192 protein-coding genes, 12 tRNA genes, 12 rRNA genes, 2 other RNA genes and 3 riboswitches (1 of these 221 cut by a window edge) are annotated in these 230,686 nt (G+C 45.7%); of the genes, 34 read left to right on the top strand and 184 right to left on the bottom strand.

Translation table 11 applies throughout. The annotated features are described in order from the left end of the window. The 5 genes from guaD to NST25_RS01070 all read left to right on the top strand — a co-directional run. A protein-coding gene (gene guaD, locus NST25_RS01090; protein ID WP_340393199.1) for a guanine deaminase crosses the window boundary here: on the top strand, positions 1-45 show its final stretch. It extends 1,320 nt beyond the left edge of the window; only the last 45 of its 1,365 coding nucleotides appear in the window; its start codon lies off the left edge, out of view; its stop codon occupies positions 43-45. Between the two features lie 38 nt (positions 46-83). Further along, positions 84-1,436 carry a solute carrier family 23 protein gene (locus NST25_RS01085; RefSeq protein ID WP_340393198.1) on the top strand — a complete coding sequence of 451 codons (1,353 nt, stop codon included), beginning with the start codon at positions 84-86 and terminating at the stop codon, positions 1,434-1,436. A gap of 328 nt (positions 1,437-1,764) precedes the next feature. Beyond that, entirely contained in the window at positions 1,765-2,085 is a 321-nt protein-coding gene (locus NST25_RS01080; protein ID WP_076126921.1) for a metalloregulator ArsR/SmtB family transcription factor, read from the top strand. A 94-nt stretch (positions 2,086-2,179) separates the two neighbouring features. Further along, the gene (locus NST25_RS01075) at positions 2,180-3,259 is read left to right on the top strand and encodes a saccharopine dehydrogenase (RefSeq protein WP_340393197.1); all 1,080 of its coding nucleotides are present in this window, start codon (positions 2,180-2,182) and stop codon (positions 3,257-3,259) included. 269 nt (positions 3,260-3,528) lie between these two features. Continuing rightward, on the top strand, positions 3,529-4,680 hold the full coding sequence (locus tag NST25_RS01070; RefSeq protein ID WP_339174362.1) for a glycosyltransferase: 1,152 nt from the start codon (positions 3,529-3,531) through the stop codon (positions 4,678-4,680). Positions 4,681-4,728: 48 nt separating this feature from the next. Here NST25_RS01070 and NST25_RS01065 read toward each other — a convergent pair whose 3' ends face one another. Next, entirely contained in the window at positions 4,729-5,070 is a 342-nt protein-coding gene (locus tag NST25_RS01065) for a nitrous oxide-stimulated promoter family protein (RefSeq protein WP_036687189.1), read from the bottom strand. Between the two features lie 205 nt (positions 5,071-5,275). Between NST25_RS01065 and NST25_RS01060 the strand changes: the two genes are divergently transcribed. From NST25_RS01060 to NST25_RS01050, 3 genes are all read left to right on the top strand, one after another. Beyond that, positions 5,276-5,758 carry a sigma-70 family RNA polymerase sigma factor gene (locus tag NST25_RS01060; RefSeq protein ID WP_076187044.1) on the top strand — a complete coding sequence of 161 codons (483 nt, stop codon included), beginning with the start codon at positions 5,276-5,278 and terminating at the stop codon, positions 5,756-5,758. Then, positions 5,755-6,363 (top strand): zf-HC2 domain-containing protein, encoded by a 609-nt coding sequence (locus NST25_RS01055; RefSeq protein WP_340393196.1) that lies wholly within the window; start codon positions 5,755-5,757, stop codon positions 6,361-6,363. The genes NST25_RS01060 and NST25_RS01055 overlap by 4 nt, the downstream gene beginning before the upstream one ends. A gap of 215 nt (positions 6,364-6,578) precedes the next feature. Then, positions 6,579-8,960 (top strand): N,N'-diacetylchitobiose phosphorylase, encoded by a 2,382-nt coding sequence (locus NST25_RS01050; protein ID WP_076192607.1) that lies wholly within the window; start codon positions 6,579-6,581, stop codon positions 8,958-8,960. Positions 8,961-9,174: 214 nt separating this feature from the next. Here the strand turns inward: NST25_RS01050 and NST25_RS01045 are convergent, their stop codons facing one another. From NST25_RS01045 to NST25_RS01035, 3 genes are read right to left on the bottom strand one after another with little or no spacing between them, the layout of a single operon-like run. Then, a complete protein-coding gene (locus NST25_RS01045) occupies positions 9,175-11,760 on the bottom strand; it encodes a metallophosphoesterase (protein WP_340393195.1) in 2,586 nt (861 codons plus the stop codon). 3 nt (positions 11,761-11,763) lie between these two features. Continuing rightward, complete coding sequence (locus NST25_RS01040) at positions 11,764-13,029, bottom strand: class I SAM-dependent methyltransferase (RefSeq protein WP_076282634.1); 1,266 nt, start codon at positions 13,027-13,029, stop codon at positions 11,764-11,766. Positions 13,030-13,054: 25 nt separating this feature from the next. Further along, a complete protein-coding gene (locus NST25_RS01035; protein WP_076126909.1) occupies positions 13,055-13,846 on the bottom strand; it encodes a nucleotidyltransferase domain-containing protein in 792 nt (263 codons plus the stop codon). Between the two features lie 229 nt (positions 13,847-14,075). Here NST25_RS01035 and NST25_RS01030 point away from each other — a divergent pair, with 229 nt between their 5' ends. The 3 genes from NST25_RS01030 to NST25_RS01020 all read left to right on the top strand — a co-directional run bounded on the left by NST25_RS01030 (position 14,076) and on the right by NST25_RS01020 (position 16,594). After that, entirely contained in the window at positions 14,076-15,389 is a 1,314-nt protein-coding gene (locus NST25_RS01030; RefSeq protein ID WP_076305137.1) for a WYL domain-containing protein, read from the top strand. After that, the gene (locus NST25_RS01025; RefSeq protein WP_076303214.1) at positions 15,376-16,173 is read left to right on the top strand and encodes a WYL domain-containing protein; all 798 of its coding nucleotides are present in this window, start codon (positions 15,376-15,378) and stop codon (positions 16,171-16,173) included. Before NST25_RS01030 ends, NST25_RS01025 begins: the two co-directional genes overlap by 14 nt. Positions 16,174-16,372: 199 nt before the next feature. Continuing rightward, entirely contained in the window at positions 16,373-16,594 is a 222-nt protein-coding gene (locus NST25_RS01020) for a helix-turn-helix transcriptional regulator (RefSeq protein WP_076126905.1), read from the top strand. 142 nt (positions 16,595-16,736) lie between these two features. Here NST25_RS01020 and NST25_RS01015 read toward each other — a convergent pair whose 3' ends face one another. Further along, the gene (locus NST25_RS01015) at positions 16,737-18,908 is read right to left on the bottom strand and encodes a pectate lyase (protein WP_339189112.1); all 2,172 of its coding nucleotides are present in this window, start codon (positions 18,906-18,908) and stop codon (positions 16,737-16,739) included. A gap of 343 nt (positions 18,909-19,251) precedes the next feature. On the opposite strand from NST25_RS01015, the gene NST25_RS01010 reads away from it, so the two are divergent. After that, the gene (locus NST25_RS01010; RefSeq protein WP_169744731.1) at positions 19,252-19,428 is read left to right on the top strand and encodes a hypothetical protein; all 177 of its coding nucleotides are present in this window, start codon (positions 19,252-19,254) and stop codon (positions 19,426-19,428) included. Positions 19,429-19,510: 82 nt separating this feature from the next. On the opposite strand, the gene NST25_RS01005 is transcribed toward NST25_RS01010, so the two are convergent. Then, positions 19,511-19,708, bottom strand: a complete 198-nt coding sequence (locus tag NST25_RS01005) for a helix-turn-helix domain-containing protein (protein WP_076126901.1) — start codon at positions 19,706-19,708, stop codon at positions 19,511-19,513. 283 nt (positions 19,709-19,991) lie between these two features. Here NST25_RS01005 and NST25_RS01000 point away from each other — a divergent pair, with 283 nt between their 5' ends. After that, positions 19,992-20,462, top strand: coding sequence for a DinB family protein (locus NST25_RS01000; RefSeq protein WP_179086836.1), 471 nt, complete (start codon positions 19,992-19,994; stop codon positions 20,460-20,462). A gap of 51 nt (positions 20,463-20,513) precedes the next feature. Next, entirely contained in the window at positions 20,514-20,960 is a 447-nt protein-coding gene (locus NST25_RS00995) for a YdeI/OmpD-associated family protein (protein WP_312151703.1), read from the top strand. A 203-nt stretch (positions 20,961-21,163) separates the two neighbouring features. Here NST25_RS00995 and NST25_RS00990 read toward each other — a convergent pair whose 3' ends face one another. The 16 genes from NST25_RS00990 to NST25_RS00915 form a co-directional block, all read right to left on the bottom strand. After that, positions 21,164-22,480 carry an NAD(P)/FAD-dependent oxidoreductase gene (locus tag NST25_RS00990; RefSeq protein ID WP_076126895.1) on the bottom strand — a complete coding sequence of 439 codons (1,317 nt, stop codon included), beginning with the start codon at positions 22,478-22,480 and terminating at the stop codon, positions 21,164-21,166. Between the two features lie 31 nt (positions 22,481-22,511). Next, the gene (locus NST25_RS00985) at positions 22,512-23,819 is read right to left on the bottom strand and encodes an aminoacetone oxidase family FAD-binding enzyme (protein ID WP_081388342.1); all 1,308 of its coding nucleotides are present in this window, start codon (positions 23,817-23,819) and stop codon (positions 22,512-22,514) included. Positions 23,820-24,103: 284 nt separating this feature from the next. Continuing rightward, a complete protein-coding gene (locus NST25_RS00980) occupies positions 24,104-24,286 on the bottom strand; it encodes a hypothetical protein (protein WP_139329976.1) in 183 nt (60 codons plus the stop codon). A 373-nt stretch (positions 24,287-24,659) separates the two neighbouring features. Then, a complete protein-coding gene (locus tag NST25_RS00975; protein ID WP_340393194.1) occupies positions 24,660-30,011 on the bottom strand; it encodes an S-layer homology domain-containing protein in 5,352 nt (1,783 codons plus the stop codon). Positions 30,012-30,803: 792 nt separating this feature from the next. Continuing rightward, positions 30,804-31,169, bottom strand: coding sequence for a hypothetical protein (locus NST25_RS00970; RefSeq protein WP_076126891.1), 366 nt, complete (start codon positions 31,167-31,169; stop codon positions 30,804-30,806). Between the two features lie 404 nt (positions 31,170-31,573). Then, positions 31,574-31,936 carry a hypothetical protein gene (locus NST25_RS00965; protein ID WP_339189108.1) on the bottom strand — a complete coding sequence of 121 codons (363 nt, stop codon included), beginning with the start codon at positions 31,934-31,936 and terminating at the stop codon, positions 31,574-31,576. 296 nt (positions 31,937-32,232) lie between these two features. After that, positions 32,233-32,597: a transfer-messenger RNA gene (gene ssrA / locus NST25_RS00960) on the bottom strand. A 201-nt stretch (positions 32,598-32,798) separates the two neighbouring features. Next, positions 32,799-33,278 (bottom strand): SsrA-binding protein SmpB, encoded by a 480-nt coding sequence (gene smpB / locus NST25_RS00955; protein WP_036687155.1) that lies wholly within the window; start codon positions 33,276-33,278, stop codon positions 32,799-32,801. A 756-nt stretch (positions 33,279-34,034) separates the two neighbouring features. Beyond that, entirely contained in the window at positions 34,035-36,902 is a 2,868-nt protein-coding gene (gene rnr, locus NST25_RS00950) for a ribonuclease R (RefSeq protein WP_076308747.1), read from the bottom strand. 354 nt (positions 36,903-37,256) lie between these two features. Beyond that, positions 37,257-37,490, bottom strand: coding sequence for a preprotein translocase subunit SecG (gene secG / locus NST25_RS00945; RefSeq protein WP_076126868.1), 234 nt, complete (start codon positions 37,488-37,490; stop codon positions 37,257-37,259). Positions 37,491-37,721: 231 nt separating this feature from the next. Next, complete coding sequence (gene eno / locus NST25_RS00940) at positions 37,722-39,008, bottom strand: phosphopyruvate hydratase (protein ID WP_036687130.1); 1,287 nt, start codon at positions 39,006-39,008, stop codon at positions 37,722-37,724. 73 nt (positions 39,009-39,081) lie between these two features. Continuing rightward, positions 39,082-40,626: a 2,3-bisphosphoglycerate-independent phosphoglycerate mutase gene (gene gpmI / locus NST25_RS00935; RefSeq protein WP_340393193.1), complete on the bottom strand. Its 1,545-nt coding sequence runs from the start codon at positions 40,624-40,626 to the stop codon at positions 39,082-39,084. A 1-nt stretch (position 40,627) separates the two neighbouring features. After that, positions 40,628-41,380, bottom strand: coding sequence for a triose-phosphate isomerase (gene tpiA / locus NST25_RS00930; RefSeq protein WP_076126864.1), 753 nt, complete (start codon positions 41,378-41,380; stop codon positions 40,628-40,630). Between the two features lie 26 nt (positions 41,381-41,406). Continuing rightward, a complete protein-coding gene (locus tag NST25_RS00925) occupies positions 41,407-42,588 on the bottom strand; it encodes a phosphoglycerate kinase (RefSeq protein WP_036687122.1) in 1,182 nt (393 codons plus the stop codon). Between the two features lie 116 nt (positions 42,589-42,704). Then, on the bottom strand, positions 42,705-43,715 hold the full coding sequence (gene gap / locus NST25_RS00920) for a type I glyceraldehyde-3-phosphate dehydrogenase (protein WP_036687120.1): 1,011 nt from the start codon (positions 43,713-43,715) through the stop codon (positions 42,705-42,707). 113 nt (positions 43,716-43,828) lie between these two features. After that, positions 43,829-44,881 carry a sugar-binding domain-containing protein gene (locus NST25_RS00915; protein WP_076126862.1) on the bottom strand — a complete coding sequence of 351 codons (1,053 nt, stop codon included), beginning with the start codon at positions 44,879-44,881 and terminating at the stop codon, positions 43,829-43,831. A 268-nt stretch (positions 44,882-45,149) separates the two neighbouring features. Between NST25_RS00915 and NST25_RS00910 the strand changes: the two genes are divergently transcribed. Together NST25_RS00910 and clpP are read left to right on the top strand one after the other, a co-directional pair. Then, positions 45,150-45,224, top strand: a tRNA-Arg gene (locus NST25_RS00910). A 193-nt stretch (positions 45,225-45,417) separates the two neighbouring features. Then, on the top strand, positions 45,418-46,014 hold the full coding sequence (gene clpP / locus NST25_RS00905; protein ID WP_036687113.1) for an ATP-dependent Clp endopeptidase proteolytic subunit ClpP: 597 nt from the start codon (positions 45,418-45,420) through the stop codon (positions 46,012-46,014). An 89-nt stretch (positions 46,015-46,103) separates the two neighbouring features. Here clpP and NST25_RS00900 read toward each other — a convergent pair whose 3' ends face one another. The 26 genes from NST25_RS00900 to NST25_RS00775 form a co-directional block, all read right to left on the bottom strand. After that, a complete protein-coding gene (locus NST25_RS00900) occupies positions 46,104-46,742 on the bottom strand; it encodes a GDSL-type esterase/lipase family protein (RefSeq protein ID WP_076126860.1) in 639 nt (212 codons plus the stop codon). A gap of 111 nt (positions 46,743-46,853) precedes the next feature. Beyond that, positions 46,854-47,957, bottom strand: a complete 1,104-nt coding sequence (locus NST25_RS00895; protein WP_340393192.1) for a DUF4163 domain-containing protein — start codon at positions 47,955-47,957, stop codon at positions 46,854-46,856. Positions 47,958-48,083: 126 nt separating this feature from the next. Next, positions 48,084-48,839, bottom strand: a complete 756-nt coding sequence (locus tag NST25_RS00890) for an SIMPL domain-containing protein (RefSeq protein ID WP_076126857.1) — start codon at positions 48,837-48,839, stop codon at positions 48,084-48,086. Positions 48,840-49,008: 169 nt separating this feature from the next. Next, positions 49,009-49,278, bottom strand: a complete 270-nt coding sequence (locus NST25_RS00885) for an HPr family phosphocarrier protein (protein WP_036687106.1) — start codon at positions 49,276-49,278, stop codon at positions 49,009-49,011. 97 nt (positions 49,279-49,375) lie between these two features. Continuing rightward, positions 49,376-50,305, bottom strand: a complete 930-nt coding sequence (gene whiA, locus NST25_RS00880) for a DNA-binding protein WhiA (RefSeq protein ID WP_036687104.1) — start codon at positions 50,303-50,305, stop codon at positions 49,376-49,378. Between the two features lie 45 nt (positions 50,306-50,350). Then, positions 50,351-51,298: a YvcK family protein gene (locus tag NST25_RS00875; protein ID WP_169744815.1), complete on the bottom strand. Its 948-nt coding sequence runs from the start codon at positions 51,296-51,298 to the stop codon at positions 50,351-50,353. 54 nt (positions 51,299-51,352) lie between these two features. Further along, positions 51,353-52,252 (bottom strand): RNase adapter RapZ, encoded by a 900-nt coding sequence (rapZ, locus tag NST25_RS00870; RefSeq protein WP_076126855.1) that lies wholly within the window; start codon positions 52,250-52,252, stop codon positions 51,353-51,355. Positions 52,253-52,298: 46 nt separating this feature from the next. After that, positions 52,299-53,249, bottom strand: a complete 951-nt coding sequence (locus NST25_RS00865; protein ID WP_036687097.1) for an ROK family glucokinase — start codon at positions 53,247-53,249, stop codon at positions 52,299-52,301. A gap of 209 nt (positions 53,250-53,458) precedes the next feature. After that, positions 53,459-54,718, bottom strand: a complete 1,260-nt coding sequence (locus NST25_RS00860) for a DUF438 domain-containing protein (RefSeq protein WP_340393191.1) — start codon at positions 54,716-54,718, stop codon at positions 53,459-53,461. A 15-nt stretch (positions 54,719-54,733) separates the two neighbouring features. Next, positions 54,734-54,958 (bottom strand): DUF1858 domain-containing protein, encoded by a 225-nt coding sequence (locus tag NST25_RS00855; protein WP_076126852.1) that lies wholly within the window; start codon positions 54,956-54,958, stop codon positions 54,734-54,736. Between the two features lie 207 nt (positions 54,959-55,165). Next, on the bottom strand, positions 55,166-56,656 hold the full coding sequence (locus tag NST25_RS00850; RefSeq protein WP_076219204.1) for an altronate dehydratase family protein: 1,491 nt from the start codon (positions 56,654-56,656) through the stop codon (positions 55,166-55,168). Between the two features lie 33 nt (positions 56,657-56,689). Further along, positions 56,690-58,159 (bottom strand): tagaturonate reductase, encoded by a 1,470-nt coding sequence (locus NST25_RS00845; RefSeq protein ID WP_076303373.1) that lies wholly within the window; start codon positions 58,157-58,159, stop codon positions 56,690-56,692. Positions 58,160-58,316: 157 nt separating this feature from the next. After that, on the bottom strand, positions 58,317-59,321 hold the full coding sequence (locus NST25_RS00840) for a LacI family DNA-binding transcriptional regulator (RefSeq protein WP_076126848.1): 1,005 nt from the start codon (positions 59,319-59,321) through the stop codon (positions 58,317-58,319). A 57-nt stretch (positions 59,322-59,378) separates the two neighbouring features. Then, the gene (uxaC, locus tag NST25_RS00835) at positions 59,379-60,806 is read right to left on the bottom strand and encodes a glucuronate isomerase (protein WP_076126847.1); all 1,428 of its coding nucleotides are present in this window, start codon (positions 60,804-60,806) and stop codon (positions 59,379-59,381) included. Between the two features lie 350 nt (positions 60,807-61,156). Next, on the bottom strand, positions 61,157-62,110 hold the full coding sequence (gene trxB, locus NST25_RS00830) for a thioredoxin-disulfide reductase (protein WP_036687084.1): 954 nt from the start codon (positions 62,108-62,110) through the stop codon (positions 61,157-61,159). Between the two features lie 150 nt (positions 62,111-62,260). After that, positions 62,261-64,000 (bottom strand): tetratricopeptide repeat protein, encoded by a 1,740-nt coding sequence (locus tag NST25_RS00825; protein ID WP_076126845.1) that lies wholly within the window; start codon positions 63,998-64,000, stop codon positions 62,261-62,263. A 232-nt stretch (positions 64,001-64,232) separates the two neighbouring features. Further along, complete coding sequence (locus NST25_RS00820) at positions 64,233-65,183, bottom strand: ribose-phosphate pyrophosphokinase (protein WP_036687083.1); 951 nt, start codon at positions 65,181-65,183, stop codon at positions 64,233-64,235. A 23-nt stretch (positions 65,184-65,206) separates the two neighbouring features. Further along, on the bottom strand, positions 65,207-66,034 hold the full coding sequence (hisJ, locus tag NST25_RS00815) for a histidinol-phosphatase HisJ (RefSeq protein ID WP_076126843.1): 828 nt from the start codon (positions 66,032-66,034) through the stop codon (positions 65,207-65,209). Positions 66,035-66,048: 14 nt separating this feature from the next. Next, positions 66,049-66,762: a bifunctional phosphoribosyl-AMP cyclohydrolase/phosphoribosyl-ATP diphosphatase HisIE gene (gene hisIE / locus NST25_RS00810; RefSeq protein WP_076126841.1), complete on the bottom strand. Its 714-nt coding sequence runs from the start codon at positions 66,760-66,762 to the stop codon at positions 66,049-66,051. Further along, positions 66,759-67,517 carry an imidazole glycerol phosphate synthase subunit HisF gene (gene hisF, locus NST25_RS00805; RefSeq protein WP_036687077.1) on the bottom strand — a complete coding sequence of 253 codons (759 nt, stop codon included), beginning with the start codon at positions 67,515-67,517 and terminating at the stop codon, positions 66,759-66,761. The genes hisIE and hisF overlap by 4 nt, the downstream gene beginning before the upstream one ends. A gap of 1,091 nt (positions 67,518-68,608) precedes the next feature. Further along, complete coding sequence (gene hisA, locus NST25_RS00800; RefSeq protein WP_076126839.1) at positions 68,609-69,346, bottom strand: 1-(5-phosphoribosyl)-5-[(5-phosphoribosylamino)methylideneamino]imidazole-4-carboxamide isomerase; 738 nt, start codon at positions 69,344-69,346, stop codon at positions 68,609-68,611. Positions 69,347-69,388: 42 nt separating this feature from the next. Continuing rightward, the gene (gene hisH, locus NST25_RS00795) at positions 69,389-70,012 is read right to left on the bottom strand and encodes an imidazole glycerol phosphate synthase subunit HisH (RefSeq protein ID WP_076126837.1); all 624 of its coding nucleotides are present in this window, start codon (positions 70,010-70,012) and stop codon (positions 69,389-69,391) included. 1 nt (position 70,013) lies between these two features. Further along, positions 70,014-70,622, bottom strand: coding sequence for an imidazoleglycerol-phosphate dehydratase HisB (hisB, locus tag NST25_RS00790; RefSeq protein WP_036687073.1), 609 nt, complete (start codon positions 70,620-70,622; stop codon positions 70,014-70,016). Beyond that, a complete protein-coding gene (gene hisD / locus NST25_RS00785; RefSeq protein ID WP_340393189.1) occupies positions 70,609-71,919 on the bottom strand; it encodes a histidinol dehydrogenase in 1,311 nt (436 codons plus the stop codon). The genes hisB and hisD overlap by 14 nt, the downstream gene beginning before the upstream one ends. A gap of 38 nt (positions 71,920-71,957) precedes the next feature. Continuing rightward, complete coding sequence (gene hisG / locus NST25_RS00780; protein ID WP_036687062.1) at positions 71,958-72,596, bottom strand: ATP phosphoribosyltransferase; 639 nt, start codon at positions 72,594-72,596, stop codon at positions 71,958-71,960. Between the two features lie 69 nt (positions 72,597-72,665). After that, positions 72,666-73,883 (bottom strand): ATP phosphoribosyltransferase regulatory subunit, encoded by a 1,218-nt coding sequence (locus NST25_RS00775; protein WP_036687060.1) that lies wholly within the window; start codon positions 73,881-73,883, stop codon positions 72,666-72,668. A 280-nt stretch (positions 73,884-74,163) separates the two neighbouring features. Between NST25_RS00775 and gntK the strand changes: the two genes are divergently transcribed. Then, positions 74,164-75,693 (top strand): gluconokinase, encoded by a 1,530-nt coding sequence (gntK, locus tag NST25_RS00770; protein ID WP_340394345.1) that lies wholly within the window; start codon positions 74,164-74,166, stop codon positions 75,691-75,693. A 70-nt stretch (positions 75,694-75,763) separates the two neighbouring features. Here the strand turns inward: gntK and NST25_RS00765 are convergent, their stop codons facing one another. From NST25_RS00765 to rpoE, 35 genes are all read right to left on the bottom strand, one after another. Beyond that, on the bottom strand, positions 75,764-76,921 hold the full coding sequence (locus NST25_RS00765; protein ID WP_076126832.1) for an acyltransferase: 1,158 nt from the start codon (positions 76,919-76,921) through the stop codon (positions 75,764-75,766). Between the two features lie 111 nt (positions 76,922-77,032). Next, positions 77,033-78,241, bottom strand: a complete 1,209-nt coding sequence (locus NST25_RS00760; RefSeq protein ID WP_340393188.1) for an acyltransferase — start codon at positions 78,239-78,241, stop codon at positions 77,033-77,035. Positions 78,242-78,533: 292 nt separating this feature from the next. Then, complete coding sequence (locus tag NST25_RS00755) at positions 78,534-79,043, bottom strand: acyltransferase (RefSeq protein WP_172628771.1); 510 nt, start codon at positions 79,041-79,043, stop codon at positions 78,534-78,536. Continuing rightward, entirely contained in the window at positions 79,040-79,696 is a 657-nt protein-coding gene (ppaX, locus tag NST25_RS00750; RefSeq protein WP_076126829.1) for a pyrophosphatase PpaX, read from the bottom strand. The genes NST25_RS00755 and ppaX overlap by 4 nt, the downstream gene beginning before the upstream one ends. 5 nt (positions 79,697-79,701) lie before the next feature. Further along, positions 79,702-80,733 (bottom strand): prolipoprotein diacylglyceryl transferase, encoded by a 1,032-nt coding sequence (gene lgt / locus NST25_RS00745; protein ID WP_076126827.1) that lies wholly within the window; start codon positions 80,731-80,733, stop codon positions 79,702-79,704. Positions 80,734-80,745: 12 nt separating this feature from the next. Beyond that, positions 80,746-81,684 carry an HPr(Ser) kinase/phosphatase gene (gene hprK / locus NST25_RS00740; protein ID WP_036687047.1) on the bottom strand — a complete coding sequence of 313 codons (939 nt, stop codon included), beginning with the start codon at positions 81,682-81,684 and terminating at the stop codon, positions 80,746-80,748. Positions 81,685-81,894: 210 nt separating this feature from the next. Continuing rightward, entirely contained in the window at positions 81,895-83,016 is a 1,122-nt protein-coding gene (gene ugpC, locus NST25_RS00735; RefSeq protein ID WP_076126826.1) for a sn-glycerol-3-phosphate ABC transporter ATP-binding protein UgpC, read from the bottom strand. A 111-nt stretch (positions 83,017-83,127) separates the two neighbouring features. Next, complete coding sequence (locus NST25_RS00730) at positions 83,128-84,222, bottom strand: helix-turn-helix domain-containing protein (RefSeq protein WP_076126824.1); 1,095 nt, start codon at positions 84,220-84,222, stop codon at positions 83,128-83,130. Between the two features lie 149 nt (positions 84,223-84,371). Continuing rightward, positions 84,372-84,444: transfer RNA gene (locus NST25_RS00725), tRNA-Lys, on the bottom strand. Between the two features lie 5 nt (positions 84,445-84,449). Then, positions 84,450-84,535 (bottom strand) — tRNA-Tyr (locus tag NST25_RS00720). 8 nt (positions 84,536-84,543) lie between these two features. Next, positions 84,544-84,616: transfer RNA gene (locus NST25_RS00715), tRNA-Phe, on the bottom strand. A gap of 62 nt (positions 84,617-84,678) precedes the next feature. Next, a tRNA-Asp gene (locus NST25_RS00710) sits at positions 84,679-84,756 on the bottom strand. Between the two features lie 14 nt (positions 84,757-84,770). Then, a tRNA-Thr gene (locus tag NST25_RS00705) sits at positions 84,771-84,846 on the bottom strand. Between the two features lie 32 nt (positions 84,847-84,878). Then, positions 84,879-84,954 (bottom strand) — tRNA-Val (locus NST25_RS00700). A gap of 8 nt (positions 84,955-84,962) precedes the next feature. After that, positions 84,963-85,039 (bottom strand) — tRNA-Met (locus NST25_RS00695). 30 nt (positions 85,040-85,069) lie between these two features. Then, positions 85,070-85,161 (bottom strand) — tRNA-Ser (locus NST25_RS00690). Between the two features lie 82 nt (positions 85,162-85,243). Continuing rightward, positions 85,244-88,169 (bottom strand): 23S ribosomal RNA (locus NST25_RS00685). A 169-nt stretch (positions 88,170-88,338) separates the two neighbouring features. Next, positions 88,339-88,414 (bottom strand) — tRNA-Ala (locus tag NST25_RS00680). A 24-nt stretch (positions 88,415-88,438) separates the two neighbouring features. Beyond that, positions 88,439-88,515 (bottom strand) — tRNA-Ile (locus NST25_RS00675). A gap of 46 nt (positions 88,516-88,561) precedes the next feature. Next, positions 88,562-88,678, bottom strand: a 5S ribosomal RNA gene (gene rrf / locus NST25_RS00670). 124 nt (positions 88,679-88,802) lie between these two features. Continuing rightward, positions 88,803-90,360, bottom strand: a 16S ribosomal RNA gene (locus NST25_RS00665). Together the 16S, 23S and 5S rRNA genes with 10 tRNA genes alongside form the textbook arrangement of a ribosomal RNA operon. 301 nt (positions 90,361-90,661) lie before the next feature. After that, entirely contained in the window at positions 90,662-90,928 is a 267-nt protein-coding gene (locus NST25_RS00660) for a pro-sigmaK processing inhibitor BofA family protein (protein ID WP_038568084.1), read from the bottom strand. Positions 90,929-90,961: 33 nt separating this feature from the next. Beyond that, positions 90,962-91,213, bottom strand: a complete 252-nt coding sequence (locus NST25_RS00655) for a hypothetical protein (RefSeq protein WP_340393187.1) — start codon at positions 91,211-91,213, stop codon at positions 90,962-90,964. Positions 91,214-91,350: 137 nt separating this feature from the next. Next, a complete protein-coding gene (gene recR, locus NST25_RS00650) occupies positions 91,351-91,950 on the bottom strand; it encodes a recombination mediator RecR (protein WP_036679922.1) in 600 nt (199 codons plus the stop codon). Between the two features lie 38 nt (positions 91,951-91,988). Continuing rightward, positions 91,989-92,300, bottom strand: coding sequence for a YbaB/EbfC family nucleoid-associated protein (locus NST25_RS00645; protein WP_036679924.1), 312 nt, complete (start codon positions 92,298-92,300; stop codon positions 91,989-91,991). 47 nt (positions 92,301-92,347) lie between these two features. Then, the gene (gene dnaX, locus NST25_RS00640; protein ID WP_076303416.1) at positions 92,348-94,117 is read right to left on the bottom strand and encodes a DNA polymerase III subunit gamma/tau; all 1,770 of its coding nucleotides are present in this window, start codon (positions 94,115-94,117) and stop codon (positions 92,348-92,350) included. Between the two features lie 137 nt (positions 94,118-94,254). Continuing rightward, positions 94,255-94,523: signal recognition particle sRNA large type (gene ffs / locus NST25_RS00635), an RNA gene on the bottom strand. 117 nt (positions 94,524-94,640) lie between these two features. After that, on the bottom strand, positions 94,641-94,838 hold the full coding sequence (gene rpmE, locus NST25_RS00630) for a 50S ribosomal protein L31 (RefSeq protein ID WP_036679927.1): 198 nt from the start codon (positions 94,836-94,838) through the stop codon (positions 94,641-94,643). A 121-nt stretch (positions 94,839-94,959) separates the two neighbouring features. Beyond that, positions 94,960-96,237 carry a radical SAM protein gene (locus tag NST25_RS00625; RefSeq protein ID WP_038568079.1) on the bottom strand — a complete coding sequence of 426 codons (1,278 nt, stop codon included), beginning with the start codon at positions 96,235-96,237 and terminating at the stop codon, positions 94,960-94,962. A gap of 25 nt (positions 96,238-96,262) precedes the next feature. Next, positions 96,263-97,615, bottom strand: a complete 1,353-nt coding sequence (gene rho, locus NST25_RS00620; RefSeq protein WP_036679930.1) for a transcription termination factor Rho — start codon at positions 97,613-97,615, stop codon at positions 96,263-96,265. Between the two features lie 164 nt (positions 97,616-97,779). Next, a complete protein-coding gene (locus NST25_RS00615; protein WP_036679932.1) occupies positions 97,780-99,033 on the bottom strand; it encodes a UDP-N-acetylglucosamine 1-carboxyvinyltransferase in 1,254 nt (417 codons plus the stop codon). Between the two features lie 188 nt (positions 99,034-99,221). Continuing rightward, a complete protein-coding gene (gene fba / locus NST25_RS00610; RefSeq protein ID WP_036679934.1) occupies positions 99,222-100,076 on the bottom strand; it encodes a class II fructose-1,6-bisphosphate aldolase in 855 nt (284 codons plus the stop codon). 207 nt (positions 100,077-100,283) lie between these two features. Further along, the gene (locus tag NST25_RS00605) at positions 100,284-100,670 is read right to left on the bottom strand and encodes a response regulator (protein WP_036679935.1); all 387 of its coding nucleotides are present in this window, start codon (positions 100,668-100,670) and stop codon (positions 100,284-100,286) included. A 270-nt stretch (positions 100,671-100,940) separates the two neighbouring features. Beyond that, on the bottom strand, positions 100,941-102,548 hold the full coding sequence (locus NST25_RS00600) for a CTP synthase (RefSeq protein ID WP_076130377.1): 1,608 nt from the start codon (positions 102,546-102,548) through the stop codon (positions 100,941-100,943). A 325-nt stretch (positions 102,549-102,873) separates the two neighbouring features. Further along, positions 102,874-103,422 (bottom strand): DNA-directed RNA polymerase subunit delta, encoded by a 549-nt coding sequence (gene rpoE, locus NST25_RS00595; protein WP_036679939.1) that lies wholly within the window; start codon positions 103,420-103,422, stop codon positions 102,874-102,876. 460 nt (positions 103,423-103,882) lie between these two features. Here rpoE and NST25_RS00590 point away from each other — a divergent pair, with 460 nt between their 5' ends. Beyond that, entirely contained in the window at positions 103,883-105,049 is a 1,167-nt protein-coding gene (locus tag NST25_RS00590; protein WP_036679942.1) for a S8 family peptidase, read from the top strand. A 128-nt stretch (positions 105,050-105,177) separates the two neighbouring features. On the opposite strand, the gene argS is transcribed toward NST25_RS00590, so the two are convergent. The 3 genes from argS to NST25_RS00575 all read right to left on the bottom strand — a co-directional run bounded on the left by argS (position 105,178) and on the right by NST25_RS00575 (position 109,113). Then, the gene (argS, locus tag NST25_RS00585; RefSeq protein WP_248549730.1) at positions 105,178-106,863 is read right to left on the bottom strand and encodes an arginine--tRNA ligase; all 1,686 of its coding nucleotides are present in this window, start codon (positions 106,861-106,863) and stop codon (positions 105,178-105,180) included. Next, positions 106,860-107,303 (bottom strand): DUF1934 domain-containing protein, encoded by a 444-nt coding sequence (locus tag NST25_RS00580; protein WP_036679946.1) that lies wholly within the window; start codon positions 107,301-107,303, stop codon positions 106,860-106,862. The genes argS and NST25_RS00580 overlap by 4 nt, the downstream gene beginning before the upstream one ends. Before the next feature lie 625 nt (positions 107,304-107,928). Beyond that, on the bottom strand, positions 107,929-109,113 hold the full coding sequence (locus tag NST25_RS00575; RefSeq protein WP_076130379.1) for a hypothetical protein: 1,185 nt from the start codon (positions 109,111-109,113) through the stop codon (positions 107,929-107,931). A 181-nt stretch (positions 109,114-109,294) separates the two neighbouring features. Here NST25_RS00575 and NST25_RS00570 point away from each other — a divergent pair, with 181 nt between their 5' ends. Next, positions 109,295-111,361 (top strand): PBP1A family penicillin-binding protein, encoded by a 2,067-nt coding sequence (locus tag NST25_RS00570; RefSeq protein WP_076305518.1) that lies wholly within the window; start codon positions 109,295-109,297, stop codon positions 111,359-111,361. A 205-nt stretch (positions 111,362-111,566) separates the two neighbouring features. After that, entirely contained in the window at positions 111,567-112,040 is a 474-nt protein-coding gene (locus tag NST25_RS00565; RefSeq protein WP_038568063.1) for an AbrB/MazE/SpoVT family DNA-binding domain-containing protein, read from the top strand. Between the two features lie 79 nt (positions 112,041-112,119). Here NST25_RS00565 and NST25_RS00560 read toward each other — a convergent pair whose 3' ends face one another. Continuing rightward, the gene (locus NST25_RS00560) at positions 112,120-112,626 is read right to left on the bottom strand and encodes a YwhD family protein (RefSeq protein WP_036679953.1); all 507 of its coding nucleotides are present in this window, start codon (positions 112,624-112,626) and stop codon (positions 112,120-112,122) included. A 103-nt stretch (positions 112,627-112,729) separates the two neighbouring features. Here NST25_RS00560 and NST25_RS00555 point away from each other — a divergent pair, with 103 nt between their 5' ends. The 6 genes from NST25_RS00555 to NST25_RS00530 all read left to right on the top strand — a co-directional run bounded on the left by NST25_RS00555 (position 112,730) and on the right by NST25_RS00530 (position 118,582). Continuing rightward, positions 112,730-114,736: a M1 family metallopeptidase gene (locus tag NST25_RS00555; RefSeq protein WP_340393185.1), complete on the top strand. Its 2,007-nt coding sequence runs from the start codon at positions 112,730-112,732 to the stop codon at positions 114,734-114,736. An 11-nt stretch (positions 114,737-114,747) separates the two neighbouring features. Beyond that, entirely contained in the window at positions 114,748-115,578 is an 831-nt protein-coding gene (locus tag NST25_RS00550) for a hypothetical protein (protein WP_076130393.1), read from the top strand. 218 nt (positions 115,579-115,796) lie between these two features. Then, positions 115,797-115,935: riboswitch (cyclic di-AMP (ydaO/yuaA leader) on the top strand. Between the two features lie 57 nt (positions 115,936-115,992). Continuing rightward, complete coding sequence (locus NST25_RS00545) at positions 115,993-116,421, top strand: C40 family peptidase (protein WP_076130394.1); 429 nt, start codon at positions 115,993-115,995, stop codon at positions 116,419-116,421. Between the two features lie 362 nt (positions 116,422-116,783). Continuing rightward, positions 116,784-116,926: riboswitch (cyclic di-AMP (ydaO/yuaA leader) on the top strand. A 44-nt stretch (positions 116,927-116,970) separates the two neighbouring features. Next, on the top strand, positions 116,971-117,423 hold the full coding sequence (locus NST25_RS00540) for a C40 family peptidase (protein ID WP_232061490.1): 453 nt from the start codon (positions 116,971-116,973) through the stop codon (positions 117,421-117,423). A gap of 189 nt (positions 117,424-117,612) precedes the next feature. Next, complete coding sequence (locus NST25_RS00535) at positions 117,613-118,098, top strand: GNAT family N-acetyltransferase (protein WP_076138618.1); 486 nt, start codon at positions 117,613-117,615, stop codon at positions 118,096-118,098. 127 nt (positions 118,099-118,225) lie between these two features. Continuing rightward, complete coding sequence (locus NST25_RS00530) at positions 118,226-118,582, top strand: cytochrome c (RefSeq protein ID WP_036679962.1); 357 nt, start codon at positions 118,226-118,228, stop codon at positions 118,580-118,582. A gap of 82 nt (positions 118,583-118,664) precedes the next feature. On the opposite strand, the gene NST25_RS00525 is transcribed toward NST25_RS00530, so the two are convergent. Next, complete coding sequence (locus NST25_RS00525) at positions 118,665-118,952, bottom strand: 4a-hydroxytetrahydrobiopterin dehydratase (RefSeq protein ID WP_076187214.1); 288 nt, start codon at positions 118,950-118,952, stop codon at positions 118,665-118,667. Between the two features lie 228 nt (positions 118,953-119,180). Continuing rightward, positions 119,181-119,474, bottom strand: a complete 294-nt coding sequence (locus NST25_RS00520) for a hypothetical protein (RefSeq protein ID WP_036679966.1) — start codon at positions 119,472-119,474, stop codon at positions 119,181-119,183. 206 nt (positions 119,475-119,680) lie between these two features. Here NST25_RS00520 and motA point away from each other — a divergent pair, with 206 nt between their 5' ends. Both motA and motB read left to right on the top strand, forming a co-directional pair. Beyond that, positions 119,681-120,481 (top strand): flagellar motor stator protein MotA, encoded by an 801-nt coding sequence (gene motA, locus NST25_RS00515; RefSeq protein ID WP_036679967.1) that lies wholly within the window; start codon positions 119,681-119,683, stop codon positions 120,479-120,481. Further along, a complete protein-coding gene (gene motB, locus NST25_RS00510; RefSeq protein WP_076130384.1) occupies positions 120,465-121,280 on the top strand; it encodes a flagellar motor protein MotB in 816 nt (271 codons plus the stop codon). Before motA ends, motB begins: the two co-directional genes overlap by 17 nt. A 112-nt stretch (positions 121,281-121,392) precedes the next feature. Here the strand turns inward: motB and rluF are convergent, their stop codons facing one another. Further along, complete coding sequence (gene rluF, locus NST25_RS00505) at positions 121,393-122,094, bottom strand: 23S rRNA pseudouridine(2604) synthase RluF (protein ID WP_036679985.1); 702 nt, start codon at positions 122,092-122,094, stop codon at positions 121,393-121,395. Further along, complete coding sequence (locus NST25_RS00500; RefSeq protein ID WP_340393184.1) at positions 122,084-124,411, bottom strand: ATP-binding protein; 2,328 nt, start codon at positions 124,409-124,411, stop codon at positions 122,084-122,086. Before NST25_RS00500 ends, rluF begins: the two co-directional genes overlap by 11 nt. Positions 124,412-124,721: 310 nt before the next feature. Here NST25_RS00500 and tadA point away from each other — a divergent pair, with 310 nt between their 5' ends. Further along, entirely contained in the window at positions 124,722-125,237 is a 516-nt protein-coding gene (tadA, locus tag NST25_RS00495; protein WP_256716154.1) for a tRNA adenosine(34) deaminase TadA, read from the top strand. Then, entirely contained in the window at positions 125,238-125,807 is a 570-nt protein-coding gene (locus NST25_RS00490; protein ID WP_076187218.1) for a GNAT family protein, read from the top strand. It begins immediately after the preceding gene. Between the two features lie 103 nt (positions 125,808-125,910). Here NST25_RS00490 and NST25_RS00485 read toward each other — a convergent pair whose 3' ends face one another. The 48 genes from NST25_RS00485 to pth all read right to left on the bottom strand — a co-directional run bounded on the left by NST25_RS00485 (position 125,911) and on the right by pth (position 177,896). Then, on the bottom strand, positions 125,911-127,002 hold the full coding sequence (locus NST25_RS00485) for a hypothetical protein (RefSeq protein WP_076130388.1): 1,092 nt from the start codon (positions 127,000-127,002) through the stop codon (positions 125,911-125,913). Between the two features lie 105 nt (positions 127,003-127,107). Next, positions 127,108-127,260 carry a small acid-soluble spore protein P gene (locus tag NST25_RS00480; protein ID WP_036679976.1) on the bottom strand — a complete coding sequence of 51 codons (153 nt, stop codon included), beginning with the start codon at positions 127,258-127,260 and terminating at the stop codon, positions 127,108-127,110. Positions 127,261-127,271: 11 nt separating this feature from the next. Beyond that, positions 127,272-127,613 carry a hypothetical protein gene (locus tag NST25_RS00475; protein ID WP_036679977.1) on the bottom strand — a complete coding sequence of 114 codons (342 nt, stop codon included), beginning with the start codon at positions 127,611-127,613 and terminating at the stop codon, positions 127,272-127,274. A gap of 145 nt (positions 127,614-127,758) precedes the next feature. Then, positions 127,759-127,847: transfer RNA gene (locus tag NST25_RS00470), tRNA-Ser, on the bottom strand. Positions 127,848-127,914: 67 nt separating this feature from the next. Then, a complete protein-coding gene (gene serS / locus NST25_RS00465) occupies positions 127,915-129,201 on the bottom strand; it encodes a serine--tRNA ligase (RefSeq protein WP_038568043.1) in 1,287 nt (428 codons plus the stop codon). A 74-nt stretch (positions 129,202-129,275) separates the two neighbouring features. Then, a complete protein-coding gene (gene pdxT / locus NST25_RS00460; RefSeq protein ID WP_076130391.1) occupies positions 129,276-129,872 on the bottom strand; it encodes a pyridoxal 5'-phosphate synthase glutaminase subunit PdxT in 597 nt (198 codons plus the stop codon). An 18-nt stretch (positions 129,873-129,890) separates the two neighbouring features. Then, positions 129,891-130,772 carry a pyridoxal 5'-phosphate synthase lyase subunit PdxS gene (pdxS, locus tag NST25_RS00455; protein ID WP_036679980.1) on the bottom strand — a complete coding sequence of 294 codons (882 nt, stop codon included), beginning with the start codon at positions 130,770-130,772 and terminating at the stop codon, positions 129,891-129,893. A 112-nt stretch (positions 130,773-130,884) separates the two neighbouring features. Next, entirely contained in the window at positions 130,885-132,279 is a 1,395-nt protein-coding gene (locus NST25_RS00450; RefSeq protein WP_076187220.1) for a D-alanyl-D-alanine carboxypeptidase family protein, read from the bottom strand. Positions 132,280-132,404: 125 nt separating this feature from the next. Next, entirely contained in the window at positions 132,405-133,862 is a 1,458-nt protein-coding gene (guaB, locus tag NST25_RS00445; RefSeq protein ID WP_036679982.1) for an IMP dehydrogenase, read from the bottom strand. 432 nt (positions 133,863-134,294) lie between these two features. Then, positions 134,295-134,411 (bottom strand): 5S ribosomal RNA (gene rrf / locus NST25_RS00440). A gap of 128 nt (positions 134,412-134,539) precedes the next feature. Beyond that, a 23S ribosomal RNA gene (locus tag NST25_RS00435) occupies positions 134,540-137,465 on the bottom strand. Positions 137,466-137,696: 231 nt separating this feature from the next. Continuing rightward, positions 137,697-139,254 (bottom strand): 16S ribosomal RNA (locus NST25_RS00430). Positions 139,255-139,660: 406 nt separating this feature from the next. Then, positions 139,661-141,178, bottom strand: coding sequence for a lysine--tRNA ligase (gene lysS / locus NST25_RS00425; protein WP_076309074.1), 1,518 nt, complete (start codon positions 141,176-141,178; stop codon positions 139,661-139,663). Between the two features lie 248 nt (positions 141,179-141,426). Then, the gene (gene greA / locus NST25_RS00420; RefSeq protein WP_036678719.1) at positions 141,427-141,906 is read right to left on the bottom strand and encodes a transcription elongation factor GreA; all 480 of its coding nucleotides are present in this window, start codon (positions 141,904-141,906) and stop codon (positions 141,427-141,429) included. A 201-nt stretch (positions 141,907-142,107) separates the two neighbouring features. Next, on the bottom strand, positions 142,108-143,124 hold the full coding sequence (gene dusB / locus NST25_RS00415; RefSeq protein WP_076130084.1) for a tRNA dihydrouridine synthase DusB: 1,017 nt from the start codon (positions 143,122-143,124) through the stop codon (positions 142,108-142,110). A gap of 33 nt (positions 143,125-143,157) precedes the next feature. Then, positions 143,158-143,367: a helix-turn-helix transcriptional regulator gene (locus NST25_RS00410; protein WP_076309069.1), complete on the bottom strand. Its 210-nt coding sequence runs from the start codon at positions 143,365-143,367 to the stop codon at positions 143,158-143,160. Beyond that, entirely contained in the window at positions 143,319-143,870 is a 552-nt protein-coding gene (folK, locus tag NST25_RS00405; RefSeq protein ID WP_076186832.1) for a 2-amino-4-hydroxy-6-hydroxymethyldihydropteridine diphosphokinase, read from the bottom strand. The genes NST25_RS00410 and folK overlap by 49 nt, the downstream gene beginning before the upstream one ends. Before the next feature lie 11 nt (positions 143,871-143,881). Continuing rightward, a complete protein-coding gene (gene folB, locus NST25_RS00400; RefSeq protein ID WP_076138480.1) occupies positions 143,882-144,244 on the bottom strand; it encodes a dihydroneopterin aldolase in 363 nt (120 codons plus the stop codon). A gap of 30 nt (positions 144,245-144,274) precedes the next feature. Beyond that, entirely contained in the window at positions 144,275-145,132 is an 858-nt protein-coding gene (gene folP / locus NST25_RS00395) for a dihydropteroate synthase (protein ID WP_076186830.1), read from the bottom strand. Beyond that, positions 145,129-146,010, bottom strand: a complete 882-nt coding sequence (pabC, locus tag NST25_RS00390; protein WP_076309070.1) for an aminodeoxychorismate lyase — start codon at positions 146,008-146,010, stop codon at positions 145,129-145,131. The genes folP and pabC overlap by 4 nt, the downstream gene beginning before the upstream one ends. After that, a complete protein-coding gene (gene pabA, locus NST25_RS00385; RefSeq protein ID WP_036678733.1) occupies positions 146,007-146,588 on the bottom strand; it encodes an aminodeoxychorismate/anthranilate synthase component II in 582 nt (193 codons plus the stop codon). Before pabA ends, pabC begins: the two co-directional genes overlap by 4 nt. Then, positions 146,585-148,198: an anthranilate synthase component I family protein gene (locus NST25_RS00380; RefSeq protein WP_076309071.1), complete on the bottom strand. Its 1,614-nt coding sequence runs from the start codon at positions 148,196-148,198 to the stop codon at positions 146,585-146,587. Before NST25_RS00380 ends, pabA begins: the two co-directional genes overlap by 4 nt. A 339-nt stretch (positions 148,199-148,537) precedes the next feature. Next, on the bottom strand, positions 148,538-149,476 hold the full coding sequence (cysK, locus tag NST25_RS00375; RefSeq protein WP_036678737.1) for a cysteine synthase A: 939 nt from the start codon (positions 149,474-149,476) through the stop codon (positions 148,538-148,540). Positions 149,477-149,617: 141 nt separating this feature from the next. Beyond that, positions 149,618-150,562 carry a peptidylprolyl isomerase gene (locus NST25_RS00370; protein WP_081388392.1) on the bottom strand — a complete coding sequence of 315 codons (945 nt, stop codon included), beginning with the start codon at positions 150,560-150,562 and terminating at the stop codon, positions 149,618-149,620. Positions 150,563-150,571: 9 nt separating this feature from the next. Next, positions 150,572-151,456, bottom strand: a complete 885-nt coding sequence (gene hslO, locus NST25_RS00365; protein WP_036678742.1) for an Hsp33 family molecular chaperone HslO — start codon at positions 151,454-151,456, stop codon at positions 150,572-150,574. 47 nt (positions 151,457-151,503) lie between these two features. Then, the gene (locus NST25_RS00360) at positions 151,504-152,271 is read right to left on the bottom strand and encodes a type III pantothenate kinase (protein ID WP_036678745.1); all 768 of its coding nucleotides are present in this window, start codon (positions 152,269-152,271) and stop codon (positions 151,504-151,506) included. Continuing rightward, positions 152,268-153,143, bottom strand: a complete 876-nt coding sequence (gene nadC / locus NST25_RS00355; protein ID WP_076309073.1) for a carboxylating nicotinate-nucleotide diphosphorylase — start codon at positions 153,141-153,143, stop codon at positions 152,268-152,270. The genes NST25_RS00360 and nadC overlap by 4 nt, the downstream gene beginning before the upstream one ends. Then, positions 153,133-154,749 carry an L-aspartate oxidase gene (nadB, locus tag NST25_RS00350; protein WP_076130078.1) on the bottom strand — a complete coding sequence of 539 codons (1,617 nt, stop codon included), beginning with the start codon at positions 154,747-154,749 and terminating at the stop codon, positions 153,133-153,135. The genes nadC and nadB overlap by 11 nt, the downstream gene beginning before the upstream one ends. Positions 154,750-154,788: 39 nt before the next feature. Continuing rightward, complete coding sequence (nadA, locus tag NST25_RS00345; protein WP_036678753.1) at positions 154,789-155,727, bottom strand: quinolinate synthase NadA; 939 nt, start codon at positions 155,725-155,727, stop codon at positions 154,789-154,791. A 259-nt stretch (positions 155,728-155,986) separates the two neighbouring features. Continuing rightward, complete coding sequence (gene ftsH, locus NST25_RS00340) at positions 155,987-158,041, bottom strand: ATP-dependent zinc metalloprotease FtsH (RefSeq protein WP_036678755.1); 2,055 nt, start codon at positions 158,039-158,041, stop codon at positions 155,987-155,989. Between the two features lie 109 nt (positions 158,042-158,150). After that, a complete protein-coding gene (gene hpt, locus NST25_RS00335) occupies positions 158,151-158,690 on the bottom strand; it encodes a hypoxanthine phosphoribosyltransferase (protein ID WP_036678757.1) in 540 nt (179 codons plus the stop codon). Positions 158,691-158,736: 46 nt separating this feature from the next. Continuing rightward, positions 158,737-160,179 carry a tRNA lysidine(34) synthetase TilS gene (gene tilS, locus NST25_RS00330; RefSeq protein ID WP_076130077.1) on the bottom strand — a complete coding sequence of 481 codons (1,443 nt, stop codon included), beginning with the start codon at positions 160,177-160,179 and terminating at the stop codon, positions 158,737-158,739. Positions 160,180-160,215: 36 nt separating this feature from the next. After that, on the bottom strand, positions 160,216-161,160 hold the full coding sequence (locus NST25_RS00325) for a serine/threonine protein kinase (RefSeq protein WP_094902328.1): 945 nt from the start codon (positions 161,158-161,160) through the stop codon (positions 160,216-160,218). Further along, positions 161,144-161,890 (bottom strand): VWA domain-containing protein, encoded by a 747-nt coding sequence (locus NST25_RS00320; RefSeq protein WP_038568031.1) that lies wholly within the window; start codon positions 161,888-161,890, stop codon positions 161,144-161,146. Before NST25_RS00320 ends, NST25_RS00325 begins: the two co-directional genes overlap by 17 nt. 599 nt (positions 161,891-162,489) lie before the next feature. Then, positions 162,490-164,997 carry a stage II sporulation protein E gene (gene spoIIE / locus NST25_RS00315; protein ID WP_076130076.1) on the bottom strand — a complete coding sequence of 836 codons (2,508 nt, stop codon included), beginning with the start codon at positions 164,995-164,997 and terminating at the stop codon, positions 162,490-162,492. A 343-nt stretch (positions 164,998-165,340) separates the two neighbouring features. Further along, positions 165,341-165,841, bottom strand: a complete 501-nt coding sequence (locus NST25_RS00310; protein ID WP_036678766.1) for a S1 domain-containing RNA-binding protein — start codon at positions 165,839-165,841, stop codon at positions 165,341-165,343. A gap of 124 nt (positions 165,842-165,965) precedes the next feature. Continuing rightward, positions 165,966-166,301: a septum formation initiator family protein gene (locus NST25_RS00305; RefSeq protein ID WP_076130075.1), complete on the bottom strand. Its 336-nt coding sequence runs from the start codon at positions 166,299-166,301 to the stop codon at positions 165,966-165,968. Between the two features lie 24 nt (positions 166,302-166,325). After that, positions 166,326-166,889, bottom strand: a complete 564-nt coding sequence (gene yabQ / locus NST25_RS00300; RefSeq protein ID WP_248549707.1) for a spore cortex biosynthesis protein YabQ — start codon at positions 166,887-166,889, stop codon at positions 166,326-166,328. Beyond that, positions 166,886-167,170: a sporulation protein YabP gene (yabP, locus tag NST25_RS00295; RefSeq protein WP_036678773.1), complete on the bottom strand. Its 285-nt coding sequence runs from the start codon at positions 167,168-167,170 to the stop codon at positions 166,886-166,888. Before yabP ends, yabQ begins: the two co-directional genes overlap by 4 nt. A gap of 159 nt (positions 167,171-167,329) precedes the next feature. Next, positions 167,330-167,608, bottom strand: a complete 279-nt coding sequence (locus NST25_RS00290) for an RNA-binding S4 domain-containing protein (protein WP_076130073.1) — start codon at positions 167,606-167,608, stop codon at positions 167,330-167,332. Beyond that, a complete protein-coding gene (locus NST25_RS00285; RefSeq protein WP_036678778.1) occupies positions 167,608-167,880 on the bottom strand; it encodes an HU family DNA-binding protein in 273 nt (90 codons plus the stop codon). The genes NST25_RS00290 and NST25_RS00285 overlap by 1 nt, the downstream gene beginning before the upstream one ends. Before the next feature lie 289 nt (positions 167,881-168,169). After that, entirely contained in the window at positions 168,170-169,669 is a 1,500-nt protein-coding gene (gene mazG, locus NST25_RS00280) for a nucleoside triphosphate pyrophosphohydrolase (RefSeq protein ID WP_340393180.1), read from the bottom strand. 27 nt (positions 169,670-169,696) lie between these two features. Further along, entirely contained in the window at positions 169,697-171,379 is a 1,683-nt protein-coding gene (locus NST25_RS00275) for a polysaccharide biosynthesis protein (RefSeq protein WP_340393179.1), read from the bottom strand. 148 nt (positions 171,380-171,527) lie between these two features. Continuing rightward, positions 171,528-172,070: a stage V sporulation protein T gene (gene spoVT / locus NST25_RS00270; RefSeq protein ID WP_036678783.1), complete on the bottom strand. Its 543-nt coding sequence runs from the start codon at positions 172,068-172,070 to the stop codon at positions 171,528-171,530. A 255-nt stretch (positions 172,071-172,325) separates the two neighbouring features. Continuing rightward, positions 172,326-173,378 carry a peptidylprolyl isomerase gene (locus NST25_RS00265; RefSeq protein ID WP_076307260.1) on the bottom strand — a complete coding sequence of 351 codons (1,053 nt, stop codon included), beginning with the start codon at positions 173,376-173,378 and terminating at the stop codon, positions 172,326-172,328. Next, positions 173,365-176,889, bottom strand: a complete 3,525-nt coding sequence (mfd, locus tag NST25_RS00260) for a transcription-repair coupling factor (protein WP_076186834.1) — start codon at positions 176,887-176,889, stop codon at positions 173,365-173,367. The genes NST25_RS00265 and mfd overlap by 14 nt, the downstream gene beginning before the upstream one ends. Before the next feature lie 131 nt (positions 176,890-177,020). Further along, the gene (locus NST25_RS00255) at positions 177,021-177,251 is read right to left on the bottom strand and encodes an anti-sigma-F factor Fin family protein (RefSeq protein ID WP_036678789.1); all 231 of its coding nucleotides are present in this window, start codon (positions 177,249-177,251) and stop codon (positions 177,021-177,023) included. 84 nt (positions 177,252-177,335) lie between these two features. Then, positions 177,336-177,896, bottom strand: coding sequence for an aminoacyl-tRNA hydrolase (gene pth, locus NST25_RS00250; protein WP_076130069.1), 561 nt, complete (start codon positions 177,894-177,896; stop codon positions 177,336-177,338). Between the two features lie 125 nt (positions 177,897-178,021). Here pth and NST25_RS00245 point away from each other — a divergent pair, with 125 nt between their 5' ends. Beyond that, positions 178,022-178,222, top strand: coding sequence for a hypothetical protein (locus tag NST25_RS00245; protein ID WP_036678792.1), 201 nt, complete (start codon positions 178,022-178,024; stop codon positions 178,220-178,222). Positions 178,223-178,310: 88 nt separating this feature from the next. Here NST25_RS00245 and NST25_RS00240 read toward each other — a convergent pair whose 3' ends face one another. From NST25_RS00240 to NST25_RS00180, 13 genes are all read right to left on the bottom strand, one after another. Then, positions 178,311-179,264 carry a ribose-phosphate diphosphokinase gene (locus tag NST25_RS00240; protein ID WP_036678796.1) on the bottom strand — a complete coding sequence of 318 codons (954 nt, stop codon included), beginning with the start codon at positions 179,262-179,264 and terminating at the stop codon, positions 178,311-178,313. Positions 179,265-179,351: 87 nt separating this feature from the next. Next, on the bottom strand, positions 179,352-180,752 hold the full coding sequence (gene glmU / locus NST25_RS00235; protein WP_076138495.1) for a bifunctional UDP-N-acetylglucosamine diphosphorylase/glucosamine-1-phosphate N-acetyltransferase GlmU: 1,401 nt from the start codon (positions 180,750-180,752) through the stop codon (positions 179,352-179,354). 272 nt (positions 180,753-181,024) lie between these two features. Continuing rightward, positions 181,025-181,312, bottom strand: coding sequence for a septation regulator SpoVG (spoVG, locus tag NST25_RS00230; RefSeq protein WP_020425826.1), 288 nt, complete (start codon positions 181,310-181,312; stop codon positions 181,025-181,027). Positions 181,313-181,521: 209 nt separating this feature from the next. Further along, complete coding sequence (gene purR, locus NST25_RS00225; RefSeq protein ID WP_036678807.1) at positions 181,522-182,349, bottom strand: pur operon repressor; 828 nt, start codon at positions 182,347-182,349, stop codon at positions 181,522-181,524. 75 nt (positions 182,350-182,424) lie between these two features. Then, on the bottom strand, positions 182,425-183,279 hold the full coding sequence (ispE, locus tag NST25_RS00220) for a 4-(cytidine 5'-diphospho)-2-C-methyl-D-erythritol kinase (protein ID WP_076138497.1): 855 nt from the start codon (positions 183,277-183,279) through the stop codon (positions 182,425-182,427). 140 nt (positions 183,280-183,419) lie between these two features. Then, complete coding sequence (locus NST25_RS00215; protein ID WP_036678812.1) at positions 183,420-183,596, bottom strand: small, acid-soluble spore protein, alpha/beta type; 177 nt, start codon at positions 183,594-183,596, stop codon at positions 183,420-183,422. Between the two features lie 143 nt (positions 183,597-183,739). Further along, a complete protein-coding gene (locus tag NST25_RS00210; protein WP_019914493.1) occupies positions 183,740-184,015 on the bottom strand; it encodes a Veg family protein in 276 nt (91 codons plus the stop codon). 276 nt (positions 184,016-184,291) lie between these two features. Next, entirely contained in the window at positions 184,292-185,194 is a 903-nt protein-coding gene (gene yabG, locus NST25_RS00205; protein WP_036678813.1) for a sporulation peptidase YabG, read from the bottom strand. 164 nt (positions 185,195-185,358) lie between these two features. Beyond that, positions 185,359-186,243 carry a 16S rRNA (adenine(1518)-N(6)/adenine(1519)-N(6))-dimethyltransferase RsmA gene (rsmA, locus tag NST25_RS00200; RefSeq protein ID WP_036678815.1) on the bottom strand — a complete coding sequence of 295 codons (885 nt, stop codon included), beginning with the start codon at positions 186,241-186,243 and terminating at the stop codon, positions 185,359-185,361. Further along, the gene (gene rnmV / locus NST25_RS00195) at positions 186,240-186,791 is read right to left on the bottom strand and encodes a ribonuclease M5 (protein ID WP_036678817.1); all 552 of its coding nucleotides are present in this window, start codon (positions 186,789-186,791) and stop codon (positions 186,240-186,242) included. Before rnmV ends, rsmA begins: the two co-directional genes overlap by 4 nt. A 176-nt stretch (positions 186,792-186,967) precedes the next feature. Next, positions 186,968-188,134, bottom strand: coding sequence for a 3D domain-containing protein (locus tag NST25_RS00190; protein ID WP_076105834.1), 1,167 nt, complete (start codon positions 188,132-188,134; stop codon positions 186,968-186,970). Positions 188,135-188,419: 285 nt separating this feature from the next. Beyond that, positions 188,420-188,649: riboswitch (cyclic di-AMP (ydaO/yuaA leader) on the bottom strand. 198 nt (positions 188,650-188,847) lie between these two features. Beyond that, positions 188,848-189,618, bottom strand: coding sequence for a TatD family hydrolase (locus tag NST25_RS00185; protein WP_036678823.1), 771 nt, complete (start codon positions 189,616-189,618; stop codon positions 188,848-188,850). A gap of 51 nt (positions 189,619-189,669) precedes the next feature. Beyond that, positions 189,670-190,953: an HD domain-containing protein gene (locus NST25_RS00180; protein WP_076218451.1), complete on the bottom strand. Its 1,284-nt coding sequence runs from the start codon at positions 190,951-190,953 to the stop codon at positions 189,670-189,672. 295 nt (positions 190,954-191,248) lie between these two features. Here NST25_RS00180 and NST25_RS00175 point away from each other — a divergent pair, with 295 nt between their 5' ends. After that, the gene (locus NST25_RS00175) at positions 191,249-191,503 is read left to right on the top strand and encodes an AbrB/MazE/SpoVT family DNA-binding domain-containing protein (RefSeq protein WP_036678829.1); all 255 of its coding nucleotides are present in this window, start codon (positions 191,249-191,251) and stop codon (positions 191,501-191,503) included. 422 nt (positions 191,504-191,925) lie between these two features. Here the strand turns inward: NST25_RS00175 and rsmI are convergent, their stop codons facing one another. The 10 genes from rsmI to NST25_RS00125 all read right to left on the bottom strand — a co-directional run bounded on the left by rsmI (position 191,926) and on the right by NST25_RS00125 (position 199,570). Then, complete coding sequence (rsmI, locus tag NST25_RS00170; RefSeq protein WP_340393177.1) at positions 191,926-192,837, bottom strand: 16S rRNA (cytidine(1402)-2'-O)-methyltransferase; 912 nt, start codon at positions 192,835-192,837, stop codon at positions 191,926-191,928. Next, positions 192,834-193,607: a tRNA1(Val) (adenine(37)-N6)-methyltransferase gene (locus NST25_RS00165; protein WP_036678833.1), complete on the bottom strand. Its 774-nt coding sequence runs from the start codon at positions 193,605-193,607 to the stop codon at positions 192,834-192,836. The genes rsmI and NST25_RS00165 overlap by 4 nt, the downstream gene beginning before the upstream one ends. 109 nt (positions 193,608-193,716) lie before the next feature. Continuing rightward, on the bottom strand, positions 193,717-194,082 hold the full coding sequence (gene yabA / locus NST25_RS00160; protein WP_036678835.1) for a DNA replication initiation control protein YabA: 366 nt from the start codon (positions 194,080-194,082) through the stop codon (positions 193,717-193,719). Positions 194,083-194,112: 30 nt separating this feature from the next. Further along, a complete protein-coding gene (locus NST25_RS00155) occupies positions 194,113-194,913 on the bottom strand; it encodes a stage 0 sporulation family protein (RefSeq protein ID WP_036678838.1) in 801 nt (266 codons plus the stop codon). Positions 194,914-195,052: 139 nt separating this feature from the next. Then, positions 195,053-196,027: a DNA polymerase III subunit delta' gene (holB, locus tag NST25_RS00150; RefSeq protein WP_076099912.1), complete on the bottom strand. Its 975-nt coding sequence runs from the start codon at positions 196,025-196,027 to the stop codon at positions 195,053-195,055. A gap of 17 nt (positions 196,028-196,044) precedes the next feature. Continuing rightward, positions 196,045-196,488 carry a YaaR family protein gene (locus NST25_RS00145; RefSeq protein WP_036678842.1) on the bottom strand — a complete coding sequence of 148 codons (444 nt, stop codon included), beginning with the start codon at positions 196,486-196,488 and terminating at the stop codon, positions 196,045-196,047. Positions 196,489-196,539: 51 nt separating this feature from the next. Beyond that, the gene (locus NST25_RS00140; RefSeq protein ID WP_036678844.1) at positions 196,540-196,869 is read right to left on the bottom strand and encodes a cyclic-di-AMP receptor; all 330 of its coding nucleotides are present in this window, start codon (positions 196,867-196,869) and stop codon (positions 196,540-196,542) included. Between the two features lie 126 nt (positions 196,870-196,995). Further along, complete coding sequence (gene tmk / locus NST25_RS00135) at positions 196,996-197,637, bottom strand: dTMP kinase (RefSeq protein WP_036678846.1); 642 nt, start codon at positions 197,635-197,637, stop codon at positions 196,996-196,998. After that, positions 197,638-199,176 (bottom strand): aminotransferase class I/II-fold pyridoxal phosphate-dependent enzyme, encoded by a 1,539-nt coding sequence (locus tag NST25_RS00130; protein WP_340393175.1) that lies wholly within the window; start codon positions 199,174-199,176, stop codon positions 197,638-197,640. Between the two features lie 208 nt (positions 199,177-199,384). Further along, a complete protein-coding gene (locus NST25_RS00125) occupies positions 199,385-199,570 on the bottom strand; it encodes a sigma factor G inhibitor Gin (RefSeq protein ID WP_036678851.1) in 186 nt (61 codons plus the stop codon). A gap of 209 nt (positions 199,571-199,779) precedes the next feature. On the opposite strand from NST25_RS00125, the gene NST25_RS00120 reads away from it, so the two are divergent. Next, positions 199,780-200,304 (top strand): hypothetical protein, encoded by a 525-nt coding sequence (locus NST25_RS00120; RefSeq protein WP_076130063.1) that lies wholly within the window; start codon positions 199,780-199,782, stop codon positions 200,302-200,304. 63 nt (positions 200,305-200,367) lie between these two features. Here the strand turns inward: NST25_RS00120 and NST25_RS00115 are convergent, their stop codons facing one another. The 16 genes from NST25_RS00115 to gyrA all read right to left on the bottom strand — a co-directional run bounded on the left by NST25_RS00115 (position 200,368) and on the right by gyrA (position 223,045). Next, complete coding sequence (locus tag NST25_RS00115; RefSeq protein ID WP_340393173.1) at positions 200,368-200,781, bottom strand: hypothetical protein; 414 nt, start codon at positions 200,779-200,781, stop codon at positions 200,368-200,370. 258 nt (positions 200,782-201,039) lie between these two features. Then, a 5S ribosomal RNA gene (rrf, locus tag NST25_RS00110) occupies positions 201,040-201,156 on the bottom strand. Positions 201,157-201,284: 128 nt separating this feature from the next. Further along, positions 201,285-204,211, bottom strand: a 23S ribosomal RNA gene (locus tag NST25_RS00105). 232 nt (positions 204,212-204,443) lie between these two features. Next, positions 204,444-206,001 (bottom strand): 16S ribosomal RNA (locus NST25_RS00100). Between the two features lie 424 nt (positions 206,002-206,425). Then, positions 206,426-207,577: an amidohydrolase family protein gene (locus NST25_RS00095; protein ID WP_340393171.1), complete on the bottom strand. Its 1,152-nt coding sequence runs from the start codon at positions 207,575-207,577 to the stop codon at positions 206,426-206,428. 2 nt (positions 207,578-207,579) lie between these two features. Continuing rightward, a complete protein-coding gene (locus tag NST25_RS00090) occupies positions 207,580-208,638 on the bottom strand; it encodes an aminotransferase class V-fold PLP-dependent enzyme (RefSeq protein ID WP_076195264.1) in 1,059 nt (352 codons plus the stop codon). A gap of 21 nt (positions 208,639-208,659) precedes the next feature. Further along, positions 208,660-209,409, bottom strand: a complete 750-nt coding sequence (locus tag NST25_RS00085) for an ATP-binding cassette domain-containing protein (protein WP_248549756.1) — start codon at positions 209,407-209,409, stop codon at positions 208,660-208,662. Beyond that, entirely contained in the window at positions 209,400-210,164 is a 765-nt protein-coding gene (locus NST25_RS00080) for an ABC transporter ATP-binding protein (protein WP_340393167.1), read from the bottom strand. Before NST25_RS00080 ends, NST25_RS00085 begins: the two co-directional genes overlap by 10 nt. Beyond that, the gene (locus NST25_RS00075; protein ID WP_139330225.1) at positions 210,164-211,030 is read right to left on the bottom strand and encodes an ABC transporter permease; all 867 of its coding nucleotides are present in this window, start codon (positions 211,028-211,030) and stop codon (positions 210,164-210,166) included. Before NST25_RS00075 ends, NST25_RS00080 begins: the two co-directional genes overlap by 1 nt. Next, complete coding sequence (locus NST25_RS00070) at positions 211,027-212,016, bottom strand: ABC transporter permease (protein ID WP_076130914.1); 990 nt, start codon at positions 212,014-212,016, stop codon at positions 211,027-211,029. The genes NST25_RS00075 and NST25_RS00070 overlap by 4 nt, the downstream gene beginning before the upstream one ends. Further along, a complete protein-coding gene (locus NST25_RS00065) occupies positions 212,013-213,629 on the bottom strand; it encodes an ABC transporter substrate-binding protein (protein WP_340393164.1) in 1,617 nt (538 codons plus the stop codon). Before NST25_RS00065 ends, NST25_RS00070 begins: the two co-directional genes overlap by 4 nt. Before the next feature lie 154 nt (positions 213,630-213,783). Beyond that, a 5S ribosomal RNA gene (rrf, locus tag NST25_RS00060) occupies positions 213,784-213,900 on the bottom strand. A 129-nt stretch (positions 213,901-214,029) separates the two neighbouring features. After that, a 23S ribosomal RNA gene (locus tag NST25_RS00055) occupies positions 214,030-216,956 on the bottom strand. A gap of 232 nt (positions 216,957-217,188) precedes the next feature. Next, positions 217,189-218,746 (bottom strand): 16S ribosomal RNA (locus NST25_RS00050). Positions 218,747-219,126: 380 nt separating this feature from the next. Beyond that, positions 219,127-220,224: an HD-GYP domain-containing protein gene (locus NST25_RS00045; protein ID WP_076124333.1), complete on the bottom strand. Its 1,098-nt coding sequence runs from the start codon at positions 220,222-220,224 to the stop codon at positions 219,127-219,129. A gap of 256 nt (positions 220,225-220,480) precedes the next feature. Further along, positions 220,481-223,045, bottom strand: coding sequence for a DNA gyrase subunit A (gene gyrA / locus NST25_RS00040; RefSeq protein WP_340393162.1), 2,565 nt, complete (start codon positions 223,043-223,045; stop codon positions 220,481-220,483). Positions 223,046-223,401: 356 nt separating this feature from the next. On the opposite strand from gyrA, the gene NST25_RS00035 reads away from it, so the two are divergent. Beyond that, entirely contained in the window at positions 223,402-224,277 is an 876-nt protein-coding gene (locus NST25_RS00035) for a YheC/YheD family protein (protein WP_076181701.1), read from the top strand. Between the two features lie 80 nt (positions 224,278-224,357). Here the strand turns inward: NST25_RS00035 and gyrB are convergent, their stop codons facing one another. The 6 genes from gyrB to dnaA all read right to left on the bottom strand — a co-directional run bounded on the left by gyrB (position 224,358) and on the right by dnaA (position 230,686). Continuing rightward, positions 224,358-226,268, bottom strand: coding sequence for a DNA topoisomerase (ATP-hydrolyzing) subunit B (gene gyrB / locus NST25_RS00030; RefSeq protein WP_036677726.1), 1,911 nt, complete (start codon positions 226,266-226,268; stop codon positions 224,358-224,360). 47 nt (positions 226,269-226,315) lie between these two features. Continuing rightward, complete coding sequence (locus NST25_RS00025) at positions 226,316-226,564, bottom strand: extracellular matrix/biofilm biosynthesis regulator RemA family protein (RefSeq protein WP_036677731.1); 249 nt, start codon at positions 226,562-226,564, stop codon at positions 226,316-226,318. 17 nt (positions 226,565-226,581) lie between these two features. Beyond that, positions 226,582-227,700, bottom strand: a complete 1,119-nt coding sequence (gene recF / locus NST25_RS00020) for a DNA replication/repair protein RecF (RefSeq protein WP_036677733.1) — start codon at positions 227,698-227,700, stop codon at positions 226,582-226,584. Positions 227,701-227,723: 23 nt separating this feature from the next. Then, positions 227,724-227,951: a S4 domain-containing protein YaaA gene (gene yaaA / locus NST25_RS00015; protein ID WP_036677736.1), complete on the bottom strand. Its 228-nt coding sequence runs from the start codon at positions 227,949-227,951 to the stop codon at positions 227,724-227,726. 48 nt (positions 227,952-227,999) lie between these two features. Beyond that, a complete protein-coding gene (dnaN, locus tag NST25_RS00010) occupies positions 228,000-229,142 on the bottom strand; it encodes a DNA polymerase III subunit beta (protein WP_036677739.1) in 1,143 nt (380 codons plus the stop codon). A gap of 197 nt (positions 229,143-229,339) precedes the next feature. Continuing rightward, positions 229,340-230,686, bottom strand: a complete 1,347-nt coding sequence (dnaA, locus tag NST25_RS00005) for a chromosomal replication initiator protein DnaA (protein ID WP_036677741.1) — start codon at positions 230,684-230,686, stop codon at positions 229,340-229,342.

Genomic DNA, 230,686 nt, shown 5'->3' with positions numbered 1-230,686 from the left:
ATCCGTGAAGTCTGGGTACAGGGTGAAAAAGTTCATTCGCGTTAAAGATTAATTAAACTAGAAAACTTAAGGTGGGCATCGGAGTGAAAACACAAGTAAACGTACAAGAGCAAGCACATTTGGAATCACAGCTACTAACTGTCCTACCCGATGAAAAAGTTTCATTTAGTAAATCCGTCATTCTCGGCTTTCAACATGTATTGGCTATGGATGTCTATGTAGTGCCATTCCTTATTGCGATGTTAATCGGCTTACAGCCCAATCAGTCCAGCGCGTTAATCCAATCCACCTTTATTGCCGCAGGACTTGCAACGATTGTGCAAACCTATTTCTGTATGAAGCTGCCTATCGCTCAAGGTCCTTCTTATGTTCCGCTGGGTGCGATCGTCAGTATTTATGCAGCTAGTGGTGGCGGAGAGCTCGGTTGGAGCTCCGTGTTAGGTGCCAGCTTAATCGGGGCCAGCCTGGTTATTATTTTGGGTTATGCGGGGATTTTTAATAAAATCGTTAAAAACTTTATCCCGCCTATCGTAGGTGGCACAATCATTTTCATTGTAGGTCTATCTTTATTGCCTGTTGCGATCAGAGATAATATCTACGGAGCCTCCGGGGCTTCAATTAATCAAAATGTATTATTAGCCCTTATTTCAGGTGCTACACTGCTTATTTTTGTGGTTCTCGGTACTTTGTTCCGTAATAAAGGATCTGTCTTCCGAATTCTTTCCGTAATGATGGCGTTAGTAGTCGGATGTATTTCCGCTAATATTATGGGCGTTTTAGATTTCTCAGCGATAAGTAGTGCCAAGTGGTTTAGCATGCCGCGGATCGCTTTTGTTGATTTCGGCTTTTCCTTCAACTTTTCAGCTATTATCACCATGGTTATTATTTATATCGTGCTGCTGGCTGAAACAACAGGCACCTGGTTTGCGGTCAGCAATGTAATCAATAAACCTTTGACAGACAAAAATATTAACCGCGGCGTAATTGGAGAAGGAATTGGCTGTCTTATTGCGTCTGTGCTCGGTTCGACTCCTGTTACAGGTTATTCAACTAATGCAGGGATCATCTCCATTACAGGTGTTGCCAGCCGCCGGGTTTTTCTCGCTGTAGGAGGATGGTTTGTCCTCTTTGGTTGTTCTGGTAAACTCGCCGCTTTGATCTCTTCCATTCCATCCGCTGTAATCGGCGGCGTCTTCGCCATCATCTGCGGCATCATCGCAATTAATGGTGTGCAAGTAATGAAAAATGTAACCATCGGCGAAAAAGAAATGTACATTATTGCCTTACCAATGATTATCACCTTGGCTTTGGTACTCATTCCTGGTGACTACTTGAACTCTTTGCCTACATTCGTACAGTATTTATTAGGCTCACCTATCCTAGCTGCTTCATTGGCAGCAATATTATTGAATAAATTATTACCTAGTGGAAAATAGAACATAAAAAGGAGCAGCCTCTTATTGATCCTTTTTTATCCCCGCGAATAAGCCGAGCTTTGTATGCTACCTTCTGGAATTCCTTAAACAAAAGACACCCATCGAGGGGTCTTTTGTTTAAGGACATGATTATTTTTTACTTGAGTTCATCCATAAAACCGCCTTACCATATGACCTCACAATTTTAATACAAATATCCATATGTCCCTTGATTATATTTAATAAACTAGGATTCCTCCAAAATAACGGAGATTATCAACGCATTGAATTATTCCCTGAAATATATTATGATACGTTTAAACAATTAAACATTATAACGGAGGGAGTTATGAACGAATCTAATAGTAATCAGAAGGCGATTCACATTTTTGAGAATTTAAGCCCCTATTTCCAAGGATTGGGAGATCCTATACGTCAGCAAATCATTGCATTGCTGATCGACAAAGAGAGTATGAATGTGAGCCAAATTGCAGAGCATATCCCCATGTCCCGGCCTACAGTCTCTCATCATCTGAAAATATTACGGCAAGCAGGGCTGCTTAAGGTTCAGAAGAAGGGCACGGAAATGTTCTACAGACTTGAGTTTGACGAAGCGATAGCGCTTATGAAACAACTTGTCCATTTCGTTGAAGAGGAATGCCAGTGCTAATGCCATTAACCTGACTAGCACTTGTCATTCCTATTTTTTTAAGCGATATGTTAAATAACTTAAACATATAAACATTTAAACGGAGGTTGCAGATATGCATAGGAAAAAGGTACTTATTGTAGGAGGATACGGTGCCGTCGGCAGACAATTTGCTCAAATATTACACGATCGACATCCCGATCTCGAGATTATATTGGGAGGAAGGTCACCGCAAAAAGCAGCACCTTTTGAGTCCACACGGGTACAAACAGTCGTAGTTGATAATAATGCGGATGATCCACTGCTTTATGCAGGCGATAATGTATCGCTAATCATCAATTCCGTCAACGATCTGCAGGATCGGCTACTTATGTCTGCAGTTAGAAGAAAAATCCCACTGATCGATCTTACTCGCTGGACAGAGATATTCCAACAATCAATCACAAAGTTAGAAAAAGCAGACCTCTATGCTCCTATCGTGCTTTCTTCGGGATGGATGGCGGGAACTGCTTCGCTGTTCGCCATGCTGCACTCGGCCACACTTCAAAACGTCGCCGTTGATATTCACGCGTTGTACTCTCTACGTGACAAAGCAGGACCCGACTCCGCGGCGTACATGGATCGTATGACCATTCCATTCCATATTACAGAACGGGGGGGAAAACGTCTTGTATTTCCAATGACTGACCCCATCAAAGTCCAATTTCCAGATGGATATACAGCAAAATGCTATCGGCTTGACACCCCAGATCATGTCACCTTGCCAACAGCTGAGCATATCGACTCCGCCAGCTTCCGCATCTCCTTCGACAGCAAAGCCTCCACCTCCATCCTTGTCGGACTAGTTAACAGCGGAATATGGAAGATGATCAGCGGAGACCGATTCCGTTCGCTTAGACGAAGACTGCTCTACAATCCTGGTACTGGCAGTGCACATCATATCCTTATTCATCTAAAGGGTCTGGATCATAATGGGCACTGGGTTGAACGGACAATAGCGATTTCTGACCCGCTTGGTCAGACTCATCTTACCGCTTTGGGAGCTGCTGTCCAAGCAGAAAAGCTATTGCGGATATCAAAGGAAGAACCATTGGTCCCAGGCATTTATTATCCAGAAGATCTACCTGATGAACGGATGGACATCTCTGAAATCACCAACTTTTTTAAACAATATGGGGTTCTTATATCTCACTAATAGCACTTCACATATACCGAGCATTCTGTCTACTACAATTAAGCGCACAGACAGTAAAGAACCCGCTAATATAGCGGGTTCTTTACAATAGAGATGAGACGGAGCTAGGTAAGTTCACAAAAATATAAAATCTTTGATTCGTGCTAAACCCTGTCCCCTGCCTATTTCCACCCTTAAAGGCGTTTGACTAGACCAGGCTAAAGTCCCTGAATATATTGTTATTATTTATCCTATTCAAGGGCTTTTATTAAATGGTGGGGGTGATCATTCTGGCTATTCGTTACAGCATCATAATTCCAACCTATAACCGACTTCAGCAGCTGCTACTTACACTCACTTCATTCGAGACACAGACCTATCCGAAGGATCGGTTCGAGGTGATCGTCGCAGATGACGGTTCTACAGATGGTACTAAGGAAATGGTCGAAAGCTTTCAAACTTCTTATCCGCTTATTTATGTCGCTCAGCAGGAACAACGCGGCCGTTCTGCCGTAAGAAATCTGGGGCTGAGTCAGGCAAAAGGGAAATACGTCATCTTCTGCGATGCTGATTTTCTGGTATTCCCTGAATTCATTAGGATCGTAAACCAGTATCACCGTAAATATCCTAAGTCGATAATTTCAGGTATTCCACACTCATGGGATGACGCTTATACCCACTACTACCCAGACTTTTCTCCTGAAGAAAAAGAACATTGCCGCAATATACTTTCGCCTTCTAACTTATGGAATCCTGACTTCGAATCAGCGACTGAAATCACCCCAATAATCACACCCAATGATATCCTTCAGCAGACGGAGACGTTATCAAAAGTCACCTTTGCCTCAAGAGTTCCTCCAAATACTAAAAAGCAATTTGCCAGCACAGATGTAGCCCCTTGGATGTTACTCGTCACGCGTTGTGTGTCCATAAGACGCAGCCAATTAACTCGTGCTGGAGGTTTTAATGAACAGTTTATCCTCTATGGACTCGAAGATTGGGATCTTGGGTATCGACTGCATCGATTAAAAATCCCTTTTCACAGCATCAAAGAAGTTGTCGGCGTTCACCAAGAACATCCAACCCACTTCAGAGGAAATCTCATAAATATTGAGAATCTAAAAATCATGTTCAAAAGCTACGGGTTCAATGACTCTTCCCTAAATCTGTTCGCCCTTGTTCCTCCAAACGAAGACCTGGAGAAATACAAACATACTATACGGGTCTTGCGCAGAGGATACCGAACGAAGTCAACACGTTCATCAGCAATATTAATGAGAAGGACGTTACGGATTGCCGCCAAACAGCTCTATGAACCCATTGATACCGCCGTATACCAAGAGTCGTTAAGACGGATAAGTGTAAAAGTAAAGAGAAGAAAAAGCCGGGTTGCCCGTGTTTTGCGAGAGATTTTGGTGAAGGCTGAAAAGCTGGGAGAATGATATCTAAAAATACATTAAACCGGGCATCAAATGATGTCCGGTTTTCACTTATTTTCTCAATTTATTGGGTAGCGGAATATGCCTAATCGACTCAATGGGATGATAGAGCAGCATCCACGGACCAGAAAAACGCATAACCCCTTTAATTCTTTGGCGATAATCCGGTTTGTAACAATGAACAGGACATTTGGCACAAGCTGTTTTCTCTTCACCAAACTTACAATAGGCTAACCTCTTCAGCGCATACTCATTTAATTCCTGACATTCCTCACAAAAGCCTTTATGATGGTGTTTTTTCTTACAATATATACGAATCATTTTGGTAACAAGCTCTTGTTCTTTTTGAATTTTAGGACCCTCATTTAACTGCCGGTTTACCTTTGTTATCATATATGAACCCCCTTGTAACTTGTACAATAAGATCTCATGTAATTATAAAGGGTAAACCAACTGTGAAACCAGCCTTAACGCTGAACCTCCTTAATTCCCTCACATACCGGGGTTGAAAGGCGATAATTGTATAAATCAAATTTTTTTAAAAAAACTTGTAACGTTTATAGCTTTTTACGGATATATAACTTGAGGAGGTGAATGGATGGAGGACAACGAGCAATTATACAGGGAATATTCAACCCAAGTATATAAATTCGTATTTAGCTTTTGTCATAATCACTTGCTGGCAGAAGAAATCACCCAAGAAACTTTTTATAGAGCTATAAAATCGATAGATAAATACGATGGGACCTGCAAAGTATACGTTTGGCTTTGTCAAATTGCTAAACATGTGTGGTATCAGGAGCTGGACAAGCAGCGCAAGCGGAAGTCTGAGGAATTAGAAGACGCTCCTTTGGCTAACGCAAATTCAACAGAATCCCAGTTCATTTTTGCTCAGGACAAAATGGATTTATTTAAACAACTTCATTTACTTGATCCAAATACCAAAGAAGTATTATATCTGCGTTTGACCGGAGAATTCAGTTTTCGGGAAATTGGCGAAATTCTTGGCAGAGATGAGACCTGGGCAAGAGTTACCTTTTACCGTGGAAAACAAAAATTAATGAAAGGAAGATCTTCATGAAATGCGAGATCATTCAGGATTTATTACCTTCCTATATTGAAAAGCTAACCTCTGTACATAGTAACGAAGAAATCGAAAAACACCTGCAATCCTGTGAAAGCTGCCTTCAATCCTATAATGAAATGACCGCCACAGCAAATCTAAGTGTGCCTATTATTGATAAAGAGGAAGTTAACAAACTCAATTATTTTAAAAAAGTGAAAAAAAAGAATATAAAAACTCTCATTTTTTCCGTCTTATCGGTACTCATACTGGCTACAGCCCTTATTGGACTTTTTGTTATCGGTTTCCCTGTATCCTCTAAAGATGTAGTTATAGATTATCAGAAGACAAAGGATCGTTTGGAAGTTCATCTAACTTTGGAAAATGGCAAGGACCTCGTGTTCTCAGGAAAAACCAAATTTATCAGCGATGAGAATAATAATGTAATCGGTTCTGAAACTAGGTATACGCCTAGAGGTTTACTTCATAATCCCTTTGATGATGTAGGCAAAAAAGTTATGTTGGGGACGGAGATTCATACCGATCTAGATTTTCCAAACAAGTTTATTCTTGAATTCAAAGATAAAACTATGACGTTTGTTAATGGTGTTCTAGTGGAGTAGACATTGCCGCTAAAATAAATAAAGACACCTTTTAAGGTGTCTTTCGCTTTACACCCTACTAAAAAAGTTAGCATTTTTGTTCGTTTTTTCGCTAAAATATAGGGTTATCGATTTACTAAAAGTATCTTATAATAAAATTACACATGGATATTTCACCTCTTTGTGAACGCGCGTTTATAGATCGGCCCATTAACCACTTAATAGGAGGAATGGTCATGCAATATGGTTATTTTGATGGAAAAAACAAGGAATACCTCATTACCAAGCCGAATACGCCTGCCCCTTGGGCGAATTACCTCGGCTCGCCGGAATACGGTGCGATCATCTCAGGTAACGCAGGCGGCTATAGCTTTGTAAAGTCTGGCGCAAATGGGCGGCATATCCGCTACCACTTCAACTCTAAGGACGAGCCCGGACGCTATATTTACGTGAGAGATTTGGAGAACGGGGATTATTGGTCCGGCTCTTGGCAGCCAGTGGGTAAAGATCTGGAGCAATATAAGTCGGTATGCCATCATGGAACCGGATACACGAACATTGTCTCGGACTACGATAACATCCATACAGAATCATTATATTATGTACCACTGAACAAAACCTATGAGGTGTGGCGCATGAAGGTGCGCAATGATGGCTCCAAAGCACGCAAGCTGGCTCTCTTCGGATTTGTTGAATTAACCAACAATAACAACTATGAGCAGGATACCGTCAACCTTCAGTACACTCTGTTTATTTCACGGACCTACTATAAAAATAATATGATCCTTCAAGTCATCAATGAAAACACCCCCGAAGAACAAACCTGGAGATTCTTCGGCGCTGCAGGTGCAGAAGTTACCGCTTATGACGGTGACCGGGATACGTTCCTAGGCGATTACCGCAGTTATGGCAATCCGGCCTCTGTTGAGAACGGCCAATGCTCCAATTCATTAAACTACAATACTAACTCCTGCGGGGCCCTGCAGATTAACGTAGATTTACAGCCGGGAGAAGAGAAAGAAATCGTATTTCTACTGGGACAGTATGATGAGAAAGGCGCTTCCGAAATTCTCAGCCATTATAAGGACTTGTCCGTGGTAGATAAAGAACTCGAAGAGTTAAAAGCATTCTGGCACAGCAAACTTAACCGCTTCCAAGTCCAGACACCAAGCGATAACCTGAACAACATGATCAACACTTGGAATGCATATCAATGCTTTATCACTTTCATCTGGTCACGTGCAGCCTCCTTCCAATACTCCGGTCTTCGTAATGGACTCGGATATCGGGATACCGTGCAGGATATTCAAGGCATCATTCATCTGGATCATGAGATGGCCCTTGAACGTCTAAGACTGATGATATCCGCCCAGGTTTCCAACGGTGGTGGACTTCCGTTGGTGAAATTTGATCACAATCCTGGGCATGAGGGCACACCGGATGATCCAGAATACGTGCGGGAAACCGGTCACCCCCATTATCGGGCCGATGACGCTTTATGGCTGTTCCCAACCGTCATTAAATACTTGAATGAAAGTGGCAACTGGGATTTCACAGATGAAATAATCCCTTATTCGGATAAAGGCGAGGGCACAGTGTACGAGCATTTGCGCCAGGCACTTCAGTTCAGTCTGGATCGTATGGGCGCACACGGCATGCCGGTTGGGCTTCATGCCGACTGGAACGATTGCCTACGGCTTGGAGCCAAGGGTGAGTCGTTGTTCGTCGCATTCCAGCTGTATATGGCATTCAAGGTATTCATGGAAATCGCACAAAATAAGAACAAGCCTGAAGATATTCAATGGGCGCAGGGCCTGCTTGATGAGCTGGACGATAACATTCAAAAACACGCTTGGGAGAACGATCAATTCGTCCGCGGATTTACCGAAGACAACTATACCATCGGCTCCTGGGAAAATGATGAAGCCAAGATCTGGCTCAATCCGCAAAGCTGGGCCGTATTAAGCGGTGCAGCCCGCCCGGATCAGGCGAAGCTCGCCATGGACAAAGTGTATGAGAATCTGCGGACCGATTACGGCACTATGTTATTCTACCCTCCGTTCCGTGAATACGGTTTGCCAGTAGCGTTGATGGCTCTTTTCAACGCCTCAACTAAGGAAAACGGCGGCATCTTCAGCCAGCCGCAGGGATGGCTCATTCTGGCGGAAACCATGATCGGCAACGGTGGGCGCGCGTTCGAATACTTCCTGAATTGCAGTCCGGCCAGCATGAACGATAAGGCTGAAATCCGTAAACTCGAGCCTTATGTACATGGCCAGTTTGTCGAGTCCAAGGACAGCCCATATCAAGGCCGGGCGCATGTCCACTGGCTGACCGGCACCGCTTCAACCGTGATGGTCTCCTTGGTGGAAGGCATTATGGGGGTTCAACCGCAATTTGATGGCCTTCGCCTCAACCCGTGTGTTCCTTCCGACTGGACAGACTTTTCCATGGTCCGGGAATTCCGTGGGAAGAAGCTGAACATCCAGGTGGAGAACAAGAAGGGTGTACAAAAAGGGGTTACCCATATCGTTATTAACGGTGAAGAAATTCAAGGCAACCTGATCCCAGTGGCCAAAATGGCGCCAGAAAACAACGTGCTCGTTATTATGGGTTAAGGCGTATTTATGAGGAATAGATAGGAGGACGGACCCGATAAGGTGCGTCCTCCTGTTTTTACAATTAGAACGAGGCTTGTACACTTGCCTTCCGGCTCTATGACCGCGATTGAGCTGGATACAATTGACGAAAAAAAGACTGCCGGGACCTTCCCGACAGCCTGAACTCATTCTCATAATTGGCAAACCAAGTTTCTTCGCCTGTAACAATCCTCTACAACCTCGGGTCGATCTCTTTCTCTTTCGTTACCTCGAATAACAGGTTTGCTGCAATTTGCTTGTAGTCCTCGTTGTCAGACGAGATCTCATCCAGCTTCACTTCTAGCATTCGTCTGCCCAGCCGGTGTTCGATTAAGGACGTCCGAAGCTTAGGAGCGATATTCTTCTGTTTCATCAGCTTGGCATACTTATGTGGAAACTTGTAGTCGTACCCGTAGATGATCGACAGGTAGCCCGGATTGCGGACCTTCATGTATGGGACTACCCCCTGCTGTTCTTGCTCCGGTTTGATTACAATTCCCTCCATATGTTTCTCTACCGTTATCTTTGCGAAATACTCCTCTGCTCTGATGTAGGCATCAGGCTCTTTCAAGTCCAAAACCAGAGATTCATCATCATTTAAGAACCTGTATAATTCGGAGGTTTTACCGTCAGGTACCCGTTCAGCACCATTCTCCAGTACTTCCTTCAGGATTGCAAAAGGTTTGTACGCTAATTCTGCATCACCCGCATACAACTCCAGTTGCTGCTTGTATACTCTGTAAGCTTCCTCACGCTGGTCAAGATCTACATACGATTCTCTTATGTCACGGACATACTTAAAAGTCTGATAAACATGAGACCCATAGTTGTTGTTAAGCGCCTCTTTCGACATATGGTGCTGGTCTTGTTCAAACCCGCTTGCTTCAAAATCCTGTATCAGTTTACCCAGTGACTCCTCAAATCCATATTGTCTTAAGAAATCCAGCTCTGTCTCCAGCGCCTTGCTAATCGGCCGGAACTGACGCTCAATTAACCCATCCCCCAGCGCTTTCCAAGGCAGCAGCTCGCCATCCAGTAAAAGCACACGGATCCCCTGCTCAGCCATATAGGTTCCGAATCTATGCAGCAGTTGTTCGTAGATAGGCGTCAGATCGACCGCCTTAACCTTGTAGCCGTTTCGGCTAATTGCGTAACACTGCTCTATATCCCGGTAAAGGTACACACTACAGCGTGATCCCATATATTTAGGCTGCAGGACGACTTCAGATATACGACGCTCGGCAAAATAATCCAACCCTTTTCGCAGAGACTCAAGCTCACCGGCAGCCATATCCTTATCCGCAGGTGACATCGTCCCGGAGATGAAGTTGACCCGGTTCTGCGAGGAATACTGCAATCTGCGCACAGACTCGTAATCAAGCTCTAACAAGGATACGGTTTGCTGTTCCCGGAACAGGATAGGTAGCTCTTCGTGCACCGTAGTCACATGCGATTTTTGACTTTTATAGAAAGGTTTAAACGACATGCGAACAGAAGTTAGTTCATTACCCTGCGCACTCCCTGTGTCGAGGTGGAGTTTGTTTTTGATCCGAAAAGTCTGCTTGGCTGCAATATGTCCGAAGAGATGAAAGGGGTGATTACTCACAGCCTCTTGCTTTAGGAAATCAAGCTGTTCCTCAAAGGAAACCTCACGATCCAGCCGAAAGTTACGCTGATGGCGTAGTGAATTCGTATCCAGCTTACCAATGTACTTATTACGGCAAGGAGCATGAGTAACATAAAAAGAAGGACCTTGCATACCTATATAGCGGTAAAAGGGCTGAGATTGCTCCACTAAAGCCGAAAATTTACTAAAAAGCGCGGTATCCTCCTTAAGCACTTGGGTGGAATCAAAGTACGTTCTTAGCAGTTCCGGATCGGTTCCTTGAATCTCACCCTTTACGTACTTGTATACAAAGTTCTCGTGATTGCCCATAACAAATAGGAAATGCTCGCGGTTATCAAATAAGAACTCAATCGTCTCCCGTGTCTTTTTGCCCTTATCAATCCAGTCACCAGCAAGAATGACTCGTGTGTTACTGAGCTTATCTGTTGCACTTAACTTACCTTCGTGCACCCTGTAGCCGTAATTACGTAATAGTCCCTGAAGCTCTTCGACGCACTCATGAACATCCCCAACCACAATATACTCTTGTGCTTGTAGAAGTACCGTAGATGCGTAAGTATCCCAATCCTGTATAATCACCCGGTAGTCCGGGTTAGGTATCCCTTCACCCTCGAGAATAAAATCTTTAGCACGCACTTTATGAATCTTGTTGTAACCTTCCCGTGACAGAACAGGCAGGACTTCTTTTCTCAGCCGGTTTAAATGATTGGAGATCAGCTTCTTCGAGCGCTCCGAGACGTAGTAATCCTCCCGTTTACGGTAATCAAACAGAATAACCTCCAGATTGTAATTATTTTGCCCGGCGATCTCACGGACTTTACTACGGTAATCTTCGGATAGCCCAATGGTATCCATCACCACAAACTCCGCATTAATTGGAAAAGAAGTGACTAGCTTCAATCTCTCAAACAATAATTGAAAGGTATGCGAACTGGCCTCCAGCATAACCTGATCATACTTATCATAGTCGTAGCCCAATATCTCCTGGCGGATACTATCCGAGGATAAGTACTGCACATTCGTACGTAACCCTTTAGAAGCATCCTCTAGTTTTAACTGCGGGATCAGAACTTCTTTAGCAAAAGTTGACTTCCCGCATTCCGTTGCTCCTACAAGCAGAAATATGGTGTGTACACGTGTTTGAATTTCCATTGCCTATTCCTCCTTTCTTCGCACAATAGCGCATTGCGTCGTACGGATCTCGCCAACCCGGTCACCAACCATCAAATATTCAACCTCGACTGCTAAACCTTGAACCGTATCCAAAACCCATTGCCCGAACGCTTCCTGTCCCATTTCCCACTTGTGATCTTCATGCCGGAATCCTTCCAGCTCATAGTAACGATTGAAATCAGCATTCGGTGTCGTCACAATAAGCTGTTGAAAATTCACATTACCGATTATTTGCTGAATAAGCTCTGCCGCTTCACCCTCACTCATGTGCTCTACAACTTCTGTTAGAATCACATCAACCTGCTCCCCATTGTACGACTCCAGAAAATGGTCCAGTGAGCCAAAGGTTGCAATGTTATCAATGTCCTTAGCTTTCGCTTTCCGATTCACAACCTCCAGCAACGCCTCGGCTATATCTACCGCATAATAGGTGCTCTCTATTTTTCCGGCAAACGGAATTGCATAGAAACCTTCTCCGCAGCCGATGTCCAGAATCGGCTTATTGAATGGAAGCACACTCGAAATAAAAGTACGCCGCTGCATCGCAGTACCGCCATACTCCAGCCCAATAGAATACTGGTCTGTTTGTTCGATGGAGGCTTTATATCGCTTGAACCGTTCCTTAGAGGTAAGGAAATTCCTTGCAAATAGACTTCTTATATAAAAAGGTGCATCAATGACGTTAAGGCTGCGGATATATTTATCCAAAATAGCATCCGAAATATCTATGTACTCATCCCCAAATATGGATAAGAACAAGGACAGCACACCAACAACATGTAAGAGGTGATACAAGCTTTTATGTGTGGTAATCGTCAGCGAATAGCTCTTATGTGCCTGATGCTGCAAGGAGAAGGTATAGCCCTTTAAATGCTTTTGGAAAAATTCAATATAGTGTATCCGCTCAACCTGAACCATATTGATGAAAAAAGAATGCTCATATCCTTCCGCATCCCGTTCATCCTGGGATTTAAAGGGTGTAGAGAAAAACTCATTGACCGCATTAAGCGGAAATAGAGGTGTATTAAACCGGGAGACATTTAGATACTCAAAGCTCTCGCTTCCGTTCTGCTTGTAGGATATATCGTTATCTGCGTCCTTAAAATAAACGTTATAAGTTGCCTCATCAGAATACCATCCATAAGCCAATCCCTGACGAACCAGACGAAGCTGCATACCTGTCACTGGATTTTTTTTAATTAAAAAAGTGAATTTTGGATTCGTAGATTTCAGTTGTACAATAGCCACTACCATCTTCCTCCTATCAATCTTTCTATAGGGCCCGTCCCCATACTTCCTGTAAAGCTTCTCGAAATAGAGCATCCAGCTGATGATCTCTGTTGTTCTCCTTAGCATTCAAGGACGCCGCCACCTTATCCAACACTTGGAACTGTTCTTCTAAATAATCGTTAATCGCGGTTAGCTGCGGCTCGTAGTCTAGTTCCTCACCGGATTTTTTTCGTGCCAGCAATTGCTGAATCACCTGCCACAGCTCTTCATCCTGCGGAATAAGCCGCTCTACCAGTACATCGAACTCCATCGGCGGCATCTCTCCATATCGGTGAGTCCATTCACAGGCTAGAACGGGACGAAGTACATAAAAGTACTTTTTGATCTTGACCTGTTCGCCTTGCAAATAATCACGGTAGTTCCCTCTTGCCATGTTTAAGTAATGGTACATACAAGACTTCGGCGAAAATGTGTACGGGGAGATGCTTCTAAGCTTCTCTGCTGTACTGTACTTTTCTGCATATTGAATGGGTGATTGCAGCCACTCCAGCAGCGGTGGATTAGACTTCCGAAATAAATTCAGTGCTTTCCGCAAATCCCAGCCATTGATATCAAGCATATTGTTAATAGGACGCTCGATCACATCCCGCTTATCAAAAATAGATAGATACCATTCCGGTTTATGCAGATAAATAAATCTCACATCATAATCGCTGTCCTGCGATGGGAATCCCCACGCCCGGCTGCCTGATTCGCAGGCATACAATATTGTAACTTGCTCCTCCTGTTCAATCTGTTCCAGCTGCTCACGGATAAGCTTGTTTATAGGATCCATCTTCATCCCTCCAGATCGGTTACTTCCCTATTCTCTACCCTTGTTACTATTCGAACGCCTCATCAGAATTGCTTTGGCTTCATGGATCTATCTTCGCTCATCTTCCCTGTAACGAACAGGGCGGAAGTATGGCGGCGGCCAAAAACACTTCCATTTTATTCAACTCTGGTGCTTAATATAATGAGTACTACTATTTCTTATGGATTCGCTACAGGGTGGAGGGATACAAATGGCCCGGGAAAGTTTTGACAAGGAGATTCAATTTCTTCGCATGCTCTCTTTAGCGGGGGGAGCTTACAGCAGACAACAATTCGCCGATCGTCTCGGCATTTCTGTACATACCTATGACAAAACGCTGCGCAACCTGAAGGGCATGGTAACCGTCTTACAACAGGATCTGCCTACAGAACAAGGAACAGAACTCTCTGAGTGGCTCCGCTATAACTACTATGAATCTGCCGACCCGCTGCTCCTGTTCTTGTTCCGGGCGAAGTCGCTTAAGGAAACGGAGAGCATCCGGCTTACACTACTATTAACTGCGCTCCAGACTCAGGAGCTAACGGCTAAAGATCTACAGGATGTGTGCAGTGAGCAAATGCCAACCGATTATCCAATGCCCGATGAGAAAACCATCCGTGGAGATCTGAAATACCTTGAGGAAGTTGGCGTTATTCTTCGTGTAAACGAAGGTCGCCCTTATCGATACAAGGCTGCTAACGATCTGATTGATCAATTATCCGGCGATCAGCTCTTGGATCTTTACGACTATGTTGATGTCATCGCCAACACGCAGACTCCGTCTGTGCAAGGTTATCTGCTGCGCGACACCTTAAAAAAGGTCCTGCGGAAGCGGGGTTATACCCTCGAAGCTACGGAAACCCATAGATACAAATATAATTATCATTCACGTATTCTTGATGAGGCACACCTATATACGATATTTGCAGCGATTCAGCAGCGAAAAAAAATCAAGTTTCTATATCTATCCCCTAAAAAGGGCAAAAACTACGCCTCTCAGAATACCAATCCTCTCTTTGAGCGGGAAACAAGGGGCGTCACAGAAACTGTTCTTCCGCTCCGCGTCATCTATGACCATCAATATGGGCGCTGGTATTTAATCGGACATAATTCACGTATGGGCATCATGAAATTCCGAATGGAGGGCCTTACTCAAATTGAGGAGGGCGACACTGTGGAAGAAGCAGAGTTTGCTCTGAAACTCAGCAATCTGGAAGAACAGATGACAAACAGCTGGGTTATAGATACCACCCGTGCGATTAAAGTGGTGGCAAGATTTTATAACCCCAATCGCTCGGGTGTTAATTTTATTCGGGAGCGGGTTGAAGCGCAGGGACAGTGGGGAGAAATTACGGAAGAGTCCGATTCTACATTCCTTTATGAGATCACAGTGAATGGTATTTATGAAATTAAGCCGTGGTTACGAAGCTTTGGTTCGAGCTGCGAGGTATTAGAACCCCCTTGGCTGCGTAAGCAGTTTATCGCGGAGTGGAAGGAGATTCACAGCTATTATGAATCCATTTGAGAAAATATTTAACTTCCAAATCATTTCACGCCTCGACGAAGTGGGTTCATTAGCGCTGACCTCCCAGGAACGTTCCTGGCTGAAAACCATGTTAATGCACCCGGCCTCAGAAGCAGCTTTTACACTGGATACCTTAAGTAAATTGAACGCCATATTGGAGGCAGAAGCGTCCACAGAAGTGCAGGGAATTATTATGGAGAAAGCTAAAAGCAAAGAGCGGCAGGTCTATCATCCAATGCTTCGTACACTCCGCCGTATAATCATGCAGAATCAAGCGATCCTTATTACTTTCCATATTAAGCATGGAGGCCAACGAACTGACCAAACCGGGTTCCCTCATAAGCTGGAATACAACATGTATAAGCGGGAGTGGTATCTGCAATGGTACAGCACCCGGCAACGTTCTCTTATGTCCACTAAACTAAAAAACATTATTTCTGTTGAAGTAGCTCCCTTCCCTGCCAAACGGATTAATGATTTAAAAGCAAGGATAATACGATTATTAGAGGATCAGAAGGAATGTGCATGTATTCAAGTCATCCCCACCTTTAATGCTGAGCTATCACGAATTCTGTACGCCTTTTCCTGTTTTGATAAATCCGTGTCCTTTGATGAAAATTCGGGTATCTATCGAATCAAAGTCATCTACATGAGAGACGATAGCGAATTCCTATTGTCCAAAATCCGTTTTCTTGGCCTCCGCGTAAAAATCGTCGAGGGTGAGCATCTTAAGCGGCGCATGCTGAAATCCGCAGCTATGGCGATTGACCGGTATGGGGAATAACCGAGAATTAGTATAAGCTGGTCAACTATCCTGAAGTGCTGAAACGTGCTTATATAGTAAAGTAAAGGACACGGTTAAGGTGTCTTTTACTTACTTACAGCAGCTTTCTTAAAAACTGAGAGGTTTATTCTCATGAAAAGAAAATCCGTCTTATGCGTATAGTCAAGATAAAAACTCAGAGTTAGTGAGGGGATTAGAAGTGGGAAAGAGAGTTATAGTGAAAATTTCAGAATTGACCAAAAAACATAAGATTTCCCTACGAGAATTATCCAGAATATCCGATGTCCGACATGCCGCATTAAGTGAGTTAGCTAATGGAAAAAGGGAGAATATTAACTTTAGTCATATAGGCAAAATTGCAGAAGCTTTAAATATTGAGGATATTCGTGAGATTATTGATTTGGTTGATGATAAAGATTAATCAAATCAACACAAAATTAATAGTTTTTGAATCGACAATAACTCAAGTAATAAGATCATAAGAAAAAGCAAAGAAAAGCGACCCCTACAGGTCGCTTTTCTGCTTTTCTGATCTCCATATTAAAGTAGAGGCAGCCATTCCCCTATTCCAGCTTCATATAGTATAGATTCGCCGTACTATCTTTTGTAATGGTATGTGCACCTGCGGCTAGAGAGACAGTGGCAATGCCATTGGTTATAGGATAACTTGTTCCATCCACTTTGATTTTCGTTCCCTCTGTGTTGAACACTAGGGTTAGCGTTGAAGCTTTAGCAGCAGTGAATTGAATGCTGGTAACACTCTCGATTTTTAGACATTGGGTTAGGGTTAAACCCTGATAGGCCACAGTTCCCTTACTTGTTGAGAGATTGCCTTGAATATTGAAGAAGCTGCTTGTTGTTCCATCCGTAGTAAAGTTGTGAACGGTTGCTCCCGCTGTCGGCACTGGCGTTGTCGTCGGTGCTGGAGTCGCTGTTGGTACAGGAGTTGCTGTTGGAGCTGGGGTCGCTGTTGGCACAGGAGTTACTGTTGGCGTAGGTGTTACTGATGGCGTAGGTGTTACTGATGGAGTCGGAGTCGGGTTCGTTGGGTTTGAATTCCCCCCTACAGAGACAAGTCCCGTTGTGTAGCTTCTGATTGCAGACATCAGCGCTGTATTAAGCGCATACGAAACGTCATCCACTGAATCATTAAATTCCCATGTGAAGTCTCCGCCATTCAGACGTCCGGCTTTTGCCATAACAATCTGTTCAACATTGTTTACGTTATCAATATTAGATACGTTCACTCCTGTATTTACGCTCGTGTCGAAGTTGTTATAGGCTGTTCCGCCTTTTAATGCTTTGTATGAGCTTGGGACGGTTTCATTTCTTGACGAAGCTAAGTAAGCATCAAATGAGGTAACATTAGCAGGAGCTGTCCCTGTGTTTGAATTCGCATAGATGAGACTTGAAGCCTCTACAATAAGATTGTTATAGGCTTTAATCACACCTCCATTTTCGCCTGAGAATGTGCCCTCCCCTAAAGCATCTGTACCTTGTAAGGAGATCATCATTGGAAACTTAGCATGTCTAAAATAATTAGATTCTACAAAAGCTGAAGCACCTGTAGTAACACCCACACCGTATTTGGAGATACCATCGAAAAAGTTGTTATAGATATGGACGGATGCCACTCTAATCCGCGGATGACGGGAGTCCGAATGGTCAAACCAGTTGTGGTGGAAGGTAACAAAAAATTCAGCCGGCTCACTCAAACCAACTAGCGAAGATTTTCCGGAATCCCAGTAATGGTTGTAAGAGATTGTAATATAGTTGGATCCATTTTTAAGGTCTGTGGAACCGTCGCCCTTGGCTTGGTCTGCATCGCCTCCAGCAGCTCCATAAAAAATATCATTATTATGCACCCAGACATTCATATTGCCAGAATCCATTGAAATGCCATCGTCGGGGAATAACATTACACCCAGGTTTCTTACTTCCACATTACCTACATATCTTAGAAGCATTCCCCAACCGTATGCGTAAGCATCATTTCCGATACCTTCAATAGTAATATTCATTTCCGAATAATTGTTTTTACCTTTGACTTCAAGATACCCACTGCTGTTAAGCTGTCCACTCAGATCAGCAGCTGTAACTTTTCCGATAATTCGAATCGCAAGTGGAGTTGTATCATAGCCTTTTTGTCTCAGTGCCAGAATACCGCCCAGGCCAACCCCTGTTTGTACAGCGCCGGAGCTGTTGATTTTCACACCAAGGGTTACGGTTTGCGCAGTCTGAGATGTTATATACAGCACTTGAGCACCATTCTTGAGGGTTCCATTCTCATTATAAGCCCCTGATCCCGTACCATATTGCGAGCTAGTCGAAAAAGCAAATCCTGAGCGGTCATATGACGTTACGGATAGTGGATTTGAAACCGCACTTACCGTCCCCCCCCCTGACAAGGTAGCTTCAACTTTCATCACATAATTTCCGGCTGCAAGCCCTACAGCATCGGCTCTCCAGTAGGAAGGATATTTGCGGATTAACTCATTATTAATTTGTTGATACCCAGAATCCGCTGCACTTGCCAATTTAACATAAACGTTATACCCTGTCGCATTGCTTACAGGTGACCATTCCACATATGCCGTTTCATTCCAGCCTCCACTGCCTGTTACCGCAAGACCAGCAGCATGCACCACCGTATTTGTCCATCCACCTACTATTAAAGAAAGAGCAAGAGAAAACAACACAACAATACTGGTTACCTTTGCAACTCTTTTTTTCATTTTATTTCCTCCCGATTTTAATTTGTTGCAGATATCATTGTAACCGCTTGCAAAAAATGAAGTTTCTCTTTTCACCTCCTAAATATTTAGAAAGAGATCCTGCATCTAGCCCCTGTCCCCCTTCGAAAATAATACAAATTCTGGAACCAGAACACGTTCAACATATCAAAACTAAAAAAGGTTCCGAAACAATCATTTACTCATATCTCCCATATCTAACCGTGTTCTGAGCTAATGATTATAGGACAGCGAATGGATTGTGATCATACAACACGAATAGCCACACAGTAGCCAGCACATAATAAAATTCACAACCATTAGGTAATCAAGGAGGAATTTTCAATTGAGCGCAAATAAACCAGACAAGAATCTGATCAACACCGTAAAAGATTTGGAAGCCACGCCCGTAAACAGCCTGGAAGCCCAACAGCAACAACAAGCCCGTAATGATCGCCGCAAGCAATCTCAGCATGACAGCGACGGAAAATTCACGGAAAATGAAACCGGGAACTTTCATTAAAGTCGGGGATAATGTTGGCATCTTCTTTTCAAGCTGCAATAACGTAAAAAGACACCCTTCAAGGTGTCTTTTCTTTTACTACCTATGGAGCCGCATCATAATGTATTTTCCTCTGATCAATACGTATCAACTGCTCATCCTGTAATCCAAGCAATGATTTTGTCACGGTCTCACGCGCCGTTCCTGTCATATCCGCCAGGTGTTGATGCGTTAATTTCAAATCGATTAGAACACCTTTATCAGAGGGCACTCCGTGCTGTTCTGTTAGACGCAACAACACGTGAGCAACTCCAGATAGAACCAGATAGTGCTCCTCTCCCTCTTCACCCTCAAAAAAGATGGACTCTCCTTTTATATAAGTACGCTCGCCACATACCTTAGCAATTTCAGCTAATTATTCATCATCAAGATGTTCAAAGAACGGAAAATCCCGTAACAGTTGGGTTTGTGATTGAGTATGTTTCACAAATTTTCCAAATGCACCATCGTAAAATGGAAGGTTTTGGTTGCTGAGAACAAGAATAAAGTTAAGATTCTAAAATTCAAGAAGTGAGTTGATGAACATGAGTGATAAGATGGTGGCTGTTTTAAGAAGACAGTTTGATCCAACCGTAGAAATGTTGAAGAATCTTATCGAAGTATGTCCTGATCATTTTTGGAAGAATGCCAAGCATAAATACTGGAAGCATATATTCCACGCTACAACCAGCATGAAATTTTGGTTTAGGCAGCAGAAGGATGAAGAATTCAAAATACCTGACTTCGGTAAAGATATAACAGAAGACTTAGATAAGGAGTGCTCTGACTACCCTACTAAGGAGGAAATGACGACGTACCTAGAGGAGATATTGAGTGTGGCTCGTAATTTTTTTGCTGAACTTACTGACGGCAGATTATTGGAACCATGTGTACTATACGAAGAAATAACTAAAACTGATGTTATCCTCATGCAGATAAGGCATGTTCAACATCATATAGGTTATTGCAACAGCATATTGAATTCGAATCACCTACAAACAGCAAAGTGGCTATGATAAAATTAGTGACCGAAATCAGCTTCTTTACCACGAGGAGTGTTATTTAGTATGGTTTATGAATTTGATAGTGAGATAAGGCTGCTGGAAGGTAAAATGAAATGGAAAGTAGTCTATTTCCCCTATTCAGTAAGGGAGATATTCAATACTAATGGTAAAGTACCTATTCAAATCTCTGTTGACGGGCACGAATTTGACCATACTTTATTGCCGTCAAAGAATGGGCATTATTTTGTTTATAACGAATTTATTCGAAGAGCAGTACAAAAAGAGCTCGGTGATACATTACATATAATACTTAAGAAATGTGAGGAAAATCGTAAACTGATTGTACCTGATTACATTACTACAAACCTTGAAGAGTACCACATGCTGAATACATTTCTAAACCAGCCTGATTACATTAAACGAGAGCAGATTAATTATATTGAGCTTGCTAAAAAGGAAGATACAAAAAATAGACGAATACTAGCTCTAATTGATAAACTTAAGGATTAATAAAGGGACGACAATAAAGTTGAGGTAAAATGAAGACATCAGAGTTAAGCAACGAATAAAATGAGCACAAAACTTTAAAAAATCACAAAAAAGCGATGAGAAACAATCCTCATCGCTTTCACATTACTAAAACCAGACTTGTTACAGCAAACCTCTGCCATAGTAATAGGTGATCGTTTAAGAGTCAGCAACCCTCTGCCCCCTTACGTGGTGCTGGCACGTCGATTAGCAAGCGCCATAGCAGCGGCGTAGCCGGAGCTCCAAGCCCATTGCAGGTTATAGCCGCCGCAATCTCCATCCACATCCATCACTTCACCTGCCAAATACAGCCCAGGGACTAACTTAGATTCTAACGTTCCTTCGATTAGCTCCGTCGTATCGATGCCACCGGCTGTTGTTTGTGCATTCGTGAAGCTATTGGTATCGGTCACTTTAAATTCCCAATGCTTCAAGATTCGATAAAATATTTTCTTGGTTTTCCATGATAAATCCATACAAAGCAAGTGCGGCTGTTGATCAATTCCAGCCTCCTTCAGCAGAACTGGAATCAGTTTCTTGCTGACGATGCCCACAAAAGAATCGGCAACCGTCCGGTGTCCGAAGATCCCCCAGTGGATCTCCAGAAAATCAATTAACTCTTCCTCCGTCCGCTCCGGCATTAAATCAACCGACAATGTCACCGATTCTCCTATTCCGAGATTATACGCAGCCTTTCTGCTGAGCTGAAGTATGGGCGGGCCCGAGATACCATAGTCCGTAAAAAGAATCTCACCAGACTCAGTGCGGATGACTTCATTGTTTACGATAACATGGGCCTCTCCCTCAAATTTGATGCCCGATAGTTCCTTCAAATACGGATAATCCAGCTTCAATTGTACAATGCCTGGCACCGGGTTGATCAGGGTGTGCCCCAGGCGTTGGACAAGCGTATAACCGGATCCGTCCGTTCCCGTTTTGGGAGCGGTAAGGCCGCCTGCACATAGAAAAAGATAGTCGCTGGTATACACAACCTGTTCCTCTGTCTCCGTCTGGCAGGTTATCGCGAACCGCGGATGTCCCGCCGAAACGGTAACATCCAACACTTTATGTTTATAATATACGGGAACATTCCGATCCTCCAGCGCCAGCTTAAATACACCCGGCACCGAAGCCGCCTGCAGCGACATCGGATACATCCGGCCATTCTCCAAGCTTACAAAAGGAAGCCCGAGTGAGGAGAAAAATTCGATCGTTTGGCGGACACCGAATTGCCGCAATACATGTATTGGGAATCCTTCCTGATTACTGTGATACTTGCGTGATAAAGCGGCCGCTTCATCCGTACCGGTGGCGGTGGATTGGTTCGTAATGTTGCAACGCCCGTTACCCGTCGTTATTATTTTCTTCCCAAGCCGGTCATTGCTTTCAATAATTGCTGTATCAATACCTTGATCCCTCGCTGTAACTGCAGCCATTAGACCTGCAGCACCCCCACCGATAATGAACAGCTCGTGGTGCTTAGAAGTCTGATCCTTATACATGTTAATTGATGCATCCCTTTTCCTAATAAATTTATTGAATTGACTTAGCTAGCGCCATGGCGGCCACATATCCGGAACTCCAGGCCCATTGCAGGTTATAGCCGCCGAAATCTCCGTCGACATCCATCACTTCGCCAGCCAAATACAGCCCAGGCACCAGCTTGGATTCCAGCGTTCCTTCGATGAGTTCCGACGTATCAATGCCGCCGGCTGTCACTTGCGCATTCGTAAAGCCATTGGTATCCGTCACTTTAAATTCCCAACGCTTCAAGATTTGATAAAATTTCCCCTTAGTTTTCAACGACAGAGCCTGGCAAAGCAGCTGTGGTTGCTGATCTAAGCCGGTCTCCTTGAGTAGGACCGTAACAAGCTTCTTGTTAAAGATGCCAACGAGAGAATCCGCAACCGTCCGGTGTCCAAAGGTCTCCCAGAGCCTTTCTAAAAACTCAACTAACTCTTCCTCCGTGCGGCCCGGCATCAGATCAACCGACAATGTTACCTGTTCTCCTCTTGCAAGATGATACGCAGCCTTCCTGCTTAGCTGAAGAATTGGCGGGCCGGTAATACCATAATCCGTGAAGGCAATTTCACCCTGTTCACTGCAGATGACTTTACCGTTCACAATGATATGGGCTTGTCCCTGAGATTTGATAGTGGACAGTGCCCTCATATTCGGATATTGCAGCTTCAATTGCACAATGGCCGGCAAAGGCTCAATCAGGGTGTGCCCCAGACGTTCGGCAAGTGTATACCCAGGAGGTTCTTTTCCCGCATTTGGACCGGCAAGGCCACCCGCAGATAGAAGTAGATAGTCGCTAGTATAAACAACCTCCTCCTCTGTCTCCGTTTGGCATTTTATCTTGAAGCGCGGATGATTCTTCGAAACAGTAACATCCAACACTTTGTTATTGAGGTATACCGGAACATTCCGATCCTCCAGCGCAAGCTGGAAAATATCCAGCACCGCTGCTGCCTGCAGCGACATTGGATACATCAAGCCCTCCTTCAATCTTGTAAGTGGAAGCCCGAGAAAGGAGAAAAAATCTATAGTCTGACGGATGCCAAATTGCTGCAATACCGCAAGTGGAAATCCGGCCTGATTACTGTGATACTTGTGCGATAAAGCAATTGCTTCATCCGTACCCGTCGCAGTGGATTCATTCGTAATGTTACAGCGGCCATCACCTGTCATTAATATCTTCTTTCCAATCCGGTCGTTACCCTCCAGAATGGCAGTATCGATACCCATATCCCGCGCAGTAACGGCGGCCATTAGTCCGGCAGCACCTGCGCCGATAATAAACAGCTTGTGGTGCATAGAAGTCTGATTCTCATACATGGTTGGTCAATGCATCCTTTATCCAATTTTTCTAAAACACAGAGTCACTTTATTAAATTATAGCATAAGTATACTGGTTTTCATTTATATCTCCCTATTAACTCTTCCTATCCTAGGTTTGCCTTTTTTATCCCTATATAGAACCTTAAATTTTTCTTCACACCTTCTTCACTGCAATCTTTAATTCCACATACGAAAGATACTGGATCTAGCAAGATACTCATTTTTTTGAACCGCCACGCATAGTCCAGATCATATTCTGAAAATATGAAAAAAGACACCTTTCATGGTGTCTTCAATAGTACTCCATATGGAGCCGAGCCATGGCTGTACAAATCCACAATTCGCCGCCGTGTGATGATTCGGATGTTCGGCGAGGTAGCATAGTTTAAGATCATTCCTTGGTCAGCGTATCGATGCGCGTGTGGCATTGCCCAGCGGATCAAATACGCCATTCTTCTTCCCATTGATAATACTAGCTTCTGCTTCATCTTTAATTAGATTCACTGCATAAGAGCTTGCGGTAGACATATCCGTAACTTTGCCTTTGGAAGCATCTTTATTACACTGATTTAGCCATTCAAGGAAAACAAACTCTCCTATAAAGAAAGGCGATCCTTGAGTAGCATAAAAAAGAGTTGCAACGACAACAAGACCTAGACGAAGCGTTCGAAGCGGTTAATTACAAACTTCGCAAGTACGATCAAATCTAGAAGGGGCAAATAACGGCTGAGCAGGAGTTTGTAATGGGTGATCACGAGGTAATGCATGACGAGTTCCTCTAAATATACACAAAAAAGAACCTTCAACCACTTAGCTTGTGGTTGAAGGTTCTTGCTGTTACGAACTCAGTTTGGCCGCTTCGAGCAAGCGTTGTAAAATGACGGTAGCTTCGGCACGTGTAATGACATTGTTCGGCGTAAGCTGTCCTTGATTGCCTATGATAATTCCGTATTTAACGTTAAGTGCAGCTGCCGCTCTTGCAGACAAGTCGAGCAAATGATGGTCTTTGAATGTGCTAAGCTGTTGAGCGGCTTCGCTATCGGAAATCGCTGTATCCATCCCAGCAAGCTTCATGGCTTTCCCCAGCAACACCATTGCTTCTTCTCGGCTTAGCTTCTCGTTGGGAGTGTACTGGCTGTTGTTACTTGCCGTAACTAACCCGTAGCCTTCCGCAATGGAGACCGTTTCGTAATACCATTGCCCGCTGTTGACGTCAGTAAAGCTGGTAGGCTGATCAACCGTGTGTAATCCGAGAGCCCGGACCAACATCGCCGTGAACTCAGCTCGGGTAATTTGCTTGTTCGGTTGAAAGCTCGATTCAGTGACACCTTGGACGATCAGCTTGGACGCTACTTGTTCGATATCATACTTCGCCCAATGATTCTGAATATCCGCAAAGGTTTTGTCATTCTCTATAACGGCATAGACGCTATTTGTCAGGCTATAAATGACAGCAAAGGTCTTGCCGTTCTCCCTCATCATTCGGGTAGGTACCGGCACGATGTTTCCATCCTTCGTCATCGTAATCCCCGTTATATTTTTATTGTGATCATCTGCTGAATTGGGAATGACAATCGTCCGCTCGACATAGCTAAGAAACTTGTTGAGCTCAATCGTCTTACCGCCATGTGCTGCTGTGATGTTGAAATCAATCGGCGGCGACAAGAGTCTTGCCTTCCCTATACTATTAGCAAGTTGCACGATATCGCTTTCTGGTACATTGGTAATCTCGACTTGAATCACCATGTTTCGCAGTGCATCCTCCGAACCGAAACGCTTCGTGACAAGACTCCAATCGATCCGGTTGGCAGCTAGAAGATAGGAACCAAGCTCCGTTTGAATTAGAATAACTGCGTTTCGGTCATTCAGTGTTGTGATAAGCTGACCGTTTAAGAGCAGAAGAACACGATCTGAATCATTATGGACCGGTATGTTAATGACTGGCTTATCGGGTAAGGAATCGAGGTAACGCGATAATTTCTTCTCGTCGATGGTTACCGTTGTCACTTTCTTTCCGTTCATAACAGCAGTTGTTTCTTTGGCTAAATCCTTCTGTTTAACTCCATTGATCTCGATCTCTAGCCCTAAGCTTGGAATTGGGCTTGTACTTGAGCTTGTACTTGGGTCTGAGCTTGAACCTGAACCGGATTCAGGAGTCGAGATGTTCAGCGTAAACGTGGCAATCGTCTGATTTCCTGCTTCATCGATGACGACTAGCGTGTAGTTGCCAGAAGATATAACTCTCGTTCCGGTTGTGAAGGGCTGACCGTTTAATGTAGCGGTACCTTCATTAAATCCAATCGTCAACGGACTGGTGTAGTTGCTTATTCCTACAGTTAGACCGGTTATAATCGGGTTTGTTCGATCAATTGTGAAAGAAATCATTGTGACGTTACCCGCCTCATCCGTCACCACAAGCGTATAGTCACCTTCGGCAAAAACCGTTGCGCCACTTGCGAATGGATCTCCGTTCAAGGTCGCCGTACCTTCATTGAACGTAATCGATTGATTCGTGTTATAGATAGAGCCGTCGGTCACACCGCTAATGATCGGGACCGTTTTATCGATCGTGAATGCAATGGTTGTAACGTTGCCCATCGCGTCCGTTACGATGAGTGTGTAGTCGCCCTCGGCACTGACTTCAGATCCGCTAGCAAAGGGATCTCCGTTCAAGGTTGCGATTCCCGTGTTAAACGTGATCATTCTGTCGGTATTATAACTCGATCCGTAAACAACCCCAGTAACGGTTGGGCCGGTTTTGTGGATCGTAAAGCTGACTGTCGTAACGTTGCCCACCGCATCGGTCACAATGAGTGTATAGTCGCCTTCGGCGGAAACGGTCTCGCCACTTGCGAATGGATCTCCGTTCAACGTTGCCGTACCTTCGTTAAAAGTGATCGTTCTGTCGGTGTTGTAGCTCACCCCGTAAACAACGCCGGTGACGGTTGGAGCGGTTCTGTCAATGGTGAAGTTGGCCGTCGTAACGTTACCCGCCTCATCCGTCACCACAAGCGTATAGTCACCTTCGGCGAAAATGGTTGCGCCACTTGCAAATGGATCTCCGTTCAAGGTCGCCGTACCTTCATTGAACGTAATCGATTGATTCGTGTTATAGATAGAGCCGTCGGTCACACCGCTAATGATCGGGACCGTTTTATCGATCGTGAATGCAATGGTTGTAACGTTGCCCATCGCGTCCGTTACGATGAGTGTGTAGTCGCCCTCGGCACTGACTTCAGATCCGCTAGCAAAGGGATCTCCGTTCAATGTTGCGATTCCCGTGTTAAACGTGATCATTCTGTCGGTATTATAACTCGATCCGTAAACAACCCCATTAACGGTTGGGCCGGTTTTGTGGATCGTAAAGCTGACTGTCGTAACGTTGCCCACCGCATCGGTCACAATGAGTGTATAGTTGCCTTCAGTGGAAACGGTCTCGCCACTTGCGAATGGATCTCCGTTCAACGTTGCCGTACCTTCGTTAAAAGTGATCGTTCTGTCGGTGTTGTAGCTCACCCCGTAAACAACGCCGGTGACGGTTGGAGCGGTTCTGTCAATGATGAAGTTGGCCGTCGTAACGTTACCCGCCTCATCCGTCACCACAAGCGTATAGTCACCTTCGGCGAAAATGGTTGCGCCACTTGCAAATGGATCTCCGTTCAAGGTCGCCGTACCTTCATTGAACGTAATCGATTGATTCGTGTTATAGATAGAGCCGTCGGTCACACCGCTAATGATCGGGACTGTTTTATCGATCGTGAATGCAATGGTTGTGACGTTGCCCATCGCGTCCGTTACGATGAGTGTGTAGTCGCCCTCGGCACTGACTTCAGATCCGCTAGCAAAGGAATCGCCGTTCAACGTTGCGATTCCCGTGTTAAACGTGATCATTCTGTCGGTATTATAACTCGATCCGTAAACAACCCCAGTAACGGTTGGGCCGGTTTTGTGGATCGTAAAGCTGACTGTCGTAACGTTGCCCACCGCATCGGTCACAATGAGTGTATAGTCGCCTTCAGCGGAAACGGTCTCGCCACTTGCGAATGGATCTCCGTTCAACGTTGCCGTACCTTCGTTAAAAGTGATCGTTCTGTCGGTGTTGTAGCTCACCCCGTAAACAACGCCGGTGACGGTTGGAGCGGTTCTGTCAATGATGAATTTCACCATCGTGACGTTGCCTGCTGCATCGGTTACAACCAGCGTATACACACCATCCTGATCAATCTTTGTACCGCTTGTATAAGTAGTTCCATTCAATTGCGCTGTCCCTTCATTAAAACTAGGAACTACCGATATATAAATTCCGCCCTCCATTACTCCCGTAACAATTGGCGCCACATTTTCGATCTCAAAGTTAACCGTTGTTACATTACCTACTGTATCGGTTACAACCAGCGTATACACACCATCCTGATCAATCCTTGTACCGCTCATATAAGCAGTTCCATTCAGCTGCGCTGTTCCTTCATTAAAACTGGGAGTTACCGACTTATAAACCCCGCCCTCGCTTACCCCTTTAATTTTAGGTGCTGTTGTGTCTATCTCAAAGTTAATCGTTGTTACATTGCCTGCTGTATCCGTTACAATCAGGGTATACACACCATCTTGTGAAACCTGTGCACCACTAACAAAAGCAGCTCCGTTTAAAGTCGCGGTTCCTTTGTTAAAGGTAATCGTTTTGATTGTGTTGTATATTACACCATTCGCTATTCCCGTTACGGTAGGTGCTATCGTATCAACCTTGAAAACCACCGTCGCACTATTGCCTGCTTGATCGGTGACGATCAGTGTATACGTTCCATCCTGGGTGATGTCTGTACCACTGGTATAGGGACTCCCATTAAGCAATCCGCTGCCTTCATAAAATAGAGGATTAACTTTGCTATTATATACTATGTTATTCACTACATTTGTAATAACAGGAGCTATTGTATCTACTGTAATTGTACTACTAATAGTTGAGTTGCTCGAATTACCAACTCTATCTTTATATTGTACATATACGTTTTTGACTCCCTGTCCAGCCGGAAGGACCCATGACCTCCCGTTCAGATCAGCGATACTGAACCAGCTGGTCTGCCAAGTCCCATTAACATTGGAGAGACGCACCTGCTCAACTCCTGAGCCGCTTCCATCCGTATAGGTTCCTTTTAAAGTGACCATCTCTGATTTCGTCCATGCAGCACCATCATTAATAATCAGTGCACCTGTTGGTGCTGTCTGATCCAATAGAATGATCTGAGAAGAACTGGCAGATATCGCATTGTTGGAATCTCTCACCTGCATATAGATGTTCTTCGCCCCATCCCCTCCACTTAGACTGAATGTTGCTGTATTGCTGAAAGGCAACCAAGATGCCGCCGATAAATTAGCAACGCTATTCGCAAATCTCATATGGGTAACACTATCACCTGCATCAGGATCTGAACCTGTTACGGATAGATTGACTGTGCTGGCGCTTGTCGCTGTTCCCTCCGCAATTTTGAAAGAGCCCGTAGGCGGGGTATTCGTCGGTCCGGTCTCATAAGTAACGACTAGCTTCGGGCGAAATGCAGCATTCGAAGCTTCTAAGGAATACAATAAAAATCTCCCGCTGTCTGCATCTGCTTCATTGCCGTTAAGTGTAAAAGTTACTGTGCGATCAGAACCACCCGTAAAGGCATCGACAGCACTCTTAACATTGAAAGTAATCGATTGATCCTGAAGATAAGTGCCCATCGGCACTTCCGCAGTGCTTTTCGCCGTAAATTTATCTGAAAAAGGGCTATTCACATCTACGAAGGGGAAGGTACCATTAAAACTATGGTCCAAACTATTCGCAGCAGAGCCCCTTGCCTCCATGTACAGCGTGTGATTCGGGACTCTTAATACAGTAGCAACCGTCACAACCAGCTCTGCTGATACAATGGTCCCTTCTGGAGCACCTAAATTGAAAGATGCGGCCATTCTATTGCGCACATTGACGAAGCCGTCATTATTGCTCATGCCGACATATAGATAACCATCTCCGTCATTATCATAGATTCCGTTATATTCCGCTTGACCATTTAATTGCATCGTATCAGCAGTTGCTGTATAGGTCTTTGTAACTGTGCCTCCTGCTGCTTCAGCACTCGGTACCAACCCGGGTGTGATTGTCGTGAATAGAATAGCAATCGTCATGAATAGAGTTAGAATTCTTTCTCTCAATGTTTCTCCCCATTTCATATAAATATCAATATAATACTTTATGTAATATAATTACATTATAAATAAATAATACAAAATAAAAATTTATAGACAATAGCCTTACGAAGCCTATCTTGTCTATGTAATCTATCCATTATATAATTCCAGCATTTGAGAGAATAGTTACTGCTGTCATCACTATTGTCACATGACAAATTTGTAAATTTAACCAGTTATTATTCATCCTATTTAGGTATACTTTAGAGAACGAAAAAACTGGCCTCATGTGTGTTCAATCAGTTGAGAACAGTTACGTATCCCTTCTCGTTCAGCTACCTCCTTATAGCTCGATGAACCCTCTTAATACGCTCTGACCGCCTTTAATTTGAATTCCTCTGTATACTTCTGAAATGTTTGACCTTTTTTAGCCATAAAAAATATCCCCTCCAAGTGGCACTCAAGCCTACATGATAACATGAAGGTTTTTTTGAGTGTCTACTTGAAGGGGATAATATCAATCAGCGGGTCTTTCAAATGGAGCCGAGGGGAGTCGAACCCCTGTTCGAAGATAATGACACATAAGCTTCTACGAGTCTACTTACAGTTTTGATGTCATCCTAGAAGCATTCTAACCAATATTTGATAAGTCATTCTGATTAAGGAGACTGGTCATAGGAATAACTCCTTAGTATAGTGATCCATTTATATAAGTTAATCCTGAATATATCGGTTTTTCACAGTGCTTCTTCAATACGCAGAAAGTACCTTTGGCGCTACAGATGATGGCTGGATCCTTTTAATTTTTAGAAGTTGCTAATTCCCTGCGGAATCAAGATACGCTTCAGCTTCTTCTATCGATTCGTACAAGTTTGCAATATCTTTAAACATACGATTCATTTGCGTTTTGTAGAACGCCGTAGGCGCAACATACACCCATTTGTGTTTTGTGGACATTCCAGCTTTCACAGCATCTTCACCAGTTGGAGCAAGAATTGCCATCACCTCTTGCTTAAATACCAGACCACCAGTGATTACAGTCATACCTGTAAACCCTCGCTTAGTTTTCTTCAGTATCTTCGGAAATTGTTCTGCGTACGCAAAGGCATCCTCAACTTCCATACCGTCCGATGTTACAATAATTCTGTTTTTATTTTTAACATAATCAATAGTGAAACTCATAATAGTAATTCCCCCGAATATTTTTGCTTTTAAGTGCTTAATGCCATAATCTAATCTTATATCAGTTCGAGCTCTTATAGATGTAGTTTCGGAAAATGTGCCACTAAATATTAACTTCAAAGTGAATGATCTAATTTTAGGTGTAGACAACATGTCTACAAAAATAAATACTTTTAGTTCCCCATAATTCCTTGTCTGCATTCGTCTACAATTCAATCACTAAACAGCAAAAAAACCGCTATTTCAGCGGGTTTTCTTATGGGACTGAGGGGAGTCGAACCCTGACCGAAGATAACGGTACATAAGCTTCTATGAGTGTAATTACAGTTTTGATGTCACAAAATTCATGACTCCCACCAGAAAATTGTTTACGGTGTAGTTGTAATTCTAAAGTCAAAACTGTGCTATAGCGAAAAATCGGTAACACCCTTTTTATAGGAAAATTTAAGACTATATGTTTCTTCTTTTCCATAGGGCATTGTAGCAATTTTAATACGAGTATAATCAAACCTGCTATCTTTTAACACTCTCTTTATCAAGGCTATACTACGTTCTTCTTCCGTAATGATACAAAATATATTAAGAGCATATTTTTTTGGGTCGGAAATGCATTTGCCCATATCAAAGCCATCAACACAACCTAAGTTAGCATCTATTAGAGATATGTCCAGGTATTCTATTACTTTATCTCTTAACCAGTTATCACGTTGGCTTCCTTTTTCACTTTTTAGAGGATACTGTACTACTAACCAAAATTTTTCACTCATTCATAATCACCAGCCAATGAAGAGATTATTATAATAATTATAACAAAGAAACTTTGCAAAAGGGTATCGTTAACAATAGTATGGGAACCATCCTCATGCGGACGGTATTCGTGGTGGTAGAGAAATCTTTTCTAGTTTATAAAATGCATACCAAACATTCCGAAGACCTCATAGTAGACATGATAAACCACAAGTACACATTTGAGGAATTGGCTGAAATCATTAAAAAACATTGCCTAACTTTAATTATGAGGATACAAAAAAGCGACCCCTAAGGTCGCTTTTTCTAATACTCCATATGGAGCCGAGGGGAGTCGAACCCCTGTCCGAAGATAACGGCACATAAGCTTCTACGAGTGTAGTCACAGTTTTGATGTCACCCGAGTATCGCCCCGTAACCGGCTATACGTTGGGTCAGCCTGATTGTCTTCTTCAGCTCACCGCAGGCGGAGATGAGACAGCGTATCCCACTATTTGTTAGCCCCTATCCCTGTCACATGGGCGATGCAGAGTAGAAGCACGCACACAGTTTCTTAGGCTGCGAAAGCGTAGTTGTTTTGTTGTTTGCCGTTTAATAGGCTTTAGCGTTGATGAAGCGGACGCGTCCCCACTACTCGCTACTCATGCTCGAACTACCCCCGTCGAATCCAAGAACGGCCCCTCATTAAAAAGGGCGCTTCGGATCAAGCGGATCTTCCAAGCAAGAGAGATCCAATCTACAGCTTCTTATTCAAGAAAACTGTAACGAAGCAATAACTAACTTACTTACTCAGTATAGCACATTTATCAACACTTTAACACGTGGGTTAAAGGAATTGAAGGTTGAAACTGGAACTCCTTTGAATCGTCTAGTTCTCCCAGATTATCTGGCGATCTTTTGCTTATCACGCAGTACACGCTGGATATCACGTTGAGCATCTCGCTTGGCAGCCGAGTCACGTTTGTCATACTCTTTTTTACCTTTACCAAGACCAATCAGCAGCTTCGCATAGCCATTCCGCACATAAATCTTAAGTGGCACAATCGTAAATCCATCTCGCTTGGACAAGCCCAGCAGTTTATGAATTTGCTCCTTATGCATTAACAATTTACGTGTGCGTGTGGGATCAGTAGGATTGGCACGGTTACCTTGTTCAAAAGGGCTGATATGCATGTTGTGAATCTGAATCTCACCATTGCGAATCGTAGCAAAAGCATCTCCAATATTAGCGCGGCCATTACGCAGCGACTTGATCTCTGTACCCGTCAGCACCAAGCCAGCTTCATAAGTATCCTCGATAAAATAATCATGGGAAGCTTTCTTGTTCTGGGCGAGTACTTTCCCGTCTGCTTTTTTACCCATGAGAATCACTCCTTGAATCATATTCATAAGTTAAAATAACCATGTCTGTCTAATCTTAAACGACACAGCCATCGAACGTCTGATCTATATTGTAACAAATGGAATCAAGTGAGCGCAAGGAACCTTCAACCAAATATACCTCACCTAATTTGTCATATAGTTGTCAGTAACATTACCCAATATCTAGCATTTGTTACAAAAAAACATTAAGCTGAGTTGATCTGGAGTTTTTAGAAAATAGCGAGGTTAGCCTTTTGCTTGTGCGCCTTAATTAACAGATAGTTATCCACTAATCTCTTACATATCTATATCCATTTACCCTATTTACTTATTACCTATTGTTCTCAATTATCCGCTTCCCCCTACTTGGATATACATCTATTCGACGCCTATTCAAATAGTGCCGCTTTTACCTATACTGTGCCTATCCTATACTGCACCTATCCTCTACCTATCCACTTTGCTATCACCTACGTTTTTCTATATAAATGTATTTCGTGCAACTATTTAAGCCTTATCACCGCCAAAAAACTAATTAGTTGCACTTTCTGCAGCTAAAAAAGCGAAATCAAACCAATTAGAGGTAACTCATCAGATTTAGATGTACAAAATGCAACTAACTGCCACTTTTACTACATAACCCAAATTTAACTGCACATAGTGCAATTAACCAAGTTGATGATTAGTTAAAAAGCACCGCCCCAAGAGGGACGGTGCTTAGTATCGTTATAGAGTTACGCAACGCATAACCGTCATTTATTTCTTTTTACGCTTACGTGGTGCTCCTTCTGGAGCGCCGCCATTATTGTCACTTCGTTTAGAAGTGACTTGCTCAGAAGTCTCTACGTTGCCTGGTGTAACGGACTGGCCGATGAACACGCCGCCTTTGGTTTTCTTTTTGCGGCGGCCTTTGCCTGTAGGAGCGCCGTTACGGCCTTCTCCACCGCCAAAGTTCCCCCCGCGATCCTCGCGGCTGCGGAACTTCGTGCTGCCGTCCACGCCCCGCGCTTCGCCGCCGGAGGAGTCGGACGCAGGAGCGCCGTATCCGCCTTTGCCTGAGCCAAAGCCGAAGCTGATGCCGCGTCCACCACCGGCACCGCCGGTGTCTCCTCCGCGGCCTCGCCCGCCGCTGCTCTCACGCGGCGCGCCTGCGTTGCCGCCGGCTTCGCCTCCGCGCTCTGCGCCCGGCGCAGCAACTACCCGGCTCGCATCCTCGCCGGCCTCGCGCCCGCGCTTCCGCTTACCGCGGCCGCCCGCTGCGCCAACACCGGCCGCTTCGCGCGTCCCTTCACCGGCGCGCACAGCTGCGCCCGGCTTGCCCTTGCCCGCGCCTGCAGCAGCGCCGCCGGGCTTGCCTTTACCGCCGCGTCCCTTGCCCGCGGCGCCTTTGGCCCCGGCCGGCTTAATGAAGCCGCCGCCCGAACGGCCGCCCTTGCCTCCGCGGCCGCCTGCAAAACCACCGCCGCGGTGCTCGCCTGGCGCGCGTGGCTTCATGTCGACCAACTCGAAATCGATCGTGTGGTCATCCATATTTACTTTGGCGACTCGGATCTTCACCTCGTCACCAATGCGGAACACACGCGATGTGCGCTCGCCAATGAGCGCCATATGACCTTCGTCGAAGTGATAATAATCGTCGCTCATTGCACTGAGACGAATAAGACCTTCGACGGTATTATCCAGCTCGATGAACATTCCGAAGCTGGTCACACTGCTGACCATAGCCTCGAATTCCTCGCCTACTTTATCCTGCATGTATTCTGCTTTCTTCAGTTGCTCCGTATCGCGCTCAGCTTCTACCGCCACACGCTCGCGTTCCGAAGACTGCTGAGCAATGTCAGGCATCCGGCTAGACAAATAATCATGCCGTTTCTGGGTCAGTGCCCCTCCATTCTCAATCACTTCACGCATTACGCGGTGAATGACCAGATCGGGGTACCGGCGAATCGGAGAAGTGAAGTGAGAATAGTATTCCGCAGCCAGTCCGAAATGGCCCGTGCTCTCCGCATCATACTTTGCCTGCTTCATAGAACGCAACATCATCGTACTGATGACCGTCTGCTCCTTTGTGCCTTGGATTTGCTCCAACAAATCCTGCAAAGCACGTGGATGAACCGAATTGCCACGACCCTTGACGTGATATCCGAAATTGGCCGCAAAAGCCATGAAATTCTGCAGCTTCTCTGGGTCTGGATCTTCGTGAATCCGGTAAAGGAACGGAACCTTCAACCAGTGAAAATGCTCAGCAACTGTTTCATTCGCTGCCAGCATGAACTCCTCGATAATCTGTTCCGCGACAGAACGTTCACGCTTCACGATATCTACAGCCTTGCCGTTCTCATCCACGATGATTTTGCTCTCTTCAAAATCAAAATCAACCGCACCCCGGCGCATCCGCGCATCGCGCAGCTTCATCGCCAATTCCTTCATGAGGCGGAAATCGTCAATTAGTGGACTATAACGTTCCAGCAGCTCTGGATCTTCGTCTTCGAGAATTTTACGAACATTGGAGTAAGTCATTCTCTCTTTGGTGCGAATCACGCTCGTAAAGACATCGTGCTTCACAACCTTCATTTGCTCGTTAAATTCCATTTCACAGGACATTGTTAACCGGTCTACCTGTGGATTCAAGCTGCAAATCCCGTTCGATAGACGGTGCGGCAGCATCGGAATAACCCGGTCTACCAAATACACACTACAACCGCGGTCATAGGCTTCTTTATCCAGCTCAGAGCCTTCACGCACATAATAACCTACGTCTGCTATATGGACGCCCAGCTTGTAATGTCCATTCTCCAAGCGCTGTACGTTTACCGCATCATCCAAATCCTTAGCATCTTCGCCATCAATCGTAACAATGTTCAGTCCGCGCAGGTCGCGTCTTCCTTGCTCCGCAATCTCCTCTTCTGTAATTGAATCAGGAGCACTATCGGCTTCATCCATCACTTCAGCTGGAAATGCTTCAGGCAATTGATGTTTGCGGATAATGGAAAGAATATCAACACCCGGATCATCCTTATGTCCGAGAATTTCAATAATTTCACCCTCTGCCGCTGCTCGGCCTTCCGGATAACTCACAATACGCACAACGACCTTTTGACCATCTACAGCACCTTTAAAGGATTGCTTCGGAATAAAAATATCACGATTAATCCGCTTATCATCAGGCAGCACAAAACCATAGGTCTCCAGGTTCTGAAAAACACCTACCGTCTGCAACACGCCACGTTTTACAATACGTACTACTTCGCCTTCCATACGTCCGCCGGACGGACTTTTAGAGGTAATACGAATCAGAACGATATCGCCATTCATAGCTCCCTTAAGATCATTTGCATGGATATATACGTCAGGATGATCACGATCATCCGGGATTAAAAAAGCAAAACCCTTCGCATGTGCTTGTAAACGTCCACGCAGTAAATCCATCCGTTCTGGCACGCCATAACGTGCAGTACGGGTCAATACAATTCTTCCATCCTGCTCTAATTCAATCAGCAGCTCCTCGAACTTTTTAAACCCTTCACTATCCTCTAGAGCAAAATGACTCACCAGCTCTTCATAAGTCATTGGTTTATATGCAGTTTCCCGCATGAAATCGAGTAATATTTCTTGTGTTATCATGTTCGTCACCCCAGCCCTCCGCGGCTTCAAGCCGCTGGCAAATATGTATATCTTGTCCTGCCCTGCAGTAATGCCAAGTAAATTTTACCTTTACTACTTCATACCCTAGTATACACGAAATCAATCCTGCGCATCCCTGTTACTGTCATCCAAAGGTTAACACAGTACAAAATTTCCTTTAACTGCTGAAATACATCCATGCCAATTTCAGATTTACTTCCTATCGATCCAGCCTTTTTCTTTGCGAATATGAAAAGAAAAGCACCCTTAGGTGCTTTTTAACTCCTTTTAATATAACAAAAAAGCCTCCGCTCTATTCCATTTAGAACAGAGCGAGGGCTTACGGTAGATCTTTTAGTCGATTAGAATAGCAGCTAGAATCGCCATGATGAAGAAACCAGCAGCAAGTCCAACAGTTACACGTTGTAGTACAAGCTCCATACCACGAGCTTTTGTTTTACCAAAGAGATGCTCAGCACCGCCAGAGATGGCACCGGAAAGACCCGCGCTTTTCCCCTTTTGCAGAAGAACGACCGCAATAAGACCGACGGAAAAAATCAGGAGCACAACTTTCAAAAAGATATCCATTCACTTCCACCTCCTACGCCTAAGCATCACTATCTATGGTAATTTAGGTTATCACGATACATAAACAGTATTCTTATTTTATCATAGCGCTGTCGGTAATACAACAGCTTAGACTGTTAAGTCGTAGCTTTTCTTGCAAGATAAGGACAAACCTATTAAAGTCTATCTTCTTCAAATCATAAAAAAGACCCGCCATAACGGCGGGTCTTCGAAGTCTGCTATAAAGGCAGATTATCTTTTAAGGTTGTAGAAGGATTTCAGGCCGTTGTATTGAGCCAATTCACCCAACTCATCTTCGATGCGAAGCAATTGGTTGTATTTAGCAACACGGTCTGTACGGGAAGGAGCACCTGTTTTGATTTGACCAGCATTAGTCGCAACAGCGATATCAGCGATTGTGCTATCTTCGGATTCACCGGAACGGTGGGAGATAACTGCTGTGTAACCAGCACGTTTAGCCATTTCGATAGCATCAAAAGTTTCAGTCAATGTACCAATTTGGTTAACCTTAACCAAGATGGAGTTACCGATACCTTTTTCGATACCTGTTGCAAGACGCTCAGTGTTAGTTACGAACAAGTCGTCACCAACCAATTGGACTTTGTCGCCCAATTTTTCAGTAAGCAATTTCCAGCCATCCCAGTCGTCTTCGGACATACCGTCTTCGATTGTGATGATAGGATATTTTTCAACCCATGAAGCAAGAAGGTCAACATACTCAGCGGAAGTGTAAGATTTACCTTCGCCAGCAAGGGTGTATTTACCGTCTTTGTAGAACTCAGTGGAAGCAACGTCCATACCCAAGAATACGTCAACACCTGGTTTGTAACCAGCTTTTTCAATAGCTTCGATGATTGTAGTGATTGCTTCTTCATTCGAACCAAGGTTCGGTGCGAAACCACCTTCGTCACCTACAGCTGTGTTCAGGCCTTTGGATTGAAGTACGGATTTCAAGTTGTGGAAGATTTCAGCACCTGTGCGAAGAGCTTCTTTGAAGCTTGGAGCTCCTACAGGAAGAACCATGAACTCTTGAACGTCGATGTTGTTGTCCGCATGCTCACCACCATTGATGATGTTCATCATTGGTACTGGAAGAGTTTTAGCGTTGAATCCGCCCAGGTATACGTACAAAGGAATATCCAAAGCTGCTGCAGCTGCACGAGCTACTGCCATGGATACAGCTAGGATTGCGTTAGCGCCCAATTTACCTTTGTTAGGAGTTCCGTCCAAAGTAATCATCAATTTGTCGATGCCCACTTGGTCAAGAGCGTCCATACCGATAACTTCTGGAGCGATGATTTCATTTACGTTCTCAACAGCTTTCAGAACGCCTTTACCCATGTAACGGGATTTGTCGCCATCACGAAGTTCTACAGCTTCGTGAGCACCAGTGGAAGCGCCGGAAGGAACGATAGCGCGGCCTTTAGCACCGGATTCCAGATAAACGTCAACCTCTACAGTAGGGTTACCACGGGAGTCAAGGACTTCGCGAGCATATACATCAGAAATAATAGTCATGTAAGTTAATCTCCTTTTAACATTGTTTTGGTCTTACTTGTATAGCTTAAAATCAAAGGCGTTATACCTTACCTTACTTACGGCTAGCAATCATGGATTGTCCGGTCATTTCCGCAGGTTGCGGAAGTCCCATCAAATCTAGGATTGTTGGTGCTACGTCTGCAAGAATACCGGATTCACGCAATACAACATTCTCAGTAGTCACGATGAACGGAACAGGATTGGTTGTATGAGCTGTGAACGGGCGACCGTTCTCGTCAAATACCATATCTGCATTACCATGGTCAGCGATAATAATGGCAACGCCACCTTTGGCAACAACCGCATCCACTACTTTACCTACACACTCATCCGTCACTTCTACAGCCTTGATTGTTGGTTCCAGCATGCCGGAGTGTCCAACCATATCAGGATTGGCAAAGTTAAGAATGATAGCATCCTGTCTTTCCGCTTCGATTTCCGCTACGCAGGCTGCAGCCACTTCGTATGCGCTCATCTCAGGTTGAAGATCATAGGTTGCCACTTTAGGAGAGTTGATTAAGATCCGAGTTTCACCAGGAAGCTCCTCGTCACGTCCACCGCTAAAGAAGAAGGTTACATGCGGATATTTCTCAGTTTCCGCGATGCGCAGTTGCTTCTTGTTTTGTTGAACAAGCACTTCACCCAATGTGTTATCCAGGTTCTTCGGTGAATAGGCTACATAACCTTGTACCGTTTCGCTGAAAGTAGTTAGGCATACGAAGTGCAGGTTTTTCGGGAACAAAGGACCACGATCGAAACCGCGGAAATCTTGATTCGTGAACACTTGTGACAATTGAATAGCACGGTCAGGACGGAAGTTGAGGAATACGACGGAATCGCCGCTCTCTACTGCCGTTACAGGTTTGCCTTCACTGTTTACAATTACACTAGGTTCAACGAATTCATCAAATACCGAGTTTTCATAAGATGAAGTGATGGCTTGCACAGCATCCGTGTATTTAGGGCCTTCACCATAAACCATAGCACGGTAGGCTTTCTCTACACGTTCCCAACGTTTATCACGATCCATTGCGTAATAACGTCCGGACACCGTTGCAATTGTACCCACGCCAACCTCTTCGATTTTAGCTACTAGATCTTGGACAAACTTCTTCCCACTATCAGGAGCTACGTCACGACCGTCCATAAAAGCATGGATATACACTTCATGCATATCTTCTTTTTTAGCCAGGTCAAGCATAGCAAACAGGTGGTTAATATGGCTATGTACCCCTCCGTCGGATACAAGCGCATAAAGGTGAAGCTTTTTGCCAGTGTTCTTAGCATTTCTAACTGCGCTAACCAGGGTTTCGTTATCGAAGAACTCACCCTCGCGAATCGATTTATCGATACGAGTCAAATCCTGATAAACGATCCGGCCTGCACCAATATTCAAATGCCCTACTTCGGAGTTGCCCATTTGCCCTTCCGGAAGGCCTACAGCTTCACCGCAAGCAGTGAGTGTAGTGTTAGGATATTGTTTCAGGTAACGGTCATAGTTAGGTTTGTTGGCTTGAGCAACGGCATTACCTTCTGTCGTTCCACGCAAACCAAAACCATCCATGATGATCAAAGCTACGGGTTTTGGAGCTGACATCTTACTTCGCCCCCTCAACCAATTGAACGAAGGAATCCGGTTGTAAGCTGGCACCGCCAACAAGCGCACCATCGATGTCGCTTTGGCCCATGTACTCAGTTACATTCTCAGGCTTCACGCTGCCGCCGTATTGAATACGAACAGCTTCAGCTGTTGCTGCATCATACAGATCTTTTACAAGACTGCGGATGTAAGCAATAACTTCGTTAGCATCTTGGGAAGTGGAAGATTTACCTGTGCCAATAGCCCAGATAGGTTCGTATGCAATAACAACTTTTGCTGCTTGCTCGGCACTAAGACCTTGGAATGCAGCTTCAGTTTGTACTTTACATACTGCTTTAGTTTGATCAGCTTCACGCTCTTCGAGCTTTTCGCCAACACATACGATAGGAGTAATTCCGTGACGGAATGCAGCATGCATTTTCTTATTCACGATTTCATCCGTTTCGCCAAAATAAGCACGACGCTCAGAGTGGCCAATGATAACATAGTCCACACCAAGATCACTTAGCATTACACCACTGATCTCGCCTGTGTAAGCACCGTTATCTTCAAAGTGTAGGTTTTGTGCACCAATCTTGATGTCAGTACCTTTTGCAGCTGCTACGAGTGCAGGCAGGTTAGTAAATGGAGCGCAGATTACAGTCTCAACGCCTTCTACTTCTGCTTTGCCTTTAATTTCAGCAATAAAGCTTTCTGCTTCAGGAACTGTTTTGAACATTTTCCAGTTACCTGCAATAATAGGTGTTCTCATGACTTATGTTGCCTCCTTCTTAGGTCTTACTTATCGTTCAGTGCTTCTACGCCAGGAAGCGCCTTGCCTTCCATGAACTCAAGGGATGCACCGCCACCAGTGGAGATATGATCCATTTGATCAGCCAGGTGGAATTTCTCTGCTGCTGCTGCGGAATCTCCGCCACCAATAACAGTGTAACCTTCAGTAGTTGCACAAGCTTTTGCTACTGCAAGTGTACCTTCAGCGAATTTATCGATTTCGAATACGCCCATAGGTCCATTCCAGACAACCAGCTTGGAGTTCTTGATAATATCGGCATAAAGTTCACGAGTCTTAGGTCCGATATCAAGTCCTTCCCAACCTTCTGGGATTTCATTGTAATCAACGATCTTAGTGTTAGCGTCAGCACCAAATTTATCAGCAACAACAACATCAACAGGAAGCATGAAGTTTTTACCAAGTGCTTTTGCTTTTTCGATGAATCCAAGAGCAACGTCAAGTTTGTCGTTGTCTACTAGTGATTTACCGATTTCAAAGCCTTGTGCTTTAGTGAATGTATAAGACAATCCACCGCCGATCAGGACGTTATCAGCCAAAGACAACAAGTTATCAATAACATCAATCTTGTCTTTAACTTTCGAACCACCGATGATCGCAGTGAAAGGACGTTCTGGGTTAGAAAGAGCTTTACCAAGAACGGACAATTCTTTCTCCATCAAAAGACCGGATACAGCTGGTAAGAAATGAGCGATACCTTCTGTCGATGCATGTGCACGGTGAGCCGCACCAAACGCATCATTAACAAACAAATCAGCCAATTCAGCGAATTGTTTAGCCAGTTCAGGATCGTTTTTCTCTTCACCTGGGTAGAAGCGAACATTCTCAAGTACAAGTACGTCGCCTTCGCCTAGCTCAGCGATTTTTGCTTTTACAGCTTCGCCAATTGCTTCGTCAGCTTTAGCTACTGGTTTGCCAAGGAGCTCGGACAGACGTTCAGCAGCAGTAGTCAAACGCATGGAATCTACGAATTCGCCTTTAGGACGACCCATATGACTCGCAAGAATGATCTTTGCACCGTTCTCGATCAAATATTTAATGGTTGGAAGTGTTTCGCGAATACGAGTATCATCAGTAATTTTACCGTCTTCTACAGGTACGTTGAAATCCACGCGTACAAATACGCGCTTACCCTTTACTTCTACATCACGGACGCTTTTTTTGTTCATGATTAATTCCTCCACACCCAAAATTGTTTCTAGCAGGAAACAAGAAATACATTTAGAAAGAGCGGAAACAAGGAATTTCTGTTTCCGCTCTATAGATGTTGCTTATATCAAGTCAATTACTTAGCGATTTTAGCGAATTTCTCCAAAGTACGAACCAATTGTGCAGTGTAGGACATTTCATTGTCATACCAAGCAACAGTTTTAACCAGTTGTTTGTCGCCAACAGTCAATACTTTAGTTTGTGTAGCATCGAACAGGGATCCGAAAGTCATACCTTTGATGTCGGAAGATACGATTTCATCTTCAGTGTAACCATAAGTGTCTGGATCGGAAGCTGCTTTCATTGCTGCGTTGATTTCTTCAACAGTAACGCTCTTATCAAGAACAGTTACAAGTTCAGTCAGGGAACCAGTTGCAACTGGAACACGTTGAGCTGCACCATCCAATTTACCTTTAAGTTCTGGAATAACCAGACCGATTGCTTTAGCAGCACCAGTAGTGTTAGGAATGATGTTCTCAGCTGCTGCACGAGCGCGTCTGAAGTCACCTTTAGCATGTGGAGCATCCAAAGTGTTTTGGTCGCCAGTGTAAGCATGAATTGTAGTCATCAAGCCTTCAACGATACCGAACTTGTCGTTCAGTACTTTTGCCATTGGAGCTAGGCAGTTAGTTGTGCAAGATGCGCCGGAAATAACAGTCTCAGTACCATCAAGAATGTCATCGTTAACGTTGTAAACGACAGTTTTCATGTCGCCAGTAGCTGGAGCGGAGATAACTACTTTCTTAGCTCCACCTTTCAAGTGTTTTTCAGCTGCTTCTTTAGTTGTGAAGAAACCTGTGCACTCAAGTACGATATCAACGCCTAGGTCGCCCCATGGCAATTCTTCAGGGTTACGGTTAGCAAGAACCTTAACTTCTTTACCATTGACTTTGAAGAAGCCATCATGCACTTCAACATCACCTTGGAATTTACCTTGAGTTGTATCATATTTAAGCAAATGAGCAAGCATCTTAGCGTCAGTCAAGTCGTTGATTGCTACCACTTCGATACCTTCTACATTTTGAATACGGCGGAAAGCAAGGCGTCCAATACGTCCAAAACCGTTAATTCCAACTTTTACACTCATTGAATAGTTCCTCCTAGAATTCGTTTTATTTATTCAAAACAGACGGTGAGGTCTGTCATGACAACAATGTTAAGTATGATGCAAGAAGTATGTTATTGCCTGCAATCTAAAAACTACGAAGATAGCTGTAGTTGATTGTCAATTTCCTTGCCTATTTCTACTGCAGCAGCCTCGTCCGTGACGAGAATATTCTCCTGCCCGAAACGCAGCATGGCATGAATGGCTTTGGCCTTGGGTTTGCCTCCTGCAATACCGATGACTTTCTCTGTCCGAATAATATCTTCTAGACGTAGACCCATCGTAAGCATGGTATGGACAACCTGACCCTCTTCATTGAAATAATAGCCAAAAGATTCGGCCACTGCCCCTTCACCCTGGATTTCCGAGACTGTAGCCTCGTCCAGTTTGCGGCGGCGGGTCATTTCAATGGCATCCCCAATCCCATGTACAATAATACGCGAACTACGGATGGTTTGTACAATCTCTCCAATATTAGAGTCAAGTGCCAGCGATTGGTATGCATCCCCGCTAAGCAAATCAGGGACATGCAACAACCGGTAGTTGGCTCCAACCCGCTTTGCCATGGTTGAGGCAATCGTGTTGGCTTGAATCTCCATACTCTCTCCTAATCCTCCACGCGCCGGAACAAACCAAGCGTTCTTATAGGAAAGGGACAACGGCGGTGCCAGTTGATCAGCCATATCGGCAAGCGTCGATCCACCTGTGACGGCAACTGTATCATCTGCGCGAAGTATACTCAGCAGCGCTTTCGCACCCGCTCGGCCAAGCTCTCGTTTGGTGAACGGCGATGACTCACAATCACCCGGTACTACAATAACTTTATCCAGACCATACGTTGCTCGAATTTTCTCTTCCAGCTCATCCAGACCAAATAGGCTCTTAACAACCGGCTCTAGCAAATCAAGCAGTCTACGTCCAGCAGCGCTAATGCGCATGCCAACACTCTCGATCTCAATAAGCCCTTGCGATTTCAGAAGATCCGTCTCGGCACGCAGTACCCGCTCAGTCATATCTAGCGAAGCGGCTAGCGTTCTGCGCCCAATAATATCGGACAGCATGATCTGATGAAGAATCGTGTACCGTCTCTTAAGGGTTTCCATGAGATCAGGCAGAAGCTGCTTTTGGATATCTAATAAATTACGCATACTTTCACTCCTGCAACTTCGTCTTCCTCTATTCCCTTGTTCATGGTCTCAAAACGTCCCGGGTAAACTTTTTAAGTCCCACCCATATTCTAACCAAATATTGCTCGAAGCGCAAGTCTTCCGAGAGTAGAATTCTCAAGCGCTTGTCTTCTTATACATTAATAAGGTCAGAAAAAGATATAGCGCCCGATGCCTGTCCCTAGAGCGCTTGTCCAGTATTAATATTACATTGCAATTGTGTAAAAATTGTATTATAATCATTTTTGTTGCGCCCGTGGTCCAATGGATATGACGTAGGCCTCCGAAGCCTGAGATCCAAGTTCGATTCTTGGCGGGCGCGCCATTAATTTCATTTTTGCACATAATTTAGTAGTGCCTATACTACTACTTAACCAAAGAGCCGCTTGTCGGCTCTTTTTTTTGAATATAAGTTTGACTTTCTTTGACTTTTTGTTTGAATTTGTTTATCATGTGGGTAATACGGCAAGAGTAAAAATGAATACATTTGAAGAACCAATATCAAGGAGGTTTTCCACGTGAGTTATATTCCTATGGTAGTAGAACAGAGCAACCGCGGCGAGCGCGCTTATGACATCTATTCCCGCCTGCTGAAGGACCGCATCATTTTCCTTGGAACGGAGGTTAATGACGTGGTAGCCAATTCTATCATCGCACAAATGCTGTTCTTGGCTGCCGAAGATCCTGACAAGGACATTCACCTTTACGTGAATAGCCCAGGCGGTTCCATTACTGCAGGTATGGCTATTTTTGATACAATGCAGTACATTAAACCAGACGTTTCCACCATCTGTGTGGGGATGGCAGCTTCCATGGGAGCTTTCCTGCTAAACGCTGGCGCCAAAGGCAAACGCTTCGCACTGCCTAACAGCGAGATCATGATCCACCAGCCTCTGGGTGGTGCTCAAGGTCAAGCAACGGACATTGAAATCCGTGCCCGCCGCATCCTCAAATTGCGCGATAAGCTGAACCGTATTCTAGCAGAACGTACGGGTCAACCTCTAGAACGTATTGAGAAGGATACAGATCGCGACTACTTCATGACTGCTGCAGACGCGGCTGAATACGGTATCGTAGATAAAGTAATCGAGAAGACATTGCCTAGCGGTGTGTAAGCTATAAAGTAAAAATATAAAGAGGCTGTGCTCTATCCGTTATGGTTAGAGCACAGCCTCTTTATATTTTATAGAAGACCTAAATCCAATTAAGCCAGCCCGCCATAACCTAGCGCATCCAGCTTCTCGGCAATTACGCGATAACCCCGGCCATTCGGATGCAAATGATCGATGGATAACAGCCCTCTCTCATTTCCTGCGAACTCACTGTAAATCGAAGCAAATCCACATACTCGGCTGCTGTACTGTGCTGCGTATTGATTAAACTGCCTGACCCACTCTGTCGCACCAACCACCTGAGGATAGGGGTTATATAATCCCACAATTCTAATGATAAAAGGTCTACGCGTCCTTGCCTTCAATTGTATAAGGATATTCATAATTGCAGAGAAATTTTGTTTGCATTCCTGAAGCGATCTGCGCAGTTCTGCGGATAAGTTGCCTTGCTGTCTTGCTGCTGATTTGGCCGCGTGAATCAAATCATTACCACCGATAGACACAGTGATGATATCGGCTTCTCGAACGGCTTCACGCATCATGGAATTTCCGCGCAGCCGCTGCTCCAGCTCTGAAGTAGTCATTCCGTTCACGCCTAAATTCGTAGAGGCTACAGTAGTCCGCAGTCTCCCTTCTGCCATTCTACGGTAAACCGGAACAAAACCGTTACCTGGCAGAGCACCAAATCCAGTCGTCAAGGAATCGCCAATTGCAGTATATTGGTAGCCCATAGCTCTCCCCCGTTCATAAACTAGTTACTCCCTTTAGCATATGAACAAGAGACAACTCTGGTAAGGGGAAGATGTCTTGTGCCGACATTAGCGGAGACGAAGCATTTCCATTTATTTTATGCCAGCAAACGGGCTACTGCCATCCGGCAAAAGCTCTTTGAAACTAAAAGTATACTCAGGGAAGCCTGCAGCATACGCTGTGTACTCATATAATTGGAAGAACAGAACAACCTTGTCGTCCTTCAGATAGAAATATTTCTCCGTATTCAATCCGTTGAATCCTCCCAAATAACTATCCTCTGCCTTCAGCAGCTTGCTCAGCTTTGCATTCAGCTGTTTTTTGTAGTTTGGATTAGCTCCAAACAGGTCGCCCAACAGTAGACGTTTACCATCCTTAAGCGAGAAGGTGAAGGCTTCACGGTTAGTCATTCCATGGGCGCCGCCCGTATCACTATACTGATGCATCACTATGCTGATCACACCATTCTGATTGTAGGTCACTACATAACCTGAATCATAGGTGTATTTGGGCTCTGCTCCATCTCGATCGGAGATATCCTGTTCTGCACCCGCCGCGAATTTCATAACACTTTCCTTCAAAGTATTATTAATAGCTTGTTGCGCACTGGAGTTGCCCAATCCACTGATCTTCGGATAATCAAGCTGAATATAAGCTTCTGCCCGATCTTTAGCATAAGTTTCCGTGGTTACCGTCAGCGCGTTCTGCGGTCTGTTCACCACATTCAGCCTACTGGCGGCCCGACTCCAATCTACCTTATAACCCATATAATCATTTAACAATCCTGATGGAACATAGAGGCGATTATTAATTAACTTCCCTTCATACTCTCGAATGAAATAGTTGTTCACCCAAACAGAAGTACCGTAGCTGGATAACATCAACTTAGCCTTGGCCGATCCTTTTCCAATCATGTACGCATTTTCCTTCTTATCATACACAAGCGGTAATCCCAACACATCTCGCATAAAAGTTAGGGGAATCCAGGCCAGTCCTTCCTTCAAAATACCTTCCTGCAACGAATTTATCCCGTTTGCCTTTAAAACGATACGCGAATCAATAGCTTTATTCTCCGTTTTACTAGCTGCTGCATAACCCGTTTCGCTGGGCAGCAGGCCTCCAACAAACAATAAACCTGCTGACATCAGACCTATGCCCCATTTGCGCGCTGATTCTTTTGAAATAATATTCATCATCTTATTTTTCCTCTCCTTTCCAATTTATTAAACAGAATCGTAGAGAACTTACACAAAAAAAGAGGCGCCCCCCACTATTACTAGTGGAAGATCACCTCTCCTCTCTGCATTCACCTTGTTCTGATACTATTTCAATTCATACATTACGCTCAGCTGAGTTGTAACTTTAACTACTCCGGGTTGCACGGATGTGCTTGCACCAGCATCTGCTGCAGCCATATTCATTTTTAGATTCTGTTCAAAATAAACCGGAGTGATATCGCCATCATTTTGGCTGACCGTGATCACTTGACCCAAGCTGCGTTTAGCTGCCTTAGCAATAGCCCCTGCTTTAACATCTGCATTCGCCATCGCTTTTTCAATCACCTGAGCTTCAAATGCAGAAGTATCTTCCACAGAAAAACGTGCATTTCCGATATTATTCGCCCCTGCCGCAGATGCAGCGTCCAGCAATTCACCAACCTTGGTCAGATCTCTATAAGACACTAACAGCGTATGATTGGCGTTGTACCCCTTCACTTGCTGTCCTTCTTTTTCGCTGTAACTATAATTGGGTTGCACATAAAACTGCGTGCTTTGAATATCTTTATCTGCAATTTTCCAAGTATTCTTCAGTAAAGTCATAATCTTCTGAATTTTAGCGGCATTGGTCTTCTGCGCTTCTTGCGCAGTTGTGGCCGTAGTATCCACACCGATGGACAAGTATACGATATCCGGCTTGAGGGACAATTCGCCTTTACCTACTACACTAACGACATTTTTCTGCACTTCATCTGCGTAAGCCTTTGCAGGACCTTGGAAAACACCACTCATGCTGATCCCTCCAATTAACAAACTCCCTACGATCATCACTGAACCAATTTTCTTCAATAAACCTTTCATATTTGCCAGCCCCTTTCATTTCTTGTGATTTGTTATTATCCTCTAGACGAGTCTTTTTGGTAAATGTTGCACGTTCTCCATCTATTTTTTGGTATTAAAAAAAGCCCCGAAGGGCTTTTGGTCATGCGATAAATAAAGTCTTCCTAGCAGAAACGATGTTGTCTTCCTATTATTGGTTCTCAAGCTCTTCTTTGCTGACCAGACTTGTCAAAGCGTTTACAGCTTGATCGGCATCCGCACCGTCCGCGCTAATGTAAATCTCCGTGCCGGAACTGATAGCGAGGCTCATAATCCCCATAATACTTTTAGCATTTACTTTTTTATCATCTTTTTCCACGAAAATCTCCGACGAAAACTTGTTAGCTTCTTGCACAAACAATGCTGCCGGTCGGGCATGAAGCCCTGTCTTCAACCGAACAACTACCGGGTGCTTTGTCATGAAACGCTTACCCCCTAATTGAGTTCTCCCCAAAAGTTTCACATTAATTTTATATTATTATATCATTATAACGTAAACCACACTAGAAAAAAAGTAATTAGCCGCCTCGAACCTTGTCCGCCAGCTCATCAATCTTACGAAGCCGATGATTTACTCCCGACTTACTGACTGTACCTTTGAGCATTTCACCAACCTCTTTGAGGTTGATATCTGGATGCGCCATTCGAATTTCTGCTACTTCACGCAGTTTATCCGGCAAATTCTCCAGTCCCATTTCTCGCTGCAACAGCTTGATATTTTCAATCTGCCGCACCGCAGCACTTATTGTTTTGTTGAGATTTGCGGTCTCGCAGTTCACGATCCGATTCACGGAATTACGCATATCGCGCATAATTCTTACATCCTCAAATTTGAACAGCGCCTGATGCGCTCCAATCAAACTTAAGAATTCAATAATCTTCTCGCCTTCTTTAATGTAAAGAATGAACCCTTTTTTACGTTCAATACAGCGTGCGTTTAGGTGGAATTCCCCAGCCAGATCCACTAATGCTTTACAATGTTCCTCATACATCGAGGAAATCTCCAAATGGTAGGAGGAGCCTTCCGGATTATTAACCGATCCGCCAGCCAGAAAGGCACCGCGCAAATAAGCACGCTTGCAGCAGTTATTCCCAACAATCTCATCATCAATACCATCGGTAAAAATAAATCCTTCCGACACAATTCTAAGATCCTTTAAGATCTCTTGTACACGGTTTGGGATTCTGACGATATAGACGTTATTTTTCTTCAAACGCATTTTTTTACGCACGAGTAGCTCAATATGGACCTGGTAATATTTCTTAAGTAAAGAATATACCCGCCTTGCAATCGCGGCGTTCTCCGTCGAAATGTCGAGAATAACCTTTTTGCTTGAAAGCTGCACAGATCCATTCATACGGATAAGCGCTGACATTTCCGCCTTCTCGCAGCAGGGTTCACTCTCCACCATCGTCAGCTCTTTTTTGGTAAGGGCCGCAAAAGACAAGGGTCTCACCTCTTTCTTGATAAGTACTTCGTTCTCATCTATAAGTTATACCCTAGGGTTTCTGTTTATCCAATCCTGCACAAGCTGATAAATGTGATGACTAAGCTTATCGGTATCATGTCTCAAATAAGTTCGGAATAAAACCAGTTTATCGGCTATAACCTTGTATCCATTGCCATCCAGCGCTTCTTTATCAAGCTGCACCGGGCGCGCACCCTTCTCGGCGTACTTCGTCTGGACCTGTTCCGGAATCTCACCGTCATTAACAATAACATAATCGAATAAATCGATCCCGATATGATCATATACAGCTTGAAGATGATCGCTGACGGTATAGTTATCCGTTTCACCCGGCTGAGTCATTACGTTGCAGACGAAAATTTTGATAGCATTCGAAGATACAACCGCTTCTGCCAGTTTCGGAACAAGCAGGTTGGGAAGAATGCTCGTATACAGACTGCCAGGACCCAGCAGGATCGCATCTGCATTCCGAATCGCCTCAAGCGCTTCGGGCAACGGTTCTACATCTGGCGGCTCCAAGGACACTCGTCTGATGATCCCGCCAGCTTCAGGGATTTTGGACTCCCCCGTGATAATCGTGCCGTCCGACATTTCTGCATGCAGGATTACAGCCTCACCGGCCGCAGGCAATACCCGGCCGCGAACAGCGAATAATCGACTGAGCTCCCGTACAGCTGTAACGAAATCGCCGGATATATCCGTGAGCGCAGCAAGAATCAAGTTGCCGAGACTATGACCAGCTAGTCCCTCACCCGTGTTGAAACGGTATCTCATAATCTCTGCCATGAGCGGCTCAACATCAGCCATAGCTGTCAATACGTTGCGGATGTCCCCAGGAGGAGGCATTTGCAGTTCACTGCGCAAAATACCTGAGCTTCCCCCATCATCGGCAACGGTAACAATAGCAGTAATATCTAATGGCTTCTCTTTTAAACCACGAAGCATAACAGATAACCCCGTGCCACCGCCCATAACGACGATACGTGGACGCTGTCTTTGTTCTTCAGCCACTATGACCCCTTCTCTCTAGTGCCGATCACGCTCGGAATCCCGATGACTAACGGTTACGGATTCCGTCTCGCTAACGCCCAGCATTTTACCCAAATACTCGGATATGGCTACGGAACGGTGTTTACCTCCCGTACAGCCAATGCCAATGATAATCTGGGACTTACCTTCCTTACGATATTGCGGAATTAGAAAATGAAGCATATCGAGCAGTTTGGTCAGGAACACCTGTGTTTCAGGCCACTTCATTACATAATCGTAGACTTCACTGTCCTGGCCGGTTTTAGGCCGCAGATGGTCCACATAATGTGGGTTAGGCAAGAAGCGGACATCAAAGACAAGATCTGCATCAATAGGGATACCGTACTTAAATCCGAAGGATGTAATATTGACGGAAAGCGTACTTTTTCCTAGATGCGAAAACCGTGAAACGATCTTCTCCTTAAGCTGCACGGGCTTCATACTGCTGGTATCTAAACATAACGTAGCTGAATTTTTTAATTCTTCAAGCATTTTACGTTCTAGCTTGATACCATCAAGCGGCAGCCCCTTAGGTGCTAATGGATGATGACGTCGACTTTCCTTGTAACGCTGAACAAGTACTGAATCTGTAGCATCCAAAAACAAGATCTCACAGCCAATGGTTGACTCATCCTTGATATAGGCAAGAGACTCAGACAAAGCAGTGAAGAATTCTCGACCACGCAGGTCAATTACAAGGGCTACCTTGGCAATCTTACCCTTTGATTGTTCAATTAGCTCTGCGAACTTGGGAATCAGCACCGGTGGTAAATTATCGACACAGAAGAACCCTAGGTCTTCCAGACTCTGTACAGCAATTGTCTTCCCCGCACCTGACATTCCCGTAATAATAATCAGGGTGGCTCCAGCCGTTGGGGTATTGTCCAATTCGGTCATAAAAGCGTCCCCTCCCTAGATTTAGTATATGAATACTTCCCGTCTTTTAAGAACGCAGCAAAAGGCCGGCAGCCCCAACAATACCTGCGTCATTGCCAAGCTCAGCTGGAATAATCGAAACACCAGTTTGAAGCGGAGCCGGTGTCAATTTCGCAAACACACGACGAACCTCATCAAATAGAATATCTCCAGCCTTAGACACACCGCCGCCAACGATAAATACTTCAGGGTTAAGCACAGCCGCAACAGAAGCCATGGATTTACCCAGATAGTATGCTGCACGATTCACTATACGGATAGCTACTTCATCGCCAGCCTTAGCCGCATCAAAGACTTCTTTCGCAGCAATCTTCTCTACCATAGAGAGGGAAGTACGATCGCCACGAGCTACTGCATCATTAGCCATGCGGATAATACCTGTAGCGGAGGAAACGGTTTCCAGACAGCCCATGTTGCCACAGCCGCATTGAATAGCTTCCAGATCCGGCACTACTGTGATATGACCAAGCTCACCAGCTAATCCCGCAAAGCCTTGATAAATCTTTCCATTAATAATGATTCCGCCACCGACACCTGTTCCAAGCGTATAGCAGACACAGTTATCAACGCCACGTCCCGCACCGCTCCAAGCTTCGCCCAGTGCAGCCACATTCGCATCATTGTCTATTTTGACAGGCTTGTTCCAACGATCTTCCAAAATGGAACGGATCGGCACATCTCTAAATCCTATGTTAGGCGCAAGGATGATGATTCCTTCACGAATATTTGTGAACCCGGCTACACCCGCTCCTACACCTGCAAGCTGATCCCAAGAGTACGGGGAATCCTCCACAATTTGGCGTACATACTTCTCGATATTATCGATAACAGTATCGACACCCTCTGCAGTTCCTGTAGGTCCCTCATAAGTATGTAGCAGGGTACCTTCAGCATTACAGATTCCAACCTTAATTGCAGTTCCACCCAAATCCACGCCAACGTAGATATTCTCAGACATGTAACAAGCCACCTTTTTTTATACTAAAATAGTTAATCCTAAGTACCAACTATAATAGAAGCCCTCTCTGTGGTCAAGGAAAGACAACACACCCGGGAATTCCTTATTTTAAGAGTATACTCTATTATATTCTAAAAAGACCCCCTTACGCCTAAGTAAGAGAGTCTTGTACCTATATTATTATCTGGAAAATAACCCAACGCACCGATTTATTCTGATAAAATGCGCTTTTGGCCCTCTAATGCTCGGATTGGAGCGATATTCTGTGTGAACTCTAGCGTGCCCATATATTGGCCTGACTCGTCTCGTACAGCGAAGTAACGGATGTAGATAAACTTATCCTTGATATTGATCCAGAAGTCTTCAGCATCCTTACGGCCTGCCTTAAAGTCTTCCAAAAGCTTCTCTACCACATGAACACTTTGCGGGGGATGACAGTTCTGTACTGTACGGCCGATAACCGCTTTAGTTCGGGCAAAGATACGTTCCTTCCCGTGTGAAAAATATCGGACAACATCATTCTCATCAATGAAGGTTAGATCTAGAGGAAGATGGTTGAGTACGGTCTCCAGCTGATGCAGTGACAACAACCCTGTCTCAAAACGGATGAACCCGCCTTGCGGCGTAGCTCCTTCTGTTTCTTCCAGCACTGTGCCGTCCGGCTCAGCGGCCCGCTCAGGGATCCACTCCTGCTCCGGTGCGGTTAGGCAGAACCCGATCTCATCACTCTCCCGGGCGATTTTGACCCATTCATCTTCCGTCAGTTTGTCCAGGGCCATGGGCAATAGAATATTTTCTTCCTTAAAGATCATTTCATTAACTTCCTTGATGATCTCCTCAAGCTGAATGCCTATTTCTGCTGCGTTTCCGCTATAAGTGCTGAGCGCAGCTTTTGCCTCTTTAATCATACGGCGGATATTATCATCCACTCCCCACATTACCTTGGTTGGGCCATAAATGCCGTATTTTTCGAGGTATGGGAACAGCAGATTTTCTTTTCGGCTATAGTGTTTATCAAGATCCAGCAGCAAGCTAAGATCCTCCAACAATTTGAAGATCAGTTCCTCACTATCATTCTTTTGAAACTTTGTTGCGTGCAGATCCATGCGGAAGTTAACAAGTTTTTCGATCTCACGATTCTCCAATTTGAAGGTGTGTACTGGATGGCCTGGCTGCTCCTCGGGCTGGGACGAGCGGTGAATTTGCTCAATAGAGCCTTTAAAAATGGCTGTATGCACCGAACAAAGACGTTGGACCTCGGATACCGGAATTCCTTCTTCGGTCATTAATGAATGCTCCATCGCGGAAATCTCCGCTACGGTAACATCACCCACAGCTTCGGCGAACCGCGCCTTAACCTCTTCTACACTTTTGCCTGCATGCAGCTCTTTAATAATCTCCTTAAGCATAGCCTGGCGACGAGTCTGTTCCGGCACATCAACTTCACGGTTGTTAATCAGTTCGCTCATATTAACACTCCTTTATTAAATAATCCCGAAACCATGACGTTCAAAAGTTTGCTTCACGTGCTCGAGATCCATTTTTTTCAGCTTAATTCCTTTGGATAAGGTCATGAAACGGCCAGCAGTCTGCAGCATGCCAGGCTTGGCAATATCCTTAAAGCCCAGCTCTACCATAATCTCGATGACCTCCGGATGCCGTGATACCATCTCGAATATAGATTCATCCAAACTCAGCACTTTTTCCATCTGACTCTTCTCCTTTATGTGAGAACTATTCTCAATAAAAGATTAGCACAGGCCGTACAGGACCATTGTGATTGCAATCACTAATTCAAAAGAAAGCAATTATCGTTCTTTTTAAGACGGATTATGTATGCTGTGAACCTAAAAAAACTGCCCCCTACGCTTAAAAAGCATAAGAGACAGCCTGATTTGTCATTAATTAATGATTTATTATAGCGTTACTCCTGTTTTGAATATGGAGATCTCACGGAAATTATTCTTTTCATTATTAACCCATTCACCGCTGGCCACCGCAATAATATAGTTTATGAAGCTGCGCAGGACCTCATCTGGAGAACCATCTTCCACCAACACACCTGCATTAAAATCGATCCAATGACGTTTGCCTTCATACAATGGGGTATTGGTAGATACTTTCATCGTAGGCACGAATGTACCAAATGGTGTTCCCCGCCCGGTCGTAAAGATCACCAATTGGCAGCCAGCAGCAGCCAGTGCAGAGGAAGCCACAAGATCATTGCCAGGTGCGTTAAGGAGATTTAAGCCTTTATTAGTGATAAGCTCCCCGTACTTGAGGACATCCATAACTGTAGCGTTCCCGGATTTTTGAGTACAACCCAATGATTTATCCTCAAGCGTAGTAATTCCTCCGGCTTTATTCCCTGGAGAAGGATTTTCATATACCGGCTGTTTATAGTCCATAAAATACTGCTTAAAGTCATTAATGAGATCGACAATTTTGTTGAAAATAGTTTCGTCCGCAGCACGTTCCATTAGAATTTTTTCGGCACCAAACATTTCAGGCACTTCTGTCAGTACAGTGGTCCCGCCTTGAGCAGCCATATAATCAGACAGACGTCCAAGGAGCGGATTCGCAGTAATACCGGATAACCCGTCGGAGCCTCCACATTTCAGACCGATCTTCAGCTCGGAGAGTGATACCTCTTCCCGTTGATCACCTTGTACATTATTGTAGATTTCCTTCAGCAGCTTCACGCCTTCTTCAATCTCATTCCCAACCTCCTGGGAGACAAGGAAACGCACACGATCCTCATCATAGCTGCCCAGCATGTCTTTAAAAATATGCAAATTGTTATTCTCACAGCCCAATCCGAGCACAAGCACGCCGCCCGCATTCGGGTGTTTAACCGCGTTAGCCAGAATCGTACGTGTATTGTCATGATCATCGCCCAGCTGGGAGCAACCGTAGTTATGCTTAAGCACGAGCACGTTATCGAAAGGTGCGATATCTCCAACCTCTGCTTTGAAAATATTGATGATCTGCTCCGCCACTCCATTCACACAACCAACAGTAGGGACGATCCACAGCTCATTGCGGATACCTACAGATCCATCAAAGCGGCGATAGCCCTTAAAGGTCAAATTCTCCGCTGCAAAAGGATTCGGCGTCAGCTTCTGCTCAAAGGTATATTCCTCTACCCCTGTTAGGTTTGTCTTAGTGTTATGGGTATGCACCCACTGCCCCGGCGCGATAGACGCTATAGCATGACCAATGGGGTAACCATATTTCAATACATTTTCACCTTCGCTAATGCTGGATAGTGCAATTTTATGGCCTCTAGCGATATCTTCAGTAATTTTAATCTCTTTTGAACCAATCACAATGGTGTCGCCTGCTTTATAGTCTTTTAGTGCAACAGCGACATTATCAGCCTCATTAATCTGCAATACTTCTTTCATCGTCTTGATCATATCATTGTCACCTCCAGGGTATTAGTTGTGTGCCGGTCTCTTCACGAACGCTTTTAAGGCTTGCTTCATGCCATTTTTCTCAATCGCAATCAGTCCTTCTGTCACCTTGTCAGTAAGTCCAGACACTTCATTCAGGTCACAGCCCCAGCGATTGGTTGCGGCAAGTACTTCGACGGCCAGTGCGCGCAGCCCGGTGTCTGTGCCATCCCATCCTCCCCATAAGGAGGCGAACCATTCCAAAATATCCGCATCATCAGCCAGTTGAATGTTTTCTTCCCCTCTGCGTCCTCTATAGAAGGCAATTAATGCGCTCAATGAGAAGACAAGCTTTTCAGGCAATTGTCCTTTGGCCTCTACATATTGCAGTAAAGAAGGCAGATCTCTTGTCTTAAACTTCGATATAGAATTAAGGGAAATGCTCATCAAGTAATGCTGCACATAAGGGTTCAGGAATCTTTCTAATACCGCGTCTGCAAAAGAATTCAATTCCTCTGCCGGCAGATCCAGCGTTGGAATAATCTCATCATAGATTAAGGACTTCACGTACGCCCCAACCTCTTCGTGCTCAATGGCTTCAGCAACCGTATCAATACCGTACAAATACGCTACTGGTGTCATAGCTGTATGAGCTCCGTTTAAAATTCTCACTTTACGAGTGCGATAAGGGGCCATGTCATCCACCACCAGCACATTAAGACCTGCTAGTTCAGCCGGGAACTCCTTTTTAATCCACTGTGGCCCTTCAATCACCCAAAGATGGAATTGCTCGCCGACAACGACCAGCTTATCCTCATAACCCAGCTCTTCTGTAATCTCGGCAATGCTGTCTCTTGGATAACCGGGAACAATGCGGTCCACCAGACTGCAGCAGAAGGTATTAGCTTCATTCAACCAGTTCACAAAACCTTCTCCAAGATTCCACAGCTCAGCATATTTCAAAATAACCTTTTTGAGTTCATCACCATTCCGGTCAATCAGCTCGCATGGAATGATGATAAAACCTTTAGAAGCCTCCCCATTAAAAGTTTGATAACGTTTGTACAATAAGGCCGTCAGCTTGCCTGGGAAACTACTCTGCGGCGTATCGGTTAACTTGTCGCCAGCTTCAAAAGCAATTCCCGCTTCAGTAGTATTAGACACGATAAAGCGCAGCTCTGGGTTCTCAGCCAGCTTCATATACTCCTCATGCTGTGAATAGGGATTAAGCGTCCGCGTAATACAATTAATTACCTCGTGTTCTTTTACAGCCGCTCCGTCTTTAATGCCTTGCAGATAAAGGGTATACAGCCCATCCTGATCATTCAGCATTTCTGCCAGTCCGTTAGCCAATGGCTGTACAACAACCACTCCACCATTGAAATCCGTTTTTTGATTCATGGTATGAATCTGCCAATCTACAAAGGCGCGCATGAAATTGCCTTCGCCAAATTGTAGAACCTTCTCAGGATACTGCTTGTAAGCTGTCCAATTATCACTATTTAATCTTTTCATATTAACGCCTCCTAATAGTAAATGCACACGATAAACTTATTAAATAAACTATATAAAATCATATTTATATTACTAATAAATTAAATATATGCACACGTGAAAATTTTAGATAGCAATCCTTTACGAAGGTAAAGGATTAGGCTGCTATGCGCAGCCTCTACTTCTGCAATTTCCTGACTGATTCTCTGGCAATAAGCTCTGTCTCGATCGAGATCCGCCCGTCTTTTTCTGAGGGTTCCTTGACCAAGCTTAACAGCTGGCGAGCGCCTTGCTCACTAATCTTCTCAATAGGACGTTTGACCGTGGTGAGTGAAGGATTGGCAAAAAGTGAAAACCCAATGTCGTCAAAACCAACAACAGAGATATCATTTGGCACCTGCAGCCCTCGCTCAAACACGCCTTTCATAGCCCCGATCGCCATATCATCATTGGAGCAAAATACAGCAGTCGGTGGCTTCTCGAGATCCAGCAGCTTGCCCATCGCCTCATATCCACTTTGCATATCATAACTACCGCTTATCATGTAGTCATTACGAACAGGGATATTATGGTCAATCAAAGCTTTTATAAAGCCATCTCTGCGTTCCTGTGTGGATTTAAAGCCCTCGACACCTTCAATAATTGCAATGTCTTGATGCCCGTTTTCGATCAGGTATTTGCCTGCATTATAAGCACCTTCCCGGTCGTTCGAGATGATGTTGATAATGGAACGGTCATCAATTTGCCGGTTCAGCACAACGATTGGAATGCCTTGCTGGACAACATGGTAAATGAATTTATTATCGGCTTCACTCTGGCTCATTAGAATAATTCCATCAAAACGTTTGCGATGAATAGAGGAGTAATCCGCATAATCGTCGATCCCACGGATGAACAGATTGTACTCTACATCTATGACCCTATTTACACCACGAATCGTATCAGAGAAGAAACCAGAAGTTGTGCCGTTGGCAATACTCGTGAAGAACAGACCAATGGTATAGGATCGCTGCATCACAAGGCTTTTGGCATTGTAATTAGGGACGTAACCCACTTGCGCAGCGATCTCGGCAATTTTTTTACGTGTGACCTCTTTAATTAGTGGACTATTGTTAAGTGCTCTCGATACAGTTGTATGCGATACATTCGCCAATTTGGCGATATCCTTGATTGTAGGTGCCATGGGTCAACCTTCCTTATTAAACGGGTTTGGCTCTTCCATGTAAGGATATCATAACGATTACCTAGTCACCAATGCCTGTTTCGAGAAATTAAAATAATGATCAGCGTTATTGTAACAGATGTTCTCAATCATACTGCCCAGTAACTCCATATCATCCGGGGCTTCTCCAGCTTCTACCCAAGAGCCTACTAGATCACACAAGATTCTTCTAAAGTACTCATGTCTGGTATACGATAAAAAGCTTCTGGAGTCTGTTAACATCCCAACAAATTGGCTAAGTACGCCTAGATTAGCAAGTGTCTTCATCTGTTCCAGCATGCCGTCTTTATTATCGTTGTACCACCATGCGGTTCCGAATTGAATCTTCCCTGGAATACCGCCGCCCTGGAAGCTACCCATTAGACTGGCAATAACATGATTATCATTAGGGTTCAATGAGTACAAAATGGTCTTAGGCAACGCATTCTCACGATCTAGCGCATCGAGCAGACCCGCCAAAGGCTTAGCAATCACGCCGTCATTGATAGAATCATAACCCGTGTCAGGTCCGAGACTTCCGAACATTACGCTGTTGTTATTCCGTAGCGCATGAATATGGAATTGCATCGCCCAATCCAGCTCGTTATACAATTTGCCGAGGAATACTAGCGTGAATCCTTTATATTTCTTTTCTTCACTCTCACTTACAGTGCCTTCATAAAGTGCTTTAGCGAATATAGCTGTAGCTTCCTCCAAGGTAGTAGGCTCAAACATTACCGCATCCAAAGCATGGTCAGATACACGGCCGGCTCTGGCGTGGAAGAATCTCACTCTGCTCTCCAATGCTGCAAGAAACTGTCCGTAATTCTTAACAGCCATTCCCGAAACTTCGCTTAGCTGAGCTACCCAAGGCTGGAAGGTAGGACGGTTGATTTCAAGCGCTTTGTCTGGTCTGAATCCCGGCACAACGCTAGCATTGAACCCACTCAGATTACTGATTTTCTCATGATATTCCAGATTATCTACAGGATCATCGGTAGTACAAACCGTAGTCACCTTCGATTTAATGATCAAATCTCTTGCTCCGTATCCTTCACCCTGTAACTGTCTATTCACTTCATCCCAAATTTTTGGTGCGTTAGCTTCATTCAGCAACTCATATACACCGAAGAAACGTTGCAGCTCCAGATGCGTCCAATGGTATAGCGGATTCCCGATAATCATCGGAACCGTTCTAGCCCAGGCTAAAAATTTATCATAATCACTGGCATCGCCAGTAATGAATTTCTCTTCTATACCGTTAGCGCGCATCACTCTCCATTTATAATGGTCGCCATACAGCCAAGCTTCGGTGATATTGTTGAACGTTTTGTTCTCATAAATTTCTTTTGGACTGAGGTGGCAATGATAATCGATAATGGGCATGTCTTTCGCATGATTATGAAACAGCTTAATTGCGGTCTCGCTCGACAATAGGAAGTTCTCATCCATGAATTTTTTACTCATGAGGTTTGCTGCTCTCCTTTAAGTTCGAATGGGAGTTACACAAAGTTTAACGTGAACATTTATTCAATCGGTCGATTTCTTAATAAATATTTTAAACTTAAAATTATTGCTTATAATAGGGTTTGTGTAAATTGTTCACGTTAACATTATATCTTCATTGTAAACGTATTTTTAAAATGCGCAAGTCTTTTTATAAAGACATTGTTACAGTTATTTTAACTTCCGAGTGGTAATAAATAAACAACATATTTAATATCTGGACACGGCCCCGCCAATATTGAAAAAAGCAGGCAACCCTTTAGAAAAAGGATAACCTGCTTATATGTCATCGACTACGATTTCTCGCAAAATTAACTATCCAGTGTTTCGCTCCAGTCATGCACCATCGTGCCCTCTAGGTACTTCTCAGCATCCATTGCTGCCATACAGCCAGATCCCGCTGCGGAAATTGCCTGACGATAACGGGTATCCTGCACGTCGCCACAAGCGAATACGCCCGGGATGTTCGTTTCTGTCGTTCCAGGGTTGACCACAATGTAGCCGTTGGTATCGGTCGTAATTTGCCCCCCTAAAAATCCGGTGTTCGGCGTGTGCCCGATCGCGACAAACACTCCGTCCGCTTCGATGAGTTCATCAATTCCCGTCTCATTGTTGCGAACCGTCAGCCCCTTAACGCCAGACTCGTCGGTTGTAACCTCAAGCGGTGTACGGTTAAGAGCCCACGATACCTTACTGTTATCCCGTGCGCGAGCCTGCATAATCTTCGAAGCCCTAAGCTCATCACGACGGTGAACCAATGTTACATTAGAAGCGAACCGGGTTAAAAAGCTGGCTTCCTCCATCGCTGAATCTCCACCACCGACGACAATAATCTTTTTGCCACGGAAAAAGAATCCGTCACAAGTAGCACAAGTGCTGACCCCACGGCCCACATTCTCCTGCTCCCCGGGGATTCCTAAATATCTGGCAGATGCACCGGTTGAGATGATCACTGACTCCGCCTCTAATACTCCCAATCCATCTACAGTCACTTTAAATGGACGCTGTGAAAAATCAACTGAATCCACCCAACCATTCTTAAATTCAGCCCCAAAACGTTCAGCCTGCTTGCGCATGTTGTCCATTAAATCCGGGCCTAGAATTCCTTCAGGAAAGCCTGGGAAGTTCTCGACTTCTGTTGTCGTTGTCAGTTGTCCACCTGGTTGCATACCTTCAATCACAAGTGGGTTTAGGTTGGCACGTGCCAAATAAATTGCAGCAGTAAGCCCGGCTGGGCCTGTTCCGATTACAATCGTTTTGTACATAACAGTGGCCTCCTCACAATAGGGTTTATTTAGAAGAAACGGGCCCTTTTTTGGCGAGCATAGACGCCTTCGGTGTCCCTATAAGGAACATTAGCGTTACGCAAGACATATAAAAAGGGCTCCGTTTCTACGAAATACTACATGATCGATTTAGATATTCTCGGTAAATGGCGGAAGGCTGTCGCTCACACTTCCCTCGAAACTACATTCCGTATCTATGCGCCGAGCATAACGACTGACCATAGATACGGAAACATTGTAACGCTGAGCTACTTCACGGTAGGTGACCGGCAGGTTATGCGTTTTAGCAATTAGATATTCTAAGGCAGCACACCAGCCATTCGCATGACGGATAAACGGAACATCCGGATAAAGGCTGCTCAGAAATTGCTTCCACAGTAATTCAGCATCTTTTTTGTGGATTGCATCATATCTTCGATCCATCATACTAAGGGTCTGGTCGATAACTTTCTGCCAATCCTCTCTCCATTCCGGCAGTCCCTTCAGACGCGGGGAAGAGGTTTCTTTGACTTCCTGAAGCACATTCTCTTCAGGAACACTTCCAATCAGCCGCTGCAGACTAAGAAGTGCCGCTTCTTGCAGCTTTTCTTCCTGCAAGGGCTGCTGCTTCAGAAGTCCTTGCAGAATTTCGGACATCTCTTCATCTTCGATCCACCGCAGAGCTTCTGTAACCTGAAGCTTCGTATTGGCATCCCCGTAGCGGAGCGCCCAGAAGAAGGAAGAGCGAAGCAGCGGATTGTTCCGTACCTCTTCGGTAAAGCTGCCCTTGTTGTCCTTCCACAGCTTCAGCTGCTCCTGAAAAGGAAGCTGATAGTTGTAGCTGACCAGCGACAGCGTTTTACCTTCCCCCTGCGCCTGCTGCAGCTGAGCCAGAAAAAATCTCGGCACAGCCGATTCCGGATCGAGCTTAGCCGCCTTCTGCCAGCAGCGTTGTGCTTCTGTATACAGGCCACTATTGCTGGCAGCTGCCGCACAGTAATGATAGAGACTGGCGTCGCCACCGACCTCTTCATCCTTCAACAGACGTCTAAAATGGCCATAGGCGGTTCTATGGCGTCCCAGAATCCCCATGGTGGTGGCCATTTTGAACAGATGCTCCTGATGAAACGGAATGGTGGTCTCCAGAAGGCGTAACAATCCATCCAGTTGCCCGCGGTCACCTTCATACTGAAGGAAGATCGCTAAGTTACAGAGTGCATGCAAATTCCCGGAGTCCTGCTCCAGCACCCGCATAATACATTCCTTAGCTTTGGTAAAACGACCCATGTAAAAATACGCTAGGGCTAGGTTGTTATGTGCCGCCAGGAAGTCAGGCGTATTGCTCACAATCTCTTCAAGCAAAGTGACGGCTTGTGTAAACTTGCCCTCCTCCAACAGTGCTCGGGCTCGCTCATGCTCTATTACACCTTCCCGGCTTCTAATCCGGATAAGTGGAGCAGGACGGTCCAGCTCATATTGCAGCAGCTCCATCAATTCTTCCGATTCGGCCAGAAATTCACCGTTCACATCTTCTTCGAGATAAGTGACGAGTGAGCGTTCTGCCTCCTCATAGCTTTCCATATTGGCGAAGTTGTTAGCCATATAGAAATAACATTCCGTCATTGCCGGATCAATATTCTCCAGTACATGGGTTAAAATGTCGTTGGACGCTTCATAATTACCCATTTCTGATAATACGCCAGCCACGTTGCAATGATTGACCGGATTCTCCGGCTCGTACTCTACAGCTTTGCGAAAATTCTTTAATGCCTTATCATATTGAAAGCGATCCAAGGACCGAACGGCTCTTTCAAAGAAAAAATTGGCATTCAGAGTTACAGGAATCACATTATCATTCCCCAGTTCATACTCTGAAGTTCTCTCAATCATGGAAGCAAGGCACCTCCCTTATAAGAAGCTTCCTTATACTAACGAAAAATAGGAGGGCGGCGCCCTATGGGGTATGCCGGAGCTCCATCCTTAATCGCTATTCCGTTCCCTTATTGGGCGCGGGTATCTCCACACAGTATACCACATGTGACAGCGAGAATCTCAAGTTGAGAAAGACTCTACCACTCTGCTTACAACATCTTTTTTGACAAAAAATAAAAAAGACGGGGAATTAAATTCCCGCGTCTCTAAATAGCTTATCGATTGAACCACCCTCAAGGATGATGTGCGTAGCCTGGGCAAGCATCGGTGCAACAGATAATACCGTAAACCGACTTGAATGGTCATCAGGCAGTGCAATAGAATCTGTCGTAACCACTTCCTGAATAGAAGGATGGTCAAGCCGCTGTAGCGCGGGCCCTGAGAATAATCCGTGCGTCGCGCAGACAATACTGTCCTTCGCACCTCTCTCCTTCAGGCCTTCTACCACATTCACAATGGTCGTCCCAGTATCGATCAGATCCTCAATAATGATAGGTGTCCGTCCCTCGACATCACCAATGACATGAGTGATTACCGATTCATTATGGGCTGGGCGCTTCTTGATCATAATGGCAAAAGGTGAATCCAGCTTATTCGCCAGCTTCTCAGCCATAGACGCACGCCCTGCATCCGGGGAAACAATGACCAGATCAGACATTGCCTTGGCTTTCAAATGGCTGCTGATCAAATCGAGTGCAGTCAGATGATCGACCGGAATGTTGAAAAAGCCTTGAATCGCCGCTGCGTGCAAATCGATGGTGATTACGCGGGTTGCTCCAGCGGTCGTCAGCACATCAGCCACCATCTTAGCCGAGATCGGCTCACGAGGTGCGGACTTCCGCTCCTGCCGAGCGTACCCATAATACGGCACAATAATGTTCACTGTACGAGCTGAAGCCCGTTTGGCAGCATCTATCATCACCAGCAGCTCCACGAACATCTCATTAATGGGATGCGAAAGGGATTGCACCAAAAATACGTCGCAGTTCCGGATGCTTTCTTCGTAATGCACGTAAATCTCGCCGCTCATGAAGCGGGTCAGCTTTATCTGCCCCAATTCAACACCAAGTCGCTCCGCAATATCAGCCGCTAACTTTGGATTCGACGAACCGGAAAAAATACGTAATTGTTGATGATGCATAATACCCTCCTGCGGATTATATATTATAGTTTGAACTGAACAGTGGTACGGCGGCGTCCCTCAAATACAGCCAGCTCACGAAAACCAGTCTGCCAAAGCATACTACGCGCCTCTTGCAGCCCGTCCCCCAGCTTGGCAGGATCATGTGCATCGGAGCCTAATGTCAGCGGTATGCCGAGCTTTAGGGCCTCCTGTAGCAGATGCTCGGCCGGGAACATCTCAGCGCAAGGCTTCGTAAGTCCGGATGCATTCAGCTCCATGGCGATTCCTCTATCCGCTATAACCTTTAAGGTCTCTAGCTCCAGCGCCCTTACCTCAGCCGTGCCCTCCGGTGTTTGTGGGCCATAACCGAACCGTTTAATAACATCCATATGTCCTATAATATCATATAATCCCGATAACGCCGACTTCTTTACCGCATCGTAATAAAGACGATATACCTGTAGCGCATCTTTGCCTTCCCAACCATGAACCTGGCGGTGATCCGTAATATCCCACTCCCCAAGAAAATGCACAGAACCTATAAGATAATCCCATGGATACGGCGACAAAATCTCGCGAATTTGCTCTTCATAGCCTTCGATATAATCGGCTTCCAGCCCCACCCGCAGATCTATGACTCCACGGTAACGCTCCTTTAGGGTTAGACATTCCTCCACATAACGAGGCAGTTCAGCCATTGGCATAGCCATTTCAGGATAATAGCTGGCGGGATCTACGTGGATGAGCGGCAAGTGGTCGGATAATCCCAGCTGCTGAAGTCCAAGCTCTATCCCGCGCTGTACATACTCCTCAAGCTTACCCACGGCATGGCCACAGCGTTCATGATGCGTGTGGTAATCAATGTGCATCACTCAGTCCTCCCTTAGTACTGATCCCGGCGTGGGCGTTCGTGACGGGTACTCAACTCTTCCATAATCTCATCCAGTGGAAGCTTGCGCTCTTGCAGCAATACCAACAGATGATAGATCAGATCACTGACCTCAAGACGCAGCTCGGCGTTATCTTTATTTTTGGCGGCAATTATGGTCTCGGAAGCTTCCTCGCCTACCTTTTTGAGGATCTTATCCACGCCTTTATCAAACAGATAAGTGGTATACGCGCCTTCCGGGCGTTCCACTTCCCGCTCAGCAATCACACGCTCCAGCTCACCAAGAACAGCAAAACGCTCACCATCTGTCAAACTAGACACTGGTTTCGAAGCATCTGTTATTGGGTTATTCAAAGGAATCTCACGGAAAAAGCATGACGTAGCTCCAGTATGGCAAGCTGGTCCTTCAGGCACAACCTTCACGAGTAGTGTGTCGCTATCACAATCATAGGATATGGAGGTAATAGCTTGTGTGTTGCCTGAGGTTCCGCCTTTATGCCAAAGTTCGCTGCGCGAGCGGCTCCAAAACCAAGTCTGGCCACTCTCCAGTGAGAGCTGTAACGATTCGGAGTTCATATAAGCAACCATCAGTACCTCTAAACTGCTAGCATCCTGAACAACGGCAGGCACCAGACCCGCTTCATTCCAGCGAATGCCTGCCAGAGCTTCTTTTTGGCTTAATGTGGTATTGTTTTGTGTTTCGCTCATCGGATTTCTACCCCTTTTTGCTTCAAATCTGCCTTTAAATCATTAATTGCAATCTCTTTATAGTGAAAAATGGTCGCCGCAAGTCCCGCATCGGCTTTCCCTTCCGTAAATACATCGTAAAAATGCTCCTTCTTCCCAGCGCCGCCAGAAGCAATCACAGGAATACTGAGCAAATCGCATACTGCCGAGGTTAGCTTCAGGTCGAAGCCGTCTTTTGTGCCATCTGCATCCATGCTAGTGAGCAAAATCTCACCTGCGCCCAGCTTCTCAGCTTCTTTAGCCCAAGCCAGAGCACGGATGCCGGTGGGCTTACGCCCGCCATGAGTGTACACTTCCCATTCACCAAAAGCCTCATTATATTTAGCATCTATCGCTACTACAATACACTGGGAGCCAAATCGGCGAGCACCGTCCAAAATTAACTGAGGATTAGTGATGGCTGCCGTATTAATGCCGATTTTGTCTGCGCCTGCACGAAGAATTCTTTTCATATCATCAGTTGTAGAGATCCCTCCACCCACTGTAAAAGGAATGGCAATCTCACCAGCGGTCTGCCGCACAACCTCGATCATCGTTGCTCTACCTTCTACGGAAGCCGATATATCGAGAAACACAAGCTCGTCTGCGCCCTCGCGGTCATACAGCGCCGCTAGCTCTACCGGATCTCCAGCATCACGCAGATTCACAAAGTTAACACCTTTGACTACCCGTCCATCCTTAACGTCAAGACAGGGGATGATACGTTTTGCTAACATTATGAAATCCCCCCTTCTTTAAAAAGCGTTTCAAGCACCTAAAGTGTATCCGTCCCCCTAAAGCCCTCTTAGCCCAGGGGGGCCCACGGGCCCCTGCCCTTTGGAAACCTCGATTGTTGGCATGGCGGATCATAGCCCATCCGGCTGAACCATAGCCCACACTACTGAACATGTGCTATGATCGCTAACCCCTTCGTGGCCGCTTCCTAGATCCATGACACTTTCATGTTCCGCGGTTTTGGCCCTTATGTGGTCGGAAGGGCTCACGCCACCTGCAAGCCCACGAGTATTTAGTTGCACAACGTACAGTTATTTTATCAACCTTTTTGCAAGCTACTCTTTTAACTGCATTTCGTACAACTAAATCTGGGGATGAGCTTATAAATCAACTCATCTCTGAGTTATAGCTGCACGAAATACAACTAAATTAGCTAATCAGCTCTAAATGTGAAAAATAGCGGTATAAAGTACACTTAATCATCATCCGAGGAAAAATACCCTTCCCGCCGCCTCATTACGCCTATTGTAGCAGATTGTGAAGCGGGTTTTAGCTAGCGGGTAACCTCCATCTTCACAGGTATTAAAATTTCACCGGATCCCTCCCTGAAACAGCGCCCAAGTCGTTATGCCATTCGTAATGAGATGAGATTTTTGCAAAGTGAAAACACATTAGCTAGTTGGGTTTGTTGCTTTATTGGCCAGCTGGTTTGTTTTAGCTCTTTTGTGGGTTTGTTGCTTTGTTATTAAGCCCTTTTGCTGGTTTGCTGGTTTGCTGGTTTGCTGTTTTGTTCGTTTAACTTTTGCTAGTTTGCTTCTCTGGGCGTTCATTTAATTATCATTAGTTACTCATTTACTGTTACGTCTATTTCTTTAACCCACTGCTCATTTACTAGTTCATCTATTGTCTTTTTGTTCATTCGCTCGTTTATTAATTAGTTTGGTGATTTAGTGATTTGTGTTCACTACGTTACTGTTAAGTCTATTTCTTTAACCCACTGTTGGTTCTTTCTGTTTCATTAATCCACTATTCCTTGGCTAGCTCATGTCGTCTTTTTGTTCATCCGCTCATCAATTAGCGCGCTCGCCCAACGCTATTTCTGCCCAAGCGCTCGCAAAGCTCCAGAAAGATCAATATTGCCCGTATATAACGCCTTGCCAACAATAGCTCCGCCTACACCGCTGCCGCTGTGCACGTTCAGACGCAACAGATCATCAAGACTGGTGACTCCGCCGGACGCGATCACAGTTTTACCGCTGGCCTGCGCCATGGACAGGATACCGTCCACGTTCGGTCCCTGCATCATCCCGTCGCGGGAGATGTCGGTGTAAATGAATGTCTCGGCTCCTTTTGCCGCCAATTCCTTGGCAAGAGCTTCAGCACGTACTTCAGAGGTGTTCAGCCAGCCGTGTGTCGCAACATAACCGTTGCGCGCATCAATGCCGATCGCGACTTTATCGCCGTATTTTGCCAATACCTCTTCGGTAAAAGCATGATCATTAATCGCAGCAGTACCGATAATAACGCGGCTAACGCCAAGTCCGAGCAATTTCTCTACGTCCGCAAGATTGCGAAGACCGCCACCCACCTGCACAGGAACGTTAGCATTAGCAGCAATAGCACCGATAATCGCATCGTTCACAGGATGACCCGCTTTCGCACCATCTAAGTCCACCAAATGAATGAACTTTCCACCTTGCTCTTCCCATGATTTTGCCACCTTTAGTGGACTATCATTGTATATCGTTTCCTGATTGTAATCCCCCTGCTGCAGCCTGACGCATTTTCCATCCCGGATATCAATCGCCGGATATACAATAAAAGAAGACATTTGGCGCTCCCCACTTTCGTTCCATTATATTTATAGCGTGACTTACGCCCGCTCTCTCTTAATCTTCAAAAAATTACCCAACAGCTTGATTCCCAGCTCTCCGCTTTTTTCCGGATGGAACTGCATACCGAACACATTATCTTGCCCGACAATAGCTGTAACTGGGTAACCATAATCTGTGACGGCCAGCAGATCACTCTCTTTTGCTACAAGCGCGTGATAAGAGTGGACAAAATACACATGCCCCTCCTCAAGGCCAACAAAAAGCGGATTCTCCGGCTGTCTAAAGCTAAGCTTGTTCCACCCCATATGCGGCACCTTATAGCCATCTCTAGGAGCGAACCGCACCACTGAACCCGAGAGAATATCTAACCCCTCATGGCTGCCATGCTCTTCACCGGTGCTAAACAACAGCTGCATACCAAGACAGATCCCAAGCAGAGGCTGCTCTCCAGCGGCTACCTGTTTGACGACAAGATCCAAACCATTCTCCCGCAGATGCCCCATCGCATCGCCAAATGCACCGACACCTGGCAGAATGACACTATCAGCAGCGAGAATTTGCTCGGCATCACCCGTCACTACACACTCATAACCGAGACGTTCTACCGCCTTACTCACACTGTGCAGGTTGCCCATGCCATAATCGACGATTGCAACAGTCATCCTACAGCACTCCCTTCGTAGAAGGCACACCCTTCACACGGGGATCAATCAATGTTGCCTCATCCAGCGCCCGTCCAAGCGCTTTGAATACAGCCTCAATCATGTGGTGTGTGTTAGAACCGTAGTGTACGATAACATGTAACGTAATCCGTGCTTCGAGCGCGAACTTCCACAGGAACTCCTGAACAAGCTCCGTCGAAAAGCTGCCCACCTGCTGTGAAGGATAGGTTGCACGATATTCAAAGTGCGGGCGATTGCTGATATCGATCACAACCTGCGCCAACGCCTCATCCATCGGTACAAAAACACTCGCATAACGTTTGATTCCTTTTTTATCACCCAGTGCTTCGTGCAGTGCCTGCCCTAGGCAGATCCCAATGTCTTCAACCGTGTGGTGGTCATCAATCTCGATGTCTCCACGCGCCTGTACAGACAGGTCAAATTGTCCGTGCTTCGTGAACAGATCCAACATATGATTCAGAAAAGGAACATCCGTCTCCAGCTCTGAAACTCCACTTCCATCTACGTTAAGAGACAACTTTATATCCGTCTCGTTTGTTTTACGGCTTAATCCAGCTTGGCGCAGGGCCTGTTCGTTATTGTTCTCCATATCCGTCTCCACCTTTTCCTTCGTTCTTGAGTCGAATCTCAATGGCTCGTGCGTGGCCTTCTAAGCCTTCGCGACGTGCCAGCTCTATAATGGTCTTCCCATCACGCAAGAGTGCTTCCTTACTGTAATAGATCAGACTTGATTTTTTAATAAAATCATCCACATCCACTGGTGACGAGAAACGTGCGGTCCCATTGGTTGGGATAATATGATTTGGCCCGGCAAAATAATCACCCACGGGCTCGGAGCTATACGCTCCCAGGAAGATGGCTCCAGCATTCTCAATGCTGCCTACGAGGCCCATAGGATCTTCGACAACAATCTCCAGATGCTCTGGTGCCAGTCTATTCACTACGGAGATCCCTTCCTCCATAGATTCCACAACAATGATCGCGCCGTAATTCTCTACCGAAGAACGGGCGATCGCCTGACGCGGCAGCTCTTGCAGCTGACGCTCCACTTCAGCCGCCACGCTATCCGCCAGGCTCTGCGATGGCGTGACCAGAATCGCCGAGGCCATCTCGTCATGCTCGGCCTGCGAGAGCAGATCCGCTGCGACATAAGCCGGCTCAGCGGTCTCATCTGCCAGCACGACAATTTCGCTTGGACCCGCGATACTGTCGATATCCACGGCGCCATATACCTCGCGTTTAGCCAGCGCAACGTATATGTTGCCGGGCCCACATATTTTATCTACCGGCGCTATGCTCTCCGTCCCAAAAGCCAAAGCAGCTACCGCCTGCGCTCCGCCCACACGGTAGATTTCATTCACACCTGCTTCTGCAGCAGCAACCAGGATGTAAGGATCAATCCCTTCTTTACCGCCGGTGGATGGCGGAGTCACCATGACGATCTCCGGCACACCCGCGATCTGTGCTGGGATCACGTTCATCAGCACCGAGGAGGGATAAGCTGCTTTGCCACCAGGTACATATACCCCTACCCGCTTCAGCGGACGAATAATCTGCCCCAGAATCGTGCCATCCGGCTGCAAATCCATCCATGAATTCCGTTTCTGTCTGGCATGGAACGCCCGGATATTGGCTGCAGCTGCTTGAATGGCAGATACGAAAGATTGCTCTACTCGGCCATACGCTGCCTGAAGCTCTTCCGGCGTTACCCGCAGTTGATTCGGCGTAAGTGCAACCCGGTCAAATTGCTCCGTATAGCGAAGAAGCGCTGTGTCTCCTTCTTTTTTAATGGCGGCCACAATTTCCTTTACCGCCTGATTTTGCTCTGGCGTACCATACTCCACTTCCCGCTCTAGCTTAAAGTCCTTGCTCGACACAACCTTCATCGCTGGTTCCTCCCTTTACCCCTAACATCTGTTGCCGCCTACCGCAAATTAGGTTGCCCTATAACTGCCTGTAGTCGGTCACACAGTTGCTGTATCTCTTCATTTTTCATCCGATAGCTCACACGATTTGCCACCAGGCGGCTTGTAATTTCGAATATACTCTTCATTTCGATTAATCCGTTGTCCCGCAGCGTTTGCCCGGTCTCTACCATATCCACAATACGATCGGCCAGACCAATCAGTGGTGCAAGCTCGATGGATCCATTCAGCTTCACTACCTCGACCTGTTGGCCCTGCTCCCTAAAATACCTTGAAGCTACATTCGGATATTTCGTCGCTACACGCTGCTGAATTCCCGGCTGCCAGTTCGGCAATCCGATGATCGACATCCGGCAGCGGGCAATGCCAAGATCAAGCAGCTCGTATACATCACGATCTTCCTCCAGCAAAACATCCTTGCCCACGATACCAATATCCGCCACGCCATATTCTACATATGTAGGTACATCTACTGGTTTCGCCAATATAAACTCCATCCCTGCCTCAGGCAGCGGAATAACAAGCTTGCGTGATGCCTCACCGTCCGGTGGAATCGGAAGACCTGCCTGGCGGAACAGCTCAGCAGCCTTTTCGTAAATCCGGCCTTTTGGCATAGCCACCTTCAATATCTGTGCCATTGTTAAGTTGCCTCCTTTTCCATCTCCATGCAAAATTTATGTTAATCGCTTTTTGTACTAGCGATATCCTCAGCCATGCTCACTTACAAAAGATACGAATGTATAGATCTCACCGTACCGTACACCCTCTGCTTCAACCGTGTCCGTATCCAAACGCTTCACCGTTTCAAGCTCTTCTGGACCTGCAGCAAGTCTAGTAACGACTGCATGACCCTCTGACCGCAGGCGTGTTGCCTCTTCCAAGCCTTCTTTTCTGCGAATCGCATCATATTGGATCAAAATAGGCAGCTCTTCCTCTTCGACCACTCCAGTTACACCATCCAGGATGCGATTCGTTTTTAAGGAAAATCCTGTGGATGGGATCGGACGCCCAAACTGTTGCAGCAGATTGTCGTATCTACCACCACTGCATACCGGAAATCCTAATTCCGCTGCATAACCTTCAAAAGTCATGCCAGTATAATAGGAAAAGTCCCCGATCATCGTCAGATCAATCAGTACATGCTGTGATACGCCGTAAGAGACCAGCACCTCCCACACCTTGCACAAATGATCAATCGAATGACGCGCGAGCGGATGATTGCTCAGCTCTAGCGCCTGTCCACAAATCTCCTTGCCTCCGCGCAGACGCAGCAGCCCATCCAGTTCGTTCTTCTGCGCTTCTGTAAGATCCAGCCGCCGTAAAGTCTCCCGGAAAGAAACATAGTCACGGCCCAGCAAATGACTTTTCAGCTCCTCTTGAGCCTCAGGCAGTTCAGGAAGTGCCTCTTGAAATAACCCATTTAGAAAGCCTACATGCCCCATAGCGATCTTAAAAGACTTCACACCCGCGGCTTGCAGCGAAGAAATAGCAAGCGCAACTACCTCCGCATCAGCTTCAGGTGAATCATCACCTACCAGCTCTACACCTGTCTGGAAGAACTCCGCTTCCCGCCCCGCTTCTTCCTCAATGGCACGGAATACATTCGCGTGATATGACAGACGCAATGGCAGTGGCTCATCCTTTAATAGAGAGGCAACAACACGGGCAACCGGGGCAGTCATTTCTGATCGAAGCACCAAAGCCTGACCACGATTGTTAAGTAATTTATAGAGCTTCTGGTCGGACGTAGAGCTAGCCACGCCAACTGTATCGTAATATTCCAACGTTGGAGTCATCATTTGCTGATATCCCCAGCGACTCATGCAATGCAGTACATCGTTCTCAATTTTGCGCAATTTCGTTACGGCCCGGGGCAGATAGTCCCGAACGCCAGACGGCTTCTCAAATCCCTTTGGTTTGGACATCTTCATTGTTCACCTCGTCAGTTATCATTAGATACTGTTTATGTTTACTTTACTATGGTAAAGTGGTAGCAAATTAAAGTATTTTCAATATCGTATCATGTTCACTGCTTTTTCGTCAATCAAACCCTTAGTTGAGCGTTTGGCATTTTCTTTATTTTTGCCTCCCCGCTTATCGAATACTATAATGAGCTAATACGATTGTACTTCATAATTTTGTAATTGGTGTTCTAAAAATATACTTTCACCTAGAAAGAAGGGCTAACGCTTGACTAAATCCTATATGATTGGCGTTGATATTGGTACTACAAGTACAAAGGCAGTTCTCTTCGAGGAGAATGGAGCCATAGTTGCACAAGCGAATATGGGTTATCCCTTGCATCAACCCTCCCCTTCTATAGCGGAGCAGGACCCAGAGCAAATCCTACGTGCAGTCTTTCATACCCTCTCTAATGTCATGCGGCAAAGCGCCGTATCTCCAGATAAGATCCTATTCGTCTCTTTCAGTTCAGCCATGCACAGTGTCATTGCAATTGATCAGCTGGGTAAACCACTTACTGCCTGCATCACTTGGGCTGACAACCGTAGTGCCGGGTCTGCACTTCGCCTGAAGAACGAGTTTAACGGACATGAGTTGTACTTGCGCACAGGAACGCCTATTCATCCTATGTCACCGATTACCAAGCTAATGTGGCTTCGGGATGAGCAGCCTGAGTTGTTCCAACAAGCCTATAAATTCATTTCTATAAAAGAATACATATTCGCTCGGCTGTTCGGCGAATACATCATCGATCATTCCATTGCCTCTTCTACAGGCATGCTCAACCTTGAACTTTTGGAGTGGGATAAAGAGGCCCTGGAGATAGCCCATATTTCACCAGATCAACTCTCACGGCTTGTTCCCACCACAGAGATCATGCAAGGCCTGCTTCCCGGTCTAGCAGAGGAGCTGTTACTGCTCCCCACGACACCTTTTGTCGTAGGAGCCAGTGATGGCATCTTGTCCAACCTTGGCGTAGGCGCGATTAAACCCGGTGTAGTGGCCGCAACGATTGGAACAAGCGGAGCGATTCGCACCGTAGTGGATCACCCGCTTACCGACCCTAAAGGACGGACCTTCTGTTATAACTTAACCCCAAAACATTGGGTGATCGGAGGGCCCGTTAATAACGGCGGTATGCTGTTCCGCTGGGTACGGGATGAGTTCGCTGCTTCTGAAGTCGAAACCGCCAAACGTCTTGGCATTGACCCTTACGAGGTTCTAACGCGCATCGCGGAACAAGTTCCGGCAGGTAGCGGTGGTCTTCTATTCCATCCTTACTTAACTGGTGAACGGGCACCGCTGTGGAATCCTGATGCTCGTGGCTCCTTCTTCGGCCTTTCTATGAATCACCATAAGGAGCATATGATTCGCTCGGTACTAGAAGGCGTAATCTTCAATATGTATATGGTTCTGCTGGCTATGGAAGAGCAAATCGGGCGTCCTAGCAAAATTCTGGCTACAGGCGGCTTCGCCCGTTCCTCAGTCTGGCGGCAGATGATGTCTGATATTTTTGATCAAGAGGTCATCATTCCGGAGAGTATTGAAAGCTCCTGCCTCGGAGCAGTAGTGCTTGGTCTTTACGCAACGGGCCGCGTGGACTCCTTCGATGTTGTATTCGACATGATCGGTTCAACTTACCAGCATGATCCGATTGATGAACATACCAAAGTGTACAAGCAGCTGCTGCCGATTTATATTTCCGTCTACCGTAGTCTGGAAAGCCAGTATCAAGCTATTGCGGAGTTTCAGCGGGAACAAGCTGGAGAATAGACAAAAAATAAAAGCGCCGGTCAACCCGCATATACGGGAGACCGGCGCTTTTATATTACCTAGCAGTAGACTATGCGCTTATGGAGCCTGTTTTTGCTTTCTTTTGTGCGCCTGACCCGAAAATAATCCAAGACGCAGGCACATACCGGAAGACGAGAGCCACTGCCAGCCATGAAACCAGCAGCGCAACAAGCCATCCTCCTACAATCGCTGCGATGTACGCAAGAGAACCCCCGTGAAACGGTAATTTTCTATAGAAATACAGCAGCATAGGGTGCAATAGATAAATTCCGAAGGAGCATGCTCCTACGGATACCAAAAGTCTTGTCAGCAAGCTACGACCCGCTCCATAGAGCAAGAAGGAGATTTGCAACAGCACCACACAAGAGAGCAGCGCATGTAGATTAGAGAAACCCTCATACCATAAGCTGTTGATGACAGTTTTTTTCGTGTAATTATTAAACCATAGCTCAACATGAACAACCCCTGCTACAATCCATAACAACCACAACGTAATCCAAACCGGACCTTTACCGGCGCGCCAGCCTTCACGTGAAGGCACTAACCATTTTTTCAAAGAAGAGTAATACACTGCAATCCCAGCACCCAGCAGGAAATACGAGAAATAAGTGATCGCCAGACTCCCCTTGGATAACTGCCAATACCCGTGATTGGTCATGTATTTATTCAGCAGCACAAAACCCCACTGTAGTAATAACCCGATCAGCGGCGCCCAAGCCGCCAGATGACGAACCTTTTGCAAACACCACAAAATGAGCGGAAATAACACGTAAAACTGAATAATGATAATAATATAATACAGATGCGTATATGCCGTTCCTGTCCATAAATACTTCCATAGCTTAGAAGCCATCTCCCCCGGAGGTAAGCCCCAAGTATTCCCGGCATTCATTTTTAACGCAAAATACAGCAGTGAAAATACTACATAAGGCACAATAATATAAAGCAGCCTTCTAGTGTAGAACTTTCCTAGCGTTTTGCCACCCAGCGGACGGTCAATATAGTTATAGAAGAGCACGAACCCACTCAAAAATATGAATGAAGGTACGGCGAACTGGCTGAATTTATTAATAAATAAGAACGGATGAAACATGTTTGTACCTAGTGTCTCCGCCAACGTTCGTGAAGTAGCATGAATAGCCAGCACTGCAAAAATAGCAATCGCCCGAAAAATATCCAGCTGCGGAATTCTTTCTTTTTGTCTCATAATCTTTCCTCCTGTTAAGCTCCGCATCGAAATGATGCCTTTTTAATCAAATATTATGAAGGCTACTTCCCCACGTTTAAGCGTGTGCGTGTATCAGACCTTCTTCTAACGCTATTTCTCCTGCTGCACGAACCCCTTTGCCCGTTCCTCAGGGATATAACCTGACTTTTCCTGCGGACTGGATTCCAAAGAGCGAGGCACGCTTCCAAAAATAATCCATGAACCCGGGACTCGCCGGAAAGCAAACTGCACAATAAGCCAGCTCCCTCCCAGTGCGACCACAAACCCTCCGTAGATGAACAAAACATATGTTAGCGACTCTAGGGGAATCTGATATCGGAACCTGCGATATACCGCCAGCAATAGCGGATGAATCAAATATATCGCAAATGAGAGTTCACCCAAACGTGTTAAAAAAGCAACAATCCCGCGAGAGGCCTTACGATAGATCAGGAATGTAGCATACAACAGAACCAATGCTGATAACATCGTATGGACATTCCATAATAGCTCGTACCACAGCGAATCCGTCCACACCCCAAAATGGCGGGCCACATACCATAGCTGCACATGGATAAAGGCTGCAATTAACCACCCGCTCACTAACAGGGCAGTCCATCCTTTTTGCCTGGCAGTTAGCTCCCTCCATGGCTTCATCAGCCAAGTCTTCACCTTCTCAAAGTGAATTGCGATATAAGCACCCATCATATAATAAGCCAGATAAGAGATCGCGAGGCTCCCTTTTTCAACAATGTGCAGTTCGTATTTATTCCAGAAAATAAACCCCCACTGAAGTGCCAATCCGAGCGGAACCGCCCATTTAATTAAAAAGCGGGAACTCTGGAGTAGCTTAAGCAGTACTGGAAAAAGCAAATAAAACTGAATGCTGATAAATACAAAATACAAATGCGCATATGCGGAACCTGAGAATAACGCTCTAATAAAGCTGTACAGGTTGCCACCGAGGTTCTGGGTCAATCGTCCGTTCACATATAAGGTTAGTGCGTAATAGCCCATAGAGGCTAGCAGATAAGGTAATAAAATATACTTTAATCGACGACGGTAGAAATTAATAATCAAGCTGCGTGTCACAGGACGCCCATAATAATTATAAAACAATACAAAGCTGCTCAGAAAAATAAATGAGGGCGTACCGAATTTAAAGAAAATGTTGATCCAGTTCAGCCAGTAATAATAAGGGGAATGCAGTGCCTGCTCTCCAGCGGCAAAAGATGAGGAATGCACATGCAATACGCCTAAGATCGCTAATGCTCTGAAAATATCCAGCTGGGGCAGCCTTTCCTGTCTCGCAGTGTTCATATTATATTCCTCTTCTCTACTATGATGGTTGTTCATAGAGACGCTAAGCGGAATGTGGAAACTGAAAATACCAGGAAGCCTGCACCTGCTGATTTTACATTCTGATATTTGAAGCTGAATGCCTAGCGTGGGATTCGCCTTATCACTAACGCTAATTATATCGAATGTATCTGTTCTAAAAACTTAAGAAGAACTTAAAGTTTCCTTAATAATCTTCTCTAAGACGCAAGAAACCCTGCAGAACCTGCGCTAAAAAACGCAATATGTAACTGCAGGGTTAAAAAAGCATCGTTTACACTTGTTCCGAATGTTCTTCCGTTGAAGAGGGGCGCAGCTCTCGCAGAGGATTGCCTCCGACAAAAGAGCCAGCCGCCACATTTTTGTGCACCACGGAGCCAGCAGCTATAACTGCCCAATCTCCAATGGTTACACCGGGAAGAATCGTTGTATTTGCGCCGATCAATACATTTTCACCGATCACCACTTCGCCCAGACGATATTCCTTGATCAGATACTCATGCGCCAGAATCGTCGTGTTATAACCAATAATAGAATTCTCACCTACCGTTATTTTCTCCGGAAAAAACACATCCACCATTGCCATAAGACCAAAAGCCGTGTGTTTACCAACCTTCATCCCCAGCATCCGTCGATAGATCCAATTCTTTAACGGTAGAATCGGACAATAGCGGGCAATCTGAATAAAAATAAAGTTGCGGACACCCTTCCAAGGGCTGACCGTACGGTAAATATACCAAAGTGAGTTATGACCTTCTACTGGATAACGGGTTACGTTTCTCACGATTCATTCGTTCCTCGCTCCATAATTTCTATAATATCCTTCATGTTATGGATGATAAAGTCCGGATCATACTTGCGGAGCGTATCCTCGCCCTTCAAAGACCAAGATACTCCAGCAGCGTATACACCGGCAGCTTTGGCTGATTGAATATCAACTGCACTGTCACCTATCATTAAGGTTTTGCGAGGATCAACACCAAGGTTGTGGACCGCTGTCAGAACGGGCTCCGGATGTGGCTTTGGTTCAGTAACATCGTTCACAGTCACAATCGTATCCATGTACTTAAGCAAATCGAACCTTTCCAGGGTCTTGATCGTTGTTGGACGGATCTTAGTAGTTACAATCCCAAGTTTGATCCCACGACGCGAGAGCTCCTCAATAGTCTCCTTTACAAGCGGGAAAGAACGCACTAACTCATCATGATGCTCATTATTATAAGAACGATAGGACTTTTCTAACGTACCATTTACATCCTCTAGTCCAGAGAATACTCTCATCTGTTGCTGAAGGGTTGTTCCCATATGCGGAATTATCTCTTCTCTGGTCAGTGGAGCCAGACCATTGTCCTTCAGCGCGTACATAAATGAACTAATGATTAGCTCATTCGTATCGACAATCGTTCCATCCAGATCAAAAAGAACGCATTCTATCATAAGTTTTACTGCTCCTTCTTATCTCCATCCGCTGGCTGTCCTTGCTCAGGTTGTGTTCCTTGACGAGTTTTCTGCGGTGTATTTACTGCGCTTTCTGGCACTACAGTATCTGCTTGGATCGGTTTAGTACATACGATAGGGTCAGAATAATGTGCTTTAGGCTCTCCGGTTACTCTGCGAATAACGATCAGCAATATAGCTGCCACAATAATCAGTAGAGAAAGCAGCTGAGAAATACGAATATTACCATAGGCAGGATCCAGATATCCTTGTTCAAAACCTAACCATTCCATCGGACTCCATAAGCCGTTTATAAACGAAGCCAGTCCTGCACTTCCGTTAAAAGCTAAACTGTCAGTACGCACAGCCTCGATGAAGAACCGACCGATGGAATACCATATAAAGTAAGACATGAAGATTTCTCCAGCACGTACAAACTTCTGACGACGGAGAACCATCAATAACGCAATCCCTAGTAAGCTCCAAAGAGATTCATACAGGAAGGTCGGATGATGAAAAGCATCTCCTATGTACATTTGATTAACGATGAAGTCAGGTAAATGCAGTTTATCCCGTAAAAAAGATTCCTCAACTACGCTGCCGTATGCCTCTTGGTTGACAAAGTTTCCCCAGCGGCCAATCATTTGACCCGCCAGTAGTCCAGGTGCACAAATATCAACAATACGCCAGAAAGGGTAACCCTTATAACGGAAATAAATAATTCCGCAAATAATCGCTCCTATTAATGCGCCGTAAATGGCGATGCCGCCATTCCAGATCTTAAAGACGTCTATCAGATTATGCTTATAATCGTCCCATTTAAAAGCTACAAAATAAATCCGTGCCCCTATAATTGCCGAGGGTACACCCAGTAGCAGCATATCCATAAAGAATTCTTGCGGGATTCCGAACCGTTTGCCCTCGCGGATCGCAAGAAATAATCCCGCGAGTGCACCGACCCCTAGTATTAACCCGTACCAGTGTACAGGCAGTGATCCAATTGAGAATACAATAGGATCTATTGCTAATGGGAACATTGTCTCACACTCCTAATCGAGATCGTCCATATCCTCAGATATGGTCGCAGTTAACTTATTCGTAAACTGCAGGGCTGCATTAAAGCCCATTTGCTTCAGGCGATAGTTCATCGCAGCAACCTCAATAATAACGGCAAGGTTACGTCCTGGACGTACAGGAATGGTTACAAGTGGAACATCGGTATCAATAATCCGCGTTGTTTCCTCATCAAGTCCAAGCCGGTCATACTGCTTGTCTTGCTGCCAAGCCTCTAATCTAACGACAAGTGTAATCCGTTTATGATTACGGATAGCACCCGCACCAAAAAGTGTCATTACGTTAATGATACCTACTCCGCGAATTTCCAACAAGTGACGGATCAACTCAGGGGCTGTACCATGCAGCTGGTTATCTGAAGTCTGGCGGATTTCCACGGCATCATCAGCGATCAGTCTATGTCCACGTTTTACAAGTTCAAGGGCTGTCTCACTCTTACCAATACCACTACTACCAGTAATCAGCATACCTACACCATATACATCACAGAGTACACCATGAATCGTTGCTGTAGGGGCTAATCTCCCTTCTAAGAAGCTCGTCAAACGGCTGGAGAAAATAGTCGTAGCCATCGAGCTACGAAGCACAGGAAGTCCCTTTTCATTACTTATATCAATTAACTCCTGTGGCACATCCAAACTACGGGTAATTACGATACAAGGGGTATTGTCATTACAGATTCCACGAAGCCTACTTTTACGTTCAGCTTCAGGCAGCATGGAGAAGAATGCGAGTTCTGTCTTACCTAATAATTGAACACGTTCTTCCGGATAATATTCGAAATAACCAGCAATCTCTAGTCCAGGGCGATTCAGGTCATCGACCGTAATAGGTCGTTTTAGACCTTCCTGGCCGGAAATAACCTCTAATTGAAAATGTTGTACCAATTCAGATACTTTTACTTTCTTAGCCATGTAAATTCGTCCTTTCGTCACCTGCGGTATATGTCCGCTTACTGCGTCCGGTTGACAGCGATCTCATTACAATTCCGGAGGTAATTCTCCTGCTATCTTAATTGATAACGCTTGTGAATGCAATCTTAACGCCTATCCATTACGACCCTAATTAAACAATAAAGCCACCCTTTCGGGTGGCTTTATCAAGAGAGAAAAGATCCTGCGATCTTATCCCAACAGAATGTTAACTTCGGATTCTTTATCGAAGAAGTGAACTTTGTTCATATCGATAGCCAATTTTGGCTTGCTGCCTTCGCGAGTAGTGGAACGTCCATCTACACGAGCGATTACAGTAGATTTACCAAGGCCGCTCAAGTAAAGGAGCATTTCGTGACCAAGGTTTTCAGTTACATCAACCAATGAAGTAAAGATTGTGTTCGGGGAAGCTTCCAAGAATACTGGCTCTTCATGGATATCTTCTGGACGAACGCCCATAATTACTTCTTTGCCAATGTAGCCTTTGCTGCGGATGATTTGAGCTTTTCCGCCTGGTACTTCAACATCAAGGTTCTCAGCGCGGAAACGGATAGAACCGTTTGCTTCGGACAAAGTACCATTGATAAAGTTCATTGTAGGGGATCCGATAAATCCAGCTACGAACAGGTTAGTTGGTTCATTGTACAACTCTTCAGGGGAAGCAGCTTGTTGAATGATACCATCATACATAACTACGATACGGTCACCCATTGTCATAGCTTCTGTTTGGTCATGCGTTACGTAGATACAAGTGGTTTCAAGGCGTTTAACCAGTTTAGTGATTTCAGCGCGCATTTGACCACGAAGTTTAGCATCCAAGTTGGAAAGAGGCTCATCCATCAAGAAGACTTGTGGATCACGTACGATAGCGCGTCCCAAAGCGACACGTTGGCGTTGACCACCGGAAAGTGCTTTTGGTTTACGATCTAGCAAATGCTCGATATCGAGAATTCTAGCAGCTTCACGTACTTTCTTGTCGATTTCATCTTTTTTCACTTTACGAAGTTTCAAACCGAAAGCCATGTTTTGGTATACGCTCATATGCGGATACAGGGCGTAGGATTGGAATACCATCGCGATATCGCGGTCTTTAGGTGCAACGTCGTTGACTACACGATCGCCAATGTACATTTTACCTTCGGAGATTTCTTCCAGACCAGCGATCATACGCAAAGTTGTGGATTTACCGCAACCGGATGGTCCAACCAATACTAGAAATTCCTTATCTTTAATATCAAGATTGATATCCATTACTGTTGCTTTATCTGAACCCGGGTATTTTTTGAAAATATGCTCTAAACGTACGCCTGCCATTGTATTTCCCCCTCGAGTTAATTATTGATTAATTGAAAAATTCTTTTTTCCTTGTACATTTATATTACCCTAGACGGGACACGGTGGCTATTTGTAACGTTCACAAAAAACCTATTTCCTTTTCGTCACTTTATACAAAAGCATAGTAAGCTTCACAATAGCAGCGTCCCCAAAGCTACGCACATCGGCACCCGTCTCCTGTTTTATCTTGTCCAGACGGTATAAAAGCGTGTTGCGATGAATATATAACTTCTTGGCTGTTTCACTTACATTACAATCCATCTCAAAAAACGTCTCCAGGGTCATCAGCATCTCTTTATCCGATAATACGGTAGAATAGTCGCCAATCTGTCCAAGTAACTGTTTACGCCGTGCATCAGGAATGCTGTTAACCAAACGTTCCAAATGCAGCTCCCAAGGTAAATGAATATATTCACCCACTTGGAAAATACGTCCGAGTACAATGGTCTCCCTCAGCAAGGCCACGGATCCCGTCAATCCCTTAACAGGGACTATAGCCGGAGCTACAGCCAAATGGAATACACCTACCCATTCGCTGGCTATCAGTTCGTGTAAACCCATACTGGTCTGAGCCAGAATTTCATCTACACTCTCTTCTTCCTCATCCTTATCATCTCCGCCCGTGAGTAGTTCCTTCCGGGCCAATATTAACCATTCTTTTTCTTGAAGAGGTATAAGCAGAATTTCATTCTCAAAATAGCTGCGCAGCAGCTTCATTAAGGAACGATAAGTGATCTGCGGGCTATGTGCATTCTCACTGCTAAGTAGGAATGGAACCATATCTCCGAATAAACGTCCCTTTAGAGCCATCTCATCGGGTATCTCAGAGTCATTTTTCTCTTGCTCCAGTTCGGTGTTCAACCAGGTACCCAGCTGCCGAGCCTCCGCTTCCCCTTCTTCTCTAACCCCAGTAGCTTTTAGTGCAATTGCAAAGTTTCGAACTGCATAATTCACTAATTGTATTTCCAAAGAGTTAAGTCCATCCAATTCCACCCAGACAGCGGTTACACGTCCATCAGTCTCATATAATGGTGCCCAAAGATGACCTTCATGGATTACCGGCTGTTCTTGTGCTTCCAATCCCAGGCTAAAAAGAGAAGCTGAATGTTGCCTCCCTAACTGCTTGATTCCGGTTTTCTTTCCGGTGAGCTGCTCTAACTTTTTTCGCAATGTTTCGCTATCCATAGTCACCATACTCCACCACTTTTGCTCTTTTCGCCTATTTTAGCATATTCTCTAATATTATGTTAATCACTGCAGCAGCGCGCTACTATAATACGACATAAAAACACAAAAAAAGCCACCACCCTAAGGTGATGACTTTCTGTTTGGGATGAGCCATGAAGGACTCGAACCTTCGACACCCTGATTAAAAGTCAGGTGCTCTACCAACTGAGCTAATGGCTCATAAATGGTGGGGGATGATGGATTCGAACCACCGAACACGTACGTGAGCAGATTTACAGTCTGATGCGTTTGGCCACTTCGCTAATCCCCCAAAAAAGGTGGCTCGGGACGGAATCGAACCGCCGACACGAGGATTTTCAGTCCTCTGCTCTACCGACTGAGCTACCGAGCCATAAGATTACATGACAATTAAGCGGAAAAGTCTTACACTTCCCACTCATTTTGTGGAAAAAATGGCGGAACCGACGGGATTCGAACCCGCGGTCTCCTGCGTGACAGGCAGGCATGTTAGGCCAACTACACCACGGTTCCGCATTAATTAAAAATGGTGCCGGCGAGAGGACTTGAACCCCCAACCTACTGATTACAAGTCAGTTGCTCTACCAGTTGAGCTACACCGGCACGGTGTAAAAGCAATTCTAAAAAGATGAAAATGGTGGAGGCTGAGGGGATCGAACCCCCGACCCTCTGCTTGTAAGGCAGATGCTCTCCCAGCTGAGCTAAGCCTCCAGGTATTATGGTAGCGGCGAAGGGGATCGAACCCCCGACCTCACGGGTATGAACCGTACGCTCTAGCCAGCTGAGCTACACCGCCACAATAATTAGTATTGCTATGGATTGAAAATGGCGGAGAGAGTGGGATTCGAACCCACGCACCGCTTACGCAGTCTAACCCCTTAGCAGAGGGTCCCCTTATAGCCACTTGGGTATCTCTCCAAACGATATCAGTACCACAGCAATCCAAACAGGAATTTGACTCCCTGAAAACTGAATCCGAAACGAATTTGCATCCTACGTATAGGATAAGCCCTCGACCGATTAGTATTGGTCAGCTCCATGCATTGCTGCACTTCCACCTCCAACCTATCTACCTCGTCGTCTTCAAGGGGTCTTACTAATTGGGAAATCTCATCTTGAGGGGGGCTTCACGCTTAGATGCTTTCAGCGCTTATCCCGTCCGTACGTAGCTACCCAGCCATGCTCCTGGCGGAACAACTGGTGCACCAGCGGTACGTCCATCCCGGTCCTCTCGTACTAAGGACAGCTCCTCTCAAATTTCCTGCGCCCACGACAGATAGGGACCGAACTGTCTCACGACGTTCTGAACCCAGCTCGCGTACCGCTTTAATGGGCGAACAGCCCAACCCTTGGGACCTACTTCAGCCCCAGGATGCGATGAGCCGACATCGAGGTGCCAAACCTCCCCGTCGATGTGGACTCTTGGGGGAGATAAGCCTGTTATCCCCAGGGTAGCTTTTATCCGTTGAGCGATGGCCCTTCCATGCGGTACCACCGGATCACTAAGTCCGACTTTCGTCCCTGCTCGACTTGTAGGTCTCGCAGTCAAGCTCCCTTATGCCTTTGCACTCTGCGAATGATTTCCAACCATTCTGAGGGAACCTTGGAACGCCTCCGTTACTCTTTAGGAGGCGACCGCCCCAGTCAAACTGCCCGCCTGACACGGTCCCCGTACCCGGTAAGGGTACTAGGTTAGAACCTAGATACGATCAGGGTGGTATCCCAACGGCGCCTCCACCGAAGCTTGCGCTCCGATTTCTACGGCTCCCACCTATCCTGTACAGATCGTACCCAAATTCAATATCAAGCTGCAGTAAAGCTCCATGGGGTCTTTCCGTCTTGTCGCGGGTAACCTGCATCTTCACAGGTATTAAAATTTCACCGGATCTCTCGTTGAGACAGCGCCCAAGTCGTTACGCCATTCGTGCGGGTCAGAATTTACCTGACAAGGAATTTCGCTACCTTAGGACCGTTATAGTTACGGCCGCCGTTTACTGGGGCTTCGGTTCATAGCTTCGGGTTACCCCTAACCACTCCCCTTAACCTTCCAGCACCGGGCAGGCGTCAGCCCGTATACTTCGCCTTGCGGCTTCGCACAGACCTGTGTTTTTGCTAAACAGTCGCTTGGGCCTTTTCACTGCGGCCCCCTCGTGCTATTCACACTACCGGGGCACCCCTTCTCCCGAAGTTACGGGGTCATTTTGCCGAGTTCCTTAACGAGAGTTCTTCCGCGCGCCTTAGAATTCTCTTCTCGCCTACCTGTGTCGGTTTGCGGTACGGGCACCTTCTCCTGGCTAGAGGCTTTTCTTGGCAGTGTGAGATCATGACCTTCGCTACTATAATTTTCGCTCCCCATCACAGCCCAGCCTTAATGATGTGCGGATTTGCCTACACATCAGCCTCACTGCTTAGACGGACATCCATCAGTCCGCGTCACTACCCTCCTGCGTCACCCCATCGCTCATAGCGGATTACGGTGGTACAGTAATTTCAAACTGTTGTCCTTCGACTACGCCTTTCGGCCTCGCCTTAGGTCCCGACTTACCCTGAGCGGACGAGCCTTCCTCAGGAAACCTTGGGCTTTCGGCGGATCAGATTCTCACTGATCTTTTCGTTACTCATACCGGCATTCTCACTTGTGTAGTGTCCAGCGCTCTTTTCAGTACACCTTCAACCCCTACACAACGCTCCCCTACCCCAGATACATAGTATCTAGCCATAGCTTCGGTGGTGTGTTTAGCCCCGTTACATTTTCGGCGCAGAGTCACTCGACCAGTGAGCTATTACGCACTCTTTCAATGGTGGCTGCTTCTAAGCCAACATCCTGGTTGTCTGTGCAACTCCACATCCTTTCCCACTTAACACACACTTGGGGACCTTAGCTGATGGTCTGGGCTGTTTCCCTTTTGACAATGGATCTTAGCACTCACTGTCTGACTCCCGGCAATAAGTATATGGCATTCGGAGTTTGACTGAGCTTGGTAATCCTTGCGGACCCCGCACCCAATCAGTGCTCTACCTCCACTACTCTTATACCGAGGCTAGCCCTAAAGCTATTTCGGGGAGAACCAGCTATCTCCGAGTTCGATTGGAATTTCTCCGCTACCCCCACCTCATCCCCGCACTTTTCAACGTACGTGGGTTCGGGCCTCCAGTGCGTGTTACCGCACCTTCACCCTGGACAGGGGTAGATCACACGGTTTCGGGTCTACGTCCACATACTAATTCGCCCTATTCAGACTCGCTTTCGCTGCGGCTCCACCTTCTCGGCTTAACCTTGCATGTTAAACGTAACTCGCCGGTTCATTCTACAAAAGGCACGCCATCACCCATAGATCGGGCTCTGACTTTTTGTAAGCACACGGTTTCAGGTTCTATTTCACTCCCCTTCCGGGGTGCTTTTCACCTTTCCCTCACGGTACTGTTTCACTATCGGTCGCCAGGTAGTATTTAGCCTTAGCAGATGGTCCTGCTGGATTCATACGGGGTTTCACGTGCCCCGCACTACTCGGGATCCGTCTCGGAGAGAACACAGTTTAGGTTACAGGGCTTTTACCTCTATCGCGGGCCTTTCCAGACCTCTTCACCTACCATATTCCTTTGTAACTCCATGTGAGACGTCCCACAACCCCTAAGAGCAAGCTCTTAGGTTTAGGCTGTTCCGCGTTCGCTCGCCGCTACTGACGGAATCACTATTGTTTTCTCTTCCTCAGGGTACTTAGATGTTTCAGTTCCCCTGGTCTGCCTCTACATTTCCTATGTATTCAGAAATGAGTAACTGCGAATTACCACAGCTGGGTTTCCCCATTCGGACACCCCCGGATCAAAGCTTGCTTACAGCTCCCCGAGGCAGTTTCGTTGTTCGCCACGTCCTTCGTCGGCTCCTGGCGCCTAGGCATCCTCCGTGTGCTCTTATTAGCTTAACCTTGATTTTTCCGCAGGAAAATATCATACGATGACATTCTCTTTGGAATCATCTCACTAATAACATTTACTTGTTTGCACAAGTTGCTAAAAGATGTTCTAAAACGCAAATTCGTTTCGGTATCCAGTTTTCAAGGATCAAGTTGAAAAAGTTATTCATTTAAAAATTTATGGTGGAGCCAAGCGGGATCGAACCGCTGACCTCCTGCTTGCAAGGCAGGCGCTCTCCCAGCTGAGCTATGGCCCCATAAAATTACTCTATAATGTTATATGGTGGGCCTTGGTGGACTCGAACCACCGACCTCACCCTTATCAGAGGTGCGCTCTAACCAACTGAGCTAAAAGCCCATATAACATATATAACATTGTGAATCAACCAATGAATTGGTTGTCCGCTTGGCAACGTCCTACTCTCCCAGGACCCTTCGGTCCAAGTACCATCGGCGCTGGAGGGCTTAACGGTCGTGTTCGGGATGGGTACGTGTGGAACCCCTCCGCTATCGCCACCAAACGCATACGAAAGAGACTTGCTCTTTCAAAACTGAACACGAGTGAGTGTTCGAACCCGAAGGTTCTATTGTGGAAGTTAAACTTCCGATTTGAATGTTCTCATTGCAGAGAACGATTCTCCATAGAAAGGAGGTGATCCAGCCGCACCTTCCGATACGGCTACCTTGTTACGACTTCACCCCAATCATCTACCCCACCTTCGGCGGCTGGCTCCCTTGCGGGTTACCCCACCGACTTCGGGTGTTGTAAACTCTCGTGGTGTGACGGGCGGTGTGTACAAGACCCGGGAACGTATTCACCGCGGCATGCTGATCCGCGATTACTAGCAATTCCGACTTCATGCAGGCGAGTTGCAGCCTGCAATCCGAACTGAGACCGGCTTTGATGGGATTGGCTCCACCTCGCGGCTTCGCTTCCCGTTGTACCGGCCATTGTAGTACGTGTGTAGCCCAGGTCATAAGGGGCATGATGATTTGACGTCATCCCCACCTTCCTCCGGTTTGTCACCGGCAGTCACTCTAGAGTGCCCAGCATTACCTGCTGGCAACTAAAGTTAAGGGTTGCGCTCGTTGCGGGACTTAACCCAACATCTCACGACACGAGCTGACGACAACCATGCACCACCTGTCTCCTCTGTCCCGAAGGCCGCTGCTATCTCTAGCAGATTCAGAGGGATGTCAAGACCTGGTAAGGTTCTTCGCGTTGCTTCGAATTAAACCACATACTCCACTGCTTGTGCGGGTCCCCGTCAATTCCTTTGAGTTTCAGTCTTGCGACCGTACTCCCCAGGCGGAGTGCTTACTGTGTTAACTTCGGCACCAAGGGTATCGAAACCCCTAACACCTAGCACTCATCGTTTACGGCGTGGACTACCAGGGTATCTAATCCTGTTTGCTCCCCACGCTTTCGCGCCTCAGCGTCAGTTACAGCCCAGAAAGTCGCCTTCGCCACTGGTGTTCCTCCACATATCTACGCATTTCACCGCTACACGTGGAATTCCACTTTCCTCTTCTGTACTCAAGCCACCCAGTTTCCAGTGCGACCTCAGGTTGAGCCCAAGGTTTAAACACCAGACTTAAATAGCCGCCTGCGCGCGCTTTACGCCCAATAATTCCGGACAACGCTTGCCCCCTACGTATTACCGCGGCTGCTGGCACGTAGTTAGCCGGGGCTTTCTTCTCAGGTACCGTCACTCCGGTAGCAGTTACTCTACCGGACGTTCTTCCCTGGCAACAGAGCTTTACGATCCGAAAACCTTCATCACTCACGCGGCGTTGCTCCGTCAGGCTTTCGCCCATTGCGGAAGATTCCCTACTGCTGCCTCCCGTAGGAGTCTGGGCCGTGTCTCAGTCCCAGTGTGGCCGTTCACCCTCTCAGGTCGGCTACGCATCGTCGCCTTGGTGGGCCGTTACCCCACCAACTAGCTAATGCGCCGCAGGCCCATCCCTCAGTGACAGATTGCTCCGTCTTTCATTCTTCTCTCAGGAGAAAAAAGAAATTATCCGGTATTAGCTACCGTTTCCGGTAGTTATCCCAGTCTGAAGGGCAGGTTGCCTACGTGTTACTCACCCGTCCGCCGCTAAGTTACTTTGAAAGCAAGCTTTCAAAGTAACTCCGCTCGACTTGCATGTATTAGGCACGCCGCCAGCGTTCGTCCTGAGCCAGGATCAAACTCTCCAATTAGTATTGAAAAGAGCGATATGCTCATTTTGAAACATCTGGCGAGAAAATTAATTCTCTAATTTGGATTTCACTTACGTGATTTCCCACTCACTCGTTGTTCAGTTTTCAAAGATCAATGTCTCATCTTTCGTCGTCGTTGCTTGTCAGCAGCGACCTTTATAATATATCACAGCGCCTTTGTTTTCGTCAAGCATTTTTTTAATTTCTTTTTTTGCTTGACCATTTCAGCAAGTTGTTAATCAACAGCTTGTCCAAACGGGCGAGACTTAATGTATCATATTTTTCAAAGCCACGTCAAGCATTAAAATAAAATTATTCTTAATCCGAGTAACATAACCACGCCAGGAAGCCCAAGAACCGTTACTGCGCCTATAGTTGCAGGGTTCAAAGGGATATACACCTGCGTGAGCAAACCTGAGAAGTTCACTACATATATCCCGAGTGCAGCCAATACCAAATGAACCCCAAATAAACTTAGCCACCCAAAACCCAGCTTTTTTCTAAATACAACTAAACCTAATAAGATAACGGATAATATCAATACGCCCATAGCTATCATTCTAAGCATGTAGATCCCCCTTATACATTTATTTATAAGCCCTTATATTTGACTGCTGTTCAACCCCAAGCTTTTTGCATGTTTGAGATGTATCTGATATTTACGTTCTGCAGCCTCCAAAATATATATCGCGTAATCTATCTGATCCTGTCCCAACGCCTCGTCGAACATCAAGTACGCCCTCTTCCACTCTGAATGCGCCTTACGGACCTCTAAGAGGGTTTCCCATCCCTCACTTTCCTTTTCGCCTTGTTCCTTATCCACTCCCCACCACAGCTCTCTCCACCATCCCATTTCAATTCCTCCTCAGAATAATTTTGATGCAAAATACACATCTCGTTATTCTCATTCATATCGGGATAGGGACAAACTTAGAACAAAAAAAAGGAAACCCGAGGGCTTCCTTTTTGAAAAATACCACTATAGAGCTGCTAGAATAGCTCGCGACGGCCTTCCAACGCTTTGGACAAAGTAACTTCATCAGCGTATTCAAGATCGCCACCTACAGGCAAGCCATGAGCTATCCTGGTGATTTTAATCTCAAACGGCCGAACAAGACGAGAAATGTACATCGCCGTTGCTTCACCCTCAATATTGGGGTTAGTCGCCATAATAAGCTCGCTTACTCTCTCATCACTCAGACGGGTTAATAATTCTTTCAAGCGAATATCATCAGGGCCGATACCCTCCATAGGTGAAATAGCGCCCTGAAGAACATGGTAATATCCATTAAACTCCTTGGTTCGTTCTATAGCCACCAAATCCTTAGAGTCTTGAATCACACATATCACTGAAGGATCTCTAGTTTTGTCCTGACATATCTTACATGGGTCCGTATCCGTAATATTACAGCAGACCGAGCAATAGTGAAGATTGCGTTTGACGCTTACTAGCGCTTTTGCAAAATCAATGACTTCATCCTCTTTCATGTTAAGCACATGAAAAGCTAACCGGGCGGCTGTCTTCGGTCCAATCCCGGGCAAACGCGTAAAAGCATCGATCAGCTTAGCTAGCGGTTCGGGATAATACAAATTAATAATTCTCCTTTAGACTGAAGTGGAGTGGGCTATTAGAACAAGCCTGGGATCTTCATTCCACCAGTGAATTTACCCATGTCATTGTTAGCAAGCTCTTCAGCTTGAGTCAATGCATCATTTACAGCAGTGATTACAAGATCTTGCAGCATTTCAACATCTTCCGGATCAACGGCTTCCGGTTTAATTTGAATAGACAGCAATTTTTTGTGGCCGTTTACTTGAACAGTAACTACGCCGCCACCTGATGAACCCTCAATAACCTTGCCTCCGAGTTCCTCTTGAGCTTTAAGCATTTGCTCCTGCATTTTCTTAACTTGCTTCATCATTTGGTTCATATTATTCATACATCGTCTCTCCTTTGGAATGCGCAATTAGCGCTAGTATGTTTATATTACTCTTTTATGACAACAAGGTCTTCTCCAAAAAGCTGGATAGCCTCATCAATCCAAGGTTCAGGTTTAGCTTCTGCAGTATCGTGTTCATGCTCCAATTGCAGTTCTTCTTTGCCAGTCTGTCCCACAGACTTCTGGGCAGCTTCATTCCAGTCACGAAGCATCATGGTTACAAGTCTATAAGGTTTGCCTAGACGCGCTGCAAGCACACTCTCAATAACCTGTCTGTTTGCCGGCTTCTCAGTAGTATCGCGGTGAATCGTGTTCTTGAATGCAACAAGCACCGCATCCTCCATAATCGATACTGGCTCACCGTCTACAAACCATGCATGAACCGTTACCTTTTCCTCTTTTACTCCCTGCAGAACAAGGCTCCACTGTTTATAGATAGCTGCAAAATCGGGACTATCCTTACCAGCAATAAACTTATCTACGTTAGGAGGCATTTTGGAGGCTGAAGAAACCCGCGGTGTTGGAACCGCGTGCGATTTCGGTGCAGGAGCACCATCACGCCCTCCTCCGGAAATACCACCGGATTGCATTGCCTGTTCCAGCTTCTTCTCCAGTGCTGCGATCTGTCTTTTGAGAAGATCCAGTTCACCAGAGTCAACGCTCGAATGATTCGCGCTTACTCCGGCATTTTTTTCACCTAACGGAGCAAATGCGGCGCTCTGACTTACCTCTTGCTGCAAGCTGCAAAGCTTCATCAGCGCCACTTCAAACAGTGTCTGAGGATGTGTTGCGTATTTCATTTCACCTAGGTATTTATTGATTGTATCTACAATCTGAAATAGACGCTCCCGAGAAAATGCGGTGGCCATATCTTTAAATTCAGCAGGATTCAGCACCCGCTCTGTTAATTGATCGGCCTCGGGTACCATCTTAATCATCAATAAATCACGGAAATAATACATGAGATTCTCTAGGCATTTATCTGCACTTTTACCTTCATGCATAAGCTGCTCAACGAGCTCCAGAAGAAGACCCATATCACCTTCTAATATGGCAGTGGCAAGACGTGCAAATTGCTCGGAGGGAATTCCCCCTGTCATTCCTAACACTTGCTCGTACGTAACATTACCATCTGTAAAGGATGAAATCTGATCCAGCAAGCTCAATGCATCACGCATACCACCATCAGATAGACGGGCAATATACTGCAATGCGTTGTTATCCGCTGTAATCCCTTCCTTCTCACAAATAGCAGTCAGATGGGCGGTCTGTTCTTCTAACGCCACTCTACGGAAGTCAAAACGCTGACAACGGGAAATTATTGTCGCCGGCAATTTGTGAGGTTCCGTTGTCGCAAGAATAAACATCGCATGTGACGGCGGTTCCTCCAAAGTCTTTAATAGAGCATTAAAAGCTTCTGTCGTCAGCATATGCACTTCATCAATGATATACACTTTACGGCGCACCTCGGTAGGTGCATACTTCACCTTCTCACGCAGATCACGGATCTCCTCTACGCCCCGGTTTGATGCCGCATCTATTTCCTGCACATCCATTACATTACCCGCAGCGATTCGCAGGCAGGATGGACATTCGTTACAAGGTTCCGGACCTGGCCCACGTTCACAGTTAACCGCTTTAGCTAAGACTTTAGCAGCACTTGTCTTACCAGTTCCCCGCGGACCGCTGAACAGATAGGCATGCGAAACCCGCTGTTCACGAATTGCGTTCTGCAGCGTTTGGATAATGTGCTGTTGTCCAACCATGTCTTGAAACGACTGCGGCCGCCAAGCACGGTACAGCGCGATATGTTCCACTATGCATTACCCTCTCTTAAGCTGCCGCTTTCCCGGCATTTGTCGCAAATTTATTATACTATATTCATCGGCTATTGACCAAAAACAAAAAGCATCTTTGCTTGTGGCAAAGATGCTATGATAAACAGAATTATAAACCGTGCACCTGTTATTGATGGCTACGATCCAAGCGGCAACCCTACATGACTGCTCGAGTTAGGCCACCCTCCGGCACAAGAGTAATCTTACTTATGGCTGCTTCCTTCCGGACCTGACCAGGTTCATAAGCACTCATTGCGGAGGACCCAACTGTCAACACAGCCCGTAGGAACCAAGGCCTCACATCGATAGCACCTCTAACAGGAATTCAACCTCGCTACAGCGGATTGCGAGTTACAGGGCACCGCTACCTCCCCGTCTAGCACGGCGAAGATAAGTATAGCTCACGCTCGGACAAAAATCAACTCCAAGACATAAAATGAGCCCCTCAGCTATACAGCTGGGGGCTCAATCTAACCGTTAAGCCGCAAAGCGACTGTTCAAATTAGATACCATATTTCTTCTTAAATTTATCAACGCGACCGCCGGCATCCAAGAACTTCTGCTTGCCAGTGAAGAACGGATGGCAGTTGGAGCAAATTTCGACACGAAGCTCTTGTTTAACAGAGCCAGCTTCGAAAGTGTTGCCACATGCGCAGGTTACCTTAGTTACATTATACTTTGGTTGAATTGCTTCTTGCATTTTGAATTTCACCTCTCATGCCCTAAGCCTCATGCGGACCCAGAGTTATATGATTACACTGTGGTATTTTAGCACGAAATATCAAATTGGGCAATATGTTTCATTTTTACATTTTAGCTGCTTAAATATTGATTCCCCGCCGCTTAGCCCGCGCCATATCTGCTGGTGGCACATGTGTATAAGAGCCTATAACTACATCCGGCAGTTCATCGCGGAAAATATCAAGCATCGTCTTCATCCCAAGTATTTCACCCTGGGCAGGAGGAATCAACTCTAAATAACTCTCCGGGTCAATGTTTAGATTGCGCATCTGAATAAGCTTAAGATCAGTACGTCTTACAAACTCCAGCATCGCTTCAATCTCTTCTTCGCGATCAGTCACTCCAGGGAAGATCAGATAATTGATCGATGTGTAAACCCCCTGCGAAGCAGCGTATTTCAAAGATTTTTCTACATTGGCCAATGTATAACCGCGTGGTTTGTAATAAGCATTATAATGGTCATCAAGGGCACTGATTGTGCTGACACGCATCAAATCGAGCCCAGCATCAACGATTCCTCGCATATGATCGCTTAATCCCGCATTGGTGTTGATATTGATATAGCCCATATCAGTAATCGAGCGCACTTCACGAATAGCTTCTATAATAAGTTTTGCCTGCGTGGAAGGTTCCCCTTCACAGCCTTGTCCAAAGCTGATAATCGATTCAGGCGTCTTTAAATGCTCCAACATAACTTGTGAAATTTCGTTGACCGTAGGCCGGAAATTCATCCGAGTCTGCGGAGATACAAAGCCGCTATCATCAGGTTGCTCAGAAATACAGCCAAAACATCCAGCATTACATGAATAAGAGACGGGTACACCGCCCTCCCAACGCCCTAAAAAGGTATTGGAGGAAGTCAGGCATTCATAGCCAAGCGCACAGTTAGAAAGATGCTCATAGAGGCGGTTATCAGGATATTTGGCTGTCATCTCACCAACACTGACTTCAAGATCTTCTTTGTCACAATTAAGTGGATTCCATTTCTCTGGATTATCGGTAGGGTCTGCCGCAACATAGAACCCGCCATCCTTCCACACTACAGCCGAATACCCAAACAGAGGAAGCTTATAAGACTTATCTGTCTTCACATAACCAGGAAGACATAGACGAGTGTAGCCTTGCGGCAGCAGCGCTCCGACAGCCTGCGAGCCTTCCGGCAAAGACATCATTTCACCCGTCTCAGGGTTCATACCCACAGCACGTGTACTAGGCAAGCCCACGAGCGTAGCACCTTCTGGTAATGGAATTAATTCTTCCTCCAGCATTTCAACAATCATATCCCCACTACGGGCTAGCCCGTACAGTTCAGGATGATCATATACGTTTCCTTGCCCGTCGGCATATACCAAATACATGTTAGTCTCCTCTTATTATCAATTCTCAAGTTGTAGGTACTGAAGGTGTCTTCGCCCGTGTGGTACGACGAGCAGCTGTACCGCTGTTGGAGGTGCCTCCGTTACTTGCAGTCCCGTTTGGTGTTGTTTTTGCCCCAGCAACGTCAAAGGAGGCCAAGAACTCAGCATTAGTCTTCGTATCACGCAGCTTTTTGATGAATCCCTCCACAAAATCGTAGGACTCGTTCATATTTTTGCGAATCGCCCAAATCGTATCCAGTTCTTCTTTGCTCAAGAGCACTTCTTCGCGACGTGTACCTGAACGACGAATATCGATAGCTGGGAATATCCGGCGTTCCGCCAATTTGCGGTCCAAATGAAGCTCCATATTACCGGTACCCTTAAATTCTTCATATATAATATCATCCATACGTGAGCCAGTATCTATTAATGCTGTTGCCAAAATAGTTAATGAGCCGCCTTCTTCCACATTCCGTGCAGAACCAAAAAACCGCTTCGGCCGGTGAAAAGCCGCCGGGTCAATCCCCCCGCTAAGTGTACGTCCAGATGGTGGAACCACCAGATTATAAGCACGCGCCAGACGCGTAATGCTATCCAAAAGAATAACTACATCCTTCTTGTGCTCAACTAAACGAAGTGCCCTTTGCAACACAAGCTCAGCCACTTTAATATGATTCTCTGGAAGCTCATCAAACGTCGATGCAACCACTTCGCCTTTTACAGAACGCTGCATATCGGTTACTTCTTCAGGACGTTCATCAATCAGCAATACAAAGAGCTCAATCTCAGGATTATTAGTGGAAATACTATTGGCAATTTCTTTTAAGAGGAGCGTTTTTCCTGCTTTTGGAGGTGCTACAATCAAACCCCGCTGCCCCAAACCTACAGGAGCGAGCAAATCCATTATTCGGGTAGACAAATGAGTAGGGGATGTTTCAAGCGGTAGCTTGTCTTGCGGATAAAGTGGTGTTAATGCTGGAAAATGAAGACGCTCCGCTGCACTAGCAGGGTTCTCGCCATTAACTGCATTGACTTGAAGCAGGCCAAAATATCGTTCATTTTCTTTTGGTGTCCGACATTTACCAGACACAAGATCTCCGCTTCTGAGATCAAACTTACGAATTTGTGAAGCTGAGATGTAAATATCTTCAGCACTGGGCAAATAGTTAATCGGCCTAAGAAATCCATAGCCCTCAGGCAAAATTTCTAATACGCCTTCCATAAACATGAGACCGCTCTGCTCTGCCTGTGCCCGAAGGATCGCAAAGATCAGTTCCCGTTTCTTCAGCTGTCCGTAATAAGGAATCTGGTATTTCTTGGCCAGCTTATATAACTCGGTCAGCTTCATTTCTTCCAGATCGGAAATTTGAAGATCCATGTAATAACCACCTATTCAATTTTTAAATGAGTTCTTCCTAGTCTATCTACTAGGCAAAAATATGATTCTATTAAAATGCTCATTAGGTTAGTATTACCCCAAATGGAAGGAAATATGCGGTTTGGCCGCAAATTAATACTCCTTCCAAGCGGGATATCCTAATATTATTCATTCTCACGCCAAACATGAGCACCAAGTTGCCGAAGGTTGCTCACTAAATTATCATAACCACGATCAATATACTCTACGCCGGTCACTTCAGTAATACCATCTTCTACTGTTAACCCGGCAATGACAAGGGCTGCACCCGCACGCAGATCAGCTGCCTTTACTTTAGCAGCATTAAGTTTACTGCCCTCAATAATTGCAGATCGGCCTTCAACACGAATCTTTGCGCCCATTCTTACCAACTCTGGCACATGCTTGAAGCGGTTGCTGTAGACGAAATCGCTAAGCACACTAACCCCTTCTGCCTGTGTCAGCATACTTGTCATAGGAGATTGTAAATCTGTAGGAAATCCAGGATAGGTCAGTGCTTTAACATCTGCATGTTCATAATTAGCTCTACCTATAACTCGGATACTTTCATCAAGCTCTTCAATATCCACGCCCATCTCTAAAAGCTTGGCTGTTAAGGCTTCCAAGTGCTTAGGAATAACGTTATCTATCAACACATTACCGCGCGTAGCCGCAGCGGCAATCATATAAGTTCCTGCTTGAATCCGATCGGGAATAATGGAATGACGGCAACCGTGCATTTCCGAGACCCCTTCGATCCGGATGGTTTCTGTACCAGCGCCTTTAATAACAGCGCCCATAGAGTTCAATAGGGTAGCTACATCTATAATCTCAGGCTCTTTAGCCGCATTTTCAATAATTGTAGAGCCTTTGGCTCGTGAAGCCGCCAGCATGATGTTTATAGTGGCACCTACGCTTGATACGTCCAGATAAATCTTCGCACCGCGTAGCTCTTTTGCATATAAGTGGATAGAACCATGTTCGTTGGTAACTGTTGCTCCCAAAGCCTCGAATCCCTTGATATGTTGATCAATTGGACGAGGTTCAAAATTACAGCCACCAGGAAGACCTATTGTCGCTTCTTTGAATCTTCCAAGCAGAGCTCCCATCATATAATACGAAGCTCTAAGTTTCTTAACCGGCCCATTGGGCATTGGAATAGATACAATACGTGAAGGGTCAATTCTCATCTGATTGCCTGACCAGGATACATTAGCGCCAAGCTCTTGCAAGATTTCGGAGTAAACGGCTACATCACTAAGGGACGGTAAATTATCCAGAACAACTTCAGATTCGGCCAAAATTGCCGCAGGAATAAGCGCGATGGCACTATTCTTTGCTCCACTGATGGTTACAACGCCCTCTAGCGGACGTCCACCGCCAATCATTAATTTTTCCATAGATTTATCAATTTCCCCCTACGTGTATTGCAGCTGGGTGGGCAATACGTGCTGTGGACTTTTAGTGATGAAAATGGAAAGACACCGGCTAAGCGGTGTGCTTTCCTCATCAAACTATTCAACTGGACAGAGTAATAGCCCTATCCTTTAACAAATTGCTTGTCCACCTGAGGCGGAAGCTACAATGATTAGGCTTTGTTGTTGGATCCAAATTCGCGAATTTTACCAATAACGGTTTCTTTGATTGCATCACGGCCTGGTGCGATGAATGTACGTGGATCGTAAGCATCAGGTTTAGCAGCTAGAACTTCGCGAACCACTTTTGCGAACACGATTTGATTCTCAGTGTTCACGTTGATTTTGGACGTACCCAGGGAGATGGCTTTCTTGATGTCATGTTCAGGAATACCTGTACCACCATGAAGAACCATTGGGATGTTAGTAGCGTCACGGATTTCTTCCATTTCTTTGAATCCGAGGTTAGGCTCGCCATGGTAAGGTCCATGAACGGAACCAAGTGCAGGAGCCAGGGTGTCGATACCTGTTTCTTTCACAATACGTACGCACTCATCAAGCTTAGCATACATGATGCCGCCGATAACGTCGTCTTCTTGTCCACCAACAGTACCTACTTCAGCTTCTACAGAAACGCCTTTAGCGTGAGCATATTCAACGACTTTTTTAGTCATATCGATGTTCTCATCGATTGGGTGATGGGAACCGTCGATCATTACGGATGTAAATCCAGCATCAATTGCTGCTTTACATTTATCAAAGCTAGATCCATGGTCAAGGTGGATAGCTACAGGAACAGTGATATTCATGTCAATAATTAGACCTTCAACCATTTTAACAACAGTAGTGAAGCCGCCCATGTGGCGTGCTGCGCCTTCAGATACACCAAGGATTACTGGTGATTTTTCTTGTTCAGCGGCACCAAGAATAGCTTGAGTCCACTCCAAGTTGTTAATGTTGTACTGACCTACTGCATATTTTCCTTCAAGTGCTTTGTTCAACATGTCTGTCATAGATACTAATGGCATGGTTTCATCCTCCTAAGAATGTTGGTTGGCTATGTTTTTAAACCGACATCACATACAGGCTTATTATAGCACATCCTGTGTCAAATACTAAATAGGGTAAACAAAAAAATGTCCCGGTGGGACGATTTTTATCCAGCCCATATAACAATTACACTCATCCTCTTCGGAGTCACCACGCGAAATAGGACCGATACAGAAATCACCGTTCTAACTGCATTGATCCACAGACTTGTTATGAAGATGCATGTTTACCGCTACGCGCATTTCGTCTATGTCGAACGGCTTTGTAAAATGCATTAACGCCCCTAGCTTGGTCGCCTCCTTAATCATGTCCAGTTCACCATATGCCGTCATCATAATGACCTTAATGGACGGATTGATCTCCTTTAGATGCTTCAGAATCTCGAGTCCATCCATTCCCGGTATTTTCATATCGAGTAAGACCAAATCGGGTGACTCGCTGCGAACAATGTCTAATGCCAATTTTCCGTTAGCCGCTTGAAATGTTGTATATCCCTCACTATTGAACACTTCCATAAGAAGAATCCGGATCCCATTCTGATCATCGACAATTAATACTTTCTTCTTTTCCATACGATACCCTCCCAGAAATTAAGGCAGATTGACTATACCGCGCTCTCCACAGCGACCGGCCCCTTTAGAAACTACTCCATACGAAACCTATTATTCGTGCTTTACTGTCCAAATCCTGCTAATTGGATAAAATGGGTAAATAAAGAGTCTAAAATGAAATAAATGTCAGTTACAATATTTCTATTAAAGGGTAATACAAAAAGAGAGCCTTCGGATGAAGGCTCTCTTCGATTATTTAAGAACCGAGGGTTCTTTCTGTCTGTGTATAAATTATTGCTGCTCGGAATGGGTCAAAGAGGCTTTGACAAATTCACGGAATAGCGGTTGCGGGCGGTTCGGACGTGAAGTGAATTCCGGGTGGAATTGAACCGAGAGGAACCACGGATGCTCTGGAAGCTCTACGATCTCTACTAGACGGCCATCCGGAGAAGTTCCGGAGATAACCAGTCCTGCTTTTTCAATTTCGTCACGGTAAGCATTGTTGAACTCATACCGGTGACGGTGACGCTCATATACCAGTTCATCATCATAGCAAGACATTGCCAGAGAGTCCGGAATAATCTTACAAGGATACAACCCAAGACGCATAGTGCCGCCCATATCTTCAATATCTTTTTGCTCAGGAAGCAAATCAATCAATGGATATTGTGTATTTGGATCGATTTCGGAGCTGTTTGCACCTTGTAGTCCAAGAACAGAACGGCCATATTCAATTACAGAAACCTGCATTCCAAGGCAAATGCCAAAGAAAGGTATCAATTGCTCACGGGCATAACGAATAGCGGAGATTTTACCTTCGATTCCCCGATCACCGAAACCACCAGGAACAAGAATACCGCCAATACCACGCAGCATTTCGTCCACGTTCTCATCCGTAATTTCCTCTGCATTCACCCAGCGGATCTTAACCTCTGCATTCGCAGCAAAACCTGCGTGTGAAAGTGATTCAACAACGCTCAAATAAGCGTCATGCAGTGCTACGTACTTACCTACAATTGCGATTTCTACTGTCTTCTCTAATTTCTGAATCCGGCTAAGCATACTTTCCCATTCGCGCATATCTGGCGCAGGTGTTGTAAGCTTCAAATGATTAACAACAATCTCGTCCAATCCTTCATCACGAAGGTTCAATGGAACTTCATATAACGTCGAAGCATCGCGGCATTCCACAACAGCATTAGCATCAATATCGCAAAAGAGTGCGATTTTGGCTTTCATATCTGCGGAAAGCTCATATTCCGTACGGCACACGATGACATTCGGTTGAATACCGATACTGCGCAGCTCTTTAACGCTATGCTGTGTCGGCTTCGTCTTCACTTCTCCAGCAGCCTTGATATAAGGAATCAAGGTTACGTGGATATACATCACATTTTCCCGGCCAATATCACTCTTGATTTGACGAATCGCTTCCAGGAACGGAAGACTTTCAATATCCCCTACAGTACCACCGATCTCTGTGATAACAACATCAGAGTTGGTCTCGCGGCCCGCGCGGAACACGCGTTCTTTGATCTCATTCGTAATATGCGGGATAACTTGTACAGTTCCACCCAAGTACTCTCCACGACGTTCCTTGCTGATTACGGATGAATAGATCTTACCTGTCGTCACATTGCTGTTCTTCGACAGATTGATATCAATAAACCGTTCATAGTGCCCAAGGTCAAGGTCAGTCTCTGCACCGTCATCCGTTACGAAGACTTCTCCGTGCTGGTAAGGGCTCATTGTTCCAGGGTCTACGTTAAGATACGGATCAAATTTCTGAATCGTTACCTTTAGACCTCTGTTCTTGAGCAGCCTGCCCAGCGAAGCGGCGGTAATGCCTTTACCCAGGGAAGACACAACGCCACCCGTTACAAAAATATACTTTGTCACTGTAAAACCCTCCTAAATAAAGTCCAAACATAAAAGCGGCACATGGTGTTTATCGTAACCCGTTTTACTATGATCAAAACAGGGGAAATCAAAAGTTTAATTCACCGGGGAAAACATAAACGGTCATCCCTCAAATTCCATTAATCTACAGCTACTTTGCATCTAAAAAAACAAAAAAGTGACACCCGTAGAACCGGGGCACTTTTTATTTTAGAAAACACGTTTATTAACTTACATGATAAGCCCATGCAATAGTTTACTCTGACGATCCCCCACTGTCAAGGGAGGAATTATGCCACAGACAAGACTCTTCAGATTATTGATCTTACTTGTCATCCTCGGAATCTTCATCGTCGCCATCTTCTGCATCGTCTTCGTCCGTATCGTCTTCGTCTATGTCATCTTCATCGATCACGACATCTTCGTCGACTTCTTCTTCGCTGTCGTCGTCAGAATAGAGGTCGTCGCGATCTTCATCGATAGCGTCGAAATCCTCTTCTTCAGCTGTGTAGTTTTCTTCTTCATCAGCAAAATCGTCATCTTCCAAATCATCGTCTTCATCGTTGATGATGCGCACCCGTTTAGTGTTACCAACCGGATCATCGGAGCGCTCAAGAGGATACCAGCGTTTCAGTCCCCAAAGGTTGGTTCCGACACAGGCAAAACGCCCGTCAATGTTAATCTCGGTATATAACTGGGCAATAGTATCTTGGCTTTCTTGATCGGTCATGCCGCGTAACTTGGCTACCTCGACCATCAGATCACGGTAATAATACGGTGTATTGGCTGCTTTAAGCACCAGAAAGGCAAGATCCACCATTGGCATTTCTTTAACTTTCTCAGGGTCTAGCTTTAAATTGAGTGGCGTACTCACTAAAGGACACTTCCTCTCACGCATTGTTCACATTACGGTTTATTTCAATAATATCCATTAACAAAACTAAGTAAAACCTATTTAACAACAAAATGCAAGTCAAATGCAAGAACCGTCCAACAGAAAAAGCCTCCTGCTTATTATCCATACAGGAAACCTGTCTTCATCAAGAAGAGTTGATATGTAATTGTAGCAAGGTTCGCCGCACCCAAAGTTTTTAGAAATGGGATTTAATAAGGCGGAGGAAGACCTCCGCGCATGACTGTATCCACGCCAAGGATCGGCTCCTTACGGGATGTTACAAAGAGAGTTTTAATCTCTTCTGTTTATTTTATGTAAAGCGCCGTCTTTTGACACGCTGGGCAGCCCATTTCCTTAAAAAAGGGCAAGTTCCCATTCGGACCCCTCCCTCCGCTCATACAATATGGCAGCAGGGCACCGAGGAGGGACAGCGAAACCTATGGACTATTACAAATTTTGGAACATGCTTCTTGAAGAAATATCGGTTGCCCCCAAAAATGGTGAGCGGCGTATTCTTACCTTCAACGATCCCCGCCAGTATGCCGGAGCTTTCTCCCAATGGAAGGCTCTAAAAGCAAAGCAGCCCGAGCTGCGGCAAGTACAGGTATCTCCGCTGATTCGGGCCTTCTTCGTGCCCGCTGCCGCCGGAAAGCTGATGAACCGATTTGCAGACCTTCTAAATGTCGAAGACGATCTGCAAATCCAAATCCATTCCATAGCTAACGAAAAAAGCGGAATCGCAGCGCTCCCATGGGGGGTGAAAGCGATTCATGCTCCTCAGGCATGGTCTAAATCAACCGGAGTTCACGTCAAAATCGGCGTCATTGACACCGGCGCGGATTACCGTCATCCCGATCTGAAGCATTCATTAGCCACTGGAGTCAACCTACTACACCGCGGAATGCTGCCGCTGGATGATAATGGGCACGGAACTCATATCGCCGGAACCTTAGCGGCAGCAGGGGGGAATCGCGGAATGATGGGAGTGGCGCCGCGAGCGCTGCTATATCCAGTCAAGGCTTTTGATCATAGTGGATCAGCCTATGTATCCGATATTGTGCTAGGTATTGATTGGTGTGTCCAGAACCGAATCGACGTCATTAATATGAGCTTTGGAATGAAGACTAGAAGCAAGGCGCTCCACAATGTGGTTATAAAAGCGTATCGGGCCGGAATCGCCGTCATTGCCTCCTCTGGGAATGACGGCAAACGTGGCGGGGACTATCCCGCACGTTATCCCGAGACGATAGCCGTGGGCGCCATCGATAAAAGACACCGGGTTGCCGGCTTCAGCAATCGCGGTTCATATATCGATGTATACGCGCCCGGCGAAGGCGTGCCCTCCTGCTGGCTGAAGGAGGGCTACAAAGAAATGAGCGGCACCTCCATGGCGACCTCGCATGTCACGGGAGCCGCCGCACTGCTGCTCGCACTGCGACCGGGCCTCACGCCAAGGGAGCTGAAGCTGCTCTTGCGCCGCACCGCGTCCCCGGTGCGGCTGCGTAAGGGGCAGCGCCGCGCATCCCTAGGCGGCGGCTCTGCCGATGCCCTACGCCTGCTGAGAGCAGGAGTAAGGGCGAAGCGTTCGGTCTCCGCGAACGTGTAGACCCCGCCCGGGCACCGGGTGGGTCACTCTGACGTTAGCGCAGCTGATGCCGGTGCGAAGATCGGCAGCAAAGAAAAATCCGCCCCCCAGGAAACCGGAAGGCGGATTTTTTGTCGTTTGCTGTTGATTTACATGCGATCCGGTGCAGAAACTCCGACAAGACGCAGTACATTGGCAATAGTAGTACGTGTTGCGCCAAGCAGAGCAAGACGCGCCACGGTTTGAGCAGCATCCTCAGTAATTACACGTTCAGCTTTGTAATAACTGTGGAACATCGCAGCCAGCTCATATACATAACGAATGAGGCGATGTGGAGCATAACCTTCAGCCGCAACAGCGATTTCTGCCGGGAGCTCACCAATTTTGCGCAGCAGGTCATATTCATGCACTGCTGTCAGCTTGGAGAAGTCAATTTCAGCGTAATCAGTGATAGAAATCCCTTGCTCCTCTGCCTGACGGAAAATACTGCAAATACGCGCATGCGCATATTGAACATAGAATACAGGATTTTCATTAGAAGTAGAGATCGCCAAATCCATATCGAAATCAAGATGAGAATCCATGCTGCGCATGGTGAAGAAATAACGAATCGCATCGATCCCTACTTCCTCCATCAAATCTTCCATCGTAACCGCTTTGCCGGTACGTTTGGACATTTTGACCTTTTCACCATTCTGGAACAGGCTGACCATCTGAGCAATCAGAACCACTAGCTTCTCAGGATCATTGCCAAGGGCTGACATTGCCGCCTTCATCCGCGGAATATAACCATGGTGATCAGCGCCCCAAATGTTAATCATTTTATCGTAACCGCGGCCATACTTATCGCTGTGATAAGCAATATCCGGGGTAAGGTAGGTATATGTGCCATCATTTTTGATCAAGACACGGTCTTTATCATCGCCGTATTTTGTCGTTTGCAGCCAGGTTGCCCCATCTTGCTCATACACTTCTCCACGATCACGGAGCTCGTCCAGCGAGCGCAGTACTTCTCCGTTCTCATACAGCGAGGTTTCACTGAACCAGATATCGAAGTTTACACGGAAAAGACCTAGATCACGTTTAATTTTATCCAACTCTTTATTAAGTCCATAGGTCCGGAAAAAAGCAGCGCGCTCACTAGGGCTCATCTCGAGCAAGGTATCGCCCTTTTCTGCCACAAGCTCCTTCGCAAAACCCTTAATATCCTCACCATGGTAACCATCTTCCGGCATTTCTGCCTCTTGTCCCAGCTCCTGAAGGTATCTGGTTTCAATGGATTTACACAGATTAGCCACTTGGTTACCGGCATCATTAATATAATATTCCCGGGTCACTTCATAACCTGCATAATCAAGCACATTACACAGCGCATCACCGACAGCAGCACCACGGGCATGCCCTAAATGTAGGCTACCCGTTGGATTGGCACTGACGAACTCCATTTCAACCTTCTGACCTTGACCCAGATTAATACGGCCATAGTCATCCCCCTGCTCAGCAACAAGGCTGATGATTGGGTACAAGTAATTCTTAGACAGGGTAAAGTTAATAAAGCCTGGTCCTGCAATCTCCGCTTTCTCAATAGAAGCTCGGCTCGTATCCAAATGCTCAATAATAGCTTCAGCAATCTGGCGTGGATTACGTTTAGCAATTTTGGTCAGCTGCATAGCAGCGTTCGTAGCCAAATCACCATGCGCCTTATCTCTTGGTACTTCAAGTACAATATCCGGAACCTCTTCCGGTGCAACCAGCCCAGCATTCACAATCGCATCGGCGATGGCTTCTTTTACCCGTTCATTTACAAGCTCTAACGGATTCTTACTATGTGTCATAATTTCGGTTCCTCCTGTATATGCAAACTAATAGCGAACTTTCCTGTCAATTCCTCGTAAACGTACAAATCATATTCCCAGGCAACCGTTAAAGAACGCCCTTCGCGCACAACTTCCAGCTTGTTCGTTTCCGTAGAAAGATTGAACTGCGTATATGGCGAGCGGTAGAATCCTGGCAGACGCCGTCCAGCTTCAAAGCTCTGCTCCGACTGAATCCCGCCATGGCGAATTAGCTTCAGTTGATTGCCTGCAATCTTTATCGTTGTACGAACAGAAACTTCCTCTCCGCGAGGACCCTGCTCTAATTCTTCATATTGAATATATAGATGCGGTCCCTTGGATGTTACTTCTCCATTCGCTTCCATAACATTTCGCTGACCATCTTGAAGGCTCACGAGCGTAATAGAGACATCATATTTGTCAGACTGTATTTCAGGCATCACACGTTCCTCCATTCTGCAAGCCTCTGCATTCTGCATAAGAAAAACGTCTAATGGCAAAGCTTAAACATTTTTATATTAATCAAAGGCCTATTTCGCTTTCCCATTGTACACTATAATCCAGTTCAAAGAAGCATTTCAATACAGAATCAAGCATATCTTCATAAGCACATAAAATATTACCATATTGATGATTAAAAGCACACTTTGAACGTCCATTCTCTATGTATATCATTTACTTCGATAATATTTGCACCTACCAAGCACCTATCGGACATAGATGACCCTAAACGCAGGATGATTCCATATTCGGTGTGATAACGGACCCCTTAGTCGCTATTGGCATAAAAAACAACCCATTTGAACCTCTTTCTAGGGAATAGTGTTACTGGAGTCCGAAACCCTATCCCAAAGGCCGAAAATTTGCAAATTACGTCATCTGGGTCCGTAACCCTCCGAGGATGAGGGATCTGATAAGGCTACTGATAAGGGTACTATTCAAGCAAGCAACCAAGGATAAAAAATACAGAGCAGCGATTCTCCAAGTATCCGGAGAATCGCTGCTCTGCTGTTTATTTGCGATGTTTACAATACTTCGGACCCTTATATTTTTTATTGAAGAGAATTATTGGGTCATCACTTTTAAAGAAAACCTGCGTTCCCATGAAGCTCCGCCGTCTTTGGTCACATACAAGGAAGAGTAATCAAGCTCACGGATGGCGAGCCAGCCCTCTTTATTACTAGTGAAGGAGATTACCCCGTCATAACCAGCGAGCTCCGGAAGATTAGTCCATTGCTTACCGCCGTTATAAGAGCGTCCAACTGCCACTTTCTCTGCTGCTGGAGAAAATCCCACTAAAAAAGATGTGCTGTTTCCCACAAGCTGCAGGTTCCCGGGTTTGCCAGCGGCTGGCCCTTTATTGAATTCAGCCTTGCCACTGCCTGGCGCAGGTCCGCCGCCCGCAGTTTCCTGAGCGATCACACGATTCCAACTTTTCCCCCTGTTCGCACTTTCATATAGCGAGTAGGAGGTCTGACTCATCCCCGTACCGCCATAGAGCACTACAGCGACCTGATCTCCCTTAGCGGAGATTTGTCCAAACTCGGGCTCGGCAAAAGCCGCCTTCAGTGAAAGGCTCCAAGTTCCCCCTCCATCTGTGGTCTTCATTACCCGATATCCGCTTCCCGGCACGATTACAACCGCCCAGCCGGTATTCCGGTCACTAAAATAAGCGCCTCGTGTATTGGGTGGGGTGGAAATTTTACTCCAGCTCAGCCCCCCGTCTTTGGTGTAAAACGTGGCGGCTCTCTCATAAGCAAAACCTTTCTTACTATCGATAAAATTTATTCTTTCAAAGCTGACGGCATTGTTCGAAAGTCTCTTCCACTCCGAGCCACCGTTAGAGGTACCAATTAAATATTGAGCCTGCCCCTCCTCTACAGAAGCAAGAGCAAAGCCATGTACATTATCGGGAAAATCGAATTGTTTGAAGCTCCATTGGCCTTGATAGATCTCTTGAAAATGGCAACCTCCGTCAGAGGTACCAATCATAAATCCATTACCTGCTGCCCGTCCAATATTCCCATTCAAAAACTGAACATCAGAAAAGCTAAGCGGTGTGGATACATCGCCTGAATGCTTGTTTTGCAGGGCCTGTAGCAAGCCGTGATCTCCCGTGCCGCAAGTCGCTGGTGCTGGTGCTGGTGCAGCATGTACAGAAGTTACAGGTGCACTCCAGCCTGAAACCATAATAAGCGTCGCCGAGAGGGCGGTTATTGTCGTCTTATGAATCCTTTTCGTCCATTTCATGATGACACCTCCTAATATGTATATACCCTTACTCACAATCCCTACTCTGTTATACCGCCAGAGAGGATACCCTATCTACCTTAAACAATCACAAAATAGAAACAATTTGTTACCCTCCATATCCCTAATGAATATCCTTCCAGATCCTTCCCCATAATATGAAAGAAAGGAGTCTGGTGCCATGACACGCGAATCAACGAATCCACCGAAACGAAAAAGCCGCTTCCGGCGTTTATTTCGGCTGCTGGCAGCCTTGATCATATTATTTGTATTAACCACCGGAGCTCTGCTCGGTTATCTATATCAAAAAGATCTTCCACCGATTAGCGATGATGTGCGCTCCAAGCTGTTTGACTCCCGGGGCAATGTTCTTGCCACCTTTACCTCAGACGGCCGCAGCCGTGAACCCGTCAAATTAAGTCAAATTTCTCCCCTGCTCATTGAAGCTACACTAGCAGTCGAGGATCGTAAATTTTATGAGCATTCCGGATTTGATCTGAAAGGGATGGCACGAGCTGTTCTTGTCAATCTGGAAGAGGGGAACCGGTCGCAGGGTGCTAGTACGCTAACTCAACAGCTCGCACGTAACCTCTACCTATCCCATGAAAAAACGTGGACGCGCAAGGCTAAAGAAGCTGTCTATACGATGCAGCTGGAGATGAAATACAGCAAAGATGAAATCCTGAACATGTATTTAAATAATATCTATTATGGCCACGGTGCTTACGGCATTGAAGCAGCCTCACGGATGTATTTTGGTAAATCTGCAGCTGATTTAGACCTGGCAGAGAGTACCATGCTGGCTGGAATTCCAAAGGGACCTACCTATTATTCACCATACAACCACATGGACAATGCTAAAAAGCGCCAGAGAATCATCCTGACCGTCATGGCGAATTTAGGTAATATCACTCAGGAAGAAGCCGGACAAGCTGTCCAAGAGAACTTAAACTTCAAGCCGCAAGGGCAAAAGGATACGCTTGTAGCTGCGCCTTATTTCCGGGATTATATCCGCAATTTGGCTATAGAATCGCTCCACATCAGTAATGATGAGCTGGAGCAAGGCGGACTAAATGTCTATACCACCCTTGACCCTGACATGCAGCATGCCGCAGAAAATGCCGTTGACACAGAGATGGATCAAACTAGTGATCTGGAGACTGCGCTTGTATCCATCGATCCTCGCACCGGTTACATCAAAGCAATGGTCGGCGGAAAAAATTATCGTACCAACCAGTACAATCATGCTTTGGCCACCACACGCCAGCCGGGTTCTTCCTTTAAGCCGATTATGTATTTGGCCGCACTCTCTTCCAAAGAGATGACAGGACTTTCGGTCTTCAATAGTCAGCCAACGATGTTTCATTATGATAACAACCGCAAAACGTATCAGCCCCGAAACTTTGGGGATAAGTATCTGGGTGAAATTAATATGCGGCAAGCTATCGCAGCATCGGACAATATCTATGCTGTTAATACAATTATGAAGATCGGCGCGGATAAAGTGAGCGAAATGGCTGCGAAGATGGGCATTGACAGTCCACTTCAAAGCGTACCTTCGCTGGCACTAGGCACTTCACCGATCAGTCCGCTTGAAATGGCTGCGGCTTTTGCTGTAATTGGAAACAGCGGTCAGAAAATGCCGACCACAGCCATTCTAAAAATAACCGATTCAAATGGCATGGTCCTGTATGAAGCACCTCAACCCAAAGGAGTAACCGTCGTAGAACCTTCAGCTGCCTATGTCCTGACTCGATTAATGGAGGGGGTATTCGAGACTGGGGGGACGGGCAATCGTGTGGCTTCCATAATCAAACGTCCGGTAGCCGGCAAGACCGGCACTACGGATACAGATGGCTGGATGGTAGGATTCACCCCGGAGCTATCAACGGCAGTCTGGGTTGGATACGACAAGGGGCGCGACATCGCAACTACCGACGGACGGCGTGCAGCTCCCATTTTCGCCCAATTTACTGAAAAAGCGCTGGAAAATGTCCCTCCAAAAATTTTCCCCATTCCAGATGGAGTGGTCAGCGTATACGTCAATCCGCAATCCGGTAAACTTGCTACAGCAGCATGTCCCGACAAAGAACTGGAAACCTTTATTAGTGGAACTGAGCCCACCGAATACTGCGAATTGCATGGAACTGGCGCCGCTCCTGCTGTCGATGACACACAAAGCAAGGTAGATCCTGCTGAAGAGAATCGTTCCCTATGGAAGAACATTAAACGCTGGTGGTTGAATTAGCTCCTTCATTTATATTGAAGGGGTTTTTCTTTTTTTATAAGTTATATATTGTAGTAACAACAGGATTTCCAAATTCAAATATCACTTATCACATAAGGGATGTAACCGTTTTATTTATTATGCTTACCCCATTCTCTTAACTCTCAATTACTGCTATAATAGTTATTAGAAACCAAAATATAATGATGTAAATGAGGGACATGGGATGAAGGATACAGGCATGATCCGGAGTTTAGACAGTCTTGGGAGAATTGTGGTTCCCGCAGAAATCCGTATGACGCGTAATATCGACATTGGTGATCCTATCGAATTTTTTGTTTTAGACGAAAAAATCATCGTCCTTAGGAAGTACACCTCGACAGAGTGTACATTTTGCAGAAGCCACGACCATGTCACCTACTATAAAGAGCAGTTTATTTGTAGCAGCTGTCTAAAAGAAATTGTCGATCCTGAACGCATGTCTCAATTGCCAGAGTCACGTGAGGATTTTGTTGTTGAGGCACCTGAGCACAACACCAGCATCCGAAAGTCGAAGACAGAGGAAATGTGCCAACGTCTGGAACAAGCTATTGAAGATCATCCCTATGCCAACCAAAAAGAACTTGCAGAAATCCTCGGGATTAGCCAAGCCAGAGTGAGTCAGCTCAAACGCAAGCTTAGCAGCACAAGCAAATCATAAATTAAAAAAGCTTCGACGCTCCTATTTCCGGAGGTCGAAGCTTTTTCTATATCGGATAACCCTTCTGGAGGCTCCTATACTATTCAGTCAGTGCAGCTTTAAGCTCATCTGAGGATGCATTCCACCATGCTTCATTATGAGAGATCAGAAGGGATTTGAGCGCCGACTTCTCAATGGCTCCAAGCCCTGCCACATCGATCTTGCGTTTAAGAGCTGCATCCAGCTTATTGACATGCTCGGCAAGAATTTTCCATCCGCGGCGCGCTTCTGTATCAATCCACATTTCACAGGCTGTGATTCCACCATAAAATTGAGCTTCCAATGTACGGTCTACCGCTACCCATACCACCCAAACCTGTCTTCCATTCGGTACATCTTCACGATTCATGGAAAATTTAATTCCTTTTTCCACCTTGCTCTTGGCATGCATGGCACCGATATCAATAACCGCCACATCACCATCAATAATGACAGGTGAAACGTTGTTGAGATCTATAGAGCCTGCTCCAAAGCCTTTATGTTTACTTTTAGCGTTCACAATATTTAAGGCAATCTGTTTCTTGCCCTCCGGTTGTATGTTGTCCACGAGTGCACACCCTTCCTCTTACGAATAATTTAATTTTAGCTAATAATGCGGCGATTGCAAACATATACATCCCGTAGATGCTTGTCACGGGAGGAATCACACTATGAAGTCACTGTCATTAAAGTACATCATCTTTGCGACCCTGGCCATCCTCGCGCTGCTGGGAGGAGGAATATGGGCCTTTTCAGGGGATAGCTCAACAGCTTCTGTTACTAGCTTTGCTTCAAAAGAGGCCAAGTCCTCCAGCGGCACAGCGCCTGCAGCCGTACCACAGCAGGTATTGCCTGAGAGCGCACCCGTCCCGGCAGAGGAGGCTTTAAGCCAGCGGGTAGTCGAGTATCACATTGATGTCCAGCTTGTTCCTGACACAGAAACCTTAAAAGCTTCTGAGACAGTAACCTGGACACACCCCGGAGTAAAGCCAGTAAGTGATTTATATTTTCACATGTATCCAAATGCATTTGCCTCATCAGATACCACCTTTATGAAGGAATCCGGGGGGACGCTCAGAGGCGACAGCATGCCTGAGAACGGCTTCGGAAATATGACGCTGACCGATCTGCGCACGACAGAGGGAACTTCGCTAATGCAAAGAGTGCAATATGTTCAACCTGATGACGGCAATATCAACGATAAGACGCTTCTAAAGGTACATCTCCCTCAGCCTGTTAATGGTGGGGAAAGTGTAACACTTAAGCTTCAGTATGAAGTCCAGCTGCCCAAAATCTTTGCTCGCATGGGTGCTTCAGGTAACTTCGTTATGGCTGGGCAATGGTTCCCTAAGCTTAGTGTATACGAGCCTAAGGGCACACGCGGAGTTAAAGAAGAAGGCTGGGACCTGCATCAGTATCACGGGACCTCTGAGTTTTACAGTGATTTTGGCATCTTTAATGTAACGATTGCCGTTCCTTCCAACTATACGGTGGCTGCGACCGGATTTCCTGTAAAAAATGCCAAGCTCAAACAAGATCAAAAAATATATCAGTTCTACGCCGATGATGTCCACGACTTCGCTTGGGCTGCATCCCCTGATTTTACAGTAGCAGAGGAAGCTTTCTCTACGCCGGAAGTGCCTGGAGTACGAATTAAGGTGTATCTCGACCCACTGCACAAAGACTTACAAGAGCGTTACCTTCAAGCTGCCAAGGCTGCCCTGACCTACTTCAGCAAATGGTATGGCCCTTATCCCTACTCTACGCTGTCTATTATCGTCCCACCTAAGGAGGGAAACGGCGCGGGAGGAATGGAATATCCTACCCTTATTACAGCCTTTGGGGCCGCGGATTCTTCTCCAGATACCTCACTTGAAAGAACCGTCATTCATGAGATCGGCCATCAATACTTCTACGGTATGGTAGCCAGCAATGAATTCGAGGAGGCCTGGCTGGATGAAAGCTTTACTTCCTATGCCGAAGACAGACTTATGGAACAAGAATACGGTATCAAGTCTAATTTGCCTTTACAGGCCAGCCTGGTAACTATACCTGAGCCGTTAAATCTGGAAACGTGGAAATATGCAGGGGCGGATTCCTATAGCCGAAATGTTTATATCCGCGGCAAGCTTGTACTTAAAGATATCGAACGCCAGGTAGGTACCAAAGCAATGAACAGCATCATGTCCTCCTACGCTCGTAAGTTCCGTTTCCAGCATCCCGCTACGTCAGATTTTCAGAAAGTCGTTGAGAAGGTAACCAAAAAATCATGGCAGGCCTATTTCGATGACTATATTTATGGTGATGGTGCGCCTGACTTCTCAGTAGATACGATTACTTTTAAAAAAAATAACAGCGGCGATGCTCAAAGCTACGAATCATTAGTGAAGATTTCAAACAAAGGGAGCCATTACGTTGATGTTCCCGTGAAATTCACATTCGCCGACAGCTCTTCGGTGCAGCGGGTCTGGAACGGTGATGGAGCAGAGACTACGTTTCAATTGTTAAGCGATAAGCCTCTTCTCTCTGCTGAGATTGACCCTGAGCATTCCATCTTATTGGAGAGCAAACATTTAAACAACTTTAGGCTGGCGGAAATAGAGCCCAAGACGCTCTCTCGCTGGACGTTAAGTGTAACTAAACTACTTGAAACCGTGCTCGGAACTCTTGTCTGGTGAGGTGAATGATTGTGAGAACATCGATAACCCGCGGCTGGCAAAGCATGAAGGAGCAATTTTATATTTTAATTCTGCTCTTCATCTACCGACTGCTCTGGGGCTACTTTATGTATGGTTTCATCCGATCTGCTATTATTCCAATTCTACTGCGCTATCCAGATAAAGACGCCGGCGGCAGCGGTATGGGCAGACTGTTGTATTATATCGAGGGACAGTTCAGCTTGAATACTGACCCTGCGATACGCACTTGGTTATGGATGCTTCTAGGACTTGTTGTCTTGCGACTTCTGCTTTCTCCTTTCATAAGGGCAGGATTGCTGCATGAGCTGCACCAGGAGCGAAAGGGCGAGCGCGGGCTGTTCTTTTTCCCTGGCATGAAGATCTATGGACTACCTGTCTTAGTCTTTAGCCTAATCGAATGGGTGCTGACCCTGCTGCCGCTTTACTGGCTTGCTCCAAAAATGTACGGGCTGTTCTTATCCTCTTTGTTTAACTACACTTTGTTACTTCATTTAGTACCATACGTATTGGCATGGCTTATATATATTTTTATCGTGCGCCTGTTTCTTCTATATATGCAGTTTGGTTACACCGGCGGTACAGGAATGTTCTCCTCACTGTTCATCTGCTTGCGGTCACTGATTCCTGCTATAGGTGTTTCCATTGTACTTGGTGCGGGAGGCTTGCTCTTACTGCTAGTGTGCGGACTGACGGGTCTGTTCTGTCCCGGCCTGCCGGCACTTATAATACGGCAAATCTCACCACTACCTTCTACGCTCTTAAAAATGTGGGGAATCTCTGCACAATATCATCTATGGTGTAGCAAAGCATTTCCACAATAAATTAACCTTATTTGACATAATAAAAAGGTCCCAATTCCTGTATTCAGGAGCTGGGACTTTTTCTCATTACGGATAACTTAAGAGTATTTGCAAAATCGTAAAAGCTCTGTTACAATAAGTCCTGTGCTATTAGTAACAATTTTGTAATCAATTGAAACGATTCCTACATAACTAAATGTATTTATCGTAAGTGTAACTGTCGAAACGTCATTCTCTTGGTGCTTAACACGCCTAATTCCTTTGCACCGGGAAGTGGGGGAACCATATTTTGGGTGAATTGATCTCGCTTTACAGGGATCATAGGGAATCTTCTACCGAACCCTTAAGCTAACCTCGCAGGCCTTGGAAGGAGTACATCTTTTGAAAAGACATAATTTAAGAAAAAAATGCGTCGCTGCGGCGCTAGGACTTGTAATGGCATTATCTATTGGTGGAGGAAGCGCCTTTGCCGACTCTAAGATGGACACTGTAATCTCAAAGACTATTGGAGTTGCCTATAAAACCGGAGGTACAAGCACTGCCGGATTTGATTGCTCTGGATTTACAAAATATGTATTCAAGAATGTGGGTCTTACTTTACCTCGTACATCAAAAGCTCAATATAGCGTTGGAACTGCTGTATCCAAAAGCAATCTGCGTTCTGGTGATCTAGTGTTCTTTAACACACTTGGCAATGGAGTATCCCATGTCGGCATTTATGTTGGAAACGGAAAATTCGCACAATCGTCCTCTTCGCGTGGAGTGACCATCACTTCACTCAGTCAGGCCTACTGGGCCAATCGTTATGTTGGCGCTAAAAGAGTAATGAGTACTTCAGCTTATCAAGCTGTAGCCTTCGATTGAAACCTTCCTCACAACTATAACCTCATAATTACAACTATATGAACCTGAATCTGATTATTCCCGTAATCAAATTCGGGTTTTTCTTTTTTCCATAATATATTTTTACACTAATAGAGCCCAATTGAAACACGTTTATTTGATAAAAATTGCAATTATATTAAAAATTAGGTCATTATTAACGCTTACATATGCCTTTCTACCGTAAAAATGCCAATTTTTCTGCATTAATATGTTAAAAACGATTGCCAAGCGGCTTTCTGTTTGTTACAATTAGCGCAGTGAGATTTTAGTAACATTTTTGTAATCATTAAGTTGTTATTTACAAAGGTTTTGTCATGTATTGATTACAAGCTAATCCTAATCAACAGTATGAGCCGAGTTTCCTAACTATTAGGAAAACGGGGGAACCAACTTTGGGTGAATTGACCTCCATTATATAGAGGGGTCATAGGGGACCTTCAACCGAACCCTTAAGCTAACCTCGTAGGCATTTGGAAGGGGTATACACTTTTGAAGAAGAAGTTAGCAGCAGCAGTACTAAGCTTTTCCATCATCCTCACCATCGGAGCAGGAAGCGCTTTCGCAGATTCCAAAATGGATAAAGTGATTGACAAGGCCATCGGTACTAAATACGTATCCGGCGGTATATCCACTAACGGATTTGATTGCTCCGGATTTACAATGTATGTGTTTGATAAGATTGGCATTAACCTTCCACACCAATCAGGTTCCCAATATCAAATGGGCACAGCAATCTCCCGTGATGATATAAGAGCCGGAGATCTTGTATTCTTCAATACAAGTGGCAAAGGTGTCTCCCATGTCGGCATTTATGTCGGTGAAGGTAAGTTCGCACACGCTTCTACCTCACGCGGTGTTACGATTAGCTCTCTGAGTGATAGCTACTACGTGAAACGCTACGTTGGTGCTAAGCGCATTATGAGCACAGACGCTTACCAATCGGTTGCTGCTGAATCGGAAGACAATGATGATGTTCAATAAGTAACGTACATAGGCTCTTTTCCAAGGTAACTCTTGGAGGAGAGCTTGTTTTTTTGTCTTATTACTTATTTACCCCTCTCATAATTTGTAAAACATTCCTCTCATATAAAGTTTCTGAGTCGAACCTCCCCCATTTTGTATATAATTAGTAATATAGCAATGTCCTCGTGAAAGGAGATCGTTGACTTTATGATAAATCCCTCGGTAACTTTTCATGTAGTTCCTATGGAGGCAATTCACGGAGAAGCTATTTGTAAGTGGAGCTATACGCCTCCATATAATATTTATGGCTGGATGCCGTGGGAGCAGATGCAGGCTCTTGGCATCGAGTTTGGTGATCCGCAGCTCCGGGAGGAACAATATATCTCCATATTAAATGAACAAGAGGTTTTGTGCGGATTCGCACAGTTGTTCCCGATGGAAGGAGTCGTTCGTTTAGGAGTTGGGATGCGCCCCGATCTATGCGGCCATGGTTTAGGCAAACTATTCGTAGATGCAATCGTCCAGACAGCCTTGAATCGTTATCCTGATCGTGAGATAGATCTGGAAGTCCTGACCTGGAACCAACGCGCCATCCGAACTTATCAAAAATGTGGATTTACGATTACAGATACGTATGAACGCCGCACACCTACAGGAGACAAACCTTTTTATTGCATGGTCTATGACAAATGATATTAAATACCATATATTTCATAAGAATGATTGTATTCTCGTTCATTTTTTTGTCACAAACCCTATGATAACGCTTCACCATAAGCTATAATGTAGGGAGCAGCTTACATAGAAGGGACGAATTGGGATGCAGAAATGGATCATGAGCGGTTTGTTTTTTGCCGCCTGTGCCTTTGCGGTAGTACTCATGTTTACACTTCCGGGTAAAGAAGAGGTAGCTGAAGAAAACAAGCCCACGATGCCGGTAGTTCAACTGGACGCGGCAAAGGCAGAAGCAACCGTGAAAGCCAGCTGTATCACCTGTCACGGCGATCAGCTTCAAGGTGGAGTTGGACCAAGTCTTCAGAATGAAGGTGGCCAGCATGACGCTGAGGAAATCTATAGCATCGTCACTAAAGGACGTGGCCAAATGCCTTCCTTTAAGGAGAAACTAGCGCCTGAAGAGATCGCCAACGTCGCACTCTGGCTCTCAGAGAAAAAGTAACCCACCCAAGCAACTAAAAACGCCCGTGTATGAGATAGGTGACTATCTCTGCACGGGCGTTTATTTTATGATTTCGGCTAAACTAGTGATTTTTTTCAAAGGCTTCATTAAATTGATGCGCCTCTCGAAGATCTAGAGCCGTAATCCCATCTTCTTCATTAGATTCCAGTCGCAGTGTAACTGTTTTATAATCAATCGTAATATGTGGATGATGATCGAAGGCTTCTGAAATCGTGGCTACTTCATCAACAAACGCAATGCCCTTCATATATTGGCTGAACATATATTTTCGTACCATAACGTTATCTTCCAGCTTCCAGCCCTCTAGCTTGGTGATCTCCTCACGCAGTTCCTCTTCCGTAAATAACAATTCGTTTCCTCCCTTACAAAAAATTGCAGTAAAGTGCGCAGTTCCCTTTACTTGTCTTAGGCTTTAAACAAAACATCCCTTAGCTTCTGAGGTCCAAGGGATGTGCCAGGATAAAGGCGATATTTTCGATTTAATGTATTCACAAATCCCAGCGATTATAACTCGGCTTTATCAATTTTAACACGGGCTACTGACTACGGGCAAATTACGTACAGACTTCTCCTCCGCCTAAATCAAAACCACTGAAGCCAAATCCTCTTCGCCAACTAAAATATTAATGCGGTGCGTGTCCTTATCGTAAATAATTACGCCGCTCCCCACCTCAATCATAGGTTCATTACCCAGCGCGAAGAAAAGATCCTCAGCCAATGCTTCCCATACCTCCAGCTTTGATTCTTGGGGTAGTTCCTGCCACTCGTCCGGATCCATCTCAAAAAATAAATATCCATCGGAAATTCGTCCGACGGCTTCGGTCAAATCTGTTAGAATTTCACCGTAATCTCTACCATGCTTTACACCCACGTATATCACTCCGTTTTCTTCACAGATGAATAATTACTTACCTTATCCATTATAGCCGAAAAAATGACTTCACAAAAAACCGAATGATGTCGATAAATAAGAATATACGTTAATTCGGTTTCGCACAGAGTGCCCTGCCGCTGTTTCAAGGATGATATACGCGGCATTGTCGGAACACATCTTAAATCTCACGGACGAGGTGCAAAATGGAAATTTCAACAATAATTGGTTTAATCTTTGGTTTGGTTGCTGTAATCTGGGGCATGATCCTCAAGCACGCTCCACTTCATGCTTTGGCCACACCTGCTGCTTACGTTATTATCTTGGTGGGTACGGCAGCGTCTATTTTCATGGCCTTTCCTTTCAACGAGGTCAAAAAGATTCCAAGTCTGTTCAAAATGATCTTTATCAAAAAGAAATTAATCAGTAAACCCGAATTAATCACTATGTTTATGGAATGGGCTTCTATCACACGGCGTGAAGGTCTGTTGGCTCTAGAATCAAAGGTCGATGAAATAGAAGATAACTTCCTCAGGAATGGCATGCGGATGATCATTGATGGAAATGATCAGGATTTTGTCCGCGATGTCCTCATGGAGGATATCCACGCCACAGAGGATAGACATAAAGCAGGAGCGCTCATTTTCTCACAGGCAGGTATGTATGCTCCTACCCTTGGGGTGCTCGGGGCGGTTATCGGCCTCATCGCCGCTCTGGCTGATATGAGTGATATGAACAAATTGGCTGCGGCAATCGGGGCTGCCTTCATCGCCACTTTGCTTGGTATCTTTACAGGTTACGTATTATGGCATCCTATTGCTAATAAACTGAAACGTCTCTCCAAACAAGAAATCGAAGTTCGAATGATGATGGTCGAAGGTCTTTTGTCCATACAGTCCGGTGTATCTACTATTGCCATCAATCAGAAGCTTGCTGTATTCCTAACACCTTCGCAACGCGTTAAGTTAAATGAGAAGGACGGTGGATCAGGTGAGCAAAAAGACTAGACACGAAGAGCATGAAGAACATGCCGATGAATCGTGGCTGTTACCTTATTCCGACCTCATGACTCTTCTGGTGGCTCTGTTCATCGTTATGTATTCTATGAGCGCAACGGATGCCAAGAAATTTGAAGAGATGAGTCAAGCCTTCAGTTCCGCACTTAATGGCGGTACAGGTATTCTTGAAGAGCGGGCAGCAATGCCTAGTAAAACTCAAGAAGATCTGGGGAAAAATGATAAGATGGGTAGCTCTACCTCCAAGAAAGCTGAAGAAGCAGAAATGGCAAAGCTACGACAAAAGGAACAAGAGGATTTAGAGAAGCTTAAGAAACAATTCGATCAATATATTAAGAGCAACGGTCTAACTGATCTGCTCAGTACGAAGCTTAATCAATCTCAGCTAATGATTACGATCAGTGATAACGCATTGTTCGCCTCTGGCCAAGCCATTGTTAAGGATGATTCGCGGCAATTAGCTAAATCCATCTCAACGATGCTGCAGCAATTCCCGGATTATGATGTAGTAGTGCAAGGGCACACCGACGATATTCCAATTTCTAATAGCAACTATTCATCCAACTGGGATCTGAGTGCGGATCGGGCACTTCAGTTTATGAAGATTTTGCTGCAGAACACGAATCTAAATCCGCGCAAATTTAGTGCGATTGGATACGGCGAGTATCATCCTATTTCGGATAATGACACAGCTACCGGTCGAAGCAAGAATCGCCGGGTAGAGGTTTCCATTATTCGCAAATATCAGGAATCCAAAGAGTTTACAGGGATTGTTCCCTCTGCTGAATAAGTGATGTCGTAAGGTAATAAAAAGAGCTGTCCAAAGGTCTTAGACCCCGGACAGCTCTTTTTTGTTGCGAGTACTACATTCTATATGGACCTGTAACATTGTAATAACATTCCTACAGTAACTCGTAGTTCAGCGTAGCTCCAAGCTCTTTCTTCTCATCAGCAGACAGCTCCCGCCATTCTCCCGTTTGCAATGCCCCCAGGCGAATATTCATAATCCGAATGCGTTGCAGCTTTCGAACCTCATAGCCAAAAGCGCTGCACATACGACGAATCTGGCGATTTTTGCCCTCTGTCAAAATAATACGGAAGACACGCTCCGTAATACGCGTGACCTCACAGGGCAGCGTCTTCTCACCTAATATTTTCACACCGCTCGACATGCCAGTAATAAATGAAGGCGTAATGGGTCTGTCCACGGTAACCACATATTCTTTTTCATGCCGGCCTTCCGCCCGCAAAATTTTATTAACGATATCACCATCATTAGTAAGCAAGATTAATCCTTCCGAATCCTTATCGAGACGACCAATCGGGAATATACGCTCATGATGACCTACAAAATCGACAATATTCCCCTTGATATGCTGTTCTGTGGTTGATGTAATCCCAACCGGCTTGTTTAGAGCAATGTAGACCGTCTGGCTCGAGGTTTCAAGCGCTATACCATCTATTCGCACATCATCGCCCGGAACAGCCTGACTGCCCAGCACAGCAGGCTCTCCGTTGATCGTAACTCTGCCGGCATCCACAAGCTTGTCTGCTTCTCGGCGTGAACAGTATCCTGTCTCACTGATGAATTTATTAATTCTCACGTTGTTCTTCACTCCGTTCATCCTTAATGTTAAGCCAAGGTGTAACCCCTCCAGCTGCAGGCAGCTTAATCATAACGGTTGTCCCCCGGCCAACTTCACTTTGTATTTCCAAATGACCCTTATGAGCCTGAATAATACGCTGGCTAATCATTAACCCAAGACCAGTCCCCGATTCCTTATTCGTGAAGAACGGTTCACCCAGCTTAGGCAGCACGTCCTCTGGAATCCCTTCACCCTGATCTTTGATTACAATAAAGACGCAATCCACAGAGTTCCACAGTTCCATTGAAATGACGCCACCCTCAGGCATAGCCTCAATTGCATTTTTAACAATATTAATAAATACCTGCTTCAGCTGGTTCTCTTCACAATGTACAGTAGCAGGTTGTTCAGAGAATTTCGTACTAAATTGAATATCATGTAGATGAGCCTGACTATCCAATAGAGAAACTACATCACCTAATATGTAGCGAAGATCTTTCTCCTGAAAATGAACGGCTTGCGGCTTAGCCAGGATTAAAAATTCACTGACGATAAGATTAATCCGCTCCAGCTCGGATAACATCAGCTCTACATGAAGCGGAACCAAGAGCTCCTTCTCCTGTTGAAGCTGTAGAAATCCTTTTAACGTGGTAAGAGGGTTACGAATCTCATGAGCTACTCCTGCGGCCAATTGGCCGACTGTAGTTAGTTTCTCAGAGCGTCTAAGCAGCTCCTCCATTCGATTGCGTTCCGTCATATCACGAGAAACGTGAATAAAGGAATGGGGATAACCCTCTTCATCTCGAATTATCGAGGTACTAACGCTAACTTCAACTAATGATCCGTCCCGTTTAAGTCTCACTGTCTCGATCGGCGGCAGAACTGCACCATTTCTTAACGCGTCAAGCCGCTCTTCCTCTTGCTTAAGCGCTGTCGCAGGTACAAGATATGGCATATTGCCTATCACTTCTGTTGCACTCCATCCGTACAGCTCCTCAAAGGCTCTGTTAGTGCTAGTGATTCGTCCCTCCATATCCAACGTATGAATCGCATCCGACGTACCGTTAATTACGGATTCCAAATGCTCCTTAACCGCCCGGTTCTCTTCCAGCGTCTGCTTAAGACGATTGGTGCGTTGCATAAGATGAGAAGTCATAGCGTTAATCCGCAAGGCTAATTGACCTAGCTCATCACGAGAGGTTACGCTTAATGGAGGTTCGAACTTACCTCGCGCTACATCATTGACTTTGGCAAGTATAGCCTGAATTGGACGGGTAACAAAACCCGAAAGTATGTAACTACATAGCAAAAATAATGCCAGCAACAACAGAGACGTAGTCAAATAATTAGTTAATTGTTCATGAACTACGGATGAAATCACAGAGTAATCCAAAACTACACCGATTACATAAGGTTCCATTTTAGCAGTCTGGATAGGAATGAAGCTTTTGAGTACTCTTTTTCCATGTACTCTCGTCTCCAGTGTAACTGGCTTCTGCTTCTGCTGAGCTAATAGAATGGCCGCTTTATCTTGCTCCACATTACCATAAGTATAGGTACCGAACTTAATTGGGCGGTTGCCAAGTTTCTTTTTAAATGCATCGCTTCCATCGCCCGCCATACTCGCTAAACCAAATGTTGTTGGATTAAATCCTGTAAGCTCTAAAATCCCAGGATTAACTTCTTTGGTTCGCTCTACAATTTGATCGGGATTGGTGATTTTGACATATTCACTAGCCGCAGTATTGAGAATAACAGGATTAATGATGTAGTTGCTTGCTTCATCATGATAATAACCCCACTTCTCAATGAAATCGGGATTGTAGGTTGAATATTCAAATGGGCCTGACCAAAAATGATCCAATGCCTGACCTTGCCCCACAGTGACTTCCTGATTATCAAATAACTCCAAAAGGGCAAGGTACCAGTACCCCCAACCTTGAGTGGACATTCCAATATCAATAGGATTTGATGCCTTTGTCACCACGATATCATTATCAGTCTTTACCAGAATTGAAATATTAGACACGCCCAACTTGGAAGTTAGGGCCTTAAGTTGAGCATTGGTTATATTCTTATAATCCGGACCCAATTCCTTAGAGGCAAAGATGGCAGCCATTCTTAAGTTATGCGCAATTTGATATTCTACATAGTTAGAGCTATAGTTACTTTGTTCTACAGAAACAGCCATTTGCATAGCGGTGATCTGCATATTATTTGCGTTTTCATTTCTTAGATTATTCTGAGCGGCATAAAGGTTAAATGTCAGGTTTAATGCTAAAATTAGCAGTACCGCTCCAAAAATAATAGCAGATAGTTTTGTCTTTATGGACAAACTGTTATTCACCTCTTATCCACTGGTAAATCCTTGCGGAGCCTATAATAAACATCATACCTTTTGCCCCCTCATTTGAAAAGGACATTTAAAACAAGCCTATTAATTCACGAAATATTGAAATTCAAAAGGTGTTTCTCTACAATATATAAGAAACCATCCACATCTTATGCACATATAAACAAATTATTAAAGTCCGATGTGTACAAAAATGTGTATAAGTAGGCTGTTATCCACAGAGTTATACACATTTTGTTAAGAACGAATATTTGTTCGTTGTACAATGGTTACAGAAGAAGGGAAGATGATCTTGAATATTAAAGCCAATGAATCGCCAGAAGATATACAAGCGGTTCATGAATATTGGATGAGGCAGGCGATCGCAGAAGCACGTAAAGCTGAGGCATTAGGTGAGGTTCCTATTGGCGCTGTCATTGTTCGACATGGTGAAATTATAGGACGTGGATACAATTTACGAGAAACGACAATGGATTCGACAGCCCATGCAGAGATGGTAGCCATTCGCGAGGCCAGCAATGTCATGAATTCTTGGCGTCTGCTGGATTGCCAGCTGTACGTCACCCTAGAACCTTGTCCGATGTGTGCAGGAGCAATAGTGCAGTCCAGAGTGCCTCTCACGGTATATGGAACGCCTGACCCTAAAGCTGGATGTGCCGGGACCCTCATGAACTTGCTTGAAGAGCCGCGATTTAATCATAGAACTGAGGTAATACAGGATGTTTTACAAGAAGAATGTGCAGATCTACTCACCTCCTTCTTTCGCCGTTTACGTAAAAAGCCAATTAAACAAAAGGAGGACTCCTAAATGACCCTTACTCTATATCATACCTCTCAAGGGATCTATATTTCTCCACTTGAGCTTAAGGATGCACAGAGCCTGCTAGAGCTTCGTTTAAATAACCGGGTAACCCACGAACCGTTTGAGCCAAAACGTGATGAGCACTTCTTTACCCTGGAGAGTCAGCAACAGATCATCAATCAGCGTATTGAGGACGCCCTACAGGACAGAGCTTATATGTTCGGCATTTATCTGCTGGATGGACAGCTAATCGGTCAGATCACATTGTCCAACGTCTCACGAGGTGTAGCACAATATGCTGATTTAGGATATTTAATGGATCATCGGATGCAAGGACAAGGTTATATGACAGCAGCGGTCGGATTAGTCCTTGGCTATGCTTTCCGAGCCTTAGGTCTACATAGAGTTCAGGCAGCTATTTTATTGCATAATGAAGCTTCCCGAAGAGTCCTGGAGAAGAGTGGGTTTAAACCTGAAGGGGTTGCCCGTCAGTATCTTAAAATAAATGGACAGTGGCAGGATCACCAAACCTACGCAATCTTAACTGAAGATGTGCTGACAGAGGAACAGAAATAGGATTCTGCATTGTCGCAGGAATCAGTCTACTTTTTTTCCTAAAAAAGACCCGCATGGGCGTATAATATACGCCTCATGCGGGTCTTTATCTTGCGAACTGGGATTAATAAGTTCCCAAACCACCGAATTCTTCTCCAAGTTGATCCATTGTAATTACATCATCACCTTGAGGGATACCAATCTTGAATACCGGCTTTTCGTTGATCTTGCTGTATTGGCCCGTTCCATTTACTGAGAAGGCCACTTTTGTGCCATCTTCCGGATCATTTACTTTAACATCCATCAATAAATCCTGATACACAGCGTATCCGTCCTTATTGATCGCAGTATTATAGTGGAACTGGTTGATGGTAAGGTACTTATCAAGATCAGCTAAGCCCTTATCCAATTCAGTTCTAGCTTCACCTGATGTCAGTTCTTCTTTAGCCTTAGCTAGATCTGCATCTTTAATCTGCAGCATATCCTTGTATTCTTCCTTGCTTACGATATCAATGATTTTTGGCAGGGCATTATTCACCAAGATAGTGATTGCTTCTTTAACATTATCGTTAGTCACTTGGAACTGAACGACTTGTTTAGCTTCCACACCTTCTGGTAAATTAGCATCTTTGGGATCAATCTCGTTAAAATATTTTTCTTCGTCATATTCAGCTAGGACAGTGTCCACCACTTCATTAGACAGCTTCTGCATTTTTTGAGTATCCATCGTACTTGGGTTAAATTCTGCACCCTCCTGCTCTGCCAACGCCTTCAGATCAACCTCTACAAACTTATTGAGGATTGTCTCAGGAATCGGTACGAAAGGAATAGATGGAATCTTAACATACAACTTCTCGGCAGTCATTACCATAGGAACATTAAAGCTCATGCTCATATCGCCTTTCAGATTCAGAACCATAGTTAGTTCTGTCTGCATTGGCTCTGCTTGATATACCCCATCAATGGTAATATCAGCATTCTTAAGCATACTAAGTACCTGTGTAGTCATTGCAGCAGATTCAGCGTCAGAGGTCTCGATCGTAAGATCGTTGATCGTGAATTTACTCTTCATCTCATAAGATGACATTGTAGTCGCTTTAGTAGCGGCTGATTTTAAGGCCTCTTTTGGCGCCTCCTGTTTACTTGCACATCCCGGCAGAATTACTGCTGCTGTAAGCAGCAATGCAGCGGCCGACAAACCCCACTTTTTGTTCATTATTGTTCTCCTCTCCCATTGTAAAAGAAATCTCTCCCCCTCCTATGATAAACCATTTGTAAAAATCAAGAAACACTTCTTTAAAATTCTTAACGTTTTTATTTGTTAACCTTGTGGATTATGGTGGTCAACATGGTTCGCTTGTTTCACCTTTTTAGAACCTGAAAGCGGTTCTGGACCTGAAGGAGCATGGTCTTTTCTCCGCTCACCACTTGTTGGCTCTGCCCCAGGAACAGGGATACTTTTTGGTTTCGACATTTTCATTCCTCCTAAGGATTGGTCAAGTTCTGAAGAGCCTGAGCACATTCATGAATTTGCCGTGAGTATTGCTGTGCCAGCTGCTGTACGGCATCACTACGCTCATCAATATGGAGACCGCTCTGTTCCACATCCAGCAGATCCACTGCCACTTCTCTGCTATCTACATACTTGCAGCGAAAATCCAGCGAATAGCCTTGATGACCTGCCGCATTAAAATGAATCAGCAAGCTATTCGGATCCCCATTATCCGCCAGCACACTGAAACTATCCCCATCATCCATCAACGCCGGCAAGCGCTCCTGCCAGGCTGAGACAAGCTTATGCTGATCAACTTCTAATGATCTATCCATGATTATGATCATCCTCCTTCTCTAATACATTGCGGAGAAATGAAGCTTTTTATTCTCAATAGAACTGGGTCTACCAAACAAAACAAAAAACCGTCCCCCAGAGGGAACGGTTTCTATCTAATTATTCTTTAAGTTCATAAAGGAATGGCGGAGAGGATGGGATTCGAACCCATGTGGGCTTGCACCCTAACGGTTTTCAAGACCGCCCCGTTATGACCGCTTCGGTACCTCTCCAAATGCATTTAAATTTCACATGCATTAGGATTGTACCATACAATGCAAAGAAAAAGCAACTATATCTTTAAATAGTTTTTGGTTGTATCGATTTTACATTGCGCATATAAGGTTGTAGGCATTCTGGAATCAGAACACTGCCATCCTCTTGCTGATAATTCTCAAGAATTGCAGCAACCGTACGTCCAACAGCCAAAGCAGAGCCGTTCAGCGTATGAACAAATTCAGGCTTCGATTTTGGATCCTTACGGAAACGAATATTTGCCCGGCGTGCTTGGAAGTCTTCTGTATTTGAGCAAGAGGAGATCTCACGGTACATCCCACTCTCAGGCAACCACACTTCCAAATCATACGTCTTAGCCGATGTAAAGCCCATATCAGCCGTACATAACCCAAGTACACGATAAGGCAGTCCCAACAGCTGCAGCACACTTTCAGCATCTGCTGTCATTTTTTCTAATTCCTCATAAGAGGATTCAGGGGTGGTGAGCTTCACCAACTCTACCTTGTTGAATTGATGCTGGCGAATCAAACCGCGAGTATCACGGCCCGCCGAGCCCGCCTCAGAACGGAAACAAGAGCTGTAAGCTACATGGTATTTAGGCAGGTCAGCTGCCGTCAAAATCTCTTCGCGATAGTAGTTCGTTACCGGTACTTCAGCTGTAGGAATCAAATAGTATTCGGTATCCCGCAGCTTGAACAGATCCTCTTCGAATTTAGGCAGTTGTCCTGTACCATACAAGCTGTCTTTGTTTACAATGTAAGGCGGCAGCATTTCCTCATAGTTATGCTCACCACTGTGAAGATCCATCATAAAGTTAATCAGCGCCCGTTCTAGACGTGCTCCAAGTCCTTTATAGAAAACAAACCGGGATCCTGTAACCTTTGCTGCAGCTTCAAAATCAATAATATCAAGCTGCTGCGCAAGCTCCCAATGTGATTTCGGAGTGAATCCGAACTCTTTGGGCTCCGACCAGCGGCGTAATTCAACGTTATCATCCTCAGACTTCCCTACTGGAACTGAATCATGAGGAATATTAGGGATATTCATAGTAAGATCAGCAATCTGAGCTTCCAGTTCACGTACTTCATCATCAAGCTCTTTAATTCGGTCAGACACTGTACGCATTTCTGTAATTAAATCATCTGCTGGTTCGCCGTTCTTTTTCTTTTTCGCCACTTCACCTGAAACTGTATTACGACGGTTCTTAAGACCTTCGGTTTCTTGCAGTAATTCTCGTCGACGCAAATCAAGTTGTGGAAAATCAGCAATTAAGTCCAGCGATTTGCCCCGTTTTTCTAAAGCCTCTTCCACTCTTGCGTAATCACTACGTAGTATTTTTACATCTAACACAAAGTTTCCCTCCTGAAAACAGCCTAAACTCTTTCAAAATGCTGATTACAGCTTTGAAAGAGTCAGGATGTTCTTTATATGCGATTTTGTTGTTGGACTTCCCTATTCGCCTCTACCATATCGGCAAAATATTGGTGCAGTCTGAAATCATCGGTCAGTTCTGGATGAAAAGAAGACACCAGCAAGTTCCCTTCGCGCGCGGTTACAATCTCATCATTATAGACTGTAAGCACATCAACTCCCGGTCCTACCTCGTTGATAAGCGGTGCACGTATAAATACAGCACGAACCGGCTCATCAATGCCTTTAACCTCCAGATCACATTCAAAGCTTTCCCGTTGGCGGCCGAATGCATTCCGGGCTACGGTAATATCCATCAGCTCCAAATGCCCCGGTTCACCACCGGCAATTTTTTTGGCCAGCACGATCATACCCGCACATGTGCCAAAAATAGGCTTTCCCTGATCAGAAAAATCACGGATGGCTTCTATGAAGCCATATTTCCGCATTAGCTTTCCAATCGTTGTACTTTCTCCGCCGGGGATAATCAGGCCTTCAACTTCTTCTAGCTGCTCCACACGCTTGATAGGCACGCCTTCTGCACCGGTCTTCTCTATACTAACAATATGCTCCGTAACAGCGCCTTGCAGCGCCAATACTCCTATCTTCATCCTACAACCTTCTCTCTATTAACGGCCACGCTCCGACATACGTTCAGCCGGGGTGAGAGTTGCAATATCAATCCCCTTCATTGGTGCACCAAGGTTCTTGGATACTTCAGCAATCAGTTTGTAATCAGTATAGTGTGTAGTGGCTTCAACAATCGCACGCGCAAATTTCTCAGGATTGTCCGATTTAAAAATACCCGAGCCTACGAATACACCATCAGCACCCAAATGCATCATAAGAGCAGCATCTGCAGGAGTAGCTACACCCCCAGCGGCAAAGTTAACAACCGGCAGTTTGCCAAGCTCATGTACTTCGAGCAACAGCTCGTAGGAAACTCCCAGGTTCTTTGCCTCATTATATAGCTCGTCCTTGGACAAATTCGTTACTTTACGGATTTGACTGTTGATAAAGCGCATGTGACGCACGGCCTCAACAATGTTGCCTGTTCCTGGTTCACCTTTTGTACGGATCATGGAGGCACCTTCGTTAATACGTCTCAGTGCTTCTCCCAGATCCTTCGCTCCACATACAAAAGGAACGGTGAACTCATGTTTATCAATATGGAATACTTCATCAGCAGGAGTAAGAACTTCACTCTCATCCAAGTAATCAACACCCAAAGATTCTAGAACTTTCGCTTCTACATAATGGCCGATACGAGCCTTAGCCATAACAGGGATACTTACCACCTTGAGAACCTCTTCTACAATTGTAGGATCGGCCATCCGTGCTACACCGCCAGCTGCACGAATGTCAGAAGGTACGCGTTCCAGAGCCATAACAGCAACTGCACCAGCAGCCTCAGCAATTTTTGCTTGCTCTGCATTCATGACGTCCATAATGACGCCGCCTTTTTGCATTTCTGCCATGCCTCTTTTAACTCGCGATGTACCTGTTTCCATGTCCTAACCCCCCGAATGATCTATCTTAATCTAACTTGTAATTTTACCCCAATGAAGGGAAATCTACAACCCATTTACTCGGATTTACTGCTGATTTCGACACCAAACTGCATTAGAACAAGTTCTTGATCCCTGAAAATAAATCACCGAAGAAATCGCCAATCGCTCTAAGGAACAACTTGAACCAGCCAGCTTTCTCAGCTTCCTCTACAGTGATCAGATTAACTGTTTTCTCCTGTGCTGCTTGCATGCCTTCAGCCTTGTAGGAATAGGTAACTTTACCTACTTTAGAGGACTGAGCTATAGGAGCAACCAAAGTTGCAGGGTCATTTGTTACAACAGTTGTAGTAACTTCAGGAGAAACCGTTCCCTTAGGAACAATGAAAGAAACTCCTTCATCAGTAACTATAGAAACATCTTTATTCTTGCCTTTCAGTACCGGAACTGTTTCCGTGCCAGCAATAACAGCCTTCGGAGCTACAACCTGTTTGATTTCAAAGTTGTTAAATCCGTAGTCGAGCACTTTTTTAGTTTCTGTGAATCGATGTGCCTCTGAATTAGCACCCATAACAACACTGATTAGACGCATTCCATCACGCACAGCAGTACCGGTAAAGCAGTTACCTGCATTTGTGGTATGGCCAGTCTTCAGTCCATCTAGACCTGGATAAGCATATGCCTTAAAGTTGGGAATACTTTTGTTAGCTTCCAGCATCCAGTTGTAGTTAATGATCGGCGCTGTATCCCGATCACGGAATTTATAAGACTGAATCGTTGTAAATTCAGTGAAGTCCGGGTGGTCAGTAACTATAAATTTAGCAAGAGTAGCTGCATCTCTAGCTGACATTACAGTCTCTTTATCAAGATCAGGACGGAATTTCTTCGGCATGTCTGCCCGATCAAGTCCAGTTGAGTTAATAAAATAGGTATTTTTCATGCCCATCTTCTGTGCAGTCTGATTCATTAGTTCTACAAATTGTTCTTCTGAACCCGATACCAATTCTGCCAAAGCAACTGTGGCATCATTCGCCGATCCAACGGCCATCGCTATGTATAGCTCTTTAACCGTATGTTCATCTCCAGCTGCCAGAAAAATTCGTGATCCGACCTGTTTGGAAGCATTCTCTTGAATGATAACTTTCTGATCCCAAGAGATGTCTCCTTTTTTCACGGCATCAGATACAAGATATTCAGTCATCATCTTGGTCATACTCGCAGGTGGGAGTGGTGTATCTGGATTTAGAGCCATAAGTACTTGGCCTGTAGTTGGTTCTATTAGAATAGCAGAACTCAATTCCAAGTTAAGAGATTCCACAGAAGGGATCTTAACTGCGTTGGTCTTGGGTGCAGTTTCAGTAGCAGTTGCGGCACCTTCGGTTGTAACCGGAGTTTTGCCCGCTTCAGCCAATGCTGGAATTACAGGGTTCATTAACATATTTAAAAGCAGACCTACAGTCGCTGTCTTAATTACAATTTGCTTACCATTAAATTTTCGTTTGTGCTTCAATGATTACGACTCTCCTTTAAATCTCATATCAATAGCTTGTTCTATTCTAACACAGGGGTACCCGCAAAAAAAGACAGACAGGACGAAATAGTCCTGTCTGTCCAAAAAATAATACGGTTAGTCCATTATACGGAATAGTTTGGTGCTTCTTTTGTAATTTGCACATCATGCGGGTGGCTTTCACGAAGTCCAGCACTTGTGATGCGAATGAAAGAAGTATCGTTACGCAGTTCTTCCAATGACTTCGTACCGCAATAGCCCATACCTGAGCGCAATCCGCCGATCAATTGATGAACAGTGTCAGAAAGAGGCCCTTTAAAAGCAATACGTCCCTCAATTCCTTCAGGAACGAGCTTTTTATCATCATCTTGGAAATAACGGTCTTTACTGCCTTGTTTCATGGCACTCATGCTGCCCATACCACGATATACTTTAAATTTACGGCCTTGATAAAGCTCAGATTCCCCTGGGCTTTCTTCTGTACCCGCAAACATACTTCCCATCATTACAGCATGAGCACCAGCTGCGATAGCCTTAGTGATCTCCCCAGAATACTTAATACCGCCATCAGCGATAATAGGAATTCCGTACTCGCGAGCAACTGTCGCACAATCATAAATGGCTGTAACCTGTGGTACGCCGATACCAGCGATAACGCGTGTAGTACAGATCGATCCTGGTCCAATACCTACTTTAACTACAGATGCACCAGCTTCAATAAGTTCACGGGTTGCTTCGCCTGTAGCTACGTTACCAGCAACAATCGTAAGATCAGGATACAGCTCACGAATTTGGCGAACCGCTTCAATTATATTAATGTGGTGACCATGTGCAGAATCGACGACGATCAAGTCCACACCAGCTTTTACTAATGCTGCAGTACGTTCGAAGGTGTCTTTAGAGATACCAACAGCTGCTCCAACAAGTAGACGGCCATGTGCATCTTTGGCTCCGTTAGGGAATTGAATAGCTTTTTCAATATCCTTAATGGTGATGAGGCCCTTAAGAATATTATTCTCGTCCACAAGGGGAAGCTTCTCGATCTTATGACGTTGCAGGATACCTTCTGCTTCCTGAAGGGTTGTACCCACAGCAGCTGTTACAAGATTCTCATGTGTCATAACTTCTTTAATTTGAATATTGAAATCATGAATAAAGCGTAAGTCTCTATTAGTCAGAATACCGACAAGTTTATTGTCACTGTCTACAATCGGCACTCCGGAAATGCGATATTTACCCATTAAAAGCTCTGCATCAGATACCATATGTTCTGCCGTAAGTGAGAATGGATTCGTAATAACTCCGCTCTCGGAACGCTTCACACGATCTACTTCTTCCGCTTGCTGCTCTACAGGCATATTCTTGTGTATAATCCCGATGCCACCCTCACGAGCAATTGCAATGGCCATGGCTGCTTCTGTGACTGTGTCCATACCTGCACTCATAAGTGGAATATTCAACTTCACATTCTTACTTAGAACTGTGGTCAAATCCACTTCTTTAGGCAGTACCTCAGATTTACGCGGAACCAGCAGCACATCATCAAAAGTTAGACCTTCTTTACCAAACTTATCTTTCCACACCTGGGTCATTCCTCCTCGGTTGTTTTAAATTATACCCGCCTACAAACTTTATGAAAGAAGAACCTTTGACTCCAGTCCATTCACGACAGACAATTCTGTACATCTGGGGGCTGAACAAGTGTAGATCTTCAATTAAGGTTTGAGATGCTTATCCAAAAATATATTATTGCCATCTTAGCAAAGGGCATTTGGACTGTCAAGAACATTACATCATCAGAGTAGGTATTCAAAAAACGGCCGCCGAGTAAGCGAATTATTGGACGTTAGTCCGTGCTGGGCGGACAATTTAGTGTGTAAAAAATTCACATTGCATCTCTGTTCACCTTTTAAGCCACGCTTATCTCCATCTTAGTATCTCAAAATATAGCCTAATGAATTCTTTATTTACATAACAAAAAGACCACTGTCGATTACTCAACAGTGGTCTTGCGTGCTTGGCAACGTCCTACTCTCCCAGGACCCTTCGGTCCAAGTACCATCGGCGCTGGAGGGCTTAACGGTCGTGTTCGGGATGGGTACGCGTGGAACCCCTCCGCTATCGCCACCAAACATGCGTCTGTGAAACAGACGCTGCCGCGTGAAATTCGGTTCATCACCAGAAGTGACAATGAATTTCTAAGCGTGTTACAGGCTTGATGCCTGAAAACTGAATCCGAAACGAATCTGCATTCTACGTATAGGATAAGCCCTCGACCGATTAGTATTGGTCAGCTCCATGCATTGCTGCACTTCCACCTCCAACCTATCTACCTCGTCGTCTTCAAGGGGTCTTACTAATTGGGAAATCTCATCTTGAGGGGGGCTTCACGCTTAGATGCTTTCAGCGCTTATCCCGTCCGTACGTAGCTACCCAGCCATGCTCCTGGCGGAACAACTGGTGCACCAGCGGTACGTCCATCCCGGTCCTCTCGTACTAAGGACAGCTCCTCTCAAATTTCCTGCGCCCACGACAGATAGGGACCGAACTGTCTCACGACGTTCTGAACCCAGCTCGCGTACCGCTTTAATGGGCGAACAGCCCAACCCTTGGGACCTACTTCAGCCCCAGGATGCGATGAGCCGACATCGAGGTGCCAAACCTCCCCGTCGATGTGGACTCTTGGGGGAGATAAGCCTGTTATCCCCAGGGTAGCTTTTATCCGTTGAGCGATGGCCCTTCCATGCGGTACCACCGGATCACTAAGTCCGACTTTCGTCCCTGCTCGACTTGTAGGTCTCGCAGTCAAGCTCCCTTATGCCTTTGCACTCTGCGAATGATTTCCAACCATTCTGAGGGAACCTTGGAACGCCTCCGTTACTCTTTAGGAGGCGACCGCCCCAGTCAAACTGCCCGCCTGACACGGTCCCCGTACCCGGTAAGGGTACTAGGTTAGAACCTAGATACGATCAGGGTGGTATCCCAACGGCGCCTCCACCGAAGCTTGCGCTCCGATTTCTACGGCTCCCACCTATCCTGTACAGATCGTACCCAAATTCAATATCAAGCTGCAGTAAAGCTCCATGGGGTCTTTCCGTCTTGTCGCGGGTAACCTGCATCTTCACAGGTATTAAAATTTCACCGGATCTCTCGTTGAGACAGCGCCCAAGTCGTTACGCCATTCGTGCGGGTCAGAATTTACCTGACAAGGAATTTCGCTACCTTAGGACCGTTATAGTTACGGCCGCCGTTTACTGGGGCTTCGGTTCATAGCTTCGGGTTACCCCTAACCACTCCCCTTAACCTTCCAGCACCGGGCAGGCGTCAGCCCGTATACTTCGCCTTGCGGCTTCGCACAGACCTGTGTTTTTGCTAAACAGTCGCTTGGGCCTTTTCACTGCGGCCCCCTCGTGCTATTCACACTACCGGGGCACCCCTTCTCCCGAAGTTACGGGGTCATTTTGCCGAGTTCCTTAACGAGAGTTCTTCCGCGCGCCTTAGAATTCTCTTCTCGCCTACCTGTGTCGGTTTGCGGTACGGGCACCTTCTCCTGGCTAGAGGCTTTTCTTGGCAGTGTGAGATCATGACCTTCGCTACTATAATTTTCGCTCCCCATCACAGCCCAGCCTTAATGATGTGCGGATTTGCCTACACATCAGCCTCACTGCTTAGACGGACATCCATCAGTCCGCGTCACTACCCTCCTGCGTCACCCCATCGCTCATAGCGGATTACGGTGGTACAGTAATTTCAAACTGTTGTCCTTCGACTACGCCTTTCGGCCTCGCCTTAGGTCCCGACTTACCCTGAGCGGACGAGCCTTCCTCAGGAAACCTTGGGCTTTCGGCGGATCAGATTCTCACTGATCTTTTCGTTACTCATACCGGCATTCTCACTTGTGTAGTGTCCAGCGCTCTTTTCAGTACACCTTCAACCCCTACACAACGCTCCCCTACCCCAGATACATAGTATCTAGCCATAGCTTCGGTGGTGTGTTTAGCCCCGTTACATTTTCGGCGCAGAGTCACTCGACCAGTGAGCTATTACGCACTCTTTCAATGGTGGCTGCTTCTAAGCCAACATCCTGGTTGTCTGTGCAACTCCACATCCTTTCCCACTTAACACACACTTGGGGACCTTAGCTGATGGTCTGGGCTGTTTCCCTTTTGACAATGGATCTTAGCACTCACTGTCTGACTCCCGGCAATAAGTATATGGCATTCGGAGTTTGACTGAGCTTGGTAATCCTTGCGGACCCCGCACCCAATCAGTGCTCTACCTCCACTACTCTTATACCGAGGCTAGCCCTAAAGCTATTTCGGGGAGAACCAGCTATCTCCGAGTTCGATTGGAATTTCTCCGCTACCCCCACCTCATCCCCGCACTTTTCAACGTACGTGGGTTCGGGCCTCCAGTGCGTGTTACCGCACCTTCACCCTGGACAGGGGTAGATCACACGGTTTCGGGTCTACGTCCACATACTAATTCGCCCTATTCAGACTCGCTTTCGCTGCGGCTCCACCTTCTCGGCTTAACCTTGCATGTTAAACGTAACTCGCCGGTTCATTCTACAAAAGGCACGCCATCACCCATTAATAGGGCTCTGACTTTTTGTAAGCACACGGTTTCAGGTTCTATTTCACTCCCCTTCCGGGGTGCTTTTCACCTTTCCCTCACGGTACTGTTTCACTATCGGTCGCCAGGTAGTATTTAGCCTTAGCAGATGGTCCTGCTGGATTCATACGGGGTTTCACGTGCCCCGCACTACTCGGGATCCGTCTCGGAGAGAACACAGTTTAGGTTACAGGGCTTTTACCTCTATCGCGGGCCTTTCCAGACCTCTTCACCTACCATATTCCTTTGTAACTCCATGTGAGACGTCCCACAACCCCTAAGAGCAAGCTCTTAGGTTTAGGCTGTTCCGCGTTCGCTCGCCGCTACTGACGGAATCACTATTGTTTTCTCTTCCTCAGGGTACTTAGATGTTTCAGTTCCCCTGGTCTGCCTCTACATTTCCTATGTATTCAGAAATGAGTAACTGCGAATTACCACAGCTGGGTTTCCCCATTCGGACACCCCCGGATCAAAGCTTGCTTACAGCTCCCCGAGGCAGTTTCGTTGTTCGCCACGTCCTTCGTCGGCTCCTGGCGCCTAGGCATCCTCCGTGTGCTCTTATTAGCTTAACCTTGATTCTTCCGAAGAAAAATCTCACTAATAACATTTACTTGTTTGCACAAGTTGCTAAAAGATGTTCTAAAACGCAAATTCGTTTCGGTATCCAGTTTTCAAGGATCAAGTCTTACTTGAGAGCTTAAACTCTCAAAACTGAGCAACGAGTGAGTAACAGGCCTAAACCTGAGTTTGGAAGCTTAGCTTCCGATTTGAATGTCCTCATTGCAGAGAACGATTCTCCATAGAAAGGAGGTGATCCAGCCGCACCTTCCGATACGGCTACCTTGTTACGACTTCACCCCAATCATCTACCCCACCTTCGGCGGCTGGCTCCCTTGCGGGTTACCCCACCGACTTCGGGTGTTGTAAACTCTCGTGGTGTGACGGGCGGTGTGTACAAGACCCGGGAACGTATTCACCGCGGCATGCTGATCCGCGATTACTAGCAATTCCGACTTCATGCAGGCGAGTTGCAGCCTGCAATCCGAACTGAGACCGGCTTTGATGGGATTGGCTCCACCTCGCGGCTTCGCTTCCCGTTGTACCGGCCATTGTAGTACGTGTGTAGCCCAGGTCATAAGGGGCATGATGATTTGACGTCATCCCCACCTTCCTCCGGTTTGTCACCGGCAGTCACTCTAGAGTGCCCAGCATTACCTGCTGGCAACTAAAGTTAAGGGTTGCGCTCGTTGCGGGACTTAACCCAACATCTCACGACACGAGCTGACGACAACCATGCACCACCTGTCTCCTCTGTCCCGAAGGCCGCTGCTATCTCTAGCAGATTCAGAGGGATGTCAAGACCTGGTAAGGTTCTTCGCGTTGCTTCGAATTAAACCACATACTCCACTGCTTGTGCGGGTCCCCGTCAATTCCTTTGAGTTTCAGTCTTGCGACCGTACTCCCCAGGCGGAGTGCTTACTGTGTTAACTTCGGCACCAAGGGTATCGAAACCCCTAACACCTAGCACTCATCGTTTACGGCGTGGACTACCAGGGTATCTAATCCTGTTTGCTCCCCACGCTTTCGCGCCTCAGCGTCAGTTACAGCCCAGAAAGTCGCCTTCGCCACTGGTGTTCCTCCACATATCTACGCATTTCACCGCTACACGTGGAATTCCACTTTCCTCTTCTGTACTCAAGCCACCCAGTTTCCAGTGCGACCTCAGGTTGAGCCCAAGGTTTAAACACCAGACTTAAATAGCCGCCTGCGCGCGCTTTACGCCCAATAATTCCGGACAACGCTTGCCCCCTACGTATTACCGCGGCTGCTGGCACGTAGTTAGCCGGGGCTTTCTTCTCAGGTACCGTCACTCCGGTAGCAGTTACTCTACCGGACGTTCTTCCCTGGCAACAGAGCTTTACGATCCGAAAACCTTCATCACTCACGCGGCGTTGCTCCGTCAGGCTTTCGCCCATTGCGGAAGATTCCCTACTGCTGCCTCCCGTAGGAGTCTGGGCCGTGTCTCAGTCCCAGTGTGGCCGTTCACCCTCTCAGGTCGGCTACGCATCGTCGCCTTGGTGGGCCGTTACCCCACCAACTAGCTAATGCGCCGCAGGCCCATCCCTCAGTGACAGATTGCTCCGTCTTTCATTCTTCTCTCAGGAGAAAAAAGAAATTATCCGGTATTAGCTACCGTTTCCGGTAGTTATCCCAGTCTGAAGGGCAGGTTGCCTACGTGTTACTCACCCGTCCGCCGCTAAGTCATTTTGAAAGCAAGCTTTCAAAATGACTCCGCTCGACTTGCATGTATTAGGCACGCCGCCAGCGTTCGTCCTGAGCCAGGATCAAACTCTCCAATTAGTATTGAAAAGAGCGATATGCTCATTTTGAAACATCTGACGAGAAAATTAATTCTCTAATTTTGGATTTCACTTACGTGATTTCCTACTCACTCGTTGTTCAGTTTTCAAAGATCAAGTTCTCGTTGGCGCCGTTTAATGTCTCAGCAGCAACTCTTATACTATATCATGTTCGGCTATTTAATGTCAAGCTCTTTTTTCAACTTCTTTTTCGAGCTCGGCATGTGTACTTCTTGGCCGGACTTAGAATATATCATGTATGGAGATGCATTGCAAGAGTTTTTTTGAAACTAATATTAAATCTCTACATTCTATAGGAGCAATTAAGTGAAAGCACCGCTTCTAATCAACAGTAGCTGAGAGAACTGCCCTTAGACAGCTCCCTTAAGCCCTGTGTTCTATAGATACTATTCAGTACGGTTACGCATATGTGGAAACAGCAATACATCGCGAATCGATGCAGAATTGGTAAGCAGCATGATCAAACGGTCTACGCCGATTCCCAGTCCGCCAGTAGGTGGCATACCATATTCCAGGGCGCGGATGAAATCATCATCCATCTCATGAGCTTCGTCATTACCTTGCTCTTTCTCCTGGATCTGTGCCTCAAAGCGTTGACGTTGGTCAATCGGATCATTCAATTCACTAAATGCATTAGCGTGCTCACGACCCACAATAAACAGCTCAAAACGATCGGTAAAGCGTGGATCCTCATCGTTTTTCTTCGCAAGTGGTGAAATCTCAACTGGGTGTCCCATTACAAAGGTTGGCTGAATTAGAGTTTCCTCTACAAATTGCTCGAAGAAAGCGTTAAGGATATGACCGAACGTCATATGTTTCTCAACAGGCACACGATGTTCTTTTGCCAAAGCTTGTGCTTCGTCATCTGTCATGTGAACGCTGAAATCAACACCGGTTACTTCTTTAACAGCATCAACCATAGTTACACGACGCCATCCTGGAGACAGATTTACCTCTTTGCCTTGGTAATCCAGCAGTTGTGTACCTAATACCTCTTGGGCAATATGTGCAATCATATTCTCCGTAAGATTCATGATGTCCTTGTAGTCAGCATATGCTTCGTACAACTCAATCATAGTGAACTCTGGATTATGACGAGTCGACATTCCCTCGTTACGGTAGACACGGCCGATTTCGTACACTTTTTCCAAACCGCCAACGATAAGGCGTTTCAAGTGAAGCTCGATAGCAATCCGCATATACAGCTGCATTTCAAGTGTGTTGTGGTAAGTAATAAATGGACGTGCAGCTGCTCCACCGGCGATCGTATGAAGTGTAGGTGTTTCAACTTCAAGATAACCAAGTGAATCCAAATAACGACGCATCGATTGAATAATTCTTGAACGGGCAATAAAGGTCTGTTGAACTTCCGGATTAATAATCAAATCAACATAGCGCTGGCGATAACGCAGTTCTACATCTTTAAGACCATGATATTTTTCAGGAAGTGGCAGCAGGGATTTGGACAAGACTTCGAGATTATGCACTTTGATGGAGGTCTCGCCTGTTTTGGTTTTGAATACTGTTCCACGAACGCCGATAATATCTCCCAGATCGAGAACATTAAACGCCGCGTATTGAGTTTCAGGAATGCTGTCTTGACGAACATAAAGCTGAATTCTTCCGCTAAGGTCCTGGATATGCGCAAAGCTGGCTTTACCCATAACGCGTTTTCCCATAATACGCCCAGCAATGCTCACTTCAACAGAAAGCTCGTCCAATTCCTCTTTGGAAAGTCCATCATACTTAGCTACGATATCGCCAGCGTTAGCTGTGCGCTCGTATTTTTTGCCAAAAGGATCAATACCAAGTCCTCTTAGCTCGTCCAGTTTGGCACGGCGGATCTGCAAAAGCTCACTAAGTTCGTTCTCTGCATTGTCCACATTGTTCATTTCCTCGGTCATGCGATTCATCCCCTTATAACTCAGTAATATCATATACACAAGAAGAAACGGCTCCGTCTCCATAGTTAGAGGACAGTCCCGTTCCAGCTCAAAATATAAGCAGTTTGTTTTACCTATCGTTTCTGGATGATTTGAAAAAAGCTTCCCTAAGGAAGCTTTCCCAAACATGTTCCCTTATCTACCTATGTACAGTGAAATGACTAATACATATGGCAGCACATCTATTTACAGACATTAAGGTCTGTATATTACTTCATTCTGATATCGAGAATTTTATATTGAATAACTCCTGCAGGTGTAGAAACATCAACTACCGTACCTATTTTTTTTCCGATAATAGCTTTGCCTACCGGACTTTCGTTGGAAATCTTGTTATTCAGTGGATCAGACTCTGCTGTACCTACGATCGTATACTCCATAGTGTCCCCATATTCCAAATCCTCGACACTTACAGTAACACCAATACTTACTACGTCAGTAACGATCTCGTCGCTATTGATGATACGCGCGTTGCGAAGCATCTTCTCCAAAGTGAGAACGCGTCCTTCGATAAAAGCTTGCTCATTCTTCGCGTCTTCATACTCCGAGTTCTCACTGATATCTCCGTAGCCAATCGCTACCTTAATCCGTTCAGCAACCTCACGGCGTTTTACGGATTTGAGGGTCTCCAGCTCATCTTCCAGACGTTTTAGCCCGTCCGGCGTAAGGATGACTTCTTTATCGCTCATCTCAACCGATTCTCCTGTCGTATACAATTATTGAAAACACCATACTATATGCTAATCTAGAAGGATAAGAACCCTCCCTGCTGCATTGCTCTTACTGTAACGGCGATTTTATACTGTGAAATTATATTGGAACCGCTACAAAATGTCAATGACACCACATATAAAGTCAGATGTGTTCAAATATCAGCAGAAAAAAGGCGATTATACAGCAGAAGAAGACATTTCAATGCCCTTGCTCTCTTCTTCATGCTTTAATTGAACGACAAAATCATTCAATATCCTCACCATTCCATCGCGTTTTGTTTCTGTCATAAGGACATCCTTCACTCTAGCGGCAGCCTTCAAGCCTTTTAAATACCAAGCCATATGCTTACGCATCTCACGGACAGCTACAGCTTCTCCCTTAAGAGCTACCAGACGATCCATATGAAGAATAGCAACCTTAATCTTCTCATCCAAACCAGGTTCAGGCATAAGCTCGCCGGTGCTCAAATATTGAATCGTACGATACAACATCCAAGGATTACCTAGTGCTCCACGCCCGATCATTACGCCATCGCAGCCAGTCTGATCCAACATAGCCCGAGCATCTTCAGGTGTATTAACATCCCCGTTGCCAATAACGGGAATGGAAACTGCTTCTTTTGCCATCTTGATGTAGTTCCAGTCCGCATGGCCTGTGTAAAGCTGCTCGCGGGTACGACCGTGTACGCTGACAGCCTTACCCCCGGCACGTTCAACCGCACGCGCATTATCTTCGACAAAAATATGCTCGCTATCCCAGCCAATCCGCATTTTCACGGTTACCGGTTTATCGACAACATCGACAACCGCAGAGACCATTTCATAGATTTTGTCGGGATTCAAAAGCCAGCGGGCTCCCGCATCACATTTAGTCACTTTTGGTACTGGGCATCCCATATTGATATCGATAATATCAGCATTGGTTTCTTTATCAACGACTTTAGCTGCTTGCACCAGTGATGCTCTATCCCCGCCAAAAATCTGCAAACTAAGCGGTTTCTCCCGTTCATCTACAAACAACATTTCGCGAGTACGTGTATTTCCGTGAATAATGGCCTTATCGCTTACCATTTCCGCACAGACCAGACCTGTACCAAATTCCTTAGCGATCAGACGAAAAGCCGGATTGCACACGCCAGCCATAGGTGCCAGAACAACCTGATTTTTCATCTCGATATCGCCAATCTTCAGCATTCGTATCACTTCCTGCCTTTTAATTCTTGGAAATTATGAGTTGGGATCCATAAGCTCTTCTGTTGTAACCCCGAGAACATTCGCAATTTTATCTAAAATTTGATCTTCTAATCGTCTGTTACCCCTCTCGACTGCACCAAGCACAGCCAAGGAAATTCCGGCAAGATCCGCAAGATCCTGTTGAGTATACCCTTTTAGCTTACGGAATGCCCTGACCCTCCGTCCCAAACGCTTGTTGTCCACAACCGAATTCCTTCCTTCCCGTCTATGTCTTGAAGCGCTGCTGTAATCAGCTTGCGAAGTCCGGAAGATTGTTCATTCTGTGGAACGATGTCACTGAGCGGAAACAATACAAAAGCACGCTCTAACATGCGTGGATGCGGTAACGTTAAATGTGGTGTATCGAGCATCTGACCCTCAACCCACAACAAATCCAAATCTACCGTTCTCGGTCCATAGCGGATATCCCGGATACGACCCAACTGCGTTTCAATCCCCAACATCACTTCCAGCAAGGACTCGGGCGCAAGTGTCGTTCGCAAAGCTGCTGCCATATTGAGAAACTGCGGCTGATCTAAATAACCAACTGGCTCTGTCTCGTAAACTTTGGAGCAGCGGACCACCGATATTTCATCATGAGCGTCCAGTCTGTTCAAAGCCTCTGACAGTGTGCCCTCGCGGTCACCCAAATTAGCCCCTAAAGCAATATAAGCCTCTGATTCTTCAGAGGTGGAATGTATATTCATGGACCTTGTTCTCACTTTCTAGTTCTGCGCAGCTCTACAGTCACTCCCTGAAAATGAATGTCGAAAGGCGGATGAGGTTTAGTTACCTTAACCGTTACTGCATTGATAACAGTATAAGTGTCCAGTACGGAGGATGCAATATATTCTGCCAAAGCTTCAATCAACTTAAAAGACTTTATTTCGACAATATTTTTGACTAATTCATGAACTTCAGCATAATTCACAGTTTGATTCAAATCATCATTCAAGCCCGCACCCTGCAAATCAAGCTCAAGCTCTAAATCAATGTAAAAACGTTGTCCCAGCTTACGCTCTTCCTCAAATACACCGTGGTATCCGTAATATTCCATGCGATGCATTGTCATTTTATCCATGATTAATCCGCCCTTTTTCGTAAAATATAGCTATTCACGCACCACTGGAGGTGCAGCATACAACATCGCATCACACATCTTAACCGTTCGTTTAATTAGAGATACATCATGTACACGGACGATCTGGCAACCCTGAGCAATACCAAAAGCTACTGTAGCTGCGGTGCCTTCCACAACATCATCAGACGGCAAATCAAGTACCGTGCGGATGAATTTTTTGCGGGACGTCGCCAGTAACAACGGATAGCCTAACTCAGTCAACCCGTCTAAAAGCATCATTGCCTGCAGGTTTTCATTATAATCTTTAGCAAAGCCGATACCTGGATCCAATATGATATTGGCCGGCTTAACACCTGCGGCTAACGCAAGATCAATACTTTCCTTAAGGTCAGCCGACATATCCGCACTCAGATTCGTATAATTACGGTCCTGCCGGTTATGCATCAAAATAATAGGACAGTCAGCAGCAGCGGCCACTGCCGCCATTTCCGGATCAGCCTTACAACCCCATATATCATTAATGATATGGGCACCCGCAGCCATAGCTTGGCGGGCTACTTCAGCTTTATAGGTATCGATGGATAACGGAAGATGAGGTGCCGCCTTATGAATACTCTCGATCACAGGCAATACACGGGCTAACTCCTCTTCAAGTCCCACCGGTTGATGACCAGGACGAGTAGATTCACCGCCGATATCAATAATATCAGCACCCTCTGCAGCCATACGCAGCGCATGCTCAACGGCTTTGTCCGGATGATCCCAAAGTCCTCCATCTGAAAAAGAATCAGGGGTAACATTAAGGATGCCCATAATCAATGTTCGATTTCCTAACTCCAAGTCTGTATTTCCACAACGGTATGTCCGCTTAAAGAGGACTGGTCTCATTTCGCAATCGCCGTCCTATCTCTATATAATGAAATCAAGCCAGCAGTAATTGTTCCACACTGGCCAGTACCTATAGTAAATCTTGCATCTCCGTGCCACACCCCGGTAACAGGAACAATTTCTTGTACGGAATTGGTAAGAAACACTTCATCAGCAGCTTTCAACTGCTCCCAGTGATATGTTCCTTCTTCAACACTAAGGCCTACACTAAGAGCCAGCTCCAGCACCATTTCCCGGGTAATTCCCGGAAGAATGCCTGTGGTGAGATCTGGGGTATAGAGCCTGTTGTTTTTAATAAAAAAGATGTTGCTGACAATGCCCTCCGCAATAAATTCTTCTGCCGTCAGCATTAGTCCTTCAGCACCATTTGCCGCAGAAGCATACCCTCTAAGCTCACGCTTAGCCAGAATGTTATTCATATAATGCAGCGACTTGAATCGCACCGTTCCCTCAGGAGTATTACGCCGCAAGGACAACAGCTGCAGCTCTTTGCCTTCACTGTAGAGTTTATCTGGTACTTTCGGCAGCGCTTTGATGTACAACAAATGATTGGGCTTTTGATAATCATCAGCAGGTAATCCGAGAATATCCTCACCGGCTGTTACGGTATAGCGTATATAAGCTTCTTTTAATTCATTTTTGTCCATAACGCGCTTAATCCAGTCAAGCAGATGTGCCGCTTCTGCCTCAAATGGAATGCCCAGTTCCTTGCACCCCTCTGCCATACGCTTCAAATGACGCTCCAGCAAAAAGGGAACTCCCTCATAGGTCCGAAAGGTTTCGAACAAGCCAATACCGTACAAAAAGCCGTGATCCAAGGCAGAAACCACGGCTTCTCGGGCGTCAATGACACCATTGTTAAATCCTATATATTTCATGCCGTTTCTCCGGCTCTCCGTTTCAAGAAATTACGCAGCATCGTATGACCATGATCCGTAATAATAGATTCCGGGTGGAACTGTACGCCTTCAATAGGGTATTCTTTATGGCGCAATGCCATAATCTCCCCTTCTTCAGTCTCAGCCGTAATCTCCAAGCAATCTGGGAGACTCTCCCGCTCTACAATCAGTGAATGATATCGGGTAGCTGTAAAAGGAGACTCCAGACCTTCAAAAACTGAGGTCCCGTTATGGTAAATAGGCGATGTCTTCCCATGCATCAAACGCTCAGCACGGATGACATTGCCACCAAATGCTTGTCCAATCGCTTGATGTCCAAGGCATACGCCGAAGATCGGAATGATCCCCTTGAAATGATGCAACAATTCCAGACTAATTCCCGCTTCATTTGGTGTACATGGGCCTGGTGAAATTAGAATATGGTCAGGTGCCAGCTTTTCAATCTCTTCGATGGTAATTTCATCATTGCGGTGCACTTTAACCTCTTCCCCAAGCTCACCTAAATACTGTACGAGGTTATACGTAAAGGAATCATAATTATCGATGACCAAGATCACAGTGCTACTCCCCCTTCGGCTTCGCTGGTAGCTGGCAATTCCTGCTGCAGTTCACTACAGAGTACTGCCTTCACTACCGCTTTGGCTTTATTATGGCATTCACGGTATTCACGGTAGGGATCGGAATCGATCACTATGCCGGCACCTGTCTGAATATATCCGACCCCGTCTTTTACAGCCAGCGTTCTTATAATAATATTTAATTCCATATTGCCGTTATAGTCAATAAAACCCATCGAACCTGTATAGGGTCCACGTCGAACCGGCTCCAGTTCTTCGATAATCTCCATTGTCCTTACCTTGGGAGCCCCTGTGATGGTTCCCCCCGGGAATAAAGCTGCGATAACCGCATAAGCGTCTTTATCCGGCGCAATCTGGCCCTCTACCTGCGAAACGAGATGCATCACATGAGAGTAGCGCTCCACCGTCATCAGCTCCGGCACGCTGACGGAACCGTATGCAGCGACACGTCCGATGTCGTTGCGTTCCAGATCGACAAGCATGATATGCTCGGCGATCTCTTTTTCGCTCCCGCGAAGCTCCGCCTCCATGGCGGCATCCTCCGCGGGAGTGAGTCCCCGGCGCCGGGTGCCGGCGATGGGCCGGGCGCTCACTTTGTCCCCGTGCAGCTTGACGAGCAGCTCCGGTGAAGCGCTGGACAGCGCGAAGCCGGGCGACCGCAAGAGCCCCATGTACGGGGACGGGTTGAGCTTGCGCAGCCACTCGTAAACATCCTCCGGCGAGGACTTCAGCTGCGCCTCCTGGCGCAGCGAGAGATTCACTTGGAATACATCGCCTTGGCGGATGTATTCCTGAACGTCCAGCACTGCTTGCTGAAACTTCTCAGGCGAGAAAGCCGAGGCCATGCCCGGCCACTCTCCTGATGAAACTGTAAGGGCCTCAATCCTGCCCACGGCCTCATCATCCAATCCTGCAGCTGAAGATATCAGCTGCCACTGCTCTACCATTTGTCCAGCCTGTTCTATACTGCCAAGATAAAGATTTTGCAGATCCTCCAGCCCACAGTCTGCTGGAACTGGAACGTGAACAGCACAATACAGCACATGCTCTTCGTGATCATAAATCCATATCTCGTCAAACCTCATAAAAAGATAATCAGGAAAACCAGGATCATCTTGGGCAAGAGACGGCAATCGTTCCAAAGAACGAACCACATCATAACCAAGGAATCCAATACATCCACCAGAGAAAGGAGGAACATCTTCATCCTTTAACTTAGGCGACGTAAAATCCGACATCCATTGCTGCAGTAGGTCCAGCGGTTGTCCATGCAGTGTTGTTGCCTCAGGTATCCTCTCCTCGTCCACTGATGCTGATTCCAAAGATTCAGTAGGGAAGCTAAATACTTCCGCGTTATCCTCCTTGCCTTTCAATATCGAAACAGGATTTAAGCCCAAGTACGTATAACGGCCACCCTTACCACTCTCTAAAACTACAGAATACTGGGAAGCTAACTCCCAGGCTTTCTCCCAGGACGCGGGTAATTCGTTGGTGCACCGGGGGGATTTTATAATCAAGGGAAACATGCTCCAGTCTTCAGCAGCCCATTGTTCCCACTCGTTCCAGGTTGTTATGATTTCCAAAGCCATCCTCCTAAAAGTTTTATGAAGCCATTACTTCGTAGACATCACTTCGCAATAAAACTCGCTTCGTAAGCATTTGCTTAGTTTTGTCCAATCGTCAGTAGTATATTGCCTGTCAGTATACTGTACTTAAGGCATTATTGAAAAGCCCTCAGCGATAGGAAATTATTATGATTTTTTCGTTTTCTGCAAAAACCAGAGCTTTTTTCAACAATAATAAAATTACCACGTCTAGCCTGCCATATATGCAAAGTACCAAATGCCTTTTAAATCAACGAAAAGAGTCTCCATCACCACCAAAAAAGTGGTATGAAGACTCTTATAGATTTACGTTATTGCAAACAATTACGCTTCGAAATTGTAAAGTGGTGTGCTCAGGTAACGTTCGCCGTTACTTGGGATAATGACTACTACTTTTTTGCCAGGGCCTAAATCTTTAGCTACTTTAAGAGCGGCAAATACAGCAGCACCTGAAGAAATACCAGACAAGACGCCTTCTTCTTTAGCTACACGACGTGCAGTTTCGAAAGCTTCATCATTCTCAACGTGGATGATTTCATCATAGATATCTTGGTTCAGAATCTCAGGGATGAAGTTAGCTCCGATACCCTGGATTTTGTGAGGACCTGGTTTGCCTCCAGCCAAGATTGGGGAAGCAGCAGGTTCTACAGCATAGATCTTAATATCAGGATATTGGCTTTTCAGCACTTCACCCGCACCAGTGATCGTTCCGCCTGTTCCGATACCTGCAATAAAAGCATCCAAAGGACCGCCGATGGATTCAATAGCGTCAATAATTTCAGGTCCAGTAGTCTCACGGTGAATCTTCACGTTCGCTTTATTCTTGAATTGCTCGGATGGGAAATAGCTTGGGTTTTCTTTCAGAATTTCGTCTGCTTTCTTAACCGCACCATTCATACCTTCCGATCCTGGGGTCAGCACCAATTCCGCTCCATATGCGCGAAGGAGATTACGGCGCTCCAAGCTCATTGTTTCCGGCATTACGATAACTGCTTTATAACCTTTAGCAGCAGCTACAAGTGCCAGGCCGATACCAGTGTTACCACTAGTAGCTTCTACAATCGTACCTCCCGGTTTCAGTAGACCTTCACGCTCAGCTTCTTCCACGATGCTGATTGCAATCCGGTCTTTTACGCTTGATCCCGGGTTCTGATATTCCAATTTCAAATAAATATCTGCGGAGCCTTCCTGTGCCAGACGATTCAAACGAACGAGCGGAGTACCTCCGATCAATTCTGTTACGTTGTTAACGACTTTAGCCATGAGCAAAAACCTCCTTAGAATGATAAATGCGATATAAGAACGTAAATTATGACTTTATGCTTCTGTGTATGGAGTTTAAATTGTTGACCACCGTCAGTTATTTCCGACTAAAACGGTAGGGTTTACGTTAATATCATATTATCAATCTTGCAGGCTGTTGTCAATATTTATTGATACCTCATATTTATTGCGTAAATCGCTTTCCACCTGCTGCAAGGGAGGGGCTTGCTCCAAAGCCAGCTCTTGACGTACAAGCGCCCGAATTTCTTTCTGATCCGGCATTTCTGGAGAGTGAATACTCTCCAAGCGGATAATGGCGAAGTCTTCCCCTGTCTCGATCGGACCGGCTATATCACCCACATCCAATCCAGCGGCAGTCTTTAACATTCCCTCTGGCCAAAAAGGGTCGTCTTCCTCTACTTTACCTAAGCTGCCTCCGTGCTGCCGACTCTCATCATCAATAGACACTTCCCTAGCCAAATCAGCGAAATCCTCACTCTGTTCCAAGCGATCCATTACCTGCTGGCCTTCCTCATAGGATGAGACCTTGATCATAGAAAGCTGCATTTCCTTTTTTGGAATGAAGCGCTCGGCATTTTGCTCTAAATAAGCATCTATATCGGCATCACTGATTGTAATGCCCACCGTGGCTATCGCTTGTAAGGACAGACGATAAGCTGTCTCTGCGAACACTTCCTGACGAGATAATCCGAGCTGAGATTGCATTTGAGCATAATATTGCGCTTCTGATTCGTACCCAACTATAGTGCGTGCCAGTTCCTGCTTAACCTCATCGTCTGTCACGGTAATTCCTAATGCCTTAGCTTCCATGTTCACGACAATATGGTTAAGCATACTGATTAACACTTCTTCTCCATGCTTTTTTTTGAGCTCATCCATCCACTGCTGATCCGTTATCGGTTGTCCGCCTGCAGTCGCTACATCCGGTGATTCATTGTCTGTTGTATCTCCTTTAAGAAGGGCCATGGCGCGCAAACTCCAGAATAATAGACCCCCGAGCATTAAAGTTGCTACAGCTAGAATAATAACCGTATTGCGAAGTGCACGTTCCTGTCTCGTCATCATCCCAATACCCTACGAATTCGCTTGTTCTAAAATGACCTGTAAATCGTCCTTATTGAAAACATAAGCCTCATTGCAAAAATGGCATACGACTTCAGCCTGTTCATCTTCTGCAATTAATCTCTCCAGTTCATCCCGTCCTAAGCTAACCAATGTCTGCTCTACCCGCTCACGCGAACACTGACAAGCAAAGTTAATATCCAGTTCATCCATAACCACTGCATCCGGCAACAGGTAGCGCAGCATTTCTTCTGGCTCCAGCCCCTGATCGAGAAGCGCTGTTACAGAAGGCATCGCCCCTACAGCTTTTTCAATCTCTGTGATCTCCGCATCAGTCAGACCAGGAAGAAGCTGAACAATAAATCCTCCAGCCACAATTACTGACTCATCGGTATCTACCAGTACACCTAGGCCGACCGCAGCTGGAGTTTGCTCAGAAACCGCAAAATAATAGGTAAAATCATCGCCAAGCTCCCCGGAGATAATAGGAATACTACCTCTGTACGGCTCTTTCATACCTAAATCTTTTATAACATCAATGAACCCTTCAGTTCCCACCGCTCCAGCTACATCCAGCTTCCCCATGCTATTGCTCGGTAAATGAATATGAGGATTATGCACATAACCACGCACTTCTCCCAATGCATTGGATTCTGCAACGATTTGTCCGATCGGTCCATTCCCTTTAACCATAATACTCAGCTTCTCACTACCCTTGAGCATAGCGCCCATCATGGCTGCAGCGGTAACTGTACGTCCCATTGCGGCTGTAGCCGTTGGATACGTATCGTGTCTGCGTCTTAGTTCTTCAACCAATTCAGTTGTGCGGACAGCAAACGCTCTCACTTTACCATTAAGAGCCGTGCCGCGGATTAGTCGATCCTTCTTTTTTTCCATTGGGTGCATAGCCCTCCTATCTCTTCGCCTTTTAGGCTTCTTTATCTTTATTGGTTACGATCGTAAATAATTCTTAATCCTTCTAGCGTTAACATAGGATTTACTTCATCGATACAGTCCGTTTCACCCGCAATTAGCGAGGCAAGGCCTCCGGTCGAAATAACCTTCAGTTCGGGAGCGTTCATCTCGACTTTAATTCGTTTAACAATGCCCTCAACCTGACCCGCATAGCCAAAAATAATCCCGGCCTGCATCGCGTGCACCGTATTACGCCCGATGACCTTTTTAGGCTTCTCCAATTCAATTCGCGGCAGCTTAGATGCCCGCTGGTATAATGCCTCCGTTGAAATGCCTAGACCGGGGACAATCGCGCCACCAAGATAATTAGCACCTGCATCAATGCAATCAAAAGTCGTAGCCGTACCAAAATCAACAACGACAAGTGGACATTTGTATTGTTCAATCGCAGCAACTGCATTAACAATCCGGTCTGCGCCTATTTCACGCGGATTCTCATAACGTAAGTTAAGCCCCGTCTTAATCCCTGGTCCAACAATCAATGGGTCTTTCCCTATATATTTAATACACATATCCTCAATAGTCTTAACTAGTGGCGGAACAACCGAAGATATAATTACACCTTCAACGTCTTTGACAGATATACCTGACATGTGAAAAAGATTGTGTATCATTACTCCATATTCATCCACGGTCGATTGACGCGCAGTGCTTAGCCGAAAATGATGCAGCAATTCGCGTTTTCTATATACACCGAGAACAATATTGGTATTACCGATATCGACAGCAAGCATCATGACAAAGGCCCTTCCTTCTTGGCATTAAGGTCTAGACTGATATCCAGACTGGAGAAGGAGTACGTAAGGCGCCCGACAGAAATCACATCCACACCCGTTTCAGCAATCCCGCGTAAGGTTTCTAACGATACATTGCCAGAAGCCTCTGTCTTAACATGCGGAGCTTTCGATTTAATCCTAGCCACAGCTTGCTTCATCATATCGTTAGACATGTTATCGAGCATTATAATATCAGCACCTGCTGCCAGCGCCTCTTCGACTTGCTCTAAATTCTCGGTCTCCACTTCGATGCTCATCGTATGCGGGATGTTCTTCCGGGCACGACCTACAGCCTGCCGAATACCACCCGCGCCTTTGATATGATTATCCTTGATCATAACTGCATCATATAAGCCAAAACGGTGATTATAGCCTCCACCAATACGAACAGCATATTTCTCTAGCATCCGGTGACCTGGTGTAGTCTTACGTGTGTCCACTAGACGAGTCGGTAATCCCTCCAGCACCTGCACGAAAGAAGCTGTACGTGATGCCACACCCGAAAGACGCTGCATCAAGTTAAGCGCAAGCCGCTCACCTGTTAGAATCGCATGTGTGCTGCCCTCAACCTCAATAATTACTGTCCCTTTGGTTACAGCTTGACCTTCCTCGACAAGGGCTGTAAAACTAAGTGCCGGATCCACAATTTCAAAGACCAGCTCTGCAATTGGAATGCCACAAATTATACCGTCTTCCTTGGCATGAATAATCCCTTTGGACTCATGGCCCACTTGAATCGTCATCTGCGTGGTTACATCTCCGGAACCAACATCTTCCCGCAACCAAGCCTTGATGGATTGTACTAGCTCTTCATTGTAACCATTAAACATCATCGCTTAATTCCTCCACTATTCCCAGTTCGCGAATTTGAAGCAGGTGCTTACGCCACTGATCATCATCCCGCTGCGGATAATCCTCACGGTAATGCGCCCCACGGCTCTCTTCCCGTGCCAGAGCAGACTCTGTCACAAGCAAACAGCAGGTCAGCATATTAGCAAATTCATATTCCTCACGTTTGGACAATGCTGATCCAAAGATTGGCAGCTGTCGTTTTAATTCATCTAGTCCTTTAAGTAACATCTCTTCGTTACGACGTAGTCCGGCATATCGAACCATTACCTTCTGTAGCTTCAAACGACGTTCCACAATAGCTTGAGTTGGCGAATCTACACGTCCCTCGTTACTGTTAACCGATAAAACATCACGGTCCAGCGGGGAAAGCTCATGAATCCGATCAATAATACGCTGTCCGAATACAATGGCTTCAGATAATGAATTACTAGCTAAACGGTTAGCGCCATGCAGGCCTGTGGAGGAAACCTCTCCGCAAGCAAACAGACGTGGGATGGTGCTCTCTCCATTCAGATCGGTCTTAATCCCCCCCATCATATAATGCGCAGCGGGAGCCACTGGAATCCAATCACTTGTAATATCCAGTCCATAGCCCATACATGTCTCATATATTGTGGGAAACCGATGCTTCACCATCTCTGGAGATTCATGTGTAATATCCAAATAAACGAACGTTGATTTAGTATGTTCCATTTCACTTACAATAGCTCGTGCTACAATATCCCGCGGAGCTAGCTCAAGCAGGTCATGATAACGTTCCATGAACCGTTCTCCATTAATATTGCGCAAGACTGCTCCTTCCCCACGCACAGCTTCGGAGATTAAAAATCTAGGAGCTCCCGGGTAACTAAGTGCTGTAGGATGAAATTGAATAAATTCCATATCTCGTATATGAGCCCCAGCGCGATAGGCGATCGCTACACCATCTCCTGTAGCTACTTCTGGGTTGGTAGTGTATCGATATAATTGTCCTGCTCCACCAGAGCACAAAATGGTCGCATCCCCTTGCAGGAACAACCTTCCACCACCGGGCCGTTGCAATAATGCGCCTACACATTCTCCACCTTCAGTGATGAGATCGATAACATAATGATCATCCCAGACCTCAATATTCTCATGTTCGGCTACCTGTTCCGCCAATGCACGAACAATCTCATAACCTGTAGCATCCCCATTAGCATGCAAAATACGGCGGTGGCTGTGTGCACCTTCCTGAGTCAAAGCCAGTACCCCATCTTCCTTATCAAACAGAGTTCCTAAACGAATTAACTCATGAACGCCTTCCGGCCCTTCATTAACAAGTGCATCGACAGCTGTTGAGGAGCAAAGACCTGCTCCGGCCATTAAGGTATCCTGCCGGTGGTAAGCAGGGGAATCATCCTCAGCTATAACAGCTGCGATCCCCCCCTGTGCATAGCGAGTATTACTTTCCATTACTGATTTCTTTGTGATCATTATGACACGCCGATCTTCACTGGCTTTAATAGCTGTGAATAACCCGGCAATCCCTGAACCAATAACAATACAATCTGTCTTTACCGTAGGAATATCCCGAAGATCAAAATCAACCAAATATTGTGGAATCATGACCGCTTTTCACCTGTTTCAACGAAAGAGTAGCGCATGCTACCGGACTTGTAGCATGCGCTCTAGGGATGTTCTGGCTTTGTCGGCGACAGCAGGCGGTACATAGATTTGTGGCTTCATCGTCTCCAGGCATTTCACCAGTTTTTTTAGATTATTAACTTTCATATTAGGACAAACAAGAAATTTGGTAGCAAAATGGAATTCTTTATCTGGACTATCCTTACGAAGCTGATATCCGGTACCATCTTCCGTTCCAACGATAAATTGCTTACGATCCGATTTCCGGCAATACTCCAGAATTGATGTAGTGCTGCCTACATAGTCACCCATGGCGACTACTTCAGGACGACACTCTGGATGAACTACAAATTCCGCATCTGGATATTTTGCTCTCATTTCTACTACATCTTTGACGGTCAACATGTCGTGAGTGTTGCAATAGCCTTCCCAAATAATCAGCTTCTTGCCCGTCTGATCTTGTACATATTGACCAAGATTCTTATCTGGGACCCAAATAATCTCTTCGGCGTCAAGGGATTCGATTACTTTTACAGCATTAGCAGAGGTACAACAAATATCGGTTTCTGCTTTAATCTCGGCGGACGAGTTGATATAAGTGACTACTTTAGCATTTGGATGTTGAGCTTTTAGCTTACGCAAACCGTCTACATTGACCATATCTGCCATTGGACAGCCTGCACGTTCATCAGGAATAAGGACGGTTTTGTTCGGGGCTAGAATTTTTGCACTTTCCCCCATGAAATGAACACCGCAGAATACAATAACTTCTGCATCTGTCTCTGCAGCCTTCTGAGCGAGTAAAAAAGAGTCGCCCCGGAAATCGGCAACCTCCTGAATTTCATCACGTTGATAATAATGAGCTAAAATGATTGCGTTTCGTTCCTTTTTAAGCTGTTCAAGACGTATACGAAGTTCTCGATTCTGTTCCTGCTTGCGCTCAAGCGCCAGAGCTTCCACCGATTGTTCTCCCCCTTAAATCCTCGCGGCTTTTCGCCGACATGATGTTATCAAATGGCATGCGCCATCATGGTGAAAAAATGAACATGCTGATATAAATAGTAAGTAATATTAATCACTAATGTACACAACGTTCCAGCCTCTGTCAATGTAACTGGACAGGCTTTAAGGCATAGAATCCCTTAAAAATTAAAATAAAAAATCCGGAGAACAGTTACGTTCTCCGGATAAATTTACATCATATGAATGGTGGACCCAATTAGGTAAGGCTAGTGCCCCCACCTTTGTTGTCATCACCGGAACCGTCATTACCCTCAGAATCAGGGTTATTCGGGATATCCTTCGACAGGTCAGGAAGTGTGGACTGTTCATCCTCAGGCTTGCCTTGAATGCGAACTCGCACATCACCGATATTGTCGATGACAGGCTCGCCAACTTCATGGGCAACACCTTCGCCACCCTCTGGTTTACCATCCTCGGAAAGGAATCCTTGTTCAATCAGTTGTGTGATCTGATCAAGCTCAAGTGTTTCTTTCTCAAGTAATGTATTGGCAATCAAGTGCATTTCTTTGGAGTGTTTGATCAACAGATCTTTACAACGTTCGTAACTCGAAGTAATAAAGTTCTGCATTTCCTGATCAATCTCATAAGCAATGGAGTCACTGTAATTCTGTTCATGCCCAATATCACGACCCAAGAATACTTGACCTTGAGAAGATCCGAACTGCATAGGTCCAAGCTTATCGCTCATACCGTACTCCATAATCATGGCACGCACGATGCGCGTAGCCTGTTGGAAGTCACTGTATGCACCCGTACCGATCTCACCAATAAACAATTCTTCAGCAACACGTCCACCAAGTAATCCAGTAACCTTATCCAAAAGCTCCTGTTTGGTAACGATCATCCGATCTTCCTTCGGAAGCATAATAACATATCCGCCTGCACGTCCGCGTGGGATAATAGTAACTTTATGCACCATATCGGCGTGCTCAAGGAAGTAACCTGCAATAGTATGGCCTGCTTCATGATAAGCTACAATACGTTTCTCGCGGTCACTGATCACACGGCTGCGTTTCTCAGTACCTACGATAACACGGTCAATAGCTTCATCCACTTCAATCATGGAAATATCTTTACGGTTACGACGTGCAGCTAGCAAAGCTGCCTCATTCAGCAGATTCTCCAGATCAGCACCTGTGAATCCGGTTGTGCGTTTAGCAACAACATCCAGTCTTACATCTTTCGTAAGCGGTTTGTTACGAGCGTGAACCTTAAGTACAGCTTCACGGCCTTTCACATCAGGACGGTCAACCGTAATTTGACGGTCAAAACGTCCTGGACGAAGCAATGCCGGATCAAGTATATCAGCGCGGTTAGTCGCCGCTACAATAATAATGCCTTCGTTACCACCGAATCCATCCATCTCAACCAGCAATTGGTTAAGCGTCTGTTCACGCTCGTCATGTCCGCCACCAAGACCGGCGCCACGCTGACGACCCACAGCATCAATTTCATCAATGAAGATAATACATGGAGCATTCTTCTTAGCATTCTCGAACAAATCACGTACCCGAGAAGCACCGACACCCACGAACATTTCCACAAAGTCAGAACCGGAAATACTAAAGAAAGGAACGCCAGCTTCACCTGCTACCGCACGGGCAAGCAATGTTTTACCTGTTCCCGGAGGACCTACAAGCAATACGCCCTTAGGAATACGTGCGCCGACAGCTGCAAATTTGCGTGGATCTTTTAGGAACTCAACGACTTCGACAAGCTCTTGCTTCTCTTCGTCCGCCCCTGCTACATCCTCAAAGCTGATTTTCTTCTTCTCTTCATTATATAACCGAGCCTTGCTCTTGCCGAAATTCATGACTTTACCGCCGCCACCTTGCGCCTGGTTAAACAGGAAGAAGAACAAGATGAACATAATTACCAGTGGGATAATTGAAGAAAGGAATGTCAGCCAAATGCTGGTACCTTCCATTTTCTTCTGAGTTAATTCAATCCCATTAACATCACTGGCTTGAATCAGTTCATTGATAGCGGCATCTGTAGGAGGAATATATGTGGAGAAGCTTTTCGATTTAGTATCGGCAGGCAGCTCTCTATACTCACCTGTGACCAGAAAGGCATTACCCTCAAACTGAACCGTCAAATCCTTCACATTGTTGTTCTTGATCTCCTGCCGTAACTCGTCGTATCTAGGGAAATCGGCGGCTTCATTTCCATTGCTCACAAACTGGACAATACCCACCACGACTAAAAATAAAATCAAATAAAAACCAGAATTCCGGATGAACCGATTCATCCCCTACCTCCTCTCACAACACTCAAGTTATTGTACCATAGCCTCTTGGGACACCTCAAATAAAGGAAGTTGTGGGTATCCGATCCGTATGATCGAGGCAGTCCTTAGTTCAATTGGAATAAATCTCAGGTTTCAGTACTCCAACATATGGGAGGTTCCGATACCGCTCGGCATAATCCAATCCGTAGCCTACTACAAATTCGTCAGGTAACACGAAGCCTGTGTAGCTGGCTTCAAGATTAACAGTGCGGCCTGATGGTTTATCAAACAAGGTAACCACAGAGATAGTAGCAGCATTCCGGTTGCGGAGCAACTCAATTAAATAGCTGAGTGTAAGACCACTGTCAATAATATCTTCAACGATCAAGATATCGCGGCCTTCTACCGATACATCCAAATCCTTAATAATTTTGACTACTCCAGAGGACTTGGTGGATGCTCCATAGCTGGACACTGCCATGAAATCCATCTCAACAGGTACTGTAATGGCTTTAACCAAATCTGCCATAAATATAAACGCACCTTTTAGTACACAAATTACTAAAGGGGTACGACCTGCGTATTCTTCGCTCAGTGTTCGACCGAGCTCCTTAATTTTCTGCTGAAGTTCCTCTTCGGTGATCAATACTTCTTGAATATCGTTTTGCAACTTGCGAAACCTCCTAAGTTATACTATGAAAGACTTACTTCGACCATTACGTGACTTCGTGGTCATCCAGCTCTGCCAGAGACAATAGAAGTACGGAGGTCGTGTGCCGCCCTACTGCGGCATGCATCGAGCGTCTTACGCCCGGAATCCAGACGATATTGCCCAAACCATCACAAACGAGGGGAATCAATGACCGTTCGGAAGCAGGTATTTTATCATCAATATAAATATCTTTTACCTTTTTGCTTCCGTTTAATCCCATGATCCTTATGGTATCTCCAGGCAATCGGGATCGTATCGTCAGTGGAAAGACCAGTTCATCACGGTCAAACCAAGCCGACATCTTCCCATAATCCTCCCCCTGTACAAAAAAGTTTTCTCTCTCCAGTACCGCCATCGACATCACCTTACCTATTTCCTCCAATTTAAGCTCAGAGTCCGGTAAAAACAGACGATATGTATAGCTTGCCTGTGGCGTCGTGGGCTTGGACGAGAACAAGATACTATCATATTGCCGCACACAAGTCAGGCCTCCACCCAAATCCAAGCTCCAGGTGGTGGGATAGCTCTGCAGCGTTCCCCGACGTACAGCTTCAATCTTGGGGAAATCAAGGGCAGATAAATCCGCCGACAGATAATTTAATATTAGTTTAATCAAACGCCGTTGTAAAGCGGAGGGTATGGCAGCAAATGAAGCTCTGTTAAAGGTGTATTTCCCATCCCCTTCCGAAACTAGCTCTTCAAAGCATTTTGCCGCAGACGCTTCCATATACTCATCTTCAGCTCCCGCAATTTCCGCAAGCTGTACGAGGGATTGCCTCACTCTACCATTATACTTTTCCAGAAAAGGAAGAACTTCCAAACGAATGGCGTTCCGCTTATATTTCGTCAGCAGATTGGTGGCATCCTCAGCATAAGTGAAACCTTCATTTTGGCATAACCCTAAAAGTGCTGTTTTGTTAATACGTAGGAATGGGCGAATGAGTTCCACCTTTTTTTCTGTTCTTTTCCACTTGATACCCGACAGTCCAGATAAGCCACTTCCGCGTAATAGACGCATAATTACAGTTTCTGCCTGATCATCAGCATGATGAGCCAGAGCAACAGAACGCGCCCCATATCGGTGCGCCGTATCAATCAGAAATTCGTACCGCTTCTCACGTGCAGTACCCTCAGGACCAAGTCCACTCTCTTTAGCCAAGGAGGGAATATCGAATTCCGCAAACTCAAAGGGCAGTCCCAATTCTTCAGCCATACCACGTACGAGCTCTGCCTCTTCCTTCGACTCCGGCCTAAATCCATGATTCACATGAGCACATATTAAGGTAAGCGGTATAAATTTTAAAGATATTTCATGTAAAACATGCAAAAGAGCCACAGAATCCGGGCCGCCGGAAACTGCGACTACAATGGTGTCATGGGGCGCCCACAGCTCATGCTCGGCTGCTGACTCCAATACAGACTCCACCAGTCCATTCATTTGCTCCATATGCGCCCCCCTCTCTCTCCAACTATATGTATGAGTTCAAAAACGGAATACCCAATAAATCGTAAAGGCGAGCAAAAACAAAGACAATGCGAATGCATTTTTTAACCACCGAGGGGTGTCCATACTATCCGGGCGCTTTCTGCGCGAGTTATAAATATGGTTTCGCCAGACCTCAGTAGCATCCGCAGAGCCTGAGAACCCCCCTTTTAACGCCATACAAATCCAGGAGGATAGTTTCTTATTGGGTAAATTTCTAGCCAGCTTAAATAATTCGTCCACACTTCTCGTCTGCGGCAGCTGTAAGGCTGCCTTTTTGAGCCCTTCTTCATTGAGCAAACGAAGACACAGCACAGCAAATGCGAAAAGATCGTAACCCTCATCGCTGATTCGACTGCCCGCATTCCAGAAACCACGATCATGCCATTCGGTAAACTGCTTCACGCTACGACCAATAGGGCTTGTGCCCCCAAAGTCGATCAGTTCCACTTCACCGTATTTAGATACCATGACGTTCTCGGGCTTCAAATCACCGAACACAAATCCACATTCATGCAGTGTGCGCAGCTTTTCAAGCAGACCAAGACCTACCAGGCCTAACCAATCGGGACCGTTTTTCGATAAAAAATGATGCAGCGGTTTGCCTTCAACATACCTCATCACATAGAAGGGGATATTATCCCCATTCGCAAAATCATCCGCTTCCAAAAAATAAGAAGACAATGGATTCTCACGACGAGCCCGATGTTCATTCCGCTTTCGTCGCGATTGCAGCGAGGTCAGTACATTGATCTCCGATTGAAGTTCAAGTGTATCGTATCCGATTTTTAGCGCGTACCTTTCCCGTCTGCCTTCTCTTTGCACAAGATATACGGTTCCGTTCGCGCCCCTTCCCAGCATCCGCTCAACGACATAACGGTTACCCCGCCATTTGCCGTTAATTAAGGTACCAGTAGGATAGGACGGATTAGACGACATACCCACCAATCATCCCTTCTCTTTCGTCGTGGTCATCGCTTAGTCGGCGTCCACGATGTTCATCCAGTGTATCATAACGATAATGTTCAAGCACCTTGAAAATAGCTGGGCCAGTCGGTGTTGCGCCTCTCATGTGTAATTTAGAGAATAGCGTACGAATACCTGACATGTCATGCGTCCAATCTAGATCAAGCTTGGCATCTTCACTGCTGTTATTTCCGGGAAAATGAAACACAGCAATCTCACTCTTGCCTTCCCGCGCTTCTAAACTGAGCGCCAAATCGCGAATTGCATCTTCGACAGCACCCAGTTTAGGCTTCATACTGGCACTGGCATCGATAAGAAGTGCAATGCGCAGCGGCGTTGTTTCTGTGAGTTCATCTACAACTGTAACAACCTGTGAACGTTGAACAGGAGGCAGCTGATCCAGTGAGCCATCGCCTAGTATCTTTTTTACCTCTTTATTAACCGCCTGCTGGATCGTCTGAACCACGGTCTTGCGTGTCATCATCTGAATCGTCTGCGCCAGTTGTGGTGTTCCGACTATTCGGCTAAGGCCTCCCCCGGCCTTGGCAATGTCGGCAATCTCCCGGCTGCCGATTTCACCGATCGTACCATAATCAACTACACCGACCACATTTACGGTGATTCCCTCCTGCAGGGCATGCGCCGCTGCCAACACCGGACTTTCTCCTACATTCGAACAACCGTCAGTAATGAGCATAATTTGCTTCATAACCCTCAACTCCCCCTTTGTTTGAACCTCTGTTTCTAGCATATCCAGAAATGAGAGATTTCAAACGGTCGATATTAAGTGGGGGAATTTCGATCAAATAGGGGGGTAGTGAATAGTGGAACTGCGAGAAATGTTTGGGCTTTCGATCGCTGTTGTCCTCAGATTCCTTGATTAGAACCGCCTCACGCGGTTGGAATCCGAGGACAAAGGCGAACGCTCCGCTTCTACAGCTCCAAACTTTCTCTCCGTTCCATACCTTCACTAGTAAACAGTTTAGATCTACAGATTCCGCCCCAAGTCAGCCGACATTGAAACGAGAATAGTAGAGGCCGACGAGTTACACATCACGTACTCGCCTCGAATACCTCCATCAGCACGACGCCTTACGCGTGCTACAAACTCACAAGCAACACGACGCTTCGCGCGTGCCCCCAAGCAGCACGATATCTTGCACGTGCTTTAAACTATACAAGCAACACGGTGCTTCGCGCGTGCCCCCAAGCGGCACGATATCTTGCGCGTGCCTTAAACTATACAAGCAATACGACGCTTCGCGCGTACCCAACATTAAAGCCTACTAAAATCTAAACCTAAAATAACTAACTTACCGTACGCGGGCGCTCCATACGGCCGATGCCCGGCATATGCAGGCTGGACCATTCCGGATGGAAATGATCAAGACGGCTGACGACAATAGTCATGTCATCAAGGATCTCATTGCCCTGATAACGGATCACTTTCTCCAACAGGCTGTCCGCTAAATCCTGAGGATCATCACCCTCAAGCTCTTGGATCATCCGCTTCATCCATATCTCCTTATTAACGGCATATCCAGGCGCATCATAAATACCATCAGTCATCATAATTAAAATATCGCCGGGGCGAAGCTGCATACTGATTAAATCCACATCAATATCTTTAATGATTCCTATCGGCAGATTGCTAGAGGTTATTGGAATGACCTCACTCCCCCTCCGGATGAAGCTTGGTGCTGAAGCAATCTTCATAAACGTTGTCTGCGCAGAATATTGATCGATTAAAGCCATGTCCACAGTAGCATAGAATTCATCAGGGGAGCGTAATAAAAGAATTGAGTTGACCGACTTTACAGCCAGCTTTTCATCCATACCGGATTGCAGCAGCTTTTCTAACATGCCGAGTGCGGCACTGCTCTCCATCCTTGCCCGTTCACCATTCCCCATTCCATCACTAATGGATACTGCAAAAGTGCCATTTCCAAGCTCTACGGTACTGAAGCTATCGCCAGACAGCATATCCCCACCTTTAGAAACAACTGCCACTCCCGTGTTTACCTCAAAGGCTTTGGCTGAACCAAAGGTAACCATCGAGAGTCCTTCCCGGGGATGAACCGCCGTCTCACTCATGACAGCAATATTCTCATCCAGAATGTCGGAGAGGAGTGGGGCAATCATTTTACGGCATTCATCAAAACCGCGATTATAAGCGTGCACTACTTCTATTTCTACGCGTCCTGGGTCCAGACTTAAAATTTCAATGCCATGAATAGACAGTCCCAATTTCTCAAGAGCCTCGCGGATTTGCGCTTCCTGCCGATACATGGCCTGTCCCTCACGCTTAATTTCCTTGGCCAAGTCTTCCATAACCTGTGACACGCCTGACAGCTGCTCGGCAACAAATTGGCGACTATCGTATATTTGTCTTTTCCACCGCATATCATGTTGGTAGAGATCATATTGTCCCTTCATGACCTCAAGCACTTCTCCGGTTTTGCCACAAATACGGCTCCATTCCGGTGGCAGCTGAGCAGCCGTAATATCAGGGCATTCCTCAACAGTTGTCATCATATCTGTCATGTATCTATATGTCTGATAGAATTTTGCATCCCAGCAGTGGGTACGGCGAATGCATCCAGCGCAGGCGCCTTCTGTGACCGTATTCATAAAATCTTCCATTTCACGATCCGATTTGCCCACTTCTCCGGCACGTGGAATCTGACCAAAGCTACTGGAGAGCTGTTGGAATACCTGTGAGAATTGAGTGACCCGTTCTGCAGTCAGATCCCTGACCCTGCGGGCATATTCATGTTGAGATCGGCTATGATCTGACGTGCCCGGTACATATTTTGCAATCGCCGATATCATCGCCTTAGGCGTTATTAGAAACAGCACTATTGCTGCGCAGGTCTCCCATGTTGAGGCCATCATATCACCCGGACCCGTAAAATAGACGGAAAGGATCGTTGATCCTAGCAGCATGCCAATAGATACCGCACCCTTTCGCCCACCCTGCATCATTCCCGCTAGCATTCCGGAAAAAGCAAGCAGACTCATCTGATAGATAGCACTGATATCGGCCAGGCTGAGGATCAACCCCGTCACCACCCCAACAGCTGCACCGAGGGGAGCGCCCCCCGCCATGGCAAAGAGCAGAATTAAATAACGAGACAATATATGCTCTAATGACCAACCATTAAGGGTCCAGCCCACAAGGCCTGTCATTACGGAGGCTAACAGAATAATAAGGCATAAAACCTCCTCGTTCCTCAGCGATCTGCTCTTTTGTTTGTAAGTTAGTAGAGGAAGTGCCTGAATGAACACAAGCGTAAGAACAAACCCAAGTAAAGCATCCAGAGTTGTCATCATAAAGGGGTACCAGGAAAGAGACGGTCCGAGAACAATCTTGAACAGGCCAACCATAAACGAGGATACGAATACCATAAGGGGTGCATAAGACAAATCTATTCGTTCGAAACTTTCAAGCCCTCTATAAACAAGAAAAAATATAATTAGTTCAGCCGTAGTAACCAAAGCACCCGGAAACGGAGTGAAGAGACTTCCAGCTATAATAGCACCTGCTACAGGTAACATAGAGTCTCGACGCATAAACACAATGACGGCAAAATATGCGACAGCAAAAGGGGACAGCTCGTCCAGAATCATAGCTCTTCCTAGCAGAAACCCCATAAAGCTTAACAGAAGCATCCACTTCTTCGCTGTTATAAGCTGAATATAACGCTGCTTCTGACCCCAAGCTATAATACGCGTGCCTAAGGCTTGTCTCTGCTTCTTATCTTCGCTTCCCACTCTTGTCCACTCTGGCAAATTCACCACATTGCTTTTACTCATTTCCCTACACCACCCGTTTAAGAATTTATGGTTCTCATTATATAGCGGGTCATTTGAGAAAGTTTGTCAGAAATGGAGGGACAGTCATAAGAAATTTCCGACAAAAAAGCCTTTGTTCATTATTCCTAAAAAAATAGATCGATCCCTTGCGGCGCAGTAGGTTGCTTCTCCTTAAGCTTGTTTCCAGTGCAGTTTTAGGCGCAAGCCTGGCGGTCATTCGCCAGCGATTGCCCTAGAGTTATGTGAGAATGACATGGATGCTGTCGGCAAGTTTATATGACACGACAAAAAAACCGCAAGGGCGAAATGCCCTTGCGGTTATTTATGATGTACAGGTATTGGATTATACGCGTTTGGCTCCACGGCCTCCGCGCTTTCCTTCTGTGTTCTTCTTAATCGAAGATATCCGTTCTTCGCTGTCTTTCAGGAATCGCGACATTTTATCCTCGAATGAAGGTTTACCGGCTGCAGGCTTAAATGGACGCCCACCCCGTTCACGATTGAATCCACCGCCGCCTCCACCACTGCCGCCACCGCCGCCGAAACGGTCTCCGCCGCTAGGACGTTCTGGTCTTGGAGCTCTAGGCGGACGTACTTCCGATGCTGGCTTGTCAACAGCCTGCTTAATGGAAAGTCCGATCTTGCCGTCCTTATCGACGTTGATCACCTTGACGGTTACTACATCACTAATCTTCAGATGATCGTTAACATCCTTGACGTAATTATCGGCGATTTCCGAGATGTGAACGAGACCTGTGACACCTCCTGACAGATCCACAAATGCTCCGAAATGCGTGATGCCTGTCACTTTGCCTTCTAACTTGGTGCCCACTTCAATTGCCATAGAATAAAATGATCCTCCCTTAAAAATATACAGACGAATATTAAGGTCATCCTGTCTGCGGTGATTTGATTATACAGTAAAGAGCAAAGCAAGGCAACAGAGTAAAAGCCTCTTTTAGCCGGTATTATTGCTCTGATTGCTCTGTTCGAATAGGAGTTTCCCCTTGAGGATAGATATTGTACCATTTACGCGCTAATTGGCCAATATACTCATCATCATTAAGTCTGGACACTTCATATTTCAGTTGATTCAAAGATGCTGTGACGCTCTCACTAGTCTTTTGTTTCTTGGCGAGTTGCTCGCCCTTGTCCGTAATTGCCGCACTTTGATTGAAGTAAGTATAACCCGCCCAGCCAAAAAATACTGCCACAAAGAGAATCCACATGACTCTTCTTCTCTTCGCGCCTGCGGCCGAATTTTTGCTGGGATTACTTTTCTCTTCCGCAGTGAATCTGTTCATGCAGCGTACCCCCTAATTCAAAGGTCAGCGTTTCCGCCATTTGGTAATCCATCCAGAAATCTTCACGATCCAGGCGCTATGCTTAAGCCGAGATAACCATGGAGAAATCCATCTTACTGGTAATACCCAAATTGGCTTCGTTAGACGCAGCAGAAGCTTAAGGATGAATAATAGAATACGACCTAGCAGCACTAGCAACCCTATAATAAGGCGCCAAAGCCAGCGAAGAGGTTTACCTATTAGAATCTCCACAAGTCTCCATAGCAATCTGCACATATACTGAACCGATTGAATTAACATTAACACAAAACGCCGCACCGTAACACTGAAGATCAAAAAATAGATCCATATTCCTAGAAATAAACCTAAAAAGACATAAAATCGCAATTGCCCCTGATTTCCGGCATAGAGCATTCTAAAAACAAACAAAGCAGCACAAAGCCAATACAGCAGGTCAAGCATGGCATTCAGCCATTTGGGAAAATTGAACTTGAGCGACAGCACCCGGTAGCTGTCATAGGCCAGTCCCATTGTCACCCCGGCCAATATCATGTAGAACAGCGTCAGCCACTGAACTGCAGGATTCATTTAAATAGCTTACCGAGTAGACCTTTATTTTTGCCCTGCGATCCGGGATCTAGATAAATCAGGGAATGTACATTGCCCTCCAAGGACAACAGTCCATTCTCCAGACTTAAATTTTTGATATGTAAATGATTCCCGCGAATGGTGAGATGGCCGAGTTCTGTACGAAGCAAAAATTCCTCGCTATCAAAGCTCTCCACATTTTGCACGCCCGTCAACTCTAGCTGTTTACGACTGCGCATGTGCAGATCATGCTGTTTATTTACCTTTCCTGGCTCGATCATAGCATGTACCCCTCCTTCTTACCTCTAATCTATGGCAGTAGAAGAAGTTATAGAACATTCCAATCCACTAAAATAAGAGAGATAAAAAAAGAAAAAAGAAGGCACAACTCTACAATATGTAAAGTTGTGCCTTCTTATTTACTATTAACTATGTTACTCCTACCAGTCCAAGCCGGTGCTTTTGGCAACAGGCTCTTCCCGAAGTAGAGTATACATACCAGCGGCTTCGTCCTTGCGTGTCGTTTCGACTAGCTTTTCGACTTTGACCGTTACAAGCTTTTGTCCAAATTGCACAGTAATCTCGTCACCGATCTTAACTGCACTACTTGGCTTAGATTCCCGCCCGTTAATCAGCACCCGGCCTTGTTCGGACACATCCTTGGCCACTGTACGGCGCTTGATTAATCGGGACACTTTCAGGAATTTGTCAAGACGCATTAGTTAACGGCTTCTTTAAGCTTGTTACCAGCTTTAAATGCCGGTACAGTTGATTCTGGAATTTCAATCGTTGTGCCCGTTTGCGGGTTGCGACCAGTACGTCCTGCACGTTTACGAGTTTCGAATGTACCGAAACCGATCAGTTGAACTTTATCGCCTTTTGCCAAAGCTTCTGTGATCTCACCCAAGAATCCGTTCAATACTGCTTCTACATCTTTTTTTGCCAATCCGTTTTTCTCGGAAATGTTGTTTACCAAATCTGTCTTGTTCATAATTTAAAGTTCCTCCTAGGATACGAAAAAATAAATGAAACGAGATTCACCGCCATATTATGGGGCAAGCCGTCATTTCGTCTTTATGATATTCTTGATGTCATCTTAAAATCCTGCCACGAATCGTCGTTTTTTAAAAAAAGAAACAGTTATTTCTCAGAAATCGTCGCAGAATCTATTCTATAGCACTATTAAACTACTCGCCATAATCTAAATCAGAGATGAATGCTACTTTCACAGCATTGCCTCATCTTAAGGTCCGTATACCGTACATAGTCTGAGAAAATTACTATACTTTTCGTTCCTCAGTCTTTGCCTCCTGCCACAACTCTTCCATCTCTTCCAAGCTGCTATCTTCTACACTCATACCCTTGGCTCGCAGACTTTGCTCGATATACTGAAACCGACGCACAAATTTGCGGTTGGTCCGGGTTAAAGCTTCTTCCGGATCTGCGCCAATAAATCGGGCAACATTGGTAACAGCAAATAACAGGTCGCCCAGCTCCAGAATTTGATCCTCGGCGGCTGCATCAGTATCGATGGCTTCTTGCAGCTCTTCTATTTCTTCACGAACCTTAGCTAAGCAATCCATAGCGTTGTCCCAATCAAAGCCCACCTTGGATGCTTTTTTCTGAAGCTTGTACGCCTTCATAAGAGCGGGCAAATCACGCGGAACCCCACTGAGGGCGGATAATTCCTCTGGCTTCACGCCTTTACGCCGCTTCTCCTCTGCCTTCATGCCCTCCCAATTGATCAGAGCTTCTTCAGCATCATTCGCATTCTTGTCACCAAATACATGGGGATGGCGGAAGATAAGCTTATCATTCAGTCCTTCTATGACGTCAAATACGTCAAACGTGCCCAGCTCCTCTTCCATTTGGGAGTGCAGCATGATCTGCAGCAAAAGATCGCCCAGCTCCTCTTTCATATGGTCTGGGTCATCCTCATCAATCGTCTCAAGCACTTCGTAGGTTTCTTCGATTAGATTTTTACGCAAAGATTCATGAGTCTGCTCCCGATCCCACGGACAACCGTCCGGACTACGCAAAATATCGACAATCTCATGCAAGCGAGCGAAAGTACGATTTCTTAGCTTCTCCTCACGATTCGCAGGTACATAGACCAGAGACAAATTGCCATAACCCTCAAGCCGGTCCAATTCGTATAGAGGAACAGTCACAATGTTTTCTTCGTTCTCCACGCCAAGGGCATGACCCACCACCACTTCATATTCGGGCGGATACAGCTCCATCAGACATAACTTTGTCTCCGAAGCTGTAAAGCTGTCATAAACCTGGCCAATCAGAGTATGCAATTCAGGTTGAAGCTGAGCGCTGCGAATGCCTGAAGCATCTAATAACTGGAAGCCTTCAATAGGGTCGAACCCCAGTCGCACAAACGCCTCGTCCAGAAAACTCTCCCCGCCTAATATTTGCAGTTCTATTCCTTCTTCCGGGCAACGCTGACGCAGCTGTGAAACAGCTGACTCTGCAACCATGGGATGCCCCGGAACCGCATAGACAATATCTGTACCCTCTGCGGCGGAGCGAGCCTCTTCAATCAATTTTGAAGTAATTGCGGCATAAACCTCAGGAAACGAAGCTAATGTTTCATACAGTCCATCAAAGGATTGCGTGGCAATTTCAAGCTCGGTGAGAGCAGCCATGACTGGATGCTCTTGGGTACGAACGTAGACAACGGATGCTGCCTTCAGTTTTTTTATAATTCCTAGTGTCAGCCGATCGGGATTACCTGACCCGAGACCAACAACTGTTAATGTTGCACTCATATCTGTTCCTCCTTTTAAGCGGGTTAATTATGGAAATAAACGCAGCTTCTTGAACTTGTCCGCCAGAGACGGGCCGATGCCCGGAAGCTGGCGAAGCTCGCTTTCGCTGAGCAGCCGCAGCACCACCGCGCCTACGGCAAAGACAACGCAGCCTGCGAGTAACCCGAGCAGGCTCTGCGCCAAGCTGGCGGTGCGTCCGCCGCCGATGCCAGCGGCCGTAGCCGCGGCGCCAGTGCCCCAGCTGGCAGCTGCGGCGGCAAGAGCCAGGCCCGCTGTGAGCAGCGCGGGCCGTGCCAGGGCATCTGCGAGGCGAAGCCGCAGATGGCCCTGGCGGTACAGCAGCAGCACGTTAAGCGCTGCTGCGAACGAATGCGCGGCCACGCCAGCGATGGCCGCGCCGGTAATGCCCTGCTGCGGAACCAGCAGCAGGTTCAGGGCCGCCTTGAGCAGCGCGGCGGCCAAAAGGTGCAGGGCCGGGGCGCGCACGTAGCCGAGGCCCTGCAGGAGCGCAGCAGAGATGATGCTCACTGTACCGCCAACAGCGGTAAAAGCCAGCCAAGTCATTGTGCTGCTGCCAGCGGTATCGCCGTAAAGAGCCATATTAATCGGCTCAGCAAGCACTGCAAGGCCCGCTGAGGCCGCTAGACCTAACAGCCAGAACCAACGCAGCGACAAGCTGCAGCGGGTCTCAATCAGCTTCATATCTCCCTTGTACTTCGCTTCCGCCAAAGCTGGAATGAACACAACAGACAGTGAGGTGGCAATCATCGTTATAATCTGCACAAGTGGCAAACCCCGATTGTACACACCAAACTGGGCCATCGCAGCTACTTCACTTCCGTCAGACGACAGCAGTCGAGGCACAGTGAATACATCTACAAGACCGATAAGAGGCATAGCCAGTGCACCTAGCATTACGGGAATTCCATAAGCCAGCAGTGTACCTGCTTTAATGCCCATAAACCCTTGTTTGGAACCTAGTCCATGTCCTGCATCCAGCGCTCTTACACGCTGACTTTCGACAGCAGCAGCTACTTCAGCAGCAGCTTCCTGTTTTACCCTCCGGCGGTGACGTCTCAAGTACAGCAGCATAATTACAAGCCCTGCGGCTCCCCCTCCGGCAGAACCAAGCAGCGCGCCAGCAGCGATGCTCTCAGCTCCTGCTCCCTGCGAAGTGAGATATAAAAGAAGAACAATCATCACTGTAACCCGTACAGACTGCTCTACAATCTGTGACACGGCAGTAGGAACCATATTATGCAGCCCCTGAAAGTACCCGCGTATGGCCGACATGACAGGGACAACAGCCAAACCCCAGGCGCTTGTCCGCAAGGCAGGCATTACATGTGAGTTACCTACCCATTCGGCAATGATGGGTGCACCTGCATAGGTGATGGCGCCGATAATCAAGCCGCTGATGCCTGTAATTAGCGCGGATAATAGTAGAATTCGGCGGCCTTCTTCATCGCGTCTCCCAGCCGAAGCTTCGGCGACAAATTTGGAGATCGCCGCAGGCAGACCTAGCATAGCTACCGTTAACAGCATCGTATACAAGGGATACACTGTGTTGTATATACCAAATACAGCATCTCCGCCTAGATTTTGCAGCGGAATTTTTTGAAGTGTGCCAATAAGCTTTGAGATAATGGCCGCGGCACTAAGGATAAATGCGCCTTGCAGCAATCGTGATGTTTGTGTATTAGATTTCATATAATACCTGCTTCTACAACTTTGATGGGATGAATTTCTATATTATAACGTATGTATGCCCACAAGTAGAAACGGTTTTGTGTAAACGACAAAACCCCGTTTGCCCTTTGTATATCTTACCAAAAGGAAAGCGGGGTCTAAATTAAGATTACTGCTCCATTTGTTTGCCCAGGAAAGCGGCAGCCGTTTCGGCCATTTTTATTTCCATTTGCGCCATCTTCGCCGAATCATCCTTGCTCACCATCACTACACAACCAATAGGATCTCCACCGGAAATGATCGGTGAGGCTACATATGAGGACACCAAATCCGGATGATCTTTAGCAATTTCATAACTGCCTTCATTGGTTTCTAACACAGTCTTACGGCTGTCCATGACTTTCTCCAGCAGCACTCCTACCTGTTTCTCCAAATAATCTTTTTTGGAGCCGCCTGCAAGGGCAATGAAGGTGTCACGATCAGCAATCATCGTAATGTGTCCAGTGCCTTCGAACAATGACTCCGCGTACTCTTTTGCAAAGTCACCCAACTCACCAATCGGAGAATATTTCTTGAGAATGACTTCACCGTCCCGATCGACGAATATTTCCAGTGGGTCTCCTTCTCTAATACGAAGAGTACGTCTAATTTCTTTGGGAATAACCACGCGTCCGAGGTCATCAATACGGCGAACAATTCCAGTAGCTTTCATTTCACATGTGCCCCGCTTTCTTAAGAAGTATGGTCTTACTACTGTCCATTATGGGAAAGGATAATCCCAGTGATTTATCGTAATATCTGACCATAGTATTCATCTCTTCCCAGATCCTTATACATAAGCTGACATGTATTAATATCTGCATCAAGATAAAGGTAGTTCTACAACCGTTTCTGCGAAATAAAAAGCCATCTTCACTTTAAGTGAAGATGGCTTTTCTAAGGTAAGCTTGTCCATATTTACCGATGTTTATTCAGCGGCATCTGTAGCACTTGGAGAAGCACTTGGGGATGCGCTTGGAGCTGTAGTGGCTTCTGTTCCACTATTTGTTCCGGTTTCATCGGCGGCAGCAGAGCTTTTTGGCAGATTGATGTTCTCAATAATGCCTTCCAGATCCTTTTCCATGAACGTTTCTAGGTTCTTGGATACAATTGAGCTCTTAATGCCTTCTTTTTGCTCATCCGTTAACTGGTCAAAAGTCTTGTCTGTACGGGACTCCACCTTGATGATGTGGTAACCGTAAGAAGTTTCTACAGGATCACTGATGGTATTTAGAGGCAAGGTCTGAGCAGCCTTCTTAAACTCCTCCACATAAGTGCCTACAGCTTTATCTTTATATTCTCCGCCTGCCTCTTTAGAGCCAGTATCGTCAGAATATTCCTTAGCGATGGCTGCGAAATCAGCACCGCCATCCAGCTTCGCCTTAACTTCTTTCGCTATTTTAAGCGCTTCTTCGCTGGTACGCTCTTTGTTGTCTGCATCTGTCAGACCAATTAGCACATGACGCAGTGTGGCAACCGTAAAGTCGCCTTTAGTCGCTTCGAATTCTTTGACAACTTCATCATCAGTCACTTTAAGCAGCATATCCTGATAAACTGTCAGCACACGCTCCATATAAGTACGAATATCTTTCTCTGTAACGTCAGCATCTTTCAATGTCTTCTTATAGGTATCGCCCAACTGTTCCTTAATGCTTGCGATTTGAGTATCGGCTTCTTTCTCCGCTTGCTTTTTCGCTTCATCCGTTGCTTGGGAAGCCAAATATTCAAAGCCCACTTCTTGCTTCAGAATGGACTCCTTAAACGCATCGATCTCTAAATATTGCGCTTGTTGTGGAGAGAGAAATTTCATGATTTTCTGATCCATTGCAAATTCCTTTTGTGTAATCGTTCCACCTTTATAAGTGGCCACAGCTTGATTATCATCCGCACTATTTCCACATGCTGCTAGCATAGAAAAGGAAACTGCCGCTGCCAATGAAACGAGCAGCACTTTCCATGATTTTGTTTTATTTAACGACATTGTGTAGTTCTCCCTTCGATTTAAAAGACTGTTTAGCTTCCTTAAGAAACTGTTCAAGCAAGTCAAGCAGCTGTTTATCACTTAAATCTTTCGATTTGACCCGGATACTGGCTTTCGCATCCCTATCAAATTGTACACGTCTTTCGAAGCTATTTCCAACTTTGGCGAGTTTCGCTGTGTCTAAAGCGCCGAGACTTCCCTCATAGAAATTCAAGGTAACATCATCTCCGCGTCTAATCATGGAATCAATGCCATACATTTTTCCATACACTTTCAGACGAGCGACCGATAGTAGATTTACCACGGCTTCAGGTAACTCACCGAACCGATCCAAGAGCTCATCTTCAAGCTCGGAAGCATCATCAAAGGAGGTTACTGCCGCCACTTTTTTATAAATTTCAATTTTTTGGATACTGTCGTAAATATACTCTGACGGCAGATACGCGTCAATCGACAAATCAATGACTGTATTGCCTTCTTTCAGGGATGTGTCTTCCTCCCCAAGCACAGTAACCTTACGCTTACGAATTTCCTCCGCCAGCATTTGTGAGTACAGATCAAACCCCACGGATGCGATAAAGCCATGCTGCTCTGCACCCAGCAAGTTACCTGCACCGCGAATAGACAGATCTCGCATCGCTATTTTGAAACCAGAGCCCAGCTCCGTAAATTCCTTAATAGACTGCAGACGTTTCTCTGCAACCTCTGTCAGAACCTTGTCCCGTTGATACGTGAAATAAGCGTAAGCGATCCGATTGGACCGGCCTACACGTCCACGCAGCTGATAGAGCTGAGACAAGCCCATTTTATCCGCATCATGCACAATAAGTGTATTAACGTTCGGAATATCTACGCCCGTCTCAATAATACTTGTGCTGACGAGCACATCGTATTCTCCGTCAAGGAAATCGAGAATGGTCTTCTCGAGCTCAGATTCCGACATTTGACCATGTCCGATGCCAACTCTAGCCTCAGGAACAAGCATAGAGATTTGAGCAGCCATTTCTTGAATGCCCTGCACACGATTATAGAGATAATAGACTTGACCACCGCGGGCTAATTCCCGCTCTACAGCTTCCCGCGTAAGGGTCTGGCTATGCTCCACTACATACGTCTGTACAGGGAATCTGTTCTCTGGCGGGGTCTCAATGACAGACAAATCCCGCACTCCAAGCATCGACATATGTAGCGTACGAGGAATTGGAGTTGCAGTCAGCGTAAGAACGTCTACATTCGTTTTCAGTTTTTTCAGCTTTTCTTTATGAGTCACGCCGAAACGCTGTTCTTCATCCACAATTAATAACCCCAGATCCTTGAATACAAGGTCCTGAGATAACAGACGATGTGTACCGATAACTACGTCGACAGTTCCTGCCCTAACGCCTTTAATCGTCTCGTTCTGCTCTTTACGGCTGCGGAAACGACTTAAGACCTGAATATTAAGCGGGTAATTAGCGAAACGTTCCCGGAAGGTCTCATAATGCTGCTGAGCCAAAATCGTTGTCGGGACTAGCACCGCCACCTGTTTACCTTCAATCGCTGATTTAAAAGCCGCCCGAATAGCCACTTCAGTCTTACCATACCCAACATCACCGCAAAGCAATCGGTCCATTGGCCGGTTTTGTTCCATATCCTTCTTAATCTCTTCGATAGCCCGAAGCTGATCTCGGGTCTCCTCGTAAGGGAACATTTCTTCAAATTCATGCTGTTCCTGTGTATCCTTTTCAAAACCATATCCTGCGGCACTTTGGCGCTCAGCATATAGCTTTATCAAATCATCAGCAATATTCTGAACGGAGGAACGAACCTTATTGGTCACTCGTGTCCATTCGTTGCCGCCTAGCTTATATACTTTCGGCTCTTTATCTTCGGAACCGACATATTTCTGAATCAGGTCAATCTGCTCAATCGGAACTGAGAGCTTATCGCCGCCAGCATACAGAATATGCATGTAATCACGGTGAATACCGCTGACCTCAAGCGTGCCGATTCCCATATATTTTCCGATACCATGGTTCTGATGGACGACATAATCACCGATTTTCAGCTCTGTGTAACTCTTGATCCGTTCTGCATTATCTATTCCTTTGGAGATCTTCCGTGCCTTCCGCTGCTTCTGAGAGAACATTTCTCCCTCAGTTATAACAGCTAGATGAATAGAGGGCAGCTCAAAACCAGAACCCAGATTTCCTTGTACAATCATCGGCTCGTTAATGCCGTAATCATAAAGAACTCTGCGCACTCGTTCAATCCGTTCCTCACTGCTCGCAAGCATCATTACCTTAACACCGGACTTCTGCCAACGCTCCATTTCCGATTTCAGCACATTCATCTGGCCATGGAAATCCTGCATTCCACGACTGATAAACCCAAGAATGTTCTGAGGCTGAATATGCGGAACCTGACGTAAAAAGATTGACATAAACAGGCTTTGGAACGGGCGCTGATACATAACAACATCCGTATCGACAGAGAGATCTAGATCCGGCAATGATTTGCCGTTTTGCAGCAAATGCAGATTCCATTCCGATTCATCCCGTTCAAGCTGTCTCGCCGTTTCGAGCAGTCTTGTCGGCTCATCTAGAATAAGAATGGTATCCTGGGCCATGTAATCAAATAAATGAGAGCGTTCAGGATATAAAAGACTGATATATTTATAGATCTCCGGGAAATAAGTACCTTCCCGCAGCATTTCCAGCTCACGGCCAATTTCTTCCCGCAGCCTGAGCTTCGCCTGGCGATCCGCCATCTTCTCCAACTGTCGCTCCATCATAGCTGAGGCTTCAGCAGAAGCAGATTCCTGGCGCAATCTACTAGCTATAATCTCTTTAGCCGGTGTAATCTTCACACTACGTACCTTATCAATAGAACGCTGATCCACTGGATCAAAAGTTCTTATGGAATCAACCTCATCGTCAAATAACTCAACCCGATAAGCAAAAGGAGATGTCATTGGATAAAAATCAATTATTCCACCCCGTACGCTCAGTTCACCACGATTTTCAACCCGCTCTACTCTTTCATAGCCCATTTCAATCATGGACATCAAAAATTCATCCAGAGCAAGCGTTCCATCTTGGGAAACGGTGACTTGTGCCTCTGCCATAACCTCTGGGGCTGGCAGCAATCTACGCACTCCTGAGTAAGGAACTACAACAATACCACGGAAGCCCTGAGCGCATTTGGTCAGCACATCTATACGCTGAGCCAGTGTCTCTGGGCTTGATACAGCCGCTTCTGCAGCCACTAGTTCATTGGCGGGATAGAGCAGAACCCGGTCAGGGGAAAGCGCTTCCTGCAAATCATCGGCCATCTTCTGGGCCGAAAACATATTATGAGTCACTACAAGTAAGGGACGAGTTGTCTCTTCATGTAATGCTGCAAGCATAATCTGTCTAGCAGAACCTGTAAGCCCCGAAATGAGCTGCTCTTTCATACCTGCAGCAACACCATGGGTGATAGACTGGAAATCGGGATCCTTGGAAAAAGCTTCTATAAGACCTTGTAACAACAGGCGCACCTCTCTTACTAAACAGGCTAACGGTGGCATAGCCACCGTCACCTATTATGATTGGAATCGAAAAGAAGCCTCAGCTGTAACGCCAAGGCTTGCGGATGACGATAGAGACAGGCGCTTCCACCTTACTGAAGCGGACTTGTCAGCAGGCTAAGCTCCGGATTGTTCTCTAAAGCCTCCTTGCAATAGTCGCAAGTAACCTTTACCGTGATTTCACCTTCTGAATTATACGCTATTATATCTCTGCGCTCCGCAGGGGTCAAGGAATGAAGGCCCAACTGCATTTCTGTAACATCACTTCTATTAATACTGCCTAGAGATGTCTTACAGTGCCTACAAACATAGTTTATTGCCATCTATATGCCTCCTGAAGGTACTATATACCTTCAGTATGTCCGGGCAGCTTCATCTTTAGCCTTAAAAACAACAGGGTTTACAGATTAACCATTGAACTTAGCCATTGTCTGCTCGAATGAATGCTGTAAGCTGTATTCCAGTGCATCACAAGTATTAAGGATCATTTGCTTAAGCGGATCGCTTTCCTTCTTAGGAAAAGTAGAAAGAACATAATCGACAATAGCAAAACCTGGCTCAGGACGAGAAATACCCATTCGTACCCGATTGAAATTCTGTGTTCCTACATGCTGTATGATGGATTTAATTCCATTATGTCCACCAGCGCTTCCTTGATAACGCAAGCGGACTTTTCCGATTTCTGTATCCAAATCATCATAAACGACGATCATATCTTCAAGTTGAACTTTGTAATAATCCATATAAGCGCGAACGGCCTCACCGGATAAGTTCATAAAGGTCATGGGCTTAATCAATACGGTTTTGACGCCACCAATGACCCCTTCACCGATGACGGATTTACATTTGCTCTGGTTGAAGGCAATTCCGTTCTGGGCAGCAAGCTCATCCAAAGCCATAAAGCCAACATTATGCCTTGTTTTCGCGTACTGTGTTCCGGGATTTCCCAATCCGACAATCCATTTCATTATCGAACCTTTCCTTTCCGTTCGGGCTCTCCGGCAAGAGGAGTCCGTTTTTGGTACAATAGATCTAATCTACATATCTCTGTGCAACCAGAGCGAAATTATACTCCGAAGACAGGTGATAACCCATGCCGCACAAAGGCGAATTATTGACACATCAACGCCATTTTCAGTACCACATCCAATATGCTGTGCCCGTGGAAATATACAAGGGCGACGTGCATATTGATATCGGTGTATTAACAGCGGTAGACGAAGCTTTCGTGGAGCTACAAGGGACACTATATAACCGCAGTTTATTCACCTTTGTCTCCCGTCCCGGATATTAAATCCAGTAGTTCTACCTGTAGCACGCCGATAAGGGTTACATCTCCGAGAACGGAGGTGTAACCCTTTTGTACTATTCATTCGTTATATTTATTCAATCTCGAACAATTTACTAATCGACAACTCTTCATGAACGCGGATAATTGCCTCACCCATAAGTGGAGCCACGGACAACACCTTGAGCTTAGAGGTTGGATTCGCGCTGCGAATTGGAATGGTATCCGTCACGATAATTTCTTTGATTGGAGAATTCTCCAGACGCTCGTGTGCAGGACCAGACAATACTGGGTGTGTACAGCATGCGTATACTTCCTTCACGCCGCCTTCCATCAAAGCATTAGCACCAAGTACGATCGTTCCAGCGGTATCGATGATATCATCGATCAGGATGGCTGTTTTGCCTTCGATATTACCGATGATGTTCATAACTTCGCTGACGTTAGGTTCTGGACGACGCTTGTCTATAATAGCCAGTGGAGCGTTCAGGAAATCAGCAAGCTTTCTTGCACGTACTACACCGCCATGGTCCGGCGATACGACAACTGGGTTCTCGATTTGCTTGGAACGGAAATACTGAGCCAGAATCGGTACACCAAGCAAGTGATCCACTGGAATATCGAAGAATCCTTGAATCTGCATGGCATGAAGATCCATCGTGATTACACGGTGAGCGCCAGCCTTTTCAATTAGATTCGCTACCAGCTTAGCGGTAATGGGGTCACGGGAACGGGCTTTACGATCTTGACGGGCATATCCGTAGTAAGGGATAACCACGTTGATGCTTTTTGCGGAGGCACGTTTAAGCGCATCTACCATAACCAAAAGCTCCATCAGGTTATCATTTACAGGGCCACAAGTGGATTGAACAATATAAACATGGCATCCCCGAACGCTTTCTGACAGCTTGACCTGAATTTCTCCATCGCTGAAACTTGTGGTGTGTGATTCACCCATCGGAATCCCGATGTAATCAGCAATTTGACTAGCTAGCTTAGGATTGGAGTTACAGGTGAAAATCTTTAACTTGGAATCACAATAAGTCATAAAATATAAACCCTCCGTGACGGAATTTAGCTTTCCAAAGGCGCCGGCGCGGAAATATAAGTCCGTCCGGCGCTTCTTAGCAACGCTTTACGATGGACTCGAGTGGTCTTTCTTCGCTTTTGCACGGGAACGGATCTTCTCTGCATATCCCGGTTTGTTCTCTTGTCTTACTCTAGCTACAGCCAGATCGTTCTCGGAAACGGAACGTGTAATTGTCGAACCTGCTACAACAAAAGCCCCTTTGCCCACAGTAACTGGAGCAATAAGGTTAACATTACTGCCAATAAAGGCATCGTCTGCGATTGTTGTCTTGAATTTATTATACCCGTCGTAGTTAACGGTAATCGCACCGCACCCGACGTTTACATTCTTACCTACAGATGCGTCGCCGACATAACTAAGATGTGACACTTTTGAACCGTCACCAATAGTAGCATTCTTGATCTCGACGAAATCTCCAACCTTAACTTCTTCTCCAAGCACAGAGCCTGGACGCAAATAGGCAAAAGGCCCAACGGTTGTCCGTGCGCCGACTTGAGCTTGATTCAATACGGACTGCTTAATCGTTGCATCATCCATAATCTGACAGTCTTCGATTTCACTAGCCGGTCCGATCACACAATTGTCCCCGATTACAGTCTTCCCTTTCAGGATGGTTCCTGGATAAAGCGTAGTATCTGATCCGATAACTACATCTGCTCCGATATAAGTCGAGGCTGGATCAATGATGGTCACACCGCCCAGCATGTGTTTACGATTAATACGTTGACGCATAAAGGCTTCCGCTTCGGACAAAGCTAAACGATCATTAACGCCGATAGACTCAGCTGCGTCATGGGTCTGATATCCTAGTACGGTATCCCCTTGTGAACGAAGAATCCCAATCACATCAGTCAAATAATACTCCTGCTGGTTATTACTGTTCGTTACCTTCTCGAGTGCAGCAAATAATTTAGCATTATCAAAACAATAAGTGCCTGTATTGATTTCTTGAACGGCATCTTCTTCAGTAGTGCAATCCTTCTGCTCTACAATCTTCAGAACGCCGCCATCTTCACCACGAATAATTCTTCCGTAGCCTGTAGGCTTTTCCATAACAGCTGTCAATACGGTTGCAGCCGCATTACGCTGTTCATGAAGCGCCATGAGTCCTTCCAGGGTCTCCGTGGTTACGAGTGGTGTGTCTCCACAAATAACTATAGTTGTTCCTTCTTCGCCAGCAAGTAAATCCTTTGCTTGTTTGACAGCATGGCCAGTGCCGAGCTGAGTTTCCTGCAGAACGTATTCCGCTCCTTCACCTACATAGGCCTTAACTTTCTCTGCGCCATGCCCAACAACAACAACGGTGCGCTGGCATCCGGTCGCTTTTACTGTATCAAGCACGTGCCCTACCATCGGCTTACCGCAAACGGGGTGCAGCACCTTATATAATTTAGATTTCATTCGCTTGCCTTGACCTGCGGCAAGTACTACAGCCATTCTTTTCAAGAATGCCAACCTCCTACTCTTGAACTCACTACTGAATATATCTCATTCCGGGCAAAAAGAAAAGAGAACCATGAAGTCATGGTTCTCTTTTCTATAAACCCCAAGTTAGAAAAGCATTTATCGCTGCCTTTCGAAGATGTCGTCAAATCCTTCACCAGCAATAGCTTTTCTTGCAAGATCAGGCTGCTAATTCATGAAGTGTATGTCGGTGTGATCTTATCAAAAACGGCGGATCCTACGCCACCCAAAAGGTAGCAGTCTTCCGAGGAAGCCTAAGCTCCCTCTTCAATAACTTCTTCTTCTTCCGTAGCGGCGCGATCGTACTCGGCCAGAACCGCGGATTGAATCTTCTCGCGTGTTCCCGAAGAGATCGGGTGCGCGATATCGCGGAATTCGCCGTCCGGTGTACGCTTGCTGGGCATTGCAACAAACATCCCATTATTGCCATCGATGACGCGAATGTCATGAACAACAAACTCGTTATCGATGGTAATGGATGCGATTGCTTTCATTCTCCCCTCAGAGTTAACGCGGCGGAGTCTGACATCCGTAATTTGCATGTGTGTGTTCACCACCTTTTTCCATCAGAGACTTGGTGTATAATTCCACACAGCAAAGCGAATTCCTTCTTTTTGATTCCATAAAATACCTAAAAAAGAAATATATTTTTTGGGATATGTTGTTTTCGACATACATCGAGTAGTTTTCTTAATATTCCTTACGTTTTCGACAATTTCCACGCTTTTTGAAAATGTAAGAGAATGGCTAATCAAGAGGAAAAGTAGTTGCCCGGATGCGCCGAAATTCTCCGCTCTTTCGAGTCTACTTCACTTAGTTTTACCAAGGACACGTAATCGTGCAACAGACGCTCTTCCGTCTCTACAGCGCCTGATTCCACTAAAACGCCTACCCCTGCAACCTCGGCATTAAATTCACCGAGCAGATCGACCATACCACGTACAGTCCCTCCCGCCTTCATGAAGTCATCTACGATAAGTACTCGCGATTTCTCCTTGAGTGCACGTCTGGAGAGAGACATTGTGTGTATGCTTTTATGAGATCCTGATACGTAGTTAATACTTACTGCTGATCCCTCTGTAACCTGATGGTCACGTCGCACAAGCACTACCGGCAAGCCTAGCTGTGCTGCTGTTGCATAGGCTAGTGGAATGCCTTTCGTTTCAACGGTCATCACCACATCGATTTCCGATCCGTAAAAGGCCGTTGCGATGATCTTACCCGCCTGTTCCATCAAAGACGGCAACCCAAGTAGATCCGACATATACAAATAACCGCCAGGCAATATCCGGTCAGTCTGCTCTAGCTGCACACATAAGCGCTGCACAAAGGTAAGCGCCATATCTTTAGGCATAACCGGGATATAACGTACTCCACCCGCTGCACCAGCTAAAGTCTGCAGCTCTCCGATGCCTTCACCTTCAAATACTTCTTTTATGATTGCCAAATCTTCACTAATGGAGGACTTAGCCGCTCCATAGCGATCGGCAAATATAGACAGCGGCAGTAGTTCATGCGGCCGCTCAAGTAAAAACTGAGTCATGTCTACCAAACGTTGGCTTCTTTTTAATTTCTTCACGGAATGCTCCTCGCCAAAACCGAATATTTTAGAAAAATATATCACTTTTGTACGGGTTTACACAAGAGAAGCAGACTAATTCAGTGATCTCACTGCGTAGACTTCCTTGCAGAACCCTCGCAGTCCGTTGTAAATCCTTGCTACTTTAGACTGCTTGGACACTAACCCGAATACGGTAGGTCCGCTGCCTGACATCAGTACGCCATCTGCTCCAAGCTTTATCATCGCTTCCTTGAGCTGCTGAACCTCTGGATGCAGCTTTAAGGTAACATCCTCAAGCACGTTGCCCAGATGATTGCACACGCCCCCAAAGTCTCCAGCTTCTATCGCTTGCTGCATCTTTCGAGCAGAAGGATGAACCGCTATATTATTGCTCCGAACGCGTCCATACACTTCTGCAGTCGATACATTGATCGGTGGTTTCGCCAACACAACCCAGCATTGTGGCGGGTTATTGATTGGTGTCAGCTTTTCGCCTCGTCCTGTAGCCAAGGCTGTGCCGCCTGTGACGCAGAAAGGTACATCAGAACCCAGCTCAGCGCCAAGCTCCTGTAGCTCCTGTGCAGGAATACCCAGACGCCACAGACGGTTTAGACCGCGTAGCGTAGCTGCGGCATCACTGCTGCCGCCAGCCAGGCCAGCCGCAACCGGAATTCTTTTATCCAGATGGATATGTACCCCACTCTTCACGTTATAACGGTCTTTAATAAGCCTTGCCGCCTGGAAAGCTAAATTTTTCTCGTCCAGGGGAATATAACCAGCCTGACTTGATATTATAATAGTATCCCTTGGCAGCTCAGACAGCTCTAAGCGGTCTGCTAAATCTACCATGGTCATAATCATTTCCACCTCATGAAAACCGTCAGCACGTTTGTGCAGCACATCCAGCATCAAATTAATTTTAGCTGGTGCCTTTTCATACATTTTCAAGGCGTTCACCCACCTTCAGCTTTTCCCGTAAAAACAACTTAACATATTATATGAGAAACTTCTAATGAAGTCCAATAATAAAAGGGTGTCGCCATTTAGACGCACCCTTTTTCAGTAATATTCACTTTATAGCCTAAAATTTAAGATTTCCGCGCAGCCTGTTCAGCAAGCTGTATCGCTTTTTTCACCATGTTGCCAGCGTCTTGAGTTGTAATTCCACCCCAGCCCTCACGTTCCACGGTTTCATAAAAACCCAGCTCCTTGGCTAACTCTGTCTTCAGTTCCTCCGACATCATGCCTCGTTTTCTGCGGCTCATTACGGAATTCCTCCCTTATGAAAATAAATGATTAACCCGTTGCCCAATTAGTATGCTTGCTTAGCACACGGATCATGCACCAAATATTTGTCCCAAAAAACGCAAACAAAAAACAGCCTCCAAGGGAGACTGTTCGTGAAACATTAAGCTTTAATATACATAATCCGCATCTGCCCATCGTCTTCACAAACTGTGATTTCCACAGATTCAGTAAGTATATCGGCATAGCTATAGGAGACTCGCTTAAAAGTTTGCTGCTCCTGATCCAGTTTGACAATAAATACAGAAGGGTACGTTTCTTCCAGGACACCTGTGCGTTCAACGGTTTTACGACGACCTCCGTTTGCACGCAATGTGATCTTATGACCGACGTGAGCTTCAAGACTGCGTTTGATTTCCAACAGCGCGTTATTAGCCATTACCTGACGACCACCTCTTTTCTTGTCCATTATACAACTTTTTCAGGACAATGTCAAAGCAAATAAATAATTAATTATAGTTGATGCATATTTCGTTGTCAACGGAATTTTTTTGCGAGAAATCAGCGCCGGACTAATATCCTTGTTATCTGTAATATAGGCATTACAAAGAAAAAAAGAAAGGGTTAAGCTCAGCGCTCACCCTTTCTTTCGGATATTCTATTCAGCCCATTCAAATTACCTATATTCCTGACACCATAGACCTATCTCTGCCGCTTAAATGGCTGATGGTGTCACTTTTAGCGCCGACAGATTCTGCAGTCGCGGCATTCCGATGCGGAAGCTGCCACGGGTCTCAACACCACCAATACCCTGATTACCGCTGATGGTATTATTCAGAACATCGCTAAGATTTACAGTATCCCTGATGGAAGTAAAGGATGATTTTGCTGCTACATACACGGGATCCAGAGCATGGATCAAAATTCGACCAGGTGAACTGGCAAAATTAGCTCCAGCTCCAAGTAAGGCCTCGAAATGAGATTGACAAGCACCGGCAACAATAGTCAACGCATCAAAATTCCGCTCATACTCCCTAGCTACCCTAATAGCAGCTATAAAGTTTTGCGAATTTTTATAGCTATTCAGACTATACAGATCGTAAGTATGCTGTTGCTTCAGTACCCCATCATGACCAGTGATCACTACAATATCTGGGCGTACACGGGGCAACAGCCGGTATAACGTATCAGCCATTGCAGATTCATGAACATGATGCCCTTCAGCGGGAATCCGCAGCTGCTCGTATAAGCTAAGGCTCTTATTCAAATATGCCGGATCGCCATCCAGATGCAGTACTTTACCTGGCACTTCAAAATAAGGAGCTTCCTTGGACGGTGGAGCCCATGTCCCCTCTGTTAGGGTTCCCCCGCTCCGCTGACTTTGCTCCTGACGGTCCTTCCGCAGCTGTGTCAGTGATTCCTTCGCTTTGATCTGTGCTTGCTGTCCCCGTTCCGTTATTCGGGTAGGAGGCACTTGAACCAGGTCATCCAGAGGAGAATCCGCCAACAGGCGGAAATCTGTGCCTTTAATGACGGCTCTATCCTGCACAATATTATCTACACGAAATGTTAAATCACCGCCATAAGATTTGCGAACGACCAAGTCTCCTAAATTCATTACAACCACCACCTCTACCCCATCGTATGGGCAAAGGCCTCAGTTGGTTCATAACTCAACATATTTTTAAAATATAAGAATGTATAATGCTCCACCAGAATAACATCCTTATATTTCTACGAGAAACGGTTGTCGTCCTTAAGACAACAACCGTTTCCTATTGCTTATTCAATTCCAGCGGCTAGCAAAACACCGCTTAAGCGGGCGTATTCTTCAAGACTGAGTGTTTCTCCGCGACGGGTCGGTTCAATACCCGCTTCTGCGAGTAAAGCCTCCAGCTGCTCACGTCCTTGTTCAGGGAAGTAACGAGCCTTCAGATTGTTAGCAATCGTCTTGCGGCGCTGTGTGAAAGAAGCGTGAACCACTTCAAAGAAATGCTTCTCACTCTCCACCTTTACCGGAGGATGCTCTCTAACCTTCAGACGGATAACAGCAGACTCCACATTAGGTTGAGGGATGAATACCGTACGTGGCACGATACAGACGAGCTCAGGCTCGCTGTAGTACTGCACGGCAATGCTAAGACTTCCGTATTCCTTTCCACCTGGAGATGCAGCCATACGCTCCGCAACCTCCTTCTGAATCATTACAACGATGTTATCAAGGGGAAGCTTCTCTTCGAGCAGCTTCATCAGAATCGGAGTAGTCACATAATAAGGCAGGTTAGCAACCACACTGACCTTGTTCACAGTGGTGAAATCTTCCTTGAACATTTCCTGCAAGTTCACATTGAGGACATCATCGTTACGAACCTTAACATGGGGATAGGGGGAAAGTACGTCTTTTAATATTGGAATCAGTCTACGGTCAATCTCTACGGCAGTTACAGCACCCGCTGTTAGTGCCAGACGCTCCGTCAGCGCTCCAATTCCCGGCCCGATCTCCAGCGCCCCAGAATCGCTATCTAGTCCAGCAGCGTCTACAATCTTGTCCAAAATATTCTGATCAATCAAAAAATTCTGTCCCAGGCTTTTCTTGAACTTGAATCCATAACGTTGAATAATCTCTTTGGTCCGTTTTGGAGTCGAAATTTCCTCTCTACCACTCATGAAGTAATGCCTCCCTGATCAATTTGGGCGAGAGCCCCGGCAAATTCCTCCCGCGTAATCCCAAACATCGCCAGCCGCTTGTACAGCTGTTTGCCGTTACAATATCCGATTCCAAGCAAATTACCAAGTGCCATACGTCTTTCAGCAGCCCGAGGGTGTACAAGCATTCCAGCGGCCATAAGATCATCAATACCAATCAAAGCAGGTGCTCCTTCAAAAGAGGTATGTACATTACGCAGCGCATGACGAATCGCCTCTGGCGATGCATTCTCTACACCGATATCCCCTTTTCGAGTTGCGTCCTTCTCTGGAATAAAAGCATGCTTGCAGCCCGGCACCTTCGCTGAAACGATTTTACGAATTCGCTCCCCAGCATGGTCCGGGTCCGTAAGAATAATAACCCCTCTACGTTCCATAGCAAGCGCGATCTTAGCAATTACAGTCCGGTTTACAGCAGAGCCGCCTGTCTCAATGGTATCCGCTTCTACAGCACGCTTAATGGCTACGGTATCGCTTTTGCCTTCAACGACGATTAATTCCTTAATCATATTTCTTGACTCCTTCCAAAAAAAGCAAAAAGAAGAGGATTCGCTCCTCTTCTTTTGGTTAAAGAATGTATAAGTGATGAGCGGTTGCTCTGCGATCAACGAAATGATCATCCAGCGTTCCTTAACGGTTATCATCACTATAGCTTATCAAAGGATTTTTTGCAAAAGCTTCAGTTCTAGTTAAGCTCTGGTTTCACAGGTCCAATCACATAAACGGTACGTGATTTACGGCCGAAATTACGAGCATGGCTCAGGGAATCATAATAGACATCCACTTTATTGCCTTTAATGGCACCGCCAGTATCCTCTGCACGGCGGAATCCAAGCCCATCGATATAAACCCACCAGCCAATAGGAATTACATTCGGATCTACTGCAATTGTACGACCTTCCGTTACGCGTGTTCCGGAGGCAGTTTTAGTACCTATCCCTGGCTCTTCTGACGAATAAGCTGTCATGGAGACGTTCTTAATCATCTTCTTGTACTCAAAGTCTACGCCAGCCTTGCTTGTGACGTTCTTAGTCTTAGCGCTAACTTTAGTCGTTTTGGAGGTAGTGCTTGATTTGGAAGTTGTTGTAGCTTTAGCAACTACAGTAGGCTTAGGAAGTGCTTTAGTACCAACGGCAATGATCTTATCTTTTGTTACCGTTTGTACTTCCTTGCCGATCATGCGCATAGAGGCCAGTTCTCCGTCTTGATAGATCTTTTCAATATGCTGAACCATGACGCCTGGTTTGCCTGCCTGTGCCACTCTAACTGTTCCCACAGTAAGGGAGGGATCTGCTGTCTTAATAACACGGAAAGGTAAGTTAGTTGTTCGCTGTACCGTTTGCTTGTTGATACGAACGATCTTAATCTCCATGTCAGCAGAGATGGTGGTGTCTAACGAAGGAAAAATCTTATCATAGCCTTCTAGGTTGATACCCAGTTTGTCAATCGCTTGACCGATAGTGTCTTCGGTCGTATATAACGTTTTTGTTGCTCCGTCCGCAGTAAGGCTAAATTTCTGCGCACGATTGATAACGACACGGTCACCGTCTTTTATTTCATCACTCAGACCTAAAGATAATTCATCATGCGGCTGCAGCGAAATTTGCTCTTTCTCCAACACATCACCAAGAAGTGCTTCTCGCGTTTCAAGTGTCTGTGTTTGCCCGTCTATTACTAAAACTAATTGTTTATTACTTTGACCGTGTACGTACAGCAGAATTAACAGCGCGATTGCGATTGAAATCACACCTGCAAGTAAAAGTACGCGAGTATTTACTTGCTCCCACCGTAATGCGAAAGACCTGCTGGATGACTGCGAATCATGGGATACCTCTGGTTGGAATAAGCCCATTCTCTCCATCCTCCTTACATAGCCTCGTCGTCAATTTGTATATCATGAGGACTGAATTTCTTTGACGAAACTATTTGAGATTGTCACAGGATACGCACGTATTAACTTAGCGTCTCCTGCTCATGGATCGCCTGCTCGGCACAGCTACTCCCACACCTGTTATATAACAGTATGCGGGCAACATTCAGTTTATTCAAAAATAAAGAAGCCTAAAAAGAGTTCTCTTGAGGACTCTTTCGTGGCTTCTCCGATGTCAGAATACGCGGGAATGTTTGTGCACGAGGTTGCCTCTCTTACTTGCGCTTACGGGGTTAGCTGTCGGGTTCGGACGAAAGAGAGACGCCCTATTTCAGGTCACCCGCTCACGGCGGTTGCCCTTAAATTCACCCCAAAGACCACGTGAAGAAATCAAATATTGTTCTGCGGCAATTCCTAGTCGTATTCAAGATACAGGCATGCGGCAGTTCAATATTGGTTCCCCCGTTCTCCATACGGAGACTCAGCGAGACGATCCATGAATCAATGGCTGTCACAATAACAACAGCTCACATCACTGAAAAGATGATATCCTGTTTTGATGCATGTTGTAAAGGACGATTCAACCACGTTTACGCAAATATATGGTTAAAATATTGTAATAATCAGCCGTTTTTATATTAAAAAAGTTTAATATATCGGCCATTCTCTATTTTTCACCCGTTTTACTCCTGTTTTCAGACAATCCCAAATCGTTCCAGTGCGTTCGCATACGTAATTTTAGCTAATTCTTCCCATGTTAACCCTTTAATTTCAGCCGCAGCCTCTGCTACTAACTTCACATGAGCACTCTCATTTCGCTTGCCTCGGAAGGGGTGTGGAGTCAAATATGGAGCGTCTGTTTCGATCAATAATCGGTCCAATGGCGTCTGTGCAAGCACCTCTTTAGGCACTCTGGCATTTTTGAACGTGATCGGTCCTCCAAATGACAAATGAAATCCTAGGTCTAGACACATTTTTGCGGTTTCCCAGCTGCCTGAGAAAGAATGCATTACGCCACCAATTTCATTTGCTTTTTCCTCCCGTAAAATCCGTACGACATCTTCATGGGCATCACGGTCATGTATACAGATTGGCATTTTTAGTTCACGGGCTAGTCCAATTTGTTTGCGGAAGACCTCCTGCTGCACATCCTTGGGAGAGGTATCCCAATAATAATCCAACCCAATCTCTCCGATGGCCACCACTTTCTCATGGCTGCAAAGAGAGGCGATCCAATCGAGGTCCCCCTCTTTCATATCAATCGCATCCTGTGGATGCCAGCCCACCGCTGCATAAATATAATCATAAGATTCAGCCAGCTTCATCGTTGAAGGGATCGTTTCCCGATTAAATCCAATATTGATCATCTTGCTAACTCCGGCCTCTACTGCACGAGCTATAACTTCCTCGCGATCCTCGTCGAATTGAGGCGCATCTAAATGTGTATGTGTGTCGAACAGATACATTTTAAAGCTCACTCCTTGTTGTTTTTATCAATAGTTCCATAAATATTTGTATTATTTTGCAAAAATCTCTGCTACAGAAGAGGGCAACCGTGTAAGGGCTTTTTTCAGCTTATCCTGTGGGAAATATAGGTGATATCTGCCACGATGAATCCCGCTTATTGAGCGCACAATATCCGATACCTCTGAAATTTCCCGCAATTGCTCATTGCGATCAAGCAGTAAAATTTGATTATTGTCGAAGGCTGCTCCTGGACGGAACACATCATAAGGCAAATCTGTCGGATAATCAATCTCTAAGTCATATTCTGGGTTAAGTCCCGCTCCCGCAAAACTGCTGCGGATTTCCGTAATCATATCTGTATCCAAATTCTCGATCTCTACATATTTATACAGTTTACGATGAATAAAACGGGTACACAAGTCGCTTAATAACTCATCTTCTTCAAGTGTCCATTGCATAAAAGCAGTCTGTACCAGTGCCTCATCAAGCATTAAATATTGCTTCACTGTTACTTCTCCTCGAAAGAGATCTTCCAGCGGAGCGATCATAAAGCGAAATTTGTACTCCTCTTGGAACAATTCTTTAGCTCTACGGAAGATTTGACGCAAAATAATTTCAGAGCTGCGCGTCACCGGATGAAAATATACCTGCCAGTACATTTGATAACGCGACATTAAATAATCTTCAATGGCATGCATACCTGATTCTTTTACTACAATCCGCCCATTATAAGGACGAAGCATTCTCAAAATCCGATCAATATCGATGGTTCCATAGTTCACACCTGTATAGTACGCATCACGCAGCAAATAATCCATACGATCAGCATCCAGCGGACTGGAAACCAAATTGACAACAATTTCATGCTCATATGTCTTAGAGATAACTGAGGCTACTTTACGAGGAAAATCTTCCTCCACATCACGCAATATTTCGGTGATCTCCGTGTCCTCCAAAATAATTCGGCAGGTCCAATCCTCATGGTTCATTTCAAAAGCTTCTTCTATAGAATGTGAAAATGGACCATGCCCTAAATCATGCAGCAAAGCCGCACACAAAGTAAGCAAACTTTCTTCAGGAATCCAATCCTTATACCCGCTGCGCTCAAATTGCGAAATGATTCTGCGTGTAATTTCATATACTCCTAAAGAATGAGAAAAACGACTATGCTCTGCACCATGAAAAGTGAGATATGAGGTACCTAACTGGCGAATCCGGCGTAAACGCTGAAATTCTTTTGTATTAATTAGTCGCCAAATAATCGTATCCTGTACGTGAATATAATTATGAACGGGATCCTTGAAAACTTTTTCTTCCGTGAGCGGCTGCTTCATGAGATCAACTCCTTCTAATAATTTAATATGATTTTAACTAATATCAGTATATAATAAGTAATTATGTCGTACTTTGTCGAAAAGTATCATTTTTGGTCTTGGTAAATCGACAAAATGCTTTCAGGGTAATTCTTAATTTTTATAGGGACATTCAAAGTTCTTATGGAAATTTTCTTATTCAGCCTATGAAAAAAGGTTGACTGATTTGGGAATCGTTGGTATTATAAGTATCATAAAACAGTGAACAATGTCGAATAATGACGTTTTTGGAACATTGAGAGGAGTAACGATTGTTATGATGAAATCAACAGGAATTGTAAGAAAAGTAGACGAACTTGGACGGGTTGTTATTCCTATTGAATTACGCCGTACACTTGGCATTGGCGAAAAGGACGCACTGGAAATTTACGTTGATGGCGAACGGATTATGCTTAAAAAGTATGAGCCTGCCTGCATTTTCTGTGGCAACGCTGAGAACGTAACTTACTTTAAAGGAAAAATAGTTTGTCATGAATGCATATCTTCCATCCCTACCCCTGTGACAAACTAAATTAAATAGTATATAATAGAACTAATCAAATTGTTAATTCTAACCTTTTCATATCTCCTTGACCTCCCGTGACCGCGGGAGGTATTTTTTATGTCTGGGTTTGCCCTCCTGGTTATCCCCTCCCTAAGGGCAATGTGCTTCAAGACGGAACTAGTAATACTTAGTTGTATTTCTTACAGTTATTTTAAATGCTTTTTACCATTAAACGAATTAATTGTATTTTGTACACTTATATTTCCTATATCTCCGTGAAATCAATCCTTTCCACCTTTATAACTGTATGAAGTACAACTAAACGAACAAATACATAAAAAAATTCAAAAATAACTGTACAAAATACATTTAACCCACAGATAATCATTTAAGCTCGGGCAGGCCGTTTCCGACAATCCTTAGTTATTCTAAGCATTCGTCTACAACACTTACTCTTCTTCTCTATCAAGCAACGCATTATAAATATCCCGTTTGGCTACACCCCGGTCTGATGCCGCTTTTTTCATAGCCTCTTTCCGTGGTACATCCTGTGCTTCGTAATGAGCTACATGATCTTCAATGCTTAACTGACGCCACCACGCCGATTCTGCGATTTCTGCATCTTCCTTGCTCTCCCCTTCTACGACAATAACATATTCGCCTAGCGGAGGATGTTCAGCCAGCCATAGTGTACATTCCTCAATCGAACCGCGTAGAAACTCCTCATATCTTTTCGTTAATTCACGTGCCAACACAATCTGGCGATTACCGAATGCTTCTTGAAGATGAGCAAGTGTCTTAACTACGCGATGGGGAGATTCGTAGAACAACAAAGTGCCTTGAGCCGAACGAAGTGGACTTAATACTGCTCGGATGTCCTTACGCTCTCGGGGAAGAAAGCCGATAAAGGTGAACGTATTCGTAGATAGACCAGAAGCGATCAAAGCTGACAACGCTGCGTTAGCTCCAGGGATAGGAATCACCGGAATTCCATGACTTATTGCAAGGGCTACAAGATCCGCTCCAGGGTCAGAAATCGCTGGTAAACCGGCATCGCTGACGAGTGCCAAATTTTTTCCTTCTATTATATAGCGTACAAGCTCAGGTCCACTGGCGGCCTTATTATGCTCATGATAACTAAACAACATCGAAGGTGAAATCTCAAAGTGGCTGAGTAATTTTCGGGTCTGTCTCGTATCTTCCGCGGCAATAATATCACATTCCTGCAATGTACGGACTGCACGATAGGTCATATCCTCCAGATTACCGATAGGTGTAGCCACCAGAAAAAGCGACCCTGTTGTCTCCTGAGTACTGGTATTAGTCTTGTTTTGAAAACTGCTTTGGCATGATATCGTCATGATTTACCCTCTTTAGCACCATAGTAGATGTCCATAATCTCTGGACAGTATTGATTGTCCTCATTATATACGATGAGCGGTGGTTGTAAACGAACCTCAGGCTTTCCATCACGTGCAGCTTCGATTAATACCATATTTGCCTCCAGATGGGCACGTGGATGTACAAACCGAATAATCTTTGGCTCGAGTCTATATTGTCTCATAAGACTGATAATATCAACCAACCGTTGTGGTTTATGAACCATACTTACCTTTCCGCCCGTCCGAACCAATCGCACACAAGCCTGAATGACCTCCTCCAGTGTACAGCCTATCTCATGGCGAGCCATAGCTTGATGGTTGTTCAGCTTCAGATCACTGCCATTAAGCGGCATATAAGGAGGGTTCACCGTTATTGCATCATACACCCCATGTCCTGCGGTAGTATATAACTCGCGCAAATCACCTTCATGAATTACAACCTGATCCTGAAGGCCATTTAGAGCCACGCTACGACGAGCCATATCAGCTAAACGAGGTTGTATTTCAATGCCTTCTATAGAAGCTTTTGTCCGGGTAGTCATTAAAATCGGTATTACACCATTTCCCGTACAAAGATCTAGAACTCTTCCACGTGGCGGAACACTGGCGAAACGAGCAAGCAATACAGCATCCATAGAAAAACTAAATACTTCATCACTTTGAATAATGCGCAGGTCATGTGTTAGTAAATCATCCACCCGCTCCGTCGGTAACAAGGGGACAGATATATCATTAAAAGAATTCGTCATGTAATAATCTCCTAAAGGTTTTGATGAGAAAAACTTGTTTCAAAGGCATATGCCTATTGGCTAAAATTCAAAAAAAACCGTAGGATTAATCTCCTACGGCTGGATATCCTCATTTATTAAGAAAAGAAAGACAGAACAGACAGTCACCTTCCGTGCGTAAATGTCCAAAATAAACATTACAGATGTGAAAGCCTTCGTGGTAAAGTCGAGCCAAGTTGTCATAACCTTCCCCGACAACCTCTTCTGTTCCCTCTCCGGTAGCTAAAAGAGCTTCCGCCTCCGCAGAATCTACGGTAGGATCCAAAGGTGCATCCCGCTTTAAAATTTTGCGAAGCTGTTCATTCTCCAGAGTTAACCTCTGGTTAGCTTCCATCAGTTCTTTTACCGTCTGTTTCCATTCTCCAAGATTGGCGCGCATCGTTTCCATCTGCGCTTCCATATCCTGCATGTGTGCAAATATATTTTTCTTCTCCAAGTTTCCACCCCGAAAGTAACCTTATATGGTTTACTTGACGACAACATCATCCATTGGAAGTTCCTTAACTTTGCCCACTTCAAACAACTGTACATGAACCGTACGGTTTCCGGCATTGATTCCTACTACTTTGCCATCCCCCAATGAGGTCACGACAATCTTGCCGACCGCTGGCATTTCTTCCTTTACACTCTCATAATTGTCATGCTCAAATTTCAAACAACACATCAGACGTCCACAAAGTCCGGAAATCTTCGTCGGATTAAGTGAAAGGTTCTGATCCTTGGCCATTTTTATGGATACGGGTTCAAAATCCCCTAACCAAGAGGAGCAGCAAAGCACTCGTCCACAAGGTCCAAGTCCACCTAGCATCTTAGCTTCATCACGTACCCCAATTTGCCGAAGCTCAATGCGGGTCCGAAAAATACTTGCCAGATCCTTAACCAATTCTCTAAAGTCAACGCGTCCTTCAGCCGTAAAGTAAAATATAATCTTATTACGGTCAAAAGTAAACTCTACATCTACGAGCTTCATTTTGAGACCGTGGTCGCGTATTTTATTTAAACAGGTGGTAAAAGCCTCCTTAGCGGCGCTTTTGTTCTCCTCAACAACGCGTGCGTCGGTTTCTCCGGCAATACGCATCACTTTTTTGAGGGGTAGTACAACATCGGACTCCTCCACCTCTTTTTTGCCTACGACAACCTTACCGTATTCCACCCCACGTGCTGTCTCAACAATAACACATTGATCTCGTTCAATCGGAAAATCAAGTGGATCAAAATAATATATTTTACCCGCTTTTTTAAAACGGACACCTACTACGCTGTACAAAAATTAACCCCCTTGTTTGCCGGTAAAAGGAACCTATGGGCATGTCCGCTCCCTGATGATCCATGCTTGTCCTTCCTCGTCTGTTAAAACGATACTTCCAGGTAAAGCGACATCCGGAGGATATATCATTGCTAACCCTTTAACTTTCCAGTCGGATTAAGAACTGCTCCAGACACAACTGGGCATTGGCATTGGAACGCAGCTTCTTAGTACTCTCTGCAGCATATCCCATATAAGCCACCCATTGTTCCGCACTGCGCCCACGGGCATGCCTGGAAATAAAGTCTAACTGATCTATAAAAACGATACTTTCGTGCTTGCGGTACAGGAAGTAGAGCATATCTTTAAACCATAGATGGAACATGCTGAAAAGGATATCCAAATGTTCAGCGAGCCCAGTCTTGAACAGCTTCTGCCCGGCAGTTGCTACCGTGGAGCTGCCCTTGCTTAAGGACTCCTTAGCTAATTGTAACACTAGATTTCTCATTTCTGCAAACCAATTCTGTTCCAAAAGTTCCCTGCAACCATCAAGTCCCGAACTAAGTGATACTGCACATCGAGCTAAGGGGATCGGCACACCCTCACTTGCTAGCGCTTGAAGCATAATATCCGGATTTAACGGACTAAATGGGATCCGCTGAGTCCGTGACTGAATCGTCGGCAATAAAGAACGACTATTATCAGATATTAGGATTCCCACTGCCGGAGCTGGCGGTTCTTCCAGAAACTTCAACAAACTATTGGCAGCTTGTACCGTCATTTTGTCTGCCCCATCTATAATATAAACCTTTGGATTCACACCCTCAGATCGATAGGAAAAGACACGCTGCAGCTCACGGATCTGATCTATTTTTATGCTTGCACCGTCGGGCTGCAGCAATGACAAATCAGGATGGTTTCCATGCTCAACCTTTCGGCACTCTAGACATTCGCCACAGGCGTCATCCTTGCTTTCCGTGCAAAAAATTGCTTGGGCAAACATCAGCGCCGTCTTCATTTGTCCACTGCCTGCTGGTCCTGTAAATAAATAAGCATGGCTCACAGCGTCCTTGCGCAAGGCATTTTGGAGTAGCCGTTTAGCATGCTCCTGGCCTACTATATCATGAAAAGGCATAATTTCCTCCCAAAACTTTAAAAAGAAAGGTTGATTAACAACCCGCGAATTTCTCCAACACGTCCCAACAGATCTATTCGGCCCTGCTCACTATTCAGCAGATCGTCTGCCATAGATAGCAAAGCCGCATCAATTTCCTCAAGCAGCTTGTAACGCTTACCCCGCCCACGTCTATCCCATCCACGTGTCTCTTTCAGTATAACGCCTCTACGAGCGGTTTCTTCCAGAAACCTTTTGATCATCATCCGGTAAATGGTGAGTTCACGAATGGTCATAGACTTAGATAAACGGTCGCCTTGTGACTGTATTTCTTTGATCTGGCGGTTTAGTTCATCTTTGGTTTTCTGTTCACCTTGCTGCTGAAAAACGTCAGAGAACGATTTCTGCTGAACAGGCTTATTAGCCCCTTCTGCATTTGGAAGCTCACTCTTTAAGGGCCTATATCCCGGATTGATCTTCAAAGGTTATCTACCGCCCCTTTTTTGTAAATGACTTGCTCATTTATATTATACTTAATAATGTTCGAAACGATCTACAGGAAGCACGAATACAGTAGCGCCACCGACCTGTACTTCAACAGGGAGCGGTAAATAGGAATCCGTCGTGCCACTCATCGGAGTTACTGGAGTGACTAGTTGTTCACGCACTTTACAGCTGTTACGGATAACGTTCAATACAGCTTCGATCTGACTGTCTTCCACCCCAATCATAAATGTCGTATTTCCCGCCCGCAGAAATCCACCTGTACTTGCGAGTTTGGTAGCACGGAAATTGGCTTTTACTAGCTCACTGGATAACCGGTTACTGTCTTTATCCTGGATAATTGCAATGATCAACTTCATCTTCGCATTCCCTCCCAAAAAAGTTTTATGGAGTATTACTACTTAATGTGTTCTTAGTAGTAACCTCACTTCATAAGCAAACGCTTAGTTATATGCCACTTCTCTTATTATATTAGACAAAACACCCTAAAAACCCTTTAATACTCTCTCTTCAAGAGTTCTCACGATATCTTGTTCTACCAGATGAATAGGGCGGTTTGCATCAAGAACTACTATTCTCTCCGGATTCGCCTTAATTAATAAATGATAACCTTCACGAACCTTCTGATGAAAGGCAAGACTCTCCATATCCAGACGATTGACTTCGCGATCTTGATTGGCCGCAATCCGTGATAATCCAATCTCAGGGTCTACATCCAGATAAAAGGTTAGATCGGGCATGCGATTTCCAATAGCAAAACGGTTAATACTCCACACCTCTTCCATACCTAATCCTCTTGCATGTCCTTGATAAACGAGACTGCTGTCTACAAAGCGGTCACAGAGGACTGTAAGCCCTTCTCTAAGAGCTGGCTCTACTACTTCAGCGAGATGTTGGCTTCTTGATGCAGCGTACAGCAATGCCTCAGTACGTGCATCCATTGCAGTATGGGCAGGATCCAGAATAATAGAGCGAATTTTTTCGGCGATTTCTATGCCTCCAGGTTCACGTGTAATTCGATAGGGCATGGACCGATTCTGCAAATATGCTGCTACTCTGCCCAGTACCGTTGTTTTTCCGGAGCCTTCGCCCCCTTCTAATGTTATGAAGAAACCTTCTTTGCCCACTTATACTTCTCCGCCCTTCTGAATGTTGTATACCTTAATACGCTGTAAGACCGGATCAGCACAAGCTTGGAACTTCGCGCCTCCATAAGCTAAACCAGTCAGTCTTTGCTGTATCTGATCTGTGATGACCTCACCCGGATATAATAATGGAATGCCTGGTGGATAGGGAATTACCATTTCTGCAGCTACTCTCCCCACGCTGTGTTCAAGATTAATACTTTCTACCTCATTGGCTGACACCGGCTTCAAAGAGAAGGGAACGGGTAGCGAGATTTGTAAAACATTCAAATTGTTCCACGTGGAAATATTTTGAGATTCTAAAATGCCAGCGGTGTGCGGTGATTCGGATGTAACCTCCGAATCTATTTCCCGCAGCGCCTGCAATAACCTTGCTGCATCTTCGGCCTTCGAACCGAGGCTGAACAGCAGCACTACGTGCCGGTCGTCACTCATCTCCGGCACACAGCCCTTAGCCTCGAGCCTGCGCTGCAGCTCGAAACCACCTAGGACCCCGGTGGCGTCATAAATGACGACTTTGAAGGGGTCCTGCGTCTCGTACGCCGCCTTATGCAGCGGCGTGCTGTCGTGCAGCGGCTCTGCCGGCTGCACCAATCCATAGCGCGGCAGCTCGGCAAGGCCGCGCCGCAGGACATCCACGGCGGCCAGCCCTGCCGTGAAAGCCTCGCTGCCCCGGCTGTGCAGCAGCCGCCGGGCAAGATCAAGTGACGCCATCATAGGATATGATGGGCTGGAGCTCTGCACCATGGCGAGCCGCTGCGAGAGCAGGGCGCGGTCGAGCCGCTGCCCTTGAACATGCAGCATAGCGCCCATGGTCATCGCAGTGAGCATCTTGTGCGTGGACTGCACTACGCCGTCCGCGCCACAAGCAAGCGCCCCGGCAGGCAGTGCCGGGTGCTGCCCGTAATGCGCCCCATGCGCTTCATCGACAAGCAGCGGTATACCGCTGTCGTGGCAAATACGCGCGAGGGGCGCAAGGTCACTGCCCATGCCGTAGTAATTGGGCATGGTGACAAATACAGCGGCGGCTTCCGGATAGGCTGCAAGTGCAGCCTCAACAGCTTCTGCCGCCGGCGCTACTGCCAAGCCGCTGAGTGGATCAATCAGCGGTTCGACGAAAACAGCCCTCACTCCAGCTAACATAAGACCATGAATCACTGATTTATGCACATTTCGTTGAAGAATCAGAATCATTCCTGGCTCGGGGCAAGACGTTAGAATCAGCGCCAGGTTACCCGCCGTACTTCCGCCAACTAGAAAAAAACTCTCCTCTGCTCCAAAGCAATCCGCAGCCAGCTCCTGTGCTTCCTTAATGACTCCCTCAGGATGATGAAGATCATCCGTGCCGGTAATCTCCGTAACATCGTACTTCATTACCTCATCTAGAAACCCAGCGCCTTCTACGCCGTCATATGCCGCTCCATTTTTATGTCCCGGCACATGATAAGATATATTACCCACAATTCTATATTGCTCCAGCATTTCGTATACAGGTGCCCTACATCGTTGTAATTTATTCATATTAAATTCCTTCCCATAGGGTTCCTTCTATTTTAACGTAAATATTCAGAAACTCCTATGTTTCCTCATAAAAGCATCTGACTGAACAGCAAAACGGCTCCCCCCGCTTAAACAACGAGGAAGCCGTATATGAATATCTCTAATGCAGCCCTTATATCTTTCATCCAGACTGCTCTCTTATCCGCATCAATTAACAGAGTTACTCTACTTAAGCGTTCTTTTGCAATCCGATCTTCTTCATCTGGCCAATAAAAAAACGGTACTTAGCATCTTCTGCCTCGGTACGGATCATTTCTGCCTCACAATCCTCACAAATAAAATGCGAGACAATCACAATACCTTCTTCTTTTTCCTGCCCACAAATGATACAAGCTTGCCCGGTTTGCTGTTCCATAACCATCCCACCTTGACTCTTTTAAGAACAGTATGATACACCTTCTATCATTTTAAACCTTTTCATAGTTTTTTCATATCCTTCGTTTCGTGTATTATATATATTCCGCTGCCCCTATATCGGTGAATATTCGCCCATAGTTTAATAAAATGCTTTCATTCGCCGATATTAAGAACATATGAATCTGTGAGGAGGTTAGTCTATTTTATATGGAACCCAACACCAAAGGCGCTGCTACATTCTATCAATATAAATTAATCAAAAAAATTAATCTAACGGCACCTCTGCTGCGTGTTTATATTTTGCTCCCTCTTTTGGTCCTTGTGCTCGAGACAGTCTTTCTTTCTTGGTGGAGTATTCTCTACTTAATTATAGCTGCTCCGGTTATGTTCTGGGTTCAATATGTTATTTCACGCTCAGTACTTCTAATCTCCGGGCATCCTATTTCAAAAAGATGGTCCATCTCATTTAAAATCCCGTGGCTTGGCTTCATGCCAGATCAACACATTAGTTACCGCATTTTCCGTAAAGTACAGTTACATAATTTTTATATTGGTCTTTGTATCGCAGCTCTCTTTATTTTTTGGTCACCACCGGCATTTACAGTATCCCTGATTATTTGCCACTTGTGGCTTTTATTGCCCCGTCTCTATACACTCTTCAAAATAAATCAACGCAACAAGGAAGGCATGCTGAAGTTTAATCCAACCGATGCCTCCTATTACTCTCAATAGAGTACGGTTAACCTGTGTTCGCATATAAATAAATAATCGCCATCCATAAAGGACGGCGATTATTTATTTTGTCTTAAGACCTTTAATTAAGGCCTTCTTTTCTTTAGGAATCATAACTATAAAATAATCATCATGCACTGTTAAATGAACCGTTACTCCATCCTTCTGAAAAACACCAGATGAATCGGTATTCTCCTCTTCCTGTTCAATCCATCCCCAGGCCTTAATAGTATCCATATACTCCTCTGGGATGCCGTTCTTCTCCTTTAATCCAGGTAAAGAATAACGCACATAATCCATAGCAACGTTTGTCGTAGTCTGGTCTGGTGAGTACGCCTCTTGGGGCACAGGGAAATTTTTCTCGTTTAGCGCACCCTCAAAAGCATCCCAGCTGGGGGCTTTCGTACCGCAGCCTGCCAGTATTAAAGCTACTATACACGAAAAAATTAATATCTTAATAATTCTTGTTTGTTTCATGCCTTAAATCCTCCTTACCTCCACAATGCATCTAAAGACACAAGAAAATTCAAAGTTAGAATTTATGAGTAGTTCCTTCGTATTAGAGATGTTGCTTATTATTTGCACTTATCTATTATACTTGTATCGACCTCAGCGTCGGTAACAAAAATGTCACTCAATTACAGCCCCTTCAGATGTTGTACTCCCCTTCAAACAACACTCTTGTCCAAAAAAAACAAAAAAGCCACTGCTGATAAATCAACAATGGCTTAATGTGCTTGGCAACGTCCTACTCTCCCAGGACCCTTCGGTCCAAGTACCATCGGCGCTGGAGGGCTTAACGGTCGTGTTCGGGATGGGTACGCGTGGAACCCCTCCGCTATCGCCACCAAACATGCATCTGTGAAACAGACGCTGCCGCGTGAAATTCGGTTCATCACCAGAAGTGACAATGAATTTCTAAGCGTATTTCAGGCTTGATGCCTGAAAACTGAATCCGAAACGAATTTGCATTCTAAGTATAGGATAAGCCCTCGACCGATTAGTATTGGTCAGCTCCATGCATTGCTGCACTTCCACCTCCAACCTATCTACCTCGTCGTCTTCAAGGGGTCTTACTAATTGGGAAATCTCATCTTGAGGGGGGCTTCACGCTTAGATGCTTTCAGCGCTTATCCCGTCCGTACGTAGCTACCCAGCCATGCTCCTGGCGGAACAACTGGTGCACCAGCGGTACGTCCATCCCGGTCCTCTCGTACTAAGGACAGCTCCTCTCAAATTTCCTGCGCCCACGACAGATAGGGACCGAACTGTCTCACGACGTTCTGAACCCAGCTCGCGTACCGCTTTAATGGGCGAACAGCCCAACCCTTGGGACCTACTTCAGCCCCAGGATGCGATGAGCCGACATCGAGGTGCCAAACCTCCCCGTCGATGTGGACTCTTGGGGGAGATAAGCCTGTTATCCCCAGGGTAGCTTTTATCCGTTGAGCGATGGCCCTTCCATGCGGTACCACCGGATCACTAAGTCCGACTTTCGTCCCTGCTCGACTTGTAGGTCTCGCAGTCAAGCTCCCTTATGCCTTTGCACTCTGCGAATGATTTCCAACCATTCTGAGGGAACCTTGGAACGCCTCCGTTACTCTTTAGGAGGCGACCGCCCCAGTCAAACTGCCCGCCTGACACGGTCCCCGTACCCGATAAGGGCACTAGGTTAGAACCTAGATACGATCAGGGTGGTATCCCAACGGCGCCTCCACCGAAGCTTGCGCTCCGATTTCTACGGCTCCCACCTATCCTGTACAGATCGTACCCAAATTCAATATCAAGCTGCAGTAAAGCTCCATGGGGTCTTTCCGTCTTGTCGCGGGTAACCTGCATCTTCACAGGTATTAAAATTTCACCGGATCTCTCGTTGAGACAGCGCCCAAGTCGTTACGCCATTCGTGCGGGTCAGAATTTACCTGACAAGGAATTTCGCTACCTTAGGACCGTTATAGTTACGGCCGCCGTTTACTGGGGCTTCGGTTCATAGCTTCGGGTTACCCCTAACCACTCCCCTTAACCTTCCAGCACCGGGCAGGCGTCAGCCCGTATACTTCGCCTTGCGGCTTCGCACAGACCTGTGTTTTTGCTAAACAGTCGCTTGGGCCTTTTCACTGCGGCCCCCTCGTGCTATTCACACTACCGGGGCACCCCTTCTCCCGAAGTTACGGGGTCATTTTGCCGAGTTCCTTAACGAGAGTTCTTCCGCGCGCCTTAGAATTCTCTTCTCGCCTACCTGTGTCGGTTTGCGGTACGGGCACCTTCTCCTGGCTAGAGGCTTTTCTTGGCAGTGTGAGATCATGACCTTCGCTACTACAATTTTCGCTCCCCATCACAGCCCAGCCTTATCGATGTGCGGATTTGCCTACACATCAGCCTCACTGCTTAGACGGACATCCATCAGTCCGCGTCACTACCCTCCTGCGTCACCCCATCGCTCATAGCGGATTACGGTGGTACAGTAATTTCAAACTGTTGTCCTTCGACTACGCCTTTCGGCCTCGCCTTAGGTCCCGACTTACCCTGAGCGGACGAGCCTTCCTCAGGAAACCTTGGGCTTTCGGCGGATCAGATTCTCACTGATCTTTTCGTTACTCATACCGGCATTCTCACTTGTGTAGTGTCCAGCGCTCTTTTCAGTACACCTTCAACCCCTACACAACGCTCCCCTACCCCAGATACATACGTATCTAGCCATAGCTTCGGTGGTGTGTTTAGCCCCGTTACATTTTCGGCGCAGAGTCACTCGACCAGTGAGCTATTACGCACTCTTTCAATGGTGGCTGCTTCTAAGCCAACATCCTGGTTGTCTGTGCAACTCCACATCCTTTCCCACTTAACACACACTTGGGGACCTTAGCTGATGGTCTGGGCTGTTTCCCTTTTGACAATGGATCTTAGCACTCACTGTCTGACTCCCGGCAATAAGTATATGGCATTCGGAGTTTGACTGAGCTTGGTAATCCTTGCGGACCCCGCACCCAATCAGTGCTCTACCTCCACTACTCTTATACCGAGGCTAGCCCTAAAGCTATTTCGGGGAGAACCAGCTATCTCCGAGTTCGATTGGAATTTCTCCGCTACCCCCACCTCATCCCCGCACTTTTCAACGTACGTGGGTTCGGGCCTCCAGTGCGTGTTACCGCACCTTCACCCTGGACAGGGGTAGATCACACGGTTTCGGGTCTACGTCCACATACTAAGTCGCCCTATTCAGACTCGCTTTCGCTGCGGCTCCACCTTCTCGGCTTAACCTTGCATGTTAAACGTAACTCGCCGGTTCATTCTACAAAAGGCACGCCATCACCCATTAATAGGGCTCTGACTTTTTGTAAGCACACGGTTTCAGGTTCTATTTCACTCCCCTTCCGGGGTGCTTTTCACCTTTCCCTCACGGTACTGTTTCACTATCGGTCGCCAGGTAGTATTTAGCCTTAGCAGATGGTCCTGCTGGATTCATACGGGGTTTCACGTGCCCCGCACTACTCGGGATCCGTCTCGGAGAGAACACAGTTTAGGTTACAGGGCTTTTACCTCTATCGCGGGCCTTTCCAGACCTCTTCACCTACCATATTCCTTTGTAACTCCATGTGAGACGTCCCACAACCCCTAAGAGCAAGCTCTTAGGTTTAGGCTGTTCCGCGTTCGCTCGCCGCTACTGACGGAATCACTATTGTTTTCTCTTCCTCAGGGTACTTAGATGTTTCAGTTCCCCTGGTCTGCCTCTACATTTCCTATGTATTCAGAAATGAGTAACTGCGAATTACCACAGCTGGGTTTCCCCATTCGGACACCCCCGGATCAAAGCTTGCTTACAGCTCCCCGAGGCAGTTTCGTTGTTCGCCACGTCCTTCGTCGGCTCCTGGCGCCTAGGCATCCTCCGTGTGCTCTTATTAGCTTAACCTTGATTCTTCCGAAGAAAAATCTCACTAATAACATTTACTTGTTTGCACAAGTTGCTAAAAGATGTTCTAAAACGCAAATTCGTTTCGGTATCCAGTTTTCAAGGATCAAGTCTTACTTGAGAGCTTAAACTCTCAAAACTGAGCAACGAGTGAGTAACAGGCCTAAACCTGAGTTTTGGAAGCTGAGCTTCCGATTTGAATGTTCTCATTGCAGAGAACGATTCTCCATAGAAAGGAGGTGATCCAGCCGCACCTTCCGATACGGCTACCTTGTTACGACTTCACCCCAATCATCTACCCCACCTTCGGCGGCTGGCTCCCTTGCGGGTTACCCCACCGACTTCGGGTGTTGTAAACTCTCGTGGTGTGACGGGCGGTGTGTACAAGACCCGGGAACGTATTCACCGCGGCATGCTGATCCGCGATTACTAGCAATTCCGACTTCATGCAGGCGAGTTGCAGCCTGCAATCCGAACTGAGACCGGCTTTGATGGGATTGGCTCCACCTCGCGGCTTCGCTTCCCGTTGTACCGGCCATTGTAGTACGTGTGTAGCCCAGGTCATAAGGGGCATGATGATTTGACGTCATCCCCACCTTCCTCCGGTTTGTCACCGGCAGTCACTCTAGAGTGCCCAGCATTACCTGCTGGCAACTAAAGTTAAGGGTTGCGCTCGTTGCGGGACTTAACCCAACATCTCACGACACGAGCTGACGACAACCATGCACCACCTGTCTCCTCTGTCCCGAAGGCCGCTGCTATCTCTAGCAGATTCAGAGGGATGTCAAGACCTGGTAAGGTTCTTCGCGTTGCTTCGAATTAAACCACATACTCCACTGCTTGTGCGGGTCCCCGTCAATTCCTTTGAGTTTCAGTCTTGCGACCGTACTCCCCAGGCGGAGTGCTTACTGTGTTAACTTCGGCACCAAGGGTATCGAAACCCCTAACACCTAGCACTCATCGTTTACGGCGTGGACTACCAGGGTATCTAATCCTGTTTGCTCCCCACGCTTTCGCGCCTCAGCGTCAGTTACAGCCCAGAAAGTCGCCTTCGCCACTGGTGTTCCTCCACATATCTACGCATTTCACCGCTACACGTGGAATTCCACTTTCCTCTTCTGTACTCAAGCCACCCAGTTTCCAGTGCGACCTCAGGTTGAGCCCAAGGTTTAAACACCAGACTTAAATAGCCGCCTGCGCGCGCTTTACGCCCAATAATTCCGGACAACGCTTGCCCCCTACGTATTACCGCGGCTGCTGGCACGTAGTTAGCCGGGGCTTTCTTCTCAGGTACCGTCACTCCGGTAGCAGTTACTCTACCGGACGTTCTTCCCTGGCAACAGAGCTTTACGATCCGAAAACCTTCATCACTCACGCGGCGTTGCTCCGTCAGGCTTTCGCCCATTGCGGAAGATTCCCTACTGCTGCCTCCCGTAGGAGTCTGGGCCGTGTCTCAGTCCCAGTGTGGCCGTTCACCCTCTCAGGTCGGCTACGCATCGTCGCCTTGGTGGGCCGTTACCCCACCAACTAGCTAATGCGCCGCAGGCCCATCCCTCAGTGACAGATTGCTCCGTCTTTCATTCTTCTCTCAGGAGAAAAAAGAAATTATCCGGTATTAGCTACCGTTTCCGGTAGTTATCCCAGTCTGAAGGGCAGGTTGCCTACGTGTTACTCACCCGTCCGCCGCTAAGTTACTTTGAAAGCAAGCTTTCAAAGTAACTCCGCTCGACTTGCATGTATTAGGCACGCCGCCAGCGTTCGTCCTGAGCCAGGATCAAACTCTCCAATTAGTATTGAAAAGAGCGATATGCTCATTTTGAAACATCTGACGAGAAAATTAATTCTCTAATTTTGGATTTCACTTACGTGATTTCCTACTCACTCGTTGTTCAGTTTTCAAAGATCAAGTTCTCGTTGGCGCCGTTTAATGTCTCAGCAGCAACTCTTATACTATATCATGTTCGGCTATTTAATGTCAAGCTCTTTTTTAACTTCTTTTTCGAGCTCGGCATGTGTACTTCTTGGCCGGACTTAGAATATATCATGTATGGAGATGCATTGCAAGAGTTTTTTTATATAAAATCAAAAGCATAAAACATCATCTATGTATTATTGTATTATAATAACTACCTCCCCTTATCATCTAATTATCTAGAAAGTAAAAAAACAACTGCAGAAGATAACAGTTGTTTTTTAGAAGAAGCTTAGACGATTCTAGATTAATTCCGCTTCCTTCGCTCCAGTAATTACGGCAATGATATTGCTTCGAAGTGCCTCCGCATTGTGCGCTTCATATGGATCCACTTTGAAAACAACAGCATCTGCAATAAAACCTTCTGCAATTTGTCCCAGCTCGTTACCGCTCCCCAGAATATCAGCAGCACTTTTAGTCGCAGCCTGCCAAGCTTCTCTCCGAGTTAAGCCATAATCAATCAATGTATCCAGTTCTTGAAGGTTATAGCCATGTAGTGCAGGTGTGGCATAATCTGTACCGAATCCAATACGAACGCCTTCTCTTTTTGCATAATGAATGGCCTTGGAATGACATTCGGCAGCGCGGGCAGCTCGGTCGCAAATGATCGGGTTCAACGCTAGGACTCCTTTTGGGTCTGCAGCAATACGATAAATTGATGTGGTGGGTACAAACGCTACCCTCGAGTTAGCAAGTCTTCCTGCCTGATCCTCAGTTAGAAACATCCCATGCTCTATTGATTCCACGCCGGCCTGGATGGACCAGTCTATCGTCACTCCGCCCCAGGTATGAACCAGTACCTTCTTATCATGGGCATGTGCATTACGAACAATGAACGAGAACTCTTCTTCGGAAAAGATCGGGTCAATGACTTTCTCGGTAGGTGCTCCAAGCCCGCCTGTGGCCATGATTTTTATCCAACCCGCTCCTGTAGCAAAGATTTCCGCCATGCGTTGTTCTAAATGCTTGAGACCACGGGCATCTGCTGCTCCAATCATATCGCTACTGGTCTGCACTCTTAATGGATGCTGATATTGCTGGACAAGATGCTGCACTGTGCTCGGCAGAATCCCACCTGCATCACGGGCAGTCGTTACACCCGTTCTAAGAGTAGCTTCAAAAGCTTGTGCCTGCATAATTTCGATCTGGTTGGCATCGCGCTTCAATTGATCAGAGTGGTCAAAATCTGTCCAAGCTAAATGCGTATGAAGATCAATAATACCCGGACTTAGCCACAGATCTGTTCCTGCAAGATTTGACTCTACTTGATGCGGATCCGCTTCAGTAATGGATGAAAAACGACCATCCTTTATCACGACATCAAAACGTCTGCCTTCGATACCTGCTATAAAAATGTCATTGAACGTTTGCAGCTCTGGATGCTTATGAATCATCTTCATTCCCCCCATGCCAGCCGAACAGCTGCTAATGCCTGAACAGGGTCTTGTTTCAACAATTCGGCAAGCGTGGATATAGCTTTCTCCACACTTTGCCGCTCAGCATTCGTTCCAAAATGGTTGATCCGTAGAAGATGGCCAAATAATTCTCCGTCTCCGGGAGCCACAATGCCTATAGGCTGCTCAATCCGCAACTCTTGCTTTCCAGAAATCCGCACCGTTGTAGTCAGCGTAGAATAATGTCTGCTGTCCTTTTGCCAAGGCTCAAGCCCCAAGGATTTAATACCAGCTACAGCAGCTGCTGCGGCTCGCTCATGGCGTTTGATTACTTGATCCAATCCTTCTTCTTCAATTCGTGTCAAAGCTTGAGTCAAGGCTCTAGCCTCCAGCGTAGGAATGTTTGGGGCAACCCGCAATGGCGCGGCGTCTCCCAGTGATGGTTTCAGATCCAGCAAGGATAAAATAGAATTGCGTGGAGCATTTTCATTCGACTCAAGAAATTCCCAGCCACGTGGAGAAATACTTACGGCACTAACACCGTTGGGTCCAGCTAAGGCTTTTTGCGCACCTATAACTGCAAAATCAACGGACCATTCATCCACCAGCAGGGCCTCTCCCCCAACCGCAGATACGGAGTCAGACACAGTAATAAGATTGAATTCTTTTGCAATTTCAAATATTTCTTTAGCAGGATTAGAGCCTCCAGTAACCACTTCAGCTTGAACAAAAGAAAGGGCACAAGGTTTAAACTCCTTAATCGCAGAAGCAACTTGGTCGCTAGTGACCACTTCATCAAAAGGAACCTTTACTTCAACAACCGTTGCTCCACCCCGCTCAAGCCATTTTCCAAATAAACTTCCATAAGGACCTGTTACTATATTTACAATGGTTCGACCAGGTGCAGCTATTCCGGCGGCTACCGCCTCGATTCCAAGGATTGCCTCAGCCGGAATGATAACTGGAGGGTGCTCAGTAAACAAGACTTTGGAAATTAAATGTGTTAGCTTATTGTACTCAGCCAGTGAAAGTGGCACGTATCCTTTATGTTCTCGGTTCATAAAAAAACCTCCTGATGTACTTTATTTTGGCATTTTCGGAACCGCCGACAACAGCTCATAACTGTATTCATGTTTAGGACGGATGAAGAATTGGTCCCGCGGACTCTGCTCCACGAGCTTTCCTTGCCGCATAACTGCTACCGTATCGCTAATTGCATTGATTACTCCTAGATCATGAGAAATAAAAAGCATGGTGAGATTAAGCTCAGCCTTCAGCGTATTGAACAGTTCGAGCACACTAAGCTGCACAGATACATCCAACGCACTTGTAGGTTCATCCGCGATCAGGATGTTTGGCTCAACACTTAATGCACGAGCGATCGCTATTCGTTGACGCTGGCCGCCGGAAAATTCATGTGGGAATTTGTCTAACGCCTTTTGTTCTAAATGAACTTGATTCAAAAGCTCTTTGCATCTTTGTTCAACATCTGTACGCCCCACTATTTTATGAAACAATAAGGGCTCGGAAAGAATTTGCCTAATCGAATGTTTAGGATTTAGCGAAGCATCTGGATTTTGGAATATCATCTGGATTGTTTTGTGCTGCTCACGGCTTCTTTTCTTTTTTAATTCTTGGGTTCCCAACAGAATCTGTCCCTCATTTGGGGCAATCAGTCCAGCAATTACTCGCGCCAGCGTAGATTTCCCTGATCCGGATTCTCCAACAAGCCCAAGGGTGGTGTGCTGCTCAAGATTCAGATTGATATGATCCAGTGCAGTAAAGCCGCCATAATGAACAGTTAAATCTTTTATTTGTAAGGCTAATTCCATGAGTCTCTACTCCCTTCAAGCTCTGGCAAAGGAAGCACCGAATCAATCAGCATCTGTGTGTAAGGGTCTTTCGGATTTCGCAAAATATCAAGGGTATTGCCCTGCTCAACAATCTGTCCCTGTTTCATTACACATAGCCGTGAACACAAGTTTGCTGCAATCGCTAGGTTATGCGTAACAAATACCATGGCAAAACTGAGCTCATGCTGGAGGCTCGTGATCGTCTCAATAATTTGCCGTTGAACCGTGACGTCAAGTGCCGTTGTCGGCTCATCACAGAGAAGTATGCCTGGCTTGCACGCCAGTGCCAGAGCGATGACTACCCGTTGACACTGACCGCCTGACAGCTGACTCGGATACCGGTCCTTTTTCTTCAATGAATCGGGGAGACCAAGCCTTTCGAGCAGTTCCAGTGCAATTACCCGCGAAGTCTTACGGCTTACTCTCTGTCTGTAATACACAACTTCAGCCAGTTGTTTGACAACCGTACAGAGCGGATCAAGCGCACCTCTTGGATCTTGAAATACCATCGCACTGCTTACGTCACTTTTAATGGTGCCACCAGTCTGTTCAACACCATTTGGAAGCAAGCCTAAAATTGCACGCAGCGTAAGCGATTTTCCTGATCCCGATTCACCTACTAATCCCAGACTCTCCCCTTTACTCAGCGAAAAACTAACATTATTGACCAATCTCTCATTTGACTTAGCTGCCAGCGATAGCGCCTCTATTTCTAAAATGGGTTGTATAGACATTATTTTTTCCTCCATATGTCTGCCAAACCATCACCTAGGAGCGACAAAGCTATCCCCGTATACACCACTGCAAATCCCGGAACGGCCGAGAGCCACCAAGCTGTAGTGATGAAGGGCTGTCCATCTGAAATCATTGTCCCCCAGTCAGGAGTTGGCGGTGTAATGCCGATACCAAGATACCCGAGCGTAACAATGGCAACAAGCAATCCAATCATATCTGTCATAAGGACGACCACGGCTTGCGGAAGTACATTCGGCAGGAGATGACGCAAAATAATTTTCACTCCTGGTAGCCCTAAGGTTTGAGCGGACGCCACCCATTCCTGATTACGAAAAGAAGCACTAAGACCTCTGACGACACGGGCAAAGACAATCCATCCTACAAAAATAAAAGTAATATAAATGCCTCGTTCTCCTGCTCCACTTGCAAAAGCCACGATAATAACGATCAGATAAAAAGGAAAGGCGATGAATGTATCTGACAACAGCGTAATAACTGTATCGATCCATTTGCCGTAATATCCTGCCAGCATTCCTAGAAATACACCTGTGCAAAAGGGAATGATTTCTGCCAAGACCATGATTTTCAAATCAGTCCTCGCTGCATAAACCAGTCTGGTAAACAGATCACGCCCTAATTGATCAGTTCCCAACCAATGTTCGGCTGACGGAGGCTGTAAAAAGGCACTCAAATTTTGCTCAGAGGGGTCATAAGGACTTATATAAGGTATAAACACAGTCAAGAGAATAAGAGCTGCAAACATAATAATTCCCACTAGAAGTGATGGGGTATTCCATATTCGCTTTAAGCCGCTTGTTATCTTACCGTCTTCATACAATCGCGAGTCTAGTCTTATAGTTTTCATTGTTTTCCTTTCGTTCTGGGATCAAGCCACCAGGAAATGATTTCAATCAAGAGACTGATGATCACAACAGATAGCGCACAGTAAAGTGCTATTCCTTGAATAACCGGAAAGTCCCGTTTCGAAATTGAAGTGAACAATAAGCTGCCAATTCCCTTAATTCCAAATACCTGCTCAACGACCAAGGTGCCTCCGATTAAATAAGAAATATTCACACCCAGCAGCATTAACGTAGGAAGAGCAGAGTTGCGCAGCACATGTTTAAATAAAATAACCCTGTTTGGTATGCCCGCAGCCTTAAGGGTGACTACAAAATCCGATTCTAACACTTCAAGCATCTGCGCTCTTAATGAACGAACAAGCGTAGGAACCTGTGAAAAAGCAACAGTGATTGCTGGAAGTGCAAGACTATGCAAGGTTCCGACCCACCCTTCACTTACTCCCCCAACAGGGAACCAGCCAAGCCGGACACTAAAGAGCAAAATTAAAAGTAAGCCAACCCAGAAGATTGGCATACCTAGAGTAATTGTAGGAAAAATACGTATCAAATGGTCCAGCAGTTTATCCTTATGCGTAGCGGCTACCGTAGCGAGCAGAAGGGATACGAAAATCGCCAACACACAAGCCATCACGATGAGCAGCAAAGTAACAGGGGCCCGTTGTGTAATCAACTCTCTTGTTGATGTCCCCATAATAATGGAGTTTCCAGTATCTCCTTGAGTAAACAGCGTCTTCACAAATCGGATGAATTGCTCCCATAAAGGGAGGTCCAGCCCAAGAGTATGATGCATACTCTTGAGCGCCTCAGGGGTGCTGTATTCTCCCAAAATCATTTTTGCTGGATCTCCCGGCACGATTCGTATGATGAAAAAGACTGCTATCATTACGCAGAAGATCACTGCCAATGCTTTTATAAGAGATATCACAAGCCAGTTGTAAGAACCCTTGCTTCCTTTCGGTTGATTTAACACCTGCTTAAGATTCATCATTGGCTGATGCGGACATCTTCGAAACGGGCACTGCCGTTTGGTAGAACAACGAGACCGTCAACTGAAGAACGAATACCTTTTAAAACATCTGGATAGTAAAGCGGAATATAAGGAACTTCATCAGCAAGGGTCTGCAGCAGCTTAGTATAGATTTGTGCACGTTCATCGCCATCCGCAGTTTTTTGTCCCTCATATAGAAGCTTCGTTACTTCATCATTTGTATAATGCGTCCAATATGATTTGCTGAAGCCTTCCGGATCGGTCTGGAAAGCAATAATTGAGTTCGCTTCAGGGGAATCCGCTTGACCACTGTTCAGCATTGCCGCAAAATCATATGCGAAGAAACGTTCACGGAAAGTGGCAAGTTCAATCGATTCAATCTCAATCTTAATCCCGATCGTTTGGCCCGCTGCCTGAATAATTTGTGCCTCTTGAGCTCTTGTGCTATTACCGGATGCTACAAGTAATTTGGTAGTGAAGCCATTAGGGAAGGCAGATTTTGCAAGCTCCTCCTTGGCTGCTTCGATATTAAAGTTCAGTGCTTTGATTGTATCATTTGCGTTATAAGGAATCGTTGTTGGCAGCAATGAGTTTGCTGTTTGTGCATAACCAAAGGTTAGCGCCTTGGTCAAGCCCTCACGATCAAGCCCCAGCGCCAGAGCGCGACGGACATGCACATCAGAAAAATGTTCATCCAACGTATTAAAGAACAATTGCTCTGTCACCCAACTACCGTTAGTAACTACTTTAGTGTCAGCCCCATCTTTAATCTCATTGGCATTTTGCAGGGCCAAAGATTCAATAGCATTAACTTCTCCAGCCTTCAGCTGGTTAATCGCTTGACTGTCATCTTCAATCAGCTTATAAACGAGCTTATCAATATAGGGTTTACCTTCTTGCCAGTAGAATGTATTCTTAGTGAAGGTCAGATCACCTGCAGTGTCCCATGTTTCAACAACAAAAGGTCCCGTACCGATCGGTTTCTTGAAGAATTCTTCTTCGGATACTCCGCCCAAATTGTTAGGAAGGATACCATTTGAGAAATTAGATAGCTCCGAGATAAATGGTGTATAAGGCTCTTTAAGTGTAATAACAAGCGTTTTGTTATCTTGCGCTTTGATTGTGTCGACCTTTGCGGATATTGCCAGCGGGCCGCCTACCTTCAAGTGCCGCTCAAGAGAGAATACAGCATCTTCTGCGGTCACATCCGTACCATTGGAAAACTTCAACCCATCACGAAGCTCGAATGTATACGTCAGACCATCTTCACTGATATTATGTGACTTAGCAAGCCAATCTACAATTTCACCTTTGCTGTCAAAAGCGACTAATGATTCAAAAACTTTGTCGATTGCAAAAGCATTGTTGGACGTAATCTGATTATGCAAATCCAGCGAAGTTACAGAAGCAGGTCGTCCATAGACGAAAGTCCCTCCCGTTGCAGGTTCTGCAGTTTGAGGACTTTGAGTTGCCGGACTCGCACTTTCCTGTGCCTCTTTATTTGAATCAGCCTTATTATTAGACCCCGAGCACCCTGCAATTAACATCAATAGCAAAACTGCTATTGCCCCCAACAGAATCGGTTTCTTAATAGATACACTAAAGTACGACATAATTCGCTCCCCCTATAATTCTTATATGTTTAGTATGAATTGTATTATGGGTTAAACACTCTAGTCTGTCAAACATAATTTAATTTGCAACAATCCTTAAGTAAATATACATAACAAAAAGACCACTGTCGATTACTCAACAGTGGTCTTGTGTGCTTGGCAACGTCCTACTCTCCCAGGACCCTTCGGTCCAAGTACCATCGGCGCTGGAGGGCTTAACGGTCGTGTTCGGGATGGGTACGCGTGGAACCCCTCCGCTATCGCCACCAAACATGCATCTGTGAAACAGACGCTGCCGCGTGAAATTCGGTTCATCACCAGAAGTGACAATGAATTTCTAAGCGTGTTACAGGCTTAATCGCCTGAAAACTGAATCCGAAACGAATTTGCATTCTACGTATAGGATAAGCCCTCGACCGATTAGTATTGGTCAGCTCCATGCATTGCTGCACTTCCACCTCCAACCTATCTACCTCGTCGTCTTCAAGGGGTCTTACTAATTGGGAAATCTCATCTTGAGGGGGGCTTCACGCTTAGATGCTTTCAGCGCTTATCCCGTCCGTACGTAGCTACCCAGCCATGCTCCTGGCGGAACAACTGGTGCACCAGCGGTACGTCCATCCCGGTCCTCTCGTACTAAGGACAGCTCCTCTCAAATTTCCTGCGCCCACGACAGATAGGGACCGAACTGTCTCACGACGTTCTGAACCCAGCTCGCGTACCGCTTTAATGGGCGAACAGCCCAACCCTTGGGACCTACTTCAGCCCCAGGATGCGATGAGCCGACATCGAGGTGCCAAACCTCCCCGTCGATGTGGACTCTTGGGGGAGATAAGCCTGTTATCCCCAGGGTAGCTTTTATCCGTTGAGCGATGGCCCTTCCATGCGGTACCACCGGATCACTAAGTCCGACTTTCGTCCCTGCTCGACTTGTAGGTCTCGCAGTCAAGCTCCCTTATGCCTTTGCACTCTGCGAATGATTTCCAACCATTCTGAGGGAACCTTGGAACGCCTCCGTTACTCTTTAGGAGGCGACCGCCCCAGTCAAACTGCCCGCCTGACACGGTCCCCGTACCCGATAAGGGCACTAGGTTAGAACCTAGATACGATCAGGGTGGTATCCCAACGGCGCCTCCACCGAAGCTTGCGCTCCGATTTCTACGGCTCCCACCTATCCTGTACAGATCGTACCCAAATTCAATATCAAGCTGCAGTAAAGCTCCATGGGGTCTTTCCGTCTTGTCGCGGGTAACCTGCATCTTCACAGGTATTAAAATTTCACCGGATCTCTCGTTGAGACAGCGCCCAAGTCGTTACGCCATTCGTGCGGGTCAGAATTTACCTGACAAGGAATTTCGCTACCTTAGGACCGTTATAGTTACGGCCGCCGTTTACTGGGGCTTCGGTTCATAGCTTCGGGTTACCCCTAACCACTCCCCTTAACCTTCCAGCACCGGGCAGGCGTCAGCCCGTATACTTCGCCTTGCGGCTTCGCACAGACCTGTGTTTTTGCTAAACAGTCGCTTGGGCCTTTTCACTGCGGCCCCCTCGTGCTATTCACACTACCGGGGCACCCCTTCTCCCGAAGTTACGGGGTCATTTTGCCGAGTTCCTTAACGAGAGTTCTTCCGCGCGCCTTAGAATTCTCTTCTCGCCTACCTGTGTCGGTTTGCGGTACGGGCACCTTCTCCTGGCTAGAGGCTTTTCTTGGCAGTGTGAGATCATGACCTTCGCTACTATAATTTTCGCTCCCCATCACAGCCCAGCCTTAATGATGTGCGGATTTGCCTACACATCAGCCTCACTGCTTAGACGGACATCCATCAGTCCGCGTCACTACCCTCCTGCGTCACCCCATCGCTCATAGCGGATTACGGTGGTACAGTAATTTCAAACTGTTGTCCTTCGACTACGCCTTTCGGCCTCGCCTTAGGTCCCGACTTACCCTGAGCGGACGAGCCTTCCTCAGGAAACCTTGGGCTTTCGGCGGATCAGATTCTCACTGATCTTTTCGTTACTCATACCGGCATTCTCACTTGTGTAGTGTCCAGCGCTCTTTTCAGTACACCTTCAACCCCTACACAACGCTCCCCTACCCCAGATACATACGTATCTAGCCATAGCTTCGGTGGTGTGTTTAGCCCCGTTACATTTTCGGCGCAGAGTCACTCGACCAGTGAGCTATTACGCACTCTTTCAATGGTGGCTGCTTCTAAGCCAACATCCTGGTTGTCTGTGCAACTCCACATCCTTTCCCACTTAACACACACTTGGGGACCTTAGCTGATGGTCTGGGCTGTTTCCCTTTTGACAATGGATCTTAGCACTCACTGTCTGACTCCCGGCAATAAGTATATGGCATTCGGAGTTTGACTGAGCTTGGTAATCCTTGCGGACCCCGCACCCAATCAGTGCTCTACCTCCACTACTCTTATACCGAGGCTAGCCCTAAAGCTATTTCGGGGAGAACCAGCTATCTCCGAGTTCGATTGGAATTTCTCCGCTACCCCCACCTCATCCCCGCACTTTTCAACGTACGTGGGTTCGGGCCTCCAGTGCGTGTTACCGCACCTTCACCCTGGACAGGGGTAGATCACACGGTTTCGGGTCTACGTCCACATACTAAGTCGCCCTATTCAGACTCGCTTTCGCTGCGGCTCCACCTTCTCGGCTTAACCTTGCATGTTAAACGTAACTCGCCGGTTCATTCTACAAAAGGCACGCCATCACCCATAGATCGGGCTCTGACTTTTTGTAAGCACACGGTTTCAGGTTCTATTTCACTCCCCTTCCGGGGTGCTTTTCACCTTTCCCTCACGGTACTGTTTCACTATCGGTCGCCAGGTAGTATTTAGCCTTAGCAGATGGTCCTGCTGGATTCATACGGGGTTTCACGTGCCCCGCACTACTCGGGATCCGTCTCGGAGAGAACACAGTTTAGGTTACAGGGCTTTTACCTCTATCGCGGGCCTTTCCAGACCTCTTCACCTACCATATTCCTTTGTAACTCCATGTGAGACGTCCCACAACCCCTAAGAGCAAGCTCTTAGGTTTAGGCTGTTCCGCGTTCGCTCGCCGCTACTGACGGAATCACTATTGTTTTCTCTTCCTCAGGGTACTTAGATGTTTCAGTTCCCCTGGTCTGCCTCTACATTTCCTATGTATTCAGAAATGAGTAACTGCGAATTACCACAGCTGGGTTTCCCCATTCGGACACCCCCGGATCAAAGCTTGCTTACAGCTCCCCGAGGCAGTTTCGTTGTTCGCCACGTCCTTCGTCGGCTCCTGGCGCCTAGGCATCCTCCGTGTGCTCTTATTAGCTTAACCTTGATTTTTCCGAAGAAAAATCTCACTAATAACATTTACTTGTTTACACAAGTTGCTAAAAGATGTTCTAAAACGCAAATTCGTTTCGGTATCCAGTTTTCAAGGATCAAGTCTTACTTGAGAGCTTAAACTCTCAAAACTGAGCAACGAGTGAGTAACAGGCCTAAACCTGAGTTTTGGAAGCTGAGCTTCCGATTTGAATGTTCTCATTGCAGAGAACGATTCTCCATAGAAAGGAGGTGATCCAGCCGCACCTTCCGATACGGCTACCTTGTTACGACTTCACCCCAATCATCTACCCCACCTTCGGCGGCTGGCTCCCTTGCGGGTTACCCCACCGACTTCGGGTGTTGTAAACTCTCGTGGTGTGACGGGCGGTGTGTACAAGACCCGGGAACGTATTCACCGCGGCATGCTGATCCGCGATTACTAGCAATTCCGACTTCATGCAGGCGAGTTGCAGCCTGCAATCCGAACTGAGACCGGCTTTGATGGGATTGGCTCCACCTCGCGGCTTCGCTTCCCGTTGTACCGGCCATTGTAGTACGTGTGTAGCCCAGGTCATAAGGGGCATGATGATTTGACGTCATCCCCACCTTCCTCCGGTTTGTCACCGGCAGTCACTCTAGAGTGCCCAGCATTACCTGCTGGCAACTAAAGTTAAGGGTTGCGCTCGTTGCGGGACTTAACCCAACATCTCACGACACGAGCTGACGACAACCATGCACCACCTGTCTCCTCTGTCCCGAAGGCCGCTGCTATCTCTAGCAGATTCAGAGGGATGTCAAGACCTGGTAAGGTTCTTCGCGTTGCTTCGAATTAAACCACATACTCCACTGCTTGTGCGGGTCCCCGTCAATTCCTTTGAGTTTCAGTCTTGCGACCGTACTCCCCAGGCGGAGTGCTTACTGTGTTAACTTCGGCACCAAGGGTATCGAAACCCCTAACACCTAGCACTCATCGTTTACGGCGTGGACTACCAGGGTATCTAATCCTGTTTGCTCCCCACGCTTTCGCGCCTCAGCGTCAGTTACAGCCCAGAAAGTCGCCTTCGCCACTGGTGTTCCTCCACATATCTACGCATTTCACCGCTACACGTGGAATTCCACTTTCCTCTTCTGTACTCAAGCCACCCAGTTTCCAGTGCGACCTCAGGTTGAGCCCAAGGTTTAAACACCAGACTTAAATAGCCGCCTGCGCGCGCTTTACGCCCAATAATTCCGGACAACGCTTGCCCCCTACGTATTACCGCGGCTGCTGGCACGTAGTTAGCCGGGGCTTTCTTCTCAGGTACCGTCACTCCGGTAGCAGTTACTCTACCGGACGTTCTTCCCTGGCAACAGAGCTTTACGATCCGAAAACCTTCATCACTCACGCGGCGTTGCTCCGTCAGGCTTTCGCCCATTGCGGAAGATTCCCTACTGCTGCCTCCCGTAGGAGTCTGGGCCGTGTCTCAGTCCCAGTGTGGCCGTTCACCCTCTCAGGTCGGCTACGCATCGTCGCCTTGGTGGGCCGTTACCCCACCAACTAGCTAATGCGCCGCAGGCCCATCCCTCAGTGACAGATTGCTCCGTCTTTCATTCTTCTCTCAGGAGAAAAAAGAAATTATCCGGTATTAGCTACCGTTTCCGGTAGTTATCCCAGTCTGAAGGGCAGGTTGCCTACGTGTTACTCACCCGTCCGCCGCTAAGTCATTTTGAAAGCAAGCTTTCAAAATGACTCCGCTCGACTTGCATGTATTAGGCACGCCGCCAGCGTTCGTCCTGAGCCAGGATCAAACTCTCCAATTAGTATTGAAAAGAGCGATATGCTCATTTTGAAACATCTGACGAGAAAATTAATTCTCTAATTTTGGATTTCACTTACGTGATTTCCTACTCACTCGTTGTTCAGTTTTCAAAGATCAAGTTCTCGTTGGCGCCGTTTAATGTCTCAGCAGCAACTCTTATACTATATCATGTTCGGCTATTTAATGTCAAGCTCTTTTTTTAACTTCTTTTTCGAGCTCGGCATGTGTACTTCTTGGCCGGACTTAGAATATATCATGTATGGAGATGCATTGCAAGAGTTTTTTTGAAATATAATAGATAAATGAGAGACTGTGCTGCCATAAGCCTCAATACTGCGATATATAATGGCTAGCACAGCCTTATTCCCTTGTACCTACGCCCTAAGCAATGATCTCTTGAATATACAATTCACGTTCCAACATCAAGTTAACTATTGTTTCCTCTATTTTAACCATCGGACGTGTAGGGTTTGCGCGATCAGTGAAGATAATCTCCCCATGACGGCCATCACTTAATTTGATTCTAGTGCCATTAAAGAGATCAGTACTCTTCTGTATAAACGTCTGCACAATCACTGGGTCAAGCTTACCGAAGCTTTCTGTCAGAATCTGCTCTAGTACCAAATAAGGAGACTGTGCTCTTCTGTAGGCTCTTTCTAAGGTCATAGCATGGAATATATCTGCTACTGCGACTACTTTAGCGTAGAAATGAATCTGACTGCCGTCCAGCTTCAATGGATAACCAGAGCCATCAATCTTCTCATGATGCTGCAAGGCGGCAAGTCTTACCCCTTCATTAATCGCTGTAACATTGCGTAATAATTGATAACCATATGTAGTGTGTCGGCGAACCTCTTCTATTTCACTATTGTTAAGTGACTCCGGTTTCTGTAAAAGTGAGCTGTCTACTTTTGCATTGCCGATATCATGTAATAATCCTGCAAAAGCAATCTGCATCCAATCCTTTTGTGGGTACCCACACCACTGAGCAATTTTATAGGAGGTCAACGCGGACAACACAGCATTGTGATAGTTGTAATCCTCATATTTTAAAGTGCGCGGTGTAAACTTCAAGACATGATAATCCTTCAAATAACCTATTAATGTCTCTAACTGACTGCGAAGCTCAAAAATAGGAAGTGAAGCTGCCGTTACCGATCGATAGCTGTTCTTAATAAGAGTGAGCATTTTATCGTATTCATCATGTAGAGGAGAATTAGTCTTGGCCAACATCGATTCGTTGATAATGGCTCCAGCTTTAGGGGAAGCTTGCTTAGCTGTTGTTTTGGCTCCATCCGAACTCGCCTCACCTTGGTCACCTTCGATTTCCACTTGCCCAATCAAAAAAGCCTGTAAAATATCTAGATCACGAGGGAGCAATATTTTTCCCTTAGTGAATAAAGTCCCCCCTAAAGGTGTAATTACATCCTTTATTATCTTTGAGCCTGCTTTAACTTCTCCAACCAATATATTTGGCATATACTCAGCCCCTTTATTTCTATAAGCCGTACACCCAGCATTACCTCACATTGATAAGACAGATAATTTCTGAGAAATTAGTACTTTATAGGATTCTATTGGCTAATTATAGTACGGATAAATGGAAGACACTAGTGCAGTGAAAACTATTCTTTCAAAATATTTATTTTATTTTTTTAAGCATCGGTCATTCAAAAAGCAGCAAAAAGAGCAAGAACTTCTGTAATAGAAGCCCTTGCTCTTTTTTGAATTCAACCTATTCTAAGTCAGTGTCTTCGTCCTCAGTCAGGATCTCAGGCTGATCAATATCGCCAGATTCCTCGACTGTATCTTGCCCATCCAGGCCTTCTTGCCCTTCCAAGCCTTCCAGACCTTCCACTTCCTCAGATTCATCCTCTTCGTTCTTGTCAGCTCTACACAGGGTAGCTACTGCGTCATCCTCACGGATGTTAATCAGCTTAACCCCTTGAGCATAACGGCCCATAGTAGAAATTCCATCCATGCTGGTACGAATCAGGGTACCGCTAGTCGTAATGATCATTAAGTCTTCATCCTTCTTAACGACCTTAAGACCCACTACAGGACCATTCTTATCGGTGAGATTAATGGTCTTGATCCCTTTACCGCCACGAGTCTGGGAACGATAATCACCGGCTGGTGTCCGTTTACCATAGCCCTTGGTAGTAACAATCAGAACCTCAAGCTCCTTATCGACACAGTCCATACCAATGACATGGTCATTTCCGTCAAGCGTAATGCCCTTAACGCCAGTCGCGCTACGTCCCATAGAACGCACATCATTCTCTGAGAACGTGATCGACATTCCGCGAGCTGTACCGATAATGAGATTTTGCTGTCCATCAGTCAGCTTAACCTCGATTAGGGAATCTTCTTCACGAAGATTAATAGCAATAAGACCGCCTTTACGGATGTTGTTATAATCCCCAAGAGGCGTCTTCTTCACGATACCCTCGCGGGTAGCAAAGAATAAATATTTGTCGCTATCGCCATCTTCCACTTGGATTACCGCACTAATCTTCTCACCATGTTCGATTTGAATCAGGTTGATGATTGGCGTCCCCCGGGCTGTACGGCCCAATTCTGGGATCTCATAAGCTTTAATCCGGTAAACTTTACCCTTATCGGTAAAGAACATCAGATAGTTATGAGAGTTACTCACGAAGAGATGCTCCACGAAATCCTGGTCCTTGGTGTCCATCCCCATGACTCCGCGACCTCCGCGCTTCTGACTGCGGTAGGTGCTGACAGGTAGACGTTTGATATATCCTGTATGTGTAATAGTGATAACAACCTCTTCACGTGGAATAAGGTCTTCATCCAGGATACTTTCTTCACCAACCGTGATCTCTGTCCGGCGTTCATCAGAATATCTATCACGGATATCCTGCAGCTCGTTGCTGATGATTTCCAGTACAAGATGCTCGTTAGCCAGAATTTCACGGTACTCTGCAATTTTAACGATCAATTCGTTATATTCATTCTCGATCTTTTCCCGTTCCAGACCAGTCAGACGTTGCATCCGCATATCGAGGATAGCCTGAGCCTGCTCTAAACTGAGGCTAAAGGTGCTCATTAAGCCTTCGCGGGCTATATCAGTTGTCCGTGAAGCACGGATTAACGCAATCACCTCATCCAGATGATCAAGCGCAATGCGCAGACCTTCTAAGATATGAGCGCGTGCTTCAGCTTTTTTAAGATCAAATATAGTACGACGACGAATAACTTCAATCTGGTGCTGCAAATAATGATAAAGTACATCACGCAGATTAAGAATTTTCGGCTCGTTATTTACGATGGCAAGCATGTTGATCCCAAATGTGGATTGCATAGAAGTATGTTTATATAGATTGTTTAATACTACATTTGGATTAACATCGCGTCTCATCTCAACAACTACACGCATACCGTTACGGTCAGACTCATCTCGAAGATCCGTTATACCTTCGATCCGTTTCTCACGTACTAATTCTGCGATTTTCTCAACCAATCTTGCTTTGTTAACCTGGTATGGAAGCTCATGCACAATGATGCGAGCCTTGCCGTTGTTCTCTTCGATCGTTGCCTTCGCACGCATGGTCACTGAACCACGTCCCGTACGATAAGCCTGACGAATGCCCTCACGACCCAAAATATATCCAGCCGTAGGGAAATCCGGACCTTGGATAAACTCCATCAATTCCATTGGCGTGATATCAGGATTCTTAATCATCGCCTGCACACCATCGATAACTTCACCAAGGTTATGCGGTGGAATATTAGTAGCCATACCTACAGCAATACCAGATACCCCATTTACGAGCAGATTCGGATAACGGGCTGGCAATACAACCGGCTCATTCTCTTCACCATCATAGTTGGGTGCGAAGTCAACTGTCTCTTTGTTCAAATCACGAAGCATTTCGCCTGCAATCTTGGAAAGACGGGCTTCTGTGTACCGCATCGCCGCGGCCATATCACCATCAATCGAACCAAAGTTCCCGTGACCGTCTACAAGCATATAGCGCATCGAGAAATCCTGAGCCATCCGTACCATTGTTTCATAGACAGCTGAGTCACCGTGAGGGTGGTACTTACCGATAACCTCACCGACGATTCTTGCAGATTTCTTATGAGGCTTATCCGCAGACATTCCAAGCTCCGACATCGCAAACAAAATGCGTCGGTGAACCGGCTTGAGTCCGTCCCGCACATCTGGCAAAGCCCGGCTAACAATGATGCTCATTGCGTAATCCATAAAGGATTCACGCATTTCCACGCCAATGTCCCGATCTTTGACTTGTGGGTTATTTTGTTCAGCCATGAGTTGCTGGACCTCCTTCAGTTAAAAAACCGCTACCCTTAATTATATTACTTTCACAAAAGTAGCACAATTAAACATGATAGCCTTTTATCTTCTAATATTGATTTCTTTTTGCGCTTATCAGGGTATTTGCCCTTTCCGCAAATATCTTTACTACATAGACTGTAAAGACAAGAAACACGGTTTTATTATCCTAATATCGTTCGATAAGGCATAACCCCATATCCTTATATTATACCATTGTTTAGGTAGCTTGTCCTGATTTTCAGCTGTCAAAGATTATGCTGCCACTGCATTTTTTACAACAAGGAACCCAAAGGACCTATTCCTGCACAAAACTCATAAGGAGGAAGATAATGAAGATTCAACGCGTCCCAAGCAAATGGGCTAAAACGAAAGTCATCCTTCAAAATCACTCTCTATTGCAATATGTGCCTGATACCCGTAAATTCGATGTCAATGCTCTTAAGGAGATGCTTGCGTTATATACAATGGTCTATATTAAGCCAGATCGAGGAAGTTATGGTATCGGTGTAATGAGAGCTGAGCAGCGTACTGTAACTCTTAGCACTAGCAAACAGAAAGCTGAACACGGTGCCGACCTCGATAATGTTAATAAAGAAGAGCCCGAAGAACAGATCTTGTATATTTTAAGATATGGGAAGACTGCGGAAGTGTTTTTCTCACCAGAAGAGCTGTATGAGAACTTACAGAAACGAATTCAGAATCGAACCTATTTGATTCAAAAAGGGATTGACCTTCTGCGTCATCAAGACCGCCCTTTTGATCTTCGGGTTCTTACCCAAAAGACTCCATCAGGAGTATGGGAAACAACAGGAATGCTTGGAAGAGTAGCTGCCCCTCAAAAAATCGTCACCAATTATCACAGTGGAGGCAGTATCCTTTCCGTAAGTACTCTACTAAAAAATTATATGCCGCCCTCTGAAGTCCTAGTTACGATCAATCACTTAAAAGCTTTGGGTATACAAATCGCGACACAGCTTCAATCTGCCTATCCAGGAATCAAAGAGATTGGTCTGGATATTGCCATGGATCAACATCTGGATATGTGGCTGCTGGAAGTCAACACTCTTCCGTCCATTGCTGTATTCAAATTATTTCCTGATAAATCAATCTATCGTAAAATACATCGCTATGCCGTAGCCTATGGACGTGTAAAAGCAAGAAAATCCCCTTATTCGACCCGCAATAAACAATCTACAAGAGCCTAAAAAGAAGCTTGAAATCAAAGAACCTCCAGCGTTCTCATTCCGTTAGGAATAGAAGCCGGAGGTTGTATTAAATATTGTTCTTACACATCAAGGTATCTAACGTTCTTGGCATGCTCATGGATAAAGTCACGTCTTGGTTCAACATTGTCACCCATAAGTGTATCAAAAATACTATCTGCCAGCATTGCATCTTCAATCGTAACCTGGAGCATCATACGGGTCTCAGGGTCCATCGTTGTGTCCCAAAGTTGGGTTGCATTCATCTCTCCCAAACCTTTGTAACGTTGGACGTTAACCTTAGCATTTTCTCCAAAAGAAGCGATAATATCATCGCGTTCCTTCTCGCTGCCTGCGTAGCGGATAACCTTATTGCGCTCAATCTTAAAGAGAGGAGGCTGTGCAATATAGATATAACCCGCGTCTACTAGCTTCCGCATGTAACGATAGAAGAACGTTAATAATAGCGTTCTAATATGGGCTCCATCGACGTCGGCATCGGTCATAATAACGACTTTATGGTAGCGAGCCTTCGATAAGTCAAAGTCATCGCTGATCCCTGTGCCCAAAGCCGTAATGATGGCGCGGATCTCAGCGTTAGATAAAATACGGTCAAGGCGAGCTTTTTCAACGTTTAGGATCTTACCACGCAACGGTAGAATCGCTTGGAAATGGCGATCCCGGCCTTGCTTAGCCGATCCACCCGCTGAGTCACCTTCGACGATGTATAGTTCGCTGATCGAGGCATCCTTGGATGAACAGTCGGCGAGTTTACCAGGCAGAGCACTGACTTCAAGCGCACTCTTCCGACGGGTTAACTCACGTGCCTTACGAGCAGCTTCTCGCGCGCGTGAAGCGGAAAGTGATTTCTCAAGAACGCGACGTGACACTGCTGGGTTTTCTTCCAGGAACTCTTGTAATTTCTCTCCGAACAGTGATTCTACGATACCCCGCACTTCACTATTTCCGAGCTTAGTTTTCGTTTGACCTTCGAATTGTGGATCTGGAATTTTGACAGAAATAATGGCTGTCAATCCTTCACGCACGTCATCACCAGTCAGATTCGAATTGCTATCCTTCAGTACTCCCGCTTTACGAGCATAATCGTTGATGATACGGGTCAGCGCACTTTTAAAGCCGGATTCATGCGTTCCGCCCTCATGCGTATTAATATTATTCGCAAAAGAGTAGATGTTCTCAGTATACGAATCGTTATATTGGAGAGCCACTTCAACTTGGATCATATCGCGTGAGCCTTCCACGTAGATCGGATCCTCATGTAGTGCTTCTTTTTTCTCATTCAAATATTTCACATATTCAACGATACCACCCTCGTATTTGAACACGTTGGTGACATCCGTCCGCTCATCATGAAGTGAAAGCTCGATTCCTTTGTTAAGAAAAGCCAGCTCCCGAATACGAGTAAGCAGTGTCGAATATTCAAAAACTGTGGTTTCCGTAAATATTTCAGGATCCGGATGAAAGGTTGTAGTCGTTCCTGTCTCATCTGAATCGCCAACGATTTTGATGTCATACTGCGGTGCACCACGTCTATATTCCTGTTGGTAGATATGGCCGTCACGTTTGACCTTAACAAGGACCTTTTCAGACAAGGCATTCACTACAGAGATACCCACGCCATGCAAACCACCGGAAACTTTATATCCGCCACCGCCGAATTTACCACCTGCATGCAGCACGGTCATTACGACTTCAAGCGTCGACTTCTTAAGCTTTACATTCTCACCTACAGGTATGCCACGTCCATTATCGATAACAGTGATCGCGTTATCCTCATGTATAATCACTTGAATCCGGTCACAATAACCTGCGAGTGCCTCATCGATACTATTATCGACGACCTCCCATACCAAGTGATGGAGACCTTTAGAACTAGTCGAACCAATATACATGCCCGGACGTTTCCGAACCGCTTCCAGCCCTTCCAGTACCTGAATCTGGCTCTCATCATATGTCGGTTGATTCATTGACATGCCTTCACCTACTTCTTTCTGATTATCTCTTTGTTACCCAATGCAAGTTATATTTCGAGCAAAATTTTGGCTCTTTTTTTAAGAGTGGAGGAGGAAATGGGGGAGTAATACACGATATTTTTAGTTACGACAATAGATTTTGCTTCCTCTTCGCCAATCCGCTCAAGCTTCTTATCCTGCTCAGAGTGAATAACGAATTGCTTAGATACCTTGGAAGATTTCTCAATCGAAATATCAAATATAGCAATTAACTCCGAAGACCTAATGATCTTCTCCCCGCCCAAATGAATATACATGATCGTCCTCCGCTCTTTTATAACTCAACTTTTCCATCATGAACATGAAATAGGCTGGCGCCCTTTAATTTATCGGCATTCAGACCCTCAATTCCGGTAGCGGTAATGAATGTCTGTACCTTGCTTTGAAAGGTTTCAATAAGCTGGGTCTGGCGGTAAGGATCAAGCTCGGATAAAACATCATCAAGAAGCAGCACAGGATATTCTCCGATTTCCTCATGGATCAGCTCGATTTCCGCCAGCTTAAGCGATAAAGCCGTGGTACGCTGCTGTCCTTGAGAACCGTAGACCTGAGCTTCCCTTCCGTTGATAAAAAAGGACAGGTCATCCCGATGGGGACCCGTCAGCGTCATGCCGCGCCTGATTTCTTGTTCTCTCGTTTGTGATAACTTTAACATAAAATTGTCTAATAAGACAGCTTCATCTTCCTCATCCCGATCGCCGAAAGAGGGGACATAGAGCAATTTCAGTTCTTCTCCGCCGTTAGTAATCCCCCGGTGAATGCTTTCAGCCCATATTTGCAGCTTCTTTATGAATTGTTTCCTTTTTTTGACGATTTTAACACCATGCTCTACAAGTTGAGCATCCCAGATTTCCAGAAGCTCTTTCCCTGCAGCCTCTTTTCCCCATAATTGCTTTAAGAGATTACCTCTTTGCAAGAGAATTTTTTGATACTGCTGTAGGTGAAATAGATAACTAGGCTGGACTTGGCCGATCTCCATATCAAGAAAACGCCGTCTGATACCAGGGGTCCCTTTTACAATCTCTAAATCTTCCGGTGCAAACATGACCACATTCAGAGATCCAACAAACTCACTAAGGCGCCGCTGCTCCAAACCATTGATCTTGGCTTTTTTACCTTTGGCAGATAGGGTGAGCTCCAGCTTGAGATCGCCATACTTGCGTTCCACCTCGGCAACGATCTGAGCTGCATCTCCGGGGGCATCGAAGGAGATAAGTTCGCGGTCCTTAGAGGTACGGTGGCTTTTGGTCATCGCCAGGACGAACAATGCCTCCATGAGGTTTGTTTTGCCTTGGGCGTTCTGACCCAGAATCAGATTCACATCGCCCAGGCTCTCCAGACGCAGCAGCCCGTAATTCCGATAATGCTGCAGACCGATATTTTTAACAAACACGAAATGGTTCCTCCCCTAGCGTACTACTCTTTTACTCCTCCGCCTTCAACCTCAAAGGTACCGTTATCCTGCACTTCGATTTTGTCACCCGGATAAAGTTTTCTGCCGCGCCGTTCCTCTACCTCTCCGTTGACCAATACGTGACCTTCCTGCAATAAAGCTTTGGCCATTCCACCTGTGGATACACAATCTGCGAGTTTCAGAAATTGGTCCAGCTTAATGTATCCACTGTGGATAAGTATTTTTTTCATGGTTTTTATCCTTTCAGCCACTTATCCACATGTTCATGAATGTTGGCATTAATTTGTTGTACGGTAAGGCAAAATGATATACAAGCTATTGGTTTGGTCAAGTGGTTTCAAAATGATCGGACTCATCATCCCTGTAAATGCAATAACGAGCTGCTCACTCTCTATGACCTTTAATACATCAAGCATATATTTCGAGTTGAAAGATATTTTGAGAGGTTCACCTTTGAAATCAATGACTTCAAGTTCCTCGCGAACCTTACCCAGCTCTGATGAGCTTGAAGAAATTTCAATACCGCCTTGATCAAGCGTCTGCATACGAACAATATTTGTTTTTTCTTCCCGGGACAGCAAATAAGCACGATCAATCGATTCGCTTAATTTTTTTGTATCTAAAGTTAGTTCTGTTTTGTAGGTTGTTGGAATAATTCTAGAAGTATCAGGATAAATCCCATCTAGGATCCGTGAATAAAACAGTACTTTGTCGATTTTGAAGAGAACTTGATTATCCGCAACGACAATATCAACCAGCATATTTTGGTCAGGGATAATTTTGCTGAGCTCATTAAGGGTTTTACCGGCAATAACAATATTTCCGAAATTGACATTTTCCGTGCCTTCAAGTTTAGCAGCTCTTGTTGCCAAGCGGTGACGGTCAGTCGCTGTAAACTTAAACTCATTGTCGCTCAGATTCCATAGTATACCCGTTAATATCGGAGTTGTCTCTTGGGTAGAAATAGAAAAGGCTGTTTGTTTAATCATATTTTTCAGCAAATCACCTGGTAGAGAGATCGTGTCATTCTCTTCAATGCTCGGTAACACTGGGAATTCTTCAGGGTCTAAACCTACCATCTGAATCTCAGTGGATCCGGAAGAAATGTACGTTTGGAATCCTTCTTTTACTTCCATGTGGATTTCTTTGGAGGGCAGCTTCTTAATAATCTCGACGAAAAATTTAGCGGGAAGGACAACACTTCCTGGCTGATCTATCTTCACGATGGTGTGGCTGTCATTCTCTGCTGGAATAAACGATTGAATAGAAATATCGGTATCACTTGCAGTTAATGTGACGCCTTGATGGCTAACTTCCAGTTTAATACCGGTCAAAATAGGGATTGTTGTTCTGCTGGATATAGCTTTGGATACGTGTTGAATGGATTCGTTGAGCTCATTTTTAAGAATGCTTATTTTCATGATTTCACTCCTAGCTGAAAAATTGGGAATTTCGATGGATTTGAGTCTGTTTATTACGCGTCTTTACATGATGAATTATTATAGTTATTTAATAGTATTAGTAGTAGGGGCGACGAATATGTGGATAACCCCACCAAACAGCATAAAATTAAGCCTACCCACATGTGTATAGATTGTGTATAGGCTCTTTGTTCCTCTTAGGAAGGATTTTTAATTTTCTCCGCAAGATTATTTACCACTTTGTACAACTCCTGATCGACCTTTAATGCCTGTGTAATTTTATCGTGCGCATGAATTACGGTCGTATGGTCACGTCCTCCGAAAGCCTCACCAATCTTAGGCAGCGAATAATCCGTTAGTTCACGGGATAGATACATTGCGATTTGACGTGGAAACGCTACGGCTTTGGTTCTTTTGCGTGCTTTGAAGTCTTCAAGGCGCAAATTGTAGTATTCTCCGACTTTTTGCTGAATATCAGCGATGGTGATCATCTTTGGACGACTGGAAGGAATAATATCCTTGAGCGCTTCAGCTGCCAAATGAGTGGTTACATCCTGGTTGGTAAGCGAAGAATAAGCAACTACCCGGATTAATGCACCCTCAAGCTCACGAATATTGGTGTCAATCTGGTTGGCAATATACATCATGGCCTCATTAGGGATATCAAGGTTCTCTGCCTTAGCCTTTTTGCGTAAAATCGCAATCCGGGTCTCCAGATCTGGTGGTTGAATATCCGTAATCAAGCCCCATTCGAACCGGGAACGCAGCCGTTCTTCCAGTGTGGGAATTTCCTTTGGTGGTCGGTCGCTGGAGATGATAATTTGCTTGCGTTCTTCGTGGAGCGCATTGAAAGTATGGAAAAACTCCTCCTGTGTAGACTCTTTTCCAGCGAGGAATTGAATGTCGTCGATAAGCAAAATGTCAACATTACGATACTTGTTACGGAAGCTTTCACCGCGGTTATCACGGATCGAATTGATAAATTCATTCGTGAATTTCTCAGACGAGATGTAAATTACCTTGTTATTTGGGTTATGTTCCAGGACATAGTGCCCAATTGCGTGCATCAAATGGGTTTTGCCCAGACCTACACCACCGTATAAAAACAAGGGATTGTATGCTTTGGCTGGTGCTTCGGCTACTGCCAGTGAGGCTGCATGCGCAAAGCGGTTCCCAGAGCCGATTACAAAGGTGTCAAAAGTGTACTTTGGATTGAGCAGATGCGTTTGTGCTTCTTCTCTTGATACTACGGGAGTCGGAGCGGATTGTTGAACCACAAGCTCAGGCGGCTTGCTTTCTTCAATCACGAATTTTACATCCACTTGTTTCCCTGTGACTTCGTAGACGGTTGCTCCTACCAGTTTGGTGTAACGACTTTCCAGCCATTCTACTGCAAACGTTGTAGGTGCCGAGATAATGAGAACCTGGGAGTTGAAGGTTATCGCTTTAGTAGCCTTAAACCAGGTATCAAAGCTCGGCTTGCTTAATTTGGTTTGAATAATCGATAAAATTTGCTGCCATAATTCGGAAGTATGGCTGTCCAC

Source organism: Paenibacillus sp. FSL E2-0190 (genome assembly GCF_037992965.1).
GTDB classification, from domain to species: domain Bacteria; phylum Bacillota; class Bacilli; order Paenibacillales; family Paenibacillaceae; genus Paenibacillus_AQ; species Paenibacillus_AQ odorifer.
Note: the sequence above shows the minus strand (reverse complement) of the source record. Positions and strands in the feature narration are given on the sequence as shown.

Excerpts from the sequence above, each read along its gene's own strand:
- NST25_RS01080 (WP_076126921.1), top strand. The coding sequence starts at position 1,765 with ATGAACGAATCTAATAGTAATCAGAAGGCGATTCACATTTTTGAGAAT.
- NST25_RS01075 (WP_340393197.1), top strand. The coding sequence starts at position 2,180 with ATGCATAGGAAAAAGGTACTTATTGTAGGAGGATACGGTGCCGTCGGC.
- NST25_RS01065 (WP_036687189.1), bottom strand. The coding sequence starts at position 5,070 with ATGATAACAAAGGTAAACCGGCAGTTAAATGAGGGTCCTAAAATTCAA.
- NST25_RS01060 (WP_076187044.1), top strand. The coding sequence starts at position 5,276 with ATGGAGGACAACGAGCAATTATACAGGGAATATTCAACCCAAGTATAT.
- NST25_RS01055 (WP_340393196.1), top strand. The coding sequence starts at position 5,755 with ATGAAATGCGAGATCATTCAGGATTTATTACCTTCCTATATTGAAAAG.
- NST25_RS01050 (WP_076192607.1), top strand. The coding sequence starts at position 6,579 with ATGCAATATGGTTATTTTGATGGAAAAAACAAGGAATACCTCATTACC.
- NST25_RS01045 (WP_340393195.1), bottom strand. The coding sequence starts at position 11,760 with ATGGAAATTCAAACACGTGTACACACCATATTTCTGCTTGTAGGAGCA.
- NST25_RS01035 (WP_076126909.1), bottom strand. The coding sequence starts at position 13,846 with ATGGATCCTATAAACAAGCTTATCCGTGAGCAGCTGGAACAGATTGAA.
- NST25_RS01030 (WP_076305137.1), top strand. The coding sequence starts at position 14,076 with ATGGCCCGGGAAAGTTTTGACAAGGAGATTCAATTTCTTCGCATGCTC.
- NST25_RS01025 (WP_076303214.1), top strand. The coding sequence starts at position 15,376 with ATGAATCCATTTGAGAAAATATTTAACTTCCAAATCATTTCACGCCTC.
- NST25_RS01015 (WP_339189112.1), bottom strand. The coding sequence starts at position 18,908 with ATGAAAAAAAGAGTTGCAAAGGTAACCAGTATTGTTGTGTTGTTTTCT.
- NST25_RS01000 (WP_179086836.1), top strand. The coding sequence starts at position 19,992 with ATGAGTGATAAGATGGTGGCTGTTTTAAGAAGACAGTTTGATCCAACC.
- NST25_RS00995 (WP_312151703.1), top strand. The coding sequence starts at position 20,514 with ATGGTTTATGAATTTGATAGTGAGATAAGGCTGCTGGAAGGTAAAATG.
- NST25_RS00990 (WP_076126895.1), bottom strand. The coding sequence starts at position 22,480 with ATGTATAAGGATCAGACTTCTAAGCACCACGAGCTGTTCATTATCGGT.
- NST25_RS00985 (WP_081388342.1), bottom strand. The coding sequence starts at position 23,819 with ATGTATGAGAATCAGACTTCTATGCACCACAAGCTGTTTATTATCGGC.
- NST25_RS00980 (WP_139329976.1), bottom strand. The coding sequence starts at position 24,286 with ATGGGAAGAAGAATGGCGTATTTGATCCGCTGGGCAATGCCACACGCG.
- NST25_RS00970 (WP_076126891.1), bottom strand. The coding sequence starts at position 31,169 with ATGAGTTTCACTATTGATTATGTTAAAAATAAAAACAGAATTATTGTA.
- NST25_RS00965 (WP_339189108.1), bottom strand. The coding sequence starts at position 31,936 with ATGAGTGAAAAATTTTGGTTAGTAGTACAGTATCCTCTAAAAAGTGAA.
- smpB (WP_036687155.1), bottom strand. The coding sequence starts at position 33,278 with ATGGGTAAAAAAGCAGACGGGAAAGTACTCGCCCAGAACAAGAAAGCT.
- rnr (WP_076308747.1), bottom strand. The coding sequence starts at position 36,902 with ATGATAACACAAGAAATATTACTCGATTTCATGCGGGAAACTGCATAT.
- secG (WP_076126868.1), bottom strand. The coding sequence starts at position 37,490 with ATGGATATCTTTTTGAAAGTTGTGCTCCTGATTTTTTCCGTCGGTCTT.
- eno (WP_036687130.1), bottom strand. The coding sequence starts at position 39,008 with ATGACTATTATTTCTGATGTATATGCTCGCGAAGTCCTTGACTCCCGT.
- gpmI (WP_340393193.1), bottom strand. The coding sequence starts at position 40,626 with ATGTCAGCTCCAAAACCCGTAGCTTTGATCATCATGGATGGTTTTGGT.
- tpiA (WP_076126864.1), bottom strand. The coding sequence starts at position 41,380 with ATGAGAACACCTATTATTGCAGGTAACTGGAAAATGTTCAAAACAGTT.
- NST25_RS00925 (WP_036687122.1), bottom strand. The coding sequence starts at position 42,588 with ATGAACAAAAAAAGCGTCCGTGATGTAGAAGTAAAGGGTAAGCGCGTA.
- gap (WP_036687120.1), bottom strand. The coding sequence starts at position 43,715 with ATGAGTGTAAAAGTTGGAATTAACGGTTTTGGACGTATTGGACGCCTT.
- NST25_RS00915 (WP_076126862.1), bottom strand. The coding sequence starts at position 44,881 with ATGCGTAATTTATTAGATATCCAAAAGCAGCTTCTGCCTGATCTCATG.
- NST25_RS00900 (WP_076126860.1), bottom strand. The coding sequence starts at position 46,742 with ATGGGCTACCAATATACTGCAATTGGCGATTCCTTGACGACTGGATTT.
- NST25_RS00895 (WP_340393192.1), bottom strand. The coding sequence starts at position 47,957 with ATGATGAATATTATTTCAAAAGAATCAGCGCGCAAATGGGGCATAGGT.
- NST25_RS00890 (WP_076126857.1), bottom strand. The coding sequence starts at position 48,839 with ATGAAAGGTTTATTGAAGAAAATTGGTTCAGTGATGATCGTAGGGAGT.
- NST25_RS00885 (WP_036687106.1), bottom strand. The coding sequence starts at position 49,278 with ATGACAAAGCACCCGGTAGTTGTTCGGTTGAAGACAGGGCTTCATGCC.
- NST25_RS00875 (WP_169744815.1), bottom strand. The coding sequence starts at position 51,298 with ATGGGCGGTGGCACGGGGTTATCTGTTATGCTTCGTGGTTTAAAAGAG.
- rapZ (WP_076126855.1), bottom strand. The coding sequence starts at position 52,252 with ATGACCGAATTGGACAATACCCCAACGGCTGGAGCCACCCTGATTATT.
- NST25_RS00865 (WP_036687097.1), bottom strand. The coding sequence starts at position 53,249 with ATGTCTGAGAATATCTACGTTGGCGTGGATTTGGGTGGAACTGCAATT.
- NST25_RS00860 (WP_340393191.1), bottom strand. The coding sequence starts at position 54,718 with ATGAGCGAACTGATTAACAACCGTGAAGTTGATGTGCCGGAACAGACT.
- NST25_RS00855 (WP_076126852.1), bottom strand. The coding sequence starts at position 54,958 with ATGGAAAAAGTGCTGAGTTTGGATGAATCTATATTCGAGATGGTATCA.
- NST25_RS00850 (WP_076219204.1), bottom strand. The coding sequence starts at position 56,656 with ATGAAAGAAGTATTGCAGATTAATGAGGCTGATAATGTCGCTGTTGCA.
- NST25_RS00845 (WP_076303373.1), bottom strand. The coding sequence starts at position 58,159 with ATGAAAAGATTAAATAGTGATAATTGGACAGCTTACAAGCAGTATCCT.
- NST25_RS00840 (WP_076126848.1), bottom strand. The coding sequence starts at position 59,321 with ATGGCACCTACAATCAAGGATATCGCCAAATTGGCGAATGTATCGCAT.
- uxaC (WP_076126847.1), bottom strand. The coding sequence starts at position 60,806 with ATGAGTAAAAAATTCATGGATGAGAACTTCCTATTGTCGAGCGAGACC.
- trxB (WP_036687084.1), bottom strand. The coding sequence starts at position 62,110 with ATGTACAAAACGATTGTAATCGGAACAGGCCCAGCCGGGCTTACTGCT.
- NST25_RS00825 (WP_076126845.1), bottom strand. The coding sequence starts at position 64,000 with ATGATTGAGAGAACTTCAGAGTATGAACTGGGGAATGATAATGTGATT.
- NST25_RS00820 (WP_036687083.1), bottom strand. The coding sequence starts at position 65,183 with ATGCATCATCAACAATTACGTATTTTTTCCGGTTCGTCGAATCCAAAG.
- hisJ (WP_076126843.1), bottom strand. The coding sequence starts at position 66,034 with ATGCACATTGATTACCACACGCATCATGAACGCTGTGGCCATGCCGTG.
- hisIE (WP_076126841.1), bottom strand. The coding sequence starts at position 66,762 with ATGAGCGAAACACAAAACAATACCACATTAAGCCAAAAAGAAGCTCTG.
- hisF (WP_036687077.1), bottom strand. The coding sequence starts at position 67,517 with ATGTTAGCAAAACGTATCATCCCCTGTCTTGACGTTAAGGATGGACGG.
- hisA (WP_076126839.1), bottom strand. The coding sequence starts at position 69,346 with ATGTCTTCTTTTATTGTATATCCGGCGATTGATATCCGGGATGGAAAA.
- hisH (WP_076126837.1), bottom strand. The coding sequence starts at position 70,012 with ATGACTGTTGCAATCGTCGATTATGGCATGGGCAACCTGCACAGTGTG.
- hisB (WP_036687073.1), bottom strand. The coding sequence starts at position 70,622 with ATGGAGAACAATAACGAACAGGCCCTGCGCCAAGCTGGATTAAGCCGT.
- hisD (WP_340393189.1), bottom strand. The coding sequence starts at position 71,919 with ATGAAGGTTGTGTCGAGCAAGGACTTTAAGCTAGAGCGGGAAGTGGAG.
- hisG (WP_036687062.1), bottom strand. The coding sequence starts at position 72,596 with ATGGCACAGATATTGAAGGTGGCTATGCCAAAAGGCCGGATTTACGAA.
- NST25_RS00775 (WP_036687060.1), bottom strand. The coding sequence starts at position 73,883 with ATGTCCAAACCAAAGGGATTTGAGAAGCCGTCTGGCGTTCGGGACTAT.
- gntK (WP_340394345.1), top strand. The coding sequence starts at position 74,164 with ATGATTGGCGTTGATATTGGTACTACAAGTACAAAGGCAGTTCTCTTC.
- NST25_RS00765 (WP_076126832.1), bottom strand. The coding sequence starts at position 76,921 with ATGAGACAAAAAGAAAGAATTCCGCAGCTGGATATTTTTCGGGCGATT.
- NST25_RS00760 (WP_340393188.1), bottom strand. The coding sequence starts at position 78,241 with ATGAACACTGCGAGACAGGAAAGGCTGCCCCAGCTGGATATTTTCAGA.
- ppaX (WP_076126829.1), bottom strand. The coding sequence starts at position 79,696 with ATGATAGAATGCGTTCTTTTTGATCTGGATGGAACGATTGTCGATACG.
- lgt (WP_076126827.1), bottom strand. The coding sequence starts at position 80,733 with ATGTTCCCATTAGCAATAGATCCTATTGTATTCTCAATTGGATCACTG.
- hprK (WP_036687047.1), bottom strand. The coding sequence starts at position 81,684 with ATGGCTAAGAAAGTAAAAGTATCTGAATTGGTACAACATTTTCAATTA.
- ugpC (WP_076126826.1), bottom strand. The coding sequence starts at position 83,016 with ATGGCAGGCGTACGTTTAGAGCATATTTTCAAAAAATACCCGGGTTCA.
- NST25_RS00730 (WP_076126824.1), bottom strand. The coding sequence starts at position 84,222 with ATGGATAGCGAAACATTGCGAAAAAAGTTAGAGCAGCTCACCGGAAAG.
- NST25_RS00660 (WP_038568084.1), bottom strand. The coding sequence starts at position 90,928 with ATGCTTAGAATGATAGCTATGGGCGTATTGATATTATCCGTTATCTTA.
- NST25_RS00655 (WP_340393187.1), bottom strand. The coding sequence starts at position 91,213 with ATGGGATGGTGGAGAGAGCTGTGGTGGGGAGTGGATAAGGAACAAGGC.
- NST25_RS00645 (WP_036679924.1), bottom strand. The coding sequence starts at position 92,300 with ATGAATAATATGAACCAAATGATGAAGCAAGTTAAGAAAATGCAGGAG.
- rpmE (WP_036679927.1), bottom strand. The coding sequence starts at position 94,838 with ATGCAAGAAGCAATTCAACCAAAGTATAATGTAACTAAGGTAACCTGC.
- NST25_RS00625 (WP_038568079.1), bottom strand. The coding sequence starts at position 96,237 with ATGTATTTGGTATATGCCGACGGGCAAGGAAACGTATATGATCATCCT.
- rho (WP_036679930.1), bottom strand. The coding sequence starts at position 97,615 with ATGGATCTTCAAATTTCCGATCTGGAAGAAATGAAGCTGACCGAGTTA.
- NST25_RS00615 (WP_036679932.1), bottom strand. The coding sequence starts at position 99,033 with ATGGAAAAATTAATGATTGGCGGTGGACGTCCGCTAGAGGGCGTTGTA.
- fba (WP_036679934.1), bottom strand. The coding sequence starts at position 100,076 with ATGCCATTAGTATCTATGACAGACATGTTGAACAAAGCACTTGAAGGA.
- NST25_RS00605 (WP_036679935.1), bottom strand. The coding sequence starts at position 100,670 with ATGGAAAAGAAGAAAGTATTAATTGTCGATGATCAGAATGGGATCCGG.
- NST25_RS00590 (WP_036679942.1), top strand. The coding sequence starts at position 103,883 with ATGGACTATTACAAATTTTGGAACATGCTTCTTGAAGAAATATCGGTT.
- argS (WP_248549730.1), bottom strand. The coding sequence starts at position 106,863 with ATGACACATAGTAAGAATCCGTTAGAGCTTGTAAATGAACGGGTAAAA.
- NST25_RS00580 (WP_036679946.1), bottom strand. The coding sequence starts at position 107,303 with ATGCCTGAAATACAGTCTGACAAATATGATGTCTCTATTACGCTCGTG.
- NST25_RS00575 (WP_076130379.1), bottom strand. The coding sequence starts at position 109,113 with ATGAAATGGACGAAAAGGATTCATAAGACGACAATAACCGCCCTCTCG.
- NST25_RS00570 (WP_076305518.1), top strand. The coding sequence starts at position 109,295 with ATGACACGCGAATCAACGAATCCACCGAAACGAAAAAGCCGCTTCCGG.
- NST25_RS00565 (WP_038568063.1), top strand. The coding sequence starts at position 111,567 with ATGAAGGATACAGGCATGATCCGGAGTTTAGACAGTCTTGGGAGAATT.
- NST25_RS00555 (WP_340393185.1), top strand. The coding sequence starts at position 112,730 with ATGAAGTCACTGTCATTAAAGTACATCATCTTTGCGACCCTGGCCATC.
- NST25_RS00545 (WP_076130394.1), top strand. The coding sequence starts at position 115,993 with ATGGCATTATCTATTGGTGGAGGAAGCGCCTTTGCCGACTCTAAGATG.
- NST25_RS00535 (WP_076138618.1), top strand. The coding sequence starts at position 117,613 with ATGATAAATCCCTCGGTAACTTTTCATGTAGTTCCTATGGAGGCAATT.
- NST25_RS00530 (WP_036679962.1), top strand. The coding sequence starts at position 118,226 with ATGCAGAAATGGATCATGAGCGGTTTGTTTTTTGCCGCCTGTGCCTTT.
- motA (WP_036679967.1), top strand. The coding sequence starts at position 119,681 with ATGGAAATTTCAACAATAATTGGTTTAATCTTTGGTTTGGTTGCTGTA.
- NST25_RS00490 (WP_076187218.1), top strand. The coding sequence starts at position 125,238 with ATGACCCTTACTCTATATCATACCTCTCAAGGGATCTATATTTCTCCA.
- NST25_RS00485 (WP_076130388.1), bottom strand. The coding sequence starts at position 127,002 with ATGAACAAAAAGTGGGGTTTGTCGGCCGCTGCATTGCTGCTTACAGCA.
- NST25_RS00480 (WP_036679976.1), bottom strand. The coding sequence starts at position 127,260 with ATGTCGAAACCAAAAAGTATCCCTGTTCCTGGGGCAGAGCCAACAAGT.
- NST25_RS00475 (WP_036679977.1), bottom strand. The coding sequence starts at position 127,613 with ATGGATAGATCATTAGAAGTTGATCAGCATAAGCTTGTCTCAGCCTGG.
- pdxT (WP_076130391.1), bottom strand. The coding sequence starts at position 129,872 with ATGAAGATAGGAGTATTGGCGCTGCAAGGCGCTGTTACGGAGCATATT.
- pdxS (WP_036679980.1), bottom strand. The coding sequence starts at position 130,772 with ATGGAAACAGGTACATCGCGAGTTAAAAGAGGCATGGCAGAAATGCAA.
- lysS (WP_076309074.1), bottom strand. The coding sequence starts at position 141,178 with ATGACCGAGGAAATGAACAATGTGGACAATGCAGAGAACGAACTTAGT.
- greA (WP_036678719.1), bottom strand. The coding sequence starts at position 141,906 with ATGAGCGATAAAGAAGTCATCCTTACGCCGGACGGGCTAAAACGTCTG.
- dusB (WP_076130084.1), bottom strand. The coding sequence starts at position 143,124 with ATGCTGAAGATTGGCGATATCGAGATGAAAAATCAGGTTGTTCTGGCA.
- folK (WP_076186832.1), bottom strand. The coding sequence starts at position 143,870 with ATGAATATACATTCCACCTCTGAAGAATCAGAGGCTTATATTGCTTTA.
- folB (WP_076138480.1), bottom strand. The coding sequence starts at position 144,244 with ATGGATAAAATGACAATGCATCGCATGGAATATTACGGATACCACGGT.
- folP (WP_076186830.1), bottom strand. The coding sequence starts at position 145,132 with ATGAGACCAGTCCTCTTTAAGCGGACATACCGTTGTGGAAATACAGAC.
- pabC (WP_076309070.1), bottom strand. The coding sequence starts at position 146,010 with ATGAAATATATAGGATTTAACAATGGTGTCATTGACGCCCGAGAAGCC.
- NST25_RS00380 (WP_076309071.1), bottom strand. The coding sequence starts at position 148,198 with ATGGCTTTGGAAATCATAACAACCTGGAACGAGTGGGAACAATGGGCT.
- cysK (WP_036678737.1), bottom strand. The coding sequence starts at position 149,476 with ATGGCTAAAGTCGTTAACAACGTAACAGAATTGATCGGAGGTACTCCG.
- NST25_RS00370 (WP_081388392.1), bottom strand. The coding sequence starts at position 150,562 with ATGATGACGAGACAGGAACGTGCACTTCGCAATACGGTTATTATTCTA.
- hslO (WP_036678742.1), bottom strand. The coding sequence starts at position 151,456 with ATGGAAAAAAAGAAGGATCGACTAATCCGCGGCACGGCTCTTAATGGT.
- NST25_RS00360 (WP_036678745.1), bottom strand. The coding sequence starts at position 152,271 with ATGATGCTTGCTGTCGATATCGGTAATACCAATATTGTTCTCGGTGTA.
- nadC (WP_076309073.1), bottom strand. The coding sequence starts at position 153,143 with ATGATGTTTAATGGTTACAATGAAGAGCTAGTACAATCCATCAAGGCT.
- nadB (WP_076130078.1), bottom strand. The coding sequence starts at position 154,749 with ATGATTCCACAATATTTGGTTGATTTTGATCTTCGGGATATTCCTACG.
- ftsH (WP_036678755.1), bottom strand. The coding sequence starts at position 158,041 with ATGAATCGGTTCATCCGGAATTCTGGTTTTTATTTGATTTTATTTTTA.
- tilS (WP_076130077.1), bottom strand. The coding sequence starts at position 160,179 with ATGGAGCAAATGAATGGACTGGTGGAGTCTGTATTGGAGTCAGCAGCC.
- NST25_RS00320 (WP_038568031.1), bottom strand. The coding sequence starts at position 161,890 with ATGAAGCAAATTATGCTCATTACTGACGGTTGTTCGAATGTAGGAGAA.
- spoIIE (WP_076130076.1), bottom strand. The coding sequence starts at position 164,997 with ATGAGTAAAAGCAATGTGGTGAATTTGCCAGAGTGGACAAGAGTGGGA.
- NST25_RS00310 (WP_036678766.1), bottom strand. The coding sequence starts at position 165,841 with ATGGCAATTGAAGTGGGCACCAAGTTAGAAGGCAAAGTGACAGGCATC.
- NST25_RS00305 (WP_076130075.1), bottom strand. The coding sequence starts at position 166,301 with ATGAACAGATTCACTGCGGAAGAGAAAAGTAATCCCAGCAAAAATTCG.
- yabQ (WP_248549707.1), bottom strand. The coding sequence starts at position 166,889 with ATGAATCCTGCAGTTCAGTGGCTGACGCTGTTCTACATGATATTGGCC.
- yabP (WP_036678773.1), bottom strand. The coding sequence starts at position 167,170 with ATGATCGAGCCAGGAAAGGTAAATAAACAGCATGATCTGCACATGCGC.
- NST25_RS00290 (WP_076130073.1), bottom strand. The coding sequence starts at position 167,608 with ATGCGTCTTGACAAATTCCTGAAAGTGTCCCGATTAATCAAGCGCCGT.
- NST25_RS00285 (WP_036678778.1), bottom strand. The coding sequence starts at position 167,880 with ATGAACAAGACAGATTTGGTAAACAACATTTCCGAGAAAAACGGATTG.
- mazG (WP_340393180.1), bottom strand. The coding sequence starts at position 169,669 with ATGAGTGCAACATTAACAGTTGTTGGTCTCGGGTCAGGTAATCCCGAT.
- NST25_RS00275 (WP_340393179.1), bottom strand. The coding sequence starts at position 171,379 with ATGAAATCTAATACACAAACATCACGATTGCTGCAAGGCGCATTTATC.
- spoVT (WP_036678783.1), bottom strand. The coding sequence starts at position 172,070 with ATGAAAGCTACTGGAATTGTTCGCCGTATTGATGACCTCGGACGCGTG.
- NST25_RS00265 (WP_076307260.1), bottom strand. The coding sequence starts at position 173,378 with ATGTCGTTAAATAAAACAAAATCATGGAAAGTGCTGCTCGTTTCATTG.
- NST25_RS00255 (WP_036678789.1), bottom strand. The coding sequence starts at position 177,251 with ATGGCAATAAACTATGTTTGTAGGCACTGTAAGACATCTCTAGGCAGT.
- pth (WP_076130069.1), bottom strand. The coding sequence starts at position 177,896 with ATGAAATGGATTGTCGGATTGGGAAATCCCGGAACACAGTACGCGAAA.
- NST25_RS00245 (WP_036678792.1), top strand. The coding sequence starts at position 178,022 with ATGCCGCACAAAGGCGAATTATTGACACATCAACGCCATTTTCAGTAC.
- NST25_RS00240 (WP_036678796.1), bottom strand. The coding sequence starts at position 179,264 with ATGACTTATTGTGATTCCAAGTTAAAGATTTTCACCTGTAACTCCAAT.
- spoVG (WP_020425826.1), bottom strand. The coding sequence starts at position 181,312 with ATGCAAATTACGGATGTCAGACTCCGCCGCGTTAACTCTGAGGGGAGA.
- NST25_RS00215 (WP_036678812.1), bottom strand. The coding sequence starts at position 183,596 with ATGAGCCGCAGAAAACGAGGCATGATGTCGGAGGAACTGAAGACAGAG.
- NST25_RS00210 (WP_019914493.1), bottom strand. The coding sequence starts at position 184,015 with ATGGCTAATAACGCGCTGTTGGAAATCAAACGCAGTCTTGAAGCTCAC.
- yabG (WP_036678813.1), bottom strand. The coding sequence starts at position 185,194 with ATGAATTTAGGAGACTTGGTCGTTCGCAAATCTTATGGCGGTGATTTA.
- rsmA (WP_036678815.1), bottom strand. The coding sequence starts at position 186,243 with ATGAGTGGTAGAGAGGAAATTTCGACTCCAAAACGGACCAAAGAGATT.
- rnmV (WP_036678817.1), bottom strand. The coding sequence starts at position 186,791 with ATGATTAAGGAATTAATCGTCGTTGAAGGCAAAAGCGATACCGTAGCC.
- NST25_RS00190 (WP_076105834.1), bottom strand. The coding sequence starts at position 188,134 with ATGGGCTTATTCCAACCAGAGGTATCCCATGATTCGCAGTCATCCAGC.
- NST25_RS00185 (WP_036678823.1), bottom strand. The coding sequence starts at position 189,618 with ATGTATCTGTTCGACACACATACACATTTAGATGCGCCTCAATTCGAC.
- NST25_RS00180 (WP_076218451.1), bottom strand. The coding sequence starts at position 190,953 with ATGAAGCAGCCGCTCACGGAAGAAAAAGTTTTCAAGGATCCCGTTCAT.
- NST25_RS00175 (WP_036678829.1), top strand. The coding sequence starts at position 191,249 with ATGATGAAATCAACAGGAATTGTAAGAAAAGTAGACGAACTTGGACGG.
- rsmI (WP_340393177.1), bottom strand. The coding sequence starts at position 192,837 with ATGACGATATCATGCCAAAGCAGTTTTCAAAACAAGACTAATACCAGT.
- NST25_RS00165 (WP_036678833.1), bottom strand. The coding sequence starts at position 193,607 with ATGACGAATTCTTTTAATGATATATCTGTCCCCTTGTTACCGACGGAG.
- holB (WP_076099912.1), bottom strand. The coding sequence starts at position 196,027 with ATGCCTTTTCATGATATAGTAGGCCAGGAGCATGCTAAACGGCTACTC.
- NST25_RS00140 (WP_036678844.1), bottom strand. The coding sequence starts at position 196,869 with ATGAAGTTGATCATTGCAATTATCCAGGATAAAGACAGTAACCGGTTA.
- NST25_RS00130 (WP_340393175.1), bottom strand. The coding sequence starts at position 199,176 with ATGAATAAATTACAACGATGTAGGGCACCTGTATACGAAATGCTGGAG.
- NST25_RS00125 (WP_036678851.1), bottom strand. The coding sequence starts at position 199,570 with ATGGAACAGCAAACCGGGCAAGCTTGTATCATTTGTGGGCAGGAAAAA.
- NST25_RS00120 (WP_076130063.1), top strand. The coding sequence starts at position 199,780 with ATGGAACCCAACACCAAAGGCGCTGCTACATTCTATCAATATAAATTA.
- NST25_RS00115 (WP_340393173.1), bottom strand. The coding sequence starts at position 200,781 with ATGAAACAAACAAGAATTATTAAGATATTAATTTTTTCGTGTATAGTA.
- NST25_RS00095 (WP_340393171.1), bottom strand. The coding sequence starts at position 207,577 with ATGATTCATAAGCATCCAGAGCTGCAAACGTTCAATGACATTTTTATA.
- NST25_RS00090 (WP_076195264.1), bottom strand. The coding sequence starts at position 208,638 with ATGAACCGAGAACATAAAGGATACGTGCCACTTTCACTGGCTGAGTAC.
- NST25_RS00085 (WP_248549756.1), bottom strand. The coding sequence starts at position 209,409 with ATGGAATTAGCCTTACAAATAAAAGATTTAACTGTTCATTATGGCGGC.
- NST25_RS00080 (WP_340393167.1), bottom strand. The coding sequence starts at position 210,164 with ATGTCTATACAACCCATTTTAGAAATAGAGGCGCTATCGCTGGCAGCT.
- NST25_RS00075 (WP_139330225.1), bottom strand. The coding sequence starts at position 211,030 with ATGAAAACTATAAGACTAGACTCGCGATTGTATGAAGACGGTAAGATA.
- NST25_RS00070 (WP_076130914.1), bottom strand. The coding sequence starts at position 212,016 with ATGATGAATCTTAAGCAGGTGTTAAATCAACCGAAAGGAAGCAAGGGT.
- NST25_RS00065 (WP_340393164.1), bottom strand. The coding sequence starts at position 213,629 with ATGTCGTACTTTAGTGTATCTATTAAGAAACCGATTCTGTTGGGGGCA.
- NST25_RS00045 (WP_076124333.1), bottom strand. The coding sequence starts at position 220,224 with ATGCCAAATATATTGGTTGGAGAAGTTAAAGCAGGCTCAAAGATAATA.
- gyrA (WP_340393162.1), bottom strand. The coding sequence starts at position 223,045 with ATGGCTGAACAAAATAACCCACAAGTCAAAGATCGGGACATTGGCGTG.
- NST25_RS00035 (WP_076181701.1), top strand. The coding sequence starts at position 223,402 with ATGAAGATTCAACGCGTCCCAAGCAAATGGGCTAAAACGAAAGTCATC.
- gyrB (WP_036677726.1), bottom strand. The coding sequence starts at position 226,268 with ATGTCAATGAATCAACCGACATATGATGAGAGCCAGATTCAGGTACTG.
- NST25_RS00025 (WP_036677731.1), bottom strand. The coding sequence starts at position 226,564 with ATGTATATTCATTTGGGCGGGGAGAAGATCATTAGGTCTTCGGAGTTA.
- yaaA (WP_036677736.1), bottom strand. The coding sequence starts at position 227,951 with ATGAAAAAAATACTTATCCACAGTGGATACATTAAGCTGGACCAATTT.
- dnaN (WP_036677739.1), bottom strand. The coding sequence starts at position 229,142 with ATGAAAATAAGCATTCTTAAAAATGAGCTCAACGAATCCATTCAACAC.